210 protein-coding genes (1 of these 210 cut by a window edge) are annotated in these 208,905 nt (G+C 33.8%); 119 read left to right on the top strand and 91 right to left on the bottom strand.

Going from position 1 to position 208,905, the window contains the following annotated elements:
* The 7 genes from ACFSR1_RS17695 to ACFSR1_RS17665 form a co-directional block, all read left to right on the top strand.
* A partial coding sequence (locus ACFSR1_RS17695; RefSeq protein WP_378294346.1) for a beta strand repeat-containing protein occupies positions 1 to 2,085 on the top strand: 2,085 nt, incomplete at its 5' end.
* A 17-nt stretch (positions 2,086 to 2,102) separates the two neighbouring features.
* Positions 2,103 to 7,244, top strand: a complete 5,142-nt coding sequence (locus tag ACFSR1_RS17690) for a beta strand repeat-containing protein (protein ID WP_378294345.1) — start codon at positions 2,103 to 2,105, stop codon at positions 7,242 to 7,244.
* A gap of 9 nt (positions 7,245 to 7,253) precedes the next feature.
* On the top strand, positions 7,254 to 8,417 hold the full coding sequence (locus ACFSR1_RS17685; RefSeq protein ID WP_378294344.1) for a gliding motility-associated C-terminal domain-containing protein: 1,164 nt from the start codon (positions 7,254 to 7,256) through the stop codon (positions 8,415 to 8,417).
* A gap of 256 nt (positions 8,418 to 8,673) precedes the next feature.
* Entirely contained in the window at positions 8,674 to 9,219 is a 546-nt protein-coding gene (locus ACFSR1_RS17680) for a ClpP family protease (RefSeq protein ID WP_378294343.1), read from the top strand.
* A 172-nt stretch (positions 9,220 to 9,391) separates the two neighbouring features.
* The gene (locus tag ACFSR1_RS17675; RefSeq protein WP_378294342.1) at positions 9,392 to 10,117 is read left to right on the top strand and encodes a M15 family metallopeptidase; all 726 of its coding nucleotides are present in this window, start codon (positions 9,392 to 9,394) and stop codon (positions 10,115 to 10,117) included.
* A gap of 51 nt (positions 10,118 to 10,168) precedes the next feature.
* Positions 10,169 to 10,654, top strand: coding sequence for a CAP domain-containing protein (locus ACFSR1_RS17670; RefSeq protein ID WP_378294341.1), 486 nt, complete (start codon positions 10,169 to 10,171; stop codon positions 10,652 to 10,654).
* A 168-nt stretch (positions 10,655 to 10,822) separates the two neighbouring features.
* The gene (locus ACFSR1_RS17665; protein WP_378294340.1) at positions 10,823 to 11,590 is read left to right on the top strand and encodes a M48 family metalloprotease; all 768 of its coding nucleotides are present in this window, start codon (positions 10,823 to 10,825) and stop codon (positions 11,588 to 11,590) included.
* A 62-nt stretch (positions 11,591 to 11,652) separates the two neighbouring features.
* On the opposite strand, the gene ACFSR1_RS17660 is transcribed toward ACFSR1_RS17665, so the two are convergent.
* Together ACFSR1_RS17660 and ACFSR1_RS17655 are read right to left on the bottom strand one after the other, a co-directional pair.
* Positions 11,653 to 12,033, bottom strand: a complete 381-nt coding sequence (locus ACFSR1_RS17660; protein ID WP_378294339.1) for an ankyrin repeat domain-containing protein — start codon at positions 12,031 to 12,033, stop codon at positions 11,653 to 11,655.
* A 239-nt stretch (positions 12,034 to 12,272) separates the two neighbouring features.
* Positions 12,273 to 12,653, bottom strand: a complete 381-nt coding sequence (locus ACFSR1_RS17655) for an ankyrin repeat domain-containing protein (protein ID WP_378294338.1) — start codon at positions 12,651 to 12,653, stop codon at positions 12,273 to 12,275.
* 486 nt (positions 12,654 to 13,139) lie between these two features.
* Between ACFSR1_RS17655 and gpmI the strand changes: the two genes are divergently transcribed.
* From gpmI to ACFSR1_RS17640, 3 genes are all read left to right on the top strand, one after another.
* On the top strand, positions 13,140 to 14,657 hold the full coding sequence (gene gpmI / locus ACFSR1_RS17650) for a 2,3-bisphosphoglycerate-independent phosphoglycerate mutase (protein WP_378294337.1): 1,518 nt from the start codon (positions 13,140 to 13,142) through the stop codon (positions 14,655 to 14,657).
* Between the two features lie 181 nt (positions 14,658 to 14,838).
* Positions 14,839 to 15,405: an RNA polymerase sigma factor gene (locus tag ACFSR1_RS17645; RefSeq protein ID WP_378294336.1), complete on the top strand. Its 567-nt coding sequence runs from the start codon at positions 14,839 to 14,841 to the stop codon at positions 15,403 to 15,405.
* Between the two features lie 24 nt (positions 15,406 to 15,429).
* A complete protein-coding gene (locus tag ACFSR1_RS17640) occupies positions 15,430 to 16,527 on the top strand; it encodes a FecR domain-containing protein (RefSeq protein ID WP_378294335.1) in 1,098 nt (365 codons plus the stop codon).
* Positions 16,528 to 17,053: 526 nt separating this feature from the next.
* Here the strand turns inward: ACFSR1_RS17640 and ACFSR1_RS17635 are convergent.
* A complete protein-coding gene (locus tag ACFSR1_RS17635; protein WP_378294334.1) occupies positions 17,054 to 17,908 on the bottom strand; it encodes a hypothetical protein in 855 nt (284 codons plus the stop codon).
* A 331-nt stretch (positions 17,909 to 18,239) separates the two neighbouring features.
* Between ACFSR1_RS17635 and map the strand changes: the two genes are divergently transcribed.
* From map to ACFSR1_RS17600, 7 genes are all read left to right on the top strand, one after another.
* Positions 18,240 to 19,058: a type I methionyl aminopeptidase gene (map, locus tag ACFSR1_RS17630; RefSeq protein WP_378294333.1), complete on the top strand. Its 819-nt coding sequence runs from the start codon at positions 18,240 to 18,242 to the stop codon at positions 19,056 to 19,058.
* A 63-nt stretch (positions 19,059 to 19,121) separates the two neighbouring features.
* Complete coding sequence (locus ACFSR1_RS17625; protein WP_378183052.1) at positions 19,122 to 19,493, top strand: GxxExxY protein; 372 nt, start codon at positions 19,122 to 19,124, stop codon at positions 19,491 to 19,493.
* A gap of 50 nt (positions 19,494 to 19,543) precedes the next feature.
* On the top strand, positions 19,544 to 20,311 hold the full coding sequence (locus ACFSR1_RS17620; RefSeq protein WP_378294332.1) for a class I SAM-dependent methyltransferase: 768 nt from the start codon (positions 19,544 to 19,546) through the stop codon (positions 20,309 to 20,311).
* 228 nt (positions 20,312 to 20,539) lie between these two features.
* Positions 20,540 to 20,962: an ABA4-like family protein gene (locus ACFSR1_RS17615; RefSeq protein ID WP_378294331.1), complete on the top strand. Its 423-nt coding sequence runs from the start codon at positions 20,540 to 20,542 to the stop codon at positions 20,960 to 20,962.
* Positions 20,959 to 21,759: a hypothetical protein gene (locus ACFSR1_RS17610; RefSeq protein ID WP_378294330.1), complete on the top strand. Its 801-nt coding sequence runs from the start codon at positions 20,959 to 20,961 to the stop codon at positions 21,757 to 21,759. The genes ACFSR1_RS17615 and ACFSR1_RS17610 overlap by 4 nt, the downstream gene beginning before the upstream one ends.
* Before the next feature lie 11 nt (positions 21,760 to 21,770).
* A complete protein-coding gene (locus ACFSR1_RS17605; protein ID WP_378294329.1) occupies positions 21,771 to 22,853 on the top strand; it encodes a sensor histidine kinase in 1,083 nt (360 codons plus the stop codon).
* Positions 22,834 to 23,589 (top strand): LytR/AlgR family response regulator transcription factor, encoded by a 756-nt coding sequence (locus ACFSR1_RS17600; RefSeq protein ID WP_378294328.1) that lies wholly within the window; start codon positions 22,834 to 22,836, stop codon positions 23,587 to 23,589. The genes ACFSR1_RS17605 and ACFSR1_RS17600 overlap by 20 nt, the downstream gene beginning before the upstream one ends.
* A 13-nt stretch (positions 23,590 to 23,602) precedes the next feature.
* Here ACFSR1_RS17600 and ACFSR1_RS17595 read toward each other — a convergent pair whose 3' ends face one another.
* The 11 genes from ACFSR1_RS17595 to ACFSR1_RS17545 form a co-directional block, all read right to left on the bottom strand.
* Positions 23,603 to 24,598 (bottom strand): FAD:protein FMN transferase, encoded by a 996-nt coding sequence (locus ACFSR1_RS17595; RefSeq protein ID WP_378294327.1) that lies wholly within the window; start codon positions 24,596 to 24,598, stop codon positions 23,603 to 23,605.
* Between the two features lie 6 nt (positions 24,599 to 24,604).
* Positions 24,605 to 24,982, bottom strand: coding sequence for a Na(+)-translocating NADH-quinone reductase subunit F (locus ACFSR1_RS17590; RefSeq protein WP_378294326.1), 378 nt, complete (start codon positions 24,980 to 24,982; stop codon positions 24,605 to 24,607).
* A 64-nt stretch (positions 24,983 to 25,046) separates the two neighbouring features.
* Positions 25,047 to 25,727: a hypothetical protein gene (locus ACFSR1_RS17585; protein ID WP_378294325.1), complete on the bottom strand. Its 681-nt coding sequence runs from the start codon at positions 25,725 to 25,727 to the stop codon at positions 25,047 to 25,049.
* Between the two features lie 115 nt (positions 25,728 to 25,842).
* Entirely contained in the window at positions 25,843 to 26,721 is an 879-nt protein-coding gene (locus ACFSR1_RS17580; protein ID WP_378294324.1) for a DUF4846 domain-containing protein, read from the bottom strand.
* Between the two features lie 15 nt (positions 26,722 to 26,736).
* Entirely contained in the window at positions 26,737 to 27,447 is a 711-nt protein-coding gene (locus ACFSR1_RS17575) for an NADase-type glycan-binding domain-containing protein (RefSeq protein WP_378294323.1), read from the bottom strand.
* 93 nt (positions 27,448 to 27,540) lie between these two features.
* Positions 27,541 to 28,848 carry an NADH:ubiquinone reductase (Na(+)-transporting) subunit F gene (gene nqrF / locus ACFSR1_RS17570; RefSeq protein ID WP_378294322.1) on the bottom strand — a complete coding sequence of 436 codons (1,308 nt, stop codon included), beginning with the start codon at positions 28,846 to 28,848 and terminating at the stop codon, positions 27,541 to 27,543.
* Position 28,849: 1 nt separating this feature from the next.
* Positions 28,850 to 29,563 (bottom strand): NADH:ubiquinone reductase (Na(+)-transporting) subunit E, encoded by a 714-nt coding sequence (gene nqrE / locus ACFSR1_RS17565; RefSeq protein ID WP_378294321.1) that lies wholly within the window; start codon positions 29,561 to 29,563, stop codon positions 28,850 to 28,852.
* An 11-nt stretch (positions 29,564 to 29,574) separates the two neighbouring features.
* The gene (locus ACFSR1_RS17560; RefSeq protein ID WP_378294320.1) at positions 29,575 to 30,273 is read right to left on the bottom strand and encodes an NADH:ubiquinone reductase (Na(+)-transporting) subunit D; all 699 of its coding nucleotides are present in this window, start codon (positions 30,271 to 30,273) and stop codon (positions 29,575 to 29,577) included.
* Between the two features lie 3 nt (positions 30,274 to 30,276).
* Complete coding sequence (locus tag ACFSR1_RS17555; RefSeq protein ID WP_378294319.1) at positions 30,277 to 31,032, bottom strand: Na(+)-translocating NADH-quinone reductase subunit C; 756 nt, start codon at positions 31,030 to 31,032, stop codon at positions 30,277 to 30,279.
* 2 nt (positions 31,033 to 31,034) lie between these two features.
* Positions 31,035 to 32,294 carry an NADH:ubiquinone reductase (Na(+)-transporting) subunit B gene (locus ACFSR1_RS17550; protein WP_378294318.1) on the bottom strand — a complete coding sequence of 420 codons (1,260 nt, stop codon included), beginning with the start codon at positions 32,292 to 32,294 and terminating at the stop codon, positions 31,035 to 31,037.
* Between the two features lie 4 nt (positions 32,295 to 32,298).
* A complete protein-coding gene (locus tag ACFSR1_RS17545) occupies positions 32,299 to 33,651 on the bottom strand; it encodes a Na(+)-translocating NADH-quinone reductase subunit A (protein WP_378294317.1) in 1,353 nt (450 codons plus the stop codon).
* 189 nt (positions 33,652 to 33,840) lie between these two features.
* Between ACFSR1_RS17545 and ACFSR1_RS17540 the strand changes: the two genes are divergently transcribed.
* Positions 33,841 to 35,109 carry a type IX secretion system plug protein gene (locus ACFSR1_RS17540; RefSeq protein WP_378294316.1) on the top strand — a complete coding sequence of 423 codons (1,269 nt, stop codon included), beginning with the start codon at positions 33,841 to 33,843 and terminating at the stop codon, positions 35,107 to 35,109.
* Positions 35,110 to 35,159: 50 nt separating this feature from the next.
* Here ACFSR1_RS17540 and ACFSR1_RS17535 read toward each other — a convergent pair whose 3' ends face one another.
* A complete protein-coding gene (locus ACFSR1_RS17535; protein ID WP_378294315.1) occupies positions 35,160 to 38,663 on the bottom strand; it encodes a starch-binding protein in 3,504 nt (1,167 codons plus the stop codon).
* Positions 38,664 to 39,046: 383 nt separating this feature from the next.
* Between ACFSR1_RS17535 and ACFSR1_RS17530 the strand changes: the two genes are divergently transcribed.
* Together ACFSR1_RS17530 and apaG are read left to right on the top strand one after the other, a co-directional pair.
* Positions 39,047 to 40,105, top strand: coding sequence for a DUF3667 domain-containing protein (locus tag ACFSR1_RS17530; protein WP_378294314.1), 1,059 nt, complete (start codon positions 39,047 to 39,049; stop codon positions 40,103 to 40,105).
* 1 nt (position 40,106) lies between these two features.
* Positions 40,107 to 40,493, top strand: coding sequence for a Co2+/Mg2+ efflux protein ApaG (apaG, locus tag ACFSR1_RS17525; RefSeq protein WP_378294313.1), 387 nt, complete (start codon positions 40,107 to 40,109; stop codon positions 40,491 to 40,493).
* Here apaG and ACFSR1_RS17520 read toward each other — a convergent pair.
* The gene (locus tag ACFSR1_RS17520) at positions 40,486 to 41,478 is read right to left on the bottom strand and encodes a DUF6695 family protein (protein WP_378294526.1); all 993 of its coding nucleotides are present in this window, start codon (positions 41,476 to 41,478) and stop codon (positions 40,486 to 40,488) included. The genes apaG and ACFSR1_RS17520 overlap by 8 nt on opposite strands.
* A 59-nt stretch (positions 41,479 to 41,537) precedes the next feature.
* Positions 41,538 to 42,254, bottom strand: a complete 717-nt coding sequence (locus ACFSR1_RS17515; protein WP_378294312.1) for an NRDE family protein — start codon at positions 42,252 to 42,254, stop codon at positions 41,538 to 41,540.
* A 160-nt stretch (positions 42,255 to 42,414) separates the two neighbouring features.
* On the opposite strand from ACFSR1_RS17515, the gene pruA reads away from it, so the two are divergent.
* The 10 genes from pruA to ACFSR1_RS17465 all read left to right on the top strand — a co-directional run bounded on the left by pruA (position 42,415) and on the right by ACFSR1_RS17465 (position 54,863).
* Positions 42,415 to 44,043, top strand: coding sequence for an L-glutamate gamma-semialdehyde dehydrogenase (gene pruA / locus ACFSR1_RS17510; RefSeq protein ID WP_378294311.1), 1,629 nt, complete (start codon positions 42,415 to 42,417; stop codon positions 44,041 to 44,043).
* Between the two features lie 6 nt (positions 44,044 to 44,049).
* Positions 44,050 to 44,511, top strand: coding sequence for a hypothetical protein (locus ACFSR1_RS17505; RefSeq protein WP_378294310.1), 462 nt, complete (start codon positions 44,050 to 44,052; stop codon positions 44,509 to 44,511).
* A gap of 15 nt (positions 44,512 to 44,526) precedes the next feature.
* Positions 44,527 to 44,994 carry a GNAT family N-acetyltransferase gene (locus ACFSR1_RS17500; protein ID WP_378294309.1) on the top strand — a complete coding sequence of 156 codons (468 nt, stop codon included), beginning with the start codon at positions 44,527 to 44,529 and terminating at the stop codon, positions 44,992 to 44,994.
* A gap of 604 nt (positions 44,995 to 45,598) precedes the next feature.
* Positions 45,599 to 46,858 (top strand): MFS transporter, encoded by a 1,260-nt coding sequence (locus ACFSR1_RS17495; RefSeq protein WP_378294525.1) that lies wholly within the window; start codon positions 45,599 to 45,601, stop codon positions 46,856 to 46,858.
* Between the two features lie 207 nt (positions 46,859 to 47,065).
* Positions 47,066 to 48,748 carry a hypothetical protein gene (locus ACFSR1_RS17490; RefSeq protein ID WP_378294308.1) on the top strand — a complete coding sequence of 561 codons (1,683 nt, stop codon included), beginning with the start codon at positions 47,066 to 47,068 and terminating at the stop codon, positions 48,746 to 48,748.
* Positions 48,749 to 48,833: 85 nt separating this feature from the next.
* Entirely contained in the window at positions 48,834 to 49,391 is a 558-nt protein-coding gene (locus tag ACFSR1_RS17485) for an SCO family protein (RefSeq protein WP_378294307.1), read from the top strand.
* Between the two features lie 365 nt (positions 49,392 to 49,756).
* Entirely contained in the window at positions 49,757 to 50,350 is a 594-nt protein-coding gene (locus tag ACFSR1_RS17480; RefSeq protein ID WP_378294306.1) for a hypothetical protein, read from the top strand.
* An 82-nt stretch (positions 50,351 to 50,432) separates the two neighbouring features.
* Positions 50,433 to 51,101, top strand: coding sequence for a hypothetical protein (locus ACFSR1_RS17475; RefSeq protein WP_378294305.1), 669 nt, complete (start codon positions 50,433 to 50,435; stop codon positions 51,099 to 51,101).
* A 171-nt stretch (positions 51,102 to 51,272) separates the two neighbouring features.
* Positions 51,273 to 51,593 (top strand): hypothetical protein, encoded by a 321-nt coding sequence (locus ACFSR1_RS17470; RefSeq protein WP_378294304.1) that lies wholly within the window; start codon positions 51,273 to 51,275, stop codon positions 51,591 to 51,593.
* A 432-nt stretch (positions 51,594 to 52,025) separates the two neighbouring features.
* Entirely contained in the window at positions 52,026 to 54,863 is a 2,838-nt protein-coding gene (locus ACFSR1_RS17465; protein ID WP_378294303.1) for a tetratricopeptide repeat protein, read from the top strand.
* Positions 54,864 to 55,046: 183 nt separating this feature from the next.
* On the opposite strand, the gene ACFSR1_RS17460 is transcribed toward ACFSR1_RS17465, so the two are convergent.
* Both ACFSR1_RS17460 and rsmG read right to left on the bottom strand, forming a co-directional pair.
* On the bottom strand, positions 55,047 to 55,646 hold the full coding sequence (locus ACFSR1_RS17460) for a hypothetical protein (protein WP_378294302.1): 600 nt from the start codon (positions 55,644 to 55,646) through the stop codon (positions 55,047 to 55,049).
* A 143-nt stretch (positions 55,647 to 55,789) separates the two neighbouring features.
* A complete protein-coding gene (gene rsmG, locus ACFSR1_RS17455) occupies positions 55,790 to 56,419 on the bottom strand; it encodes a 16S rRNA (guanine(527)-N(7))-methyltransferase RsmG (RefSeq protein WP_378294301.1) in 630 nt (209 codons plus the stop codon).
* Positions 56,420 to 56,555: 136 nt separating this feature from the next.
* Between rsmG and ACFSR1_RS17450 the strand changes: the two genes are divergently transcribed.
* The 3 genes from ACFSR1_RS17450 to ACFSR1_RS17440 all read left to right on the top strand — a co-directional run bounded on the left by ACFSR1_RS17450 (position 56,556) and on the right by ACFSR1_RS17440 (position 59,365).
* A complete protein-coding gene (locus tag ACFSR1_RS17450; RefSeq protein WP_378294300.1) occupies positions 56,556 to 57,656 on the top strand; it encodes a fatty acid desaturase family protein in 1,101 nt (366 codons plus the stop codon).
* A gap of 43 nt (positions 57,657 to 57,699) precedes the next feature.
* On the top strand, positions 57,700 to 58,887 hold the full coding sequence (locus ACFSR1_RS17445; RefSeq protein WP_378294524.1) for a pyridoxal phosphate-dependent aminotransferase: 1,188 nt from the start codon (positions 57,700 to 57,702) through the stop codon (positions 58,885 to 58,887).
* A 199-nt stretch (positions 58,888 to 59,086) separates the two neighbouring features.
* Positions 59,087 to 59,365 (top strand): hypothetical protein, encoded by a 279-nt coding sequence (locus ACFSR1_RS17440; RefSeq protein WP_378294299.1) that lies wholly within the window; start codon positions 59,087 to 59,089, stop codon positions 59,363 to 59,365.
* A 351-nt stretch (positions 59,366 to 59,716) separates the two neighbouring features.
* Here ACFSR1_RS17440 and ACFSR1_RS17435 read toward each other — a convergent pair whose 3' ends face one another.
* Positions 59,717 to 61,213, bottom strand: coding sequence for a TrkH family potassium uptake protein (locus ACFSR1_RS17435; RefSeq protein WP_378294298.1), 1,497 nt, complete (start codon positions 61,211 to 61,213; stop codon positions 59,717 to 59,719).
* A 1-nt stretch (position 61,214) separates the two neighbouring features.
* Complete coding sequence (trkA, locus tag ACFSR1_RS17430; RefSeq protein ID WP_378294297.1) at positions 61,215 to 62,564, bottom strand: Trk system potassium transporter TrkA; 1,350 nt, start codon at positions 62,562 to 62,564, stop codon at positions 61,215 to 61,217.
* Positions 62,565 to 62,845: 281 nt separating this feature from the next.
* On the opposite strand from trkA, the gene ACFSR1_RS17425 reads away from it, so the two are divergent.
* The 4 genes from ACFSR1_RS17425 (at position 62,846) to porT (ending at position 65,761) form a co-directional block, all read left to right on the top strand.
* Positions 62,846 to 63,643: an alpha/beta hydrolase gene (locus ACFSR1_RS17425; protein ID WP_378294296.1), complete on the top strand. Its 798-nt coding sequence runs from the start codon at positions 62,846 to 62,848 to the stop codon at positions 63,641 to 63,643.
* Positions 63,644 to 63,916: 273 nt separating this feature from the next.
* Positions 63,917 to 64,180 (top strand): hypothetical protein, encoded by a 264-nt coding sequence (locus ACFSR1_RS17420; protein ID WP_378294295.1) that lies wholly within the window; start codon positions 63,917 to 63,919, stop codon positions 64,178 to 64,180.
* A 128-nt stretch (positions 64,181 to 64,308) separates the two neighbouring features.
* The gene (ubiE, locus tag ACFSR1_RS17415) at positions 64,309 to 65,037 is read left to right on the top strand and encodes a bifunctional demethylmenaquinone methyltransferase/2-methoxy-6-polyprenyl-1,4-benzoquinol methylase UbiE (protein ID WP_378294294.1); all 729 of its coding nucleotides are present in this window, start codon (positions 64,309 to 64,311) and stop codon (positions 65,035 to 65,037) included.
* A gap of 1 nt (position 65,038) precedes the next feature.
* Entirely contained in the window at positions 65,039 to 65,761 is a 723-nt protein-coding gene (gene porT / locus ACFSR1_RS17410; RefSeq protein ID WP_378294293.1) for a type IX secretion/gliding motility protein PorT/SprT, read from the top strand.
* 8 nt (positions 65,762 to 65,769) lie between these two features.
* On the opposite strand, the gene ACFSR1_RS17405 is transcribed toward porT, so the two are convergent.
* A complete protein-coding gene (locus ACFSR1_RS17405; protein ID WP_378294292.1) occupies positions 65,770 to 66,498 on the bottom strand; it encodes a TrmH family RNA methyltransferase in 729 nt (242 codons plus the stop codon).
* Positions 66,499 to 66,535: 37 nt separating this feature from the next.
* Between ACFSR1_RS17405 and tamL the strand changes: the two genes are divergently transcribed.
* The 3 genes from tamL to accD all read left to right on the top strand — a co-directional run bounded on the left by tamL (position 66,536) and on the right by accD (position 71,182).
* Positions 66,536 to 69,100: a translocation and assembly module lipoprotein TamL gene (gene tamL / locus ACFSR1_RS17400; protein WP_449224259.1), complete on the top strand. Its 2,565-nt coding sequence runs from the start codon at positions 66,536 to 66,538 to the stop codon at positions 69,098 to 69,100.
* 86 nt (positions 69,101 to 69,186) lie between these two features.
* Positions 69,187 to 70,254 (top strand): class II fructose-bisphosphate aldolase, encoded by a 1,068-nt coding sequence (fbaA, locus tag ACFSR1_RS17395; RefSeq protein ID WP_378294290.1) that lies wholly within the window; start codon positions 69,187 to 69,189, stop codon positions 70,252 to 70,254.
* 67 nt (positions 70,255 to 70,321) lie between these two features.
* On the top strand, positions 70,322 to 71,182 hold the full coding sequence (gene accD, locus ACFSR1_RS17390; protein WP_378294289.1) for an acetyl-CoA carboxylase, carboxyltransferase subunit beta: 861 nt from the start codon (positions 70,322 to 70,324) through the stop codon (positions 71,180 to 71,182).
* Positions 71,183 to 71,363: 181 nt separating this feature from the next.
* On the opposite strand, the gene ACFSR1_RS17385 is transcribed toward accD, so the two are convergent.
* Positions 71,364 to 72,194, bottom strand: a complete 831-nt coding sequence (locus ACFSR1_RS17385) for a hypothetical protein (RefSeq protein ID WP_378294288.1) — start codon at positions 72,192 to 72,194, stop codon at positions 71,364 to 71,366.
* 166 nt (positions 72,195 to 72,360) lie between these two features.
* Between ACFSR1_RS17385 and rpsO the strand changes: the two genes are divergently transcribed.
* From rpsO to ACFSR1_RS17370, 3 genes are all read left to right on the top strand, one after another.
* Positions 72,361 to 72,630 (top strand): 30S ribosomal protein S15, encoded by a 270-nt coding sequence (rpsO, locus tag ACFSR1_RS17380; RefSeq protein WP_378182930.1) that lies wholly within the window; start codon positions 72,361 to 72,363, stop codon positions 72,628 to 72,630.
* 250 nt (positions 72,631 to 72,880) lie between these two features.
* The gene (locus ACFSR1_RS17375) at positions 72,881 to 75,082 is read left to right on the top strand and encodes a polyribonucleotide nucleotidyltransferase (RefSeq protein ID WP_378294287.1); all 2,202 of its coding nucleotides are present in this window, start codon (positions 72,881 to 72,883) and stop codon (positions 75,080 to 75,082) included.
* A 158-nt stretch (positions 75,083 to 75,240) separates the two neighbouring features.
* The gene (locus ACFSR1_RS17370) at positions 75,241 to 77,757 is read left to right on the top strand and encodes a chondroitinase-B domain-containing protein (RefSeq protein WP_378294286.1); all 2,517 of its coding nucleotides are present in this window, start codon (positions 75,241 to 75,243) and stop codon (positions 77,755 to 77,757) included.
* Positions 77,758 to 77,816: 59 nt separating this feature from the next.
* Here the strand turns inward: ACFSR1_RS17370 and ACFSR1_RS17365 are convergent, their stop codons facing one another.
* The 8 genes from ACFSR1_RS17365 to ACFSR1_RS17330 all read right to left on the bottom strand — a co-directional run bounded on the left by ACFSR1_RS17365 (position 77,817) and on the right by ACFSR1_RS17330 (position 84,679).
* Complete coding sequence (locus ACFSR1_RS17365; protein WP_378294285.1) at positions 77,817 to 78,533, bottom strand: hypothetical protein; 717 nt, start codon at positions 78,531 to 78,533, stop codon at positions 77,817 to 77,819.
* A 121-nt stretch (positions 78,534 to 78,654) separates the two neighbouring features.
* Positions 78,655 to 79,227 (bottom strand): hypothetical protein, encoded by a 573-nt coding sequence (locus ACFSR1_RS17360; protein WP_378294284.1) that lies wholly within the window; start codon positions 79,225 to 79,227, stop codon positions 78,655 to 78,657.
* 153 nt (positions 79,228 to 79,380) lie between these two features.
* A complete protein-coding gene (locus ACFSR1_RS17355; protein ID WP_378294283.1) occupies positions 79,381 to 80,055 on the bottom strand; it encodes a hypothetical protein in 675 nt (224 codons plus the stop codon).
* 159 nt (positions 80,056 to 80,214) lie between these two features.
* Positions 80,215 to 81,048 (bottom strand): hypothetical protein, encoded by an 834-nt coding sequence (locus ACFSR1_RS17350; RefSeq protein WP_378294282.1) that lies wholly within the window; start codon positions 81,046 to 81,048, stop codon positions 80,215 to 80,217.
* 164 nt (positions 81,049 to 81,212) lie between these two features.
* Complete coding sequence (locus ACFSR1_RS17345; RefSeq protein WP_378294281.1) at positions 81,213 to 82,268, bottom strand: fatty acid desaturase family protein; 1,056 nt, start codon at positions 82,266 to 82,268, stop codon at positions 81,213 to 81,215.
* Positions 82,258 to 83,355 (bottom strand): fatty acid desaturase family protein, encoded by a 1,098-nt coding sequence (locus ACFSR1_RS17340; protein WP_378294280.1) that lies wholly within the window; start codon positions 83,353 to 83,355, stop codon positions 82,258 to 82,260. Before ACFSR1_RS17340 ends, ACFSR1_RS17345 begins: the two co-directional genes overlap by 11 nt.
* A 170-nt stretch (positions 83,356 to 83,525) precedes the next feature.
* Positions 83,526 to 83,912, bottom strand: coding sequence for a hypothetical protein (locus ACFSR1_RS17335; protein WP_378294279.1), 387 nt, complete (start codon positions 83,910 to 83,912; stop codon positions 83,526 to 83,528).
* Positions 83,913 to 83,914: 2 nt separating this feature from the next.
* The gene (locus tag ACFSR1_RS17330) at positions 83,915 to 84,679 is read right to left on the bottom strand and encodes an LA_2272 family surface repeat-containing protein (protein WP_378294278.1); all 765 of its coding nucleotides are present in this window, start codon (positions 84,677 to 84,679) and stop codon (positions 83,915 to 83,917) included.
* 205 nt (positions 84,680 to 84,884) lie between these two features.
* Here ACFSR1_RS17330 and ACFSR1_RS17325 point away from each other — a divergent pair, with 205 nt between their 5' ends.
* The 11 genes from ACFSR1_RS17325 (at position 84,885) to ACFSR1_RS17275 (ending at position 93,657) form a co-directional block, all read left to right on the top strand.
* Positions 84,885 to 85,916, top strand: a complete 1,032-nt coding sequence (locus tag ACFSR1_RS17325) for a hypothetical protein (protein ID WP_378294277.1) — start codon at positions 84,885 to 84,887, stop codon at positions 85,914 to 85,916.
* 230 nt (positions 85,917 to 86,146) lie between these two features.
* Positions 86,147 to 86,701: an RNA polymerase sigma factor gene (locus tag ACFSR1_RS17320; RefSeq protein WP_378294276.1), complete on the top strand. Its 555-nt coding sequence runs from the start codon at positions 86,147 to 86,149 to the stop codon at positions 86,699 to 86,701.
* Positions 86,694 to 88,079 carry a hypothetical protein gene (locus tag ACFSR1_RS17315; RefSeq protein WP_378294275.1) on the top strand — a complete coding sequence of 462 codons (1,386 nt, stop codon included), beginning with the start codon at positions 86,694 to 86,696 and terminating at the stop codon, positions 88,077 to 88,079. The genes ACFSR1_RS17320 and ACFSR1_RS17315 overlap by 8 nt, the downstream gene beginning before the upstream one ends.
* A 178-nt stretch (positions 88,080 to 88,257) precedes the next feature.
* Positions 88,258 to 89,226 (top strand): hypothetical protein, encoded by a 969-nt coding sequence (locus tag ACFSR1_RS17310; protein ID WP_378294274.1) that lies wholly within the window; start codon positions 88,258 to 88,260, stop codon positions 89,224 to 89,226.
* Between the two features lie 170 nt (positions 89,227 to 89,396).
* Complete coding sequence (locus ACFSR1_RS17305) at positions 89,397 to 90,260, top strand: sigma-70 family RNA polymerase sigma factor (protein WP_027395748.1); 864 nt, start codon at positions 89,397 to 89,399, stop codon at positions 90,258 to 90,260.
* Positions 90,261 to 90,480: 220 nt separating this feature from the next.
* Positions 90,481 to 90,888 carry a BLUF domain-containing protein gene (locus tag ACFSR1_RS17300; protein ID WP_378294273.1) on the top strand — a complete coding sequence of 136 codons (408 nt, stop codon included), beginning with the start codon at positions 90,481 to 90,483 and terminating at the stop codon, positions 90,886 to 90,888.
* A 141-nt stretch (positions 90,889 to 91,029) separates the two neighbouring features.
* Entirely contained in the window at positions 91,030 to 91,437 is a 408-nt protein-coding gene (locus tag ACFSR1_RS17295; RefSeq protein ID WP_378294272.1) for a BLUF domain-containing protein, read from the top strand.
* 50 nt (positions 91,438 to 91,487) lie between these two features.
* Entirely contained in the window at positions 91,488 to 92,147 is a 660-nt protein-coding gene (gene rpe / locus ACFSR1_RS17290; RefSeq protein WP_378294271.1) for a ribulose-phosphate 3-epimerase, read from the top strand.
* Positions 92,147 to 93,121, top strand: a complete 975-nt coding sequence (locus tag ACFSR1_RS17285; protein WP_378294270.1) for a YpdA family putative bacillithiol disulfide reductase — start codon at positions 92,147 to 92,149, stop codon at positions 93,119 to 93,121. Before rpe ends, ACFSR1_RS17285 begins: the two co-directional genes overlap by 1 nt.
* Positions 93,114 to 93,365 (top strand): hypothetical protein, encoded by a 252-nt coding sequence (locus ACFSR1_RS17280; RefSeq protein WP_378294269.1) that lies wholly within the window; start codon positions 93,114 to 93,116, stop codon positions 93,363 to 93,365. Before ACFSR1_RS17285 ends, ACFSR1_RS17280 begins: the two co-directional genes overlap by 8 nt.
* A gap of 31 nt (positions 93,366 to 93,396) precedes the next feature.
* Positions 93,397 to 93,657 carry a hypothetical protein gene (locus tag ACFSR1_RS17275; RefSeq protein ID WP_378294268.1) on the top strand — a complete coding sequence of 87 codons (261 nt, stop codon included), beginning with the start codon at positions 93,397 to 93,399 and terminating at the stop codon, positions 93,655 to 93,657.
* A gap of 56 nt (positions 93,658 to 93,713) precedes the next feature.
* On the opposite strand, the gene ACFSR1_RS17270 is transcribed toward ACFSR1_RS17275, so the two are convergent.
* The 3 genes from ACFSR1_RS17270 to ACFSR1_RS17260 form a co-directional block, all read right to left on the bottom strand.
* Positions 93,714 to 94,418 carry a Bax inhibitor-1/YccA family protein gene (locus ACFSR1_RS17270; protein WP_378294267.1) on the bottom strand — a complete coding sequence of 235 codons (705 nt, stop codon included), beginning with the start codon at positions 94,416 to 94,418 and terminating at the stop codon, positions 93,714 to 93,716.
* A 173-nt stretch (positions 94,419 to 94,591) separates the two neighbouring features.
* Entirely contained in the window at positions 94,592 to 95,455 is an 864-nt protein-coding gene (locus tag ACFSR1_RS17265; protein ID WP_378294266.1) for a zinc-dependent peptidase, read from the bottom strand.
* 201 nt (positions 95,456 to 95,656) lie between these two features.
* Positions 95,657 to 98,437, bottom strand: coding sequence for a helix-turn-helix and ligand-binding sensor domain-containing protein (locus ACFSR1_RS17260; protein WP_378294265.1), 2,781 nt, complete (start codon positions 98,435 to 98,437; stop codon positions 95,657 to 95,659).
* 301 nt (positions 98,438 to 98,738) lie between these two features.
* Between ACFSR1_RS17260 and ACFSR1_RS17255 the strand changes: the two genes are divergently transcribed.
* Complete coding sequence (locus ACFSR1_RS17255; RefSeq protein ID WP_378294264.1) at positions 98,739 to 99,467, top strand: sulfite exporter TauE/SafE family protein; 729 nt, start codon at positions 98,739 to 98,741, stop codon at positions 99,465 to 99,467.
* Here the strand turns inward: ACFSR1_RS17255 and ACFSR1_RS17250 are convergent.
* The 3 genes from ACFSR1_RS17250 to ACFSR1_RS17240 are packed head-to-tail and all read right to left on the bottom strand — an operon-like array spanning position 99,462 to position 100,719.
* Positions 99,462 to 100,217 carry a BRO-N domain-containing protein gene (locus tag ACFSR1_RS17250; protein ID WP_378294263.1) on the bottom strand — a complete coding sequence of 252 codons (756 nt, stop codon included), beginning with the start codon at positions 100,215 to 100,217 and terminating at the stop codon, positions 99,462 to 99,464. The genes ACFSR1_RS17255 and ACFSR1_RS17250 overlap by 6 nt on opposite strands.
* A 23-nt stretch (positions 100,218 to 100,240) precedes the next feature.
* Positions 100,241 to 100,426: a hypothetical protein gene (locus ACFSR1_RS17245; RefSeq protein ID WP_378294262.1), complete on the bottom strand. Its 186-nt coding sequence runs from the start codon at positions 100,424 to 100,426 to the stop codon at positions 100,241 to 100,243.
* A gap of 20 nt (positions 100,427 to 100,446) precedes the next feature.
* The gene (locus ACFSR1_RS17240; protein WP_378294261.1) at positions 100,447 to 100,719 is read right to left on the bottom strand and encodes a heavy-metal-associated domain-containing protein; all 273 of its coding nucleotides are present in this window, start codon (positions 100,717 to 100,719) and stop codon (positions 100,447 to 100,449) included.
* A 255-nt stretch (positions 100,720 to 100,974) separates the two neighbouring features.
* On the opposite strand from ACFSR1_RS17240, the gene ACFSR1_RS17235 reads away from it, so the two are divergent.
* Genes ACFSR1_RS17235 through ACFSR1_RS17220 form a run of 4 tightly spaced genes read left to right on the top strand, consistent with a single transcriptional unit; the run spans position 100,975 to position 104,019 of the window.
* Complete coding sequence (locus ACFSR1_RS17235; RefSeq protein ID WP_378294260.1) at positions 100,975 to 101,757, top strand: MlaE family ABC transporter permease; 783 nt, start codon at positions 100,975 to 100,977, stop codon at positions 101,755 to 101,757.
* Between the two features lie 4 nt (positions 101,758 to 101,761).
* The gene (locus tag ACFSR1_RS17230; RefSeq protein ID WP_378294259.1) at positions 101,762 to 102,514 is read left to right on the top strand and encodes an ABC transporter ATP-binding protein; all 753 of its coding nucleotides are present in this window, start codon (positions 101,762 to 101,764) and stop codon (positions 102,512 to 102,514) included.
* A 22-nt stretch (positions 102,515 to 102,536) separates the two neighbouring features.
* Positions 102,537 to 103,514: an MlaD family protein gene (locus tag ACFSR1_RS17225; RefSeq protein WP_378294258.1), complete on the top strand. Its 978-nt coding sequence runs from the start codon at positions 102,537 to 102,539 to the stop codon at positions 103,512 to 103,514.
* Between the two features lie 16 nt (positions 103,515 to 103,530).
* A complete protein-coding gene (locus tag ACFSR1_RS17220) occupies positions 103,531 to 104,019 on the top strand; it encodes a hypothetical protein (protein WP_378294257.1) in 489 nt (162 codons plus the stop codon).
* A gap of 41 nt (positions 104,020 to 104,060) precedes the next feature.
* Here ACFSR1_RS17220 and ACFSR1_RS17215 read toward each other — a convergent pair whose 3' ends face one another.
* The 3 genes from ACFSR1_RS17215 to ACFSR1_RS17205 form a co-directional block, all read right to left on the bottom strand.
* A complete protein-coding gene (locus ACFSR1_RS17215) occupies positions 104,061 to 104,426 on the bottom strand; it encodes an arsenate reductase family protein (protein WP_378294256.1) in 366 nt (121 codons plus the stop codon).
* Between the two features lie 8 nt (positions 104,427 to 104,434).
* Positions 104,435 to 104,647 (bottom strand): hypothetical protein, encoded by a 213-nt coding sequence (locus ACFSR1_RS17210; RefSeq protein WP_378294255.1) that lies wholly within the window; start codon positions 104,645 to 104,647, stop codon positions 104,435 to 104,437.
* Positions 104,648 to 104,747: 100 nt separating this feature from the next.
* On the bottom strand, positions 104,748 to 105,572 hold the full coding sequence (locus ACFSR1_RS17205) for a DUF6544 family protein (RefSeq protein WP_378294254.1): 825 nt from the start codon (positions 105,570 to 105,572) through the stop codon (positions 104,748 to 104,750).
* A 223-nt stretch (positions 105,573 to 105,795) separates the two neighbouring features.
* Here ACFSR1_RS17205 and ACFSR1_RS17200 point away from each other — a divergent pair, with 223 nt between their 5' ends.
* Positions 105,796 to 106,632, top strand: coding sequence for a universal stress protein (locus tag ACFSR1_RS17200; RefSeq protein WP_378294253.1), 837 nt, complete (start codon positions 105,796 to 105,798; stop codon positions 106,630 to 106,632).
* 23 nt (positions 106,633 to 106,655) lie between these two features.
* Here ACFSR1_RS17200 and ACFSR1_RS17195 read toward each other — a convergent pair whose 3' ends face one another.
* From ACFSR1_RS17195 to ACFSR1_RS17185, 3 genes are read right to left on the bottom strand one after another with little or no spacing between them, the layout of a single operon-like run.
* Positions 106,656 to 107,354: an ABC transporter ATP-binding protein gene (locus ACFSR1_RS17195; RefSeq protein ID WP_378294252.1), complete on the bottom strand. Its 699-nt coding sequence runs from the start codon at positions 107,352 to 107,354 to the stop codon at positions 106,656 to 106,658.
* A gap of 9 nt (positions 107,355 to 107,363) precedes the next feature.
* Positions 107,364 to 108,626, bottom strand: a complete 1,263-nt coding sequence (locus ACFSR1_RS17190) for an ABC transporter permease (protein ID WP_378294251.1) — start codon at positions 108,624 to 108,626, stop codon at positions 107,364 to 107,366.
* Entirely contained in the window at positions 108,626 to 109,708 is a 1,083-nt protein-coding gene (locus tag ACFSR1_RS17185; RefSeq protein WP_378294250.1) for an efflux RND transporter periplasmic adaptor subunit, read from the bottom strand. Before ACFSR1_RS17185 ends, ACFSR1_RS17190 begins: the two co-directional genes overlap by 1 nt.
* 115 nt (positions 109,709 to 109,823) lie before the next feature.
* On the opposite strand from ACFSR1_RS17185, the gene ACFSR1_RS17180 reads away from it, so the two are divergent.
* From ACFSR1_RS17180 to ACFSR1_RS17160, 5 genes are all read left to right on the top strand, one after another.
* The gene (locus ACFSR1_RS17180; protein ID WP_378294249.1) at positions 109,824 to 110,210 is read left to right on the top strand and encodes a hypothetical protein; all 387 of its coding nucleotides are present in this window, start codon (positions 109,824 to 109,826) and stop codon (positions 110,208 to 110,210) included.
* A gap of 18 nt (positions 110,211 to 110,228) precedes the next feature.
* Positions 110,229 to 112,613: a phosphoenolpyruvate synthase gene (ppsA, locus tag ACFSR1_RS17175; RefSeq protein ID WP_378294248.1), complete on the top strand. Its 2,385-nt coding sequence runs from the start codon at positions 110,229 to 110,231 to the stop codon at positions 112,611 to 112,613.
* A gap of 19 nt (positions 112,614 to 112,632) precedes the next feature.
* Positions 112,633 to 113,238, top strand: coding sequence for a flavodoxin family protein (locus ACFSR1_RS17170; protein WP_378294247.1), 606 nt, complete (start codon positions 112,633 to 112,635; stop codon positions 113,236 to 113,238).
* Positions 113,239 to 113,250: 12 nt separating this feature from the next.
* Complete coding sequence (gene hpf / locus ACFSR1_RS17165; RefSeq protein ID WP_378294246.1) at positions 113,251 to 113,553, top strand: ribosome hibernation-promoting factor, HPF/YfiA family; 303 nt, start codon at positions 113,251 to 113,253, stop codon at positions 113,551 to 113,553.
* Positions 113,554 to 114,159: 606 nt separating this feature from the next.
* Positions 114,160 to 114,552, top strand: coding sequence for a DUF302 domain-containing protein (locus tag ACFSR1_RS17160; RefSeq protein WP_378294245.1), 393 nt, complete (start codon positions 114,160 to 114,162; stop codon positions 114,550 to 114,552).
* A 12-nt stretch (positions 114,553 to 114,564) separates the two neighbouring features.
* Here the strand turns inward: ACFSR1_RS17160 and ACFSR1_RS17155 are convergent, their stop codons facing one another.
* The 6 genes from ACFSR1_RS17155 to ACFSR1_RS17130 form a co-directional block, all read right to left on the bottom strand.
* On the bottom strand, positions 114,565 to 115,047 hold the full coding sequence (locus tag ACFSR1_RS17155) for a hypothetical protein (RefSeq protein ID WP_378294244.1): 483 nt from the start codon (positions 115,045 to 115,047) through the stop codon (positions 114,565 to 114,567).
* 114 nt (positions 115,048 to 115,161) lie between these two features.
* Positions 115,162 to 116,043, bottom strand: coding sequence for a sterol desaturase family protein (locus ACFSR1_RS17150; protein ID WP_378294243.1), 882 nt, complete (start codon positions 116,041 to 116,043; stop codon positions 115,162 to 115,164).
* A 2-nt stretch (positions 116,044 to 116,045) separates the two neighbouring features.
* On the bottom strand, positions 116,046 to 117,017 hold the full coding sequence (locus ACFSR1_RS17145) for a sulfurtransferase (RefSeq protein WP_378294242.1): 972 nt from the start codon (positions 117,015 to 117,017) through the stop codon (positions 116,046 to 116,048).
* A complete protein-coding gene (locus ACFSR1_RS17140; RefSeq protein ID WP_378294241.1) occupies positions 117,001 to 117,474 on the bottom strand; it encodes a monoheme cytochrome C in 474 nt (157 codons plus the stop codon). The genes ACFSR1_RS17145 and ACFSR1_RS17140 overlap by 17 nt, the downstream gene beginning before the upstream one ends.
* On the bottom strand, positions 117,475 to 118,695 hold the full coding sequence (locus ACFSR1_RS17135) for a sulfite oxidase (protein ID WP_378294240.1): 1,221 nt from the start codon (positions 118,693 to 118,695) through the stop codon (positions 117,475 to 117,477).
* A gap of 143 nt (positions 118,696 to 118,838) precedes the next feature.
* Entirely contained in the window at positions 118,839 to 119,504 is a 666-nt protein-coding gene (locus ACFSR1_RS17130) for a peroxiredoxin (protein WP_378294239.1), read from the bottom strand.
* 246 nt (positions 119,505 to 119,750) lie between these two features.
* On the opposite strand from ACFSR1_RS17130, the gene ACFSR1_RS17125 reads away from it, so the two are divergent.
* The 5 genes from ACFSR1_RS17125 to ACFSR1_RS17105 all read left to right on the top strand — a co-directional run bounded on the left by ACFSR1_RS17125 (position 119,751) and on the right by ACFSR1_RS17105 (position 125,371).
* Positions 119,751 to 120,512 (top strand): N-acetyltransferase, encoded by a 762-nt coding sequence (locus ACFSR1_RS17125; protein ID WP_378294238.1) that lies wholly within the window; start codon positions 119,751 to 119,753, stop codon positions 120,510 to 120,512.
* A gap of 8 nt (positions 120,513 to 120,520) precedes the next feature.
* Complete coding sequence (locus ACFSR1_RS17120) at positions 120,521 to 121,459, top strand: hypothetical protein (protein WP_378294237.1); 939 nt, start codon at positions 120,521 to 120,523, stop codon at positions 121,457 to 121,459.
* 94 nt (positions 121,460 to 121,553) lie between these two features.
* Positions 121,554 to 124,199, top strand: a complete 2,646-nt coding sequence (locus ACFSR1_RS17115; RefSeq protein WP_378294236.1) for a cation-translocating P-type ATPase — start codon at positions 121,554 to 121,556, stop codon at positions 124,197 to 124,199.
* A gap of 288 nt (positions 124,200 to 124,487) precedes the next feature.
* A complete protein-coding gene (locus ACFSR1_RS17110; RefSeq protein WP_378294235.1) occupies positions 124,488 to 124,991 on the top strand; it encodes a hypothetical protein in 504 nt (167 codons plus the stop codon).
* An 11-nt stretch (positions 124,992 to 125,002) separates the two neighbouring features.
* The gene (locus tag ACFSR1_RS17105; RefSeq protein ID WP_378294234.1) at positions 125,003 to 125,371 is read left to right on the top strand and encodes a GerW family sporulation protein; all 369 of its coding nucleotides are present in this window, start codon (positions 125,003 to 125,005) and stop codon (positions 125,369 to 125,371) included.
* Between the two features lie 154 nt (positions 125,372 to 125,525).
* Here the strand turns inward: ACFSR1_RS17105 and ACFSR1_RS17100 are convergent, their stop codons facing one another.
* Both ACFSR1_RS17100 and ACFSR1_RS17095 read right to left on the bottom strand, forming a co-directional pair.
* Positions 125,526 to 126,284: an SDR family NAD(P)-dependent oxidoreductase gene (locus tag ACFSR1_RS17100; RefSeq protein ID WP_378294233.1), complete on the bottom strand. Its 759-nt coding sequence runs from the start codon at positions 126,282 to 126,284 to the stop codon at positions 125,526 to 125,528.
* A gap of 17 nt (positions 126,285 to 126,301) precedes the next feature.
* A complete protein-coding gene (locus ACFSR1_RS17095) occupies positions 126,302 to 126,955 on the bottom strand; it encodes a WG repeat-containing protein (protein ID WP_378294232.1) in 654 nt (217 codons plus the stop codon).
* Between the two features lie 210 nt (positions 126,956 to 127,165).
* Here ACFSR1_RS17095 and ACFSR1_RS17090 point away from each other — a divergent pair, with 210 nt between their 5' ends.
* The gene (locus ACFSR1_RS17090) at positions 127,166 to 127,666 is read left to right on the top strand and encodes a nicotinate-nucleotide adenylyltransferase (protein WP_378294231.1); all 501 of its coding nucleotides are present in this window, start codon (positions 127,166 to 127,168) and stop codon (positions 127,664 to 127,666) included.
* Positions 127,667 to 127,733: 67 nt separating this feature from the next.
* Here ACFSR1_RS17090 and ACFSR1_RS17085 read toward each other — a convergent pair whose 3' ends face one another.
* Entirely contained in the window at positions 127,734 to 128,006 is a 273-nt protein-coding gene (locus tag ACFSR1_RS17085; RefSeq protein WP_378294230.1) for an acylphosphatase, read from the bottom strand.
* Between the two features lie 321 nt (positions 128,007 to 128,327).
* Between ACFSR1_RS17085 and ACFSR1_RS17080 the strand changes: the two genes are divergently transcribed.
* The 6 genes from ACFSR1_RS17080 to ACFSR1_RS17055 all read left to right on the top strand — a co-directional run bounded on the left by ACFSR1_RS17080 (position 128,328) and on the right by ACFSR1_RS17055 (position 133,227).
* The gene (locus ACFSR1_RS17080; RefSeq protein WP_378294229.1) at positions 128,328 to 128,966 is read left to right on the top strand and encodes a response regulator transcription factor; all 639 of its coding nucleotides are present in this window, start codon (positions 128,328 to 128,330) and stop codon (positions 128,964 to 128,966) included.
* Positions 128,967 to 129,146: 180 nt separating this feature from the next.
* On the top strand, positions 129,147 to 129,752 hold the full coding sequence (locus ACFSR1_RS17075; RefSeq protein ID WP_378294228.1) for a flavin reductase: 606 nt from the start codon (positions 129,147 to 129,149) through the stop codon (positions 129,750 to 129,752).
* A complete protein-coding gene (locus ACFSR1_RS17070) occupies positions 129,749 to 130,918 on the top strand; it encodes a M20 family metallopeptidase (RefSeq protein WP_378294227.1) in 1,170 nt (389 codons plus the stop codon). The genes ACFSR1_RS17075 and ACFSR1_RS17070 overlap by 4 nt, the downstream gene beginning before the upstream one ends.
* A 3-nt stretch (positions 130,919 to 130,921) precedes the next feature.
* Positions 130,922 to 131,941 carry a hypothetical protein gene (locus tag ACFSR1_RS17065; RefSeq protein ID WP_378294226.1) on the top strand — a complete coding sequence of 340 codons (1,020 nt, stop codon included), beginning with the start codon at positions 130,922 to 130,924 and terminating at the stop codon, positions 131,939 to 131,941.
* A 110-nt stretch (positions 131,942 to 132,051) separates the two neighbouring features.
* The gene (locus ACFSR1_RS17060) at positions 132,052 to 132,567 is read left to right on the top strand and encodes a hypothetical protein (protein ID WP_378294225.1); all 516 of its coding nucleotides are present in this window, start codon (positions 132,052 to 132,054) and stop codon (positions 132,565 to 132,567) included.
* Positions 132,568 to 132,594: 27 nt separating this feature from the next.
* Positions 132,595 to 133,227, top strand: coding sequence for a hypothetical protein (locus ACFSR1_RS17055; protein ID WP_378294224.1), 633 nt, complete (start codon positions 132,595 to 132,597; stop codon positions 133,225 to 133,227).
* Between the two features lie 102 nt (positions 133,228 to 133,329).
* Here ACFSR1_RS17055 and ACFSR1_RS17050 read toward each other — a convergent pair whose 3' ends face one another.
* Both ACFSR1_RS17050 and ACFSR1_RS17045 read right to left on the bottom strand, forming a co-directional pair.
* On the bottom strand, positions 133,330 to 134,322 hold the full coding sequence (locus tag ACFSR1_RS17050; RefSeq protein ID WP_378294223.1) for an Acg family FMN-binding oxidoreductase: 993 nt from the start codon (positions 134,320 to 134,322) through the stop codon (positions 133,330 to 133,332).
* A gap of 23 nt (positions 134,323 to 134,345) precedes the next feature.
* Positions 134,346 to 134,795, bottom strand: a complete 450-nt coding sequence (locus tag ACFSR1_RS17045; protein ID WP_378294222.1) for a DUF2267 domain-containing protein — start codon at positions 134,793 to 134,795, stop codon at positions 134,346 to 134,348.
* Positions 134,796 to 134,934: 139 nt separating this feature from the next.
* Between ACFSR1_RS17045 and ACFSR1_RS17040 the strand changes: the two genes are divergently transcribed.
* The gene (locus tag ACFSR1_RS17040; protein WP_378294221.1) at positions 134,935 to 135,771 is read left to right on the top strand and encodes a universal stress protein; all 837 of its coding nucleotides are present in this window, start codon (positions 134,935 to 134,937) and stop codon (positions 135,769 to 135,771) included.
* A 164-nt stretch (positions 135,772 to 135,935) separates the two neighbouring features.
* Here the strand turns inward: ACFSR1_RS17040 and deoD are convergent, their stop codons facing one another.
* From deoD to ACFSR1_RS16985, 11 genes are all read right to left on the bottom strand, one after another.
* Positions 135,936 to 136,634, bottom strand: coding sequence for a purine-nucleoside phosphorylase (deoD, locus tag ACFSR1_RS17035; protein WP_378294220.1), 699 nt, complete (start codon positions 136,632 to 136,634; stop codon positions 135,936 to 135,938).
* 6 nt (positions 136,635 to 136,640) lie between these two features.
* The gene (gene deoC / locus ACFSR1_RS17030) at positions 136,641 to 137,285 is read right to left on the bottom strand and encodes a deoxyribose-phosphate aldolase (protein ID WP_378294219.1); all 645 of its coding nucleotides are present in this window, start codon (positions 137,283 to 137,285) and stop codon (positions 136,641 to 136,643) included.
* A gap of 2 nt (positions 137,286 to 137,287) precedes the next feature.
* Complete coding sequence (gene trxA / locus ACFSR1_RS17025; protein WP_378294218.1) at positions 137,288 to 137,587, bottom strand: thioredoxin; 300 nt, start codon at positions 137,585 to 137,587, stop codon at positions 137,288 to 137,290.
* A gap of 112 nt (positions 137,588 to 137,699) precedes the next feature.
* Complete coding sequence (locus ACFSR1_RS17020) at positions 137,700 to 138,329, bottom strand: DUF998 domain-containing protein (RefSeq protein ID WP_378294217.1); 630 nt, start codon at positions 138,327 to 138,329, stop codon at positions 137,700 to 137,702.
* A gap of 2 nt (positions 138,330 to 138,331) precedes the next feature.
* The gene (locus ACFSR1_RS17015) at positions 138,332 to 139,222 is read right to left on the bottom strand and encodes an RsiV family protein (RefSeq protein ID WP_378294216.1); all 891 of its coding nucleotides are present in this window, start codon (positions 139,220 to 139,222) and stop codon (positions 138,332 to 138,334) included.
* A 133-nt stretch (positions 139,223 to 139,355) separates the two neighbouring features.
* Positions 139,356 to 139,640: a hypothetical protein gene (locus ACFSR1_RS17010; RefSeq protein ID WP_378294215.1), complete on the bottom strand. Its 285-nt coding sequence runs from the start codon at positions 139,638 to 139,640 to the stop codon at positions 139,356 to 139,358.
* Positions 139,641 to 140,108: 468 nt separating this feature from the next.
* Positions 140,109 to 140,648, bottom strand: a complete 540-nt coding sequence (locus tag ACFSR1_RS17005) for a mechanosensitive ion channel domain-containing protein (RefSeq protein ID WP_378294214.1) — start codon at positions 140,646 to 140,648, stop codon at positions 140,109 to 140,111.
* A gap of 24 nt (positions 140,649 to 140,672) precedes the next feature.
* Positions 140,673 to 140,969 carry a chaperone modulator CbpM gene (locus ACFSR1_RS17000; protein WP_378294213.1) on the bottom strand — a complete coding sequence of 99 codons (297 nt, stop codon included), beginning with the start codon at positions 140,967 to 140,969 and terminating at the stop codon, positions 140,673 to 140,675.
* A gap of 12 nt (positions 140,970 to 140,981) precedes the next feature.
* A complete protein-coding gene (locus ACFSR1_RS16995; protein WP_378294523.1) occupies positions 140,982 to 141,869 on the bottom strand; it encodes a DnaJ C-terminal domain-containing protein in 888 nt (295 codons plus the stop codon).
* 21 nt (positions 141,870 to 141,890) lie between these two features.
* The gene (locus tag ACFSR1_RS16990; protein ID WP_378294212.1) at positions 141,891 to 142,295 is read right to left on the bottom strand and encodes a hypothetical protein; all 405 of its coding nucleotides are present in this window, start codon (positions 142,293 to 142,295) and stop codon (positions 141,891 to 141,893) included.
* 74 nt (positions 142,296 to 142,369) lie between these two features.
* Positions 142,370 to 143,461, bottom strand: a complete 1,092-nt coding sequence (locus ACFSR1_RS16985) for a site-2 protease family protein (protein ID WP_378294211.1) — start codon at positions 143,459 to 143,461, stop codon at positions 142,370 to 142,372.
* Between the two features lie 152 nt (positions 143,462 to 143,613).
* Between ACFSR1_RS16985 and ACFSR1_RS16980 the strand changes: the two genes are divergently transcribed.
* The 6 genes from ACFSR1_RS16980 to ACFSR1_RS16955 all read left to right on the top strand — a co-directional run bounded on the left by ACFSR1_RS16980 (position 143,614) and on the right by ACFSR1_RS16955 (position 150,421).
* Positions 143,614 to 145,119 carry a sensor histidine kinase gene (locus ACFSR1_RS16980; protein WP_378294210.1) on the top strand — a complete coding sequence of 502 codons (1,506 nt, stop codon included), beginning with the start codon at positions 143,614 to 143,616 and terminating at the stop codon, positions 145,117 to 145,119.
* 6 nt (positions 145,120 to 145,125) lie between these two features.
* Positions 145,126 to 146,181, top strand: coding sequence for a response regulator (locus ACFSR1_RS16975; RefSeq protein ID WP_378294522.1), 1,056 nt, complete (start codon positions 145,126 to 145,128; stop codon positions 146,179 to 146,181).
* A 77-nt stretch (positions 146,182 to 146,258) separates the two neighbouring features.
* Positions 146,259 to 147,098: a universal stress protein gene (locus ACFSR1_RS16970; protein ID WP_378294209.1), complete on the top strand. Its 840-nt coding sequence runs from the start codon at positions 146,259 to 146,261 to the stop codon at positions 147,096 to 147,098.
* 21 nt (positions 147,099 to 147,119) lie between these two features.
* Entirely contained in the window at positions 147,120 to 148,484 is a 1,365-nt protein-coding gene (hemN, locus tag ACFSR1_RS16965) for an oxygen-independent coproporphyrinogen III oxidase (protein WP_378294208.1), read from the top strand.
* A 95-nt stretch (positions 148,485 to 148,579) separates the two neighbouring features.
* A complete protein-coding gene (locus ACFSR1_RS16960) occupies positions 148,580 to 149,842 on the top strand; it encodes an NAD(P)/FAD-dependent oxidoreductase (protein ID WP_378294207.1) in 1,263 nt (420 codons plus the stop codon).
* A 60-nt stretch (positions 149,843 to 149,902) separates the two neighbouring features.
* Complete coding sequence (locus ACFSR1_RS16955; protein WP_378294206.1) at positions 149,903 to 150,421, top strand: DUF2202 domain-containing protein; 519 nt, start codon at positions 149,903 to 149,905, stop codon at positions 150,419 to 150,421.
* Between the two features lie 138 nt (positions 150,422 to 150,559).
* Here ACFSR1_RS16955 and ACFSR1_RS16950 read toward each other — a convergent pair whose 3' ends face one another.
* Complete coding sequence (locus ACFSR1_RS16950) at positions 150,560 to 151,048, bottom strand: AraC family transcriptional regulator (RefSeq protein WP_378294205.1); 489 nt, start codon at positions 151,046 to 151,048, stop codon at positions 150,560 to 150,562.
* 216 nt (positions 151,049 to 151,264) lie between these two features.
* Here ACFSR1_RS16950 and ACFSR1_RS16945 point away from each other — a divergent pair, with 216 nt between their 5' ends.
* Positions 151,265 to 151,873: a DUF6799 domain-containing protein gene (locus ACFSR1_RS16945; RefSeq protein ID WP_378294204.1), complete on the top strand. Its 609-nt coding sequence runs from the start codon at positions 151,265 to 151,267 to the stop codon at positions 151,871 to 151,873.
* 272 nt (positions 151,874 to 152,145) lie between these two features.
* On the opposite strand, the gene ACFSR1_RS16940 is transcribed toward ACFSR1_RS16945, so the two are convergent.
* The 7 genes from ACFSR1_RS16940 to ccoS form a co-directional block, all read right to left on the bottom strand.
* Complete coding sequence (locus ACFSR1_RS16940) at positions 152,146 to 152,850, bottom strand: sulfite exporter TauE/SafE family protein (RefSeq protein ID WP_378294203.1); 705 nt, start codon at positions 152,848 to 152,850, stop codon at positions 152,146 to 152,148.
* A complete protein-coding gene (locus tag ACFSR1_RS16935) occupies positions 152,851 to 153,297 on the bottom strand; it encodes a FixH family protein (protein WP_378294202.1) in 447 nt (148 codons plus the stop codon). It lies immediately after the preceding gene.
* A 330-nt stretch (positions 153,298 to 153,627) separates the two neighbouring features.
* Positions 153,628 to 155,052 (bottom strand): cytochrome c oxidase accessory protein CcoG, encoded by a 1,425-nt coding sequence (gene ccoG / locus ACFSR1_RS16930; protein ID WP_378294201.1) that lies wholly within the window; start codon positions 155,050 to 155,052, stop codon positions 153,628 to 153,630.
* A 161-nt stretch (positions 155,053 to 155,213) separates the two neighbouring features.
* A complete protein-coding gene (locus ACFSR1_RS16925) occupies positions 155,214 to 156,173 on the bottom strand; it encodes a cbb3-type cytochrome c oxidase N-terminal domain-containing protein (RefSeq protein ID WP_378294200.1) in 960 nt (319 codons plus the stop codon).
* Positions 156,170 to 156,361 (bottom strand): CcoQ/FixQ family Cbb3-type cytochrome c oxidase assembly chaperone, encoded by a 192-nt coding sequence (locus tag ACFSR1_RS16920; RefSeq protein WP_299246573.1) that lies wholly within the window; start codon positions 156,359 to 156,361, stop codon positions 156,170 to 156,172. The genes ACFSR1_RS16925 and ACFSR1_RS16920 overlap by 4 nt, the downstream gene beginning before the upstream one ends.
* A 109-nt stretch (positions 156,362 to 156,470) precedes the next feature.
* Positions 156,471 to 158,663: a cytochrome-c oxidase, cbb3-type subunit I gene (gene ccoN / locus ACFSR1_RS16915; protein ID WP_378294199.1), complete on the bottom strand. Its 2,193-nt coding sequence runs from the start codon at positions 158,661 to 158,663 to the stop codon at positions 156,471 to 156,473.
* A 1-nt stretch (position 158,664) separates the two neighbouring features.
* Positions 158,665 to 158,859, bottom strand: coding sequence for a cbb3-type cytochrome oxidase assembly protein CcoS (ccoS, locus tag ACFSR1_RS16910; RefSeq protein WP_299215270.1), 195 nt, complete (start codon positions 158,857 to 158,859; stop codon positions 158,665 to 158,667).
* 334 nt (positions 158,860 to 159,193) lie between these two features.
* On the opposite strand from ccoS, the gene ACFSR1_RS16905 reads away from it, so the two are divergent.
* The 6 genes from ACFSR1_RS16905 (at position 159,194) to nhaA (ending at position 167,074) form a co-directional block, all read left to right on the top strand.
* The gene (locus ACFSR1_RS16905; protein ID WP_378294198.1) at positions 159,194 to 160,888 is read left to right on the top strand and encodes a DUF262 domain-containing protein; all 1,695 of its coding nucleotides are present in this window, start codon (positions 159,194 to 159,196) and stop codon (positions 160,886 to 160,888) included.
* 118 nt (positions 160,889 to 161,006) lie between these two features.
* On the top strand, positions 161,007 to 162,077 hold the full coding sequence (locus tag ACFSR1_RS16900; protein WP_378294197.1) for a ligand-binding sensor domain-containing protein: 1,071 nt from the start codon (positions 161,007 to 161,009) through the stop codon (positions 162,075 to 162,077).
* Positions 162,078 to 162,192: 115 nt separating this feature from the next.
* A complete protein-coding gene (locus ACFSR1_RS16895; RefSeq protein ID WP_378294196.1) occupies positions 162,193 to 162,717 on the top strand; it encodes a hypothetical protein in 525 nt (174 codons plus the stop codon).
* A gap of 155 nt (positions 162,718 to 162,872) precedes the next feature.
* Positions 162,873 to 164,123, top strand: a complete 1,251-nt coding sequence (locus tag ACFSR1_RS16890; RefSeq protein WP_378294195.1) for a hypothetical protein — start codon at positions 162,873 to 162,875, stop codon at positions 164,121 to 164,123.
* A gap of 991 nt (positions 164,124 to 165,114) precedes the next feature.
* On the top strand, positions 165,115 to 165,264 hold the full coding sequence (locus ACFSR1_RS16885; protein ID WP_378294194.1) for a hypothetical protein: 150 nt from the start codon (positions 165,115 to 165,117) through the stop codon (positions 165,262 to 165,264).
* A gap of 430 nt (positions 165,265 to 165,694) precedes the next feature.
* A complete protein-coding gene (nhaA, locus tag ACFSR1_RS16880; RefSeq protein ID WP_378294193.1) occupies positions 165,695 to 167,074 on the top strand; it encodes a Na+/H+ antiporter NhaA in 1,380 nt (459 codons plus the stop codon).
* Positions 167,075 to 167,115: 41 nt separating this feature from the next.
* Here the strand turns inward: nhaA and ACFSR1_RS16875 are convergent, their stop codons facing one another.
* The 4 genes from ACFSR1_RS16875 to ACFSR1_RS16860 form a co-directional block, all read right to left on the bottom strand.
* Positions 167,116 to 168,447: a hypothetical protein gene (locus tag ACFSR1_RS16875; protein ID WP_378294192.1), complete on the bottom strand. Its 1,332-nt coding sequence runs from the start codon at positions 168,445 to 168,447 to the stop codon at positions 167,116 to 167,118.
* Positions 168,448 to 168,606: 159 nt separating this feature from the next.
* Positions 168,607 to 170,232, bottom strand: a complete 1,626-nt coding sequence (gene pckA / locus ACFSR1_RS16870; RefSeq protein ID WP_378294191.1) for a phosphoenolpyruvate carboxykinase (ATP) — start codon at positions 170,230 to 170,232, stop codon at positions 168,607 to 168,609.
* A gap of 40 nt (positions 170,233 to 170,272) precedes the next feature.
* Positions 170,273 to 172,111: an SLC13 family permease gene (locus ACFSR1_RS16865; protein ID WP_378294190.1), complete on the bottom strand. Its 1,839-nt coding sequence runs from the start codon at positions 172,109 to 172,111 to the stop codon at positions 170,273 to 170,275.
* An 85-nt stretch (positions 172,112 to 172,196) separates the two neighbouring features.
* The gene (locus ACFSR1_RS16860; protein WP_378294189.1) at positions 172,197 to 172,985 is read right to left on the bottom strand and encodes a universal stress protein; all 789 of its coding nucleotides are present in this window, start codon (positions 172,983 to 172,985) and stop codon (positions 172,197 to 172,199) included.
* A 169-nt stretch (positions 172,986 to 173,154) separates the two neighbouring features.
* On the opposite strand from ACFSR1_RS16860, the gene ACFSR1_RS16855 reads away from it, so the two are divergent.
* Complete coding sequence (locus ACFSR1_RS16855) at positions 173,155 to 173,379, top strand: YgaP family membrane protein (RefSeq protein WP_378294188.1); 225 nt, start codon at positions 173,155 to 173,157, stop codon at positions 173,377 to 173,379.
* 6 nt (positions 173,380 to 173,385) lie between these two features.
* On the opposite strand, the gene pdxH is transcribed toward ACFSR1_RS16855, so the two are convergent.
* Both pdxH and ACFSR1_RS16845 read right to left on the bottom strand, forming a co-directional pair.
* Positions 173,386 to 173,988: a pyridoxamine 5'-phosphate oxidase gene (gene pdxH, locus ACFSR1_RS16850; protein ID WP_378294187.1), complete on the bottom strand. Its 603-nt coding sequence runs from the start codon at positions 173,986 to 173,988 to the stop codon at positions 173,386 to 173,388.
* Positions 173,985 to 176,387, bottom strand: a complete 2,403-nt coding sequence (locus ACFSR1_RS16845; RefSeq protein WP_378294186.1) for a heavy metal translocating P-type ATPase — start codon at positions 176,385 to 176,387, stop codon at positions 173,985 to 173,987. Before ACFSR1_RS16845 ends, pdxH begins: the two co-directional genes overlap by 4 nt.
* Before the next feature lie 116 nt (positions 176,388 to 176,503).
* On the opposite strand from ACFSR1_RS16845, the gene ACFSR1_RS16840 reads away from it, so the two are divergent.
* A complete protein-coding gene (locus ACFSR1_RS16840) occupies positions 176,504 to 177,415 on the top strand; it encodes a universal stress protein (protein WP_378294185.1) in 912 nt (303 codons plus the stop codon).
* Positions 177,416 to 177,444: 29 nt separating this feature from the next.
* On the opposite strand, the gene ACFSR1_RS16835 is transcribed toward ACFSR1_RS16840, so the two are convergent.
* Positions 177,445 to 177,672 (bottom strand): hypothetical protein, encoded by a 228-nt coding sequence (locus ACFSR1_RS16835; protein ID WP_378294184.1) that lies wholly within the window; start codon positions 177,670 to 177,672, stop codon positions 177,445 to 177,447.
* A 147-nt stretch (positions 177,673 to 177,819) separates the two neighbouring features.
* Here ACFSR1_RS16835 and ACFSR1_RS16830 point away from each other — a divergent pair, with 147 nt between their 5' ends.
* The 14 genes from ACFSR1_RS16830 to ACFSR1_RS16765 all read left to right on the top strand — a co-directional run bounded on the left by ACFSR1_RS16830 (position 177,820) and on the right by ACFSR1_RS16765 (position 189,011).
* Positions 177,820 to 178,668 (top strand): universal stress protein, encoded by an 849-nt coding sequence (locus ACFSR1_RS16830; RefSeq protein WP_378294183.1) that lies wholly within the window; start codon positions 177,820 to 177,822, stop codon positions 178,666 to 178,668.
* A gap of 12 nt (positions 178,669 to 178,680) precedes the next feature.
* Positions 178,681 to 179,598 (top strand): universal stress protein, encoded by a 918-nt coding sequence (locus tag ACFSR1_RS16825; protein ID WP_378294182.1) that lies wholly within the window; start codon positions 178,681 to 178,683, stop codon positions 179,596 to 179,598.
* Between the two features lie 44 nt (positions 179,599 to 179,642).
* Positions 179,643 to 180,494: a universal stress protein gene (locus tag ACFSR1_RS16820; protein ID WP_378294181.1), complete on the top strand. Its 852-nt coding sequence runs from the start codon at positions 179,643 to 179,645 to the stop codon at positions 180,492 to 180,494.
* Positions 180,495 to 180,627: 133 nt separating this feature from the next.
* Positions 180,628 to 181,476, top strand: coding sequence for a universal stress protein (locus ACFSR1_RS16815; RefSeq protein ID WP_378294180.1), 849 nt, complete (start codon positions 180,628 to 180,630; stop codon positions 181,474 to 181,476).
* Between the two features lie 68 nt (positions 181,477 to 181,544).
* Entirely contained in the window at positions 181,545 to 182,396 is an 852-nt protein-coding gene (locus ACFSR1_RS16810) for a universal stress protein (protein ID WP_378294179.1), read from the top strand.
* 12 nt (positions 182,397 to 182,408) lie between these two features.
* The gene (locus tag ACFSR1_RS16805) at positions 182,409 to 182,831 is read left to right on the top strand and encodes a hypothetical protein (RefSeq protein ID WP_378294178.1); all 423 of its coding nucleotides are present in this window, start codon (positions 182,409 to 182,411) and stop codon (positions 182,829 to 182,831) included.
* A 37-nt stretch (positions 182,832 to 182,868) separates the two neighbouring features.
* Positions 182,869 to 183,711: an ATP cone domain-containing protein gene (locus tag ACFSR1_RS16800; protein WP_378294177.1), complete on the top strand. Its 843-nt coding sequence runs from the start codon at positions 182,869 to 182,871 to the stop codon at positions 183,709 to 183,711.
* Between the two features lie 11 nt (positions 183,712 to 183,722).
* On the top strand, positions 183,723 to 185,093 hold the full coding sequence (locus ACFSR1_RS16795) for an MBL fold metallo-hydrolase RNA specificity domain-containing protein (RefSeq protein ID WP_378294176.1): 1,371 nt from the start codon (positions 183,723 to 183,725) through the stop codon (positions 185,091 to 185,093).
* A gap of 201 nt (positions 185,094 to 185,294) precedes the next feature.
* Positions 185,295 to 185,708 (top strand): hypothetical protein, encoded by a 414-nt coding sequence (locus ACFSR1_RS16790; protein ID WP_378294175.1) that lies wholly within the window; start codon positions 185,295 to 185,297, stop codon positions 185,706 to 185,708.
* 94 nt (positions 185,709 to 185,802) lie between these two features.
* The gene (locus tag ACFSR1_RS16785) at positions 185,803 to 186,246 is read left to right on the top strand and encodes an Hsp20/alpha crystallin family protein (RefSeq protein ID WP_378294174.1); all 444 of its coding nucleotides are present in this window, start codon (positions 185,803 to 185,805) and stop codon (positions 186,244 to 186,246) included.
* A gap of 148 nt (positions 186,247 to 186,394) precedes the next feature.
* Entirely contained in the window at positions 186,395 to 186,838 is a 444-nt protein-coding gene (locus tag ACFSR1_RS16780) for a hypothetical protein (RefSeq protein ID WP_378294173.1), read from the top strand.
* 11 nt (positions 186,839 to 186,849) lie between these two features.
* Complete coding sequence (locus ACFSR1_RS16775; protein ID WP_378294172.1) at positions 186,850 to 187,362, top strand: hypothetical protein; 513 nt, start codon at positions 186,850 to 186,852, stop codon at positions 187,360 to 187,362.
* Positions 187,355 to 188,026, top strand: coding sequence for a hypothetical protein (locus ACFSR1_RS16770; RefSeq protein ID WP_378294171.1), 672 nt, complete (start codon positions 187,355 to 187,357; stop codon positions 188,024 to 188,026). Before ACFSR1_RS16775 ends, ACFSR1_RS16770 begins: the two co-directional genes overlap by 8 nt.
* Positions 188,007 to 189,011: a 2-hydroxyacid dehydrogenase gene (locus tag ACFSR1_RS16765; RefSeq protein ID WP_378294170.1), complete on the top strand. Its 1,005-nt coding sequence runs from the start codon at positions 188,007 to 188,009 to the stop codon at positions 189,009 to 189,011. The genes ACFSR1_RS16770 and ACFSR1_RS16765 overlap by 20 nt, the downstream gene beginning before the upstream one ends.
* On the opposite strand, the gene ACFSR1_RS16760 is transcribed toward ACFSR1_RS16765, so the two are convergent.
* The 9 genes from ACFSR1_RS16760 to ACFSR1_RS16720 form a co-directional block, all read right to left on the bottom strand.
* Positions 189,000 to 189,413, bottom strand: coding sequence for a DUF6691 family protein (locus ACFSR1_RS16760; protein ID WP_378294169.1), 414 nt, complete (start codon positions 189,411 to 189,413; stop codon positions 189,000 to 189,002). The genes ACFSR1_RS16765 and ACFSR1_RS16760 overlap by 12 nt on opposite strands.
* Before the next feature lie 3 nt (positions 189,414 to 189,416).
* Positions 189,417 to 189,974, bottom strand: a complete 558-nt coding sequence (locus ACFSR1_RS16755) for a YeeE/YedE family protein (protein ID WP_378294168.1) — start codon at positions 189,972 to 189,974, stop codon at positions 189,417 to 189,419.
* 30 nt (positions 189,975 to 190,004) lie between these two features.
* Positions 190,005 to 190,640, bottom strand: coding sequence for a class I SAM-dependent methyltransferase (locus ACFSR1_RS16750; protein WP_378294167.1), 636 nt, complete (start codon positions 190,638 to 190,640; stop codon positions 190,005 to 190,007).
* Between the two features lie 16 nt (positions 190,641 to 190,656).
* Positions 190,657 to 192,069 (bottom strand): MBL fold metallo-hydrolase, encoded by a 1,413-nt coding sequence (locus ACFSR1_RS16745; RefSeq protein ID WP_378294166.1) that lies wholly within the window; start codon positions 192,067 to 192,069, stop codon positions 190,657 to 190,659.
* Positions 192,070 to 192,189: 120 nt separating this feature from the next.
* Positions 192,190 to 192,987, bottom strand: a complete 798-nt coding sequence (locus ACFSR1_RS16740) for a sulfite exporter TauE/SafE family protein (RefSeq protein ID WP_378294165.1) — start codon at positions 192,985 to 192,987, stop codon at positions 192,190 to 192,192.
* A 417-nt stretch (positions 192,988 to 193,404) separates the two neighbouring features.
* Entirely contained in the window at positions 193,405 to 194,037 is a 633-nt protein-coding gene (locus ACFSR1_RS16735; RefSeq protein WP_378294164.1) for a Crp/Fnr family transcriptional regulator, read from the bottom strand.
* The gene (locus ACFSR1_RS16730; protein ID WP_378294163.1) at positions 194,034 to 194,825 is read right to left on the bottom strand and encodes a patatin-like phospholipase family protein; all 792 of its coding nucleotides are present in this window, start codon (positions 194,823 to 194,825) and stop codon (positions 194,034 to 194,036) included. Before ACFSR1_RS16730 ends, ACFSR1_RS16735 begins: the two co-directional genes overlap by 4 nt.
* A gap of 13 nt (positions 194,826 to 194,838) precedes the next feature.
* Positions 194,839 to 196,260 (bottom strand): cardiolipin synthase, encoded by a 1,422-nt coding sequence (cls, locus tag ACFSR1_RS16725; RefSeq protein WP_378294162.1) that lies wholly within the window; start codon positions 196,258 to 196,260, stop codon positions 194,839 to 194,841.
* Between the two features lie 23 nt (positions 196,261 to 196,283).
* Complete coding sequence (locus ACFSR1_RS16720; RefSeq protein WP_378294161.1) at positions 196,284 to 197,120, bottom strand: universal stress protein; 837 nt, start codon at positions 197,118 to 197,120, stop codon at positions 196,284 to 196,286.
* Positions 197,121 to 197,637: 517 nt separating this feature from the next.
* Here ACFSR1_RS16720 and ACFSR1_RS16715 point away from each other — a divergent pair.
* The 5 genes from ACFSR1_RS16715 (at position 197,638) to ACFSR1_RS16695 (ending at position 200,253) form a co-directional block, all read left to right on the top strand.
* Positions 197,638 to 197,943, top strand: coding sequence for a hypothetical protein (locus tag ACFSR1_RS16715; protein WP_378294160.1), 306 nt, complete (start codon positions 197,638 to 197,640; stop codon positions 197,941 to 197,943).
* An 85-nt stretch (positions 197,944 to 198,028) separates the two neighbouring features.
* On the top strand, positions 198,029 to 198,511 hold the full coding sequence (locus tag ACFSR1_RS16710; RefSeq protein ID WP_378294159.1) for a hypothetical protein: 483 nt from the start codon (positions 198,029 to 198,031) through the stop codon (positions 198,509 to 198,511).
* 35 nt (positions 198,512 to 198,546) lie between these two features.
* On the top strand, positions 198,547 to 199,236 hold the full coding sequence (locus tag ACFSR1_RS16705) for a hypothetical protein (RefSeq protein ID WP_378294158.1): 690 nt from the start codon (positions 198,547 to 198,549) through the stop codon (positions 199,234 to 199,236).
* Positions 199,237 to 199,582: 346 nt separating this feature from the next.
* A complete protein-coding gene (locus ACFSR1_RS16700; RefSeq protein ID WP_378294157.1) occupies positions 199,583 to 199,909 on the top strand; it encodes a hypothetical protein in 327 nt (108 codons plus the stop codon).
* 155 nt (positions 199,910 to 200,064) lie between these two features.
* The gene (locus ACFSR1_RS16695; protein WP_378294156.1) at positions 200,065 to 200,253 is read left to right on the top strand and encodes a hypothetical protein; all 189 of its coding nucleotides are present in this window, start codon (positions 200,065 to 200,067) and stop codon (positions 200,251 to 200,253) included.
* Between the two features lie 578 nt (positions 200,254 to 200,831).
* On the opposite strand, the gene ACFSR1_RS16690 is transcribed toward ACFSR1_RS16695, so the two are convergent.
* On the bottom strand, positions 200,832 to 201,311 hold the full coding sequence (locus ACFSR1_RS16690) for a hypothetical protein (RefSeq protein ID WP_378294155.1): 480 nt from the start codon (positions 201,309 to 201,311) through the stop codon (positions 200,832 to 200,834).
* 178 nt (positions 201,312 to 201,489) lie between these two features.
* A complete protein-coding gene (locus ACFSR1_RS16685; protein ID WP_378294154.1) occupies positions 201,490 to 202,563 on the bottom strand; it encodes a hypothetical protein in 1,074 nt (357 codons plus the stop codon).
* 109 nt (positions 202,564 to 202,672) lie between these two features.
* On the opposite strand from ACFSR1_RS16685, the gene ACFSR1_RS16680 reads away from it, so the two are divergent.
* The 7 genes from ACFSR1_RS16680 to ACFSR1_RS16650 all read left to right on the top strand — a co-directional run.
* The gene (locus ACFSR1_RS16680) at positions 202,673 to 203,191 is read left to right on the top strand and encodes an RNA polymerase sigma factor (protein ID WP_378294153.1); all 519 of its coding nucleotides are present in this window, start codon (positions 202,673 to 202,675) and stop codon (positions 203,189 to 203,191) included.
* Between the two features lie 28 nt (positions 203,192 to 203,219).
* Positions 203,220 to 204,164: a FecR family protein gene (locus ACFSR1_RS16675; RefSeq protein WP_378294152.1), complete on the top strand. Its 945-nt coding sequence runs from the start codon at positions 203,220 to 203,222 to the stop codon at positions 204,162 to 204,164.
* Positions 204,154 to 206,670 (top strand): TonB-dependent receptor, encoded by a 2,517-nt coding sequence (locus tag ACFSR1_RS16670; RefSeq protein ID WP_378294151.1) that lies wholly within the window; start codon positions 204,154 to 204,156, stop codon positions 206,668 to 206,670. Before ACFSR1_RS16675 ends, ACFSR1_RS16670 begins: the two co-directional genes overlap by 11 nt.
* Positions 206,671 to 206,820: 150 nt before the next feature.
* Positions 206,821 to 207,903 (top strand): fatty acid desaturase family protein, encoded by a 1,083-nt coding sequence (locus tag ACFSR1_RS16665; protein ID WP_378294150.1) that lies wholly within the window; start codon positions 206,821 to 206,823, stop codon positions 207,901 to 207,903.
* 138 nt (positions 207,904 to 208,041) lie between these two features.
* Positions 208,042 to 208,263 (top strand): hypothetical protein, encoded by a 222-nt coding sequence (locus ACFSR1_RS16660; protein WP_378294149.1) that lies wholly within the window; start codon positions 208,042 to 208,044, stop codon positions 208,261 to 208,263.
* 32 nt (positions 208,264 to 208,295) lie between these two features.
* Positions 208,296 to 208,727, top strand: a complete 432-nt coding sequence (locus ACFSR1_RS16655) for a hypothetical protein (protein ID WP_378294148.1) — start codon at positions 208,296 to 208,298, stop codon at positions 208,725 to 208,727.
* Between the two features lie 24 nt (positions 208,728 to 208,751).
* Positions 208,752 to 208,905: the 5' end (the start) of a DUF2237 family protein gene (locus tag ACFSR1_RS16650; RefSeq protein ID WP_378294147.1), read on the top strand. It continues 215 nt past the right edge of the window; only the first 154 of its 369 coding nucleotides appear in the window; it begins with the start codon at positions 208,752 to 208,754; the stop codon falls past the right edge of the window.

The raw sequence follows: 208,905 nt of genomic DNA, 5'->3' as shown, positions 1-208,905 counted from the left end.
AATACAGGTGCAACCGGAGCTACAGGTAACACAGGAGCTACGGGTGCTACAGGAAGTACGGGTGCAACAGGAAGTACGGGAGCTACAGGTGCTACAGGAAACACTGGAGCAACAGGAGCAACAGGAGCAACAGGAAATACTGGTGCGACAGGTAACACGGGAGCAACTGGTGCGACAGGAAATACAGGAGCAACCGGAGCCACAGGAAATACAGGAGCAACTGGTGCTACAGGAAACACTGGAGCAACAGGAAGCACAGGAAGCACTGGAGCAACAGGAAGCACTGGAGCCACAGGCGCTACAGGAAGCACGGGTGCAACGGGTGCGACAGGAAACACAGGTGCAACTGGTGTTACAGGAAGTACAGGTGCAACCGGAGCTACAGGTAACACGGGAGTAACTGGTGCTACAGGAAGTACAGGAGCAACCGGAGCTACAGGAAGTACAGGTGCAACAGGTGCAACGGGTGCCACTGGAGCAACAGGAAGCACAGGAAACACTGGAGCAACAGGAAGCACTGGAGCCACAGGAAACACTGGAGCCACAGGAAATACTGGTGCTACAGGTAACACAGGCGCAACCGGAGCGACAGGTAACACGGGAGCAACTGGTGCGACAGGAAATACAGGAGCTACGGGTGTAACAGGAAGCACAGGTGCAACAGGAAACACCGGAGCCACAGGTAGCACAGGTGCAACAGGAAGCACAGGTTCAACAGGTGCAACGGGTGCCACTGGAGCAACAGGAAGCACTGGAGCCACAGGAAATACAGGTGCAACCGGAGCTACAGGTAACACAGGAGCTACGGGTGCTACAGGAAGTACGGGTGCAACAGGAAGTACGGGAGCTACAGGTGCTACAGGAAACACTGGAGCAACAGGAGCAACAGGAAATACTGGTGCGACAGGTAACACGGGAGCAACTGGTGTGACAGGAAATACAGGAGCAACCGGAGCCACAGGAAATACAGGAGCAACTGGTGCTACAGGAAACACTGGAGCAACAGGAAGCACTGGAGCAACAGGAAGCACTGGAGCAACGGGTACAACAGGAAGTACTGGAGCAACCGGTGCTACTGGTAATACAGGTAGCACTGGAGCAACAGGTGCTACAGGAGCAACCGGAAATACAGGTGCAACTGGTGCTACAGGTACCACAGGAGCAACTGGTGCGACAGGAAATACAGGCGCAACCGGAGCTACAGGTAACACAGGAGCAACTGGAGCAGTAGGAAACACTGGTAACCAAGGACCTAATACCTTTGAATATAATTTCAACACTTCAACCTCAGGGAACGTAGTTACGGGTGAATATCGATTTAACTCTGCTGACTATAATACTACAACCCAAATAGTTATTCATCCTAATGATTTAAATGGTATAACAACTGATGCTTTCATACAAAATCTAGAAACAAACTCTGCTATATTGGTTAGAGACCCAGCTAATCTATCTAACTTTGTTACCTATACTGTAGATTCATTACCTACGTTTAATGGAACTAATTGGGAGATTGATGTTACATTCCAAGATGTAACTACAGGCCTAGCATTACCAGGTAGTGGAGATATTAGATATATTAACTTTACTCCTGCTGGAGCACAAGGAGACCCTTCTACAGATGATCAGTTTGATGACGAAGTACCGTTAAGAACTCCAATAGATGTGAATGGTGTTTCTACAGATCCAAGTCCAGTAAATGAGACAAATGTACAAGAAGTTATTCAGGCAATCGCCCCTATAACCTCTAAAGCAGGTCGTGTATTTTATCCTCCATCTATCGCTATTGACGCTAGTACAGTTTCTAGTAATCCAGCAGCTCCTGGTGACGAAAGTATTAATTTATATGATCAGTATATACAGCAATTTTCATTAGCTGATGCAACCACTTCTGCATCAAGTACAGGATCACCTGGTGTGATACCAACTTATGCTGCAAATGATCTGTATTATTACGTAACTTATTTTGACCCTACGGTATTTGCTAATGTAAGTATAGATGCTAATGGAGTGATGACCTATGATATAATTGCGCCGCCAGCAGATTACAATACGTTGATTAATGTAGTCTTTGTAGTAAAATAATCTAGCAGAATAGTTTAATGAAATTGTCAAATCACATATCCTATCTGCTTTTAGCATTACTAATGGCTTTGCCAAATATTGAAGTATTTGGTCAGGATACTTATGAAGATGACTTTGGTAGCGTTGACTATTCTAACAGCAGCGGTAATCAAATCTGGGCAACAAGCTGGGTAGAAACTGGTGACGATGGAACCCCTGGTGGTGGACGAATATTTATTAGTGGTTTTAATGATCTAGAGTTTGTTAATATAGATGGCAGAACTATCAGTAGAGCAATAGATTTATCTGCCTATTCTTCTGTTGATTTATCCTTGGTGTATTTTTTTATTAATGCTAATGGTACTAATGAAGATATAGATATTCAATTATGGAATAATACTACCGGTGCATACGAAACTGTATTGACAACAGGAACTGGTTTCGGAGTTACACTTACTCATACATTAACTGCCGATCAAATCTCATTAAATTCATCAATTCGACTCCTTTCTGGAAGTGGAGATTGGGAAGGCGCAGACAATATAGCTATAGATGATGTATTATTTACAGGAACTTTAGCAACACCAGAAATCACTATTAACGATGTTGTAGTTAATGAAAATGCAGGAATCTTAGATTTCACGGTTTCTCATACTGGAGGAACTACTACCGGAAGTTTTACAGTGGATTACGTTACTGTCAATAATACTGCAATTGCTCCCGGAGACTATACACCTACCTTGATTCCAAATACAATCACTTTTCCTGGGACTAGTTTAAGTACACAAACGATTTCCGTTCCTATTATCGATGATAATATTGCCGAAACTGCTGAAACTTTTTTTGTAAACCTTAGTAATCCTAGTGATGGTTCGGTAACTATTACGGATGCACAAGGCATAGGAACGATTAATGCAAATGATCCTATATCGCTAACAATTAATGATGTATCGGTTAATGAAGCAGCAGGAACAGCTGTATTCACAGTTACCTCATCTGGCGGTTCTTTAACAGGTGGATATTCCATTGATTATGCCACGGCAGATAATACTGCCACCACAGCTGGTAATGACTACACGAATACCTCCTCTCCTCCTTCTTTAACCTTCGTAGGAACTCTTGGAGAAACTCAAACAATTACTGTACCTATTCTGGATGACACTATTTTTGAAGGGGATGAAACATATTTTGTAAACCTAAGTAATTCAAGCAGTCCTCTGGTTACAATAACTGACAATCAAGGAATAGGAACTATAGAAGACAATGAAGCTGGGATCAGTATTAACGACATATCTGTTAACGAAAATGCGGGTAATGCAACTTTTACTGTTACGCTCACAGGAACCGTACCAGGAGGTTTTACTGTAGAATATGCCACAGCTGATGCCTCTGCTACAGACCCTGAAGATTACTCAGGGACTACAAGCCCTAATCCTATTTTGACATTTACGGGAACTGATGGAGAAACTCAAACTATAACTATTCCAATTATAGATGACACAGATTTAGAAGGCAATGAAACTTTTTTCGTTAACCTAAGCAATGCAAATAGCATTTTAGTCATCATCACTGATGCACAAGGGATAGGAACAATCATTGACGACGAAGTTCCTTTTATTATCACAGATACAGTTACCGATAACACCTGTAGTGGGATTTTTGTGGATTCGGGTTCCATAAATGGATCATACAGCAACAATGAATCTATCATTTATACCTTATGCCCGGACACTCCCGGTAGTTCGATTGTGCTAAATTTTACTTCGTTTGATGTAGAAGACACTTTTGATTTTTTACAAATTTATGAAGGCACCACGACTACAACTTTAATCGATAGTTATGACAATGGTAACATTCCAACAACCATAATATCTTCTGACCCTTCCGGTTGTTTAACGTTTATATTTTCTTCAGACGGTTTGGTTACAGGAACTGGTTGGCAGGCTACGATATCTTGTACATCTTCAACATCTAGTTTTGTTACCGTAAATAATGTAACCGTAAATGAAAATGCAGGAACAGCTACATTTACCGCTACTTTTTCCGGGGGTAGTATTCCAGGCGGATTTAGCGTAGATTATACAACTATTGATGATACGGCCTATGCTGATTCTGATTACTTTTCTACTTCTGGTACCTTAAATTTTTCAGGTACTCCAGGAGAGACCCAAACCATTACAGTTCCGATTATCAACAACACTTTTGCCGAAAATACAGAAACATTTTTTGTAAACCTCAGTAATTCCAGTTCGCCATCAGTTGGATTGATTAATGGAATAGGAACCATATTAGACGATGGAGATGCTGCAATCGGAGATGATGTTCCGCTTGCACTCTTTGACGATTTTAGTGGATATTATGATTATGCGTTAACCGCAGGAACATTAAGAACAGCAGATGAAGGTGTTGATCCGTGTTCCATAACGACTTCTTCTTCCAACACCCTTACGACGCCCATATTAGCTGGATCTACCATAGAAAGAGCATATTTAACCTGGGGGCATTCAGGTCCTGCTGCAGATGATGTCGTTACGTTCCAGGGCCAATCAGTTACTGCTGATCTGGTTAATACAGCATTTGGTGCTTATTATGGAATGGTTAGTGATGTTACCTCGATAGTTAGTAGCTTACCTGATCCTTCAACCGCAACATATACCTTTACAGATTTAGTAATCGATAATGGGGCAGCATATTGTGGTTCTGTAGTTTTTGGAGGATGGTCCTTATATATATTTTATACCAATCCCTCTTTACCGGCAGTAAGTATCAATATGTATAACGGCTTTGATGCGCAAGGAGGTGGAACTGGAGCAACTGTAACATCAAGTTATACCTTAGATGGATTTTTCGCAATTGGATCGTCAGGCTCGAAAACTTCGGTATTATCGTGGGAAGGAGATCCAACCAGAACCGGAAATGAAATTATATCTGTAACTACAGGTTCAGGTACTACCAACTTAACGGGAGATGGTGACAATTCTCCCGCACTTGCAAATGTTTTTAATTCTACGATATACGATGATACCGCTAGTCCTGTCATTAATGATTCATCCTTATTTGGTTTTGATTTAGACACCTACGATATTTCATCACTTATCGGACCTGGTGAAACCACTGCAACAACGAATGTACAAACCGCTGGTGATTTTGTGATTCTCAATTCTGTATTATTAAAAGTTCCTAGTAATTTAATAACAGGAACTGTTTTTGAAGACGTTAACTATCCCGGAGGAGTAGGAAGGGATCTTGCTACATCTTCTGGAGTAGGAATAGAAGGAGTTACCGTAGAGCTATATGATAATACAGGTGTACTTGTAGATTCTGATGTTACTGATGTAAACGGGGACTATAGTATCGGTGGAATGGCTAATGGGACTTATAGTTTACGAGTAGTCAATAACACAGTACGATCTACAAGAGGAGGAGGCGCTACCTGCACAACTTGTTTACCTATCCAAACATTTAGATCTGCTTATACAGCCAGTACTCTCAGCACTTTTACAAGTGAAATTGGCGGAGCTAATCCTGCCAATGAGGATGTTGCTGCTGGTACGCTTACTGGTGCACAAACAGTTTCAACGATTGAAATAACTAGTGAAGGTGCTGTTGATATAGATTTTGGTTTTAACTTTAATACTATTGTAAATACCAATGCCGACGGACAAGGGTCATTGGGTCAATTCATCATTAATTCTAATAATTTAGACGAAACCGGACTTGATATTGAAGCCAACGGTATTTTTGATCCAGCTGCGGGAGAAGACACTTCAATCTTTATGATTCCGCCTACTGCAGATCCATTAGGTAGAACTACGGATACGAACTTTGCCAGTGGATTTTTTGATATTAATTTACCAAATGTTTCTCCATTAGAAATAATTACAGATGATTCCACACATATTGATGGTCGGACACAAACAGCTTATTCCGGAGATACAAATACAGGAACAGTTGGTTCTGGAGGCACCACCGTAGGAATTTCATCTACTGCCCTGCCTAACTATGACCTACCCGAAATACAAGTACGTAGTGATAATGGAGATGTTATACAAATACAAGCTTCAAACACTGTAATTAGAAATCTTGCGGTATATGGAGGAAACAGAAGAGCCATTCGCCAAGATTCGGGTACAGGAAATCTGATTACTGAAAATCTTTTAGGAGTTAATGCATTAGGTGTTGTTGGTCCAGTTGGTGTTGGAAGCTATGTGGATGATGGATTTGAAATTAGTGGTGGAACAGTAACCATTGATGGGAATTATATTGCTTCAAATACTGATTTTGGAATTTCTGTTAACGGAGGAACATCAACACTCATTCAAAACAATCATATTACGAATAACGGATTTAGAAATTGTGAATATAATATCAGAATAAACAATGGTAGCGGAGTTACCATACAAAACAATCTTATAGATAATTCTGCTTCCACAGGAATTTTCGATAATCAAGGAAATGTAACCATTACAGAAAACACAATAACTACCGCAGGGAGTAATACTGGTTGTGCACAACTAAGTGGTATCAATTTAGCGCAAAGCAACTCTTCTGTTACCAACAATATTATTAACGCAAATGCCGAATCTGGAATAGCCTTAACCGGAATAACATCCTCTGGAAATCTAATTTCGCAAAACTCCATTTATGCAAATGGAACTTTTGCGGATGCATTAGGAATTGATATTTTAGATAATGGTGTTACTATAAATGATTTAGGGGATATCGATGTAGGACCTAATGGTAGTCTTAACTTTCCTATTTTTGAGTCTGTAACAATTAGAGGAAATATACTAAAAATAGTAGGTTGGTCTCGTCCTGGGGCGACGATCGAAGTTTTCTTGACCGATATTAATCAGGGTACTGCCACCGCTGGTGATAATCAATTAGGATTTACCCAGGATTATGGTGAAGGTCAAATATACTTAGGAGCTGGTGTGGAAGGAAGCGGTTCTGACTTAGATAATACTACATCACCTTACACCGTCACAGACGGAAATACAGATAATACTAATAAGTTTAATATTAGCATTACGCTAGGATCAGCAATTCCTCCGGGAAGTATTATTACTTCTACTGCTACAGTAGCAAATTCTACTTCAGAATTTGGAAACGGATTTATAGTTAGAGTAGGAACAGTTATTACCAATAGGCGAATTACCTATAGAGTAAAACCAAATTAAGCGAACCAAATGAAAAAATTAATAATTGTTACATATCTGTTTCTTACTTCGGTGGTTCTAAGTGCTCAATCGGCGTTTCATAATTTTGGAAATGTGCAAATCCATGATCAAGGCCAAGTCGGGTTTCATATGGATGTGATTAATGATGGAACTTTTGATCAAAATGTTGGGTTTACAGGTTTCTACAGTCAAAATAGCCTAACGGTTTCCGGAAGTAATCGCCCTATTTTCTATGATGTGGAAATAGATGTGGTAAATGATTTATTTCTTGAAGTCGCTGTAGGAGTGAATAATTTTCAGGAGTTTATAAACGGAAGAGTATTTACACCGAGAGATCGAATCAATGTTTCTTTAGATTATCTTAATGATGCTCCTTATCTAGGTGAAAATGATGACCGCTATGTAGATGGTTACGCCTCCATTACAGGACAACTTGATTTTTCTTTTCCTATTGGTGATGATTTCCGACTTAGACCTGCGCGAATAGAAAGTCAAGCGGCTAATAATACTGCGCGAGCAGCATATTTCTTCGAAAACCCTAATTTCCCAAACTTCTTTTCTGATAGTTTCGATACCGCTAATTTTGGTGATTTGCTATACGGTATTAGTATTTTTGAATTTTGGGATGTAGATGGAGATCGAGAAACGAGAGTAACACTAACGTGGGATACCAATAGTAATATACCAACTTTGGTTAATGACCTAGAAGATCTTAGAGTTGTGGGATGGGACTCAAATCTCGAACAATGGGTTAATCTTGGAAATACTGCAATCACAGGAGATCTTGATACTGGTGAAATCACCTCTGACTTAATCATTCCTAATGATTATGTGGTACTTACCTTTGGTACTTCTAACAGGATTTTAGACGCGGATCTGGAAGTATTTACGGCAGTTTCGCCAAACGGAGATGGATTTAATGATACATTTGTAATACAAGGACTAGCGCAATATCCTGATAACGAATTATTTGTTTACAATCGATGGGGTGTATTGGTCTATAACCGAAAAAAATATCACGAAGTACAACAAACCTCTGAAGCTTTTAACGGTATTTCTGAAGGTAGAGCTACGATAGCTAAAGGAGAACTGCTTCCGGAAGGAACATATTATTATGTTTTGTTTGCCAACGGAATAAAGGATCGAGCAGGATATTTATATATCAATCGATAGTTTTATTTCAATATCAAACAAACGTTTAAACATTAGGGCTTCCACCCAAAAATATCTCCTGTAATAACTTAATTACCTTTCAGTTATTCATAAATTTTTTAAATTTAACAGAAGACGCCTTCTTTATCAGATTTTAAAATCGTGTTAAATATTGCATACTTTTAAATAACTATCAAATTTGTTGTTCTTTATTTCGTGATATTTTCCGAAAATAATTATACTTTTAACTACAATATGAAAATAATCATAAGAACACATGAAAGAAAAATCAGGAAAAATCCAAGATATAATAGATAAGAAATTTCTAGAAGAGCGTAGTGTCTTTCTATGGGGTCAAGTTGACGATAAATCTGCTAAACACGTAATAGACAGATTAATGTACCTAGATATGATCAGTAATGAAGAAATTAAACTATACATCAATAGCCCTGGTGGATATGTAACTTCGGGCTTTGCAATGTATGATACAATTAAGGCTTTAAAAAGCCCAGTTTCTACCATCTGTTCGGGATTAGCTGCTTCTATGGGGTCTATTCTTTTAAGCGTAGGAGAAAAAGGACGTAGATTTATCCAGCCACACGCCAAGGTTATGATACATCAACCTAGCGGTGGAGCAAGAGGTCAAGCTTCTAACATCGAAATTCAGGCTACAGAAATTTTAAAAACAAAAGAATTAAGTGCACAAATCCTTGCCGATAATTGCGGACAAGAAATTGAGAAAGTATTGAAAGATTTTAACCGTGATTACTGGATGGATGCTCAGGAATCTATAGAATATGGTATTGTTGATGGAGTCCTCTAATAATCACCAAATATTTTATTATTAAATCTTCGATTGTTTAAGATTAAAACACCGCAGCATATCAATTATAGGATATATGACTGCGGTGTCTCATTTTAATTTCTTAAATTACAAGTACATTTATATATTTTTAGGACCACTCTTTCCATAAAAAAAGATAATTTTATCAATAATGCAAAGAAAAAAATTTATTCAGGTAAGCGCTATGGGGCTTGTGGGATTGTCTTCAGTATCATTTGTTAATTTTCAGCCCCAAATTACCAAAGACGATCTTATGGGAAAAGGAAACCCTACTCTCGTCGGAGAGGGATATAAACTACGTAAAAAAGCAAATCAGGCCTTTCTAAAAATGAAAAGTGCTGCTTTTAAGCAAGGTATCAAACTTAAAGTGGTTTCCAGCTACAGAGATTATGCCCATCAAAATCGTATTTGGGAGCGCAAATACGAAAGGTATACCGCTAATGGATTATCACCAACAAAAGCGATCCATAAAATTATTGAATACTCTACTATTCCAGGCACCTCTCGTCATCATTGGGGTACAGATCTGGATATTGTAGATGGGAGTGTTAAGCAACCAAAAGACGTACTTTTAGAGAAGCATTTTTATAATGGAGGGGCTTTCTCTAGGTTTAAAACCTGGATGGATCACAACGCCAACGATTTTGGTTTCTATCTTGTCTACACTAATAAAAAAGGCAGAAAAGGTTTTAAATATGAGCCATGGCATTACTCCTATGCTCCTACTTCAATAGCAATGCTAAAAGAATTTAAAAAACTTGATATAAAAAGTGAATTACAAAAAGCTGTATTAATGGGTAGTTCTAATTTTACTTCAGAATTTATCCAGCAGTATATGGATCAAAACATACTGGATATTAATCCTAAATTATTGTAGTATATACTAAAATCAATTTCTTTCAGTTATATAAAACAAACCCAATATCTTATGAAAAGAGTTTTGAAGTTTTTTTATATAACACTGACAGTCATCACTATAGCCTCATGCTCATCAGAAGACGACACGGTAGTTACTGATGGAGAGACCACAGAACTTATAAACGAAACTAATATTTCTGATGCTATATTAGTACTTGTTAACCAACACCGTCAAAGCCTTGGGTTATCTCCGCTATCCAAAAATGGAACAGCAGAACAATTAGCCATTGATCACACAAAATATATGATTTCTGTAAATCAAATCAATCACGATCATTTGAATCAAAGAGGAAATGTTTTAAGTGATCAGGAGAATGCAACTGGGACAGCCGAAAACGTAGCAAGATTTTATACAGATGCGCAAAGTGTGGTAGAAGGATGGCTTAACAGCTCAGGTCATCGAGAAAATATAGAAGGTAATTATATGTATACAGGTATTTCTGCGATAAAAGATCAAAACGGCAGATACTATTATACACAACTTTTTTATCGCTAACCATGCATCAACTATGCTAATTAGCACTATTCGTGTTCAATAGCCCGAACACAACACCTCTAGTAGTTGCTTACCAAGAATGATATTTTACATTTATTGGTAAGCAACTTTTATATTTAGTAACTTTAGAAACCAAAAAATGAGGTTCACTAACTAAAAAATATTTCCATGAGACGCAGTGGATTTAAAATAAGAATACTAATTGGGCTTGTAATTGTAGCCTTTGCTTTCTTCAAAAAATGTAACAACAAAACGTTGAATGAGTACACTAACAGAGTGCAAAATATTAATATGACCACGGATCAGGAAATCGCTATCGGGTTGCAAAGTGAACCTGAAATGACAAGACAACACGGAGGTCTTTATCCAGATCAAAAACTACAAGATTATGTAGATAATGTCGGAAACAAGCTTATAGTTAATACCATGGCTAAAGATTCACCATACCGATATGAGTTTCACCTTCTGGCTGACCCAAATACAATTAATGCTTTTGCATTACCTGGCGGTCAGATATTTATCACGTATGCACTATATTCTAAATTACAAAATGAAGATCAGCTGGCTGGTGTTCTAGGTCATGAGATTGGTCACGTTTTGGGCAGGCATTCTGCAGAACGAATAGCAGAACACGAATTTTGGAAAACTATTTCTACGGGTGCTTCTGTTGGTGCCGATGCAGGAGGAATCGTTAGTGGAATAGGACAAAATGTACTATTGGGTAATGGTAGAGATGATGAGCTGGAAAGTGACAAGCTAGGTGTTTTGTTTATGATTAATTCTGGTTATAACCCTCAGGAAATGATTGGTGTTATGCAAATTCTAAAGGCAGCGGCAGGTCCTAACCGTACTCCGGAGTTTCAAAGTACGCATCCGGATCCTGATAATCGCATTGAAAAAATTCAGGAAGCTATAGACGAATATAGCGCACAATAAAAAACTTCACTCAGCATAGTGCACTAAGCGAAGTTTTATTATCTATTGATTTCTTTCAGTTTTTAGGATAGTTCTTTAAGAACAGCCATTGCCTCTTTGGCATTCGATAGTTCTGCAAATTTCATAGCGGTATTACCTCTACTATCTCTAGCTTTGAGATAAGCTCCCTCTTCTACCAATAATCTAATGATATCTACTCTATTGTAGCGCGCAGCATACATTAGAGGAGTCTTACCATCTGATCTTTGATTGACATCGCTTCCTAACGCTATCATTTTTTTAACAGTTTCCAGATCTCCTTTTATGATTGCCATACAAAATGGATTTACCTTATAGGTAGTCAGCTCATAAGAATGGCTATCAACAGCCATTGTTTCTTCTGTAGCAAAGCTAGCAGAAGCGATGAACAAAATCATCAAAGTTGTTACAATTGTTTTTTTCATGATGTTGTGAATTTATTAAGTTACGTTTACAGGACTCCTATTTTATAAGACTTCACAAAACACCAAGTTGTTACTTATAAAACATTAAATAACAGAACTTTAACTGATAAATAACAAAATATTCTGATAATCTTATCAAAAAAAAATCACGAGCTATAAAAGAATACATTGGGCAATAAAAAACTTCGCTTAGCATATCACTTAGCGAAGTTTTCTTAAATATTAATTTCTTTCTGTTTTTAGGAAAATTCTTTGAGAACAGCCATTGCTTCTTTGGCATTCGATAATTCAGCGAAATTCATAGCGGTATTACCATTTTTATCTTTAGCTTGAAGATAGGCTCCTTTTCCTACTAATAATCTAATAATGTCAACTCTGTTATATCGAGCAGCATACATTAGAGGAGTTTTCCCTTCTGACCTTAAATTTACATCACTTCCTTCCTCTATCATTTTTACTACAGTATCAAAATCTCCTTTAATAATTGCCATAATAAATGGGTCCTTTTGATAGGTAGTAAGTTCGTAATTTCTATTTTCGTTATCCTTTACTTCTGATGAGGCAAAGCCCACCGACGTGATGAAAATGATCATCAATACAGTTACAAATGTTTTTTTCATAATGTTGTTAATTATTGAGGTTAGTAAAATGGCTTATTATTCTTAAAAATTTTCTAAGCAATAACTCACTACTTATAAATCTTTAAATTACACAACATTTACGAATAAAAAGCATAAAATTTTGATAATATTTCAAAATTTTAACTTTATAAAAAACAATATTTCAATTTTTATGAAAAAAAACCTCTAATCATAAGATTAAACTATAACTTGATATTTTCAGATTTTTCGTTATTAAAAAAGAATTAAATTATCATCATAAAACCGAAGTAAATTCTAAGAATAACTTATTTTAAACCTTAACCATTAGAATTCATTAATAGTTCCTCAAAAAAACATCTAAATAAATAATTAGAGCCTATTGAAATTAGGGACACGTACTTACCGATTTTTGGGTGCTTCTATTCTATATCGTAATTTAGCTTCTTGATATGATTTTCAATATTTCTTAATTACGATTGAAAAACATCAAATTACAAAATCAAAATGAACAAAAAAGTAATCTTAATGATTCTGGATGGATGGGGAACATCTCCAGATCCTAAAGTTTCTGCTATCGACCACGCTAAAACTCCATTTATTGACAGTTTATATACCAATTATCCCAATGCCGCTTTAAGAACAGATGGTTTGCATGTAGGACTTCCTGACGGACAAATGGGAAATAGTGAAGTAGGTCACATGAATCTGGGAGCCGGAAGAATAGTATATCAAGATTTAGCTAAAATCAATATGGCTATCAAAAACGATACACTAAAAAATGAACAAACATTGATTGATGCCCTTGTTTATGCAAAAGAAAACAATAAAAACATTCATTTACTAGGATTAGTTAGTGACGGTGGAGTGCATTCTCATATAAGTCATATAAAAGGACTATTAGATGCTGCAAATGCTTATGGATTAGACAATGTTTTTTTACACGCTTTTACGGATGGACGTGATGTAGATCCAAAATCAGGAATAGGTCATATTAAAGATATCCAAGAATATATGTCTAAATCTACAGGTAAATTAGCTTCTGTCATTGGACGATATTACGCTATGGATCGAGATAAAAGATGGGAGCGAGTTAAACTCGCATATGATCTTATTGTAAACGGAATTGGAGAAGCGAGTACGGATGCGATCGAGACTATGCAAAAAAGTTATAACGATAATATTACCGACGAGTTTATTAAGCCGATCATACTACAAGAACAAGGATCTCCTGTTGCAACCATTAAAGATGATGATGTTGTAATATTTTTTAATTTCAGAACTGATCGTGGACGAGAACTTACTGAAATGCTATCACAATCAGATATGCACGAATACAATACTCATAAATTACCATTGTACTATGTAACCATGACTAATTATGATGAGAATTTTAAAGGAATTCACGTCATCTATGATAAAGATAACATTACCGAAACTATAGGAGAAGTGTTATCCAAAGCCGGTAAAAAACAAATTCGTATTGCAGAAACCGAAAAGTATCCGCACGTTACGTTTTTCTTCTCCGGCGGTCAGGAAGAACCTTTTGAAGGAGAGTCCAGAATTCTTAGAAACTCTCCAAAAGTTGCTACTTATGATCTCAAACCCGAAATGAGTGCATATGAGTTAAGAGATGCTTTGGTACCGGAATTACAAAAAGCAGAAGTAGACTTTGTGTGCTTAAACTTTGCCAACGGTGATATGGTAGGCCATACTGGGGTGATGGAAGCAGCAATTAAAGCTTGCGAGGCGGTGGATAAATGTGTAAAAGACGTTGTAGCAACAGGGTTAGATAACGGATATAGTACATTACTAATTGCAGATCACGGTAATTGTGAAACTATGATCAATCCTGATGGATCACCACACACGGCACATACTACCAATCCCGTTCCATTTATTTTAATCGACAAAGATCAAATACAGATAAAAGATGGTGTATTAGGTGATATTGCGCCAACAATTTTAGAGCTTATTGGAGTAGACCAACCCGCTGCAATGACACAAAAATCTTTAGTTAAGTAATCTCATAAACTACTTAAAAATGATAAAACAGCTATATTGTGAGGTATAGCTGTTTTTTTATGTCAAAAATTTCATTTTAGTATATTTAACATTTTATTATAAAAAATTATAAAAAGTATACGCAGCGAAATCCTACATTCTCAGTTAATACTGATAAGAGAGTAAGCACTAACCCTTATTCATGAATAAAGAAGAGCAAGACAGACTGGTAAAAGCTTGTAAAAAGAATAACCGGGATGCCATGGAAACAATATATAATGCTTTTATGCCCAGAATGCTTGCGGTAAGTTTTCGCTATTGTAAAAACCAATCCGATGCAGAGGATATAGTGCAGGATGCTTTTATTAAAGTTTTTAAAAGCATAAAAAAATACAAACATAACGGAACCTTAGGAAGTTGGATAGAAAGAATAGTGATTAATTGTGCAATCGATCATTGGCATAAAATGAAAAAGACTGTGCTGATGGATAACTCAGAATTAATCGAGGGAAATGAAACAACAGAATTAGATGAGATTGAAAAGGAGCATCTTTCTAAACAACTATCTTCTGAAAAGTTGAGGACATTAATTAGTGATTTGCCCGAGCAATATAGATATGTACTAAATCTATATGCCATTGAAGGATATTCGCATAAAGAAATAGGAAAAATACTGAAGATAAAAGAAAGCACATCCAGATCAAATTATACCAGAGCAAGGAAAAAACTTTTAGAAAATATGAGAGCTGTCGGAATTGAAAAATATTAATTACTATCTCTAAACGAGAAACAAATGAAAGAGGATAAAGACCTTTTAAAAGAGCTTTTACAAACGAAATTTAAGGATGATGTCGTACCATCATCCAGGACGAGCTTTGATCATATTTTTGATGCTGTTCAGGAAAAATCGGATGATAAAAGTTCATTTTTCTGGTATACCGCTGGTGTAATTCTCCTAATGCTTATTGGTGTGGTTACTTTATATTATATAAAGAATAGTAAAACATCAAAAACAAGTATAGAAGAAATAACTACTGAAATTCCTATTCAAAAAGAAAACAACATACTTATTACTAAAACAGAGGATACCATATCCAATAAAAAAGAAGACAATACTACAATTATACTCGAAAACAAAACGTTAGAAAACACAACACAAACCAAGAAAGATGTCCCTGCAAAAAAAGTAGATGTTACCACCTTAAAACCAGAAGACGAAATTATTGAAAAAGGTGTCATAACAGTTACCTATACAGCCTCAGAAAAGTATGCATCTACAGAATACACTAAGTACAACAGGCTCCCGGATTCAAGTACCATTGTGGTTAGAAAGAATAGCAAGGTAAACTTTACTGCAACAAAACAAGGATATCGAAGAGCAGACATAACAGGGACTGTATTTTTGAATATTAAGAATGATGCATCCGAACCATTTATATTATTTGGAAAATATTGTAAAATTCAAATTACAGGAAAGTCGTTTGCCATACATTCTGGTGCTAAGGCCGATTTGATGACGCTTCTTGATGGATCTGCTAAAGTTGTGCATAATGTCACAAAAGAAGTTAGAGATCTTATTCCTGGTGAAAGTCTTCGTGTGGATACAAATGGAATTTCTTTATTAGAAAAATCTCCTAATCGTTTTGCTTGGAAAACAGGAAAACTATATTATAAAGATGCTCTTGTTGACCAAATCATTAATGATCTTGATGAAAATTATGATGCTAAAATCATTCTGAAAAACGGAGACATCCTCAACTGCAAATACTCAGGTTCTTTTGAAAAGGCAAATACTACCAAAATATTAACCGGTATAGCCAAATCATTAAATCTACAAATTACCAAAAAGGATGATATATTTATAATCACAGGAAAAGGTTGTAGTGATTAATATTAACCTATATTTCGTATATCATAAAACATATCAAAATAATTGAGATTCCAGAAGGGATTTGTTTCAAAAAACTATACGCTCTAAATACAAAACTATTATCACTTCAAGACAAGAACATCCTTGAATCAGGCTCCATACAAATAGAAGAGTTATTATTTTGAGTTTGAATTTATTGAAAATATAATTTAAGTTTTTACTTTACGTAAAGAAGAACAGGAACCATCCATTAAATCATTAGTGATATATAAGTCCAACCTAAAGCTATTACGATTATAATAGATTCCAGCCTACGCTGAAATGACAAGCTTTTACCTTATTCTTTACTTGTCTTTATAGCATAGGCCAGAATCCATATTTCTCAAAATCATATTATAATGATTTCTCATTAAAATATAAAAGCGTTTTATCTTGTAAGTGATTGTTTTGAACTACCCCGTAAAATGATTAAACCTGAAAAAAAAGTATAAAAAAACCGCCTGTAAGTAGGTCTACAGACGGTTTTCAAGTTTAACTAAACTACCTATTATAAATCAAAAACAATAGAGTCTCCATTATCACCAGTTAATGTCACTTCTTTATCACAAGCTCCATCTCCAAAATCGATGTTAAAATTCACACCAAAACTACTAGAAAAGTCCAATGATCCTTGAACCGGGTATCGTAAGAAATTGTATCTATTAAAACATGCTACTTTATATACCAAAGGTGCACCTGATACAGACTCTGATCTCATAAAGAATGTCTGAGTAATTCCTTCCACATAAGAAGATTCTTGCAACGTTATCACCTCATCCGCTGTAAAACGATTTTCAAACTCAAAATTTCTATTCGCTGTATAACGATAAGAATCCCCATTAGGCTCTGTTATCACTCCATCTATTCTAACGTCAAAAACTTTGGTTGTTTCCGTACTTAACTCGGCTTTTTGTTCTGCAATTCTGTAACCATCAAATGTATAGCCTTCTGCTCCTCTAACGTTTTTAAATACTGTAGAGTCTTTCCACTTCTGATTAAAAACTCCAGCTACGTAATACTCTAATTTACCGGTCCAATCATCAAACTGACATTGCTCTTCGGTATAGTCGAGAATCATTCTGCTATAGTAATCATACTCCTCAAAACCTGAAATTGGGTTATCTGCAAAAGGAATCAATAAATCAATAGAAATACATCCATTGTTAGAACTTTTAGATGAATTCTGCACTTCTAAAGAAGCCTGCTCAGAAATTAGATCAAAACTATCCATCGCTACATCAAGACTATTATACATCTCAAAATTTTCTTTATCACTATTCTGAATAGATACATTATCATCTATATCCTCAGCACAACTTGCCATTAATCCTAAAGCTACTGTACAAATCAAAAATTTTCTCATGGTTTACTTTTTTTAAATGAATATTATATTGGGTTTTCTATCTATTAAACCTGAAAAACTAAAAACGCTGCGTGCATTTTTGATTTTTTTTTGATTCTTATTGAAATTATTTCAGAAAACCCAGGTCCAATAAAGGCTCAGCTGCGGTAAAAAAAATTACAGAAACAAGTAAATAACATCAAGATTTAACAATAACATTCATTGTTTTTTGTAAAAACAGATTAAAAATCCAATAAGAATAACGTATCGGCATTCTTATAAAGATTAAAATTATATCAATTGACTGAATCTTAATATTCTTTGTAAATTTGCCTTCCGTAATAAGGACATTATGATCATTACCAAAACACGTGAAGAAATTGAATTAATGCGCGAAAGTGCATTGATCGTTTCTAAAACATTAGGTATGTTAGCTACCGAGGTAAAGCCAGGAGTAACTACCTTGCAATTAGATAAATTAGCAGAAGAGTTTATACGAGATCACGGCGCTGTACCGGGGTTTTTAGGATTATATGATTTTCCTAATACTTTATGTATGAGTCCAAACGAACAAGTAGTTCACGGCATTCCTAATAACATTCCATTAAAAGAAGGAGATATTATCTCTATAGATTGCGGAGCCATCAAAAATGAATTTTATGGAGATCATGCGTATACGTTTCCGGTTGGAGAAGTATCTCCAGAAGTAGAGCGATTATTGAAGATCACTAAAGAATCCTTATATGTTGGTATAGCCGAACTAAAAGTTGGTAAACGTGTAGGTGATGTAGGATATGCCATTCAGAAATATACTGAAGAAGCCGGTTATGGAGTAGTGCGAGAACTTGTAGGCCACGGACTGGGACGCAAAATGCACGAAGATCCGGAGATGCCAAATTACGGAAGACGCGGAAGAGGTAAAAAATTTATCGAAGGGATGGTAGTTGCGATCGAACCTATGACCAATATGGGTACACATCGTATCAAACAATTAAGAGATGGTTGGACGATTCTTACGGCTGATGGAAAACCAAGTGCTCATTTTGAACATGACGTTGCTATTGTAGATGGTAAGCCAGAGATTCTTTCTACATTTAAATATATCTACCAAGCATTAGGTATCGAATCTGATGAAGAAGATGCATTTAGACAAGAATTATTAGCTGTGTAGTTACGATACTTTTCTTTATTTCACGAAGTTCCTCAAAGAATTCACAAAGGCTCACAAAGAAAAATGACAGAAGATGAAATATCTAAAATTATTATTGGTTGTGCGATAGAAGTACATAGAAACCTAGGACCAGGTTTACTTGAATCTGCCTATCAGGAATGTCTGTGCTATGAGCTGAAGAAGAAAGGCTTAAAACTTCACAAAGAAAAACCCCTACCAGTTATATATAAAGATATTAAACTTGACCAAGGGTACCGAATTGATATTTTAGTTGAAAACAAAGTAGTAATAGAGTTAAAAACTGTTGAACACTTTACGGATGTCCATTCTGCTCAAGTTCTTACATATTTAAAACTTGGAGGATTTAAACTTGGTCTTCTTATTAATTTCCATGTAAGTTTGCTTAAAAATGGAATCAAACGTTTTATTATGTAAACTTTGTGAAACTTTGAGACTTCTTTGTATCCTTTGTGTAACCTTTATCCATGAAAAAACTCTTTAAACTTATATTAAATACGATTCCACGGCCGCTTTTAATTCGTTTGAGTTATTTGGCAAGACCAGTCATTTCTTTTTTTCTTAGAGGAAATAAATTTACGGATCCGATTGATGGTAAAAGTTTCTCTAAATTTTTACCTTATGGATACGGTACACAAAGAGACAATGTACTTTCTCCCTCTACCCTTTCGTTAGAACGCCATCGGCTACTGTGGCTTTACTTGCAAAATGAAACAGATTTTTTTACAACCAAAGCGAAAGTGTTGCATTTTGCACCCGAACAGGCTTTTTACAAAAGGTTTAGAAATTTAAAGAATCTAGAGTACACTACTACCGATCTTAATTCTCCTTTAGCTGATGTAAAAGCAGATATTTGTAACCTTCCTTTTGCTAACGATGCGTACGATGTCATATTCTGTAATCACGTGTTAGAACATATTCCTGATGATACCAAAGCGATGCAGGAATTATTAAGAGTACTGAAACCCGGTGGAATGGCGATTCTACAAATCCCGCAAGATCTAAGCAGAGCAGAAACTTTTGAAGATAACACGATCACAGACCCTAAAGAAAGAGCTAAAATTTTTGGACAATATGATCATGTAAGAGTCTACGGAAGAGATTACTTTGATAAACTACGATCTATTGGTTTTGAAGTTAATGAAGTTGATTATACGAATCAATTACCAAAAGAAGAAGTTATTAAATATTGTCTTGCTCCCGGAGAAATACTTCCGGTTTGTTATAAGGCATAATTTGATCTACCTATTTTATACTTTTTTATCAGTATTTTCTATACCTCAGAAATCCTTAATTAGAAGTTTTTATTTTGTTTTAATATCAAAACTATACAGTTGTAAATCGCTATTACATTTCAATATGAAATAACGACGATTGAAAGATATAAGTGTTTTGTTTCCCCACTAATAATTAGACATTAGCGTCATCATTTAATCAAAGTATTAATTAAAAATTGAACAAATATGTCTCCTGCTGATGTTTTTTCTTTTGCAAATATGACTGCAATGCCCATGTGGATTCTTATGATCCTACTACCAAAATGGAAAGTAACAAGATTCTTAATTGATTTTAAAATAATCCCATTACTGTTATCAATTGTGTATGTTATCTATATTTTTCAAGCTATACAAATTGGCGGAGCAATGGATTTTGGAAGTCTCGCTTCTGTTATGCAGCTATTCACCGAAGAACATGCAGTACTGGCAGGCTGGGTACATTATCTAGCTTTTGATCTCATCGTAGGAATGTGGATACTGAATCAAAATAAAACATTAGGAATTCATCAATTATTAATAGCTCCTTGTCTTTTTGCCACATTCATGTTTGGCCCTGTTGGCTTTCTACTTTTTATGATTCTTAAGGCAATTAAACAAAGTAAGTCATGAGATATCTACGCCAAGTATTTAGTACTGTAAAAAAAGAAAGCTCCGTAATCTATTGGGCAGTATGGATCAATTTCCTGATTGCTATTGTATGCTTAACAGGATTCTTTGTAGATGATCGAACCTTGTCTGGAGTTAGTGTTTGGATAAAACCACTTAAATTCTCCATCTCAATAGCTATTTACACTTTGACCGTAGGGTATTTAACGACTATATATCCATACTCCAAAAGAAAGAAGAACATTTTAAATAATATCGTTGCCTGGACATTATTATTAGAATTAGGGATAATTTTTTATCAAGCATCAAGAGGTGTCCCATCTCATTATAACGAGTCTACTCCCTTTGATGCTATACTATTTTTAGGAATGGGATTTTTCATCGGAATCAATGTGTTAATCATGGTATTGTTTATTTTTGATACTATTCGATTGAAATTAAAAACTACAAAGTCTATTCAATATGCATTATTAATGGGCTGGTTAATTGTATTCTTTGGTAGTTGGGTAGGCGGTGAGATGATAACTCAAATGTCTCATAACGTTGGTTCTGCTAACGGAGGAGAAGGTTTACCTTTGGTTAATTGGAGTACCATAAGCGGAGATTTACGGGTGGCACATTTTTTCGGATTGCACGGAATACAAATAATTCCGTTATTCGCATTATGGGTATCCAAAAAATGGAAGGTTTCTAATAGAAACCAGATCTTTATAGTAGTATTTTTCGGATTACTGTATGCTTCTTGGATTGGTTTCACATTTTACCAAGCCAAACAAGGAATCCCATTACTTAAATCATAATAAAACCAAAGATGTTAGTCAATAAAAAGAAACGTATAAAGTATTTAGGTTTTGATGACTTTTGGTTTATTATTATTGGTATTCTGATTCTAAGTTTTATCACATACTTTCTTTTTAATAATTCTTTTGAAAGTTATTCCCTAGGTGAAGCTATTATCCGTTGGAACATCTCACTATTCTTTTCAACCTGTGATTGGTTTATCATTCGTGCTATAATGATTTTTTTAAGAAAGAAATATCCCAGCTTCGAAGATAATCTAAAACGTATCATTCTATTCTTTATCGCTATTGTCACTACAGTTGTTGTAGTAGATGTGGTTGGTGGCATGTTAATATCTTTTATCTGGAATATTAACTACAATCCTGTTTCCAGAGCTAAAATATTAGTGCCAATTATTCTAATTAGTACAATGACTATGGCGATATACGAAGCAATTTATTTCTACATACGGTTAAAGAAATCGATTAGAGAAGAAGAACAAAACAAGCAGATGATCATACAGGCACAATTGGATGCCCTTAGAAATCAAGCACAACCACATTTTTTCTTTAATACACTCAACACACTACGAGATATTATCGATCAAAATTCTAAAGACGAGGCAACCGATTTCGTAGATAAATTATCAAACGTATATCGTTTTATACTAGAATCCGGAAACGAAAATATGATTTTACTTAGAGATGAATTAAAATTCGCAAAATCATATATTCATATACAATCAGAAAGATTCGGTAACAATCTACAGGTAGATTGGAATATCCCGGATAACTCATTACGTACTATGATCATACCAATGAGTCTTCAACTTTTATTGGAAAATGCCATAAAACATAACGTAATTTCAAAAGCAAAACCTTTAAAAATAGCGGTAGAAGTAAAAAACAACTTTCTAACAGTGACGAATAAGATTCAACCAAAATCAACTCAAATACCTTCTACAAAGGTCGGGCTAAAAAATATTGAAAAGCGTTATACATTGATTTCAAACGAACCTATCAATATTAAAAATGATTCAACCCAATTCATTGTTTCCCTTCCGTTATTAAAACCATCTGACAAAAAAAATAAGTATGCAGATATTAATCATTGAAGATGAACCACGAGCAGCGAATCAGTTACGGAGTAAACTTGCAGCCTGTAATTTTGAGTATCAGTTATTAGATATTATTGATACAGTTGAAGATGCTGTACTTTGGTTTGAAAAACATACTGCACCGGATTTAATCTTTATGGACATTCAACTGGCCGATGGATTAAGCTTTGAGATTTTTCGGAAAACGGATATTGAGGTCCCCATTATTTTTACTACAGCTTTTGATCAATACGCCATCCAGGCTTTTAAAGTTAATAGTATCGACTATTTGCTAAAACCAATCCAACAAGATGAGCTACATCACGCGTTAACCAAATTCACAAAAACCAATACGACACCCTCGTTTGATCCAAGTATCCTAAAAAAGCTTCTGGACAGTATGCAGACCACCACCAATAGTCGAGAAGGAATATTGGTAAAAGAAGGAAACGGTTTTGCTCAAATTAAAATCCGAGATCTTTTATATTTTTATTCTGAAGACAGTATTACTTTTGGGGTTACTTCTGTTAAAAGATACATTATTAATGAAACAATGGATCAGCTATTTAGCTCTTTAGAACCTAATCAATTCTTTAGAATCAATCGCGGGCAAATTATTTCTAAAAATGCTATTCAAAAAATAGAAGCTTATTTTAATCATAGGATTAAACTTTCTGTTTTAAATCCAAGAGATCAAGAATTCATAGTAAGTAGGCAAAAAACCAGTGATTTTAAAGAATGGTTAAATCGATAATTGATCTTATTCGTTAATTCTCAGGAAAGTCATTTACCGTAAGTGTCTGAAGTTCTTTATTCTCATCTTCATAAATAAAATAGACTTTTAATTCCCGATGATTGTTTAGAAAATCTTTGGATTTTTCTAATCCCATGGACATCAAAGCAGTAGCATATGCATCAGCCTCTATACAGGTATCAGTTAATACAGAAACGCTTAGGAGATTGGATTTATGAGGATACCCTGTTTTTGTATCAATAATATGTGCATACTTATTGCCATTTTCATCTATCTTAAATTTACGATAGCTTCCCGAAGTTGCCATCGCTTCATTTTGTAAAGAAAGTACTTTGCTATACGATTGTGTTTGATCAAAATTAGGATCTTCTACTCCAATTTTCCAAGGCTTTTCTTTGATTAAATTACTGCCTTTTCCTCTAATCTCCCCTCCTATTTCTACCAAATAATTTTCCAAACCTTTAGCTTCTAAAAACTCAGCAAATACATCTACGGCATACCCTTTTGCCAAAGCATTAAAATCAACGAAAGTATTCTTATCTTGTTTTACGATCTTATCATTTTGTATGGTAACTTTATCTAATCCTACAGAGATTAGCAGGCTATCTATTTTAAGACTATCTAAAGCAACTATTTTCCCTTCTGGACCAAAATCCCAAGCGTTTACTAAAACACCAATCGTAGGATCAAATACACCTTTTGTTTCTTTAAAAATCCTTTTGGAAGTATTGAACACGTTTTTAAAATGATGATCTATTAAAATCGTAGTATCTCCGTTATTTATTTTAGAAATATCGGAATCATTCTGATAAGTAGACATAGAATGATTAATCACAGCGATAATACTGTCATAAGATTGTGTATAGTCTATCTCCTTATTATCTATAAATTGAACCGAAAAAGTGGTTCCAAATGCATTTCCGTTGGTATAATTTAAATACGGTTTGGATTCTTTCTTACAAGAGAAAAAGATGATTAACATTGAAAAAATAAGAAGGTTACGAATCATAGTGTTTTAATTAAGATGTGTTTCTATGACCTGCAATCCTGCATATTCCAAAACGTATTCTTCATTTAAAAAAACCGGTTTATTAGGATTCTCAGAATTCTGTAATCCTACACCGGCATAAAACACCTTTGCTTCTTGTTCTCTGGCGTGCTTTTTAAAAGCTTCCATCCAAACCATATCATAATTATGTGGATTATCCGGATATGATATTGCTTTTACTATTACAAAATATCGTTGATTAGACGCGTCAATACATACAAATTGCGGATGTTTACCTAATTTACTATTAATCGCAATAAACTCGTATCCTTTTTTTTCTAATTCTTCTCCAACAATGTTCATTGCCAGATTATGAAGCTCTTGTTTTGTTAAAATCCTTGTCATAAGTAACGACAAAGGTATTATTTTGAACACTAATAATAAACTATTTTAAACTTGAAGATAGAAATTAAAAACTTGAACAATCTACTATATAAGATACGCTAAGTGTATCAGCCAAACTCGTTTGAACAATCTCACGATAATGATGATAATCCTCATTAGAATACCCTGTTGAATACACAAAATCTAATTCAACTTGTGAGTTTGGTCTCCCTTCCATATATACTATGGTATCCTTTTCTTGTTCATCTATAACGTGACTTGGAAAAGAAATAAAACTTAAATCCCTATGACCAATAATTTTATTAAATATACGTAAAGGTCCATTTTCGTTATTTGTTATGCGAGCATTTAGTTTTATAATGACAGGAAGCCAAGCGTCAATATCTTTTATATTTTCCACGCCTTCCTCTATCTCTTTTTCAACGTCAATAAACTCTGTATAATATTCTGATTCGAAATAAGGTTTTAACAAAACATATCGCTCACCTGGAATATGATGGTACGTAATAGAATAATTACCATTTTCATCGGTTATTGCAGAATCAATAAATTCAGAATCGCAACCTATAAAACAATCTGTTTTCAACACTGACACTTCCAACCCTTCTATATTAATATTTCTTTCAACATCGTATACCCGTCCTTTTACAGTGGTTAATACTAAGGTTTGATCATCATCACTATCACAGGAAGTTAAAAATTGGATTATTAAAATCAGTACTGACTTAAAAAGAAGTTTTTTCATTTTATATATTTCATTAAAAGTTTGAAACAAATGTAATAGATACTTCTTTTGAGAATTTGTAATAAACACGCAAGTGTATTTTAAATTTTGTAAAAATCACAAATAGTATCTTGAATTATTTGAATCGCAAAAAGATACCTTTTTCAAAATAATAGCTGGGTGTATACACTGCTACATTTTCTTCAAATTGATACCAAGGCGAAATACTAGTATTCTCAAAGTTTTTAAGCAGACAAACATTCTGAGCAGGTGTATTTCCTTGAGCAAGCAAAAACAGTTTACCTCCTTCATTATTTACAATCTCATCCACTATGATTTCTATATGTCCAGGCGATCCGGGCTTGACTAACATATCACCGATCGTTAAATCCTTTATTTCTACTTTAGGTAATTCTGTATGTAAAGACAAAGTACCTGCATACGTATAAATTAGATTCAAGTATTTATAGAAATTAGCTTTGGAATCATTAGGTAAGGCTGTTTTATGAAAAGTTACCTTATTACCCTGTATCTTAGGTCTAAATCCTTCGGCATATTTTTTCCAAGAGCAATAATGACCAGAAGTAAAATTAAAGCCTATTTCATCCTTTCTATCCGCATCCCATAAATACTCTGCTCTTATTCTCATCAAAGCATCAGCGCATTGTTGTAGTCCATTTGCAGGAACAGGAACTTCTAAAATTGCATCATGCCAGTGTTGGGCAAAGTATTTAGTGTCATCATAGTTAATTATAGGTGCTCCGTGCTTTTTTAATCGATAGTTTCGAAGATATTCCTGAAAAGAACCTTTTGGATATGCTTTTCTTTTGTAACCCGTAGGAGCTAATACTCTAGTAGAAATAGAATCTCCTTGTTCACAAATATAATCGGCCTTCTTAATTACATTGGAGATAGTACCTTTTATATGAGTTGTAACCGTTTTACCTCTTTTGGTATTCATTAGAATCAAAAGTAAAATGATAATTATAATAAAACACACAATATACTTCTTCATAAAACTAAGTTTCTTCTATTGCTTTATTTCTTGATATTCTTCTGGAGTATACGCTTTAATTAATTTATCAATCTCGTAGAAACTTAACTCAGAAATACAAGTATCATTATATAAAACTCCAATAGTATCTACTTCCATAATCTCAAATTCAATCGCTATAAAATCTGTATATCCCATATGCTGTATATAGTTCTGACTGATATCAATATATTGCGGTGAAACAAATACCTTGGATAAAGAATCTTTTCTAAAGCTTACATTTTTCCATTCATCTATTGTATATTCAGAATCACCATTTGTTCCAATAGTTCTAATATTGATCTTAGCCACTCGATTGTTTTTATACCAAGTTTCTTCTGATTTCAAATATCCTGGAACTATTCTTATAACATAGGGTAAAGCATTTTTATCTTCAAAAGTTACCCTAATTATCTCTCCTATTCCGGAATCCATATCACCTTCTACCCAAGCTGTACGATCATTATTGTCTATCATGTTTTTTTCAGAATAATCTCGAATTTTATTTTTTAGCGAACTAGTTGCAGAACATGTATGAACGGGTAATAGCTTTAAGGTATATTTATTATAAAAAGCCCCATCATTTTCAACAATAGTAATCAAAGTATCTTTAGAAATCTTTATATTCTGAGCTAAGGAAGGTTGATATGTTATAAAGGCAAAAAAACAAATGAACGAAAACAAAAATGAATACCTGATTTTGAACATGATAAAACTGAGTTAATAAAACAGAAAATCTAAAATAAAAAAACCGATACAATTGCTTGTACCGGTTTATAGTGAAAAATTATAAATCTTTTATTATCCTCCAAAGTCATCAAATCTGATATTCTCATCAGGAATACCAAAATCTTCTCCCATTTTCTGAACTGCCTTGTTCATTAATGGTGGTCCGCAGAAATATAATTCTATATCTTCTGGAGATTCATGATGATTAAGATAATTATCAATCACACAGTTATGGATAAACCCAACGAATCCGTCTCCTTCTGCATCGATATCACTTTTAACTTTCCAGTTATCCTCTTCTAATGGTTCGGATAACGCTAAGTAAAACTTGAAGTTCGAAAATTTATCTTCTAATTGCTTAAAATGATCTAAATAGAATAATTCTCTTTTAGAACGTCCTCCATACCAATAAGTAACTTTACGACCTGTTTCTAATGTTTTGAATAAGTGGTATAAGTGAGATCGCATTGGTGCCATTCCTGCTCCACCACCTACATATAACATTTCTGATTCTGATTCATTGATAAAGAATTCTCCGTAAGGTCCTGAAATAGTAACTTTATCCCCTGGTTTTTGTGCAAAAATATAAGATGATGCAACACCTGGATTTACATCCATCCATCCATTTTTACTTCGATCCCATGGTGGAGTAGCAATACGTACATTTAGCATAATTTCTCTTCCTTCTGCAGGATAAGAAGCCATAGAATATGCTCGCTCTACCGTTTCGTTATTTTTCATCACTAATGGCCATAAACCAAACTTATCCCATTCCGCCTGAAACTTATCCGGAGTATCATGCTCTTCTGGGTGCGCAGTGATATCAATATCAGAGTATTTGATCTCACACGGAGGAATTTCAATCTGGATATAACCTCCAGCTTTATATCCCATATCCTCAGGGATTTCTACTACAAATTCCTTGATAAAAGATGCTACATTATAATTACGAACAACAGTAGCTTCCCATTTCTTGATCCCGAATACTTCTTCCGGAATCTCAATATTCATATCTTGTTTTACCTTTACCTGACAAGCCAGACGTGCTCCGTGTTGCAACTCTTTACGAGAAAAGTGTGGTGTTTCTGTTGGTAGTGCTTCTCCTCCACCTTCTAATACGTGGCATTCACACTGAATACAAGTTCCACCTCCACCACAAGCTGATGGTAAGAATATTTTTTGACTTCCTAAGGTAGATAATAAAGTACCTCCTGAGGCCACTTCTATCTCCTTTTCACCATTAATGGTAATTTTAACCGGTCCTGATGGTAATAATTTGTCTTTTGCAAATAATAAAATCCCTACCAAAACCAATGTAAGTACCAAAAATGAAATAATGGTGATAGCGATTGTTCCAATTGTTGACGCTAAAAATATCATATTATTTAAGTATTGAAACGTTAGTATTTTCTGCTACTTCTTTAGCAGTTTTCTCCTTTACCTGAACAGTTTCCTGTTTCTTGGTCTCCTCTTCATCTCCGCCGGTTAGCATTCCTCCAAAACTCATAAATCCAATAGCCATTAAACCGGTAAGGATAAACGTAATCCCTAGTCCTCTTAATGGAGCAGGCACGTTAGAATATCTGATTTTTTCTCTAATCGCAGCAATGGCAAGAATTGCTAAAAACCATCCGATTCCTGAACCAATACCGTAAACGGCAGCGTGAGAAATGGTAGCAAATTCTTTTTGCTGCATAAACAATGATCCTCCTAAGATCGCACAGTTTACAGCAATTAATGGTAAGAAAATACCTAAAGAGTTATATAATGATGGTGAAAACTTTTCTACAATTATTTCTACTAACTGTACCATTGTCGCAATGGTAGCAATAAATAAAATAAAGGTTAAGAAACTCAAATCATAGTCCGCATATTCCGGTCCTAACCATACCAATGCTCCTTCTCTAAGAATATACTTATCCAATAAGAAATTTAAAGGTACTGTAATCGCTAAAACGAATATCACCGCAGCACCAAGACCTACAGCCGTAGAAACCTTTTTAGATACGGCAAGATATGAACACATTCCTAAAAAGAATGCAAATACCATATTATCTATAAAGATCGATTTTAAAAATAATTCTAAATAATCCATGTTTCTTTATTTTAATGATCTTCAATTAATGCTTTATTTTTACTTCTTTGGATCCAAATAATAATCCCTACGGTAATCAATGCCATTGGCGCTAATACCATAAAACCATTATTCTCGTATCCATATGCATACAGTCCTGTTTTTTCAATTGGATCTCCTAACACTTTAGCACCAAATAAGGTACCAGAACCTAATAGCTCTCTAAAAAATGCAACAATAATTAGTAATACTCCGTATCCAGCTGCATTACCTATTCCATCAAGAAAAGATTTCCAAGGTCCGTTACCCAAGGCAAATGCTTCAAAACGTCCCATAATGATACAGTTCGTAATGATAAGACCAATAAATACTGAAAGTTCTTTACTTAATGTATACGCAAATGCTTTTAATACCTGATCTACCACGATTACTAAAGCGGCTACCACTACTAATTGAACAATAATTCTAATTTTAGATGGTATGATATTTCTCATCAATGAGATGACCACATTACCAATTCCTAAAACAAAAATTACCGAAATCGCCATTACGATAGATGGTTTTAACTGCGCCGTTATCGCTAAAGCTGAACAAATACCTAATACCTGGATAGTAATCGGGTTATTATCCGCTAAAGGATCCGTTAATAATTTCTTGTTTTTCTTCGAAAACAAAGGCTCTTTAGGCTCTTTTACTTTAGCTACAACTTTTTCTTCTGTTACTTCAGCCATTTGTTATTTTTTTAAAGTTTCGAAATAAGGTTGATACATTTTGATCCCTTTTTTTACCATTGCAGTTACACCATCACCAGTGATCGTTGCACCGGCCATAGCATCTACTGCATTATCATCTTTTCTTACATTCTTAGGATCTCCATTACCTTTTTTCACGGTAATACCTTTATAGTTGCCAGAGGCATCTAATATTTGCTCTCCTATAAAATCATCTCTAAAATAAGCCTCTTTAATATTAGCTCCTAAACCCGGTGTTTCTCCTTTATGATCAAAAAATGCACCTTTAACGGTTTTAAATTCCTTGTCTAAAGAAACATATCCCCAGATCGCATCCCAAAGACCATTTCCTCTCATTGGAACTACATAATACTCTTCTCCATCTTTCTTACCAATGAATAAAGGCATTTTTCTCTGATAATTAGGATCTTGTTTTATCTTATCATTTTCCTTTTTAACTTCTATACTAAAAGCTTTTGTTGTTTTCTCAGCAGAATTTCCGGTGATGATGTACTGCTCATCTCCTACATACTTGTTAAACAATTCTTCAGCTTGTTCTGCCGGTACAAATTCGTTAGGATCTTCTGTATCCGAGATCCCCATAGCAAACAAAATATTTTGTTGCTTTTCTGTACGCTTATTTGCAGCAATCTTATCTTTTAATGAAGATGCAGTAAAGGCTAACAATGAGCCTACAACAACTACCATCGCTACAGCAAAGATAATTGTGTATGAATTTTTATCTGTATTAATCGCCATAACTAAGCTGTTTTTAATTTTAGACGTTTCATTCTCTTCTTAACATTTCCTTGAACCACATAGTGATCAATCGTAGGAGCAAATACATTCATTAACAAAATCGCTAAGAATACACCTTCTGGATATGCCGGATTGAATACACGAATTAATATGGAAATAAATCCTATCAAAAATCCATAAATCCACTTTCCTTTATTAGTTTGAGATGCTGTTACAGGATCTGTTGCCATAAATACAATACCAAAGGCAATACCTCCAACGATCAGATGCTTCCAGAATTCTAAATTCATTAATGCATAGAACTTGCTGGATTCTGTAATCCATCCTGCATTGGTAACACCATTAAATATTAATCCCATTAGTAAAGTACCTAATACCGCACTTAGCATAATTCTCCAGCTTCCGATTTTCGTAAAAATTAAGAACGCAGCACCTAACAATATTAATAATGCCGATGTCTCACCTACTGATCCCGGTATAAATCCATAAAAAGCTTCAGCTATTGAATATGTTACTTCTTTCCCGTGCGAAGCAGTTTCAGCTAATATATTTTTACCTTGTGCCAATCCACCAAGTATGGTTTCTCCAGAAATCGCATCCAATTGAGCTCCACCAGCAATTTCTCTAGCTCTTTCTTCAGCTCCGTGCACCCACACTTTATCTCCGGACATCCAGGTAGGATATGCAAAGAATAAAAATGCTCTGATGGTTAACGCGGGATTCAGAATATTCATTCCTGTTCCTCCGAATACTTCTTTACCAATTACTACTCCAAAAATAACTGCTACCGCCAACATCCATAATGGTGTGTCTACAGGTACAATTAAAGGCACTAACATTCCGGTAACCAAATATCCTTCTTCTACTTCGTGTCCTTTGATTACTGCAAACAAAAATTCTACAGCTAATCCTACTCCATAAGAAACAACAACTAGTGGTAAAACTTTCCATAATCCGATTGCTAAATTATCGAGTGCCCAAAATGAAGCACTAAAGAAGCCATTAGAAGCCGCCTCGATTTCACCTAACGCTAAATGGTGTTGATACCCAGCATTAAACATACCGAAGATTAAACACGGTACTAATGACATAATTACCGTATTCATCGTACGCTTCAAATCATCAGCTGCACGAACATGTGCTCCAGAATGCGTAGTTTCGTTCGGTAAGTATAAAAAAGTATGGAGTGCATTGAATGCAGGTGCCATCTTTTTATCTTTATACTTAAGTTTTAAGTTATGTAATTTACTTTTTAAACCCATGACTTTATCCTATTTCTTTTAACATTAAATCTAGTCCTTCTCTAATGATCTGCTGATGTGGCTGTTTAGAAACACATATAAATTCAGTCAGCGCAAAATCTTCAGGAGCTACTTCATACATCCCTAATTGTTCCATAGCATCAAGATCATTAACAGCACACGCTTTTAAGATCTGTAATGGATAAATATCTAAAGGAAAAACTGTTTCGTAATTACCAGTCACTACAAATGCTCTATGCTCTCCATTTGTATTGGTATTAAGATCATACTTTTTATTTGGAAATAACCAAGAAAAAGTCAATGCTCTTGATGGAGATATTTTATTGAAAATTGGTTTATTCCAACCAAAAAATTCATAATCATTACCTTCTGGGATCACTGTGATCATATCGTGATAGAAACCTAAGTTTCCATCTGGCTTCACATTATCACCTGTTAGCACATTTCCGCTGATCACCCTAATATTGTTATCTTTTACGCCAGAATCATAAATCACTGAAGAAACCTCAGCACCGATTCTGGTTTTGAAATATTTTGGGTTTTTTACAGAAGATCCAGCCAAAGCCACAATTCTCTCAGAATTAAATTTTCCTGTTAGCAACAACTCTCCGATAATAACAAGATCTTGTGGATTTACAATCCAAACAACTTCTCCTTTATTAATTGGGTCTACTTTTGCTATCTGTACTCCAACATTTCCTGCAGGATGTGGACCACTTACATTATGCAATGTAATATTATCCAATCCGGTAAAAGGCGAGTTCCCATTTTTACCAATAGAAACATGAACATCTCCTTCAGTTAATTTACTCAAAGCAGTAACAGCCGCCTGAAGCTCCTTTTCTTTTCCTGCCAACACATATTCTAAATCAGCAGCCAATGGTGCTGTCATGTAAGCGGATATAAAAATTGCTTTTGGAGCAACATCAGGATTTGCAATAACGTCATACGGACGCTGTTTGATAAAAGGCCAGCATCCTGCAGCTAATAAGTGAGATTTTATATCCTCACCGTTCATTGCCTTTACATGCTTTGTTCCAAAGTCTGCAAACTGCTGTTCTTTATCTGCTAAAATTTTGAATGCTAATATTTTTCGTTTGGCACCGCGAATAATTTCCACAACCTCACCACTTACCGGTGAAGGAAACAACATTTTTTCATTAGTTTTAGAGTGGAAAAGTGGTTCGCCGGCCTTAACCTCTGTACCTTGCTTAGCAATAACTTTGGGTACGATACCGTGAAAATCGTCAGGCTTAATTGCGTATACATTACTTTTGGTGGCATCTACAGTAACTTTATCTGCTTCGCCAACAAGCTTAATGTCTAAGCCTTTTCTGATACGAATGTCTTTTGACATATTTGTAGTCTATGTTAATTAACTAAAAAAATCGTGCAAATTTACTAATTAAAACACGTAAGTGAAAGCACCATCTGTTATAAGATTTTATTTATAATGTTTCTAAATAACGTTTTTTTTTATCCAAAATCCAGTCCAACTTAATCAGGCATACATTTTGTTTATCTTTACGCAGTTAACTCTTAAAAAATGTCACAAAAACTTAAACAATCCTTATTAATTTTAGGATTATTCTGTAACCTACATTCCTTTATTTCTGCACAAGAAAGCGTAGAAGAAGTCAACCCTCCTGATTACATCAAAACCATTCAGTTATTTGGAAGTGAAGAATTCTCAGGCACACCCATTCTAAAACTTGGAGAACCACTAACGATTCGTTTTGATGATATTAACGGTGATGAAGCAGATTATTATTACAAAATAACATATTACAATTTTGACTGGACTCCTTCTGCATTGTATAAAAATGAATATTTAAATGGCTTTGATGATATAAGAATCGTGAATTATGAGAATTCATTCAACACCTTACAGTTATACAGTCATTATATATTGAGGATTCCTAACGAAGATACCAGAGGATTGAAGGTAAGCGGAAATTATATGATCGAAATTTATAATGATGATGATGAAATTGTTTTTTCCAGAAAATTCATTGTTTATGAAAACTTATCGAATGTAAAAGTATATACCAAAAGGTCCAGAGATTTAAAATACATCAATACCAGACAAGCTGTTCAGTTCGAAATTAGCTCTCCCAGTGAAATTCTGAAGAACCCAAAACGTACGGTTAAAACACTTGTGATTCAAAACAACGATCTAAAGAATGCCATTACTGATCTTATCCCTCAATTTACTATTGCGAATAGCTTAGTTTATAAATACGATACTGAAGCTAGTTTTTGGGGTGGCAACGAGTATCTTTTCTTCGATAACAAAGAAGTTAGATCACCCACAGCAAATATTAGAAGAATTGATCTTCAAGAAATTTACAATAACTATTTATACTCTGATATTGTTAGGGCAAACAGGATTTATACATATAACCCCGACATTAATGGTAATTTTGTAATAAGAAATTTAAGAGCCCAGAATAGCAACACAGAGGCCGACTATGTTTGGATGCATTTCTCTTTGGAATGTTATGAACCCCTTGATGGCGGAGAGATACACATCTATGGCAATTTCAATAATTATGTTACAGATGATTCTACACGATTATCGTATGATAAAGAAAATGCTATCTACACCACAAAAAGATTATTTAAACAAGGTTTTTATAACTATAAATATGTTTTGGTAAAACCCGATGGAACTATTGATCCTGGTTTTATCAGTGGTAATTTTGATGAAACCGAAAACGAATATGTCGTGATCCCTTACTATCGTGCGCCCGCAGCACGATACGACCGCGCGATTGGTAAAGGCATCGGAAATTCAAGAAATATTACAAATTAAAAAAGGTAGAACTGAAAGCTTCACCTTTTAAAATTATGGTTTAATAATTCTTATTGAACAACTACTTTGATAGTCTCTAGTTTTACTCCGTTAAGAGAAATCACATAAAAATAAATTCCTTTAGCATGTACTTGATTCCTGTTCAATACTATTGTTTGTTCGCCGGATACGACATTTTGATTGTAAATTACTTGTTTCTGACCTAAAATATTTACAGTAGTTATTTCCAATATCCCATCATCCTCTGTCCGTAACTTTAATGTTGATTGCCCAGTAATTGGATTAGGCCAAATTAATGCTTTTTCAGCTTGGGTGAATGTAGATTCATTTCTTGGTTGTGTTCCTTCCAATTCTTCACTAGAAGGCAATTGTTCGCAAGACGAAGGGCAAGAGTCACTCCAAAATCCTACATATTTCCCATTATCTATATATCCGGCAGTAAACCATCCTGTTCTATTTCTTGCTAAATCTATAGTTTGCATTCCATTACCATCATTAAAAATGATCCCTACGTCATCTGGAGAGACTCCATTAGGAACTACAAATGACCATTTTTTCCAAGGAGATCCTGATATAGTAGTCATCGTTTGTCCAGGCCAAGCTGCTGTATTTTCTAATGTAATATTTCGCTTACTGTCGAACACATAAATATTGGAAGATCCATTCCAGCTATACGTAGGTGTTTTAAAATAGATATCAATTTTAGTTAAATTTAAATTATCACAATCAACCGGACACTCATCACTCCAGTATCCATTATAGTACCATCCTTCCACATTCCTTTCTAGGTCATCGGTCTGATTACCTTGAGCATTAAATACCATTCGAATATCATCAGCATTCACTTCTGGTGATAATTGCAATGTATACGTATACCAATTAGTCATAGGATAAGCACTCATTTGTTGCCCGGGCCATTCATTGGTTTCTAAGAGTGTTGCATTTGTAGCTACACTAAAAAAGTAAACATTTACAGCATCACTCCATCCTGTAGGCTTATAAAAATTGAAAGTAATTTCAGTTACATCTTCTGTAGTAACTGACACAATATTGCTTGCAGCAGATTGATTTCCCTTTCGATCTCTAGCTACTACATTAAATTCGTAATCAGTGTTAGCAGACAAGCCATTAATTGTCGTAGAAGTTGTATTTACAAACTTTACAAATTCTGTTCCTTGATATAGATCATATCCGGTCACTGCAACATTATCGCTTGAAGCATTCCAAGTTAAGATCACAGAAGTCTGACCGATCTCTGATACCACTAGATTCGTTGGAATCGAAGGAGCAATATCATCTGGAGTCAATTCGACCTGTAATGGTGCTTTCCATATACCTCTTCCGTAGGTTGCTGCTAACAATACATTATCTTTTAAATTAACCTCTAAATCTCTTACCGCAACATTGGGTAGACTTGCTGAATAATCCTGCCAAGGTTGATCACCATCTTTAACATAGACTCCTAAGTAGGTTCCTAAGTAGATGGATTCTGTTCCCTTATGGTGTTTCACCACAAACTTCCCTTCTGATGGGAGATTACCGGTGATATTAAAGAAACTGTTCCCTTGATCCAAGGATCTAAATACTTTTCCTCCTGAACCTGCAGTGGAAACATATATAATTTGATTATTATCATTATGAACCTCTATAGAAGTAATAAATCTGGTAAATCTATATACCAAAGACCAATTAACACCTCTATCCTTGCTTTTGTATAGATTCTGACCATCTGCAACATACATAATCCGTATATCTGATGGATCTAACTCGATATGATCAATATTACTACCGCCAAAATCGAACTCAGTCTGTTTTTTAAAGGAATAACCTTCAAGTTTATAAAAACTCTTAAAACCTGCATACAAATTACCATTGCGATCCGATACTAATGGAGTTACCCAATTACCTCGCTCCGGTCCAGAAGCAGCAAATATTCTTGTTTTACCTCTATCTTTGGTTTTATATAGATTCCTGCCGTATTGTATAAATCCAAAGTATGTATTTTCATCATCACCCTGAACGGCACAATCCATACCATCTGCTCCGTGGTATACATTCCATTGTGATCCATCTAAAGCATATCCTCCATTATCCTGTAAACCTCCAACTAAGTGATCTGCACTACTATTTTCTGCTACGGATATTTTATAAAACTGACCAATTTGAAGCCCTTTTGTTAAATCAGTAAACGAACCTCCATTATTCACAGATTCATAAACACCTCCATCACTTCCACAAAACAATCTGCCATTATAATAACGTAAAAAATGAATATCTGCGTGAGTATATGTAGGTTCTGTTGGGTAATTCCATCTATTAATTCTAGTAAAATCATCTCCTCCATTAGTAGACTTCCATACATTCAAACATCCAACAAAGACTAGATTAGGATCCTGATCAGAAACTGCCAGAGCCAAATCATACCACGCTTGCGTACTCTCTAATATGTTCTCCGTTTCTAATGTTTTGCTAAAATCAGATCCACTGTTGACAGATTTATACAAGCCCTGAAATGAACTACCAGAATCGGCACTTAACAAATATACATACTCCGGATTAGCAGGGGTTACATCAATAACTAATCGTGAGGAGCTAATAGGTAATCCATTGCGAACAATAAAAAAACTAGCACCTCCATTGGTAGACTTATAAAAAGTGTCTCTAGTAGCGGCATATATGATATTGGTATCGCCCGGCTTTATTTTAATATCTTTAATATTACCAGATAAGGTTTTTACCCAAGTTATTCCGGCATCTTCAGTCTTATAAACCCCTCTGCTTGTCGCAACCCATAATTTATTAGAATCATTTGGATCTATATAAATATCATTTCCGATTTCATACTCATCAGAAACATCAAGACCGGTCTTACTCCACGTATAACCTCCATCTACAGATTTCAAAACACCGATACCTAATGCATCACTAGAGTCATCATCTCCTGTAGAGATATAAATAATATTAGAATTATTATAATCAATAGCAATACCGGAAACTCCAATCTGAGGTAAATAATCTGATAGTGGTTCCCAATGCTCACCGTTATCAATCGATTTCCAGATTCCACCTGCAGGTGCACCCACATACATAACATTGGGTTGATTAGGATCTACAATCGCTACATTAATCCTACCCTGACCCGGTGACCAAGAATTAGAAGGGTCGTGATCAAAAGGTCCCATTGGCAACCAAGTATTAGCACTTTTTTGCCCGAAACTTTTCATTGATTTTTTCTGCTCCCAAATATTCCAATAGAAATCAGGAGTTGGCAACGTTCCATCTGGCATCACTGCGTTTTTATGAAATTCCTGCCATCTTTTAAAAGGCTTATGCCCACTTCCTTTGACAGTATCATTCTTTTCTTTCCAATAACGATTAAAGGCACCCACTACCTCATCAAATTTAGAAGTACCAATATCATTAGATTTTCCTTTTACAGTAATTTCAGACATCCATGGCGCATCCACGTTGTATTGAGCATTCGCAGAAGTAATTTTCAAAAAAATGAATAAAAGCGTAAAAGCTACTTTTAAGAAGGGTATCTTTTTTTTCATCTGTCCGGTTTAAAGCATTAATAAAGTTTTTATTGTTATACCGTAATACAACTACGTAAAAGTATATACTGAACATTCTAAAAACTACTAACCACACTGTCAGGGATCCTGCGCAAAAAACTGTATATCAAACTTTTAAAACCACCTATATCGATAAAGGTTAATTTATTTTTTTCGATAAAAAACCAATAAAATTGCCTAAAAACACAACCAAAAGAGCCCTAAAACGTTATAAATTTTCTTTCCTACATTGCAGTTCTATCGTTTGCGTTTTCCTGCGATACACCTACAAATAATAACACAAGGCTATCACGTATTATTTTTTTATGTTTTGTAACGAAATACCCTTACTTTAGTCCTATTACGCAAACCATCAGCTTAACATGAAAGAAAAGGGGAGATTTCTTAAAAAGTATAGGGGAAACGAATGCCTAAATTGTAACGTCCCTTTAGATGTAATTGATCGATATTGTCATAATTGCGGTCAAATCAACACTACCAAAAAGCTTTCTTTTAAAGATTTTTTCAATGAATTTTTTGCAAGTATATTCTCTTATGATTCGCGACTAAGACATACCATAGTTGGCTTACTATTTAGACCCGGAATGATCTCCAAGGATTATGTTGAAGGTAAAAGAATAAAATATGCCAACCCTTTTAGGTTTTACTTAAGTGTCTCTATTCTATTTTTTATTATTAACGGCCTTTTCATTGATTTTGACCAAGTAGCTCTTCAATTTAATAGCGATCAAAAGGAAGCAGCAGAAGATGCAAAACGTTCAAAAATCAGTGCAATAGAAATTCAGACGGGTTCACCAGACACGACTAAAATTGCTAAAAATTCATCCAACGAAGTATATTTTTCAGAAGCTCAATTAGATACCATGGGAATGTTTACAGCGATAAGAAAACGCTGGAAAACCTATAAATCCCATTACAAAACAACCGGTGAGCTAGTTGCTAACACAGCTCTGGATAGCTTAAAGCACAAACAAAACACGTATACCAGATATTTATATAGCAGAAGTATTAAAACAAAGAATCTTAGTGATAATCCGATGGAATTGCTTGTGTTTGTTTTTAATAAACTCCCATTTATCATATTTTTCTTTCTACCCATTTTTGCTTTAATGATGTGGTTGTTATACATAAGGAAACCATTTAACTACATGGAACATTTGGTGTTTATTTTTCATACACAAACCATGTTTTTCATTCTGATGGGCATTTCAATTTTGATTGATCAAATCTCCGAAACTGAAGTAGCATCCAGCATCGCAATGCTTGTTTTTCTTTTCTATTTATATAAAGCTATGCGTAAATTTTATCAGCAAGGAAGGGCTAAAACTATTGTTAAATTTCTGTTAGTGAACGTATTATTTTTTATCTTAGCAGGTATAGGATCAATTATAACCATTATTGGATCCATGTTTATTTTTTAATATGGTTGAGCAAATAACCAGTGGCATAAAAATTTCGGTGGATACCACCTTTGAAGGTACGTTCTTTAAGAACTATAAGATTCATTTTGCCTTTGGTTACCGTATTACTATAGAAAACCAAAGCAAAGATTCTGTACAACTCACTTCTCGTTTTTGGGAAATTAAGGATGCATTAAATAATACCGAAATCGTAGAAGGCGAAGGGGTTATTGGAAAGAAACCTGTGCTAAAACCCGGAGAATCTCATACCTACAACAGTGGATGCTTATTAAGTTCGCCTTTTGGAGCAATGAAAGGTCATTATAATATGGTAAATTTTACGTCAACCAAAAAGTTCAAGGTAATGATTCCAAGCTTCAAATTGAGTGCTCCATTTGCCCTCAATTAAGTCTTTTTACCAGATCAAATCGAATGATGTTCCCTTCTTGTTCTACATGACAATATTTGCAATGAGAATCATATACAAACCGATATCTTTTGGTATCAACAAAGGTTGATTTTGTTTCAAAAAGACCTTTAAAATCTTCATTACCATACTCCGTGAATCTGGTAATTTCGAATAAAGTCTCTTGCGAAGATTTTTTTAGAATAAAATATGCCCCGCTTCCTGTTCCCGAGAGAAAATGAGCTTCCTGTAAGAACTCAGGCAACACTGCGCTTTTCTTCGTTTCTAACTTTGGTGCTTTCTTATCGAAATAATTAGTGAGATTTTCTCTAAAAACAGAATTTTGATACTCAATCAAATTTCCATTTTCTACCTGAAATATTTTATTTTCCATAGAACCCTTTTCCACATTACCCAAAGGACTTGGCGTAAATAATTTATTACGCAACAACGGAGTTCTTATTCTGGATTTATCGGTACTATTCAGGATGGTATCCGTAACAATTCGTGAACAATTGCTACCTTCTTTTCGAAACGTAGAATATGGGATACTTCCTTTATTTTGTGTTTCGAGAATATATGCTTTTGCTCTATCATAGAATATATAATCACAAACTGAAGCCACTAATCGACCACTACCGTGAGTTTTCTCGGGATTTGCTTCTAACCACAACAGAAACTCATCAATATTAGCAAGTTTCCCATCAGCAGTAAAAGTAGCTCTAAAAGGTATTTCTAATTCTACATCGGTTACCGCACTTCTTACTCTTCCTTTACCAGGCGGAGTTATATATCTACCAAAATCGTAATACTCTGCAACGCCTGTTTTATTATCAATGAGCACAAAAGCAGCGTGACCGGCTTTGATAATACCATTTTTACCCAAACCAAAAAACTGCAATAAACTTGTTGCCTTCTTTTCTTCGTCAGAAAAACGAACAAAAGTATCCGGAAAAGCGAGAGAAATTATTTTGCCCGTGTAATTCATCACACGTTTAAAATTTTAGTTATACTTATTTTCAAAAGGCAGTTTAGTATCAGTTTCAGTTAAGCAGTAATCGCCTCAAAAGCAACGATATTTACTTCCTTCTTCTGAAGGTCTTCATAACGCATAGAAAGCTCTTCATCAGTTTTAACAACCTGAGTAATACTTCTGGTCTTTAAAAACCCTCGATCAATCTGCAAATCTACATCCTTATCCCCAATTCCCGCATTCTTATGAAAATCTAATAGCATGTCAACACTTAATACGTTTGCTTCCTGGAATACGTCAAACCAATCTTCTCTTGTTTTCTTCATTTCAGGAGTATACAAGGTAGAAGAGGACCAAATATGGGTTTCTTTTTCTAAAGCTCTGACATGTTTTTGTCTTCCGTCCCAAACTAGTTCAAAAAACTCAAGATCTGATTGCCAATTCGCCGCAACTATGGTAAAAGGCTCGATTCCTGTATAATCATATTCAGAAATGGCTTTTTTCAAATGGTCAGCACTCAAAAAATCTTTTACCACTACTCCTCTACTTTGTCTATACGACACCGATCTTTCGTGGATTTCGAAACCTCCATTAAGAAGGCAAATCATGGTGTTTTTATCACTAATTCCAATCCATGTTCCTCCCGCTACAGCATCTTTCGGAAATAGCATTCTGGTTTTATCAACTTGGTAAAATTCAGGAACTAAGGTTTTTCGGTTTATAGCCTCATCACGATTAGAGGTCAGTATAAAACCGTTTTCTTGGGTGGGGATCAACGTTACTGTACACATAGATTTTTGGGTCGGATAAATTTCGTACAACTTACAAAAAAAAATACATATCATACATGTTTATAAAAGGTTAAAATCAATATTACCCTACATAATTTCCTATCTTTGCGGCTTTAAGTATTCGAACACATCTTACAAATCAAACTAAATACACAAGATCATGGGAAAAGGTTTTTTTCAAGTTCCAACAGCAATCAATGAGCCTGTAAAATCATATGCTCCGGGAACTCCTGAAAGAGAAGAAGTTCTGGCAACCTATAAAGCAATGTATAATGCTACTGTTGATGTTCCTTTATACATTAACGGTGAAGAAATCAGAACCGGAGACACAGGAACGATGTCACCTCCACACGACCATAAACATCAATTAGGAACCTATCATAAAGCCGAAAAGCAACATGTTCAGAAAGCCATTGACACTGCTATTGAAGCTCGTAAAAAATGGGCAGATTTAGCTTGGGAACAGCGTGCTGCTATTTTCTTAAGAGCTGCAGAACTGATTGCCGGGCCTTATAGAGCTAAAATTAATGCAGCTACCATGCTTGCGCAATCTAAAAATATTTTTCAGGCAGAAATTGATGCTGCTTGTGAGTTTATAGATTTCTTACGCTTCAATGTAGAATTTATGACTCAGATTTATGAAGATCAACCAGATTCTACTTCAGGTGCGTGGAACCGATTAGAGTATAGACCGCTAGAAGGATTTATTTATGCAATCACTCCGTTTAACTTTACTGCCATTTCCGGAAACTTACCGGCTAGTGCTGCTTTAATGGGAAATACAGTGGTTTGGAAACCTAGTGATAGCCAAATCTATTCTGCAAAAGTGATTGTAGATATTTTTAAAGAAGCAGGAGTGCCTGATGGTGTTATCAATGTAGTGTATGGAGATCCTGTAATGATTACCGATACTGTGTTGGCAAGTCCTGATTTTGCGGGGATTCACTTTACAGGTAGTACGCACGTTTTTAAAGATATCTGGGCTAAAATCGGAACCAATATCCATAACTATAAAACCTACCCAAGAATCGTAGGTGAAACAGGAGGAAAAGATTTTATCGTAGCGCATCCTAGTGCAAATGCCAAGCAAGTAGCTACAGGTATTTCTCGTGGTGCATTCGAATTCCAAGGACAAAAATGTAGTGCTGCGTCCAGAGCATATATCCCTAAAAGCTTATGGGCTGATGTAGAAAAACACTTAAAAGCGGATATCAAATCCTTTAAAATGGGATCACCGGAAGATATGGGTAACTTTATTACTGCTGTCATCCACGAAGGTTCTTTTGATAAACTTGCGAAATATATTGATCAGGCAAAAGAAGATAAAGACGCAACGATCATTGCTGGTGGTGGATATGATAAATCCAAAGGATACTTTATTGAACCAACCGTTATCCTTGCAGAAGATCCTAAATACACTACGATGTGTACAGAGCTTTTTGGACCAGTTATTACCATCTATGTATATGATGATAACAAATGGGAAGAAACTTTAGCATTGGTAGATCAAACTAGCGAATATGCATTAACAGGAGCTATTTTCTCTACAGACAGATATGCTGCTGCCGAGGCCACCAAAGCGTTAGAAAATGCAGCGGGTAACTTCTATATCAATGACAAGCCAACAGGCGCGGTTGTAGGACAACAACCATTTGGTGGAGCCAGAGCATCTGGTACAAATGATAAAGCTGGATCATACCTGAACCTTTTACGTTGGGTATCACCAAGAACGATCAAAGAAACATTTGTAACTCCAGAAGATTACAGATATCCTTTCTTAGGAGAATAATTTCTAGTGAAGTATATAATCCACAAACCGTATATCATTTTTTGGAGTTTGATTCCAATCTTATTGATATACGGTTTTTCTTTTGGCGAAGAAACACTAAATATCAATGTGCATGATACGTATTTTGTGATATCTATCACACACATTTTTAATCTCATTTCTCTTTTTTTTGTTGTTATCGGCTTGGTATATTATGCCATTCACAAACTGAATAGAAAAAGACAACCATTACTGACTAAAATCCATCTACTAGGTACGCTTGGCGGAATTTTTATTCTTTTATTGCTTCCTTTGCTTTTCCCTTCTGAATCGGACTGGTATTCTGAAGAATTTAAAAATGGAGCAATAAAAGAAAACCTACTAATCATCCAGCTAGTCACCTTCACAATCATATTAATCGTCCAACCACTACTACTCTTACATCTAATGATTAGTATTTTTAGAAAGAAACAACAGTCTAACGGATAGTAAAAACGCAAGAAAATGATCATACGTCCTGCAAAAATTGAAGACCTGCTTACACTACTGGATTTTGAGCAAAAACTCATAGAGGCAGAAAGACCCATGGATTCTACGCTAAAAAGCGGTGAAAAAATCAGTTATTATGATCTTGGTGAATATATAAAATCCGATCATACCGAAGTTGTAGTGGCAGAAGTTGACGGAGAAGTTGTAGGTAGTGGTTATGGTCAGATCAGAGATCGTAAAGAGTTCTTTAAGCAACCTAAGATGGGATACATCGGCTTTATGTATGTAAAGGAAGCGTTTAGAGGACAGGGAATCAGTCAGCAAATAATTCAATATGTATCAGATTGGTTTGCAGCAAAGGATATCCACGAAATACAACTTGATGTTTATGATCAAAACCCAAGAGCCATTAGAGCCTATGAAAAAGCAGGCTTTGAAAAATACCTAGTTCGTATGCGAATGAATGTAAAGGATGAGTCTTAATAAGCTGATTTTGGTGTAAAAAGGTATAGATAAAGTCTCATTGCTTGTGATTATTTTTCTTATGTTTCCTCTCCCCTGAAGGCATAGGCAGGGATTAAGGTGAGGGTTTTTATTATGAAAGCCCCTCATCCTAACTCCTAAGCCTCATCGCGCCCATCGCTGTAGCGTTGTCGTCCAAGGAGAAGGAACTCCTTTAGTTTGTAAAACACTAAATAACAATATATTTCATATCCAACTCAGGTTAATAACATCTTGATCACACAGCCATCTTTCTTTATTTTATTTCCCTATCTACAATTCCGGATTCACTATTACGGAAGCCCTTTTAAACTTATTACCATTACTTTGGATTCCAGCCTCTACGAAAATTACGTTTAGGCAGACGAGTAAGCTGGAATGACAGTTTTAGCTTCTTTTTTTAGTTTTTTGTAATTCCGACGTGTCATATTGAGCGTGTTTAAATGTAGGCTGGAATCCATCTTCATTTTAAACCGAAATTTTCATTTATATGAAAAAAATTCTAAGAATCTAAATGAATTCAAATCAATCACAAACACTATCTTTAGGCAAACATCGATATCCACAAAAGCATACGCTACACTCCATGAATCAAAAAAAAGCGCCCTGGTATTTTTTAGTATTACTGATTTTGGCTGGAGAATCTGTATTTATTCTTCCTTTTGTACTCGCACGAGTCTTTAGACCCACAGTACTCGAAGCCTTTGGTTTGGATAACCTACAGTTAGGATTATGCTTTTCTGTATACGGAATTGTCGCTTTGTTATCCTATCTTTTTGGTGGTCCTTTAGCGGATAAATTCCCTCCAAGAAAATTGATTGCAGTTGCATTATGGATGACAGCTTTAGGAGGATTGGTCTATGCTACATTTCCGGGATACACTATGTTAAAAATACTGTATGGCTATTGGGGGTTTACCACTATTTTTCTATTCTGGGCTCCGATGATCAAAGCTACCCGTGTTTGGGGTGGATCCACCTCACAGGGAAAAGCATTTGGGTTTCTTGATGGGGGACGAGGATTAGTAGGAGCATTATTTGGGGCTATGGGTGTCTTCATTTTTTCATTATTTATTACTTCTGAAATTGCAGAAGCAACCCTCTCAGAAAGCAGAGCAGCATTTAAACAAGTGATACTAGTATCATCTGGTATTGTAAGCCTGGTTGGTATTCTTGTGTGGTTTTTTATGAAACTAGATCGAAAAACCGAGCAAGAGATCATCTTAGAAAAAATAACCATCTCACAAATTGCACAAGTGCTGCGATTACCTTCTGTTTGGTTATTGATGATCATTATTTTATGTGCTTATGTAGGCTACAAAATCACCGATGTATTTTCTTTATACGCCAAAGATGTACTGTTATATGACCAGGTACAATCTGCTCAAGTGGGCACTTTTTTGCTATTTATACGCCCTGTGATTGGTGTGTTGATTGGTGTATTGGCAGATCGCACACAAACTACGTTCTGGTTGGTGGTTAGTTTTGTCATCTCTTTCTTTGGTGCTTTATTGTTTGCGTTGGGTCTCATCACAGCATCAGCAACCAGCTTATTTTTTATATCCATATTGGTCGTCGCAATCGGAGTCTATGCTGCACGTTCGCTATATTTTGCGGTGATGCAAAGAGGCCAAATCCCATTGGTACTTACCGGAACAGCGGTGGGACTTATTTCTTTAATTGGGTATACCCCTGATATCTTTGCCGGTCCTGCGATGGGCTATTTGTTAGACAACGCACCGGGTATACAAGGACACCAACACGTGTTTTGGATGCTGGCGTTTTTTTCTTGTATTGGTGGTATTGCTGCTTGGTATTACTATCGTTTATATAACAAGAAGAAGTAAATCTGATTTCTTATTTTTGAATTACAGGGAAATTTACGTTTCTTTATAAAATTGTAACCTACGCTACACTTACGTACACAAACGTTTATAAATAGTTACAAACAGCTACAATCAAAAATTATAATTGAAATATATGTACCAGTACGCATATAAACATGTTGTACCCAATAGCACAAATCCTTAAAAATTAATTCAGTACCTTGAAGAATGAAATATTCTAAAAGTACTTTGCTAAGTCTAGGGGTTATTCTCTTTTTTTTAGTTTCTTCCTGTAAAAACGATAAACCAAATCCAAACTTGACCGCGTTAAATCTTTTGAGAGGCGATCTTCAATTGTGTGGTAATGGACAATTTGGAGATGTCAACTTTTCTGAATCTTGTAGCTACGAAACAAGAGAAACTTTCAATCTTGCCATTTCTTTGCTCCATTCCTTTGAATATATTGAAGCAGAAAAAGCATTTGTAAAAATAATAGATAAAGACCCTGATTGTGCCATGGCTTATTGGGGCGTAGCAATGAGTATCTATCATGGATTATGGGCACCTCCAGAGAAATCCGTTTTAGAAAAAGGAGTAAAACTTATGGCAGTAGCTGAAAAACTACCCAAATCAAAAAAAGCGGAACAATATTTAGACGCGATTGGTTCTTTTTATAAGAACTGGGAATCAGTTGATAACCAAACCCGAAAGCTTGCTTATGCCCAAAAAATGAAAGATATGTATGAAGAAAATAGCAAGGATACCGAAGTAGCTGTATTCTATGCCTTGGCCCTTCGTGCATCAGCAGTAGCCTCAGACAAAACCTATTCAAAACAACGTGAGGCTGGACAAATATTAGACGATTTGTTCAGAAAAGAACCGAACCATCCGGGTATTGCACACTATATTATTCATTCCTATGATTATCAAGAATTGGCCAAACTAGGACTGAGCACAGCTAGACGCTATGCAGATATTGCTCCAAATTCTGCCCACGCCCAACATATGCCATCACATATATTTACACGTTTGGGACTTTGGGATGAATCAATTGACACTAATCTTAATTCTGCCGAATCAGCAATTTGTTATGCCGAAAGCATTTCACCTGGAGCACATTGGGATGAAGAAGTACACGCCATGGGATATTTGGTTTATGCCTATCTGCAAAAAGGAAATAACAAACTTGCTTATGAACAATATGAGTATCTTAAATCTTTTAAAGAAATCTTTCCGCCTAACTTCAAAATTGCATATACAGCCGCTGCTATTCCTACACGTTTAGCCGTGGAAAACAAAAATTGGAAAGAGGCCGCAGGTATTGAATTGCCTCAAATTGCGGGATTAGAGTGGCAGAAATTCCCTTGGCAGAAAGCATTACTTCACTATGCAAAAGCTCTGGGGAACATACATATTAATAATTTAAATGAGGCTCAAAACGAACTTGATTTACTACGTTCTTTTGAAAAGGAATTAATAACATTAAAAGATGCCTATAAAGCTAACCAAGTTGCTATCCAAATTAAAACCATTGAAGCCTGGATGCAATTAAAAAAAGGTAATAATGTTGAAGCGGTATCGCTTATGACTACTGCTGCTGATATGGAAAGTAAAACGTCAAAACATCCCGTAACACCAGGTGAAATCTTACCAGCAGATGAACTTTTAGCTGATATGCTTTTAGCATTAAATAAACCTCAAGAAGCATTAGTAGCCTATGAGTTAAATCTAGAAAGGCGTCCAAACAGATTCAACGGTCTCTATGGAGCGGCCATTGCAGCAAAACAGTCTGGTAATATCGAAAAATCAGCCATTTATTTTGAAGCATTGCTAAAACTAACTAGGAATATAGATAGCGATAGAAAAGAAATTAAAGAGGCTAATGCATTTATAAAACAGAATACCATTTAATATGTGCTTAGGTAAACCTTATAGTATTCTCATAGCCTTCATTATTTGTTGTTCAGTATCGTGTAATAGAACAACGAAAAATGAATTGCCCGTTTATAATCCCTCAGATTTTAATCCGGAATTGGTAGATATAAGTCTACAAAATACAAGTGAGAATCATAAAGTAGCTGACTTTGAATTAATAAATCAAAATGGAAAAATTGTAACTCAAAAAGATTACCATAATAAAATTTATATAGTCGATTTCTTTTTCACTCGTTGTCTAAGTATTTGCCCTGTAATGACCAATAATATGGGTAAACTTCAAAAATTATATTTAGAGAATGAAAATATTATGTTTTTATCATTGTCAGTAACACCTGATATTGATAGTATTCCTGTGTTAAGAAAATATGCCACCGACAAAGGCGTAATAGATTCAAAATGGAATATTACAACTGGAAATAAAAAGCATATTTATGAATTAGCAAGAAAAAGTTATTTTGCCGTTATAGAAAAAGGTGATGGCGGACTACAAGATTTTATTCATACACCTAACTTTATATTGGTGGACAAGAAAAAACAAATACGTGGAATTTATGATGGAACAAATAATAAAGAAATCGAACGATTAGTAAATGACATGCGTATTTTGACAAACTAATTATTATCAAATACTACTGGGTACAAAACCGTGTATAGTTCATTGCGGTGAATCGGTTAAGAGAAAGATTATTTCCTACATTTCATTATCTTAATTTCTTAAGAAAAATCGAACTAGCCCAGCTGTTCACTTTTTCCCAACTGCGAATTTTCGCCGCAAGCGGCTCATCTGAAATGCAAAGCGCTCAACTGAAATTCGCAACGAAACCATACACAAACACGTTGTGAAAAATTCCCTACATCAGAATATGACTAATTCCTCGAACTAACGAAGAGAAAAAGACACTGAAAAAAGGAAAAAAACGATTAACTGATTATTAATAACTAAATTTAACGTTAATCGAGATTAAAAATCAACCTTAAAATATGAGTAAAACTAAAATATTGTGTCTTATTGGACTCGCACTTTTCGTTATTAGTTATATAATGTTTTCACAAGGTTCCGTATTCATTTATTCTCAGAAACCGATTGATTTTGCTCATTGGATGAACTTGATAGGTGGAGCATTACTAATCAATTTTAACAATGTGTTCCCTAAAAATAAAATGAACTCAGTTGCTTCTTTTTTAACAACTTTAGGGGTATTTGGTAACGTTGGACTTTGTGCTTTAGATTTACTGATGTGGAGCTATGGAAATAATTTTGCTGGGAGAGCAGAATTAGGTAATCAAATTAGCAATACTCCTTCAATATTTTATCCATTCCAAGTACTTGGACCTTCATTTCTGCTAACAGGATTATCGCTACACGCTTGGAATTTTATTCGCAGGAAGCCATTTATCTCATTATTAGTTATCATTGGCGCACCCTTAATTGGAATTTCGTTTTTCGTTTTAAAGAATGGTATCCTAATGGCTATTTGTTGTTTATTATTTGCATTGGGACTTGGGCTACTTTTGTTTCAGTCGGAAAACAAATCATTTGACGGAAAAAGTGAATATACCAAAAACGATAAATAAAAAACGTTGCACAAAGATTTGTATATTGTATTTGCTTCCTTTGGGAAGCAAACGCACCATAAAAGAAACGTTGTAAAATATTATGAAAAACTCATCGATAGTTTTAATAGCATCCATTTGCTTATTCTCTCAAACCTCTTGCGAACACAAAAAGGAATCGAAAATTAATTTTAAAGATTTTGAGATTAGATTATCAAAAGATGAGGAACCGCCATTAATTTTTGAACTTAAAACGGAAAATGAAACTCAATACTTTGTCGAGAATCAACCAAAAAAATGGAAGGGATTAGCCAACAAATCTGAAACAACAATCGGAGTCTATGAATGGAAACTATTTCCACACAATAATATTGAATTTGAATACCCAAGAACATATTCATTTGAGGCAAAATTATCAATAACCAATGACATTTGGACTTTATCAGGCAATGATTTTACAATCATGGTTATAAGACCAATTGTAGAAATGGATGTAAAGGAATATGTCGATGAAATGATAAGCCAATTCGGACAATCAAACTGTTCAACTAAAGAAATAACTGAACAAATAAATTCTTCAAAGTTGAATGGAATAAAACTGTCTGTTACTCTTGCAGGAATTAATCTCGAATTAAATGTTTTCGAAGTAGTTGATAATAATGGAAAGAAAAGCCTGCTTGTATTTCAAGATTCCTTGACCCAGGCAAAAGAAAATAGCAAAGAGTCAAACAAAACAATGGAAAGAATAAAACAGACTTTTAAAATCAATTAGTAAAGTTTTACAACAATTTTTATAACATATTGTTTACGAATTTGTTACTGGGTAATTATTGCGAAATTTACCATCTTGTTTCCTTAATCGGAAATTCAGTATAGTTTTCCACAACAAGCCGTACACAAATACATTATCGTATAAAAAATGAAAAAACTTGAAACCGAAAAGATGATCCACTTTCTCTACCGGATGTCTATGTACGTTGGCGATGTGACTAGAGACAATATTGTTTCCTTTATGCATGGGGCTGATTTCGGTAAATGGAGAGAGCCACATTGGACGAAATTGTTAAATGAGTTTATAACGATCGAATATAAAATTGAAGGACGAGCAATGGGTTGGCCTCATCAAGTTGAATTGTTAAGTAAGCGAGAAGGAATTGAATGGAATGAAGGATTTAAGAAACTGATGCTTGAGATGATTAACAAATCTGATCAAATACCATTTACTAAGAAAATGCAGAACTGGATTAACGATTTAGAGAACTGAAAATTAAATACGTTAGCCAACATAAGCAAACGTTAAAACCTACTTAATTCTTACAAAAAATAAAATATCAATCCAATAAAGATTTATTATGAAAATCAACATCCAAAACCTGTAAAAAAATAATGGTTTTGGACGTTCACCTAAGTCTACTAAAATGCCTATATTTGGTTAAGAGAGATATAAAATCACTTTCTAGCTTTATGTATCTCATACATTAGATATTGTAAAAGCATTTCGTGAAATAGCAATATAGCCCCGAAATTTTAGATGATCAATTTTTTTCAAAATCCCTTTAACCAACAAATAAGAAATACAAATTGTTTCAGAAAACACCGCGGTTCGATTATTAAAAACTACAAGCTAAGTACCTGCTTAAAGAATGAAGAAGAAAGAAAGAAAAAGCAAGTGATTTTATAATTAAATGACAAAAGATTGATAAAAAACATAATTGCATATCTTTTAATTTCTTCTTGCAGTTGCCTTGTGAGCTCTGCACAAGTCAATATTGACTCGCTAAAGAGCATCTGGAAAAACACATCCCGACATGATACCATCCGTTTAAATGCAATCAACCAAATGGTCAATGAAGGCTATCTATATTCTAAACCGGATAGCGCCTTTTATTATGCACAATTGCAATATGACTTTGCAAAAAGCAAAGGGCTTAAAAAACAAATGGCCAATGCAAGGAACATGCAGGGAATCTCTCTAATGTATCAAGGCAAATATGACCTTGCTAATGATCATTACACACAGAGTTTAAGCATTCACGAAGAAATAAGCAATAAAGCCGGAATAGCCAACACCTTAAATGGCATAGGAAACAATTTTAGGGATCAAGGAGATTTTAACAACGCTCTAAAATGTTACAATCGCAGTCTTAGGATTAGAGAAGAAATAGGAGATAAAAAAGGAATTTCTGCATCATTAAATAACATAGGCGTTGTTTATTATAAACGCGGTGACTACACAAAAGCTCTTGACTACCATAATCGTAGTTTGGCCATTAAAAAAGAAATGGGTAATAAAAAGGGAATGGCCTATAGCTTTATCAATATGGGGATCAATTACTTTGAACAAGGTGATTATGTGAATGCCATAGATTATTACAGACGTGGTTTTTCTCTGGTAGAAGAAATAGGAGATAAAAGAGCTATGTCCAGTACCTTAAACAACATAGCGCTTATATATACGAATCAGAGTGATTTTGAAAATGCCCTTAAATATCACAATCAGAGCCTGGCCATCGCCGAAGAAATGAGTGATAAAAAAGGAATTATAGGCTCCCTTAATAATATCGGACTCATTTATAACAAATTAAACAATAGCAAAGATGCTTTTGATTATCTATTTCGTGGTTTAACTATTAGTACTGAAATCGGAGAAAAAGAAGGGATCGCAACTTCTTTAAATAACATTGGAAAAGTCTATTTTGATCAAGGTGATTATGAAAAGGCCAAGGACTTTTACAACCGTAGTTTAATACAAATGGAAAGTATAGGTGAGGTTGGAAAAACGACAAAAATCCTAAGAAACATTGGTGAAAACTATAATGAGTTAGGTGATTATAACAATGCTATCGCATATAATAAACGTGCATTAAATCAAGCGCAAGAGATACGAAACATTATAGAAATAAAAGAAGCAGCACATGCGCTTTACAATAGCTATAAAGCAACCGGAAATCCACGTAAAGCTTTAGAGATGTTAGAGCTTTATATAGCAAAAAAAGATAGTATTGACAGTCAACAAAATCAGCGCGAAGTTATCCGCCAAGAGTACAAGTCTTCTTATGAAAAAAAGGCAATGGCAGATAGCCTAGCTTTTGTAAGAGAACAATTGATAAAAGATGCCTCGATTCAAGTTAGGGATGCGCAATTAGAGAAATCAAAAATCCAGCAAATAGCCTTATACGGATGTTTGGCCTTGACATTGCTGTTCCTGATGTACGTATATAGTAGATATCGACTATTACGCAGGCAAAAGCGTATTATTTCTAAGCAGAATGAGGACATCACCTCTGCAATGGAACAACTCAAGCAAAGTAAAACTCAATATAAAGGTTTATTTTCTTCTTTACCTGATGCTTTACTGGTTTTTGACTATGATGATAAAGGAATCATAAACGATTGCAATGATGTTGCTGTAAGCTTACTAGGAAAAAAATCTAAAAACGAACTGATTGGTCATTCTCTATTTGAAATATCATCAAAACGTCAGCTTGGTCATAAAAATCCTATTAATTTAAAAGAAGACAAGGTTAAAAAGTTGTCTCCGACTCAAACCTCATCATTTGAATTTAACATCGATAATGCTGATGGAAGTAAATCTCCGGTATTAGTTTCGATGTGCGTTATAGAAGTAAAAGGTCGTAATCAGGTATTCGCATTACTTAGGGATATTTCTGACATTAAGATCTATCAAAAAGAACTAGAAACATCAAAAACTGACTTAGAATCCACCTTATCAAAACTTCAGGATACGCTTAAAGAATTAAAGATTAGTAAAGACAAGTTAAGTGAAGTAAACAAATGGCTTGAAGATAAAGTAACCGAAAGAACTTTAGAATTAGAGATTGCTAATAAAAAACTAATAGGACTTGATAAAGCAAAATCACAGTTTATAAATATTATTAGCCACGAAATAAGAACACCATTAAATGGCATTATCGGAGGCCTTAGTCTTTTAAAAGATTCTAAGTTATCTGAAGAAGCATCCTCTTTAATCGAAATTTTGGACCTGTCTGCTTCAAGACTAAATGATTTTTCAAAAAAAGCACTGGATATAAGCCTTATCAACGTATATAACAAGGATATCCTAAAACCAGAAAAAGTTAAGGTTAGAGACATTATAGAAAAGACTGTACACAAGGTTACACTTGAAAAAAACGAAAAGGAAGTTACTTTTAAAACAGAATTTAATACGGATATAGATACTATAGTTGTAGACTCTAACTACTTTGGCAAATCCCTTTTTCATATCATACATAATGCCATGAAATATTCACCAAACAAAGGCACTGTTTCTGTTCTAGTTGATGATCACGATCATAACCTTGTAATCACAGTAAAAGATGAAGGAGATGGTTTTGAAAAAGGATTTACAATTACTAACAATGTTACGTTTAGCAATAAAAATCATATCGATGACAATCCCGGTTTAGGTCTTTATTTGGCAAATCAAATTATAGAGATACACGGCGGTCATATGGAAAATGGAAATAATGATGACAAAGGAGCTTTTGTTAAAATTTACATTCCAACAACCTAGTAAATTCTAGAATACCAGACATCAAAAAGCTCTAAACTGTGACTATCAATATTGACTGTTGTTTACAACAGAAAAAACCTTGCTTGTGCTAACTTGCAATTAGTAGTACAGCATAGTTAACTTCTCTTTTTACAAGTGTTGGCTTACTATCACCGAATAGTATTAAAAAGAACTAAGTTCGTTTTACTTTGCCTTTTTCCTTAAAAACCACGACAGTTTCATAGCTAGGGCCGCATATGCAGCTCCAATTCTCACTTCTCTCTTATAAGGGGCTATTTTAGCTTCCACACGCATAGGTGATTTTGATTCCCAGACAACATTCTCCGGGTTTGCTATTTCATAAAGCTTAAGTGCTACTTCTATTTTACAAGGCTGTGAAAAACCAACGTTATATCCAGGATACACCCACAATGTCTGCACGTGTAAATTGTATTTTGCATTAGGATTATCTCTGGAAACTATAATTTTTCTTTTTTTAGGCAGCGCATAGTTCAGGTTTTCAATAAACATTGGCGCATATACAGTATCTCTATCTGCGAACCAAGAACCTTTAAATCTTTCACCGGATCCTGGTTTATGCTTTTCTCTTATTCGTACCTTATCTTTTATAAACTCTTCCTCTGTAGCGAATCCATGTACCTTTATGTTCTCATACCCAAAACTGACTGATAGTTCTTTTTCGCCAGCTAATACAGAAATATCTCCAGAAGCTGTTTTTATTTTCTGGCCTAAAACAGATAGTGTACAAAAAATAATTAGAAGTATACTCAGCGTATTTCTCATATCCATTATTCAATCAATTAAGTTGACAAACTTACTAATTCTATGATATATTGAAAACACAAATACAACTTTTTGTTTTTGCTCTAACTCAACTCACCTGTGTTATTATTTAACCGGTATCTCAGCACAATTGAGCACTCTCTTTACAACTTATATTTTACCGGAAGATGCACCACTTTTTTGGTTTCGAAAAAATCTTCTTCAAAATAATCGGGCAAATTGTATTGAGTCGCTTTTGGAAATAAAGCCAACTCCTCTGTTAGATCACCTCCTTTTAGATACAAAATACCATTGGGTAATTCATGATTTGATTTCTTTTTTACATTTTTACGCACCCATTTCACAAAATCAGGCATATTAGTCACTGCCCTACTCACGACAAAATCAAAACGATCATCAAACGTTCCTGCTCTTCGTTGCTCTGCTTTTACATTTTTTAAACCTAAAGCACCAGCTACTTCATTAACCACCCGTATTTTTTTTGCAATTACATCTACCAAATAAAATTCGGTTTCTTGAAACAAAATTGCTAAGGGTATTCCGGGAAATCCTCCTCCTGTACCCACATCTAATATTTTAGAACCTTCTTTAAATGTTTGTACTTTGGCAATACCCAAAGAATGCAGTACGTGACGCTCATACAAGAGATCGATATCCTTTCGGGAAATTACATTGATCTTAGCATTCCAATCCTTATACAATTCGCCAAGTTGCTTGAACTTATCTATCTGATCGTCTGTTAATTCGGGGAAATATTTGAGTAGTATATCCATCAAGTACGTTTTAAAGCGCAAAAATACATGTAAACTTCTTATATTTTACTACTTTTTAAGAAGTTAAAAAAATATAAATACCTAACTTTACCGAATAAATTATGACGAAAAACGTTAAGTCATAAATACAAAGCCCATGACTACACCAAACGTAAAATTTAGCCGAGCGGATTCCGCAAAATTTTTCAGAACTCTGAACAAACGCGTAAATCAATATTTCAAAGAAAATAATATTAAGCGAACCGGGAACTGGAAATTACACTTGAAAACAATTGTCATGTTTTCTCTTTTTCTCACACCCTATTTCTTAATCCTTACCCTAGACATCTCTCAATGGTGGATGTTATTATTGACCATTATCATGGGAGTTGGTATGGCCGGTGTAGGAATGAATGTAATGCATGATGGAAATCACGGATCCTATTCTTCAAAAAAATGGATCAATAATTTAATGGGAAGTAGCCTTTATATCCTAGCTGGTAATGTATACAATTGGCAGGTACAGCATAATGTACTACACCATACCTATACAAATATCCACGGTCATGATGAGGATATGGATGCCGGAAGAATCATTCGTTTTACAAAACACGCAGAATGGAAACGTTTTCATAAATTCCAACATTACTATTCTGTATTTTTATATGGTTTATTGACCTTTAACTGGGCAATCACCACTGATTTTAAACAAACCAGAAATTACCTAAAGCGTAAGCTGTCTTATGGAAAATTACCTAGCCCATTAAAACAATGGAGTACCGTAGTGATCACTAAAATGATTTATGTGATGATCTGGATTGTAATCCCTATGCTAATCTTGTCTATTGCCTGGTGGAAAATCTTAATAGGATTCTTCATTATGCACTATGTAGCAGGTCTTATTTTGAGTGTCGTATTTCAATTAGCGCATATGGTAGAAGAAGCACAAATGCCGTTACCCGACACAACTGGTACTATGAAAAATACCTGGGCAATTCATCAGTTATTTACTACGGTGAATTTCTCCACCAAGAACAGATTAGTGAACTGGTTTACCGGAGGACTAAATCATCAGGTAGAACACCACATTTTCCCGAACATTAGTCATGTGCATTACACTAAAATTTCTAAAATAGTAAAGCAGACTGCTCAGGAATTTAATCTACCATATAACGAATATAAAACCACCCGCAAAGCGATTATGGCCCATTTTAGACATCTAAAAGAAATGGGAATGAAACCCGCGATGCAACCATAACTTTTATTTACCAATTACCAAAATGAGCACACAAGTATCGGAAATGAGTATTCAATTATCAGACAAGATCAACAAATTGAAAGCCTCTGCAACCTTAGCGATGGCTGCCAAAGCTAGAGAACTAAGAGCAGAAGGAAAAGACATCATCGGACTCAGTTTAGGAGAGCCGGATTTTAATACACCGGATTTTATTAAAGACGCAGCCATCCAGGCGGTAAACGACAATTACAATTCGTATACTCCCGTTGATGGATATGTAGAATTAAAAGATGCGATTATCACTAAGTTTAAAAGAGATAACAACTTAACGTATGATCGTTCTCAGATTGTAGTTTCTACAGGTGCAAAACAATCTTTATACAATGTAGCTCAGGTATATCTTAATCCGGGAGACGAAGTTATACTACCTTGTCCATATTGGGTGAGTTATAGCGATATTGTAAAACTAGCAGAAGGAGTTCCGGTAGAAGTGAAAACTTCTATAGAAAATGATTTTAAAATGACTGCATCGCAGTTAGAAAAAGCAATAACGCCAAAAACCAAAATGATTTGGTATAGTTCTCCTTGTAACCCAAGTGGTTCTATTTATAGTAAAGAAGAACTAAGAGCATTAGCGGATGTATTGCAAAAATATCCGGATATCATTGTAGTAAGTGATGAGATCTATGAGCATATTAATTATGTAGGAGATCACGCATCTATGGCGCAATTTGATGACATGTATGACAGAACAGTTACTGTTAATGGAGTAGCGAAAGCTTTTGCTATGACGGGATGGAGAATCGGTTATATCGGAGCACCACAAGCGATCGCCCGAGCTTGTAACAAAATGCAAGGTCAAGTAACCAGTGGAGCTAATTGTATTGCTCAGAGAGCAGTCATTACTGCGTTAGAAGCACCGGTTAGCAAGATTCAATACATGGTAGATGAATTTAAAAATCGTAGAAAACTGATTTTAGATTTACTGGCTGATATTCCGGGATTCGAATGTAATGAACCGGAAGGTGCTTTTTATGTATTTCCTGATGTTTCTTATTACTTCGGAAAAACCATTCAAGGAACTACCATAGAAAACGCATCAGACTTCTCGATGTTTTTATTAGAACACGCAAATGTAGCAACAGTTACCGGTGATGCGTTTGGAAATGGAAATTGTATTAGAATTTCATATGCAGCCAGCACTGAGCAAATCAAGGAAGCAGTAAGTAGAATCAAAAAAGCACTACTATAGCTTAACAAAATCAAATAACTTCTATTAAAAAACCGATGATTCCATAAAAATCATCGGTTTTTTGTTTTTCTAAAATAAATTGATGTTTTTGGAGTTATACTCACGTTACTTTTAACTGTTTTGGGGAAAACACTTATAAGAAAGAGACAAATTGTGGTTTGAGCATACAAAACAATCTTAAAACCTACTTTTTGTATTTATGGACATTGTTGAAAAAGAACGTATTGTTCAAAAAAATGTGCTTCAAATTTTCAAAGAAAATTTCAAAGCTCCATATTCAGAAGATGAAATCTTAAACTATACACCTTCTGAAATAGAAGACACCGTATCCTATTACGAATCTATTCTCGATATCTTTTTTATCGAACAAGAATACCTACAAAGTGTAAAAGGCTCTGTAAAGGATACCATTAAAAAAGTTGCGAAGCTTTGGCACATAAATCCATATGCTTTCGGACCTTGGGAAGAATCTTTCTGATGGTATCTGCCAACTATAGTAATATACGTTTGAAATAAACCTAAGAATTGCTTTTCGCTCCTATCCCCAAAAGGAGAGGCTTAATGAGTATATTTTTTTCTAGTAATAAACCTAAAATTGTGTCAAATTCACGTTATGCTATTAACCTGAATTCGGTTAATATCGGGTAAGTCATAAAAGCGTCAGTTCGAGTAAGTTTTCGTGGTAAAATGGAGAAAGATTGCCTGTCTGCCAGAGCCAGGTAGATATAGAGAATAGCTTTTTGGTAATAAAACACTTGTTTTCGATATAAAATTCTTAACAGAATTTCACTCAAACTAACACATTTCAGATTAATTCAACTCCAGGTCATTACCTATTTCTCCAGAAGAAAGGAGTAAGTAAAATCAGTACAGTAAACAGTTCTAATCTTCCGATAAGCATTAAGAAAGAACACCACCATTTACCAAATGCCGGCAATACATCAAAGTTATTTACGGGGCTCAGCTTACCTAATGCAGGACCGACGTTTCCAAGAGATGAAGCTGCTCCACCTATAGCAGTTTCAAAATCCAATCCTAACATTCCCAGTACCAAAGATCCTATAATAAAAGACAGCATGTATAATATAAAAAAGGCCAGTATATTGAATACGATTTCTTTAGAAACCGCTCTTTGATTATATCGCACGGGTAACACTGCTCTGGGATGTAATGTTCTTTTAAATTCCAGAATACCGTTTTTTATAGTGATAAGGTGTCTTACAATCTTCATACCTCCGGCGGTTGATCCAGCAGAGCCTCCCAAAAAGAATAACCCGAAGAAGACGATCTTTAAAAAAGGCGTCCACACCGTAAAATCCGCAGAAACAAATCCAGTAGTAGTTATAACCGCCAACACCTGAAACAAGGCATGTCTAAAAGCGCTCTCTGCCTCACCATATACCATCGGGTGATCTATTACCGAGTTTGCGGGATCTGCCTTTAAATAAATAATAAGTGCTGAGACCGCAGTAAAAGCAACTAAAAAGATGATATACCATTTAAACTCTTCATCCTTTAAAAACTTCCCAAATTTTCCTTTAAAACCAAAATAACTCAGTATAAAATTCATACCAGCCAGAAACATGAACAACATGATAATATATTGAATCAGCGGTTGATCATTCCAATAGGCAACACTGGCATTTTTTGTTGAGAATCCTCCTGTGGACAATGTACTCAATGCATGGTTTATCGCATCAAAGAAATCCATTCCGGCAACCTTTAGTAAAATGGTTTCTGCAGCAGTATACCCAAAATAGATAAGCCATAATCTTTTGGCAGTATCAGTAATCCTTGGATGTAATTTGTCGGCACTAGGACCTGGAGCTTCTGCCGCAAACAGCTGCATACCACCTATTCCCAGCAATGGTAAAATAGCCACTGCCAGTACGATAATTCCCATTCCACCAATCCAGTGGGTAAGACTACGCCAAAACAAAACTCCTTTTGGAACAATTTCTATTTCGTTTAGTATAGAAGCTCCGGTAGTTGTGTATCCGGACATGGTCTCGAAAAACGCATTGGTAAACGACGGAATTGCTTCAGAAAATATATAGGGTAAAGTTCCACTTAGGGACATAAATATCCAACCAAAAGTAACTACAATATACCCTTCTCTTTTGTTGATGGATTTCTGATGTTCTCTGGTAAGAAACATTAAAATTATCCCCACAAACATCGTAGATAGCGCCGCCAGCATGATTTGCATAGTAACACCATCTTTGTAAATAAAACTTACGATGGTAGCTATCAGCATAAAACCTCCATTACAGAGCAATAAAAGCCCCATAATATGTGTAATAATTTTAAAGTTTAGTCTGGACATGCTATAAGAAAAGGTTTTCTATTTTCTTAATTGATTTTGGCAAGCAACAAACCACTACTCTATCGCCGGCCTTGATATAAAAACCTCCTAACGGAATCATTCCTACTCCATCTCTGATCACTCCCGCAATAATAGCAGAACGAGGAAAATCCAAATCTCTAATTAGATTATCACTCACTTCAGAAGTTGGCTTCACAATAAATTCCAGTAACTCTGCATTCATATTATTTAGCTTGGTCATTGCAACAACCTCGCCTTTTCTAATAAATCTAAATATGTTGTTTGCTGCTAATAGCTTCTTATTAATCAAGGTATCAATTCCTATAGAATGAGATAGCTGAAAATAATCCATATTTTCTACCAGAGCAATGGTTTTACGAACTCCTTTGGACTTTGCAACCAGGCAAGACATAATATTCGTCTCCGAATTTCCTGTAACTGCAATAAAGGCGTCCATATCGTCTATATTTTCCTCTTCTAACAATTCTACATTACGCCCATCACCATTTATAATCAACGCATTAGGAAGATCGTCAGCTAGGTCAAAAGCTTTCTCCTTATCCGTTTCGATAAGTTTCACCTTAAATTTATGATCACATAGATCACAAGTAGTTTTATATCCAATCTTACTACCACCCAGGATCATTACTTTTTTGATCTGTTCTTTTACCTTTCCTGTTAATTTATAAAGTTCTTCCACTCCACCTTTAGAAGTAACAAAATACACCTGATCTCCTTCCTTAAACTTCGTATCGCCTCTAGGAATGATTGTATATTGGGTACCTGCTCGCTGGATTGCAATAGGCATAAAATGAAGCTCCGGGAATATATCCGCCGCCTCTCTAACCGTTTTGTCAACAAATAATGCAGTATTGGACAAAGTTGTACCCACCATTGTCAGCGCACCATCTTCAAACTCATAACTATCACTAAAAGCAGATTGATTGAGGAGTAACTCAATTTCGCTGGCAGCCAAAGCTTCCGGAGAAATCAATTCATCAATTCCGAATTTGATAAAACCAACTTCCTCCTTATTCTCTATAAACTCTGTGTTAGAAATTCTGGCAATGGTTCGTTTTGCTCCAAGCTGTTTTGCCAATACACAAACCGTAATATTAGTCGTCTCACTAGAAGTAACACTAATCACCATATCCACATTCTGTACTCTTGCATCTTTTAGAATACTTATAGATGTAGCATCTCCTTTAATTACTCTAATATCCAGATGGCTATCTGCATAATTCAAGCATTCTTTGTCAGGATCAATAAGTGTAATGTCCTGAGATTCAAATGAAAGTAATTTTGCCAAATGAAATCCGACTTCACCAGCACCGGCAATAATAATTTTCATCCGTTTTTCCTATTATTTATCATCAAAAGATAAAATTAAACTTCAGCAAAATCCACCATAAACTAGGTGAGAATTTATTGCTAAAAAATAAAAGCCTACAAAGATAGTGGAATTTCAGAAACTGGTGAAATAATTAGGAAATAGTACCTTACCAAGCTTCTATTTATAGATCCCTTGATCAAATACATTTCGGAAGGCAAAAACAACAATTCAGTAATTACTTTTTTAGAAAATTCAGTAATAGCAACATCTTAGCACTATAAACACTAACTTCTTAATCAATGAGAACAAAACTTTTAGCACTGGCTTTATTACTAACGAACATTATTGTTGTTAATGCCCAAATGGATGACAAATTCTATTACCCTAAAAAGGATTTGAGACCCATCGAATGGAAAAATTATGAAGAATTAAAATTTAATGTAGAAACGGATACAATTTCCGCATTAATCCTAAAACCTGCTACTAAACCTAAAGCAACCATATTTTACTTTCACGGAGCAGGCGGAAACATTACCTATTACCTTCCGCTTACCCGAATATTAGCAGAGAATAACTTTCAGATAGTAATGATAGATTTCCGAGGCTACGGTAGATCAACAGGAACTCCTACACATAAAAATATTGCCAAAGACGGTCAGCAATTTTTTGAACTGCTTCTTGAACGAGAAGAAATTAAGAAAACACCAAAAATAATTTATGGAATTTCTATCGGAACTCAAATCGCTACACTTTTAGCCAAAAACAATCAGGATAAAATCGATGGATTGGTTCTAGAAGGAGCTATGGCTTCATTTACAGATATTGCTATGCACGCAACGCCTCAGTACAGAGAATTTTTAGAAAAAAACTATATCTCTCCTTATTCTGCAAAAGAGGATATAAAAAGTGTTGATAATATCGACAAACTTTTCATACATAGTAAAGAGGATAAAGATGTTCCATATACACAAGGGAAAGTCATTTTTGACAATGCACCAGGTTCTAAAGATTTTATAGAGTATACAGGAGCACATTTGTATGGGCTCAAATATGAAAAAGAGCAAATACTTCAAAAAATTAATAAAATGACAAAATGAATATAACTGATTTGAAAGCTCTATAATATCGATTATATTTCATCCTGAAATTGACAGTAATTAGAGTAAAATAACCATAAAACTAGAGCCTCCAGAAGCTACCATTACAGGAGTTGAACAAAAAACACAAAATTAATAACATTAAACTCTATATGAAAAGATCTTTAGTAATCTTAAATTGAAAACAGAACTGAAGACATTGATTAACACCTCTAATAATTACAAAAAATGTCAAACAACTTTCGAGATTTTTGGTTTTGGTTAAAAAAGAGAATGAAAAATTGGCCTATACTTTTAATTTTTACCGTAACATATGCCATTATACTAGTAACTTCAATAAGTAATGGACTTTTTAGCGAAGCAATTTGGGGTGGATTTATTGTACTTGGAATCACTTGTTTAGTGATTGTATATTTATTTTTAGGAATCACATTGCAGCACATAATGCAAGATAAGAATGCCGTTAAACTAATTGAAGCAATTTTAATCGCATTAGCGCTCTTTTTGACGTCAGTATTAATGAGCTCATTTAGCTAAAAAAAAGCAAAGCTTTGCATAAACTTAATTTGTATTTAACGATTTAAAACAAATATCCTATCACAACAAAATGACAATCTTTTCCTACGATCCATATCAAAAATGTATATTTGCCTAAATTTTTTTGAATGTCAGAAAAGATAACTCCATACAAAGACAAGAGCACTACCAAAAAAGAACAGGTTACAGAAATGTTTGATACTATTTCGGGTAACTATGACGGTCTTAATAGAGTGATTTCTTTTGGAATTGATGTAAAGTGGAGAAAAAAAGTAGTAAAGATCGTTGCAAATTCTAACCCGAATAGAATTCTGGACGTTGCCACCGGAACCGGAGACCTGGCTATCAATCTGGCTGAAACAGGTGCCTTAGAAATTATTGGCTTAGACATCTCGGCAGGAATGCTGGACGTAGGAAAAGACAAGATAAAAGCAAAAAAACTGGATCAGATCATCTCTATGGTCAAAGGAGATGGAGAAAGTCTGCCATATGAGGAAAATTACTTTGACGCCATTACAGTAGCTTTTGGTGTAAGAAATTTTGAAGACCTAGAACAAGGGCTTACAGAAATATATAGAGTATTAAAACCAGGAGGTGTTTTTGTAGTTCTGGAAACTTCTGTACCCACCAAAACTCCATATAAACAGGGATATAAACTCTATACTTCTACTATTCTACCTTTAATCGGTAAGATCTTTTCTAAAGACAGATCTGCATACTCATACCTAAGCGAAAGTGCTGCTGCTTTTCCTTATGGAGACGCTTTCAACAATATTTTGAGAAAAATCGGGTTTATAGAAGTCGAGGATAATCCGCAAACTTTTGGTGTTGCCACAATTTATACAGCCACAAAATAATATGAAAAGACTTTTTATAGCAATAGCTGTTATTGTATGTACTCAGACTATGAGTGCACAATTATTTTCTAAAGAACGAGTTAGAAATCTTCAAAACTATGATAAACCTCGATTAAGTTGGGGATATATTCTTGGTTTTAACAGCTACGACTTTAATTTTGATTATAAAGCTACTCCAGAAGGAGAAGATCCAATACTAGATGGAGATATATTAGTTGCTAAGTCCATTGGTTTTAATGTAGGACTGTTAGGTAATATGAGAATTAATGATTATCTGGATCTTAGACTGGAACCTCAGGTATCCTTTGTGAGAAGGGATCTTACCTTTAATTCGCCTGATATTGATACCAATCAATCTCAAAGAGAAGTTACATCAACCTATGTACATATCCCCTTATTGTTAAAAATTTCTACTAAAAGACTTAACAATTTTAAGCCCTTTATTGTCGGAGGCGTATCTACTTCTCTTAACTTATCAAGTAATGAGGATAATCCGGATGATAATAGTGTGGGACAGTTTAGAACTAAAACAAATACCAATTATTTTGAGCTTGGTTTCGGTATAGATTTTTATCTGTTCTATTTTAAATTTACTCCTTCTATACGAGGTGTTTTTGCGATGTCTGATGAATTAGTTCGTGATGCAGACCCAGACAGTCCTTACACTTCGGCTATAGATAAAATGTCATCAAGAGGAATTTTTATCAACTTTACTTTTCAATAAGAATAAATCTAAGTTCGTCTAAACTCGTTTAGAATAATCGCAGTAGCAGTTGCCACATTGAGGCTTTCTGTTTTTTGTGTTATTCCAAATCTCGGTATTGCGATTTTTTTGGATATCAATTGCTCAATTTCTGCCGATATACCGTTGGCTTCATTGCCCATAACAATAATCCCTTTTTGAGATAATTGTTCTTGATAAATCGTATGACCATCCATAAAAGTTCCATAGATAGGCATTTCTTCTTGTTCTATCAAAAAACTATGTAGATGAGTGTAGATTATATTCACTCTGGTCACGGATCCCATTGTAGCCTGAATCACTTTTGGATTATAACAATCCACCGTTTGTTCAGAACAAATAAGATTCGTAATACCGAACCAATCACATAGTCGAATGATGGTACCCAAGTTACCCGGATCCCGTACATCATCCAACGCCAAAATTAAACCTTGATAATCTATGGGTTTTGCATCAGGGATATGAAATACAGCCAATGCTACCTGTGGTGTAGTCAAAAAGCTAATACTTTTTAGCTCCGTTTCAGTGACTACATAAGTATGATCAGAAGATGTTTCAAAATAAGAAATATCTAAGGTAAATATAGAATGAAGCTTTAAACCTGCTTCTAAAAACTCATGAATCACCTTTTTTCCTTCTGCCACAAACAATCCATGTTGTTTTCGGTATTTTTTTTGATGTAAACTATTTATTAATTTCTTTTGGTTTTTGCTAACCATACAAATAATGTATTTTTGACACAATAATGAATCTCGATTGAAACACCTGCTCACAAAAATAGTATTTGTTGTAGTAACTACAATTTTTTTAATTTCATGTAATGCAATTAAAAGAGTGCCGGAAGAAGAATACCTATTGACTAAGAATGAAATTTTTGTTGATAGTACCAAAACCAATGACACGAAACTATACAATCAGCTGTATCAAAAACCCAATTCCAAGCTTGCCTGGACTCCATTTAGATTGCATATTTATAATCTTGCCAAAGTAAACCCTGACTCCTCTTATCAAAACTGGTTACACAAAAAACCCAACAGAGAAAGAAATTTAATCAATTTTTTATCTAAGAAACAGGTAACTAGATTAGGCGTCGGTTATGCCGGTGTTAATAATTGGCTTAAGAAAACAGGCGAAGCTCCGGTTATAGTTGATGAATCAAAAGCAAAACGTTCTGTAAAAAGATTACAATCTTATTATTGGAACAATGGCTGGTTTAACATAGAAACTGATTACAAAGTTAATTATGAAGAAAACCAAAGAGCATCGGTTTCATATTTTGTTAAGCCTCATAAACCATATTTTATTGATTCTCTTCATACCAAAATAGAATCCAAAGCTGCAGACTCTATTTATAAACTTAATCAAAGTGGATCAGCTATAATCTCCGGAAAACAGTATAGAACATTAGACATAGAGACTGAAATGGAAAGATTAACACGTTTATACAGAAATTCCGGACTCTACCATTTCGAAAAAGAATTTATAAAATTTGATGCCGATACTATAAATACAAACCAAAGAATACAACTTAACTTACTAATTAATAATAGACAAATAACTGAAGGAGAACATACCAAAAGAATCCCTTTTCAGGTTCATAAAATTAGTAAAGTAAACGTCTTTACGGATTATTCTTATAAAAACAGAAATGAAAAACCTAAAGATAGCGTATCGTATAACGGATATAACATATACAGTTATGATAAACTAAGATACACCCGTAAGGCAATTACTAACTCAATCCTAATAACACCTGGAGAAATCTTTAGAGATAGAGATAGAACGCTTACCTATAATCAAATTAATAACCTAAAGGCTTTTAAATATCCCAACATACGATACAGTATAGATCCTGATAATCCAGAAGGAACCGACCTTATTGCTAATGTTTTACTGACACCAAGAAAAAAATACAGTACCAATGTAGAGTTTGATGTATCCACCTCTAACATACAAGTATTTGGTATTGGTTTTAGCGGATCCTTTTTGATCAGAAATGTTTTTGGAGGTGCAGAAATTTTTGAAATCTCAGGTAGAGGAAGTGTTGGGTCGTCAAAAGATCCTGTAGATCCCGACGGACAGTTTTTTGATATTTCAGAAATTGGTATTGATCTTAAATTATCTTTTCCTAAAATAATCTTCCCTCTTCAAACAAGGAAAATTATTCCGAAATATATGTCCCCTACGACCAACCTTATTTTTGGTATTAACACCCAACAGAACATAGGTCTTGATAAACAAAATGCCTCAGGAATATTTAATTATCAATGGAAACCAAGTACAAAACTCACTCATCAGGTCGATTTAGTAAATGTACAATACGTGCGCAACCTTAATACCGGTAATTATTTTAACGTATACTCCAACTCGTTTAGCAGGCTAAATAATATTGCCACAGAAGTCCTGGATTCTAATTCACCTTTTTTTGATCCCGAAAACACGGATCAAAGTACATTAACAATACCAACAGGAGCCAATAGTTTTATCGCGCAGTCTCTTGGAGAAAGTCCGGATGCCGATTTAACGGCAGATCAACTACAGGAAATCAGAAACATCAACGAAAGAAAGGAAAGACTGACTGAAGACAACCTGATTTTTGCTTCTAGTTACACCTATCTGAAGAACAATCGAGAAAATCTTTATGATGAAAGTTTCTCTCGATTTAGAGTAAAAATAGAATTTGCCGGAAACGTGTTGAACACGTTTTCCAATGCCATAGAGTTAAAAGAAAACTCTAATAATCGTTTTGAAGTATTTGGCGTCGAGTTTTCGCAATATGCCAAAACAGAATTAGACTACATTAAACATTGGGAACTAGGCAGAAAAAGTGTATTAGCTTTTAGAGCATTTGGTGGTATCGCCTTACCTTACGGAAACGCCAATAGTATACCTTTTGCCCGAAGTTTTTTTGGCGGTGGACCCAATGACAATCGTGCGTGGCTGCCATATGACTTAGGACCAGGAAGTAGCGGTGGTAGAAATGAGTTTAATGAAGCTAATATGAAATTGGCCATAAATGCAGAATATCGATATAACATTTTAGGGGCGCTTAACGGGGCTTTCTTTATTGATGCCGGTAATATCTGGAATGTATTGGATAGTGTAGAAGAAGAGGATGCTGTTTTTTCCAAATGGGATGATCTTCAGGAAATCGCAGTAGGTAGTGGTTTAGGTCTTCGGTATGATTTTGACTTTTTTGTTGTGAGGCTTGATCTTGGATTTAAAACATTCAATCCTGCTAACATTGAGGATCAACGGTGGTTTAAAGGCTATAATTTTTCAGAAGGAGTTTATAATGTAGGGATTAACTATCCTTTCTAAAAACAATACTGCTTTTCATCTTCAAATATAAAATCCGTTACGTATTATTTTATTATTTTTGTAGGCTTATTAACTAAAAGTAAATTATGAGTCACAACATCAAACCAGGAGTTGCTACAGGAGACGAAGTACAGGCTATCTTTAAGTACGCTAAAGAAAAAGCTTTTGCTTTACCAGCAGTAAATGTAATCGGATCCAATTCTATTAATGCTGTATTAGAAACTGCAGCAGAATTAAACTCCCCTGTAATTATTCAATTCTCTAACGGAGGAGCGCAATTTAATGCAGGAAAAGGGCTTTCTAATGAAGACCAAAAAGCGGCAATTGCTGGAGCTACAGCGGGTGCCAGACATGTACATTTAATGGCCGAAGCTTATGGAGTACCTGTAATTTTGCATACTGACCACTGTGCAAAAAAATTACTCCCGTGGATAGACGGACTATTAGACGCAGGAGAAGCGTTCTACAAAGAAACAGGAAAACCTCTTTATAGTTCTCATATGATTGACCTATCAGAAGAACCCATTGAGGAAAACATAGAGATTTGCAAAGAATACCTTGCTCGAATGAGTAAAATGGGTATGACATTGGAAATCGAGCTGGGAATTACCGGAGGTGAAGAAGATGGCGTAGATAATAGTGATGTAGATGATTCTAAGCTATATACACAACCAGAAGAAGTGGCATATGCTTACGAAGAATTAAGTAAAGTAAGTGATAAATTTACTGTTGCAGCTGCTTTTGGTAACGTTCACGGTGTTTACAAACCTGGTAATGTTAAATTAACTCCTAAAATCCTTAAAAATTCTCAAGAATTTATTTCTGAAAAATATGGTGTAGAACATAACCACATTGACTTCGTATTTCACGGAGGAAGCGGTTCTACCCTAGAAGAAATTAGAGAATCTATTGGATATGGAGTCATCAAAATGAATATTGACACAGATCTTCAATTTGCATTTTGTGAAGGTATTAGAGATTACATGACCGGTAAGATCGACTATCTAAAAACACAAATTGGTAATCCAGATGGTGCTGATGAGCCAAATAAGAAGCATTACGATCCAAGAAAATGGTTGAGAGAAGGTGAAATTACCTTTAAAAACCGTCTTAAGAAGGCTTTTGAAGATTTAAATAATGTAAACACATTATAACAAGATAGGAAACCAAGCTGAAACTCAAAATAGTAAAGAGTTTCAGCTTTTTTAATACAAATAATTTATGGCTTGGTTTAAGAGAACTCAAAAAGGTATACAAACTGCTACTGAGGATAAGAAAGATGTTCCTAAGGGACTCTGGTATAAGTCCCCAACAGGTAAAATCGTTGATGCGGAACAATTGGAGAAAAACTTTTATGTGAGTCCAGAAGATGGATATCACGTAAGAATTGGTAGTAAGGAATATTTCGAAATTCTTTTTGATGACAATAAGTTTAAAGAATTAGATAAAAATCTAAGTTCTAAGGATCCTCTTAAATTCGAAGACAAAAAGAAATACACTGATCGTCTTAAAGAAGCTCAGGAAAAAACAAACCTAAAGGATGCCGTGAGAACTGCCGTTGGTAAATCAAATGGCAATGATCTGGTGATTGCTTGTATGGATTTTGCATTTATTGGAGGTTCTATGGGAAGTGTTGTTGGAGAGAAAATTGCAAGAGCAGCGGATTATGCACTTGAAAACAAGATTCCTTTTATGATTATCTCAAAATCCGGAGGAGCCCGTATGATGGAAGCAGCTTTATCATTAATGCAGTTGGCGAAGACTTCTGCAAAACTTGCTCAATTGGCTGATGCCGGTATTCCATACATTTCTCTATGTACAGATCCGACTACCGGAGGTACTACAGCATCATTTGCTATGCTTGGAGACATCAATATTGCAGAACCAGGAGCGCTAATTGGTTTTGCCGGACCACGTGTGGTTAGAGATACCACCGGAAAAGAACTTCCGGAAGGTTTCCAGACAGCAGAGTTTCTGAAAGAACACGGATTCCTTGATTTTATTACTCCCAGACAAAATCTAAAAGAAAAAATAAACTTATATCTGGATCTAATTCTGAATAGACCTTTATCGTCTAATTAGATCAAAATAGTTTTAAAACAATACGCATACAACCCGGTTTTTACCGGGTTTTGTTTTTTACAAAAACATACTAATGACATCGTGTACTGGGTATTAAAACTAGAATAAGCAGCTCAAATAGAAATAAAAGAGCATAAAAAAAGCACCTTACAAGAAGGTGCTTTTGTTGAAAAACTGAATCTTATAATAATATCTCTCTTTCTTCGCCATCAGAGTTTGTAAATACAGCTTTATTATCGCAAGACCCATCACCATAGTCTAATGACCCACTAAAATTTGTTCTCACTAACTCTACTATTCCACTCACCAAAAATCTACAGCTAGCTTCACGGCGTATAGGTGTTGTAATCGTAGTACTATGAGTGTTTCCATTTGCAAAATTAGTTTGCCACTCACCAGTAATTAAGAAAACATTATCTCCCCAATTACCATTAAAAGCGCCTTCAATCCATTCTCGGGTTTTAGAACCAGTTCTAGAAGCTTGTGTACCATCAGTAAATGTTATTGTAAAATCGAGATTCATCGAATATTCCGGATTGCCATTATCATTTGACTTAAGTCTTGTAATGCTTCTGGAACCTGCAAACTGAACATCATCAATAAAGAAATCCTCCAAACTATAATTAATCAATAAAGACATGGCTTCTACATTTAATTCGTATGACATAAAAATCTTTCCTTTTACAATGTGTCCACTTCTTACTTCACAACCTTCTGTTCCAAAATCGATAGTTACATTCTTAGAGGTACTTGTTAATTCTATAGTCACCGTAGCACAATCAGGTAAAAATCGATTATTACTATTTTTAGCCAAACCTTCTTCATCTTCAAAACCTTGTAATGTAAGATCACTTACTACCTCTGCCCCGTCATCAATTGTTGCCGTAAGTGCTGCTTCCTGACTATCTATACCATCTAGTGGTAACTGATCTGATACTTCTTCACTATTACACCCTACTAAAATAATAGAAAAGAATGCAATTAAACCAAATTTTAAAATGTTGTTCTTCATTGTATTAATTTTTAATGTTACCCTTCTAGGACTTAATTGTTTACAAAAGGTTTAATTGAAAATGTTTTTTTTTTTACAAAAAGTATTTCTAAATTAAAAAGTATTATATTTGCACGCTGATAGCAGAATGTTATCTATACATAAAAATCATTTAAATAATATTGGAATGTATTTAACGAAAGAAGTTAAAGAAGAGATCTTCTCAAAACACGGAAAAGGTAAAAACGACACCGGTTCTGCAGAAGGACAAATTGCACTGTTTACACACAGAATTACACACTTAACTGAACACTTAAAAAAGAATCGTAAAGATTATAATACCGAGCGTTCGTTAGTAAAGTTGGTAGGTAAGCGTAGAGATCTTTTAGATTATCTTATTAAGAAAGATATTATGAGATATCGTGCAATAGTAAAAGAATTAGGATTAAGAAAATAATCAAAAAAGAGAGGCTGTATGCCTCTCTTTTTAATTATACTCATTTCCTTATTTATAGAATTTAAAATAAAAACATTTTGATTATTTAATAATTAAAATGAACGCCTTAGTTTTTCATTGGTCGCGCACAACTACAACAACACAACCTTGTCCGTCCGAGTAAGACGGAAACCAATGTTTAATTAAACTTATGGTAATTCGGACTCTATATGATATTCGGATTATTTACATAGGTTAGAATCAAAAAAATATGATTCCAAAAGTTTATAGAGAGGTTATAGACCTTGGTGACGGTAGAGAAATATCTATTGAAACCGGAAAATTAGCAAAACAGGCACACGGGTCTGTAGTTGTTCAATCAGGAAAATGTATGATGTTATGTACTGTAGTTTCTAACTACAAGTCTGCAGATGTAGATTTTCTTCCTCTAACAGTAGATTACAGAGAAAAATTTGCTGCGGCAGGTCGTTATCCAGGTGGTTTCTTCAAAAGAGAAGCAAGACCAAGTGACGGAGAAGTTTTAACAATGAGATTAGTAGACCGTGTATTGCGTCCACTTTTCCCAAAAGATTATCATTCTGAAACACAGGTAATGATCCAATTAATGTCTCACGATGATGACGTTATGCCTGATGCAATGGCAGGATTAGCAGCTTCTGCGGCGATACAATTATCAGATTTTCCTTTTGAGTGCCCTATTTCTGAAGCCAGAGTAGGACGTATTAATGGTGAATTTATTATCAACCCAACAAGAGCGCAGTTACTAGAATCTGACATCGATATGATGATTGGTGCTTCTGCCGATTCAGTAATGATGGTAGAAGGTGAAATGGATGAGATTTCTGAAGAAGAAATGGCCGATGCAATTAAATTTGCTCATGAAGCTATCAAAGTGCAGTGTGCTGCTCAGGTAAAATTAGCTGAAGCTTTCGGAAAGAAAGAAGTACGTGAGTACGAACCAGAAAGACAAGATGAAGAGCTAGCTAAGAAAATTCATGAGATGGCATATGACAAAGTATATGCTGTAGCAAAACAAGGTTCTTCTAAACACGAAAGAGGAGCTGCGTTTGCAGAAATAAAAGAAGAAATAAAAGCTACATTCTCTGAAGAAGAATTAGAAGATTTTGGAGATTTAGTATCTAAATATTATTCCAAAGCAGAAAAAGCTGCTGTACGTGATCTAACACTAAACGAAGGATTACGACTTGATGGTAGAAAAACTACAGATATCAGACCTATATGGTGTGAGGTAGATTATTTACCTTCTACGCACGGTTCTTCTATTTTTACAAGAGGAGAAACACAAGCATTAGCTACAGTAACTTTAGGAACTTCTAGAGAAGCTAATCAAATCGATATGCCATCGTATGAAGGTGAAGAGACATTTTATCTTCATTATAACTTCCCTCCTTTCTGTACAGGTGAAGCTCGCCCAATAAGAGGTACTTCACGTAGAGAAGTTGGACATGGTAATCTTGCACAACGCGCATTGAAAGGAATGATCCCAGAAGATTGTCCTTATACAGTACGTGTGGTTTCTGAAGTATTAGAATCTAATGGTTCTTCTTCTATGGCAACCGTTTGTTCAGGGACTATGGCACTTATGGATGCCGGTGTTCAATTGAAAAAACCAGTTTCCGGTATAGCAATGGGGTTAATCTCTGATGCAGATTCTGGAAAATATGCAGTATTATCAGATATCTTAGGTGATGAAGATCATTTAGGAGATATGGATTTTAAAGTAACCGGAACTGCTGATGGTATTACTGCTTGCCAGATGGATATTAAAGTAAAAGGGTTAAGTTACGAGATTTTAGTAAACGCACTAAAGCAAGCTCGTGATGGACGTTTACATATTTTAGAGAAATTAACTGATACTATTGCTGCGCCTAATACAGATGTAAAAGCACATGCGCCAAAAATGGTTACCAGAACAATTCCTGGAGAATATATTGGAGCGCTTATTGGTCCTGGAGGAAAAGTAATTCAGGAATTACAAAAAGCAACTGGTACTACTATCGTTATTAATGAAGATCCTGTTACCGAAGAAGGTAATGTAGAAATCCTGGGAACAGGTCAGGAAGGAATTGATGCGGTATTAGCAAAAATCGATTCTATTACCTTCAAACCAGAAGTTGGAAGTGTATATGAGGTGAAAGTAGTGAAGATGTTAGATTTTGGTGCAGTTGTAGAATATTTAGATGCTCCTGGTAACGAAGTATTACTTCACGTATCTGAACTAGCTTGGGAACGTACTGAAAATGTTAGTGATGTTGTAAAAATGGGTGATGTGATGGATGTAAAATATTTCGGAATTGATCCAAGAACCCGAAAAGAGAAAGTTTCCAGAAAAGCACTATTGCCAAGACCTCCAAGAAAGGAAGGTGATAGACCAAGAGGTGACAAACCTAGAGGAGACAGAAAACCTCGAAATGATAAAAAAGAAGACTAAAAATTTCTTATAATTTATAGTAAAACGCCTTCAAGAATCTTGAGGGCGTTTTTTGTTTTCTAAAAAAATTATTGATTTTTCGAAAATGAATAGTATATTTGTTTTGGTCAACCAATCTGGTTGACCAATTTATAAACAAAAAAGTAAAGCCCTAAATTATGGAAAACAGATATGTTAAGGTATTCACCTTCTTACTTGTATTGATAGCTTTTCACAATCACACCTACGCTCAGATTGTAAATAATGAATCAGAATTACAAACAGCTATTACAAATGCATCTGCAGGAACTACTATCACCCTAGCAAACGGAACCTGGACCGATATATTGATTAATATTAATAAAAATGGTACCCAGACAAATCCTATTACTATCACAGCAGAAACACCAGGATCCGTTTTTTTTGAAGGAAACTCCAGAGTAAGCATGGGAGGTTCTTACATCATTTTTGAAGGAGTGGTTTTTCAAAACCCATCAAATTTAGACGTTAATGGAAGTACTATAGAGCCTGTAATCGCACTTCGAGACTCTAGTAAAAATGAATGTGATCATTGTACAGTTACTAATATTAAAATAGATAGTTACAATGGTACTGCCGCTCAAGAGACTTTAACTTTTAAATGGATTCTTGTCTATGGTCAATATAACGAAATTAGTTATAGTTCTTTTATTGGTAAGCATGGTATAGGAAGTATCATTAATGACAATAGAAATGAAAATACTACGGGCTCAAACTTTTCAGAACCGGATTTTACAAAAATACATCATAATTACTTTGCCGATCGTACCCCGATACGAGAAGTAAATCAAGATAACGATCAAGATGCAATAAGAATTGGAAATAGTAGCACTTCTCTACATCCATCAAACACAGAAGTATACAATAACTTCTTTTATAATTGGTCTGGAGAAGTAGAAATCATTTCTAACAAGAGTGGTGAGAATAAATATTACAATAATACTTTTAGAGATTATCAAGGGACACTTACACTAAGACATGGAAATGATTGTGACGTGTATAATAATTTCTTTTTTGCTGAGAATAATCTTTTCTCCGGTGGTATTCGAGTAATTGGAGAAGGACATAAAGTATATAACAACTATATTGAAGGGGTGAACTCTGAAAAGCCAGATGGAGGAAATACTAAAACTGCAGGAGCCATTAACGTTAGTAATGGACAGGAGAACTCTCCTTTAAATCGTTATTTTCAGGTTAAAGATGCTTTTATTGTTAATAATACTTTTGTAAACTGTGATTATGGGTTTAGAATAGGAACTAGTGTTAGTAGTGATCCAGTTCTAACACTACCTCCAGAAAACCTGGTAATCGCTAATAATATTATGATCAATACAGCAGATAATGCCGTTGATGAACAGACAACTCCAATAGGTTCTTCTATTTATGAAGGAAATATTACTCAAAATGGTACTTGGGATCTTGCTACGGGAACAAACAATAATCAAATAGTTACTAATGGACTTCTAGAAAATGGTCCTTTATATTATGAATTAGGAGCCAATAGCCCGGCGATAGATGCTGCAGTTGGAAACTATTCTTTTGTAACTACAGATATTTTAGAAGGAAATCGTTCTGGCACTCCTGATGCTGGAGCTGAAGAATTCAACTCTGGTGGTTCTCGTATTCCATACACCACTGCAGATGTAGGTGTTTCTATTGGTTTTGGTGGTACAGGTGTTGACACCCCTAGATTAACTACAAACCCTACATCCATAAATGTAGTTAGAAGTGCAGGAAGTACCTCATTTGATATTGACGCCAATGTTGATTGGACAATTACAGATGATGCAAATTGGTTAACACTTAATATCACCTCAGGAAGTAACTCTACAATGGTTACGGCTAATTTTACAGAAAACTCTACACCTGCACCGAGAACAGCTACTGTGACTATCACGGAGGTTACAGGTGGAAGTAATTTAACTACAATGTTAACCATTACACAGTCCAATATTTTTACGGAAGAAATTACGATTGTCGGAGCGACTGCTATAGGAACTGAGCAAGGAAAACCAAATGTAGGACCCCAATTTGCCTGGGATGATGCTATAACTGCTACAGAATATTGGACAGGAGATGCAAATACAGAACCAGAAGTTTCTATAACCTTTGATCTGTCTTGTATCAGAATTCTAAGTCAAATAGGAATCCACATACTAAAAGCTGACGAAAGGACTATCAACTTTGATATTGATGTTTCTGATGATGAAACAGGTCCATTTACTAATGTATTAACCAATCAAGACAGTGCAATCGAAACAGGCGCAGAAAATACAGAACAATTTTTTGATCTTAATAATGTAACGGGTAGGTATTTGAAATTTACCTCTAATGGAAATAGTGCCGGATCTGGTTTTGCAAGTATTGTAGAAGTAAATATTTATGGAAATGCAGCATGTGATTCTTCGCTGGGAGTAGATGACAATCTTCTTTCTTCTAAAGGAATTTTATTATATCCAATTCCTGCAAAAAACCAACATATAACAATCCAGGCAAATGATATCATCGGATCTGTAGAAGTATATGATCTAAGAGGAAGAGTTATCTTAAAAAAACAAATCAACAGTAACCTAGGTCAAATAGAAACAGACAAGTTAAGTACTGGAACCTACATTGCCAAAATACAAGGAGCTTATGGTCGTTTTATTATTCAATAAATAACAAAAAATAACAAACCGTCTTTAATTAGAAATATCTAAGACGGTTTGTGATATTTCTAAAAAAGTCTTCCTAACACAACACCGAACTGAAATCCATATACGCTTTTAACTCCATTCAAATTACCATAGGTGGAAAATTCGAGACCAACCACACTATTGAACGTATATCTCAGTGATATTTTAGAAAATCCTCCAAAAATTATTTTCTTACTTTCCTTTATTCTCTTGTAATCCAATGATGGGCCAGATGAATTAGGAAAGCAGAAACCACCAAAACCGCAAGATGAAGCTGGTGAATATTCAGCAGCATACTCGTAATCTTCACTATAAATTATCGAAGGACCAAGCATTGCAAAGAATTTAAGTGATCTTTTCTTGTTAAGAGCAAAAGACTTAAACACATTAGGCGATAAAGCATACAAACTATTATCTCTTTTACTGCTGTAAGGAAATCTTTTTTCAATTCCTGCTGGTAATTCGGTCCCTTCAAAATTTTCTATCTCATCAATAGAAGGAATTCCTTTTGCACTTTCGGCAGTATAGGCGGACCTTGTAAAATCAAATCCATAGCCCCATCCATTCTTGCGCTCAAACATAATACCTGCATAAACATCCAACTCATTACTTTCATCACTAGCTATACTGCTTAATCCATTAGTAAAGGCTATCGGTTTTTTTTCACTTCTTGATTTTTTATCGGTTCCCAAATCTTGACTATGGCTGTATTTTGACACACATAGGAATAAAATTATTACACTGATTAACTTTTTCATCATATTAAAATTTATTGTTTAGTGATTCAAACATAATGTCAATGCTTTACTTATAGTTGTCAAAATCGCGAGTATGAAAGTTTACTCTTGTGATAATCGCAAAGCACAGTGACAATTGACATTAATTAAATCTATATTGAAATACAATATTCCCCATATAGGTCGTATTGATCTTGTTGAAGTTTATCTCCGGATTAATACCAAATGAAAACCCTCTGGAAGAATCAATCATAAATCTCAGATCGACAGGGATTCCAATAACCGCTTTTGTGTCATAATCCGACTCAGAAGCTACCCAATCTTTATATAGATATAACCCCAAACCTGTATGGGCTTCTACTCTTAACCATTTAAAAATAGAAAACTCCCGACCGTATAGTATATCATAACTATTAAAATAGGCATTTTCGCCATCATCTCCGCCAAAAATATTTATCTCTACATCTATTCCAAGATCTATATCAAGTGAAAAAAGATGCTTTTTATAAGCTACCGATAGTCCTGCTGATAACGTTGGTCCAGCTTGGTTAAACCCAAAAGGACCATCAATAGTTCTAAGATCTGAACTGTAAATTCCAAAACCTGCAGTTATTGATTTGATCTTTAATTTGTTTTTATCTTTTGGGCTTTCTTGTCCGTTTATATAATTCATAGTTAATAAAAGAACCATACTAAGTGCTATTAATTTTTTCATAAAAATTGTTTTTAAAATTGTTTAGTATTCCAAACATACTGGCTAATCACCTATTGTAATTGCTAAAAACACCAGTATGAAATTTTGTTTTCGAGGTATTCGCGGTTAAGTGTTTGTGCAGTACTAAAAGTTATCGCAGTTTGATATAGTGTTTTAAAAAAGTCTTCCTAGTACTACTCCAAATTGAACTCCCAATACACTCTTAACTCCATTTACGTTACCATAGCCAGAAAGTTCTAACCCTACTACCTTATTGAAAGTATATCGTAAAGACATTTTTGAAAATCCACCTAAAATAAATCTTTTATCTTCTTTGACCCTCAAGTAATCCACTGATGGACCTATATCAAATAAAAATAAAGTCCCTGGTGAATAAACCGGTGCGTACTCATAATCTTCGTTATAAATAATTGAGGGACCTGCGGAAATATAAAATTTGAGAGATTTTTTATCATTTAGTGAGAATGATTTAAAGACATTTGGAGACAATGAATACAGTCGGTTGTCTCTAACTGCTGAACGAGATTGTATTCTTGTATCATTTGGCAAAACCGTACCTTGAAAATTTTCAATTTCACTGATGATAAGATCCCCTTTTAGACTAGATGGCCTGTATGAGGATTGAGTCACATCTACTCCATAACCCCATCCATTCTTTCGCTCCATCCAGAATCCAACAAATCCGTCTGAGTCTTCTCTTGTTTCATTTAGAACTGTGCTAACTCCAAGGGAAAAAGCAAACGGTTTTTTAGTAGTCCCTAAATCTTGGCCATATCCAAATCTAAAAACGCATAGTAGTAATACAATAAGTTTAATAATTTTTCTCATCATAAAGTTGTTTTAAATTGTTTAGTGAACCGAACTTGCTATCCATACTTATAATATGCTTATAAGGAAATATAACTATCGAGATACAAGTTTCGGATAATTCTGTATTAAGTAATTATTGAATAATTATGGTAAGCACGCTTAAGAGCTTATCAATCTTTAAGGTAATTTTACATGGAAAAATATGTTTCCGGAGTATGTTGTATTTAAGGAATTAAATACGACTTGTGATGTAAACCCTAGTCCAATATGCTTTCGCATATAAAAAGAAAACTTAAGATTTACCGGTGCTCCTAATGTGACATCTTTTTGAAGCCCTTCTTCCGTTATTATAATATTAGGCGGATTCGAAACAGTTTGTATTACATCTCTTTCTTGCGCATAATACCCTAATCCCATATGGCCTTCAATTTTAAACCATCTTTTTACTTCTAATTCTCTTCCATATAAAAGACTAAAAGAATAAACAGATGGCGGATTATTTGAGTTGTTATAAAATACCAATTGCCTTCCTCCAAAAGCCTGAGCAGAGAAAATATGCTTTTTTAAATAAAAGGATAAATCAGTAAATGCTGAAATTCCTACCTGATATCTTCCATTGGAAGAACTTGATGTTTCTCTTCGATAATCTGCTTTATAAAAACCAGCCCCCACACTAAAAGCTTTAAATCTTAACTTGTTATTTTCTTGTTCTTCCTGTGCGCTTAAGGGAACTGATGTCAAAAGTAGCACCAAAATGATATAAAGGAATTTATTCATATCTGTTAATTTAAAAAAGCCAATTTCGCTGATTAGTGTATAGATAAAATGTCTTTTAGGATATACTTCTCTAGTTTGTGGACTAACAACCGATTTTAAAGGATTAAATAGAAAAGAACAATTCCTAATACTATACTTTACTAATTTTACACCGAACAGATCGTTATTACACCTTTTTCTATTATTTTCATTTAAATGGATATTCAAATAGTGATGACTGACTAGTCTTTTCATAATAAAATTGTTTAGTGGTCCAAACATACTAGCCATTGGTAAATTAAAGTTGTCAAAAACACAAGGTTTGAAATTTTTCTTTGCGATAACCACAACTAGAAAGTCATTACAAAAAAAACACCTCCATATAATGAAGGTGCTTTTTGAGAATGATTTTTAAAGTTTTATGATGCGATTCCCAATTTTCTTAAATGCGCTAGATGTGAAATAATTCCTCCTGCATACGTAGTTTGATTTGGAATAATGTGATAGTCTAATAATATTTTATAAAGTATTTTATTAAGTTTTGGATAATATATGTGATGAATATGAGGAAATAAATGATGCGCGATATGGTTATTAAACCCTCCGAAAACGAAATTCGCAAATCGACTAAACGGATAGAAATCGTTAGAACTTTGTATTTGGTTCATCAACCAAGAAGTTTTTATAAATCCCAGATCATCAATTTTTGGATACTCTACCCCTTCTATATGATGTGTCATAAAAAAAGTAAATAACAAAAACATAGATTGGAATAGATGCATGATAAGGAAACCGATCAAAATCATATACCAATTATGCTCTATACATACTAATGGTAAAACTACTATATAGGTCAGGTAAAAGATCTTTTGACACCAAAAAGAAATCTTATATTTCACTGACTTCACTTTTCCGGGAGTTTTACTAAAAAATACTTTAAAATCCTTGATAAATATCCAGAACAAAGAATATGTGGTATATAAAAGTGGTGCATACCAATGCTGAAACCGATGGAACGATTTCTTCGGACTATCAGGAACCACTCTGATTAAGTTTGTTATCTCCAAATCTGTATCATAACCCTCTACATTAGGTGCGTGATGATGTGAGGTTACATGTCTATCCTTCCAGGACTCTGCGTGCGCACCAACCAAAGTGTACAATAAAACAAAACAATAATGATTTAGTCTCTTACTCCTAAAAATCGTATTGTGAGAAAAATCATGAGCAAAATTAAATGCAAATAATAATGAAGTCATTCCATAAATCACATATACCATAACCAACAGCAATGGATGTTTTACGATATAAAGACTTATATACATCATCACAGTAAAAATTGAGTAAAAAGCACCTTTGAAAAGAATTTTTCTTCTAAATCGATAAGGACAAAAATTTAGTTTATTCTGGACTTCTTTTTGAATAAGAAGAAATAGTTCAGTATGAGCCTTATGGTGTATATGTTTAGATTTCATAAGTAAGAGGTTTAAATTCTTCTTGTGTTCCCATTTTCTTCAAAAACCTGAAATGTGATTTCAACGCCTGACCATACGTCATTTCCATATAAACCACATTATATTTTTTTGCTACTTCTCTAAATATTGGTAACAATTTCAAATAATGCACGTGACAAATATTAGGTAATAAATGATGTAATGCGTGAGCATTAAAACCTCCTAATACCCAATTCAAAAATGTACTATCTACATTATAATCCACAGAAGTACACATTTGTAATTTTGGCCAACTCATATTTAGCTTTCCTCTCGAATCTACTTCAGGATGTATTACATAATCAGATAAATGCGACACTCCTAATACCGATGTGAATATTATAGAAACCAGAAAATGGTTTAAAAGAAATACTATCAAAATGTATTGCCATCCAAATGGTAACACCACAATAGGAATTACAATCATATATGTTACATATCCAATCTTGAAAAATAGGAGCTTAACGATTTCTAGTACCGAAATCGTTATTTTGATCGTTCTGCTAGATCGATTAAAAATCATTAAAAACTCTCTAAACAAAAACCAATTAAGCGAGTAAAACATATATAAAAAAGGAACGTATAGATACTGAAACCTATGATACCAACGTAATTTTTGACTGGTAGTCATTCTTACTAATGGGTTATTTAAAACATCAATATCACTTCCTTCAATGTTAGTATATAAGTGATGAGATTCATTATGATTTTTGCCCCACACATACGCATTATTTCCTTGTAGATTAAAGCTTAATTGAAACAATAGTTTATTCCAAAATTTACTTTTTACTACAACTCCGTGTGCGGCATCGTGGGATACATTAAATGCATTTAGCAATACAGATATACCTAGGCCAATGTAAAAAACAAAAAATAGCCAAACATTAGTAGAAGAAAGCATTAGAAAATAAAATAAAAACACTAAACCGAAATACAGAATTATTTTAAAAATCATCTTTCCATTTCCAGTTCTACTTATTTTATTACTTTCAAAATAATTGCGGATTCGTTCGTTCAACTCTTTGTAGAATTCTGACCCTTCATCCTTTGAAAATTTTATTTTTTTCATAATAATTTCATTTTTAAAATTTGACAAATCGATACCTTCGTGATACTCTCAAACATTTGCTTAGGTATCTCGATAGTATTAGTAACTGATTGGTATGGATTAGTTATATAGACGGATTTATACAATCCAAAGACATAGATTATGCAACGGGACGGTATGAGCCTGAAGTCTTATTTTTTCTTTCTCGCAGTAATATCTTTAAAAACGCCCATTTTAACCCTTCCGGTTTTAGACAAAAAGATCAGTAGCTGTTCTTTTCCTGAACGCGTATTAATTTTTTGTGTTCGCCAATGTCTAATAAAGGAAAGCAAAGAGTCAACTCTATTGCAAGATGAAATGCTAAAAATTCCATCCCTAAGTGATCCTTTTATATATTTTGAAATCTTTTGAGTTTCTGATTTCATTAAACTAATTTTTAAAGTTTCCTTATCTAATAATTTAATACGTGTATATAATTTCTCTTTTACCGGAATAAGACCAACCAAGTCGCCGGTAAGTACATAAAACGCCTCGAATCCATAGTCCCCTTCGATGCTTAAGTTGCTAGTGATATTCATAATTATGATGTTTTTAATTTCACTTTCTTTTTAGAAAACTGCCAATTAATAAATGGTAAGGAACGTCTTTCATTCTTATTCCAAAGACCGATTTGGATGCCTCGCAAAGTTTTTGTGTTATTTAGAATTCCAATTTGGATTCCTTCAAATTTTTCACTTTTAGCATCAACATCATTCCAGACACCAATCTGTATACCTTTAAATCTTTTAAAATCATTAAAACCTGATATCTGAACGCCCTTACCATCTAATACATAGCTTCCGAGATATGCTAACAAAACACCTCTCAATTGATATGTCGAACTACCATTGACAGCCAATTGGATTCCATTCATTTTATAAGAATAATTACCAAATCCAGAAATCGAAATTCCGTTCATTTTCCGTAAAGCCTGAATCCCTCCCGAAACGGAAACCCCATTAATATCAATAAATGATAGAGTTCCTCCAGAAACATTTATTCCATTCACTATTTCTGTAGGTTTTCTATTAAAATAAGATTCAAACTTACTTTCCTCCTTTGGCAATCCTATTCGTGGAGTAAAAAATATAGAAAACCCTCGACCAAAAGGTTCAATTCGTACTCCATTTGATTTCGTTGTTTCCGAATCTGGTTCTACTTTCTTCTGAGCTAAACCAACAGATAAACCATAAATATCTTTATTAGGACTATTAAACAACCCAATAGGAAAAACGGTTTTACGTTCCTGTCCAGAAGTTATTATTGTTAAGAATAGCGCTACTAATATTACAATTTTGTTTTTCATTTTTCTTGTTTTAAAAATTCAACAAGTCAAAACTATTGTGATAATAACAAGGTTAAAGGCAATAATCACGAATAGAAAATTATTTTTTTGTGATTATCACAAATTCCTTGTGATTCAATTCATTAACTAATCATTTGTGTCATTCTGTACGCAACCTTTTACAAGTATCTGGTCTAATTGGGTGAACCAATGTAAAATCGTAGTTATGAAAAATATACAAAAAGTAATACTAGCATTATGCTTCTTATTTCTATCCTGTGAAAATGAACCTTTCGAATCATTAGTAGAAAAAATTGATGTAAACTCTGAATTATATGATAATCTCAAAGCAATATCAGAAGCTACAACAGAAAATTCTGAAACCGTATGCTTAACCTTTATTTATCCATTCAACGTATACATATATGATAATAATGATAAAATCACCGAACGTAGATTTGTTAATCACAATCATGAATTCATTGCACTTTTGGAGCAAATGGAACAGGATAGTTCGATCGGAATGAGTTATCCTATTTCTGGCATGACAGATGATGGAAATACAATTAGCATCAACAACAATTTGGAGTTGAAAGAAGCAATAGAAGCCTGTATAGAAGAACAAATTATCGCATTATGTAATGATACCTTAGAAGAAGATTGTGTTTGGAAGATTACCTCTCTAAGTCAAAATACTGCCTATGATACTTCATTATTATCATTTTATGATGATGGTACCGGCATTTTTTATCATAACGGAGATTCTTTTAGAACCACCTGGATCACTTTATATATCGACAGTCAACTTTATGTAAATATAAATCTAGAAGAAGATACTACTGTTTCTGAAGATTGGAATTTTAATTGGGAAGCCACCTTTGTTGATGAAAACACTATTCTTATTAATAGTATGGAGCAAATTTTTGAAATTAAGAAAATATGTAATATCGAAAACAACTGCGACTATCTAGAATTTAGAGAATGCGAAGTTGATTCAACCCAAACTGCTAACTTCATTTTTGAGGATTATATCACGTGTATAACTTCTTTCAGGCCTATAGATACAAATGAAGATTATATTTTGTCATTTTACGAAACCGAGAGTGACGCAGAAGATCGAATCAATGCTTTATCACCTTCGGGTTATGAAAACATAACGAATCCTCAAATCATTTTTGTAAATATTGCTTCATCAGAGGAAGTTATGGATACCATAAGAATAGTACTGTATGCATCGATTTGCGAAGAAGAAAATTAATAATCAAATATAATTTGGTCGGGGTTAGCCAATTTTTATTTTGATCAGTTACCATGGCGTGAATACGACTAGAATGTTTTGCGCTATGGTTAACTAAAGAACAGTGAAAACTAAATCATACAAACTTAATTTTAAAAAAAATGATACTTTAACGCAACCTTTTATTTTATTTCAGTCTAGTAGGTGGAAGATGCTTTAAAAACAAGAACTTACAACACACAAATAATCCTTTGGACACCAGAGAACTCATAAAAAAATGTAAGAAGAGTAATAGAGAAGCGCAAAGTGAATTGTTTTATACCTATAAAGATAAACTTTTTGCATTGTGTTTAAAGTATTGCAAAAACCGAGAGGAAGCCGAAGATATCCTACAAGATTCTTTCTTAACGATCTATAAAAAAATCAAGCAATATAAAGACAAAGGATCTTTTGAGGGTTGGATGAAAAGAATCACTATTAACAAAGCGATCGACAGATATCACGATAATTTTTTTATAGACATTCCTATTAAAGAAGATCTTATCTGTGATACTGAAATTGACAGTGACGATTTTACCCTTTCTATTGATCAACTATTAGCATTCGTTCAGGAATTACCTGATCAATATCGACTGGTTTTTAATTTATATCAATTGGATAATTATTCTCATAAAGAAATAGCTGCAATGCTTAAAATATCAGAAGGAACTTCTAAATCAAATTTACATAGGGCAAAACTACAACTGAAAATGGCAATTTTATCTAAAGTGTATTCTCAAAAAAAAATGGCAGTAAGTAATGGGTAATAAAAAAGACATAGGAAACTTTTTTAGAGAGGAGCTTGTTGATTTAAAGCAATCCCCGGAAAACCTTATTTGGAAAGATCTGGAAAAACAATTAGATAAAAAGGACGCACAAAGAAAAAGAAATATTGCTATTCTCTTAAGTACTGCCTCTATAGCATTGATAATTCTTTTCATAACCTTCAAAGAACAGTTTAATACAAATGAAAGTACAGTTGAAAATTTTTATAACTCTCAAATAACAGATGTAGATTGTATAGATCATAAAGAAGCCATAACAGAAGTTTGTCTCGATAAACCCAACCAAAAAGAAACAAACAGCAAAACTACTTTTATCACCGATCATAACAATCACGATTCATCTATTATTTCTACTAATAAAACAAAGACCACTAGTGATTTTACATTTGATCCTATTAGAAAAACCGAAAACAAATCGGTAATTACATCTTTCACAACATCAAAAAAAACAGAGAATTCGTTAGTAAAAGAATTCCTTGAAAAAACCGACAACTCAAAAACCTCACCTACAGCATTCAATCTTATTGATATATCAAAAAACGATACTAAACTCCCTTCAGACACCTTGAACAAAATCGAAGAACAAGAACAACAACACGAAGAAAAGATAAAACCCGTAGAGATTGCTCAGGAAATAGATAAAAACAACATAGTCCAAAAAGAGAAGGATACCTTAACGCCAGAGGTTCCTTTACCTAAAAAAGCATTTGAAAATTTTATGCTATCCGTCCACGCAGTACCAACATATTCTTTTGGATCCGGTGGTTCCTTAATTAGTGACAGAAACTCCAATCGGAGTAAATCAGGAATGGTAACCCTTGGTTACGGTGCTACTATGACCGTTAATATTAGTAAAAAAATGGATTTAAGGATTGGATATAATAAACTAAAAACAATTATAACAGAAAAAGATATTCCAGGTTCGGAAGTATCAGATGTGCTAAGAGATGCTTCTATCGTTTTGGATAACGAAATTCAACAAATGGTCGACAGTACTCAAACCATTAATTTATCCCAAATGGCTAGTTACGATGAGTTTTCGATAGGGTTAGGGTATAAATTAATAGATAAGAAAGTTAAAGCATCTGTAATTATGGATGCGAGTCTTTTAATTTTAGGAAAAGATAACATTACACTTAAAAGTAATGTTAATGATATCAATCTGGGTAAAAATGATAATTTACAATCTACCAGTTCGAGTTTAAATCTTGGAATGAATATAAGATACCCACTTTGGAAAAATGTTTATATCCACGCAGAACCTATAGTAAAATATCAGCTCGAAAATATTAGCACAAATTCCCAAAGTTACAACCCTTTTTATTTTACCTTACGTGTAGGTTTTTCCTATAAATTTTAAAATTAACTTTCTTACTATTAAGCATTTCTCTTTTTATTTGATAAACTCATAATTTGCGATAAACGTAATAATCACAAGGTGAAAAATATTTTTTTGTGAAAATCGCAAAATTTAACTTTTTTTTCTATTTTACTTTACCAAAAGAAAAAACATCATCAATCATCATAAAAAGCTCGAAATGATACAAGAAAACTTCTTAGAACTCATAAAAAAACAAATCAGTTCCAAAACTTCACTAATAGATGAAGTAGCCACCGCATTAGACATAAGTTATGACGCTGCACATAGAAGAATCAGTAAAAAAAGTAAATTATCTCTTGAAGAAGGTGTGACCTTAGCTAAATATTTTAGTTTGTCCATAGATCAATTATTCTCTAGTGAGGACGAACATATTGTAGCGGTAAAAAAAACAGCTCCCGTTCAGGATATGGAGAGCTTACTTGCCTACTATGAAAATTCGTACAAATCGCTATCTCCTTTGATTAATAATCCAAATGTAGAAATGATTTATTCTGCCAAGGATTTACCCATTTTTTATACTTCTGATGATAATCTTCTCTCCAAGTTTAAAATGTATGTTTGGCTAAAAATTATGGATTCTGAACTCAGCGATGTTAGGTTTACGGGTTTTAATCCTTCTTTATCACTTTTGGAAGCTGCAAAACGTTTAGGAAATATGTATAATGACCTTAATTCTACTGAAATATGGGACATTACTACTATTAATAGTACCCTTAAGCAAATACACTTTTATTTTGAATCCAATTCACTTACTTCTAGAGACGCCCTGGAAATATGTGATGACCTTCAGAAATTAATTATGAAAATTTCGAAAAAAATAATTGATCAAAAAGATAATTTCAAATTCTACTATAATGAATTATTACTTATGAATAACCGTGTTTTGGTCAAGACACCTTCAGAAACATCTCTATATGTACCTTTCACGATTCTTTCCTATTATCGAACCAATGATGTTACGACCTGTAATCAAGCCGAGCATTTTCTAAAAATACAGATGGATGGATCTAAATTACTAAGTACAGCAGGCGAAAAAGAAAGAAACTTATTTTTTAACAAGATGTATAAGAAGATTGATGCACTTAGGTCTCTAATTATTGCTAAAAACGTACTGGAATTTGAATAATTATGTAAATAACAGGCTTAGCATACGACCAAATTATCCTATTAATACAGGCTGAAAAACGGAGTTAAAAAAAAAAATTTACTTTTTTGTAACATTTTGGTAACCCCCTACGTATAATAAGTAAATGCGAAGCCCTAAATATTCACAAATAAAATTTCAAGGATAACATAATGAGACAACTTAAGATTACGAAGCAGGTAACGAATCGTGAGACTGCATCGCTAGACAAGTATTTGCAAGAAATAGGTAAAGTAGATCTTATTACAGCAGATGAAGAGGTAGAATTAGCTCAGCGAATAAAAGCTGGAGATGAAAGAGCCCTTGAAAAATTAACCAAAGCGAATTTAAGATTCGTGGTTTCTGTTGCCAAGCAATATCAAAACCAAGGACTAACATTACCCGATTTAATTAATGAAGGTAACTTAGGATTGATTAAAGCAGCAAAACGTTTTGATGAAACCAGAGGTTTTAAATTTATTTCATATGCTGTATGGTGGATTCGTCAATCGATTCTACAGGCTTTGGCAGAGCAATCTCGTATTGTTCGTTTACCACTTAATAAAATTGGATCTATAAATAAGATCAATAAAACATATGCATTCTTAGAGCAATCTCATGAGCGTCCACCAAGCGCAGAAGAAATTGCGAAAGAACTAGACATGACGATAAATGATGTTAAAGAGTCTATGAAAAACTCTGGCCGTCACGTAAGTATGGATGCTCCATTGGTAGAAGGAGAAGACTCTAACCTTTATGATGTATTAAATTCTGGTGAGTCTCCTAATCCGGATAGATCTTTATTGCACGAATCTCTGCGTACAGAGATAGAACGTGCGTTAGAGACCCTTACACCAAGAGAAGCAGATGTAATCCGTTTATATTTTGGTCTTGGAGATCAACATCCGATGACTTTAGAAGAAATTGGAGAAACTTTTGATCTTACAAGAGAACGTGTTCGCCAGATTAAAGAAAAAGCTATTCGTAGATTAAAACATACATCTCGTAGTAAAATATTAAAAACTTATTTAGGATAACTTTTAATTTCCTAAATTGCGATTACAAACAGTTTATAACATAACTGTTCGTTTTTTGATTGATGAATGACCTCCGGCTGATTACCGGAGGTTTTTTCATGAGGTGTTTTATTACTTTCATTACAGCTTATCAGTAATAGTTTTGTTTTCAATATATTAAGTTCCTCAAAACAAGGTTTTTATACCAAAAAAATGTACTTTTAAGCAACAACCAGAAGATATGTGGCGAACCATAAGTTATGTAAGCACTGCTGATCTATCCCTAACAAATGCCGAAGTAAATGAACTATTCGAATTTGTTAAGCTTAGCAATAACAGTCAAAACATAACAGGAATATTGATGTATTCTGATGGTAATTTTTTTCAAGTTTTGGAAGGTGAAAATGATGTTATAACCAGTCTATTCGAAAAAATACAGTCAGATCCCAGACACTATAATGTAATTAAAATTTTTGATCGTGAAATAACGAATTGTTCATTCTCAAAATACCATTCTTCGTTTAAAGTTCTTGGCGAAAAGTATGATCATACAGAGCTAGAACACTTTTTGAGAGAAGAGAAATCTCATAACCCAGATAATTACAAGAATATTTCCTACCTCGCTAATAAATTTATGAAGCTTTCTTAAAAAGACATAGCGCATTTGATGTTTTACCTACCCTACTGTATTTATACAACTAAACACTTATTAAAATATTAACATAAATTTTCCCTTAAAAATCAATCTTTCCTGTCAAAAAATTGTACCTTTAAGTAAGAACCAGAAGATATGTGGCGAACCATAAGTTATGTAAGTACCGCTGATCCATCCCTAACAAATGCTGAGGTGAATGAACTATTCAAATTTGTGAAAAAAAATAATAATAGTAAAAACATAACTGGGATATTAATGTATTCTGATGGTAATTTTTTTCAAGTTCTGGAAGGCGAAAAAGACCAAATACAAAGTCTATTTGAAAAAATACTATTAGATTCCAGGCATTATGATGTTATAAAAATTTTTGATCGTGCAATACCCAATTGTTCATTCTCACAATACCATTCTTCTTTTATAGTTCTTGGTGAAAAATACAATCATAAAGAACTACAACATTTTTTAAGAGAAGAGAAATCTCATAACCCAGATAATTATAAGAATATTTCCTATCTGGCAAATAAATTTATGAAGCTCTCTTAGCATACCATTTAAAACTTAAATAGTACTTTTGCGGGAAACAACACAATTTTATGGCTTCAAAATTAATTGCCCCGTCTGTATTAGCAGCAGATTTTGCTAATTTACAACGTGATGTAGAAATGATCAACAGCAGCGATGCCGATTGGTTTCATATAGATATTATGGATGGTGTTTTTGTTCCTAATATCTCTTTTGGAATGCCTGTTTTGCGAGATATTGCCAAGCACGCTACAAAAACCATCGATGTACACTTAATGATCGTAGATCCTGATCGATACATCAAGACTTTTGCTGATTTAGGAAGTAATATTCTTACCGTTCACTATGAAGCTTGCACCCATCTTCACAGGACGCTGCAGGCAATAAAAGCTGAAGGTATGAAAGCCGGTGTAGCTATTAACCCGCACACCAATGTGAGTTTACTTGAAGATACTATCAAGGATATTGACTTGGTATGTATTATGAGTGTTAATCCGGGTTTTGGAGGACAATCTTTTATAGAAAACACTTACAAAAAAGTGCAACAACTTAAAGAAATTATTGATCGTAATAACGCAAATACGATGATCGAAATTGATGGAGGAGTCACTAATAAAAATGCTAAGCAATTAATAGAAGCCGGAGCAGATGTATTAGTAGCCGGGAGTTATGTTTTTAAAAGTGAAGATCCAATCCAAACCATAAAAGGATTGAAAGAGATAATTTCTTAATGAAACACATTGATCTTATAATAATTGGTGGAGGTCCAATCGGAATCGCTTGCGGTCTCGAAGCGAAGAAAAAAGGACTAAACTATCTGATCATAGAAAAAGGTCCTATCGTAAATTCTCTTTTTAATTATCCTGTAAACATGCAGTTCTTCTCCTCTTCAGAAAAACTGGAGATCGATGAAATACCTTTTATTAGTAATGAATCAAAACCAAAAAGAAACGAGGCCTTAGAGTATTATCGAAGAATTGTTACTTCTAACCATTTGAATATTCATCTTTTTGAAAAAGTAAATTCTGTAAAGAAAGAAGAAAACATCTTCTATATAAAAACAGAAAAACAAGAATATACTGCTTCATATATTATTCTGGCAACTGGGTTCTATGATAAACCGAATACGATTAATGTTCCTGGAGAAGAGTTAACAAAAGTAGCACACTACTACAATGATCCGCATTTCTACGCAAAACAAAAACTAGCTGTTATTGGCGCTAGTAATTCTGCGGTGGACGCTGCATTAGAATGCTACCGAAAAGGGGCTGATGTGACTATGATTGTAAGAGGGCCGGAAATTGGTAGACGTGTAAAATACTGGGTAAGACCAGATATCGAAAATAGAATTGCAGAAGGCAGTATCAAAGCATATTACAACACCACAGTAAAAGAGATACAGCCCCAACAAATCATCCTTAAAACAATTAAAGGAGAAGTTAGCATAGAAAATGATTACGTATTAGCATTAACCGGCTATATGCCTAATTTCGATTTTCTTAAAAGAATTGGAATTCGGCTTTCTGATGATGAAAAAAGGTATCCCGAATATAATGAGGAAACTATGGAATCAAATATTGAAAATCTATACTTGGCAGGAGTGATATGTGGTGGTATGGATACCCATATCTGGTTTATAGAAAATTCTAGAATACACGCAAAAACGATCATAAAACATATAATTTCAGGCAAACAAAATGTTTAGTAAAAATCCTGTTATTGCCTTTAAAAAAAGATCCGAAAAATGGTATTGGGATCTTCAGAGTTACAGTCAGGAAAGTTTATATCATAAACCCTCTTCTGATCAATGGTCTCTAGCAGAATTATATGATCATATTATTAGAGTTGCAAAAACCTATCAACTCCCCAATTTCCATAAATGCATAGAGAATGATACTAAAAAGGGAAAACCTAAAAACGGTATCGGATATTTAATATTTAATATTTAATCTCAATATCATTCCTTCTCGCAACATTAAAATGGAATCTTTTCCTTCTAAAATTGTGGCTGACTTTACTCCCGAAATACTGGATAGAGATATATTAGAAAACAACTTCAAAGAATTTATAGTAGAAACTGTATCCAAAGAAGCATTAATAAGAAAATGTGATAAAAAAATAAAGCATAGTCATCCATTCTTTGGGATGATTAATGCTACAGAATGGTTTTCTCTCATTGAAATACACATGAGACATCATGAACGTCAGAAGAAACGGTTGGAAGCAATGAACATTAATTAAAAAGGCAAGCTTTCAAATAGCTTGCCTTTCAATATACTTTTGAAGAAATTATATTATTAATCGTTCGATAGAATACTAAGTATATACCAAAACAATAACATAAGTGAAGCAAACAATCCTAAAGACGCACCTACGTATTGATCTTCAGAATATTTATGCACCATATTTGATGTTTGATATAATATAGAACCCGAAGCTAAGACTACCATTCCAACACTAAACCAAAGACCCAGATTAAAACCAAATAACATTCCTGCTACTATCAACCCTAAGGCGATAAAAAAGCCTATAGTTAGCATAGATTTCAAGAAAGAAAAATCTTTCTTCGTTATAAGTACTACTCCGGACAAACCGGTAAATAAAGACAAGGTCAATATTGCGGCTTGATTTAATATATTACCTCCTCCACTTTCGGCAATCATCATAGCGATTCCTATTAATGGAATAAAAATAAAGGCTTCGGCTACAACATAAAGTAAAAGCCCCAAATACTGTTTATTGATATCATGAGTTTTGTGTGCCATTTTTTCGGCATAATTAGTCGCCAACATAAATCCACCTAACATCAATAACCATCTCCATCCTTGTGTCATTGAAAATGCAAAATTTACTAAAGGTTCAATCTGAAAAAACACCCACTCTACTATGACAAATAACAGTACTGCCATTGCCAAATGTGTATATGTTTTTTTATAAAAAGCTACTCTTTTTTCATCAGTAAGCGAACTTACTACAGGTGCTACTTGCTGAAATTCTTCCATGCTATTCTTATTTTATTAAAATTATTTAACACGATAAATATAGTTTTTATCATTTTATATAAGTGTCATAACGGAGTAAAATGTTACCCGTATTTTTGGTTTTTTTACAAATTAATTACTAATTCACCTTTAATATAGCGGGCCTACGTATTTCTATCGAGTTAATACCGGCTTTAAACCTTGAAATATCTAAAGTTTAACATACGACTTACATACGTATAGATATCCGGAAAATGTTTATTCAACTTTTCTGGAGATTCCATAAAGACCTCTACCAATACAGCAATGAATTCGAACTTATCTGTAAAAGCATATTCTCTTAATATATTGGTCTCAATAATTTTATTGCGCAATTCTACAGAAGACAGATGTTTCTCTAGTTCTAAAAAAGTATCATGAAAAATTTCGGAACTAATATTGTTACTTTTTAGTGAACAATAATGGATGGCATGGGTAATTTCGTGTATCCCCAGATTTATTCCGTCTTCCTGATGTAGATTCCCTATATTAAAATGTTCCCAGGATAATACTAAAGCCTTTGACCTTGGATTAAACTCTCCGTTATTTTCTGTTTTATTAAGAATCGAGTAATAAGAAGATGGGTACAAAATAATCGTATCTACATATTCGAGTAAATAATTACGCATCCCAAAGGTTAACTGGATGACCATCATAGTAACTTGCATACGTTTATCATTATCAACCTCTAGTCCTTCTCTACCAACAAACTTGATAGTTTCCAAAAATTTTACGACCCGATGCTCAAAGTATCTTTTTTTTTGTTTGTCTAATTGCTTATAAAAGGTATTTGCTTGTAAAATCGAAAGTAAAGCAGTTGGCAACTTTTTTGGCATTGGATAGAAATGCACAAAAAAAGGTTTCTTATATATCCTAGCATAAACTGTTTCCAGATATCGGGACACATAGTATACACATATGGAAACAATCCCAATAGTTAATATGATTCCAAGAAACTTTGGAATCCCAGGTTCAGGTTTTTCCTGAAAGGATAATGTATATAAAAAAATAAGACTCAAAAGGGCAAAGTAGGTTTATAAAGTCACAAAATAGTGCTTTTAAGGTAAAAACTCTGTTAAATCAATTACTAAAACGTTAATCTACACTTGATAGTATCGAAAAAAGACCTTAAAACTTTGCATAGCAAAAAATCATACACTGGGAGTGTACTTATTTTTCTTGATCAAAACCTTCTTCTGTGGATAAATAATTGAAAAACGCTAAAAGCTTACTAAAAAATGAGTCAAATTATCATCAGAACCGAGATTTAATTTCTTTCTAAGCTTATGTCGGTTTACATCGACACTTTGTGGACTTATTCCCAGCAAAGGCGCTATTTCCTTAGACGACAAATTCATTTTAAGGTATGCACACAATCTTAAATCCTTAGAGGTTAAGCTTGGATATTGTTTCGATAATCTTTCATAAAATTCCTGATGTGACTTATCAAAGTTAATTTTAAACAATTTGCTCTCTTTGTCTGTGATATAATATTCTACCAGTCTCTTTAGATCTGTGTAATTACTATCTTTTGATCGCGTATTGGGAGACTCCTGAATTTTTACAATTCTATCCCTAATCTTTTTTAGAATCTTGTTTTTGTTAAGATTTACGTAAGCGATTTGAGTAAGCTCCCTGCTTTTTGCCTTTATCTCATCCTCTAATTTAGAGTTTTTAAGTTCAATAATCTTACGCTCTTGTTCTAATTTTTGAGCTTTATATTCTTCTTCCTGTTTTTTTAATTTTTCTTCTTTTTGTTTAATCAATTTAATTTTTTGCTTTTTCATCTTGTAGCGATTTATAACATTCGCCATAAAAACCATGCCGCCGATCAATAACAAATACAACCCATAAGCCCACTTAGTTCTATATATTGGAGGTTTTATGGTAAAGAAAAAAGTAGACTCTTTTATGACATCATCATACTTTGCTTTGACATAAAAAGTATAATCTCCTTCTTTCAGGTTATAAAATGTATGCTCTTTTGAAGTTGTCCAATCATTCCATTCTTCATCATTTACTCTTGACTGATACGTTACTTTTTTAGCATATACAGGCAATGCATACTTTATTTTAAGATTGTTATCTCGATAAGGTATTTCTGATTTTTCTAAATAGGACACGTTGCTATTAACAGATACAAAATCACGTATCAAAACTTTATCTATTGTATTCTTTACCGATGTAAAATTATCTCTTATGTATATTGAAAAACCATTGTATATTGGAATAAGTTCATGCCTGTCGTCTAACGTAAATGCGTTTAAAACATCAGGAACTAATTGTTCTTGTAATTCTTGAAGATGATTAATCGCACCTTTATTTTCTATAACGATACTTTTATTATCTAAATACCAAACCTCTTCACCCTTCTTAATTATACGTGGTGAATATCCTTTTTTGTTTCCTAACTCCTTTTTAGAGAAAGAGTTATTTTCTGGTTCGTAGGTAAAAGAATAAAAACCGGATGTAATCACTATCTCCTTTTCCACCTTCGATAATGATAAAACTGCTCCTTCAAAATCACTTAATGGAAAAAAAGCTTCTTGTACAAGTGTTTTTCCGTTGTAATCTAAACGAAACTTAAAAACCCCTTCAGACCGTAATGCAAGCCAGATATAGTTATCTTCATCTACCTCCAGATATCTTACCGATTTATTGAAACCCTTAAGTTGATATTCTCTCCAATCACTATCAACCTTTTCATATAATGATACTCCGTTATAATGCGGAGAGAGTATGAATTTTTCATTATTATAACTAAACTCTCTAAAATCCCAGGCGCCTTTGCTGGAACCCATTTTTTTTAGTGTTTTTTCATGCAATGTATATGCTCCGGTATCATGCCCGACTAACACCTCATTATTTATGGAAGCTATATTCCATACCTGTCCGTTCAATAATTGTTCGAAATCCTCTGTTTCTGCATTAGATTCCTCGTTCAAAAAATATAGTCCCTGATTGGTTCCAATATAATAATAGTTCTTATCCTTTACAGCAGCATATGTTGTTCCCAGTTTACCATAATAGTCATAAAAATATTTCAACGACGAGTTTAATTTCAAATAATCAACCCCATAATCCAATGCTAACCAAAGGTTATGTTCATTATCCTGAAATATAGATAAAACTGTATTGTTCTGTAAGCCTTTTAGTTTATTAATATTCTCAATTTTTCCTTTATCAAGATCGAGAATATATAACCCATTAGATACCGTCCCCAAAGCTATTTTACCATCTTTAAGTTTTAGAAAGGAAAAAATTTGTGCTTTTCTAACTTCTTCTGCTAAAGGAAAACTTAATGGAATAGCTTCTCCATTATCGAGTTTAAACAGACCTTTCGTGTCACTAATAAGAATTAAATCTTCGCCTGCATTAGTAACACCTATAATGTTTGCGTTTAACTCATCATTATCATAAATGGGCAATAGACTTGTTCCTGATAATTTAAAAACACCATGCTTATAATCATTCACATATAAATCCCCATTTATCTTATAACTCCATCTAAAACAACAAGGCGCAGGTATTTTGGTGATAATATTATCTTGATTTATATATAAGTTACTAAAGGTTTGAAATATGACCTCATTATTAATTTCATGTACCCTCCAGCACTCCTCTACACTATCAGAAATACCTTTATCTCCACCATTCAAAAATGAAATTCCATAGGTATCATACTCCTGATTAATTAACAATCCAAAATGTCCATCTGCACCAAAATATACTGAATCCTTATTCTTAACAAATAAACTTCTATTAACCATTGCATTGTTTGTAGCAACAGAATTCCATTCACTACCATCAAAGATTAAAACCTTGTTTTCGTTTGCTATATATATAATCCCATTTTCATCTTGTTCAATATCCCAAGACTGTGCACCAAACCCCATTAATTTGGTATCGTAATGAGTAATTTCGGGTAAAATCTTATTTTCAATTGATTGTGAAAAAGAAAAGAATTGAAACAGGAAAAATAAAAAGAAAATACGATTCATTCAATGCTATCTTTAAGCTAACCTAGTCTCTCAAATATACCAAAAAAACTTAACAACCTTTAATGAATCATTCCTCAAGTATATTCAATAAATTTTCTTAATTTTTTTGACACTAAATAAAACTAAAAAACACCTATATGAATAATGATATTCTATCTTATAAAAATTAGGGGAATTTAGTTCATAAAATACACATCCACTTGTGCCACCATTATTTTCACAAAGAAAGTCCAAATGATATTTGTCACAATTTTTCATTGTAATAAGGCTTACTTTTAAATATGTATATAACCAGAAACGCATGCTTGAAAGATACCTACCCATATTTATAATCCTCGCCATTGTTTCTGAAATTTTGGGAACCGTGGGAGGTTTTGGATCTTCAGTGTTTTTTGTCCCAGTAGCCAACTTTTTCTTAGATTTCCAAACTGTATTGGGTCTCACAGCATTATTCCATCTATCGAGTAACATCACTAAAATTGCATTATTCAAAAAGGGATTGGATAAAAAACTAGTACTTTCATTGGGTATTCCTGCAGTTTTATTTGTCTCTGTAGGAGCTTATCTAAGTAAATATTTTGATCCGAAAATGTTAACCTGGTTTCTTGGGCTCTTTTTAATTGGCTTGAGTCTCCTATTCCTAATTTTCACACAACTCAAAGTAAAATCCACTACAAAAAATGCCGTTCTTGGGGGTGCTTTATCCGGTTTAAGTGCTGGACTTCTGGGCACAGGTGGAGCGATAAGAGGCATTACGATGGCGGCGTTTAAAATGAATAAAGACAAATTTATCGCCACTTCTGCAGTGATCGATTTAGGTGTGGATTTTAGTAGAACTATTGTATACTATTTTAATGGCTATATGAAACGTGAGGTTTTATACTTAGTTCCTATTTTGATAGTGGTCAGTATTTTAGGGACTTGGATTGGAAAGAAAATCTTAAATAAAATATCCCAGGAACAATTCAGGAGATTTGTATTATTCCTTATTCTCGGAATAGGAATAGCAAGTATCATTGCTAATTTATGATTTTAAAAGTTTTGGAAGATATTCTAAAGCTTTCTTATCTCGCTTTGCGAAATATGCACTTGCGTATTCCGGTAGCCAATAGTTATCTATAAAGTTTATAAAGACAGGTAATAAATGATTACTATATTGTTTCACCTCTACTTCTTGACCATTAGGGAGTCTATGCTGATACATTTTATATTCGCGGTTGTATTGGGGAAACTTTTCTTCGAGGTATTTATCAAAATGAATAGCTACACTGATATCCGGTCTCATCTCTTTACCATCTAAAGCATAATTAGGTAAGATATATCCTTCCTGTTCGAAACGTCCATATAGTCGTATAAAAAGTTCACTCAGCACAGAAAAATAACCAGGTTCTATACGATCCCAATTATCATTAAACCTAAGTACAAAGTTGGGAATTTCTAAACGTTTGGTATTATAATATCCTCTAACTCTAATCAAAGGTAGCACCTGATTAGTAACCCATTTCCTGAATTTTTTAGCATTCTTGGTATCACTTCTGAAAATCAAAGCGTATAAACCACTTTCTGAAATTAAATTCGTACTCCGCTTTTTGCCATCTCTATATATTTCTGTTGCAAAACGCTCTTCCGGATCCAGAGAGTTCCAAATTTCTATTGGATTAGTAAGCTCCAGAACAACAGCTACATCCTCCATGATAAACCAAATTTGATTATCAATTTCTATAGACGACAACTGCTGGAAATAATTCGTGTTTTCTTTTTTAGTGATTTGTGAAGCCATTGCTTGAGTTTTACTGCTACTTATTAAGAAGCCCCTACATATTTAAGAAGTTCATATACCAGAAATGCAGGCCACACTATTGCTTTTAGAATTCCTAATACACCTATCCAAAAACTAGTAGCGTGACTGATATAATAAATAAGTGCTCCAATAATTCCTAGCCCATAAACGGTATTTGATGAAGCTCTTTTTTGTACTTTTTCTTTCATTTTGCAGTGTTTTTATGACATTAACTCTTTTGCATCCTTCCAATAGCGCAGCTAACATAAGATCTTGCTTTTCTGCCCAGATTATTTTCATCATCAACTAAAGGATATCCAAGTCTGGTAAGTTCTTTTTGAACAGTTTCTATACCATCATCGGTATCATAACTAAAAGAAACTGTACAATCATTAGTGTTAACCGATATATCCCTAACTCCTTTTAGAGCGTGTAATCTTTTTGCTATTGTACTTTCACAGCCACTACATTTTAAATTCTGAATTTCTACCGTAGTTTTCATTTATTTTTTTTCGTTTATAATTATCATATCTGACTTTCTAACAAACAGTTATAATTCGTCATAGAACATTTCGTTTATTATCAACTTAGTTATTATAACTCATTTTACAATCAGGTTTTAACAACTTAAAAATAGGAATACACATACCTTTTAACTATGATAATTATCAGTCTTTAAGGCACATAAATCTGATGAATATCATTTTAATTAGATAATGGCAAATCTATCTTTATAGATATATTTAGTAATAGATCTATGACACAATCACTTAGAATAGTGGAAAGAACAAAAGCTTTTTTTACAGAAATTGGCGACTTGTCATATTTTTCACTTCGCTTTTTTAAAGAAGTATTCACCAGACCTTATGAGTTTCAGGAGCTGTTGCGTCAATGCTATCATATTGGTAATCGATCTTTATTATTAGTTGGTGTTACCGGTTTTATACTTGGATTAGTTTTTACGTTGCAATCCAGACCTACACTAATGGAATTTGGTGCTGAGTCATGGATGCCTTCTATGGTTGGTATCTCTATTGTAAGAGAAATTGGTCCTGTAATTACTGCATTAATTTGTGCTGGGCGAATTGGTTCTGGTATAGGTGCAGAATTGGGGTCTATGAAGGTTACTGAACAAATTGATGCTATGGAAGTATCAGGTACAAACCCTTTTAAATATCTCGTTGTAACACGCATAACAGCTACGACATTAATGCTTCCGCTACTCATTATTTTTGGAGATGCTATTGCACTATTTGGATCAGCTATCATAGAAAATATAAAAGGTGCTGTATCCTATCAATTATATTTTAATCAGGTTTTTGATGCTATAAAATTTAGTGATATCATTCCCGCAACCATAAAATCATTCTTTTTTGGTTTTGCTATAGGACTTGTGGGATGTTATAAAGGATATCATTGCAAAAAAGGAACTGCTGGAGTTGGTGAAGCATCTAATTCTGCAGTTGTTTATACCTCTATGCTGTTATTTGTTATTGACTTTATCGCAGTATTTGTATCTGACATATTTTTCGAAATCTGATAGAATGAAAAACGCTACAGAAATATCGCCCGTTTTAGAACTCAAAGAATTACGTAAAAGTTTTGGCGATAATCATGTGTTAAATGGGTTTAGTTTACAGTTATTTGAAGGAGAAAATCTGGTAGTTATGGGCAAATCTGGTTCCGGGAAATCAGTAATGATTAAATGTCTGGTAGGTTTGATGCAAGCTGATAGCGGAAGTATAAAGATTAAAGGTCAGGATATTACTGTTTTGGGGCAAACTGAATTAGATGTATTACGGACAGAAATAGGCTTTTTATTTCAAGGCAGTGCTTTATATGATTCTATGACTGTTCGAGAAAATCTTGAGTTTCCACTGCGAAGACATAAAGAAAAACTAAAGATGAAAGAGACTACCGAAGCTTTGGTTATGGAGGCTTTAGAAAATGTTGGTCTGGCTCATGCTATTGATTTAATGCCTGCAGAACTTTCTGGCGGTATGCAAAGACGAATAGCCTTAGCAAGGGCACTGATATTAAAGCCTAAAATTATTTTATATGATGAACCTACTACAGGATTAGACCCCATAACTGCAAAAGAAATTATACAATTAATGCGCAGTATTCAGAAAAAATACGGAACATCATCTTTGATCATTACTCATGATGTAGATTGCGCCCGTGTGATTTCCAATAGAATCATTTTGTTAGTAGATGGAATAAATTATGCGCAAGGAACCTATCAGGAATTATCACAATCTGATGACCCACACGTAAAAGCTTTTTTTAAACATTAGAGAACAAAGAAAATCAGTTATTATGCAAAAATCAGCTTCACAAAAACTAAAATTAGGTGTTTTTACAGTTCTGGGAACCTTATTACTAGTAACAGCACTTTATTTTGTTGGAAACCAGCAACATCTTTTTAGCAGAAACATTAAAATCAAATCTCAATTTGCCAATGTCAATGGTTTGGAGTTGGGAAATAATGTTCGTTACTCGGGTATAAATGTAGGCACTGTGAGCAAGATTGAGATGATAGGTGATTCCCAAATTATGGTCGAAATGATGATACAAGAAAGTATCAGAAAGCATATTAAAAAAGATGCTATAGCCACTATAGGTTCTGACGGATTGGTTGGAAACATGATTGTAAATATTATTCCCAGAGAAAGCAAATTACCATCCGTAACTTCTGGAGATACGATACAGTCTTATAGTAGAATTGGTTCTGATGATATGCTTACTACATTAAACGTTACTAATGAAAATGCAGCTCTTTTGACCGCTGATTTACTTAAAATAACTACAGAAATTATTGAAGGTAAAGGAACATTGGGTTTATTGATCAATGATTCAACCATGGCGCAAGACCTGAAGCAAACGATTTTTCAACTAAAAAAAACTAGCACTGGAGCATCGAAAGCTATTAATGAACTAAATGATATTATTTCGTCTATTAACAAAAATGAAAGCGTTGCCGGTGTCCTGCTTACTGATAGTGTATCTGGTCAAAAAATGAAGACGATCATCGATAATTTAGAACAATCCAGTGTAGATATAACCGAAGTTACTAAAAATCTTGATTCGGTTTTAAAAGGAGTTGTTTCCGGAAAAGGCGCGTTGCATTATTTAACAGAAGATCAATCCTTAGTCAGAAACATAGACTCTACTATGATTAATATTAAACAAGGAACAGATCGATTTAATCAAAATATGGAAGCGCTAAAACACAATTTCTTCTTCAGAGGATACTTCAGGAAACTTGAGAAAGAGGAAAAGAAAAAAAAGAATTAATTGTAAAACCGATGATATGAAAATTGAACATCTCGAAGAACGGGTAAACGATTATAGAACCTCTATTAAAACCGTTGTGGACAAAAGATTACTTTGGAAAACAAAAACCAAAGCATTACTTCTTAAAACCTTAAAAACCCTTGTGAAGTTGTATGATATTGGCTGGAAAGTACAAGAATTAAGTTGGATCCATAATAATGAAGCGGTCAATATTACTTTTGATTCTTTCCCAGAAGAGTTGATAGATTGCACTAACCAAATTCCTGCATTTCAGTTTTTGCCTGGCGGAGCATTGATCTTCTCACAAGCGTACAATGGCGACATTTATATTTTTATGTTATTCCCGGAAATTGATAACATGAACCAGGAAAACAATATGATAGAATTAGGTATATATCCTCCAGAAACCATCACCGAAAAACTTATAGTCGAAAAAGTAGATAAATTTCTTAAAGAAATGATTCAATGGGAAGTCCCAACCTTAAAAAATAAAGTTGGATATTGATGCTTTATCCTCTGTCAAACTCTCACTATAGTTAAGAACTATTATATTTTAATGATATCCGTTGGAGTTTCTACCAGAATCGTGATATCACCTCTTATGGCGATAGGTTGTTTCAAAATTCCAGGGTTATGTCTGATCATTTTTATCCAGTCATCAGAAGAAAAATCGTGATGCTCAAAATGTTTTTTGTAAGAAGGATGATCTTGATTTATTAAATCTTTAATTTCAAGATCTAATCTACCGGCAATTTCGGCGATTTGGGTTCCGGTTAAGGGAGTTTTTAAGATATCAACCTCACGGATAGGTAAACCTTCTGCCTTGGCATATGCTAATGTTTGCTTTGCTCTTACCGATTTAGAGCTGTAAAACAAAGTTATTTGTCGATTGGATGTTGCTATTTCTCCCATAATGTTTATTAATTTTTATTATGAGTAATCACGTGATTTTTTAATAATTGATTTAAGCTTTCTAAATAATCAGACAACATGTTTTCATCTATTTCCTTAGTAACATCAGTAGAAAGTGTCAACGGTTCTTCTTCCAAAAACTTATACAGTTCAGGATACCTCGTCTCTATCAACGTTGTTAATTCATTAATCTGAATGATTAGATATTCTGGAGTGCTCATCACAATGAATATTTATAATTTCTATAAATACTAATGTAGTGTAAAGAAACTTCAATAAATATGATATTTATCACACTAAAAACATGCAACAATCAGATTATCAATTAATAGCATTTGCAATTTTATAATCTACAACAGTTGATTTAAAATATTCAAACTTTCGATCTTTGAGATTCCAAATCGCAGTCATGGATTTTGGAATTAATAATCCATCATAATTTTTATACACTCCGACTTCACCAATAAAATCTTCTAACGTAAGATTTCTATACCTTTTCGTTTCAAAACGATCTATCAATCCATTTTGATTAAAAAAGAAAAACCCTTCGAGAGTAAGATCTCCTTTTACTATAGTAGCTTTTACAATTGTAGCATCCATTGTTTCCCAAGAAATATCAGGGTCCAGAAACCCGATAGGAAACCAAATTAACTCACCCAAATACCTTCCTAAAGAACTTTGATCAACTTTGAAACCGGAAAGTTGAGCTACATTTTTCAGGCCCAAAAAACTAACTTTTACCTCGCCTTTTGCGTTCATACTCTTATCTCTAATGAGCATCGGTAAACTTTTTGCTTTCCATATAAATCCAGGATTATTAGAAGACATATACTGAGTTGCTGTAAATTGCAACCAACTTTTATCAGGATTATCTCTAATTCTTCCCTTTTGGTTGAATACAACACTACAGTGTTTTAGTTTCCCCACTACTCCAACTTTAATCAAATAGTTTTTTACCAAATAAGGAAGCCTATCCAAATCTTCTAATAAAATCTTATCGTTAGATTTTATGTTAGCATCAAAAAGAACTTCTTTTTCTTTTTCCACATTACTGTTAAATGACGAAATCCCAACTGTACCCACTACTGTTAGTAAGATTATAATTCCAATTACTATCGATAAAACCATTGTTATCAATTTTTTCATTATTCTCTCTTTACATTAAAATTAAGTTCAACCATCCTTAATTCAAATGAGAAAAATCATATATGCTCCAACGCACCGATTATTGACCTGACAGGTTTTGGAAACCTGTCAGGTCTGATAATTGACATAATACATATCAATTAGTTATTAGAACCATTTACTGATTTATGTCATTTTTATTTTGAGTCTAATGTTATAGTTTCATTATAAAATCAAAGAAGTCATGAAAACTATTCTATATGCCACAGATTACACGGATCATTCTTTATCAGCTTTGCAGTATGCATATGATCTTAGTACCAGAATAAAAGCACAATTGACAATACTACATGTATTCGATATCCCTTCATTTCCAGGCACTACGATCATAAGCCCATTAAGTAAGACTGTAAAAAGAGCGTATGCAGAACAAAATTCTATCATAAAAACCTATTGCGCTAAGCATCTGGGAAATGATTTTGAAAATAATAATGTAAAAACCTCAGTGATCAAACATATGTCCGTTGTGGATGGGATTTTAGAAAAAGGAAAAAGTTTATCCGCGGATATGCTTATTATCGGAATAAAAGATGAAAACAGTAAAAGAGGCATATTAGAAGGAGATATTGCAAAAACATTAATTACAAAAGCTCCATGCCCACTCCTTGTTATTCCTGATAATAGTAGTGCAAAGCAAATAAAACATCTTGTATACGCAACTGATTTTGAAGAAAGAGACATCTTTGCTATTGAGAAATTAGCACATCTCGCCTCCCCCTTTAATGCAGAAATCCACATTGTTCATATTTCCACAAAAGACACAGAGGAAGAGGAAAACAAAATGGCTTGGTTTAAAGAAATGGTAGAACAAAATGTAGATTATCCTAATCTGGATTTTGACAATTTGGTATCGGATACTATTTACGAAAAACTAAACACCTATTTAAAGGATAAGAAAGCTGATCTCGTATCACTATTAGAACGTGAAGATAAAGGCTTTTTAAAAAAATTATTTCATAGAGACTTGGTAAAAAAGGTAGAATCGCATACATCAATTCCTTTGTTGAGTTTTAATTCTTAGAGAATTACCTCTATAATTAGATGTTACTTTTTTAGCATTTGTATATCCGATTGTAGAATTCGGCCATCGCCCATTTCTATGATTCGATCGGTTTTGTTCGCAAAATCAAGATCGTGCGTCACCACTAACAATGAAAGTCCTTGCTCGTCGCTCAATTGTTTGAAAATATTAAAAACATTATCAGAATTATAGCTATCCAGATTCCCCGTAGGTTCATCACCCATAATAATCGATGGATTGTTTATTAAAGCTCTGGCAATAGCTACTCGTTGTTTTTCTCCTCCTGATACTCTGGAAGCTCTTTTTTTTGCTAAATGATCTATCTCTAAAACTCGTAGTTTTTCTATAGCATCGTGTTCGATTTCCTGTAGTGTTTTTTCTCCTAATTTTTTTGCAGGTAGCATTACATTTTCTAATACTGAGAATTCGGATAACAGATAATGAAACTGAAATACAAAACCAATATGCTTGTTTCTGATATAGGAAAGATGCTCTCTTTCTTGTCCGGTAACAAGTTCATTGTTAAGGTACAATTCACCTTCATAATCCGTATCCATTGTAGATAATATATAAAGCAAGGTAGATTTACCACATCCGGATTTTCCCATGATCGAAGCAAACTCTCCCTCACGCACCTTGAAACTAATATCTTTAAGCACATGAAAGAGCACCGGCTTTTTAAAATACTTATTGATGTTTTTTGCTTCGAGAACTGTTTCCATGATACTTATTTATTGGCCTCTTATAATTTTAACAGGATCTATTTTTTTTGCTTTTCTGGAAGGTAAATACCCAGCTAAAAACGTCGAGATCATAGCAAACGTAATCCCAATTACATAGAACCATGGATTATGATTAATAGGATATGTCTCTACTGTTGGCAATGCTTCCGTTTGGAAAGGAACTTGATCAATTGCATTCGATAATATGAATCCAATTAACAAACCTAAAATTCCGCCAACTAAACCAATAATCATAGCTTGACTCATAAAGATTAGCTGCACATCCTTACCAGAAAATCCAGTCGCTTTTAGGATCGCAATATCATTCATCTTCTCATAAATAAGCATATTAAGAATGTTATAAATCCCAAATCCAGCCACAATCAACAACGTAATTGACACAGCATAGGTAATTAAATTTCTGATAGTTGTTCCTGTCTCAAACTGTGCATTAGCAGTATTGATATCGATTGCTTTGAGTTTAAACTGCTGTTCGATTTTCTTTGCTAAAGGAATCGCTTTATTGATATCATATAATTTCACATTAATATCCGTGATATAATTCTCAGCTTCTCCCAGAATTCGTTGTACTGTTTTTATATTCGTAAAACTCTGAATATTGTCAATATCTGCAATACCACTTTGGAATATCCCAACAATTTTAAGCGGAAAAACATCTCCTTTTATCGGACTTATCTGTACTCTATCACCTACGTCAAGTGACATTTTATCTGCAATTCCCGAACCTAATAAAATGCCATTTTCATTATTTTTTAAATCTTGTGGTTCTCCTTTTACGATATAATCCTTAAAATTAAAAAGTTCTACCTCTTTCATGATATCGATTCCGGTAATATTGCCTCCGATTTCAATAGATCCTGCTATATAAAAAGCTTGTGTTTTAATTTGAGGAATCGCACCTCGCACTTCGGGATCCTTATTCAAATAATTGATTATCGGAAGCACATTATGGATACGCTTCTGACTTTGTTTCGGTTTAATAGAATGTACAACATTAAGTGTATTCTGAAATTCATCATACAAATCGACAGGCTGTTTTTCTGAAGGTTCTATTTCGTTATAAATATGAATGTGTGGTGTTTGATTAAGAATCAGATCATCTAACATTCCGTTAAGTCCTGTCATAAAACAAACCAGCGTAATATATGCACCGATACCAAATGTAACTCCAAGTGCCGCAGTAGCTGTTTGTTTGATTTTGGTAATCAAATGTGTTTTGGCAATATTTAATATGACTTTCCAGTTGACCATTAATTCGATTTATAAATCTGGGTTTCTGCAGTAATTCCGGATATAATTTCCACCCTATCCATGCTTTGCAATCCGATTTCAATCTCAACAATCCCGTTTTCAGTTTTCACTTTCGAATCATCAATTACATATTGTTTTGGAATCGTGAGCACTTGTTTTTTACTCGCTATTATGATATTCCCTTCACCGGATAAACCTGGATATAAAACCTCAGGGCTGTTGTCGAAAAGAGCTTCCACCATAAAGGTTTGGTTTCTTTCATCTTTTTTGGGGTATATTTTACTGACTTTCGCTGTAAAAACCTGTCCATTATATGCATCAAGTGTTATAATGACTTTCTGGCCTTTCTTTAATTGTACAATATCCACCTCATCCACCAACATTTCGATTACAAAAACTGCTGCACTACCTACAGAAGCAATTGGTTCTTGCGTATTGACAATTTCTCCGGAGTTCTTATATAATGCATATACTTTTCCATTAATCTTGCTATTTACCGTGAAGTCTTTAGTAGTCGTCAATGAGGTTTCATAATTATTTTCTGCTTGTTTCAGTTGTGTTTTTAGTTCATCTTTGGTTCTATCGTATTTATTCCTTAAAAGATCTAAAGATTTTGTAGAAAGTTCATACGCTAGTTTTCTGGTATCATATTCTACTTTAGAACCAATCTGTTGATCCCATAGATTTTTCTGGCGACAATAATTTATTGAATCATTGGTCATTTTAAGCTCTGCAGATTTAATTTCATCTTTGATTCCATTAAGAATTGCGGCATTTCCGTTATAGTTTTTTTGAGCAAGTTCTAAGGATAGTTTCGCATTTTCTGTATTTAATTTTGGATTGCTATTGATAATCTGTAATAGTGGAGTTCCTTTTGCAACAATATCTCCTTCCTCTACCAGATTTTTATCCAAAATACCATTTACGGCAGCATATACCTGATACAAACTATCGGGCTGAATAGTCACCGAAGAATATACAGATTCTGTAATATCAGTAATTGATGGTTGAATCTTTTGATCCTTATCCTCGCAGGAAATTAGAATATAACAAAACAAGAATGCTATTACGGATCTATGCATGATTAATTTTTATTCAAATTTCATTGAAAACACAATGTTTTGGAATGATATTTATCATATTTAAAAACAAAGAGAGCCACTATTTTTGAGATAGATTTAAAAGATCATAACAATTATGGAAGCATCTATTTTTTTAGCAAAATTCTGGGGTTGGTATCTTATTATATTCTTCTTTATACTAAGTTTTAATCCTACTCGTATAAAACAGATTTTTGAAGATCTAAAAGATCAAAAGTTTTTGATCACTACATCTTTTGTAGCCATCATTATTGGATTGTTAAATATACTTTTTCATAATATATGGGAGCCTAGTTGGAAATTCATAATTACAGCTATAGGTTGGATTTCGCTAAGTATAGGATTAGCATTGTTTATCTTTCCTGTAGCTACCACAAAGTGGCTAGAATTTATCAATATAAAACTCGTGCAAGTACTATATGTTTTATTGTTCCTAACAGGGATATTCCTGCTAAATGCATCCTATGAATTAGTACCCTATTGATAGTATAAAAACATAAATATGTTCACCAAAAAATTCAGAGAAATTCGTATTCAAGACATACCTTCTGTAGGAGGTAAAAATGCGTCATTAGGTGAAATGTATAATCAATTATCATCTAAAGGAGTTCGTATTCCGGATGGATTTGCTACTACAGCAGATGCTTTCTGGTTTTTTCTAAAAGATAATTGCATACAAGTACCATTACAAAACCTTTTAAAAGGTCTGGATCGAAAGAATTATTCTAACCTTCATGAAATTGGTTCGATAGCTCGTGAACTTATTTTGGGAGGGAATTTTTCTGAAAGTTTTTCAAAAGCTATTCTTGAAGAATACTCTTGCTTAAATAATAAAGAAGATAATATTGAAGTTGCTGTAAGAAGTAGTGCTACTGCAGAGGATTTACCAGATGCTAGTTTTGCCGGGCAACACGATACTTTTTTAAATATAACAGGAGAAAAAGCCTTATTAAAAAGTATCAAAAAATGTTTTGCATCCCTATATACTAATAGAGCCATTAAATATCGTGAAGATAAAGGGTTTCTGCATCATGAGATTGCGTTATCAGTTGGGGTACAGAAAATGGTTAGATCCGACAAAGGATGTTCTGGAGTAGGATTCACCATAGAACCTGAGTCAGGTTTTAAAAACATAATCCATCTATCGGGAGTATGGGGATTAGGTGAAAACTTAGTACAAGGCACTATCAATCCAGATGAATTTTACGTTTTCAAACCAACTTTATTACAAGGTAAAAATGCTATTGTGCAAAAAAAGTTAGGAGATAAAGAAAAAACAATGATCTATGCAGCATCTGAAGAGCATTCATCAACGATAAATATAGATACGGAAGCATCTAAACGAAACCAATTTATACTTTCTGATTCTGAAGTGACTACGTTGGCTAAATGGGCTTTAGAAATTGAACAGCATTATCAAAAACCCATGGATATCGAATGGGCAAAAGACGGTATTACTAATCAATTATTCATTACACAAGCACGTCCTGAAACTGTTCATCATGCTAAAAAATTAACCACTCATGTTGAATATAAATTACAAGAAAAAGGAGAGATATTAACGGTCGGTAACGCAGTAGGTACTAAAATAGCTATTGGTACAGCAAGAATACTTAATTCTCCGAGGGATTCTCATAGACTTCAGGAAGGAGATATCATAATTACCGATGTAACCAGTCCAGATTGGGATCCTCTATTAAAAAAAGCTGGTGGAATTGTTACCAATCGTGGAGGACGAACAAGTCACGCTGCTATTGTAGCAAGAGAGCTTGGAGTTCCAGCTGTTGTAGGAAGTAATAGTGCTACACAAGGAATCAAAAATGGTGAAACCATTACAGTATCCTGTGCAGAGGGTAAAACCGGATATGTTTACAGAGGAGCACTTTCTTTTTCCGAAGAAAAAGTTGATTTTGATAAAATTAAACTTCCAAATACTGAAGCTAAATTGATTCTTTCAGATCCCGAAAAAGCTTTCCAATTTTCTTTTTACCCAAATGATGGAGTCGGTCTATTGCGAATGGAATTCATCATCACACACTGGATAAAAATTCATCCAATGGCTTTGGTCAAATTTGATCAAATAAAAAATGTTTTGATCAAAGACAAAATAAAAAGTATAACCAAAAACTACCCTAGTAAAGAAGATTATTTTGTAGATCAACTTTCTCAGGGAATCGCCACAATTGCAGCAGCTTTCTACCCTAAAGAAGTAATTGTCCGAATGAGTGATTTTAAAACCAATGAATATGCTCATTTACTTGGAGGAGCTCAATTCGAGCCCAGAGAAGAGAATCCTATGTTAGGTTTTAGAGGTGCCTCAAGATATTATAGTGATTTATACAAGGATGGTTTTCGACTAGAGTGTGAAGCAATAAAAAGAGTACGATCGACCATGGGATTAACTAATATTAAAGTAATGATTCCATTTTGCAGAACGGTTAATGAAGGTAAAAAAGTGATCGATATTATGTCTGATTTCGGATTAAAACGAGGAGAGAATAATCTGGAAATTTATGTCATGACAGAGATCCCAAGTAATGTGATTTTAGCAAATGAATTTGCCAAAATATTTGACGGCTTTTCTATTGGATCTAATGATCTAACACAACTAACTCTGGGAATAGATAGAGACTCAGATCTTATGTCAGGTATTTTTGATGAAAATGATCCTGCTACAAAAAAATTGATCGCTATGGCAATCGAAAAAGCTAATTACTCGGGAAAAAAGATTGGATTATGCGGCCAAGCGCCTAGTGATTTCCCTGAATATGCATCTTTTTTAGTAAAAGCAGGAATTGATAGTATTTCATTTAACCCTGATGCATTGTTAAAAGGAATAGAAAATATGAACAAAGCGGAGTCTTATACCACTGCGATTGCAAACTAAAAGATGCTATTTACTAATAATGAAAAAAAGAAGAATAAGAATAATGAATACCTTACTATTCGTCGTAGTAATAACTGTAGCAATTTGGATAGTTCTTACCATTGTAGTAAGACAGCAAGGGCCTGAAAGAATTGCAATCATAGGTTCGTCGACAAATGATTATAAAGCACTAATTATATATAATCCAGATCCAATATACAATCTTGACGAAAAGATTAGCAGATCCTTTGCAGCAGGGCTATCGGAAAATGGATGGTTGTCAAAAATATCCACTGTGGCCGCTGCCAAAAAGTTAGAGAAAGAAGAACAATTTGATCTATATGTATTTTGTGCAAATACGTATAACTGGACTCCTGATAAAGCAATACGAGATCATATTAATAACGATGAATATATAAAAGGAAAAAACGTGGTCGCCATTACTTTAGGAAGTGGTGCTACAAAAAGGTCGCAGCGTATACTTGAAGATTTAATAAAAGAAAAAGAAGCAAAGTTAATCGAATCCAGAGAGTTTTGGTTAATGAAATCCAATGACGAATCAAAAACGAAAAGTTCAAATATTAAGATTGCTTTAGAAATGGCAAATACTTTTGGAAAAGAAATTGCTGAAAAAATTAAAAATTAAAATTACTTACTTATGAAAACAAACGTTCAATTTGTACAAATGCCAACAAGTGAATATATGGAGGGTTATGTGCAGGAAAAATTAGAGAAATTATATAAAAAATATGATTGGATCATCAAATCTGATGTGTTTTTTAAGAAAGAAAACGACCCAAAAGGAAACGGAAAAATCTGTGATATAGAATTAAGTCTGCCTGGTCCTAAAATATATGCAACTTCTAACGAGAAAAATTATGAACTTGCAGTGAAAGAAACCATTAGTGATCTGGAGAGACAACTCAAAAAAAGAAAACAAGAAATGAAACCTTATATTTAAATAAAAATCAAAAAACTGATATTTGTCATATTTTATGAGTGTTAAACAAGCTACTTTCGTATGGTAGTTAAATAACAGTTCTTTAGTATAATGATTAGTTAAAAAAACAGATTTTTAGTTGTAGTAATATAATTGAGAATCTTAGGAGGTATTAGAAATATCATTAAACAGCTATTAATTCTAGAATGGCTTTAGTCATAAAGTAGTATTGTAGAATACGTACGGTTTATCATATTCTTAATATCTTTTATGAAACAGGGATGCTTTGGCATCTCTGTTTCTATCTTTCATAGCGAAGAAATAGGTTACTATTGTTGCAAGACGGTAGCAACCGAAACGGAGAAATTGACTATATTTTTTCAGGAAAATAACCTGATTTCGATATTTAGCAATAAATGGAACATTGAAGGTAATCGTATCGAAAAATAAAATTAATTTCTTTGTAGGAGACAGGTAAGTTTACGCTTACCTGTTTCTGTTTTTATCAAAAATATCTAGAAGCTTAATTACCTCGTTTACAAGTATCATCCGTGATATTTATCATTTCATTTTACTTCAAAAACAATTACATTGATCCAGCTTATCAAATCATTAAATTATTTGGAAATGAAATATTATCTCAAAAAATCTCTTAAAAATACGACTTTTGAAAAAGGTGTAGCCAAAGTAATTCATGAGCTTAAAAATGAAGGTTTTGGAATATTAACCAAAATAGATATGAAAGCCACCCTGAAGGAAAAGCTAAATGTAGATTTTTATAATTATATGATTTTGGGTGCTTGTAATCCTCCTTTTGCTTATGAGGCACTACAAGCAGAGGATAAAATCGGCACTATGCTTCCTTGTAATGTGATTGTGCAGGAAAAAGAAAAGGGAACCATAGAAATCTCAGCGGTAGATCCTGCAGCTTCTATGTCATCCGTAGAAAACAAAAAACTGACAAGTATTGCTAAGGAAATAAAAGAAAAGCTAAAAAAGGTGATCCAGAATTTAGAATAAAAACACTTCCTACTAATATACTTTTATTGTATCACGGCTTCTAGTACTTCTACTCCTTGTTGTATTATCTGTTCTTGTCCCTCTATTTGTAGTAGTTCCTCTATTTCTTGTAGTCGTACTTCTACTTCTTGTGGTCCTACTTCTGTTGTATCTACTCCTATTATCTCTATGATAACTTCGGATGTTATCGCCATAATAATCCCGTATTCTTACATAACGTGATCTTCTTAAGTTAATATTATTATATCGAGAAGGGAGTACACTAACCGTTATCCATACACCATTATCCAGATAAATATAATTTCTTAGTGATAAATCATAATAAATCATATAATCAGGAAAATATACATAGCGCACCGTTTCTACCCTGTTGGGATAAAACCAAGGTGGTGGCGGAGTATCAGGTCTTGATGAGATAATAACCGGTCCACAACTTTCTAATGCAAATAAACCTGCTGCTATAAGCAATACGATATAAAACCTACTTTTTTTCATCACTTCTGTATTTGTTTTCTCTTCAAGTTAATTCAGAAAAACACAAAAACAAATGACATTCGTCACTGATGCATCAGTAAAAAAGAAGATTATAAAAGTTAGTATATTTCTAAATTATTTTTGTTGTTTAGACTTTCCAAAACCATAAATAAGTTGTCCAAAAAAGCCTTTAGGTATTTTTTCATCCCCAGGAAAACCAATTTCAATGGTACCGCTATCTTCAGGTATATAATTAGTTTTGAAAATATAATCCCAGAGACTCAAACTAATCCCAAAATTCACACCATAAGAACCTTTGGGCAAGACATAAGAATGATGATATAAATGCATCACTGGATTGTTTAAAACATACTTCAATGGACCCCAGGTAATTTTAATATTTGCGTGGTTAAAATGACCAATAGCTATTGCCATAAAATGAACTATATAAGCCTGTTCCGGCTCAAAACCACCCAAAATCATTACCCCAATTGTCTTTAGAGGTTTATAGAATATATTTTCCATCCAATGATAACGAAGATGTGCTGCAAAACCCATTTCTTTCACTGAATGATGGATTTTATGAAATCTCCAGAGGAACGGATATTTATGCAGCAGCACATGTGTAAACCACTGTACGAAGTCTAATATAATAAAAAAGACAATTAGTTGACCCCACTTTGGCAAGGCTGATATATCGATAACGGTTAAACTTTTTGCAGAAATCCCTATATCACCAAAAAACGCTCCTAATAGCTCATAAAAACCACCTATAACAATAGCGAAAACAAAAAAATTAAAAAACATATAAAATCCATCTAACCAAAAGTCTTTTCTGAAAATCGATTGCTCTTTTCTCCACGGAAATACCATTTCTAATCCCCAAACGAACAACGAAATTGCTATCAAACCCCAAAAATAATTTGTATACCAGGGCACATCAAATAGTATCGAGTTCCAGGTCCATTCAATATTATTCCAAAAAGCGTCAATAAACGCATTCATATACTTTTCCATAACTATATTTTTATTCTTGTTATACTATCTTGTTCATAAGGCAGCTCATCAAAATAACTCCATTCTACCCATGAACCATCATAGTTCTTTACATTTTTATATCCTAGCAATTCAGTTAGCACAAAGGTAGTATGCGCGGATCGAACGCCACTGTGACAATACGTAATTACAGCATCGTTTTTTGAACCTGTCTTGCTACCATATATCTGTTCTAATTGATCAAAAGATTTAAACTTTTGTGTTCCATTATAATCTATCGCTTCAGCCCAATCAATTAGTATACTGTTGGGAATCCTACCACCTTTAGTTGCTCCACTTTTCTGTCTTTCCCCACTAAATTCTTCCATATTTCGGGTATCCAGTATAATATCATTTTTACCCGAAACAAGTATATTGTTAATTTCATCTTTACCAATCCACAATTTAAAGGAACCATCTTCTGGAAGTTTAAAATTTGAAGGTATCACTGATACTTTTTCATCATTCGTAGGTCCCTCTACTTTTTTCCAAGCTTTCAAACCGCCATTTAGTAATTTTACAGATTCAAAATCATAATTCTTTAGTATCCACCACAAACGCGCTGCATCACAGACTCCTCGATCATCATATAGTATCAATGTGTCTGTATTAGTAATTCCTAATCTACTAAATAATGCTTCAATTTGTTGCCTTTTGGCCATCATCCCTCTATAAGGGTACGAATTATCTTCAATATCAGTTCGCCAAATGTTTATAGCACCACTAATATGTTCTTTAGTATAGTCTTGTTCTTTCCTAAAATCAATTACTTTAATATTTTCCTTTTCAAAGACTAAAACCAACTCTTCTGCTTCTATAAGATGTTTAGAACTATAATAACCTTCTGTGTTGACTTCAATTACAGGAGTAAATTTTTCCTGAGTTTTTTCTTTAGGTTTTTTACAAGAAAGTATGAATACTCCTAAAATAATAAATAAACTATTCCTGTAAGTCATACCATTCTATATTGGTTAATACTGCTCTTCTTCCTTTTTTACCAGGAGGGTAATTTGTAACCAGGTAGTTTACTATAATATCTTCATTGCCTCCTAAATCCCAAAGGTTTTGTGTTTCCTGCATCCATCGTATCGTAGCGATCCATCTTTCTTTATTCATTCGATTTTGTATGACCAGTTTTGACGAATGACAGTTTGTGCAATTGTTCACTACTTCCATCAACCCTTCTGCATCAACAAATCCCGTCCTGACATGTATTCCATTTTCTATTTTATCCTCATCTTCTTCAGTTAGCACATATAATGAGTCTGGTGTAGTTTTCTTAAACAAGGACAATGTAGGATCTGTAATTAAATAAATCCCTGCAATAGTAACCAATCCAATCATTGAAAAAACGATTACCATAATCCGGTAAATGGTCTTGGCTTGATATCTAAATTGCTCTTCTTTCTCCATTTATTTAACTTTTACAGCAATACGATGGCAAGCATTATTAAGATATCCTTTGGGATTCCAACCGGGTAAAATCATGGGTTGACTTGCTCCTCCTGTATCCGTTGCTCTAGCCCAAACTTCGTAATATCCTTTTTTTGGAAAATTTACTGTAGCAGAAAAATGCTGCCACGCCAATCGATTGGCTGGTTTTTCTACAGAACATTCTATCCAGGTACTCCCAAAATCAATAGAGTATTCCATTTTAGCAACTTCTAGTTCTCCTGCCCAGGCATGGCCTCTAATCTTCAATTCTTGTCCTTGCTTAATCATTGCTCCTGATTTAGGATAGGTAATTAATGATTTTACTGGCATCGACTCTATAATGCACATATCCTCATCTTTTACCTTTTCGCCTGGCGCAACAGGATTGCAAGGAACTCGATATGCGGTGCCCGTCATTTTAGTCCCGTCATGTATTTTATTTCGAATACTGATGCTGTTTACCCATTTACCGGAAACCGAAGCTGGCCAGCCACCTGCTACTAATCGTAATGGGTATCCATGAGCCAACGGAATATCCTCTCCATTCATCTTAAAAGCCAATAATGTTTCGTCCTGCAGCGCTTTTCTCATAGGTGCACCACGTGATATTGGTTCCTTATCAGGATCTCCACTCAAATGTTTGTCGGCAGCATGATATCCAATATAAACAGCAGTATCTTTTATACCTGCATCCTCCAAAACATCTCTTAACCTAACTCCTGTCCATTCTGCGCAAGAAACTGCGCCAACAGTCCATTGATTTCCTTTTGCAGGAGGATCAAATTCACTACGCCCATTACCTCCACATTCTAAAGTAAGTTGATATGTATATTGTTTGAATTTTGATTTTAACTCAGAAAGTGTATATGTTTTCTTCTGTTTTACAGATTCTCCGTCAATGGTAAGCGTCCAACTATTTACATCAATATTTTCGGGAATGAGACCATTATTTCTAACGAACATGTATTTATTAGGAGTAATTCTATCATCTAATAAATGAGCTTTAGCTTCTATGTTCCATGGTTTATCATTAAGAATGACCATCTCTTTATCTTTGCCAAAAAGCTTAAATGGATCTGGATCCTGATATAACAAAGGTTCATATCCATCTGGCAAGACATCAGCAAAAACAATATCAAATCCAGTGATTGCAGCCGTTACACCCAAGGCTGTTTTCTTAACAAAATCCCGTCTTTCCATTTAAATAATATACTAGTTAGTACCTAAAATACTTCAATCTTTAAATTTAAAATTTTTTAAAGCTTGTTTCAGTAACAAAAGTTACAATAATCGATTTTAAATAATTATAAGTACATTATGTAAGGTGAAAATAAGAAATGGTATCAATCTAGTTTTAAATCTTTTCTGGCCAGATAAAAATCTACTTTTTCGCAAGATTCATCCTGAATCCTGTCTTCCATTTCTGTTAAGGTTTTTGGTGGTGGAACAATTACTTTATCTCCTTTTTTCCAATTTAGAGGTAATGCTACTTTATGTTTATCCGAAATCTGTAGTGCCTCTAATGCTCTAAGGATTTCATCCATATTGCGCCCCACATTTAATGGATAATACATAATAAGCCTGATTTTTTGATATGGATCTATAAAAAATACCGCTCTCACCGCTGCTGTTTCACTTTCATTAGGTTGTAGCATCCCATATAATTTGGCTACCTTCATATCAATATCGGCTATGATAGGAAAATCTAAATATACTTTTGTTTTCTCCAATACATTATTCACCCAAGCCAAATGAGAATGAATACTGTCAATACTTAATCCAATGAGTTTTGTATTCAAATTCTCAAATTCTTTACTACGTTCCGCAAAACCACTTAATTCTGTAGTACATACAGGAGTAAAATCTGCAGGATGGGAAAACAATACTACCCACTTTCCTTCTGCAAATTCAGAAAACTTTAGTTTACCATGCGTAGTTACTGCTTCAAAATCCGGTGCGTCATCTCCAATTCTTGGCATCATATTTATTTCAATATCTGTTGTTTCCATGATTCTTTTATTTTATTAAAAAGTTATACTAATTAGCCATGTATATTCCTTGTACACCTCTAAATTACTTTGAGATTATGTCAATTACAGTAACTCTTGTTACATAATAAACTTTTCCAATAGTTCTTCTATGAAAAGCCTTCTAAAATTATCTTTTCGATTGCTCTGGCACAATGACAATTATCATCTTTTAAAACTGGTTTTGGGATTATATTTAATAGTACAGTTATATCAAAAAGTCGAAAAATGGAAACGCTCACGATTAAGCAGCTTACTGAAGAAAATATTGCTGAAGAGCACATTTGTTGTGCAATTTCAGATAAAAAAAGTACAGAAGGTTACAATGCAAAAAAAGAATGGTTAAAAAAGCAGTTTAAAGAAGGTCATGTATTCAAAAAACTAGATGTAAGAGGAAAAGTATTTATTGAATACGTACCCGCAGAAAAAGGATGGGTTCCGATTGATGCTCCCAATTACATGCTTATCAATTGTTTCTGGGTTTCGGGTAAATACAAAAACCACGGACACGGTAAAGCTTTGTATCAGGAATGTTTGCAAGATGCTAAGGGAATGAATGGAATCGTAGTAGTGGTTGCAAATAAAAAACAACCCTTTATGTCTGAAAAGAAATTCTTTAAGAAACAAGGATTTGAATTGTGCGACACAGCAGCACCCTATTTTGAATTATGGTACAAACCATTCAAAAAGAATGCTTCAATACCAAAATTCAAGGACATTGCAAAAAAAGGGGTGTGTGATGTCAAAGATGGATTAAGTGTTTACTACACAAATGCATGTCCATTTACAGAATATTACACACATGTAGAATTAAAAAGAGTTGCTGAAAGCAAAGGAATAAAACTGCAAATCACGAAGTTGGATACTCGAGAAAAAGCACAAAATCATTTTGTACCACATACCATTTATAACATCTTTTATAATGGAAAATTTGTAACTCAGCATATTCTGAATGAAAAGTATTTTGACCGTTTCATTACTCCTCAATAAAAGATAAAATGAATAGTAAAGAAATCATACAATGGCTTTTAGAAGGTGATGTATCTATACAGTACCAAACCTATCGTGATTTGTTATCAACAGAATATGAAGATATAAGAAATAGAATTGAAAAAGAAGGTTGGGGAGCTCAATTTTTATCCAAACGAAATCCAAAAGATCATTGGGGAAAGGCATTTTATCAACCCAAATGGACCTCTTCGCATTACACTCTAATTGATCTGCGAAACCTATGCATTCTGCCCAATAATCAACTTATAAAGGAATCGATAGATAAAATCGCAAAAGAATGTAAAGCTGAGGATGGAGGAATATATCCAAATGCAAAAAAAAGTGATGGTTGCATCAATGGTATGTTTCTTAATTATGCCAGTTATTTTAAGACAGAAGAATATCATTTGAAATCTGTAATTGATTGCCAGTTACTAGAACTAATGCACGATGGAGGTTTCAATTGTAGGTTAAATCGTTCTGGTGCAAGACACAGTTCCCTACATACTACACTTTCAGTTTTAGAAGGCTTTACCGAATATGAATATAATGGATATTCATACCGATTAGATGAAGTGAAGAAGGCGATACAATCCTCCAAGGAGTTTATACTGCTTCATCAATTGTATATTTCAGATAGGACAGGTGAAATCATTAATAAAGATTTTTTGAGATTGTCTTATCCCAGAAGATGGCGGTATGATATACTCAGTGCATTGGATTACTTTCAATATTCAAAAACTAAATGGGACAAAAGAATGCAACCTGCTGTTGATGTCCTATTGAAGAAAAGGAACAAAAATGGTACTTGGAACGTACAGGCTAAACACCCTGGACAAACTCATTTTAACATGGAAAAAGCAGGCAAACCCAGTCGTTGGAATACTTTGAGGGCTCTAAGAGTATTAAAGCATTTTAAAATTCCTGTAATGTCTTTTGAGAATTAAAAAAATAGAATGAAAACCAAAACACAAGTATTTATAGAACTTTGGCAAGAAGCCATAACTCGGTTTTCAAATACGCTATCATATCTTTCTGAAGATGATTAAAAATCCTCATTCCATACCAGTAAATGATATTATCAATCAACTACAAGCTGATCACGATAAGGGATTGACTACAACTGAATCTCAGAAACGTCTTGCTATTTATGGCGAAAATGATTTAAAACATAAGAAGAAAAAAAATAGCTGGATCATTTTACTAGAACAATTCCTGGATCCCATCATCTATATTTTGGGTACTGCGATGTTAATGGCATTTGTTTTTGCAGAATGGTTAGAAGGTTTTTCGGTAATGGTGGTTATTCTGCTTACAACGTTCATAGGCTTTTTTATGGAGCTACAAGCAATACGGTCTGTAGAGGCATTGCAAAGAATGAGTCAAACCGAGGCGAATGTATTACGAGATGGAAATGTAGTTCGATTAGCATCTCGTTATCTGGTTCCGGGAGATATCATACAATTAACCCAGGGTAATGTAGTTCCTGCCGATGCCCGTTTGATCTGGCATCAGAGTCTTGCTGTTAAGGAGTCTATGCTTACAGGCGAGAGCGATCAGGTAGAAAAACAGTTAAAAATAACTCCTTTACAAACACCTTTGACAGACCGAACCAATATGCTTTATAAGGGAACCATAGTTACCAGAGGTAATGCAAAAGCTATTATTACAGCCACAGGAGATCAAACAGCCATCGGACAGATAAGTAGTTTAACACAAGAAGCTATCCAAAAAAGAACGCCTTTAGAAAGAAGATTAAATCGATTAAGTCACTGGCTTATAGGTTTAACACTCATCATGGCGTTGTTAATCGCTATAAGTGGATATATACAAGGAAAAGATTTAGTATTAATGATCAAAACAGGAATAGCTCTTGCAGTTGCCGCTATTCCTGAAGGATTACCAATCGTCGCTACCATAGCATTGGCCAAAGGAATGGTCAAACTTTCTAAAAAAAAGGTAATTATAAAAAAGTTAGAGGCGGTTCAAACGCTCGGAGAAACCACAATCATCTGTACAGATAAAACCGGAACACTGACAGAGAATAAAATGACCGTTCACAAGATCGTATTTAATGGCAAAGAATTCGACATTAATAATTGGGGAGATACACTTTCACAATACAATCTAAAGAACAATCAAGCATTTAATAAAATTATTGAGGTAGCTGTTTTGTGTAATAACTCTGATACTGGAGATACAAGTATGAATGGGGACTCTATCGAAATAGCGCTATTAAACTTTACTAAAAAAACAGGGTATAATTCTCAACAAATAAGAGACCAATACCCAGAGGAAGCTGAAATCCCTTTTGACGCTGAACAAAAAATAATGGCTACCTTAAATAAAATTAACAATGAATATCAAATAAATGTCAAAGGAGCTCTGGAAAAAGTTCTTGATTCCTGTGAATATATATTATCAAAAAACGGAATTGAACCCCTTAATAATCGAAAAGAATGGTTTGATAAGGCAAATAAAATAGCAGCCGAAGGTTTGAGGGTTTTGGCCTTTGCATATAAGAATACGAATATCAAACCAAATATGGATAAGCTGCCACAGGAGCTTGTGTTTTTGGGAGTAATCGGATTTATTGATCCACCTCGTTCGGATATAAAGGAAGCTATTACTACTTATAAAAATGCCGGTATTAATGTCATCATGATTACAGGAGACCATCCTGATACTGCCAGAAAAATAGGAGAGGAAATAGGTTTATTATCTGTTAATGACAGTGATCAACGTGTTATTCATGGTAAAAACTTAGTACTATTAGATAACCTAACTGTAGCAGAAGAACAAGAAATTCTAAATGCAAAAGTCTTTGCCAGAATGATCCCGAAACAAAAATTAGATTTGGTAGATTTTTATCAGAACCACCATGCTATTGTAGGTATGATCGGAGATGGTGTTAATGATGCTCCAGCACTAAAAAAAGCAGATATAGGAATTGCAATGGGAATCAGAGGAACTGAAGCAGCAAAAGAGGTCGCAGATGTTATTTTGATGGATGATCAGTTTACATCTACGGAATTAGCTATAAGACAAGGGCGGACAATTTTTGAGAATATTCGTCATTTTGTTGTATATCTTTTATCATGTAATCTTTCGGAGATTATCTCGGTCGCTATTGCTTCAATCACCAATTTACCGCTCCCTTTACTTCCCTTACAAATTTTATTTCTCAATTTGGTCACTGATATTTTTCCTGCATTGGCACTTGGCATGGGAAAAGGAGATCCAGGTATTATGAAACAGCCGCCGCGTGACCCTGACATACCGATTATCACCAAAAAACTATGGGTATCAACAATTATTTATGGGATATCTATTACTATGTGTGTTATAGGAATAACTATATATGCAAACACGGTATTAAAATTATCCCCAGAAATCATCAATAACATGGCCTTTTACACATTGGTACTGGCTCAATTACTTAATGTGTTTAATATACCACATCGCAGCACTTCTTTTTTTAAAAATGAAGTCACTACAAATCCATGGATTTGGGGTGCAATAGGGCTTTCAATATCTATTATGGTGATTGCACACCATACAAAAATACTTCAACAAGTGCTTTCTTTGGTAGAATTATCATCAGAACAATTTCTAACGGTTGGTCTTTTCGGAATTGGAACTTTGATCTTAACACAAATCATAAAACGTTTGGGCGGAACAGTTTAATTATTATTGAATAGGCATAGACATAATGACTTACTATAACAGATTATCAAGTCTAAACATTAAATGTCTATCAACAATTATATGATAAATTTTGATGTTTCAGAGTATGTGGTGATAAAATCAATGAATGAAATAAACTTCCCGGTATTAAAATCTATTTTTCATTGAAATTAGTACTGAGTATATCAAAATTTGCAAGCACAAAAACAAATCAAAAAAAATCACCTAATATGATCAAAATCATAGGATTAAACCTTTTATTTCATTTTCTTATTCAAAATTTACATAATGGTTTTAACCGTTGTTTTAATATCACTTTTTATCATAGCGATCTATCTATTATTATTGCCAATTGTGATATGTCTTGACACAAATACCAATGAATATTACATCCAGTTAAAGGGTTTGGCAAAGGCTAGTGTTGAAGAAGATAAAGAAGAAGTGATAAGAGTAAAGCTAAAGATCTTTTTCTTCAATTTTCATTTCTTTCCACTTAAAAAAATAGGTTTAGCTAAAAAGAAAAAAGTTAAGAAAAAAAACACAAAGAAACATAAGAATAGAATTAACATTCGAACTGGTTTACGATTATTGAAATCATTTAAGGTAAAAAAAATGCTTTTGGATATAGATACCGGAGATTGTATTTCTAATGCAAAATTATATCCGGTTTTTGCATTCTTAAAGTATTACACAAAAGGAAGTTTTAATATAAATTTTGATGGAAGAAATGAAATGGCCTTGTACGTTCAAAACAGGCCTATTCATATAATTAAATCATTTATCAACTCTTAAAAAATAATATTATGGAATTACATTTTGAAGAATTATTGGGTAAGATTACGGATTTTATTAAATCTGAAGCAAAAACAGAAACGGTTGTTGGAGAACAATTTGAGTTAGGAGAATTCAAATGCGTACCTGTAATAAAAGTAGGTATGGGATTTGGTTCTGGTGCAGGAGAAGGTGGACAAACTAAAGGAAGTAAAGGCCAAGGTGGTGGCGGTGGAGCTGGTATCGGAATAGAACCTATTGGTTTTTTAGTGAGTAAGGGAGAAGAAATTTCGTTCCTTGAAGCTGGAAAAACCCACGGATTAGCAGCAGCTTTTGAAAAAGTACCTGACCTTATCGAAAAGGTAATAGAAAGTAGAAATAGGGAAAAAGAAACCGTGTAAGGTTTTATTTCAAACCAAACTGAAATAAACACCAAGTTAAAAATCAAGTATCTCTAACAAAAAAACTGGACAAGTTTGTGAAGATAAACTCGTCCAGTATTTTTTATAATAATTTATTACTCATCAAAGGATGACAATAATAAGAATGTACCAATTAAGTAATCATCCCACCATCAATAACCTGCATTGTACCTGTAATGTATTTACTCTCATCGGAGGATAGAAATAAAACCAGGTTAGCAATTTCTTCAGGTTCTGCATAACGTCCAAAGGGAATTCCTGCTTCGAAACCTTTTTGTGCTTCTTCTGGATGATCAGGAGCAATATCTTTTTCGATTGCTCGCATCATTCGAGTATGCACCGGTCCCGGATGCACTGTATTAACTCTAATTTTTCGATCTGCATTTTCTAACGCAGCAACTCTCATAATCCCAACAACAGCGTGCTTACTGGCTACATATGGACCTAATCCTTTAAATCCTTTTAGACCAGCTACAGAAGATGTAATAATAACACTACCTCCTTCTGTCATTTTAGGAATTACGTATTGACATCCAAGAAAAACACCTTTTAGATTTACTGCTATTACCTGATCAAAAATATCTTCAGGATATTCTGCAATGGACCTTGATGCACCTTCAATTCCTGCATTATTAAAAAAGATATCAATTTTACCAAATCTAAGTAACGTTTCTGATACGTAGAACTTAGTATCATCGGATTTAGCAACATCAGCAACGCAATAATCAACATTTGTATTATTAAATTCTTCTAATGTTTTTTTTAATTTACTTTCAGTTCTTCCAACCAACATTACCTTTGCCCCATTTTCCAAAAAAAGTTTGGCCGTTGCTTTTCCTATTCCACCAGAGCCGCCAGTAATTATGGCTACTTTGTTTTTTAATGTATTCATTTTATTACGGTTATGTATTAATTTGAAGCATTCATCGATCGCAATTGCCAACCATTATCTTTGGTCTTTATTGCCACAAGATTAGGCGAAACCAAACGCGATTCAATAGTAGGTCGCCATTTCATTTTTTCTTTTGTTAATACCAAATTTTCAGGACCTTGTAAATACATTTTTGTATTGCCGGTAGGGTCGATAACCACCTCATCATAACTATAAGAAACCACTTTTTTCAGTAAAAGATCATTGGTTCCTAATTCTTCTTTAGAAATCTTTAACACGACTGCATACCCTTTATCAAATGGAGTTGCATTTACATATTCCGGTTCAATTACTGTTTTCCCACTTTTATCTATATATCCATAATAATAAATACCTTTAATCATTTTTTTAATAAGGCATCTTCCTTCATAAAAAGCCGGATACCGTACTGATTCTTTATATAAAATCTTCTTTTTGGATTTTGGGTCAATATCTGTAGCCCAAACCAAGTCATCTCTATAATCTATTACGATTTCTCCATTGGTATTTATAAAAGCCCAGGTATTGCCCTTTCTTATGGCTGCAAATTCTTCGTGATAAGGCGTGATTTCGTCGATATTTTCTATTATCTGTCCAACACTTAAATTAGGGAAGATAATAAGACTTAGAAATAAAATAAATACATTTTTCATTGCTTACTTATTTAGGTTTATCCCTTAAATGTATCATGAATTACATTGGTATAAAATGAGAATTATCATATAAAAGACTGTTATCATTATTACTCATAAAACCCTGCTTTTATGATAATTATCATTTCAAAAAGACCGTAAAACCCATATCTTAACGACACCAACTAACAACTGTTAGCTGAGTATATGTAACACAAAAAATTTAACGTCATGAAAAAATTAATTTTGGGTCTATTTGTTATCGGACTGACCATCCCAACTTTTGCACAAGAAGTAGAAAAACTAGAAGAGGTTATAGTAATTGCAACCAATTACAAATACCTTAACGAAGTAAATGAAGAAGCGGCTGATGTTCCTGTAAAACTACTCGAAAAAAAGGTCGCTACCTATGATCTTAAAGGTTCTGATTTTTATCAGGATGAATACGATCTTTATTATGTGTCATTTCACATCCCTGAAGGAAAAATTTTGGCTGCGTATGACAAAGACGGAAATGTGCTAAGAACGATTGAAAAATTCAAAGGTACAAACCTTCCTCCTGCTATTTATGCTGCAGTAACGGCTAGATTTCCAGGATGGGCAATTACCAAAGATGTCTATTTAGTTAATTATCATAACAAAAAGGGAACTACTAAAAAGTATAAACTAAGGTTAGAAAATGGTGATAAAATGATTAAGGTAAAAACTGATGAGGATGGTAATTTTCTATAAGCCAAATTAGGCAGAAACATCAAAAAGGAATTGGTAAATAACAGTTCCTTTTTTTAATGTAGATACTTTAGTATAAAATTTCGAAATATTGATAAAACGATGGATCAGCTTCCTCAAATGAAATATCAGACACTTCTGCAAATTCAGGGCCTTTTGCACACCATTCTATGAACACTTTGAGTTGATTTTCTTCTCCTTCTGCTTCAATATAGACACTACCATCAAACTGATTCTTCACCGTTCCTTTTACACCTAACTCCATTGCTTTTTCCCAGGTACTTTTTCGATACCATACTCCCTGAACTTTTCCTTTTACTGAAATGTTATAATGTTTAAGCATAAAAAATTGTTTGTCATTAATCTTTAACCAATAATTATCGATCGACAAGAATAAAAAATGTACCTCGAAAGTTAAATAAAACAATTGAAAATTCCCATAATTGATAAAAATCAGTTCTTAAAAAATAAGTCTTTCGTACATTGTTTTTTATAAAAATATTCAGATGATTTGAAAAAAATTTTTAACTTAGGGAGTAATTCATTTCTTACCCCTAAATTCTAAATTAACCTATCTTAAGACATAGTTTTGACCGACATAAAATTGTTTTGGGTTAATTCTTTAAATACTAACATTCTCTATATTACTAACAAATAAAACAAAATGAAATATTCTGTTGTTATTGTAGAAAATCACACTTTACTTTCTCAGGCATTAGCAGAATTAATAAATGGATTTTCTAGGTTTAAGGTTTTGTATTCCTGTAGAAATGGAGAAGAACTTATAACGAGGTTTAAGAATAAAAAATATATTCCGCAGATTGTACTAATGGATATTAATTTACCCAAAATGAATGGAATTGAGACAACCTCAATACTCAAAAAAGAATATCCACAAGTTAAAGTTTTGGCACTTTCTACTGAAAGAAATACAAAAAAAATTCTGCAAGTATTGCAGGCTGGCGCAAAAGGCTATCTCCCTAAAGATACAGAAAAGAGAATTTTAGAAAAAGCACTTATTGAGGTTCAGGAAACAGGGTTTTACCATACTAAGGACGTCACCAGCTTATTACTCGAGTCATTATATGCGAAGAAGGAAAATAATAAAATCCTTAAAGAACGTGAAATCGAATTTGTAAAGCAGGCTTGTACAGAAAAGACCTATAAAGAAATTGCCAGCGATATGTGTTTGAGTCCAAAAACAATTGAAGGATATAGAGACGCTGTATTTGAAAAACTTAATCTCAAAAACAGAACGGCTATGGTAATTTATGCTATTAGAAATGATATATTCACTCCATAACTTAATCCACATTACACTTATTGAAATATAAAAATCAATTCGATATTCCTTTTTTATATAAATCCTCGATGATTTTGATTTCTTTCAAAAGCAAATGACACTTAATTTTTTCCTTAAGTGACAAAAATCAGTTCCTAAATTACACACCTTTTGTACCTTAATAATTTAAGGTACAACGTCATGGAAAATCTAAAAGAATTTATAACCTTGGATATGAGTAGTCCAATATGGGATCATTTCTATACTATTGCACCATTAGTTATTGTAGGCACTAAAGAAGGTGCCGGATATGATATGGCTCCCAAACATATGGCGATGCCCATTGGTTTTGATAATTACTTCGGATTCGTATGTACTCCTAATCATTCTACTTATCATAATATATTAGAAAATAAAGAATTTTCAGTAAGTTTTCCTATACCTGACCAAATATTGCTTACTTCTCTAAGTGCTTCTCCCAGATCTGAAGTAATATCAAAATCAGATCAGATTATTTCTGCTTTACCCACCATAAAATCAGATACAATTGATACCTTATTAATTGCTGATTCATATCTGCATCTGGAATGTAAGCTATTTAAAATCATCGATGGTTTTAATACCAACAGTATTATTACAGGTACAATTTGTAAAGCCTCCGTTCATAAGGACTATGCCAGAATTTCTGAAAAAGATGAAGATGAGCAAATTCACAAGAATCCCTTGCTTGCTTATGTGGCTAACGGACGTTTTGCTACGATTTCTAAAACATTCAATTTTCCTTTTCCAAAGAACTTCACAAGATGAAAAATGAGAAAGAAATAGCCAATACAATTCAACGTCATCTTACCAATCAAAAAGAAGAGATATTGATTTTTTTGAAGAAATTGGTTGATATAGAATCTCCTTCTCATTCTATTGATTCACAACATCAAATCCTTAATCTTTTAAAAAAAGAATTGCGACTAATCGGATATCAAACCCAACATATTTTAGGCAAAGAAACCGGTGGATATCTCTATGCCAGACCAAAACAAAGAGATAAAAAACTTCCTATACAACTATTAATTGGTCATTGCGATACCGTTTGGCCTTTGGACACCTTAAAAGATAGACCTATATCGATTAAGGATGGTATGATCAAAGGACCAGGAATCTATGATATGAAAGTCGGTTTGACCCAAGTGATTTTTGCTTTACGAACTATTAAGAAATTATCATTACCTCTAACGGTAACTCCTGTAATCTTAATTAATTCTGATGAAGAAATAGGTAGTAAAGAATCTACCAATATCATAAAAAGGTTGGCTAAAATATCCGATCGCGCTTATGTTTTAGAGCCGCCATTGGATCTGGATGGCAAGTTAAAGACTGCTAGAAAAGGAATTGGAAGATTTACAATTACAGTAACAGGCAAAGCAGCTCACGCTGGATTAGATCCTACAAAAGGGATCAACGCCATTGTAGAATTGTCTCATCAAGTACAAAAACTCTTCGCCATGAATGATCTTGACAAAGGTATTACGGTTAATGTAGGAATGATTGAAGGTGGTATTTCTCCTAATGTGGTCGCGCCAGAAAGTAAAGCTGTGATAGATGTACGTGTATTAAATAAAAAAGATGGTGAATATATAACCAAAAAAATTAAAGGCCTAAAACCAAAACTTCCAGATGTAAGCCTACATATAGAAGGTGGAATACGAAGACCGCCCATGGAAAAAACATACCGTAATCAGCACTTATGGAAAGAAGCGAGGCATACAGGAAAAACACTGGGTATCGACTTACAAGAAGCTACCGCTGGTGGAGGTTCTGATGGCAACACTACTAGTCAATATACAGCCACCTTAGATGGATTAGGCACACCGGGTGATGGTGCTCACGCAACTCACGAGCATATTTTGCATAATAAGCTTGTCGAAAGAACAGCGTTGTTGACCTTATTGCTTTTAAACAAACCCTTAAATAATTAAGTCATGAACCACAAATATATCTATACGTCACTCACACGAATTTCTGATCTAGCTGAAAAAGAGTTTACTTTAAAAAAACTCCCTAAAAATCAATGGGAAACCGGGGATTATGTAGTTTGTAAAATCATTGATGCAGGAAGCACAGAACTAAAGCTAGAACTTCCTAATGGAAGAATGCGTGGGGTAATAGGAGAAGAATCTATTGTTGGGGCTTTGGGAGAACGTTTTGCCACTTTGGAAGCCACTGGAACCTGGAAAGAAGTTAAAAATGATCTCAAAATGAATGTTTTAACCGCCGCGGGACTCTTAGGGAAATTGACATCAAAATCTGTTTTCATACCCAATATGATAGAGGTCATCTACACTGCTCATGCTTTTAGAGATGACAAAAAACTGACAATGAATAGTTTTGTTAAACCGTTAAAAGAAGTTTCTCTAAATATTCCTGTTATTCTCTTTGTAGGTACATCCATGTCTGCCGGTAAAACCACTTCTGCAAGAATTGTTACCAATCTTTTTAAACAAGCAGGTTTACAGGTTGTTGGCGCTAAACTAACAGGTGCCGGTCGTTATAAAGATATTTTAGCAATGAAAGATGCCGGAGCCGATTCAGTATTAGATTTTGTAGATGTTGGATTACCTTCGTCTATTTGTCCTAGAGAAGAATACTATCGTAAATTACGTCTGCTACTCAGTAAGATTGCTTTGCAAAAAGCAGACGTAGCGGTTATAGAAATTGGTGCTTCTCCTTTAGAATCTTATAATGGAGATATTGCAATAGATACCATTAGAGAACAAATAAAATGTGTAATTCTAAGTGCATCCGATCCGTATGCTGTTTATGGTATCATGAAAGCATTTGATATCATTCCTGATATTGTTACCGGGATATCTACAAACACCTTGGCAGGAAGAAAAATGGTAGAAAAGTTATGCAATGTAAAAGCTTTAAACCTCATCGATTTTAATACTACTAAAGAATTAAAACAAATCTTATCATCAACAACAGGATTTTCGGTGTAGAATAATCATTCACGAAAAAGATCATTACTTATCCAGATCACTTAATTAACTGATTCTTATCATATTTTTCTGAGCAATAGTTCAATATTTTTAATGATAAACATATCAAAATGGGACGTTCTGGAAAAATAATAGTGATTATACTATCTGTTGTCGTGATATTCTTCTTATCGGCAACCTGGTATAAATATGAATATTCGATGGAAGAAGCCAAAGCTTTTGAATTAAATGATCCTACTTTGGATCAAAAACTGCTTATCGCAACTCAAGGAAGTGAGTTTAAAGATGCCATCACAAATGGTCTTGTACATCACTATAAATCGGATGCTATTTTTATAAAAGTTATAGACATCTCTTCTTTAGAACAAATTAATCCAGAGAATTATACTGCTGTGGTACTAATTCACACCTGGGAAAACTGGAAACCGCCTTATGCCGTTCGATTATTTATAGAACGTACATCAGAGTATAAAGACAAAATTATAGTGCTAACTACATCAGGAGAGGGAACTTATCAGATGAAAGAAGTAGATGCTATTACAGGAGAATCCAACCTCGAAGAAGCACCTGTTTTTATCAATAAGGTTATTGATAAGCTCAATAAAAAACTACATACTAAAGACTAGGAATCTTCGACTTAAAATCAAGAAATCATGAAAAAAACAATTTTTGTAGTTCTAGTTCTATTATTATCTGCCTGTTCTTCTGTACGGGTGGTAGATAGTTGGAAAAATGAAGAAGTTTTGTTTTTCAAACCTCAAAAGCTAATGGTTTTAGGGGTAACCCAAAACCTTACTGCACGTAAAATTTTTGAAGAGAACCTAAAAAAGGAGTTCATGAAACGCAATATCATCGCATATGTTAGTACTGAAACTTTTGATGCTTCTTTTACAGATTCTCAAAAAACCGAAGCCGAAATAAACACCATGGTTAAAGGGCTTTCGGATGAAGGGTTTGACGCAGTAATTATTAGTGCTGTAAAAGGTGTGGATGAGAAAAGAAACTATAACTCCGGATATTATACCGTGGGATATCGCTGGACAAGATTTGGACGCTATTACTATAGATTTCAGGATATCTATTACGACCCCGGATACTATAATGAATATAAAGTGTATCACGTAGAAACTTCCATATATAATATCAATCTAGACGACAATAAATCCTTGGTTTGGGTAGGGGCTTTAGATATAATAGATCCCCAATCTATTAATACTACAGTAAACGAATATGTATCTGCAATCATTGCAAGACTAGAACGTGATCGAATAATAACCAAATTATAATTTGCTTCATCACAAGTTTTTAAAATTAACCAAAATAGCGAGGATATGCTCCTCGCTATTTTTTAATACTCACATACTTTTAGGGTAGTATCTTAAAAATCATCAATTATAAATCAAAGTTTCTATATCTTTTCTTGGAGAAAAAGCAACACGCTCTTCTGCATAACCAATTCGGATTATAATATTAGGATACTCCTGGTTAATTGGTAATGATTCTTTTAGATGTTTGGCTAATGTTTCTATTTCACAAGGAGGATTAAGATATGCACTTGCAATTCTTTTTTTGGTAGCTGATAATAAAAAACGTTCTAGTGTAATACCCAAAGAAATCCAATTTGGAACCGTGTTACTTTTTGTGGTGAACACTATAAAATGCGAGGATGAATTAATTTTGCATACATCGTTTTTGTTTTGATTTTTAGCATTTAAAAAAGACCTTACGATTGGCTTACCAATAAATTTTGGTAACGAAGGTGCTCCCATTACTTTATAGGTTAACCCATCTTTATTTTGTAAAACATCTTTAGCATTAAAACGAATCCATTCTAACAGTTCGCTTTTAAAACCGGGATCATTCATCTGTATGCTATTCCCTTCTAAAATATGATCTTTTATAGTGGCAAAATATGCATCTCCTCGTTTAAAACTATAGATATTGATGTTTTCTTCTTTATCAATATTTAATAATTCTTTTATGGTCTTTTCTGGAACATATTTCTTATTGTATTCACTTCTATTTGTCTGTCGCAAATCAATATAACTAAACAGAGGATCTGTTTTCTCATTTCTTGATTTCTCTAAATCTACTTTTACAAAATACTTAGTATTATCCTCCAAAACTTCATAACTATAATCATAATGAAATCTATTAGCTGCAACCAGTAAATTTTCTAACGCACAACCTATGCTTATATATAATTCTCTATTGTTAGGATCTACCACCGATAATTCGTGACTTAAATCAGGATGTATTTCTATTCCAGTCTCCGTAATTTTAAAGCTCCACGGCTGTGTATTATGACCAGATGGTGCTTTTGTTGCAGCGTGAATTATTTCTTTAAACTCACCTATTCGATTATCTTTTATTGTTTTCATGAGTGTTTTTTTATAAAATTGTTTTAGAAGAAAACAGCATTAAAAATCATATCCTTAAGATTTTTAGGAAGCTCATCTCTAATGTCTTGCATCTCTCCAGGTGAAATATATTTACGCAACACAAAAAATGTGGTATTGATATAATGTTCTGCAATTTCATTGGATTCAAAATCATATACAGATGTTACTCCGTCAAATGACCTTACTAAATCGATAAACTCTTCCATATGCTTTACCCGAGTCTTTTTTGTCTTAACAGACCATCCATTTACGTAAACAGCTTTCAGAAACATTGGCAATTGTGCCATTAACTGTACGGATTCTTCTATAGAGATGATTTCTCTTAATCCATGTAAAACAGCAGATAAAATTCGTCCTGCTCTATCTTGATCATCGATCAAGTCCATTTCCTTAGCATAATCCTTTAAAAAAGTATTAGCTTCTACTGCGAATTGATTAAAGTTAAGTGCCATAATAAGTCATTTTAGTTTCTAATTATTTGTAAATAATTGATTATTAAATTTATAGCCTTATCACAAATATTAATATGACAATTATCATATTAATTCCTCCAGACATCTTCTAATTTTGATTTAGTAAAAACTAGTAACCATGAAAAAAATTCTTGTCCCAATTGACTTTTCTGAGCATTCAGAATATGCATTACAAGTTGCTGCTGATATTGCAAAAAAGCAACATGCAGAAATTATTGTATTACACATGCTTGGCTTATCAGAAGCTATTCTAACTAAAGACGAAGCTCAAGAAGCCGCAGAAGCTATTTATTATTTAAGACTAGCAGAAAAAAGATTTAAGACGTTCTTAGATAAAGAATATCTAAAAGGCATTAAAGTCACAGAAACTGTACAGAACTATAAAGTATTTAGCGAAATAAATGAAGTTGCTAATGAAAATGAAGTTGATCTTATTGTGATGGGTTCTCACGGTAGTAGTGGATTGAGTGAAGTATTTGTTGGCTCTAATACAGAAAAAGTAGTTCGTACTTCTGAAATCCCAGTTTTAGTCATCAAAAATCAGATTGATGAATTTAACATGAAAGAAGTAGTGTTTGCATGTGATTTTAAAATGGAAAATATCCGTGCATATCATAGTGCAAAGCGACTTTTTAATTTATTCAATGCTACTTTACATTTAGTATATGTAAATCTACCAGGTGATCGATTTAGAAATTCTGATCAAATTGAAGAACGAATTAAAGAATTTCTGTATAAAGCAGATTCCGGTAATTTGGAAAATTTTGATAAAGTAGTGGTACAGAATGATTATTCTGTAGAGAGCGGTATTTTTAACTATTGCCAAAAAATAAATGCAGATGTTATTGCAATACCAACTCACGGCAGACGTGGATTATCACACTTTTTTAATGGAAGTATTGGAGAAGATATTGCTAATCACGCAAATAAACCAGTGATTACATTTAAGATCTAAGATCTTAGATTATATATATTTTAAAGTTGTGTTTGTATGAAGTCGTCTGAAAATTATATTTTCAGACGGCTTATTTTTTATAATACAAAGGTCTTTCCTTAACAAACCACACCTGTCAGGATTTAGAAACCTGACAGGTCTTTTATTATAGGCCAAACTTCATTTTATAACGTTCCCAACGCTATTTCTATCATTTTACTGAAGGTGGTTTCTCGTTCTTCAGAAGAAGTTCTTTCACCAGTTACTAGAGAGTCTGAAATGGTGAGAATCGCCAATGCCTTGACATTAAATTTTGCTGCAATTGTATATAAACCGGCAGCTTCCATTTCTACACAAAGCACTCCAAATTCTGCCCATTTTTTATAAGAATCAAAATCATCTTCATAAAATTCATCTGCGGATAAAACATTTCCTGCCTTGATAGGTATATTATGCTCACGAGCATATAAAGCAGCTTTCATAAACAGTTCAAAATTAGCTGTAGGAGAATAATCTGCATTGATAAATCTAGAGTTATTAATCCCGGAAGTTGATGAGGCAGCCATAGCAATCACAATATCTCTAAGTTTAACATCTTTCTGATAAGATCCAGAAGAACCCACCCTAATTAAGTTTTGTGCACCAAAATCATTGATCAATTCATGACAATAAATTAATGAAGACGGAATACCCATCCCTGTTCCTTGTACAGAAACTCTCTTCCCATGATAACTACCAGTATATCCAAGCATTCCGCGAACCTTATTATAGCATACCGGATCATCTAAAAATGTTTCTGCAATCCACTTTGCCCTCAAAGGATCTCCAGGCAATAAAACAGTTTCTGCTATCTCTCCTCTCTTTGCTGCGATATGTGTACTCATATGATTTTATTTTGAAGTTACCAGGGCTACCCCTGAAGAGGTTCCAAGTCGGGAAACACCCATATTTATATATTTTTTGGCAGTCTCAATATCTCTAATCCCACCAGATGCTTTTATTAATATCTTATCCTGAGCAATGTCTTTCATTAATTTAACATCTTCTATAGTAGCACCGCCGGTTCCAAAACCAGTGGATGTTTTTACAAAATCCGCTCCCGCATCAATGGATAGTTGACAAGCAATTTTCTTTTCTTCATTGGTTAGATAACAATTTTCAAAAATGACTTTTAACACATTGTCACCAATCGCTTTTTTAATCTTAGCAATCTCATCCCGCACAATTTCGTGATACGCCGACTTAAGCAATCCGATATTGAGAACCATATCGATTTCGTGAGCCCCATCATCAATACACTGTTTAGCCTCGAATACTTTAGCTTTAGTAGTCATTCCTCCTAAAGGAAACCCTACTACAGCGGCAATTTTCACATCCGTTTTCATTAACTCACTACAAGCCAGACCAATATAAGCTCCGTTCACACAAACTGAATAAAAATTATATTGTTTGGCCTCTTCGCATAACTTTGTGATATCCGCTACCGTGGCTGTTGCTTTTAGAATAGTATGATCAATATATTTATTAAGTTCCATAACTATTTATGAGAATTTATGACTCCGATGATATCATTTTTTTGCAAAACCCCGGATTGCCTCCAGAGCTGTTTTCCTTCTTTAAACAATAACATTGTCGGCACTCCTCTTACCTGATACTTAGCTGCTAAAGGTTGGTTTTTATCAACGTCAATTTTCACGATTTTTATAGCAGCACCTAACTCGTCTTTTACTTCTTTCAGGATAGGTGCTAATACCTTGCAGGGGCCACACCAATCTGCATAAAAATCTACCAGTACTGGTGTTTCTGAGTCAATAATATTGCTAAAACTATCTTTCATCTGTTTATAATTTATTGTTTTTTAATGGTCACACTTCGACTCAGCTCAGTTCAAGGATGGAATCGCCAATTAATCATATCAATGGGTATAATCCAGATTTTTATGGCTTATTTCATTTTTGGTTTCTATTTATAAGCTGAAAATACTCTTTTTTTGTAAAAACATATTCATAGAATTTAAAAGAATATAAGATCCACCCAAAAGCCATTATAAATATACCGCGCTGGTACAAGCCTCTATAATCAGAATGTATGAACATGAAATACGATAATAGCAAAGCAATAACTCCAACACTTAAAGCAATCAATTTTTGATGTTTCCATCGAGTAATAAAACTAACAACCAGACAGTAGGTACAAAATGAAATTCCAGTTATTGTTGAGAAAACGGAATGCATTTCATTTTGAAATGAATCGTAAATTACTCTACGATTGATGGGTGCGTGCATAAATATTCCTGTTAACAAGAAAGAAATACAAAATATTAATAGAACAAATATCTGAATGCGATGCTCTCCTAAAACTTTGTAACCGTTAATAAAGGTTACAAGCGCCAATAGAATAAAAACAAAATTCATTATCCAGTTATTTGGTGTATTTTGAGCTCCTAACTCACTTAAGGTATTTTTTGATATTACGTATTCCGGATCTGAAAAAAATGGCAATATGAATGCTGTTAATATCATGGTGATATAAACTACCCAAAAAAGAACACGACTCTTTTCTAAAATTTTTGCACTCATTGTTATCCTATCAGTGGCTTATTGTTATATATTTTGATCAAATGCATAATCTTATTAATCGGAATTTCTATAGAATAGGTCCCTGTGTAAGACGGGCAAATAATACAGTCATCAAAATAGAATTCTACTATATCATCATTGACTACAAAATTGTGCTTATACACCTTAAAATCTTCTTCTGACAACTCCCAACATTCATAATATAGCTCTCCAGAATTTATACCACTTGATATGGTTTTGTTTATGGTGGCAAGTAATTCTTTTTCAGAATTATCGATAAAAAAATCGTTATAATAAATGAATTTATGGTTATTGAGGTCAAAATTTAGACACTCAAACATATACGTAGAATGTTTCATTCCCGAGTAATAGTTTTCTTTGTAAAGTAGTACACTGATAAGGTTACTTTTTATATCATATATTTTATAATCAATAATCCGTTTATCCATGCATCTACCAATACCCAGAGAATCACAGAATATCACTTTATCTTCGAGAATTTCATTTTCTGTAGCCTCTATATTTAAGTAATTTTCGGTGAAAAAATCATTAAATTTTGTGTTGTTTGTATCAATCTCTTCGTTGAGATAAGGATATTCATAATCCAAAATATATAAATCTTCTTCCTTATAGAACTTTTTAGCAATCACCAGTTCTTGTAATTTATTCCTATCGTCTTCTATAGTGATAAGACGCTCTACCTTTCTGGATTTTGTTTTTTCCTGATTTAGTTCCAGTGTTTCTTCTGAGAAATATTGGGTACTATCTGCATTTTGATCAAGAATCTGTTCACTTTTTGTAGTATCCTTTTCTGTATTTTCTTTGATTTGAGTTTTATTATTGCACGCCATCAAACTTAGAACAGCAAGACTAATGATGATTAGGGTTCTCATATGGTGAATTTTTATTTTATATAAATGTAGTTTTGAACGTGCTCAAAAAATATGATATCGCTCAGTTAAGAAGTAAAAAAAGGCGAGTTCCCCTTAAAGAAACTCGCCTTCGTAAATAATCGTATGTAAAATATTAAAACAAGCCGTTCCCAATAATTATCAAACTATTGACTGCTAAACTCAAGATCAGAAGATCTAATACCAATTTAGGCTTCTGAACAGTTAATATGGCAGCATTATGTGCGTTACATACCGCAACGGTTAGAAATACCAAAAACATTTGTAAGAAACCATTCCCATCAAACAAAGTAGTCATAATGGCTATGGAACCTAAACAGGTAGATGCTATGATTGCCAAAGCAGAATATCCTATATAGTTTTCAGAAAAATCAGCATTCATTTTTGCATATAGTGTCATAATAGTTTGTTTTTTAATTCGGGGTAAAATTAGAGACACTATAGCTGTTAAAATATGACAAAAGTCAGTTTTACAAAAGTTGTAGTTCCTATAGTTCTATGAAGTTTTCATCTCGACATTTACTTCTTGTTGCCTTACAAGCTCTATAGTAGTTGATGCGAACATAACCTTACCATCGGTTTTAAGAACTTCCTCTTGTATTCTTTCATTTAGCTGATGCTTTATAAACCTTCTTTTCTTGTAGTCCACAATATATCTTAAATTAAATTGCACCCAATTATCCGTTATGGTTATAGAAAGACTTGGTTCTACCTGTGCATCTTCAATATAATATCTATTAACAACATCTTTCCACTTTGATCTAGAGTCAATTGTATATTTTGAGAGAATTTCTGAGGCAACTTTTAATATTATTGATTTTGCCCATTCTATATCAGAACCATAGCGTATTGGAAGATCAAACTCATCCTAAATAAAAGGGAAATCTTTAGAATAATTATATACCGGTCCTTTGAATACAAAAGCATTACTCAACTTAACAATTCTACCAGTATAATTATCGGTACTTACCCATTTTCCTATCTCCATCATAGTAGTATAAATACTATCTACATCAATGACATCTCCTTTTATTCCATTAATTTCGATTCTATCTCCAGGTTTATAGACTTTAACAAAAAAAATGTAAATGGAACCGGCAATACTTAAAATTAACTCTTGTAATGTGAAAGCAATCCCTGCGGTAAATAATCCTATGATGATAGTGAAATCTTTGATACTACCCGTGAAATAAGAGAAGGACAGTATAACTAACAAAATATATCCTATAATCTCAACTCCTTTTTGGGATTTATATCTGGTAGATGTATCTGGTAGGTTTTTTCTTAAAAACCTTCTTATCAATTGAATTATAAAAACAATACATAAAACCCATAAAAGGTATTTTAAAATACTAATCGCCAGAGGATATTCTAACAACCATTCTCTAATTAATTCAATTGATTCCATAAACTTTATATCATTCAACCCGTGTTAAAAACGCTCATACATATCTAATCTATTTTTGAGCATATTCATTTCGTTTTGAATTTTATGAACTTTTTCGAGTAATCTTATAATTACCTCTACTCCTTCCAGATTGATTTCTAGCTCTTTATTAAAAAGTAAAATTTGTTCTAATCTTGGCAGTTCTTCTGAATCTATAAACGATGTCTGTTGATACGTAACCATTTCTATTAATCCAAAATCATGAAGCGTGTTTATGAACGAGAATTCTACTTCGTGACTTCTACAAAATTCTATAACTGGTATAAGATGTTCTTTGGCCATAGCAACACACATTTATAGGTTAGACAATTCCCTAAATAGATCTTTTTGTTTAGAAGTCAGATTTTTTGGTAATTTGATGTTATAGCTAACATATAAATCTCCATACTGTCCTTCTTTCTTATATATCGGAAAGCCCTTTCCTTTTAGTTTGACTTTAGTTCCATTTTCTGTTTCGGGTTTTACGTTTAGTTTTACTCTTCCATCGAGGGTGTCTATCATTATTTCACCACCTAAAATTGCGGTATATAGGTCTATATCCTTTTTTAGGTATAAATCTCCTTTATCTCGTCTGAAAGATGTTGTATTCTCTATAACAAACGTTATAAATAAATCCCCATTAGGACCGCCGCCGATTCCCGGACCTCCATGCCCTTTTATTTTTATAGTCTGTCCATTTTCTACACCAGCCGGAATAGTAATTCTAATATTTTTTCCGTTTACAGTAAGTGTTCGTTTATGTGTTTTATGAACATCCATCAAATCAAGACGCAATTCTGCATTGTAGTCTTCTCCTCTAAATTTCACCTGACTTCTCCTATAACCTCTCCCAGCTCCTCCAAACATCGATTCAAAAAAATCAGAAAAATCGCTTTCAGAAAAATCGCCTTGATATTGTTGACCTCCAGATCCCGTATATTGTCTTTGTGATTGTCTGGCTTTCTCAAACTCCTCTGCATGTTTCCAATCTTTACCGTATTGATCATACTTCTTTCTGTTTTCAGCATTACTCAACACTTCATTAGCTTCATTAATTTCCTTGAACTTTTTTTCTGCTTCCTTATCATCTGGATTTAAATCGGGGTGATACTTTCTGGCTAGTTTTCTATACGCCTTTTTGATATCACTTTCTGTAGCATTTTTAGAAATATCAAGTATCTTATAGTAATCAACAAATTCCATATCCAAAATGAGCATTAATTTTTATTCTTCAAAAATCAGTTGAAGTCTTCCCAGCATCATTAATTCAGATTTATTCTTACCTGAAAAAGCACTGGCAATACTATTAGCTGTATTCCAGATTAGTTGTTTAATTCTATCTGTATATAGTGCTCTATTCTCCTTATAGAAAGATGCAAATTCATTGAAACTAGCTTCAGCCTTTAGTTCTTTATAATCTAACCAATCAAAAACAATTTCTATCTGGAAAGCAGCATCAGCTCCAAACTCATCTTCGAGATCATCCACAGCCAACCACTCTGATTTTACAAGGTTTCTTAACGAAGTATATTCTGATGTACGAACTACTTTATCTGCAGCAGCAATCGCATAAAATAATTTTCCCAGGTTTTGATAAAAGGTAATCCCTATGTTTTCAGTTGTATCCATGCTCTAAAATTATTTGTTTATTACATAAATTTAGTGAGTAGTATTCTGTTTTTTTATGATAAAAGTCAGTTGTGTTATCTGGTAATCAGATTAGATTGAATTAGCATAAATTCACTCATATTAGAAAGGTCAATCGCACCTGCTAGCCGATCGTTTTTTGTGACAGCAAAAAAGTCTTTTTTCTTTGTGTTAATCAACATAAAAACTTCTTTTAACCCAGCAGTTGTTTCAATAGACGAAAAAGATATATCCATCACTTCTTTGACCTTAAGCTCTCTGTGATTGGAATTACTGAGGATATCTTTATGATGAAGAATACCTACTATTTTATCATTTTCGGTCACTACAAAATTTTTCTCCGTACTCTTAAGCAATACCTCGATTACATCTTCAATCGTATTATCAGGTTTTAAAACAGTGATATTCGTTAACATTGCTTCTTCTACCGTGTGTCCCTTGATAAGGGCAAGCTGTTGCACCATTTTATTCTCTGCATTAGCTCCAAAATAAATAAACAACGCAATAAGTATTAAGAATGGATTATATAGTACTCCAATAAGCAGGAAAACAAAAGCAATAATCTCTCCTAATCCTGCGGCCATACTCGTAGCCTTTACCCTATCCATCTTCATAGCCAGTAATGCTCTAAATACGCGCCCTCCATCCATCGGAAACGCGGGTATGAAATTGAATAATGCGAGGATGATATTTACTGAAAATAGATATAAAACAAGATTTTGTAATGTAACATGATCCAATGTAGTTTCTAACGAATCTGGAGCCTTACCAAAAAAAAGTTGTAACGGAACAAAAAATGCTAATACGAGAGCGATTACAATATTTACAGCAGGACCTGCTAATGCAATTAACAATTCCTCTTTAGGGTTTTCTGGTATGGTGTCCATTGAAGCCACACCACCAATAGGTAACAAGGTGATCTTTTTGGTTTCAACTCCAAACTTTCTGGCCGTAAGAATATGACCAAATTCATGTAGCACAACGCAGACAAATACCAAAAGAACGAAAAGAATACTCATAAAAACATTTTGAGCATTTCCCCCACTTTTAAGCTCTAAGAATGTCACCCACGCAATAATTAGTAAAAAGGTCCAATGTACTTTAATTGCCACATTTAATACGCTTCCCAAATGAAGTGATCCTTTCATAATTCCTAATTTTTGGTTAAAGTATCTAAACAAGGGTTAATAAGAAATGACAGATATCATTATTTACCGTTTTTGCTGTATCTTTGATAAGAAATATAGGAGTTCACCAACCACACAATTAAAACCTATTATAAAAAACCTTCAAAACACCTATGTTACAGACAAACGAAAGCACTTTTGACATTCTTGCAGAAGCAATCTCTGAAGGTGTTATTATTGTTGATGAAAATCAAACAATTGTAGCAACAAATACTGCTGCCGAGGAGATGTTTAACTATGATAAAGGGACATTAAAAGGACAACCGCTTAATATTTTAATCCCTCAGCAATATCGTGGCAATCATGGAGGTCATTTCAAAAGTTTTTTACATAAAAGCGAAAAACGAAAGATGGGAAGAGGTCGTGATATCTATGGAGTTCGCAAATGTGGAAGTTCCTTTCCTGTAGAAGCTGGATTAAGCCCTTTTGAAATCTATGGAAAGACATTTGTGATGGCACTGGTTATGGATATTACCATTCGCAAAAAAGCAGAACAAGAATTAAAACATTGGGCCACTATATTTGATGAATCACTGAATGAAATATTCATATTTGATGCAGCATCTCTAAAATTTGTAGACGTAAATCGTGGAGCACAAAAAAATATTGGGTATTCTTTAGATGAACTTAAAGAGCTTACACCGGTTGATATTAAACCAAACTATAACGAACCTCAGTTTTTAGAATTAATAGAACCCCTACTTCAACAAATAGAAGAAAAACTTCAGTTTGAAACTGTGCATCAACGCAAAGATGGTTCTACCTATCCCGTAGAAGTTCACTTACAGTTATCCACATTGGGTGATCATCCAGTTTTTGTAGCTATTATTGTAGATATTACTGAAAGAAAAAATTATACGGAGAAATTAGAAAAAACAGTTACCAAACGAACTGAACAACTAACTGAAGCTTTGGCAAAAGAAAAGGACCTAAACGAGCTAAAAACCAAGTTCCTTTCTCTGGTGTCTCACGAGTTTAAAACACCCTTAAGTGGAATTCTAACATCAACCACACTGATTGGAAAATATACCAAAGAAGAACAACAAGAAAAAAGAGACAAGCATCTGGCTACTATAAAAAATAAAGTAAAATATCTTGATAATATCCTTAACGACTTCTTATCGGTAGAACGTCTGGAAAGTGGTAAAGTGAAATATAAATTCACAACATTTCCATTGAGTAAAGTCATCAATGAAGTAATTTATGATGCTAATATGTTGCTTAAAGATGGACAAAGAATAAAATATCCTCAGGATATTGATGAACATATTATTGATTTTGATGAGAAAATATTGGAGTTGGTGTTAACCAATCTCATCCGAAATGCTATAAAATACTCTGGAGAGCATACTGAGATTGATCTTCAGGTAGTCTTTGAAAATGACCTTCTTACATTTCATATTATTGATGAGGGTATTGGTATCCCGGAAAAAGAGCAACAATTCATCTTTAATCGATATTTTAGAGCAGAAAATGCTTTATTAGATCAAGGTACCGGAATCGGATTGAATATCGTAAAAAGTCATTTGGAAAATCTAGGTGGTAGTATTACTTTTACAAGTAAAGAAAATCAAGGCTCGACCTTTACAGTACAAATACCTGTAGCAAAACAATCGTAATTAATGATGAAAACCATTCTATTAATAGAGGATGATACTGCCCTTAGAGAAAACACGGCAGAGCTCTTAGAGCTGTCTGACTACAAAGTGATTACGTCACCTAATGGTAAAATAGGTATTTCCGCAGCAAAAGAAGTAAAACCCGATATCATCGTCTGTGATATTATGATGCCGGAAGTTGATGGTTATGGAGTTTTGGAGGCATTATCACATGATGCTAGTACAAATCAAATACCGTTTATTTTCTTATCTGCTAAAACCGAACACAAGGAAATAAGAAAAGGGATGGATATGGGAGCAGATGATTATCTCACCAAACCATTTGATGAAGATGAACTGCTGAGTGCCATCGAAAGTAGATTAGCAAAAGCTCAGATCATTTCTAAAATATTACAGGAACAAGTAAAGGTACCAAAAGAGGACACCGAAGATGGTTTAAGAAGCTTGCATGAGCTTAAAAACTTTTTTGATGATCACGGAGATATCTCTCAATGTAAAAAAGGCGAATCTATTTTTAGAGAAGGGGATCATTCTAATAAAATTTATTTAATCCTAAAAGGTGTGGTAAAAACACATAAAATGGATGAAAATGGTAAAGAACTTATTACTGCTCTCTTTAAAGAAGATGATTTTTTAGGCTTTACCTCGTTTATCGATAATACTCCGTATCAAGAATCAGCAACTGCAGTAGAAGATATCGAACTTGCCGGTGTTTCAAAAACAGATCTAAAGGATATATTAGAAAAAAGTAAAAATATTTCCTTAGAGCTCATGGAATTGCTCAGCGATAATCTTTCCGAAATAAAAGAGCAGTTATTACAAATGGCATATAGTTCTGTACGTAAAAAAACAGCTCAAACCATTTTACAATTTGCTCAGGTATTAAACAAAAAGCCAGAAGACAGTATCAAAATTTCTAGAAACGATCTGGCTAGTGTTGCCGGTATTGCTACAGAAAGTCTAATACGCACACTATCTACCTTTAAAAAAGACGGACTTATAGAAATTGAAGGTCGTAATATTAAAATATTAGATCTATCCGGGCTTCAGTTAGTAGAATAAAAAATATCCAAACTGATTTTTGTCATACTTTTCATAAATACATCCTAATACATTTGTTGTATTAGAAAGTATTATAGATGAAGAATATTCTTATTCCGACAGATTTTTCGGAAAACTCTTGGAATTCCATTACTTACGCTTTGTCATTTTTTAAAAAAGTAAAATGTAATTTCCATTTGTTGCACGTTTCTCCTTATCAGGAAGTGATAGGTAGTGATTCTTTTTTCGAATCCAAAGATCAAGTTGTAGAAAAGGTCACGCGCAACGATAAAGAGCAAATGCAATTGCTGCTTAAAAGAATCCAAAAATTACCTTTAAATACGAAGCATCGTTTCTTTACCGTAAACGAGCATATCTTTTTTGTAGATACGATTAGAAAACAAGTAGAAGAGAAGAATATTGATTTCATAGTAATGGGTACTAAAGGTGCTTCTGGATTAAAAGAAAAAACTATAGGAAGTAATACTGGTGACGTTATTACCAAAGTAAAATGTCCTGTTCTTGTGATTCCGGAAAAAGCCAAATACAGTAATATTAATGAGATTGCTTTTCCAACAGATTATAATATCTTTTACAGAAATAGAATATTAAATACTATTACAGAAGTTCTTAATTTAAATCATGCTGCACTTAGAGTATTACACATTTCAAAAAGAGAACAGGAACTTACCGACTTACAGAAAAAGAATAAAGATTTCCTTAATGATTACTTAGGAGAAAGTGCAGAACATAGTTTTCACTTCTTATCCAATCCTAACATCGAGCAGGCAGTACAGTGCTTTGTAGAAAGCAGAAATATTGGTATGATTACTATGGTTGCTAAAAACCTTAACTTTTTTCAGAGAATCTTATTTCAGCCAACCGTAGAAAAGATAAGTTACCATATCAGTATTCCCTTTTTAGTATTACACGAATAAAAATCCAATAAAATTAATTATATGAATGCTAATTTAGTAGACAAATATAATGTCCCTGGACCCAGGTACACCAGTTATCCTACAGTTCCATACTGGGATAATGATACATTTTCGTTAAGAAATTGGACAAAATCAGTTAAAAAATCTTTTATTCAAAGTAATGATTCAGAAGGAATCAGTTTATACATTCACCTACCTTTTTGTGAAAGCATGTGTACTTTTTGTGGCTGCAATAAACGAATTACTAAAAGACATGATGTAGAAATACCATATATCAATTCTCTGTTAAAAGAATGGGAATTATACCTCAATCTATTCGAATCTAAACCAAAGATCAAAGAATTACATTTGGGTGGCGGAACCCCCACGTTCTTTTCTCCAGAAAACTTAGAATACTTAATCAAAGGGCTATTTTGTTCCACAAAATCTGCTTCAGCATGTGAATTTAGTTTTGAAGGACATCCAAACAATACTACTCGAGAACATCTACAAGCTTTATATGATGTAGGTTTTAGAAGAGTGAGTTTTGGTGTACAGGATTATAATGAAACTGTTCAGAAAGCAATTCATCGAGTTCAACCCTTCGAGAATGTAAAATATGTTACTCAGGTTGCCAGAGAAATCGGTTATACTTCTATTGGTCACGATATCATTTTTGGATTACCTTTTCAGACGGAAGAAGCTGTGATCCATACAATTCGTAAAACCAAAGAACTATTACCAGATCGATTGGCATTTTATAGTTATGCGCATGTTCCCTGGCAAAAAGGTAACGGGCAACGTGGATTCAAAGAATCTGATCTCCCGACCGGAGAACAAAAAAGAAAACAGTATGAAATAGGCAAAGAACTATTATCTAAAGTTGGTTATGAAGAAATCGGGATGGATCATTTCTCACTAAAAAGTGATTCATTATATCAGTCTATGGAGAATGACAGTCTACATCGCAATTTTATGGGATATACGGTTTCTAAAACTAAAATGATGATTGGTCTCGGAGTATCTTCGATTAGCGATAGCTGGTACGGTTTTGCTCAAAACGTAAAAGGCATAGAAGAATATCAAAATTTAGTTAATGAAGGAATTATTCCGGTATATAGAGGTCATATGCTAACTAAAGAAGATGAAATTATAAGGCAACATATCTTAAACCTCATGTGTCATTTTGAAACAGATTGGAGTATAAACCTACTCCATTTTGATGAATTGGCAGATGTATCTGCACGTTTAAGAGAAATGGAAAACGATGGTTTAGTAGAGGTCACAAATCACGATATTAAAGTCACAAAAAAAGGCAGACCCTTTGTCCGTAATATCTGTATGGCTTTTGACTTACGATTACAACGCAAAAAACCCGAGACTCAGTTGTTTTCTATGACCGTTTAGCCTGTTAACTTACTTATAAAAGCGCTAGTATGTAACTAATGTTACTGTAATCCATAATAAGAGATACTATTTTTATATATCAAAATTACAGCAACATGAAAACACATTATCAAATACTAATTATAGGTGGTGGAACCGGAGGTATTATGACTGCCGCACAGTTCCTCAAAAAGGATAAAAACTTGGATATTGGGGTTATAGAACCTTCTAACACGCATTACTATCAACCTGCTTGGACATTGGTCGGAGCCGGAACCTACGATTTTGATAAAACAGCGAGACCTATGAGCAAGGTCATGCCAAAAGGCGTAGCCTGGATCAAAGATTATACAACCGGATTTGATCCAGAAAACAATTCGGTTTCAACAAAATCCAGTGGAAATCTCACGTACGACTATTTAGTAGTTTCTCCAGGATTAGTAATGGACACATCACTTATAGAAGGATTACAGGAAGCTCTTGATAAAGGAGTTGTTTGCAGCAATTATATGGATCCAAAACATACCTGGGAAGTCATTAAAAATTTTAAAGGAGGTAACGCTGTATTCACACAACCTACCACACCTATAAAATGTGGAGGAGCCCCCCAGAAAACAGCATATTTAGCCGCTGATTATTTCAAAAAGAAAGGACTATTAAACAAAACCAACGTCGTTTTTGCGACACCGGGGTCTGTAATTTTTGGAGTAAAACCAATAAGGGAAACCTTGATGAAGGTAATTCATAGGTATGGAATACATTTCAAACCCTTTTATGCTCCCTTTAAGATTGATGCTGATAAACAGATAATATACTTTAAATATACAGCACCAGCAGATAAGCGATCAGAAATTGCTAATGGGAACATGTTACTAGAAAAAAAAGTAAAGGATGATATTATAGAAATGCCATTCGACATGCTCCATTTGGCACCTCCTCAAACAGCACCAAAATTTATAAAAGAGTCCATTTTGGCAAATGAACAAGGATGGCTGGATGTCGATCAATACTCTCTGCAGCATGTCAAATACAAAAATATATTTGGTATAGGCGATGTGACCTCTGCGCCCACTGCTAAAACTGGTGCAGCCATCAGAAAACAGGTTCCTGTTGTTGTAGATAACATTTCACTATTAATGAGACAAAAAGAGGCAACCAATACATCCTATAACGGTTATTCTTCTTGTCCTCTGGTAACAGGATACGGTAAAATGGTATTGGGAGAATTTGATTACAATAACAATTTCACACCTGATCCTAAACTAAAACAGTTATTAATTTTTGATAGCTCAAAGGAACATTGGAGACTATGGATTCTCAAAAAATACATGCTGCCATATCTCTATTGGAACAAAATGATGAAGGGAAAAAATGTATAATCCTTTTCTCTTAATTATTACTTAGTTGATCAAATAAATATCAATTTAAAAAATAACAAAATGAAGGCAACCGTTATTATTAAAAATAGCTTCTATATTTTATTATTCTTGTTGAGTATTGTTGGCTATAGTCAAAAAAACACTCTTGAAAAAAAGGTTGTTGAAGATATGAAATACATGCTCGAAGAAGAAAAGTTAGCGAAGGATGTATATACATTTCTAGGCGACAAGTGGAGCCTAAAGATATTCGAAAATATCAAACAAAGTGAAGAAAGGCACTTTGATGCGATGAAAAATTTGTTGACTACAAATGAAATATCCTTTAAGGTATATAAAGAAAATGGTAGGTTTTATAACCCTGAATTACAAAAACTATATGACTATTTGATTCAGCTTGGTTCTAATTCGATAAAGGATGCAATAAATGTTGGGATTCTCATTGAAGAAACGGATATACAAGATCTGGAAAAAGCAATTAAAAATGCAGATGATCCATACACAAAACAGGTGTATTCTAATTTACTCAGAGCTTCAAAAAATCATTTAAGAGCATTTAATCGACAATTATCTAAGTTCTAGTTACCTCAGCTTACTAAGCAACTTAAAATATGTCAAACCACAGTACAAAAAACCTGAAACTTGGTTGTTTTCTCCCACTGTTTAGAATATCAGAAAAGTATAAGTTTCAGGTCTTAACGTTTTATACAGTGGAAATGATTAATGCTGAAGCATCACATTTATATCCACTATATGTTTGCCTTCAGGATGTGTGCCAGGTTCATTTTTATACGACTCGTACATCATATCGGTAGGTACTAGGTTTTTGTTTTTTATATACTCAAAAACCTCATTCCAAGCACTTCCGTATTCGTTAGGTAAAATCTCAAAAGAACCTACGGCATAGGATCCTTCAGGAATTTCCAATACTTGAATATCATTTTCTGCAGTAGTGTCTTCAGGAACTGTAAATCCGACGCGTATTCTTTGTTGACTTTCTGGTATAGTTTTAGGATCGTCAGGATAAATAGTAATGGCTTCTACTTTGGGATCATTCATTAAACCCTTTGGTTGAGCCCATTCCATTACATAAGTAAACAACTTACCAAAAAGCTCTGTATCTCCTTGGTATGGCCCCATATGTTCTATATACGCTAACTTCTTTTTGGGAAGTTTTTCGACACTAATATTTGATATAGTTATAGACATTATCTTATTTTTTAGGTTAAAAGTGGCTGAAATATATAACAACAAAAGATGGTTACCTATGACTTTGATCACCTTTATCTAAAAATCGAAACTCTCTTTTTTACAAATAATTTAATCATTATTATTTGGTGTTTCGAGCATTTTTCAAAAATGACATAGGTCATACCTTTTGATCTATTTAGGTAGTAACTTAGAGTGAATTTAAATCTTAAGATCATGAGAAAGCTAATATTATTTTTTGGATTATTAACTCTAGGAACCATAACGCTAATCGCCCAAAACCAAAATTTAGAGCAAACCATTCTGATGTATGTAGATGGTGATATGCTAAAAGTAGTTGATAAAGCCATCACACCATTACAAGAAACCATAATTTTAGATGATTGTACTGTACTAAATCCAGATGGTAGTTTTCAGGCGATGGATGGATATCAATCTCGTTTAAAAGAGGGAGAAATTATGGATATGTATGGTATAGAATATCGCAATGAATATCAATACAGATATAAAACAAAAAAAGAGAATAAAGGTCTTAACGAAACGCAACTAGAGATGCGATATCAAAAGAAACTTCATTATATAAAAATATCCGGTAAAGTATATCAAGTTGACAATGGCTCTCAAAAACGATTACGTAACAATTTGGATTTAGGTAACGGAATTGTTATAGATCCATACGGTATCTATAAAGAATCAGGAAAAGAACAAGTACGATTAAGAGATGGAGAGTGTCTTACAATGAGCGGAGTACAATATGAGAACAGTTATGAGCAAAGAAAAAACTTGGTAAAGAACATTAAGAAAACAACAGCAGAAGTTCAATAAAAATGATGCTATTATCAATTCGAACCAAAATAACTTGATTTCGATGTAAGAAACGCTTAAGTATAAAAATAATGTTATACGCATTAACTATTTAAGTCTCCTCTCCCTTTGGGAGAGAACTAAGGTGAGGGTGATTACTATAAAAACCCTCATCCTAATCTTCTCCCAGAGGGAGAAGGAACTTATACAAGATTAATTAACTGAATATCCTTAGTGTTTAAGATAAAAACACATAAAGATTCAAAGCCTTTCAGAACGAAAGGCTTTTTTTATTAATGACATTCAAAATTTGTAGAAACGATTTCTGATGATTGCTTCGGTGAAACATAAGGAATCCCTAATCCCATTCCTCTTAAAATAAATAACAATCCCATCATTACTACAAAAACCGGAATTGCTTTTTGAATATGTTTTCGTATCCACTTTCCTTTAAACAAATTCCCCGCATACACTACTAGTGTCATTAAAGGAATGGTTCCTAATCCAAAAAGAATTACATATATACTACTTTCTACAATACTTCCTAGAGCAATCGCCGCGAAAATAGCCATATATACCAATCCGCAAGGAAGAAAACCATTCAAAAATCCAATGGTTAAAAAGGTATCTGGTGTTTTCTTTTTTAGTTCTTTTCCTAAAGCGTTTTTCACTTTGGATATCATCTTATATAATGGTTTAGAGAAATTATATCTCATAAGTAATGATGATGGAATCAAAACCAATAAAATCATTAAAACTCCTATACCGATGGATAGTCCCTGCTGCATTCCAAAAATATTTAGGCTCTTTCCTATCAGTCCGAAAAACAATCCAATAATACTATACGCCAGCAAACGGCCCAAATGATATAAAGAGATCTGAAAAAATTTCTTGAGATGATTCTTATGATCCAACGGCAGCATAAACGCAATAGGACCGCACATTCCAACACAGTGAAAACTTCCTAAAATCCCTAGTATGAATGCGGAAAATAACATTTAATATGTAAATGATTCTTTAAATAAATAAGAAATATTATCATACTCCCAATTTACCATAATATTCCATCGTCCTTCAATCAATTGATTTTTGGGAATCAATATTTCAGAACTCTGAAGCGTGATTGGAATTTCGAAATCCAACTTTTTATTAGAGGGACGATATAAAGAAATAGTTCCGGATAATTTTGTGTAGTTTTTATCTTTAGGAAACGTAACTAGTAATCCCTCTGCTATCTTTTTAACTTTTACATTGTTTTCTAATGCATTTCCATTTTCTTCGGCATTGATTTCTTCTTGAAAAGCTAGTTCTTGTTTGTAGTAATCTTCTGTCACCAAATCGTGTTCAAACTTTTTCTCCGTATTCATTCGTACCACAAAGTATAGTATGAAACTTATAAATCCTATAAATACCAGTACGATAGCTGTACCCCAGTTTATTTTCATCTTTTATATATTTTGATTTTAAAACAGGACTTAGGAATCGAGATTGTAACAAATCTCTTTTCCCGTTAACCCCTTATAGTTTGTCCTGTTTACTATGTTTATTCTCAGTTTTATTCTTTTGGATTCCAGCCTACACTTCGACAAGCTTAGTGTGACACGCTGGGATCCATTAATTGTCTTTATTATTTTCATTTCAATCGAGCAAACTCATAACTCAACTTCACCAGCCCTCTCTGTCCCGCTACTCGGGACATCTCTCCCAGAGAGAGAAGCTGAAATTGTTCTTTGATTATAAATTTTAACCTGAGTTTTATAACCCTCAGCTAACAACTACCTATAGCTTCTTGGTCCCAGAAAAGCTGTAGTTGTTGTTTCTACCAGTTCGTCATTAGAATACACTCCTATTTTTATTTTATCTTTATCTCCACTTAAGGCAGATGCATTGATTTCTATAAATAATGTCCCTTCTGCCAATCCCTGTTTAGGTACCGTAAAGTTTTTATGAGTTACCAATTCAATAGTTCCTTTATGAGATAATAATTCAAAATGAACATTTTCTATCTCATCTATGGTTTTATTCACCAGTTTATAAGTATACACATTACTAATGATATTATTGCCTTTTCTTTCATAGAGCTGTCCCGGTAATCTTAAAATATTGGCTTCTACATCGTTTCTTAAAAAAGACATTCCTAAAAAAACACCGGTCAATATAACTAGTACTGCAGTATATCCTTTGAGACGTGGAGTAAACTTAAATTTCTCCTTTTTTGCTATATTATCTTCACTGGCATATCGGATCAATCCTTTAGGTAGATTTACACTTTCCATCATATGATCGCAGGCATCGATACATGCTGTACAGTTTACACATTCCAATTGTGTACCATTGCGAATATCAATTCCCGTAGGGCACACATGTACGCATTGAAAACAATCTATACAATCTCCCTTGCCAGTACTTGGTCTATCTTCATTTTTCTTAAACTTTGCTCGACCAGCTTCTTTTTCTCCACGTTTATAATCATAGGCAACTACAATCGATTTAGCATCTAATAACACACCTTGTAATCGACCATATGGACAAGCAATAATACAAACCTGTTCTCTAAACCAGGCAAATACAAAATAGAAAACCGCTGTAAATATGAGCAGTGAGATTAATGTACTCACGTGCTTAAATGGGCCATCAATAAAAACATATTGAATAAGTTTATCACTACCAATCAGATACGCCAAAAACACATTAGCAATCAAGAAAGAAACAATGAAAAAGACGAACCATTTAAGTACCCGCTTTTTAATTTTATCAGCATTCCAAGCTTGTTTGTCCAGCCGTATTTGTTTTCCTCGGTCTCCTTCGATCCAGTATTCTATCCTGCGAAAAACCATTTCCATAAAAATGGTCTGCGGACATATCCAACCACAAAACAATCTCCCAAAGGCCACGGTAAAAAGTGTAATAAAAACAACCCCTATAATCATAGAAATCACGAACAAATGGAAATCCTGTGGCCAGAAAGGTGCCCCAAAAATATTGAAACGGCGTTCTAAAACATTGAATAACAAAAACTGGTTTCCATCTATTTTAATAAATGGAGCAGAAAACAAAAAAATCAACAAACCATAACTTACCCATTTACGGTACTCATAAAACTTACCACTAGGTTTTTTAGGATATACCCAGGCACGTTTTCCTTCTTCGTTTATGGTACCGATAGAATCTCTGAATGTTTCGTTTTTTGGTGTTTCCAATTGGGATTGATTACTATTACTTATTGTTATTATTTATGACAACTTCGCTTCTGTCACATCGAGCGGAGTCGAGATGTTTTTTGTACTACTCTCTCGTATCTCTCGACTCCGCTCGAGATGACAGTTAACTGATCTCATCAAGTATCGATGTATGTTTTAAATCATTCATTTGACGCTACCACAGCAGTCGAATCTGTAACCGTTTCGGGAATTTCTTCTTTCGGAACCTCTTCTTTTGGAGCATCTGGATCAATCCAAATTTCACCTTGCGCTTCTTTGGGTTCTGCGGGAGTGCTTCCTCCCAATGTGATTACGTAACTTGCTACTTGAGCCATTTCTGATGGTTTCAAGGTTTGTTTCCAGGCTACCATTCCTTTACCGTCTCGACCTCCTTCAGAAATGGTTTGAAATACATTTTTGATGCCGCCACCCAAAATCCAATTTGGATCGGTAAGATTTGGTCCGATACCTCCTCCTCCATCTGCTTTATGGCAAGCCACACAATTAGTAGTAAAAATCGCTTTACCGGCATTGATGTCCGAAGCTTCTGTTAGTAATACCACCGTATTTACATCTACCAAATCTTTGGCCGTTTTTTTATACTCTTCTATGGCTATCAAAGCCTCGGCTACTTCGGTTTCGTACTCTTCTGCCTGTGTATAATCATTGAACACATGAAAACGTGCTAAATAAATCACTCCAAATAAAATGGTTGCATAAAAACCATATACCCACCAAGGTGGAAGGTTGTTATCCAGCTCTTTAATACCATCATAATTATGATCTAAAATAATCTCGCCTTCCTCTTCTACAGGTTTACTATCCAATAATTTTAGATAGGTATTCTTAATCCACCTGAATTGCTTTTCTTTTTTAGCGTTTTCCTTTATTAAATAACGTTCTTGAGCTTCGGGTTTTAGTGATTTAAACAATACACTTCGCAATGCTTCAACACAAATCTCAATAGCGATAGCAAATAATAAAATTATTCCCAAAACTACCCAAGTAAGTGGTTCCGCAATAAATGCAGATTCTTCTCCGGAGTCTACTGCCCATTCTATTAAAAAATATGCTACTAATAGAAAGATGATAATTCTTATGTAGGATACTGTACTTCTCATAGTATTAGTTCGTTTTCGTTTTCTGATTCAAATGGAATCTCACTTACTTCTTTGATATGTTCTTTTTTTGCTGAAATTACCCACCAGAATAAGGCGGTAAAAAAGATGAAAAATATGAGTAGCGATATGATAGGATATATCTCTATACCTTCTATACTTTCCAAATGTCCTTTTATGAATTTAAACATGGTATATAGTGTTTTCTAATTGTAAAATTTCTTTCCCTGTCGCATTGAGTCTGACTGAGACAGACTCGAATAGACAGAAACCTGGTCATCATGTTCTAGTATGACTTTATTATTCTGAACTTACAGTTTCGTTTTTAACTTTGATGTCCGTTCCTAATCTTTGTATATATGCAATTAAGGCTATGACTTCTCTATCTCTCATTTCAATAAAATCCAATCCATTTTCTTTTGCATATTTTTTATCAGCTTCATAGGTTTTTGCAAAATCCGGATCGTCGTACAGATTTTTCTCAATCTGCGTAGACTGTTCGTCCATCCATTTTTGCGCTTTGGCTATTTCTTCTGGGGTATAAGGAACTCCGAGCGTTACCATAGCTTCCATTTTGGATTCTGTATCGGATCGATCTAATTCATTCTTAAGCAACCACTTATAACTAGGCATAATAGATCCTGATGAAGTACTTTGTGGATCATAGAAATGATTTAGATGCCAATTGTCAGAGTATTTTCCTCCAATTCTCATCAGGTCAGGACCGGTACGTTTACTTCCCCAAAGGAAAGGATGGTCGTACACATATTCACCGGCTTTAGAATATTCTCCATAGCGCTCTACCTCACTACGGAAAGGCCTGATCATCTGTGAGTGACAAGACACACAACTTTCTCTGATATAGAGATCTCTACCTTCTAATTCTAAAGGTGTATATGGTTTCACACTGGTAATGGTAGGAATATTAGAATCTATCATCAATGTAGGTACAATCTGTACTGCACCACCAATAAGAATTGCTATCGTAGCAAAAATGGTTAGCTTCACAGGTCTTCTTTCTAACCAAGTATGATATCCTTCTTTTGCAGTTCTATGTTTGGTCACTTTAGTCAACGGAGCAGCTTCTGCCAATTCATCGGTAACTGTAGCTCCAGCTTTTATGGTTTTAATTACGTTGTACAACATAATAAACATCCCAAAGATGAACATACTACCGCCAATAGCACGCATCCAGTACATTGGGATAATTTCGTTTACAGTTTCTAAGAAATTACCATATACTAAACTCCCATCAGGGTTAAATTGTTTCCACATAGAAGCTTGAACAAATCCTGCCACATACATTGGTAAGGCATACATAATGATACCTAAGGTACCGATCCAGAAATGTGCGTTTGCCAATCCCGTAGACCATAATTTGGTTTTAAATAATTTCGGAATTAACCAATACGCCATCCCAAAGGTGAAGAAACCATTCCAGGCTAAAGCACCAACGTGTACGTGAGCAATCACCCAGTCACTAAAATGTGCAATGGCGTTTACATTTTTTAAAGAAAGCATAGGCCCTTCAAACGTAGCCATACCATATCCTGTAATCGCAACTACCATAAATTTAAGTACCGGATCCGTACGTACTTTATCCCAGGCGCCACGCAACGTTAACAATCCATTGATCATACCACCCCAAGAAGGTGCGATTAACATAATAGAGAATGCTACTCCCAGGTTTTGCGCCCAATCTGGTAAGGAAGAATATAATAAATGGTGTGGTCCTGCCCAGATATAAATAAATATCAAGGACCAAAAGTGAACAATAGATAATCGATAAGAATATACAGGTCTATTTGCTGCTTTTGGAACAAAATAATACATTAATCCTAAGAACGGTGTAGTTAGGAAGAATGCAACCGCATTATGTCCATACCACCATTGTACTAAAGCATCCTGAACACCCGCGTATACCGAATAACTTTTTAAAGCACTCACCGGCAATGCCAAACTATTAAAGATATGCAACACAGCAACCGTTACTACTGTCGCCAGATAAAACCAAATGGCTACATACAGGTGACGCTGTCTACGTTTTAGAATGGTACCGATCAGGTTCCAACCAAAAACTACCCAAATAAGCGCAATGGCGATATCAAAAGGCCATTCTAGCTCTGCATATTCTTTAGAACTTGTATATCCCAGAGGCAGCGTAATGGCCGCTCCTACGATGATCAACTGCCAACACCAGAAATTAATATTACTAAGCGTATCATTAAACATTCGTGTTTTTAGTAATCGCTGCGTAGAATAATACACTCCGGCAAATATGGCATTACCCACAAAGGCAAAAATAACCGCATTGGTATGCAAAGGACGTAAACGCCCAAAACTCAACCACGAGATACCATCGGTAAGATTAGGAAATAAAAACATAAATGCCAGCAGCAATCCGACTGACATCCCTACAATACCCCAAAGGAGTGTGGCGTACAAGAATTTTTTTACGATTTTGTTATCGTAATAGAATTGTTCCATTTTCATATTATACTTGATTGTTTTTAGTGGGTACTGAAGATTTTTCTTTGGATTCCTTGACCAGTTCATCATCAAAAAGCATTCTGATAGATGGTGTATAGGTATCATCATATTGTCCATTCTTTACAGAAAGAATAAAAGCCACAAAAAACACAATGGCTACGACAATACTAATGGTCAGCAAAACATAAATAACACCCATATAGAATTTAATTATGCCCCAAAAGTATGTGTGAACATTTTCTTAAAAAATGATATTTATCAGGTTTTGATATGCTTGTTTGTAGTAGGAATTAACAGTGTTGGTCAGTTCAATTATTATAATTTAAAAAAGGTGCTAAGAAGGAGTATTAAAACCAGGTTTTTGTATTTGGGGAATTTTTGATAAGTTTAGATATTTTGAAATCTAGCCGTAGCATAAAACGTTTATTATACGTTTGTAAATGATTACAATTGGATATATAAGAGAAATAAATGTAATATTACGTATATAAACATGTTATGTACAAGCCTAAAAAAAATCGTAACTTTGAACTATGGCAGTAAATAATTTATTAGACACCAGTACGGTTAGTCTAAGCGATATAATAGGTAATGGAAAAACATATACTGTTCCCCCATATCAAAGAGACTATTCTTGGAAAAAAGACCAATGGGAGGATCTATGGAATGATATAATAGGAATCAATACCACAGGCAATGTCCATTATATGGGCTCAATTGTCCTTCAAAATATGGGTGATAAAAAGTATCACGTAATTGACGGACAACAAAGGTTTTCAACTTTAACTCTGATTGTTTTAGCAATAATTAAAAAGTTAAACTCTTTAATAGAGAAAGAAATAGAAGTCGAAAACAATCAAGAGAGAGTTTCTTTACTATCAAAAAAGTATATTGGAGATAAAGACCCGGGATCACTAACCTATTCATCAAAATTACAATTGAACGAGAATAATAATAGTTTCTTTCAATCTAATTTACTCGTGTTTAGAAATCCAACCAATATAAATACTTTACAGGATTCTGATAAACAAATCTGGAATGCCTTTAATTACTATGTCGCAAGAGTTAATGAATTTTTTGAAAAAGAAGAGGATGGAGAAAAGATAACCAACTTTCTAAATAAATTAATTGCTGAACGATTAATGTTTATCCAAATCGTCGTTGAAGATGAACTAAGCGCATATACAGTATTTGAAACTTTGAATTCTAGAGGTGTTGGACTAACAGTTACAGATTTATTAAAAAATTATTTATTTTCTATTTCAAGCAAAGTTGATCTTCCTCATATAAAAAATAAGTGGAAAAAAATTGTAGACGTAATTGGATTAGATAGTTTTCCAGCTTTCTTAAGACACTATTGGATATCAAAAAATAAACTTATTAGACAAGAATATTTGTTTCGAGCAATTAAAGAATCTATTGTAGATTCTCCATCAGTAATTCTATTACTTGACTCTCTTGAAGAAAACGCTCTTTTGTATAAGGCATTGTCTAACTATTCAGATAGCTTTTGGGGTGGACATAGAGAAATAAAAAAACGAGTCAAAGAATTAACTCTTTTCAAAGAAAAACAGGCTTATCCTATACTAATTGCAGCATATAATAATTTAGATCAGGAAGGTTTTTCAAGAGTTCTTAAATTGGTTTCGATAATAACATTTAGGTATACCATCATTGCTAAATTGCACACCAATCTAAAAGAAGATATTTATAATAAGGCGGCTATTCGAATTAGTAACAAGGAAGCTACAACCATTGGACAAATTGCTGAACTAGTAAAAACATTGTATCCTTCTGATAACGATTTTAAGAATGATTTTGCTTCTAAGTCAATTAGTACTAAGAGAGGAAAGAAAATTGTTCGTTATATACTATTTGGACTAGAGAACCATCTTAGTCACGCTGATAACGATTATGAAGAAAACCCTGGTACAATAGAGCATATATTGCCAGAAAATGGAAATGATTATTATTTAGCAGATTTCCCTCAAGCTATTCACGAATCCATAGTATATAGATTGGGAAATTATACAATACTAGAAGCAGATAAAAACAGAGAGTGCGAAATACTTCCTTTTGATGATAAAAAAGCTATCTATACCACTAGTCAGTATGAGTTATCTAAAGAGATTCAATCTAATTCTTGGACTCCTAACTCAATTGATCTTAGACAAGAAAGACTTGCTAATTATGCGTCAGCTGTTTGGAGAATTTCTCAATATGACTAACGGAATACTCAAGAAAGCCTGCACATAACAATTTGTCCTATAATGCATATGCACCCTGCGGGATGCAAACGCAACATACAATAGACGTATACATCATAATACCAAATAAAAAACACTGATGATAAAAATTAAATTATTTATGGTCTTAGCGGTGTCGCTTATTTTAAATTCTTGTCATGGACAAAAAAATAAGAATGAGTTACAACCTTCAACATCAGTAAAGAAATTGGAAGAGAATACATTAAATACTAAAAACGAAGAATACTCTTTTTTTTCGGATTTCAACAATCAAATAAGTCAAGTCGTCAGAACTATATTTCAAGATAGCCAAGGTGACATTTGGTTTGGAGGAGAAGGAGGTGCTTTTAGATTTTCCCATAATTCGCTTACTCATATTGATAGTATAAGAAGTAAATCAGGAAAAAGGGTTACAATAAAAGACATTGCGGAAGACAATGATGGGAAAATATGGTTCGGACATACAGATGGTATAAGTAGTATTGACGGAAATACTGTGACAAATTATTATGAATCAGATGGATTAATCAGTAATGATGTTTGGTCTATTGCTGCCGATAAAAATGGTAAAATATGGGTAGGAACTATAGATGGTGTTTGTATTTTTAACGGTCAAAAGTTTACGGAATTTGTTCTTCCTGAAGGAAAAATAGACACTACTTTAGGTATTTCTAGCACAAAAATGGTTCATAGTATTTTCGAAGACAGTAAAGGCACACTATGGTTTAGTTCAAATGCTGGGCTTTTTTCATACGCCAATAATTCACTTACAAATGTTTCTAAAGAAGTAGGAATTCAAACGAATTTTGTCAATGAAATATTCGAAGATAATAATGGCGAATTATGGGTCTCAACAAAAATTGGACTATATAATATAACAAATGGTAAGGCAAAAAATATTACAAATGGGAAAATTGAAACAGGAAAAGGGATAGGAAGTATAGCCGAAGATAAAGATGGTAACCTATGGTTTGTTTCAAATCAGCATTCTTTGTATACGTATAACAAAGGAATATTAATTGAATACAAAAAAGCAGAAAATAACAAAGGCCCAGTAGTTTTTCAAATATTTAAAGACCAACACAATAGACTTTGGTTCGTTGGCTTTGGCGGTGCTTTCATATTAGAAAATGGAAAATTTATTAATGTAACAAAGAATGGACCTTGGTAAAAATGGTTTACGTTATAAAACGAAAGTGTAAAGATCGATGCAATACCGAAAAATTTATGAGTAGAAATCCGCTAGTACTGATACACGAGACCGTTTACGTTAAATTTTATAGCACATGAAGACTAAATTGTTACTTCTTATATTCATAATTCTGACATGCTTTCAATGTAAGGAAACCATCCAATCAGGTTATTCAAAATCCGAGAAAAGCTATATTACCGATCAAATCCAAAAAGAAATTGATACTCTCATATTAGCGGTTAGCACAAAGAATATTGATTTATATATGAAAAAAATGCCTCAAGATTTTGTAATATATGATGAAAATGGCAGTCAAATATCACGCGAACAACAAAGAGAATTTGCACTACGCGATTGGTCAATAATAGATACCACCTTAAACAATGCTATGATTATTGATAGCATTGACTTTGCATCTATAGATAGCATTTATGTATATACATTTCAAAAATGGGAACGTTTGATGTTTCAAAGAGATGGCATTACATTAGACACCGTTTTGACTACCCAAAAACATAGAGAACTTTGGAAAAAAAGAGATGCTGAATGGATTGGATATGATGTAGAAGAAATCGGAGGTGAAATATTCATCAACGGTAAAAAATATGATCCAAATTAAGTCCTGCAGATAACAGGGAATCTCAACCTATAAAAGTCGTTGTGCAAAATACTGCTCAGTAAAAGGACATCCATTTGAAAAAGTAAAAACCTTCTATTTCACAAAAACATTCCTAAATATAGTAACTAATCATTCTGTTTCGTTACTAATTCTATATGAAGCTATTGACACAAGAATATAGAGAACACTGGAGTCCATTAAGCAAAATACTATTTAGAACGATATTTACTTACTTTACACTCTATGTACTTCTCATGGTATTGAGTCCACTTTTTGAAACACCATTTAGATGGATTGGTAAAACAATTTTTGAAATAAATTACGAATATGAGGTAAGTGGGAATGGTAGTGGAGATCACACTTTTGCATATTTAACATTATTTGTAACTGTAATTCTAACCGCAATCACCAGTATTATTTGGAGTATTGTAGACCGTAACCGTAAGAGTTACAACAAGCTTTTATATTGGTTTATCGTATTTCTGCGTGTTGTTTTAGTAGCTGCAATGCTTCTTTATGGCTTTGTGAAGGTTTTTAAGCTTCAATTTCCATCGGCTTCATTGACACATTTACTTGATCCTTTAGGTGATTTTTCACCCATGGGATTAGCTTGGACGTATATGGGTTTTTCAAAAGGCTTTAATGTGTTTGTTGGCCTTATGGAAGTACTTGGTGGTTTATTCTTGATCCCTAGACGAACACAAACACTTGGTTCATTTATAATTATTGGTGTAATGACTCAAGTTGCTATGATGAATTTCTGTTATGATATTCCTGTCAAATTATTTTCAGTTCATTTAGTACTCATGGCTTTAGTTATTTTCACAACAGATCACAGGTTCTTACAAGTATTTATTAAAAATAAAGCGGTAAAAGCATATCATTATTATCATCCCATTAAAGGTGTTAAATATCATAGAGCAATATTTTGGATTAAATCTATTGGGGTATGTATTCTTGTTAGTTTCATTTCATTTAATTTTTATACAACTGAAAGCCATAGAGGAAACAACAGAAAAAAACCATTACTTTACGGTATTTGGGAAGCATCCTACTTTGTAAAAAATGGAGACACACTCCAGCCCTTAATTACAGATGGTTATAGATGGCGTTATCTCATCGTTGATTTAAAAGATGAAGCGACTGTAAAAACAATGGATGATCTAAAACATCAATATAAATTTATAACCGATTCAACCTCTCAAAAAATAATGATTCATAAAAAAGATGCTGAATCCAAAGAGTATAATTTCAATTATAAGAATCCAAATTCAGAATTTCTTCAACTTGATGGGATTATAGAATCTGATACATTACATATTATATTCTCTAGAAAAAATCATGAAAAATTTAATTTAAACTCACGTGGTTTTAATTGGATTAATGAACGTCCTTACAATAAGTAAATTTTTATGGAATTGCTATGTAAAAGGTGAGTGTTTGTGATTTTACAGTATACAAAGTTGGTCAGTTTATATAACACTAACAGTCGAAATATATTCAACTTTCCACCACCCTATTCTTAAAAAGTTACAGCTCAATTCCCTTTAGTTTTCCCAAAAAACATCCCAAAACGCCAGTATTTTGGTTAAAATATGTTAAAATAGTACCTTTTTATACATAGTACTGTAACAAAATTCAAACATTGGCGTCTAGTAAGTATATAACAATTTAAAACAACAGAAATTATGAGAACATTAGACAGTAATCAAATCACTAAAAAATTAAACAACACAAACGGAAGTATCTGGAACAACAAAAGACGTTATAGATAATCCAAACAATTAAAATTCATCAATCAATCATCAATTCAATCAATCAAAAAACAAAAATCATGAGAACTTTAGACAGCAATCAAATCACAAAAAAATTAAACGACACCAAAGGAAACATCTGGAACGCTAAAAGACGTTATAGATAGTCCAGCAAAAAAATTATTCATCAATCAATCAAAAAACAAAAATTATGAGAACATTAGACAGTAACCAAATCACTAAAAAATTAAACAATACAAACGGAAACATCTGGAACGCTAAAAGACGTTATAGATAATCCAAACAGTTACAATTCATCAATCAATCAAAAAACAATTAACGTCATGAGAACATTAGACAGTAATCAAATCACTAAAAAATTAAACAACACAAACGGAAGTATCTGGAACAACAAAAGACGTTATAGATAATCCAAACAGTTACAATTCATCAATCAACCTGCCCCGCTATAATGCGGGATCAAAAAACAATCAACGTCATGAGAACTTTAGACAACAATCAAATCACAAAAAAATTAAAAGACACCAAAGGAAATATCTGGAATAACAAAAGACGTTATAGATAACCTAAGCAGCATAAGACACCCGCCTGCCAACATCAGGCGGATCAAAAACTAATCATCATGAGAACATTACAAAACATTAGAAATAGAACAAGAAATAGTGCTACTCCGCAATATAACAAGTTCGTAAATTATATCAATCAATTCTATGATTATGAAGGAAACATTATTACCGGCAATAAAAGATACACCTATCAGGTGGAACGATAAGACAAAAAGCTGAATTTTAGGATCAACTCCAAAATTCAGCTTTGCATTTTTGTATTCCTAAGATTACTTGAAGTTCCCAACTTCTCTCCACACTTCCAACATATCTTATTTAGATTTAAACTGCAATTTTCCTGTTTCTATTTTAATCGCTGTTTTTGCTAAAAGCAAATAATACTACCACTAATACATCTACCCACAATACATTATATTTTATTCTCTTCAGAAGTATGACTTTTGTCATATGTTAAAAATTTATTAATTAATAATCTTTTTAAGGAGTTCTAAATCCAAAAAATCTTAACAAGAACTTTACAATTATGGAATTTTCTTAAACTATTTAAGAAGAGTTGGTTGTTCTTAAGAAGCTTCCACCAGTTTTCACAAAAAACCGTGACCTAATCTTGGCAAAAATTTATAAATTGAATACCCAATGAAAGAATCAATTGCTTCTAAAATCGAAGGAACCGTTACTAATTGGTTTTCTAAAGATTCCTCTCTAGGGTTTTTGCTTGTTACTATGGTCGTTATTGCGATGGTTTGGGCAAACTCACCTTGGAGCGATTCTTATTTTCATTTGTTCGAGACTAAATTTGTTGTCGGTTTTGAAAACGCTCCTATAAAAAATTCACTTCATCATTGGATTAACGATGGACTTATGGCTCTTTTCTTTTTCTTAGTTGGATTAGAAATCAAAAAAGAAATCATTAATGGAGAACTTTCCTCTTTAAAAAGTGCGTCGCTTCCAATTTTTGGAGCTTTAGGAGGGATGATCATTCCCGTCATTATATTTTTATTGATCAATAATACGGGGGAAGCTTCTGATGGCTGGGGAATCGCTATGGCAACAGACATTGCCTTTTCTTTAGGTCTAATTTCTTTAGTGTCTTGTAGAGTTTCTAACCAGCTCAAAACTTTTCTCACAGCACTAGCAACCATAGACGATATAGGAGCTATACTAGTGATTGCTATTTTTCTGACTCCTCATATAGAATTTAATAATCTTCTAATCGGTGGTATTTGTTTCCTAATTATGGGAATCGGAAATATTATTGGAATACGAAGTATTTGGTTTTATATCCTTGTTGGAATTCCCGGTCTTTGGATCTCATTACTTTTTTCTGGTGTGCATGCAACACTAGCGGGTGTTTTAGCTGCGTTTACCATTCCTGGTCGTACTAAACTAACCGAAGGAAAGTATAAAGAAAAACTAAAATTATATGTTACTAAGTTTAATTTGATTTGGAAAGAAGACAGTTCTCTACTGAGTATTCAACACCTTAATGTAATAGAAAAAGTGATCGCATCGAGTAAGGATGCGCTAACACCTCTTCAACATTTAGAACGGAAAATCGCACCCTTCATTAATTTCACAGTCCTTCCTTTATTTGCATTAGCCAATGCAGGTGTAAAAATTGAAGGAGACATCTTAGATCTCATATTCCATCCTGTTTGCTACGGTATTATTATTGCTCTATTTATCGGGAAATTACTGGGAATCGTTGGTTTTTCATATATCGCAACCACTTTTGCTCAGGCACGTTTACCTGGTCTTACGAACTGGAAGAAGATGGGAGGAATCGGTTTGTTTGGAGGTATCGGGTTTACGATGTCCTTGTTTATCGCAGAATTGGCATTCACAAATGAGGTACTCTTACAACACGCAAAAATTGGCGTTATATTAGGATCATTCCTTTCTGCAGTTGCCGGTATACTTTGGTTAAGCCTAAATACCAAAAAAATCAATCAATATGATGAGGAGGAGTCTATCGAACTGTTAGAAAACCCAATGGAATTATTACCAAATAAATAGTTATAAACTCTTTCTGGTACAGATGCTGGAAATAGATTTTTTTACTGTATTCTAAACTGATATTGCAATACGAACATCCACTTTCGATCTCCTTTTTCAATAGTATTTCCCATATCAAAAAAAACAGGGCGACTTTGTGCGTTCAAGGTAAATTTGGATAAGTGTCCATTTAGAAAATAGTTGATCCCTATATCGTAAGAAATCATAGGATCATCTAAACGATCAAAATCAGAATATTGAATTCTGGCATACGGTTGTAGTTTTCCTTTATCTCGGTTTTTTCCTATTCCGCCTAACAAGTATCCCATTTGATAAAGTACTGAAGTTCCGGTTCCTATAACAGGATAAGAATTGCCTTTCCCATTAAATGAAGCACTTTCAGGGTTCAATCCATTCGTTGGGTTATTAGCCCCAATCGAGCGTATGTAATTGGGTCCAAAATCATACTGAAAAAGTCCGAAATAAGCACTTAATGCTGTACCTCGCTCTCCATTAATTGGTACATCCAGAAATACATCTGCTGCCAGTAAATTCATATCGTGAAACTGCTCTTCTCCTCCATTGAGAGAGCACAAAGCATCCGGTTGATACTTAAATCCGAACCCAATATTTAAAACCCTCTTTTTTCCTAAATATGTTCCACGGTGGGAAGCGTATTTATTGCTTTCGGGTTGCAAAAATTCATATTTTATGTATCCGGCATATTGCAAATCGGCGTGAGTATTCGCAAATTCTGCGATCCCTTCTGCCGGTTCAATTTCATTCTCAATAGGAAATGGTTTAGAAAGAATAAAACGATAATCCACTTTATAAATTTTACCTTTAGTATAAATGCTAAGATTTCTCAATAGGTCATCCGTCGTATTTACGGTAGGAAGTGCCAAAAACGGAACATCAGCGATCATTAGGTTGGAAGTACTCGGAGCCGAAAAGCGCGATAAGCCATTCCATAAAGATTTTCCACCACCAATAGTAAATTTCTCTGAAAAACTATACTCGGCATATGCATCTAAGAGTTTTATAGAAGTTTCTCTCCCTGATAAATAATTCAGGTTATTGGTTCCTACTTGCGTATAGACAAACAGTTTTTCTGTAAGTTGTCCTTTGATTGCTAATCGAAACCGACGTAAAGAAATATCTGTGGTTGTATTTTGTAATTCTCCGGAAACCGTGCTTCCTGGATTATTCTGATTGACTCTTCCCCATAACTGAAGGTACGTATGTAATCCGAGCCATCGAGTATTGTCATCATTTAAATACCATTTTAGTGGTTTATTCCTAAAAGGGGTCGTTTGTTTTTCCTGTGAAATGGAATATTGAGAAAAGAGGAGAATGATTCCTATTAAAACAGGAATTGTTTTTTTATAAATCATGTAATAATGTGCCTGGTTAGGGCCGTGGTGGTTTTGTTGGAAAATAGTGAATGAACAGTGTCACACTGATACCGCCATCAGAGGTGCCCCCAATTTTACGGGACACTCTTCTGACAGTATTTAGAAAATTAGTATTTAAGTGTTAACGAATGTTCTATATTAAATGTGCTCTCCTAAGTGGTGGTGCTCATCGATTAGTGGTCCTCCTTCTATAATTTGTTGAGAAGCTTGGTTTGCAAACTTTTCAAAATTAAGATGGAAAGAATGTGCTAATTGGATTGCTTTACTGATATAACCTCCTTTTTGAGACCAGGTATTCATTGGATCCAAAATTTCTGTAGGTACACCTGGACAATATTCTGGCATAAATAGACCAAAAATTGGATGTTGTTCAAAATTCACTTTGTTTAACTTTCCTTCCAGAATCGCTGAGATCATCGCTCTTGTATGTCTCAATCGTATACGAGATCCTACTCCGTAAGGACCTCCACTCCATCCTGTGTTGATCAACCAAACATTTACATTAGCTTCCTCCATTTTTTTACTTAGCATTTCTGCGTACACTGTTGGATGCAATGGCATAAAAGGTTCTCCAAAACAAGCAGAGAATGATGGTACCGGCTCTGTAATTCCTGCTTCTGTTCCTGCCACCTTCGCAGTATATCCTGAAATGAAATGATATGCAGCTTGTCCGGGAGTTAATTTAGCTACCGGAGGTAATACTCCAAATGCATCACAAGTTAGAAAGAAAATATTCTTAGGATTCTTTGCATAGGATGGTTCTTGTATATTATCAATATGATAAATTGGATAACTAACACGAGTATTCTGAGTGATAGAACTATCTTCAAAATCCACTTCTCCATTTTCTTTGAAAACTACATTTTCTAATATTGCACCAGGTTTAATGGCTCTATAAATATCCGGTTCTTTATCTTCTGTTAGGTCAATTACTTTTGCATAACAACCTCCTTCAAAATTAAAGATCGTATTTTCTGCAGTCCATCCGTGCTCATCATCTCCGATAAGTTTACGATCGGGATCCGCAGACAAGGTTGTTTTTCCTGTTCCTGACAATCCAAAGAAAATGGCAGTATCTCCCATTTCCCCCACATTTGCAGAACAGTGCATTGGTAATACATTTTTTTCAATTGGAAGAATCATATTTAATGCAGAGAAAATTCCTTTTTTCATTTCTCCTGTATATGCAGAACCTCCTACTAATGCGATCTTTTTGGTAAAGTTAAGGATAGAGAAGTTTCCTTGTCTGATTCCATAAGCTGCAGGATCTTTTGCCTCGTATCCGGGTGCACATAGGACAAGCCATTCTTCCTGAAAATTTTCAAGTTCAGATTCCTCACAACGTAAAAACATATTATAAATAAACATATTGGACCAAGGATATTCTGTGATCGTACGTACATTCATTTTATATTCGGGATCCGCACATACATATGCATCTCTTACGTATAGCTCTTTCCCGGACATGTAGTTAATAATCTCATCTTGTAAAAGATCAAACTTATCCGGATCGATAGGTTTATTAGTTTTTCCCCACCAAACCTTATCTTTGGTGTAGTCATCTTTTACTAAGAAACGGTCTTTTGGAGATCTTCCTGTAAATTTACCGGTATTGATAGCCAGTGTACCGTTAGAAGTTTCTCTACCCATTCCTTTTTCGATGGTAATTTCCTGTAGTTTTTCTGGAGAAAGGTTGTAATGGACCGTAGTGTCTTTTAATCCATATTTCTCTAGATTAATTTTTGCGTTTAATACATTTTCCATTTTCTAAATAATTTAAATTTTAATACTAATACTATGTTGGTTAAAAAGGCCATATGACTGGCACTAATAAAAGGGTTACTATAAAAAACAATAACAATAAAGGTGCTCCTACTTTTACATAATCAAGAAACTTATAACCTCCTGCCGATAGTACCATGGCATTGGTTGTTGTTCCTACAGGTGTAAGAAATGCTGTAGATGCACTGATAGCTACCGTAATCATTATTGGTTTTGGAGAAATCCCCAAATTGGTAGCAGCTAGTATTGCTATAGGAGCCATTAATACTGCAGTTGCCGAATTATTAATTGTTTGGCTAAAGGCTGTTGTTAATAGAAATACACCTCCTAACAATGCTATAGGATGAATAGCTCCCAGATATTTTACCAAACCATCAGCCGCTAATTGAGCCGCTCCTGTTTTCTGTAAAGCAATACCCATAGGTATCATAGCCGCAATCATAATGACACTAGTCCAGCTGATTCCTTTGTAAGCCTTGTTAATAGGAACACATCCGGTAATCAATGTGATGCCTGCACAAATTAAGGCAGCTATCGCTCCAGGAACAATCTTAAATACAAGTAGCACAATCATTAGGATCAATGTCCCTAAAGCAATGAATGATTTAGGCGTAAGATTTTCTATATTTTTAGCCATTCCTTCGGGGCTTCCGCAAATGACTAAATTCTCGTACATTTCCTTTAAATCACCAATATTTTCCCAAGATCCTCTGATTAAAAATGCATCACCTGCTTTCACCTTAATTTCTTTGTCCTCTAAAGGCTCATTATTTCTAGAGGCACCCAATAACTGAATCTTAAATCTCTCAAAATAATCTCCAATCTTGATGTTTCTTCCTACAAATAGAGACTTAGGAGTTACTATCACCTCTGCCATACCTACTTCCTGATTGATCAAATTATTTTTTAATTCTTCCTCAATCGGATCTAATCTCCACAACCCTAACCTGAATTCAATCATTATTTTATTGATCGCTTCGGTTTCACCTTTTACGGTAATGATATCGTGATACTTAAACTCGGTATCTTCATCTGGAAACTCAATAAATGCCGGGTTTTTTTGAAATAAATTTGGATGCCTTCGTTTCAAGCGAATGATCGAAACATTGTATTTTTCTTCAAAATCCCAATCTTTTATTTTAGTTCCTAATAAAGGTGAAATAGAGCGGACACGTAATCTAAAATAATTCTGATCTACCCGATACGCTTCAATCCACTTATGTAGTTCTGAGTCAATATTTACAGGTTTATTTCGGGTTTTGTAGCTAGGCAATAATTTATATCCGAAGTATCGAAAGTAAATGATAGCTATCATCAATAATGGCAACCCTATCAAACCAAATTCAAAGAACGAAAAACCGGTAAATCCCTGCTCAATCAAAGCATTACTTGCGATGATATTAGGTGGGGTACCGGTCAAAGTGAGCAGACCACCTGTGTTGGATCCAAATGCTACTGGCATTAACAATTTTGAAGGCATTGTTCCTATGTTCCAAGCTGCAGAAATTGTTACGGGAAGCAGCGTTGCTACCGTTCCGGTATTACTCACAAATCCTGAAAGCACTCCAGATCCCAAAGTCACAATCACTAATAATTTCGGAACACTTTTACCCGCCCATTGTATGAACTTATTACCTGCTAAAGCAGTCCATCCAGTTTGTGATAAGCCTTCACCAATAATAAATAGTGCGGCGATCATAATTACTGTTGTATTACTAAAACCACTGAAGGTTTCTGTAACATCTAAAATACCTGTTAAGTATAAACTCAACATCGATAACAAGGCTACTACGTCTGGCGGATATTTACCCCAAATAAATAAACCAATTGTTATCACAAAAATGATTAACATTATATACATCTTACGCCTTCTTTTGAAGTTGACTATTCAGTGACTAAAAACCTTTTTCTCATAAAGGCTTTTAAAAAATACTGTGTATTGAATTTTAATCAATTGTCAAAAGCGGGATATCAGTATGAAGTGTTAATAATTTAGTAAGTCTTCCTTCAGAAGGCTCATTCTTTTTAGCATGGTTTCTTGGTAGAATCGCCAATAGATCAATTTCTTTATCCTTGATATACTCAAAGATTCCTTTCTCAATATCTGTATTCTCTTGAAATGTGTGATGAGAATAGAAATTTTCCAAATAGTATTCTATAGCGTTTTCATTTTTTTCATCTGCCGGAGTATAGCCATAACAACCATCTTCATTACAGATGGTTAAGACATGAACTTGTGAGTGAAAACGTCTAGCTATATCCAATAAAGTTTCAAGAACGCTAGCATCATCTATCTCTTTCTGACCTAATACTAGTGCTATTTTTTTCACCTCAAACTCTTTTGAAGTCTCAGGAATTGCAATTACAGGAAAATCTGCTTCCAATATTAACTTTGAAGTATTGGTTATTTCTGACTCATTTTCAGCCCCTTTGGTTCCCATAATCACTAAATCGGCTTGAAACTCCTTTTGTGTTTCTAGAATATTTTCAACTAAGTCTCCTGATTTTATGACAGAATTAAGCGTACCTCTAAAATATGGATTGTCTTTTTTTATTTGCGCAATTCTTTCATCCAATATACTGTAAATCGAAATATCTTCAGACATATCACTAATATGAGTTAGTAAAATCTCAATTGATTTGTCATCGCCGGCAAAATTAATGGCATATTCCAAAGCGCTTTCTGTAGTAGTAGAAGTATCAAAAGGAACAATAATTTTAGTGATATCTTTCATAATACGAATTTTTAAGTTTTAGGTTTTAGTGGTTATACCTATCTGTTGGTTTTATACTACAAAGGTTAGCTTATTACTCATTGTAAAAAATGACATTTATCAGCTTTTACTTTCTATTTCTTTTAGAATTTTGTTAGAAGTAGATTATTAATACTTAATACAAGTACTCATGAAAAAAAACTTAGGAAAAATCGATTCGGCAATCAGAATCATTATCGGTGTAGTATTAGCATACTTATTCTACAATAATTACATAGCAGGAACATTAGGTATTGTTTTATTATCATTATCAGGAGTCCTGGTAATTACCGGATTTATAGGGTGGTGTCCATTATATAGATTATTTGGACTAAGAACTTGCCAAGTTAAAAATGGGCTTGCAGAAGATCGCTAGCGCTTTCTACTTACTATATGTAATTTCTTTAGACCAGCTATAATCAGATCTCAACTCATATCTGGTAACACGTTTAAAGCCAACTAATGGATCGTGCGTTATAAATTCTAATTGAAAAGGTTTTATGAGATATCCACCCCAAAATTCAGGTTTCGGAATTTCTCTATTTTGAAACTGAGTCTCGTATTTTTTTAAGCGTTCTTCTAATATTTCTCGAGAAGCGATGACCTTACTTTGATCAGATGCCCAGGCACCCAACTTACTGCCTTCCGGACGAGATTCAAAATATCCTTCTGATAAATTTTCCGGAAGCTTTTCTGCCTTACCGGAAATAAGGACTTCTCGTTTTGATTTTATCCAGTTAAACAAAACGGAAACGTTGTTATCTTTAGCAATTGCTTTTCCCTTCTCACTATTATAATTCGTAAAGAATATAAAACCTTCCCAGGTAAAACTTTTAAGCAGTACGATTCTACTTTTAGGAAAGCCGTCTAAACCTTTAGTTGATAATAACATTGCGTTTGCTTCATCTTCGGGATGCGCTTTATCTACTTCATGAAACCATCGCTGAAAATGTTCTATTGGGTTATGATCATTAGCTATATTCATGATTCCTGAAGTTTTATTTTTCTTCCATTCCAATTGGTTAATATTGTTACATAAACAACTACAGAAATAGAACTTAATGGCATTAATATAGCTGCAATAATTGGAGATAATTGCCCTGTAACGGCATAATATAAACCTATACTATTGTACAGAAATGACAAGATAAAACTCGATTTGATAATTTTAATGGCCTTTTTAGAAATCTTAAGATACTTAGGAATTCTGTCAAATTGAGAAGCATCTAAAATTGCATCACAAGCAGGAGAAAATACGTTGACGTTTTCTGAAACAGCGATCCCAACATTGCTTTGAGCCAAAGCACCGGCATCATTCAGTCCGTCACCAATCATAATTACTTTTTGTGTTAACTCCTGTAATGATTTGATATAATTTAATTTGTCATCAGGCTTTTGGTCAAATAGCAAAGAAGTGCCTTCCGGAAGTAATTGTTCCAAATGTTGTTTTTCTCCTTCATTATCACCCGATAGAATAGATAATTTATAGGCTTTGGTCAAAGTATCAAAAACGTTCTTTACATTCTTTCTGTATTGATTATGAAAAACATATCGTCCTTTGTATTCATCGTTTGCACTTATATGAACATTCGTGTTTTGTATTGCTGAAAGTTCACTATTTCCTACAAAATTTGAAGAACCAATTTTTATAGTACTTTCTGCCAACTTGGCTTCAATTCCTTTTCCCACATGCTCCTGATATTCATCAAGTGTATATATCTTTTGATCTTCTAAAATATCATACAACGCTCTGCTAAGTGGATGATTGGATGCTCTCAATGTATTTTTGAGCAATGACTCCTCTTCTGGAGTTAGCTCCATCCCTTCGTATTCTATATTACTTGTAGTATTAGTCGTTATGGTTCCGGTTTTATCAAAAATTATACTATCCGTCTGAGCTAACTGTTCTATAACATCTGCATTTTTAAGATAGAATTTATTTTTTCCAAAAATTCGGAGCATATTTCCCAGAGCAAAAGGTCTAGCCAATGCCAATGCGCAAGGACACGCAATAATTAATACAGCTGTAAAAACATTAATTGCTTTCCCCGCATCAGCAAACAACCAAAAAGTCGTGGCGATGACAGCTATGCTTAAAATAACGATCGTGAAATATTTACTAATAGTATCTGTAAGATTAGTAAAAGATGCAGATTTATCTTTGTTAAACACATCATTACTCCATAAACGAGTAAGGTAACTTTGTTCTACGGTTTTTATAGCTTCAATCTCTATAGCTCCATACAATTGCTTGCCTCCTGCGAAGAGTTTGTCACCAGATATTTTAGTAACTGATTCGCTTTCTCCGGTTACAAAACTATAATCGATTCTTGCTTCTCCTGAAATCAATATGGCATCTACTGGTATTAATTCTCCATTGCGTATCAGCAGTCTATCCCCTTCTTCAATATCATACACCTGGATACTTTCTTCTTTATATCTTTGATCTTTTTTATCAAAAATTAATCGGGTCACCGCAATTGGGAAGTAGGATTTATAATCTCTTTCAAAAGATAAAAAGGAATAGGTTTTCTGTTGGAAAAACTTACCTAATAATAGGAAAAATACCAATCCCGTAAGACTATCAAAAAAACCAGTTCCCCAATCGAATATGATCTCTGCGGTACTTCTCAGAAAAAGTACTGCAATTCCAAGAGCAATGGGTACATCAATATTCAATATTTTAGATCTTAACCCTTTAAATGCGGAAATAAAATAATCCTGTGCAGCATATAACACAACCGGCAATGAAAATACAAACATCAACCAGCGAAACACATACTTATATTGTTCCAACCAGTACTCTGACACCTCAAAATACTCAGGAAATGATAAGAACATGACGTTACCAAAAGCAAATCCCGCAATCCCCAACTTGTATATTAGACTCCTGTTAATGTGTTTTTCCCCTTCTGAATAATCATCAAGGCTTATATAGGGCTCATAACCAATTGAATTAAGTAGCATAATTACTTCTTTCAATGATGTTTTTTCATTATTAAAAGTAATTCGAACCGTTTTCTTCGGAAAATTAACCTGAGAGTTTGTAATTGAAGACTGAAGTTTATGTAAATTTTCTAATATCCAGATACACGAACTACAATGTATATGTGGAATATACAATGTAATAATCTCGGTATTACCGTCTTTAAACTCTATCAGCTTTTCAGCAATAGCAGGAGTATCGAGATAATCGTATTTCTTTTCAATTTCCTTAGGAATGGCACCAGGAGCAGATTGTAAATCATAATAGCTGGATAAATCATTACTCGAAAAAATATCATATACAGTTTTACACCCATTGCAGCAGAATGTTTTTTGGTCAAAATTAATAGCTAACCCATCACAATCATTTCCACAGTGATAGCATGTGGATTCTATCATACTCATCTTATTTGCTACAAAAATGAAAAAGACCTCAAGCATATAATATGATAAAAATCATAGTTTTACCTCTAATGACGATTTAGTTTTGGCATATCACCATAATACTACCGATGATGAAAAAGATTTTATTACCTACAGATTTTTCAGATAACTCCTGGAATGCTATTGATTATGCTACGGAGCTTTTTAAAGAAGAAGCCTGTACTTTTTACCTTTTAAACGTATATAGTAAAATCATTTATGAATCTGTACATCTTTCTGATATACCATCCGAACGTAGTATTGAGAATACTGTGCAAACGAATGCAGTAACTAATCTGGAACATTTAAAAAAGACCCTGGTACATACAAATCCTAATCAAAAGCATACATTCGAAATTATCGCAGCTTTAGGATCTCTAACAGAGGCAACAGAAGATGTTGTGAAATCCAAAAAAATTGATCTCATCATTATGGGAACCAAAGGCGCAACAGGAACAAAAGAAGTATTTATGGGCAGTAATACGGTGCGTATCATTAATACTATAAAAAAATGTCCTGTTTTAGCAGTCCCGGATGGTTTTACTTTTACCTCCAAGCCTTCTGAAATCACTTTTGCAACCGATTTTACACATTTTTATAGTAAAGAGGAGCTGAGACCACTATTGGATCTCGCGAAATCCTTTAACGCAGCTATCAGAATTGTTTATGTACAACAAGAAGAAGGCTCCTTAACCGAAGAGCAGAAATTTAACTTAGGAATGTTGCAAAAATATTTTAAAGACATAAAGTATTATCAACATACCTTAACTAAAAGTGATTCCGTTTCAAAATCACTTAAGGTTTTTACAGAAGAACTTGATATCTATCTGCTGGCCATGCTAAACTACTCTCATAGTTTTGTAGATAAACTTACAAGAGAACCTGTAATAAAAACCGTTGCTTTCCATACCCAAATACCTCTATTAGTAATACCTGAACTAGGTATGAGCTCTGCTTTTTCTAAAACAATTCAAAAAAACTCAGAATTAGAAGAAACACCATAAAAAAGATTTACAATCATATAATTTATAGATTAATCTTGATCTCTAGCTATTGGACGATCTTCATAAAAATCATCAAAAGTTTTATCCGTGGTATATGCATCGGTAAGAACTGCATATACCATTAGTATAACCATTATCTGACCAAAACAAGTAATATAAAACACCCAACCAAACTCAACATCCATTGTTACCAAGATGGTAATTAATAACAATAATAGTGAGGTAATAATAATCATCATCATTCCTGAAATTCTCATAACTAACTTTTTTATTAAAAGATAAAGAAAAACTATCATACATCTTCTTAACAATTCGCCAAAAATGAAGTGTGTTGCTGACAAAAATCATAGTTTCTAAGCTCCTGGTTATTTAGTTTTGAGAAAACACTTAAGAATAGCTGTATAATGAGAAAGATATTGATTCCCACCGATTTTTCAGAAAATGCGATGAATGCAATTCGCTATGCAGTAGAGCTATTTAAATATGAAAAGAGTGAATTTTTAATCTTTCACGCTTATGCTGACGAAGTATATGATCATAATACGTTATCGTCTCGTAAAATGTTAGAAGAATTTAAAAAAGAGGTTCACGAGAAGTCTGATGAAGAGCTAACCAAAATACTATCAGTACTGCATAAGGTTTCTCCAAACCCGAGACACGAATACAAAACTTTATCGGTTTTTGGAACCCTCATAGATGAAGCGAATGATCTGGTAGATCAGGAAAATATTGATATACTCATTATGGCTACCAGAGGTAAAACAGATGATCGTAAAATCACTTTTGGAAGCAACACCTTACAAGTACTTAAATACGTAAAAAGTCCTGTTTTAGCAATCCCCGAAGATTGCACATATCACCAGCCAAAAAATATTCTTTTCCCTACGGATTATATGTTGCCATATAAAAGAAGGGAATTAAAATTACTGAGTACCTTAACTAAAAGCTTTAGATCTTCTATTAACTTTTTACATATATCTAAATATAAAAAACTGTCCCTACGACAAGAAGACAACAAAGCCTTTTTAAAAGAGTGTTTACCCGATGCAGATTTATCTTTTCACACTATTGATGAAACAGATATTACGGCTGCTATCAATCAATATATTGAAAAAAATGGTATCAACATGTTAGTGATGATAAACTCCAGACACTCATATCTGGAGTGTGTATTATATCAATCAACAATTGACAAGATTGGATTACATATCAAAATACCATTTCTAACTATGCAAAACTTACAGCGAAATTAAAATAATAGAATTATGAAACGGATCTTATTACCCACCGATTTTTCTGACAATGCATTTAATGCCATAAGGTATGCAATGCAATTTTTTAAGAATGAAGAATGTACATTTTATCTCCTTCATACGTTTACACCTGTGTCCTATAATGTAGGATATCTTATAGAGAATCCCATGCCTTATGGAATGGAAGATATCGCTATGATGAATTCGAAAAGAGATATCGAAAGGACTGAAGAAAAACTTAAAAAAGAGTTTAACAATCCAAAACACAGTTTTGAAAGGATTTCAGCTTTTAATATGTTGATTAATGAAATCAAAGATACCGTAGATCGCTATAATATTGATCTGATAGTCATGGGTACCAAAGGAGCTACCGGAGCCAAAGAAATTTTTATTGGAACCCACACTATGTATACTATAAAAAAAGTAAAATGTCCTGTTTTGGCGGTCCCTTCGGGTTTTGAATATGAAGAGCCTAAAGAGATTCTATTTCCTACTGATTATTATCTAAGTTCTACTAATAAATATATCCCATTGATCAAAGATATTTGTGACCAACATGAATCCAGACTTCATATGCTTAATGCATATTATGGAATCCCATTAGATCAAAATCAGAAAACAACAAAAGATTTTATAGATACTTATTTTGAAGAAAACGCTCATGTTTTCCACATTGCAGACGGCATGGATGTGATTGAAGCGGTAGAAGATTTTCAAAAAATGAATATCATAAACATGCTGGTTATGGTTCATAATAAACATTCATTTTTTGAAAATTTGTTATTCAAACCCGTGATAAATCAAATAGCATATCACACCAATATTCCGTTTTTAGTAATTCCATCAGAAAAACGAATAGGATCGAATCCTAAAGAAGATCAAGCTGACAAAAAAAGAAAAGAAAAAGAGGATGAAGGTTTAGCGGTCTAACAAAAATCAGGATAGTTCCAATCTTTATAAATACCTTTAAAAAGATGAAAAAAATACTGGTAACAACAGATTTTTCTGACAAGGCCTGGAATGCACTTGTATATGCCATCGATTTGTACCGAGACATTCCTTGCCAATTTCATATTCTTAACACATATGATCTTAATTCTGTTCGATTAGTTACTACGTTAAGCTCACAACGGGTGGGATATTTTTACGAATCTATTAAGATAGAATCAGAAGAAGGATTAAAAATGACTCTAGAGGATATTAATAATTCTCAGCCCGCTGAACATCATACGTTCAAAACCGTTTCGAAATCTGGTATTTTGACAAAGATTTTACAGCAACTGACAGAAAACAATCAATTTGATCTGATTATAATGAGTTCTAAAGGAACTACAGGATCAAAACAGGTCTTTCTAGGAAGTAGTGTAAAAAAAGTATTAGAAAATGATTTTCATTGTCCTATTCTCATTATTCCGGAGGATGCTTATTTCGAAGGAATTAAAAATATTGCTTTCGCCACTAATTTTGAAAGAATCTATCATAAATCAGAAATTAAACCCATTATAGAGATAGCTAAAAAAAATAATGCTACCGTGAGGATGATCCACATCTACGATGAACCAAAATTAAGCACGGCACAAAAGTATAACTCTACAACTTTAGAAAGTTTTTTTAAAAATGTGAAGTTTGATTTTCACGTCATACCAGAATTCTCGACCATAGAAAAAGGAATTCAGGCTTTTATAGATGAGTTAGAAATAGATTTATTGACGATGATCAAATATCAACATAGTTTTATTGAGCGTTTAACACGAGAAGAGGTAATTAAAAAAATTACATTCAATACTAAAATTCCTTTCTTGGTCATTCCTGCGGATCATATTTAGTGATTCTAGTGGTGATATAGCTTATACCGAATTAATGTTGCTCCCCATAGTTTATTAGTAATATGAGAATTGTCATAGTATTCCTGACATTTTGGAAATAGTTTTATGATATAATTTCTAAAACTTAAAAACCATGAAAAGAATACTTGTTCCTACAGATTTTTCAGATAATGCATACGGTGCTCTTTTTTATGCTACACGATTATTTCAGGATCACGAATGTCAATTCTTTATCTTAAATACATTTGAAGTTCATACGCCGGTTCTTACAGGTAGAATGGATACAAGCAAAGGAGATTTGTTGTATCAAAAACTGAGTGCGGAATCTAAAGATTCGTTAGCACAAACATTTCACTCAATTATCAGAGACACTGACGATCTTAATCATACTTTCGAAACTATATCTGTTTCCAAAGATTTGACAGAAACAATTAACAAAACCATCAAAAAGAAGAATATTGATTTGGTAGTGATGGGTACAAAAGGAGCGACAGGCGCCTCTACACTTTTTATGGGTAGTAATACAGTTAAAGTCGTTCAAAAAATTAATAATTGTCCTGTGCTGGTTGTTCCAGACGAATTTGATTTCGAAAAACCAACAGAGATCGCTTTCCCTACCGACTTTAGACGATTTTATATAGCCGAAGAATTAAAACCTTTACTAGATATTGCCTCTTTATTTAATTCCAATATCAGAATTTTTCATATTAACGAAGAAGAAAAGTTAGATGATATACAAGAACATAACTATACTTCTTTAAAAAATCATCTGGCAGACTTTACACATAGCATTCACTGGATATCAAAAGGTGGTCAAAAGTCAAAACTGATTAATGATTTTATAGATGATTTAGATATCGATTTATTGGTCATGGTGAATTACAGACACAGTTTAATGGAAAATATAACTCACGAACCTGTTATCAAAAAAATAGGGTTCCATCCATCTGTTCCTTTCTTGGTGATACCAGATGCCAGCTGATAATTATCATAGTTTTAAGCTTGTAGAGTTCTTACATTATAAGTATTAATCATTAAAAATCTATTCCAATGAAAAAGAAGATCTTATTACCCACAGATTTTTCTAAAAACGCGTGGAACGCCATAAGTTATGCCATTGAACTCTATAAAAACGAAGAGTGTGATTTTTATATTCTAAATGTTTTTAATGCAACCGGCTACGCATTAGAAAGCATGATGATTCCTGAACCCGGAGAAAAAACCTATGATGAAGCCAAAGAACGATCAGAAAAAGGGTTAGCAAAAATTTTAGAAAGACTGTCCTTTAGGGATGATTATCCACATCATAAATTCTTTATGATCTCCCAGTTTAATAGCTTATTAGAAGGGATTAAAGATCTGGTAGACAAACAAGATATTGAAATGGTCATTATGGGTACCAAAGGAACAACCAATGCAAGTGATATTGTTTACGGTAGTAACACTATTTTGATCATGGAAAAAGTAAGAAACTGCCCTGTTATGGCTATTCCTGCTGATGCAAGTTACAAACAACCGAAAGAAATTGTCTTTCCAACAGATTATAAGACACAAATTAAGCGAAGAGAGCTACAATATCTCATTGAAATTGCAAAAATCAGTCATGCTGCTGTACGCTTTCTATACATTTCGAATGATGATGCTTTGAGCGAAGAGCAAAAAAATAATCAAAAATTATTAAAGGAATATTTTGAGGACATCCCTCATACATTCCACATCCTACATAATGTCGATGTAAAAGGAGGTTTAAGTTCATTTGTAGAAAGCAGAAATAGCGATATGATCACATTTATAAACAGAAAACATAGTTTCTTCGGAAGTATATTTTCCAGACCCATGGTCAAAGACCTCGGATACCATTCTAAAGTACCCGTATTAGCGTTGCACGATATTAAAAATTAAAATCTACTAGTTATGAAAAACACAGGCATATGGATGGATAAGGAAAAAGCCTATATCATAGACATCCAAGAAAGTAATGAAGACATGACCACGATTTTTTCTGAAATAGAAGATTATCGTATTCACGGAGGTTCAGGAACTCGATTTAAAGGAGGACCACAAGATGTGGTCCAGGACAGTAAATATCTGGAACGTGAAAAGCATCAATTTAAAAACTATTTTAAAAAAATAATTCCATATATAGAAAATGCTGATAGCATTGTAATTTATGGCCCTGCTGAATCCGGTGAAAAATTTCTTAAGGAGCTTGAAACGAACTACAAGAAAATAGCCGAAAAAGTAAAAGCTGTTCTCAAAGCAGATAGTATGACAGAGAATCAGACCAAAGCATTAATCCGAGACTATTTCAAAAAACAAAAACAACGCTTAGTTTAATAAGTCGTCTGGCATTCATCTTTTTAGCAACACATCTATGGAACACGAAGATTTCGATATTCTAAAATCTTCTGGAAAAAAAGTGAAGTTCTCTTTAAATAAATTACAGAATTCACTAAGAAGAAGCGGAGCAGACAACAAAACCGTTGATCAAATTATTGACACGGTTAGGGATGAATTATACCAAGGTATTTCTACAAAGGAGATTTACAACAGAGCGTTTGCATTACTAAAAAAACAAAAATCTGTTTTTGCTTCAAAATATAAACTCAAAAAGGCCATTTATGAATTAGGTCCTACTGGCTTTCCATTCGAGAGTTTCGTGGGAGCTATTCTTAAATATTCCGGATACCAAGTCAATATCGGGCAAATTATATTCGGCAAATGTGTTTCTCACGAAGTTGATGTAGTTGCTAAGAAAAATTCGGATTATATTATTATCGAATGTAAATTTCATAGTGAAGAAGGGCGCAATTGTAATGTCAAAATTCCATTATACATACACTCCAGATATCAAGATATCCTTCATAATTTTGAGGATAAAAAAGAGAACCAAATCATACCCAATCAGGGATGGGTGGTAACGAATACACGATTCACAAAAGATGCTATCCAATATGGAAAGTGCGCCGGGTTGTATTTATTAAGTTGGGATTATCCAAAAGAGAACGGGCTTAAAGATAGGATTGATCGTTTAGGATTATATCCAATAACCGTATCAACACTTCTGACCAATCGAGAAAAGCAGTTTTTATTAAGTAGAGATATTGTTCTATATAAACAGCTAAGAGGAGATATGTTCTATTTGGACCATTTAGGCATTTCTGAAAAGAGAAAGCAAAAAATACTACATGAAGTAAATATGCTATGTAACGAATAAAATATCTTTTTATGTCATTGGTTAAAATTCACTTTCTGGGAGCTGCAAGAACCGTCACGGGGTCTAAATTTTATATAGAAACACCACAAAAGAATATTTTAATAGACTGTGGTATGTTTCAAGGTATAAAAGAACTACGAGAATTAAATTGGAAAGAGTTTCCCGTTGACGCTTCTGCCATTGATACCGTTCTTCTAACACACGGACATCTGGATCATACAGGTTATCTACCAAGACTAGTAAAACAAGGGTTCCGCGGTACTATTATAGGAACTGCACCTACATTGGCAATTACCGAAATTATCCTGCGTGACAGTGCAAAAATCCATGAAGAAGAAGCAGATAAAGCAAATAAAGAAGGGTATTCTAAACATAATCCTGCTTTACCTTTTTACACCATAAAAGATGTAGAAAAAACATTACAATATTTTAAAGCAAAAGAAAAAGACGACTGGATTTCCTTATCAGACGATATTGAATATAGATTTAGGTATAATGGACATATTATAGGAGCCTGTTTCATCGAATTAAATCTTTTTGGAAAAACTTTAGTCTTCTCAGGAGATGTGGGACGACCTGATGATTTATTACTAAGACCCCCACAAAAACCAGATTGGGCAGATTTTCTTTTTATAGAAAGCACCTATGGTAATAAACTGCATCCGAATCAAAATGTCGAAGAAAAGCTAATCGAATTAATCAATGAAACTTTATATAAAAGAGGAACACTAATCATTCCATCCTTTGCTGTAGAGCGCTTACAAACATTGATGTATTTATTGTGGAAGTTATACCAAAAAAATCGAATTCCGGATATCCCGATCTTTATCGATAGTCCCATGGGTAATAATGTGTTATCCGTTTTTGAACAATTTCCGGATTGGCACAAACTACCAATGAAAGATTATTATGCGCTATGTAATCATATCAATATCGTTACCTCATACAAAGAAACCTGGGAAGTAATTGATAATCCAAGACCAAAAATTGTCATTGCCGGTAGCGGAATGGTTACCGGAGGTAGAGTGTTAACCTATCTAAAACAGTTGGTAGATATTACCACTACATCTGTTCTTTTAGTAGGGTATCAAGCCGAAGGAACCAGAGGTAGACAGCTACAGGATGGAGTTCATGAAATCAAATTATATGGGAAGTATTATCCAGTAAAAGCACAAATACATCATATAGAAAGCCTGTCTGCTCACGCAGATCAATATGAATTGCTTGATTGGGTCAGCAAAATTAAAAACATCCCGGAAAAAGTCTTCCTTATTCACGGAGAACCTTGTGCTTCAGAGGCATTTAACATCAAATTACGAGATACTTTGAATTGGAAAACTCACATCCCAAAACTTAATGAAGTTCAGGAAATTATTATCTAAAATATCCTGAAAATGTGACTATTATCATTTTTTAGGTTTTAATTTTTAACTAGCTTACTTGTGTATCATATAGTTAATTAACCTGTTGTGCATTATGATTTTTTTATTCAAAATCACTCGAACTGACGCTTTTCTTTAACATTTCTTTCATAATACACAATAGCTAATCAATCTACTTATAATCTTTTAAAACTTAAAACCATGGCAACCGAAATAAATACAACAAACAAAGATCTTAGAGATATTCATTTTGATACGTTAGAATCAAAATCCAGTCTACAATTCATCGAAGGTGAAGTGCTATTTATCAACCAGCTACTACACTCTTACGTTTTTGAACCAACAACACCTAATCTTTTTGAGCGATTACAAGAATTCAAACAAGAGATTAGCGAAGTACAAAAAGAAATAGAAAACCTCAATGAAGAAATACGAAAGCATGAAAGTGATTTAGGCGGAATGCTGGAATGTGATACCATTTCCTGTGATCACTACTACTATGAAGAACATAAATCTTTAAAGAAACGCTTCAATGATTTTTATAGAAATTTCAGAAAGCTAAAATCTGAAGTATTTAATTATGCAGGTGGTATTCTGAAGCACAATAAAAAATAACCTTCAAACTGATATTTATCATTTTTTACAGCAACCTAACCAACTACTTTTAAGACACTTAAGACAAATTACTAAACATTAAAACCTAAACATTATGTCAATCATTAAATTTAACAGAAACAGATTTCCTTGGTTCAACGACACCATGTCTAATTGGATGGACACTGATAATTTCTTTGCAGATGATTTTTTTATCAAAGACAGAAATTTGCCTGCAATGAATGTAAAAGAACATGAGGATGACTTCGAAATTGAACTAGCAGTTCCTGGGTTTTCAAAAAAAGATATTGAAGTAACCATGGAAGATGATGTACTGCACATCTGTGCAGAAAAGCGTAAAGAAGAAGTAGAGGAAGAGAAAGATTATACTCGTAGAGAATTTAGTTATAATTCTTTCGACAGAAAGCTACACTTGCCTACCAGTGTAGATCAAAATGAAGCTGTAAAAGCAAAATACAAAAATGGGGTTCTTACACTTAATCTATTAAAAAAAGAAGAAGCCAAAGTACAGCCTAAAAAAGTAATTGAGATAGAATAATCTCAGTATTTACGGCAGAAAATAATTTTGGGGGAGTTATTTTCTGCCTTTTTGATATGTTTTATATCGATTATAAATAACCGCTATATAGAACATAAACCTATTTCAACCTAACGCTGAATTCTAATAAACTATAAAATGTAAACAGATGAAATCGAAACAACCCAATATTAAATATATAGAGTGGAAAAGTGCAGAAGAATTGCACGAAGCTTCTCTTAATTGGATCTCTGAGTTAAAGTTCATCAAAGATGAGCAACATTTTTTAGATGAACTAATAGAAAATTACACTGTACAACTGATCTCAGAAAAGACTTTTGAAAAAAGCAGTGAAATAATCAATGAACTTAATCAAAATAGAAAAGACATTAATCCTTTGCTAAAAAAAGTAATAGGACACTGTAATCAACTTACAATACTTGTGGATGGTATTGATCAACCGCAAGAAGAAAAACAATATAAAGAAGATCACGGAAAACTAATGGTAGAAGTAAGTATATATTTTGACAGCTATAAACAAACTAAAAGAAGAATATTTGATCTTATCAAAGCTATCATTAAGAAAGGGAAACAAAAACGTTTATTAAACTAACGGTAATCCTTTTGATAAGCATATTAAAAAAAATAGTGTTAATTCTTGTCGTTCTCTTTATAGGATTCTGGGCTTGGTATGAATATACGTATTCTATGGATACCGTTATTCCTTTTGAAGTACATGACCCAAGTGCTAAAACAAAAGTGTTAATAGCTTCTCAAGGCAGCAAGTTTAAAGATTCTGTTGTGAAAGGGATTTTAAGAAGGTATGAAAAAGATACAGTTCATTTTAAGGTAATAGATGTATATACGTTATTCACTGTAAATCTTGAAAAATGGGATGCTATGATATTCATCAATTCCTGGGAATATGGAAGTCCACCCAGAAACGTAAAAAAGTTCATAAAAAATCATCCTGAACAATTGGACAAACTCATTATTTTATCCACAGTTGGGAGTAGCAACATTGCTCTAAAAGATGTAGATGTAATTTCTGGAGAATCCATCATAGAAAAAACAGCTCAATACACAGATACTATAGCAAATAGACTTAATCAAATAATAAAAAGAAACAATGAATAAACTAAACACATATATCATTTTAATAGTTGCAGGATTGTTAACGAGTTGTTCATCTAGTGAGCTTGTCGAGGTATGGAAAAACCCTGACATTGATACTTTTGAAGCAAATAAAGTATTGGTCATAGGAATGACTGCCGATACCGATGGAAGAAAAGTATTTGAGAAAAAACTTACGCAAGCACTTAAAAAGAACGGAGTTACATCAGAAAAAAGCCTTGATTTTTTTGAAAAATCATTTACCCAATCACCAAAAACTGAAGAAGAGTTGTTAGCCATGGAAGGTAAACTTCTGGAGGCCGGTTTTGATGCTATTTTATTATCTAAAGTACTAGCCGTAGAAGACAAAGTTACTGTTGTACAAGCATATAGAAATCTAGATAAAGATTTCAAGAGTTTTAAAGACGACTACTATCAGAATCAAGATATTTATTACGAAGATGGGTATTATGAAGAGTATGAAATCTATCACGCAGAAACCTCTTTATACTGCATATGCCCTGATAAAGAAAGAGAATTAATCTGGAAAGGATCTATTGACATTACAGAGCCTGAAAATGTAAAAAAAGCTGTAGGAGATTATATAAAAGTACTGATCTGGGCTCTTAAAGGCCAAAAACTATTAATAATTGAAGAAGAACTGAACAATGAAGATATTGATATATAGCGCCAAAGATTTTGAAATCCCTTTTCTGGAAAAAGCAAATAGTGATGTATATCAGATCAAATATATTCCTGAAAGACTTACTTCTAAAACAGCAATGTTAGCTTTAGGGTTTGATGTAATCTCTATTTTTTCGGCAGATGATGCCTCATCAAAAATATTAGAATTACTTAAAGACTTCGGTGTCAAGTATATCACATTACGTTCTGCAGGTTATGATAATATACATCTAAAAACTGCCCAAAAACTAGGAATTAAAGTTGCTCATACACCAGAATATTCTCCTAATGCCATTGCAGAACATGCAGTGGCCTTGTTGTTAGCTTTAAATCGTAAACTTATTGTATCTGATCACCAAGTACATTCTTATAACTTTTCTTTAAGCAATCTTGTAGGATTTGATCTTAATAATAAAACTGTTGGAATCATCGGAACCGGAAGAATTGGTAAAGTAATCGCTAAGATCATGAATGGTTTTGGATGCAAAGTGATAGCCAACGATATCGATGAGGATCAAAGTTTTGCAAAACAATATAACATTGAATATGTAGCATTACCTGATCTATGCCGACAATCAGATATCATTATGCTTAGTGTTCCTCTCAATTCTGCAACCCACTATATGATTGATGCAGATCTTATTCAGCTAATGAAACGAGAAGTATTCATCATTAACATTGCCAGAGGTGCCATAGTAAATACTACGGAAATAGTAGAAGCTCTAAAATGGAATAGAATTGCAGCCTATGGAGCTGATGTATATGAATACGAACATAGTGTATTTTTCTATGATCATTCTAAAGCAAAACCAAATGATGAGTTACTACAAAGACTACTTGAGTTCCCTAATGTTCTTATAACTCCTCATCAAGCTTTTGCAACTAAAGAAGCTTTGACAAATATTGCAGAAACAACTGTTTATAACATCAACTGCTGGCAACAAAATAAAACTCCCGAAAATGAACTCACAATGGAATTAGTGCGGTAGTTTATCTCTTAATAAACCGTATAGAAAAGTCCCTACAATTGATGCTGCAATTACAATAAGTATTGGCAAGTATCCGGCTCCTGCCAAAACAAACATCGGACCTGGACATGCTCCCGCCAATGCCCAACCTAATCCAAAAATAATTCCACCGAGTATATAGCGACTATAACTTTTTTCTTTTGGAGCTATACTAATCTTTTCTCCATAAATGGATTTTATGCTAAATCTTTTAATCAATTGAACCACGATAATACCAAGTCCTACTGCAGAACCTATAATTCCATACATATGAAAAGACGCGAATTGAAACATTTCATAAATCCTGAACCAAGACGCTGCCTCAGATTTAAATAGAACAATTCCGAAAAAAATACCAATTGCTAAATATATAATTGTACGCATTATCTAAAATATTAAGGGAAAAATTAAATGTATCATTACCAAACCACCGATAAAAAAACCAATAACAGCAATCAGAGATGGTAATTGTAAATCACTCAAACCTGAGATCGCATGACCAGAAGTACAACCTCCTGCATACCGTGCTCCAAAACCGACTAGTAATCCACCAATGATAAGAATTGCAATGCCCTTTGGATCTGTAAAAGCATCATTAGAGAATAACATATCCGGCATATATCCATTGCCTGCGTCATTAAATCCTTTAGTCTGAAGGTCAGTAACGACTTTGGGATTTAAGGCTACATCCGTAGTTTCAGACAGATAATTTTCTGCAATAAAACCCCCTATAATTACACCTAACACTACTACAAGGTTCCAACGCTGTGCTCGCCAGTCAAACTTAAAAAAATCCGCTGTTTTTCCTGCTCCACAAATGGTACACATCGTTCTTAGATTAGACGACATCCCAAATTTTTTGCCGATCATTAGCAACAGAAACATCACTAATGTTATTAACGGTCCTGAAACATACCAAGGCCAAGGTTCATATATCCAATTCATTGTTTATGTGCTTAAAGTTCTTTTATTAATTTATTGCAAGGTGTTTTCTACTTTTCTAAATCCACAGAAAACAAAATTCTGAGTGGTATCGAATGGAGTTCTATGATCTACATAAGAACATTTTACTTTTTCGAAATGAGGTTTTACCAAATCATTCATTGATTGCTCTGAGTATTGAGTAACTTCAATTCCACTGCATTTTTTTGGTCCATCTTTAGAAAAGCTTCCCATCACCAAAATTCCATTTGGGTTTAGGTTGTCTTGGATCGCCGCTATATAAGTATCAATTTCCGCCTTTTCAGTAAGAAAATGAGAAGTTGCCCTGTCGTGCCAAAAATCATAGGTTTCTTTTGGTTTGAAATTAACAATATCTTCTACAATCCAATTTACGTGATCAGCAAGACTGCCTAACCTTTCTTTCGCTCTATTTAACGAGGTTTCAGAAATATCAAGAACAGTGACATTTTGATAGCCAAGCTGAAGAAGGTGGTCTACCAAAAGACTATCACCTCCGCCAACATCTATAATTTTTGCGGTCTTAGGAATTTGGAAATACTTTATAAATTCTAAAGAAGTTTCAGGTGATTTTTGATACCAGCTAACGTCCTTTAGCTCTTTAGTTTTATATACAGTTTCCCAATGATTTTTCCTGTTAAATTCTTTCATTCAGTATTTATCCCATTTATTTTAAAGTTGATGGACACACATAATCTGTGGTTTCTATTCCAGCTTCTTTCATTGCAGAAAAACCTCCGGCAACATCAATAAGATTATGAATACCTCTACTTTTTAAGATAGATGCCGCGATTACAGATCTATATCCACCAGCACAGTGTATATAGAATGATTTGTCTTCAGGAAAGTCATTCAGGTGATCATTGATAAAATCTAAGGGTGAATTTTTAGCTTTATCAAGATGTTCTGCAACAAATTCACTTTCTTTTCTCACATCAAAAACTGCTACCTCTTCTGTGTTCAATTTATTTTTAAGTTCCTCTGCTGTTATTGATGATATGGCGTCATAATCTTTCCCTGCTTTTTTCCAGGCTTCTATACCACCTTCTAGATATCCTAATGTTTTATCAAAACCTACACGGGATAATCGTGTAATCGTTTCTTCTTCTTTACCTTCTGGAGCCACTAGTAAAATAGGTTGCTCTACATCAGCAATCAAAGCGCCTACCCAAGGAGCAAAACCACCTTCGATTCCGATAAATATAGATCTAGGGATATGTCCTTTTACATATTCATTTTGATGTCTTACATCCAATACAACCGCTCCTGTTTCATTTGCCAGCATTTCGAATTCTTCTGGTGATAATGGTTTGGTTCCTCTTTCCAGGACTTCTTCTATATCTTCATATCCTTCTTTATTCATCTTCACATTTAAAGGAAAATATTGTGGAGGCGGTAATAAACCTTCGGTCACTTCTTTTACAAACTCTTCTTTGGTCATATCCGCGCGTAACGCATAATTCATCTTCTTTTGGTTTCCTAAAGAATCCACCGTTTCCTTCATCATGTTTTTACCACAAGCAGAGCCTGCTCCGTGAGCCGGATATACGATTACATCATCGGCCAAAGGCATAATTTTATTTCGTAAGCTGTCAAACAATGTTTCTGCTAATTCTTCTTGAGTCATATGAGCAGCTTTTTGTGCTAAATCAGGGCGTCCTACATCTCCTAAGAACAACGTATCACCACTAAAAATAGCGTGATCTTTACCATTTTCATCTCTTAGTAAGTACGTAGTACTTTCCATCGTATGACCTGGAGTATGTAGTGCAACTATAGTTATATCTCCTAGTGTAAACTCCTGTCCATCTACTGCAATAGTAGCCTCAAAAGATGGGTTAGCGCTGGGTCCATACACAATCTCTGCTCCGGTTTCTTTCGCCAGGGTTACGTGTCCACTTACGAAATCAGCATGAAAATGCGTTTCGAAAATGTACTTGATTTTTGCTCCGTCATTTTTTGCTCTATTGATATATGGCTTTACTTCGCGTAGTGGATCAATAATCGCCACCTCTCCTGCACTCTCTATATAATAAGCGCCTTGTGCCAGACATCCTGTATATATTTGTTCTATCTTCATATGTTTATATTTTATAATGTGCTTCGCAAATCGAAGTTTATCATTTCTATTATTGAGCTTCAAAAATACAACTCAAAATACCTTTTTACAGTAACAATTGTTACAAAATGAAAATTATGATTACGCCAATTCCTTGATAAGTATGTAAATACCCATCACTAAAACAAACCAACCAAACCCTTTTTCTAGTTTTTTACCGTCTATAAAATTAGAAATATACATTCCCAAAAAAATCCCGATTATAGAGATTCCTGTAAATGACAATAGAAAAATCCAGTCTATCTCTAGATTTTCTACGTCTCCAATAAATCCTATTAATGATTTTATAGCAATGATTAGCAAAGAGGTAGCCACTGCTTTTTTCATAGGTAATTTTGCAAATAAAACTAAGGCCGGGATGATCAAAAAACCTCCCCCTGCTCCAACAATTCCGGTTAAGGCTCCGACTACAAAACCTTCTGCAATGATTAAAGGATAATTGTAGCTTACGATTGTTTCTTTCTCAAGTGTTTCTTTTCTGTTTTTTATCATAGAAACGGAAGCCATCAACATGATCATTGCAAAAAATACCATGATCCCAATATTTTTAGTGATCGTAAATTCTAAAATCGAAAAAAGTTCATCGGGTATTGCCGGAACCAAAAATTTTCTGGTCAAATACACAGCAATAAACGCAGGAATAGAAAATACAATGGCAGTTCTTAAACTAACCAATCCTTTTCTTATGTTTTTAACAGCTCCTACCAATGCTGAAGACCCAACCACAAATAATGAATATGCAGTAGCAGTTACAGGATTAATATGCATCAGATATACAAAAACCGGCACTGTCAGTATTGAACCTCCACCACCTATTAGACCTAATACCACTCCAATAGTCAATGCACCAACATATCCTAGAACTTCTATTACTTCCATTAATTATTTTTTTGACAAAAATAACTTCAGGGTATGGTGATCACAGTAACATTAGTTACATAGAAGTTAACTATTTTATTTTTCAGCTAAATAAATTGAATTAAAAATTAGACTAATCAACTATGATTAAAACTTCTTTTCATTTTCTTTGCTCGCCCAAAGGGTACTCTGATAAGAGTGCGCCAGATGAGGCGCTGGAAAACAAAAGAAAAGGCGCTCCATCACACCATCTCGCCCACAGCTTACGCTATGTCGTAAGGTATTTTTCAGTTTCACTGAAAACCGGATATGTTTCGCTAAAATCTTTACAAGGCTTCAAGATTTTTTAACGCAAAACAAATCCTATACTGGTGAAAAAAGGTTTTTAAAGCTCCGCTTTAGAATGCGAATCCATACGACCTAATTCATTTACTAACTTCAAAGACTCAAAATTTTAATGCTATTGCGGTTTAATTTTATCTTGCCTTCTACTTCTAGTTTTTTGAGTAATCTGGATATGACCACGCGAGACGTGTGCAGGTCATAGGCAATTTCCTGATGGGTATTGTTCACCACGTTTTCATTATTGACTTTGGTTTTATCTTTTAAATACTTCAGTAGTCGTTCATCCATTTTTAAGAAAGCAATACTATCGATGGTTTCAATAGCTTCCATGAGTCGTTTATGGTAACTTTCGAAAACAAAATTCCTCCAGGATTTATACTTTGCAGTCCATTCTTCCATTTTTCCAACAGGAATCATGATCAGTTTAGAATCTGTTTCTGCAATTGCTTTGATCTCGCTTTTATGATGACCGATACAACAAGACAATGTCATAGCACAAGTATCTCCTCTTTCCAGAAAATAAAGTAATAGCTCATCTCCATCCTGATCTTCTCTTAATATTTTAATCGCACCGCTAATAATTAATGGCATCGATTTGATATAACTTCCTGGTTTTATGAGTTCATTACCTTCAGAAACCTCCTTAAAAGTTGCCACACTATTAATTTCTTCTAATAGTTCATTTTCAAAAAGATGTCCGTAATTATTCTTAAGTTCCTGAATCATTGTTCTTGTTGTTGCTTTTGATTCTCAAAATATACTGCTAATTGTTGTTTTGCCTCCTGATATCCAACATCAAATATTTTATCCAAGTTTCCACTGCTAAAAATTCCGTGATTTACAAGTTCTCTTGGCTGAATGATAAGGTCACAAAGTTTAAACTTTGTTTCAGAATTTGGCATTGCTCGTAAATAATAAGCTCGCTGCATCACATTATAGGAGTGTTTAAAATCAGAAATTTTTGGTTTTTTTATTGGTGTAACATCAATACCGATAATCATATCACAATGCTCCTGCAATGGTTCAATCGGAAAGTTATCTAAGATCCCACCGTCAGAATATAATTGATCTTCTATCTTTACCGGAGAGAATACTCCGGGAAAAGCTGCTGAAGCCAATATGGGTTTAATCAATTCTCCTTTACTAAAAACTTTGACTGTTCCCTCTACCAAATTGGTTGCTGTTATGAACAGTTTTTTCTTTAGACTTTGGAAAGAATTCTGCGGAAAATAATCAATTAGATCTTCGTAATACTTTTCAGAATCCAGAAATCCTGCTTTCTTTCTGGTAAATCTATTTAATTTAAACAATGGAATTTTACCAAAAAAATCTTTAATCTCCTCTATGGTATATCCGGCAGCATATAATGATCCTACAATGGCGCCGGCACTTGTACCCGAAACAAAATTAGGTATCAAGCCAGCTTCTTCTATAGCTTTAATGGCACCAATGTGAGCAACTCCCTTAAATCCTCCACCCGAGAGTACCAAACCAATATTTTTTAAGGTCTCCATATTCTGAAATTTTCTACAAAACCGGACTAAAAATTTTAGCCACTCCTTCTTTTAACTTTTCTATCCAAGGTCTCTTTACAAAAGTAGCATAGTCTAACTGAATACTCTGTTCACAATCCCTTAAAAAATCATTTTTTAATTCGATTGCAAAAGAATCATCATAGATTGCCACGTTTACTTCATAATTCTGCTCAAAACTCCTGAGATCAAGATTCGTAGTCCCTACAGAAGAAACCGTATCATCGGTAACAATCGTTTTGCTATGTAAAAAACCATCTGAAAACAGATATATTTTAACACCAGCCTCCATCAATCCTTCAAAATAAGATCGCACACACCATCGTACGATCTTACTGTCAGAAATATCGGACAATAACAATCTTACCTCTACCCCACTTAATGCTGCCACTTTTAATGCTTCTAAGATTGCTTCTCCGGGAATGATATAAGGATTAGCGATATACACATAGTTTTTGGCTTCATTGATCAGAGAAAAATACAGTTGTCGGGTAGCCGAAAAATCTTCATCCGGACCGCTATGTACCGTTTGGGCGGTCATATTTCCCATTTTTTTATATGTTGTGAAATACGAAGGACTCAAAATATCGTCTTGATTACTGATCAGGAACCAATCCATTACAAAAATTGCCTGTAAACTATGCACCACAGGGCCTTCTAGCTGTAAATGCATATCGTGCCAGATCCCTAAGTCAGGATCCCCTTTTAGATATTTATCCGCAACATTAATACCTCCGGTAAAGGCTATTTTATTATCCACCACAATAATTTTGCGATGGTTCCTATAATTTAAAGAGGATAAAAATTTACCAAACTTCACCGGTAAAAAACTATAGATCTCTACTCCTGCTTTCTGCAGCTTTTTAATATACTTTTTGCTTAAGGATCTGCTTCCTATTCCGTCGTAGAGAATACGTATCTGAACACCTTCTTTTACTTTTTGTTTAAAAAGTTCGAACAGTCCTTCGGCTAATTCACCATCTTCAAAAATATAATACTGCAAATGGATAAAATGTTCCGCTTTTTGTAAACTTTCGAAAATCGCTTGAAAGGTAGCATCTCCATTTTTAAGAAGCTTCAGCCGGTTACCTGCACTGGGCGCAAAACCACAGTTCATGGTTATAAGCCTAATCAGTTTCTGATGTTCCTGGTACTCTTCTTCTGTGACGGACTCATAATGGCTTTCTGCTTTTTCTAAATAAGAAATGATTTCATCTGTTCGCTTTAATTGAAACAGCTTATTCTTTCTTCGGTTTCTACCTAACAGCAAATAGAACAACATTCCACCAACGGGAATTGTAAAAATAGCCAACATCCAAGCCAAGGTTTTAGTTGGACGCACACCATACAATATCAGTTTAATGACAATTACGATTCCTGCCAAAAAGTATAGGATAAGAAAAGCAATATACACCATCTCATGATCGATTTTTTACAGCATCAATTATGCATAATAAGCAGTGGAACTCTAGTACCATAGCTTATTTTGGAAGTCTCTGAGCCGTGAAAGAATCGTTCCAGAAATGTTTCTCTATGAATAAACATCGCATTCATATCCACATCCATAATCTGTACAAAGCTGTCGATGGCTAAGGCGGTAGGAACATTGGTAATAGAATGAAAGGTGTGATTGATATCTTTAAAGAAATCTTTTAAATGTTTCTTATCATCAAATTCTGCTATGGTCACAGTATCATCTTCTTTGATCTTCAGAATCCTCAAAGAAGCTTTGTACTTCATCAAGGTGTCTACCAATGGTTCTATGTTTTCTGTTTTAAAGTGATCATTATAATCAATCGTATACATAATCGTTTTCGGACTTTTAAAAACATATCCTTGCGGAATGACCAATACCGGACAATCCACCTTACGTATGACATTGAGTGTGTTGCTACCAAAAACCACTTCTCTGGCTCCGGTTGCACCATTAGTTCCCATAACAATAAGATCAATATTTTTTGACTTTACCGTTTGTTTAATAGCATCTGTAAAAACATCATAATCGGTAAGCGCCTGAAAGGTATAATTTTCATGCTTTACTTCTTCTTTGAGCTCTTCTAATAGGATACTCAATTTTTCTTTTGATCCCTGCAAAACAGATTGATGTACAGAAGTATTTGCAGGAGCAGCCATCAAATCATCCGTCATATAATTGGATGCTTTTTGAACATTGAGCACATAAAAGGTACACAACTCATTTTTAAAGAACTCCAACGCATAATCAATCGCATTTCTGGCATTCTCTGAAAAGTCGGTAGGAAGGAGGATATTTTTCATTGTTTGATCATTTGATATCATAAAAATACTATTGCTGCTACGGTGGAACTATGATATTTGTCAGGTTGGGTTAATGGATGTGGTTGGAAAGCATTACTTCTAGAAGTCTCTCAACTTCATAGAATATGAAATAAGGTTAAAATCAAAATAACAGCTCCTGTGGTAAATTTTTTCTTTTTTAGTATAACTATTGCTAAAACTACTAATTATAAAACAAAAAGTATATATTAGTAAATGATCACTCAAAGTCAGGAGACTTTGCGGAGCGGGGGATAATACAAAGAATTGATGGGAGATTTCAAATGTAAAATAACAATACACCATAGCGGAAATGTAATCTTAACAGAATGGTAAATTAAAAGTTCAATAAAATTATGAAAATACTACTAGAATATTGGGCTCAAATCTCAGTGTTGATTACTGTTTTTCTTGGAAGTCTGGGATATCTCTTAATAATTTATTTAGATCATAGTTATAAGAAACAAGAACTTAGATACCGCTTTTCTATGAAAAAAAAGTGGCAAAGATTATCGAAATTCATAATAAGATTGTAGAGATTCAAATTCTTATTGATAGACAAATGTATAATAATGACTTTAAACAAAAAGTTTTTAAACAACGAAAAAGTTTAGATAAATTTTACTGGGAAAGCAAGTTTTATTTCACAGAAAGAACACAAGAATTATTCGATGTATTCCTTGAGGGATTAATGTCTTTCGAAGTTGACATACCTGGAGAAGATACTTTAGAAACTCAAATAATCTTTACGGACATTAACAGGGAGCTTTTAGAAGAGTTTAAAACTGAAATAATTAAAAAATAAAGTTCAATAAAAAGATATAATACGCAAAAACATTGCGTAGAGAATATCTTAATTTGATCTGTATATTAATAAAATGAATGAAAAGATGAAGTACAGATCTAAAAAAGCCTCCCAAAAAGAAATACATCTTTACGCTTTATTGGGAGAATCTCTATTTGCAGTTCAAATATTAGAGGACGCGTTAAGCCACGCGATTGTTTTAAAAAAAACAGAACCAGATCAAAAGAAAGAAGCAGATGATCTTCTAGAAAAGAAAAGATTTTACACATTTGGTAAGGCTCTACACAACGTCAAAAAAGAATCATTACTACCCAAACCTTTGGAGATTGAATTATCAAATCTGCTCAAAGAAAGAAATTGGCTTATTCATCATAGTATTACAGAAAATAAAGATGAAATTAAATCAGATACCTATTTTAATAAATTATTTGAAAAGACAAAAGCTATTACATCAAAGGCTCACGAATTACAGATTTCAATTGAACTCGATTTAATTGAATATTGCGAAAGAAAAGGAAGTGATATGACTAATGTCAAAAATGCCATGAATAGGCATTACGAAATTTAAAATTCAATAAAATAATTATTACCACAATTTTTAGAATGACCGACGAACAACATCTGAATAAGCTATCAAAAATTGAAATTTACTGCGAAATTTTAGACGGAATTTTAAGATATGCGAATATTAAATTCTATTCTAATAATGAAGAACATATTAAACAACTGACTAAAAAATTGAAATTCCAAAATCTCTATGATTATGAGTTATATCGGGCTTGTATTGACCAAATGGAAGATGCTCAATCTGCAATAAAAGATTTTAAAAAGAATGGATTATATACCAATGAGTATAGACAAGGGGAAATGTATTTAAGACTTTATGGTGTTTTAAATGCTTGCTATTTACAAATAGGTGTTATGACCGATTTACTCAGACTATTCAATTTTCAAAATCAAAAGGAAATCCGAAAAAAACTTAAAAAACTGAATGCTATAGAATTAAGAAATAAAATAGCTTCTCATTCAACAAGGTATTTAGATAGAAATAAGAATTTTGACTATTTTAGAATAGCTCAATCATCATTAAACAAAGAAGCCACCAGTATTATTATAGTTGGCAAAAACGAAGCTGAACGTATTAACTTAAATGAGTATCTAGATGAATTTACAAATACAATTGAACAATATTTGGAACAAATAGTTGAAAAAGAATTGTACTCGAGATCATTTAAAAAAGAAGGGGTTGAATGGATGAAACTTAGACATGATTATTTAAAAAATTATAAGTAAACCGGATAACTCGGATTTGCAATCCGAGATTGATTAAATGATTCGAAAATCGATGTATTAAAACAATCGGCATTTACCAAAAGTATACGTTGGTGAGCAATTCCTCAAAGTCAGGAGACTTTGCGGAGCGGTAGGTGTTTTAGACTTATGTATTAGAACATGGATTTTGGGCTTTGTTATCCGTTATTTTAATCCCAGTTTTCGGATTAATGTTTTTTCTTTCAAAGAAAAAATATATAGGCTTTGGGATGTTCTTTTCGGCCATTCCAATAATACTATTAGCCTTTTTATTTGTTCAAATAAGTAAATTGCATTGAAAATCTAATAAACCGATAATTTCTATAGTATGGAAGATAATGAAATCAAGAAAAAAATAGCGTTTAAAAAAGATCTAATTGAAAAGCTGACAAAGAAAATTGCTAAATCAAAAGTTAGCTCGATTATAATTCACATTGTTTTGTTTGTCATAATAGTTTTCTTTATTAAATTTTTCTCATCTAAAATAAATAGTGAATCCTTTTTTGATTTTTTATCAATTGGTTATGTCCAGAATGGGATAATAATACTTTTGGCTGCTATATTAATATTTTCTGCTAAGAATCATTCCCAAAAAGACAAGGATTACTTGAAGAAACTTCAAAAAGAAATTAGCGCTTTAGAGGGTGAAAATTAATTTTTAAATTCAATAAACCGATGCTTGAAGCACTACTTGATTTGATTGCAGGGATAATTAATAGCAATAAAAGGTTATCAGTAATATTCGCGATTCTGATTCTACTTTTATTTGTGGGATATTTAATTTACACTAAAGTTCAATAAAACGATGCTATGAGATTATGGAAATTAACCTGTGTTAGAAGTTCAGGAAAGGCATTAAAAGGAATGACTGTGGAAATAGTTACAGAAAGACCAGAACCCTCGTCGGATGAGATTAGCCAAGCGGTTAACAGAAAGTATGGAATTCGGTCTACAGGATTCAATATATCAAGTTCTAATTGGACTATGGAAATTGTCTAAAATTTCTAAACAACTGCCTTCTGCTCTAAAAAAATTACTCTTCTAAGCTTGAAACATACTACACTTTCCTATTTTTTTATTAAAAAAATGAATATCCTGGGTAACAGAACTCTCATTCTGGTAACATCGTGATATAGTTAATATAATTTTAGTAGTTCTTCTTAAAGGAATATGATCAATTATAAAACTATTTTTTATTAATTTAAATGATATACCCATGAAAAAAAAGACATTAAGCAAATTGAAATTAAACAAAAGTGTAATCTCTAATTTAAACTTAAATAAAATATCTGGTGGTAAGGTCGCACTAATGACTGAGCAATCTCCAGGTTGCGCGAGTAAAGCTGGTCTATGCCAATCGAGAGATTGTGATGACACATGTGAAAATTCATTTGCTCCAGGATGCGTATGTTCGGAGAATGTTTGCTAAAAACGAAAAAAAAGTGAATAACAATTAGCATCAACTCTAAATAACGCTAAAACAAAAAACGACTTCAAGTGTATGAAGTCGTTTTTTCAATAAAAGTTTTGGGGCAAAATGCGTTTATACTTTTTCAAACAGTATAACAAGAAATCTGTTAATTCTTTTCAAAAGTTAATAGATCCGTTCCTCCGTTTCCGCCACTGATATGACGCAAATCTATTTTGGAACTGCTGCGAGTTAAAATTTCCCAATCCTCAGTTAATTCTTCAAAATTAGATGGAGAGATAAAAGCGATATTAAAATCAATATCATCATCGCTGCTACTATCATCACTACTGCTATCATCATCGGTAACAGACCAGGTACCATTCACTGTGGTTGTTCCATTATCCGCGACTAGAGTGCCATCTGTATTAAATGAAAAATTATAACCGCTAAAATTACTGGTTTCATCCTGTCCGGAATCCACAAAGTTTGTGATTCTCCAAGTACCAGACTGCATGGTATTCGTAATCAGTTGTATTTCTGCACTGTTATTATTTCCATTCATTCCATCATCGTCGCTAGAACAGGTCGAAGACATTAATGCAAAACTGATCATCACCAGCATGCTATAAAAAAATCCTTTTTTCATGATTATGTTTGTTTTATTAGTGAAACTCTGTTTTGAAAAGTTGCATAGCAATGTATTCAAAATAGATAGTTGAACTAATCCCGCTTTTTCAGCGGGATCTCAGGCTCGTCTGCCGAGCCGCATACATCTAATACCTCGTATACTTGCATCGAGGTAGTTTATTAGTTACATCCCTTTTTTAATTATTACAATCGCTCTCGAACCTAAGTCGATCATCTCCCAATCTCAAGTCGACTTTTGTTTCATTCGTATATTGTTCAATTTCATGTAAAATCCAGTTGTTATTAAAATCAACCAAATCTGGAATATCTACAGTCACTACGATGCTATTTCCTGTGCCATTACTTTCCCAGGTTCCGGAAAAATTATCACTACTGGACACCGCAGTTAATGTTCCATCTGTAGCAAAGTTGAAAACGTACTGTGAATATTGATCTTCTAAATCCATATCATTACGCTCTAACTTGTCTACGATCCAATTGGTACATGTGGTTAAAATTGTAGAAAGTTGATCTGTACTACAATCATTGCAATCATCATCATCAAAATCATAATCGTCATCCTCATCACAATCATCTTCAGCGTCTTCGATCACATTTTCTAATTCAATAAGATTATTGATCTCTACTGTTGATCCATCAGAAAGAATAACCGTAATCGGAAAATCAACATTTACAATGATATTATCCTCTAAGTCGTCAATAAAGTCATATAACTCATTGTCACTGGTAATAGTCACGTCACCAATCAGGTCATTGTTCGTATTAAATAAAGACGCTGTTATTGGGTACTGAAAGTCTATACATTCTATATCGTCATCTTCCTCATCTTCTCCATTACAATCACCAGAGAAACTTTCAAGTTCTGTATTATTGTTGATAGTAACTTCTGTAAAATCACTTAGGATAATAACAATAGGAAAACTAAAAGTAATGGTGTCATCGTCATCCTCTAATTCATCAAAAATATCTTCTACAGTGTCTAAACCATCTTCATTGGTAATTATGATCTCCAGGCCATTTGCAGTAACCGTTACCGGAAATTGTATAGAAAAACAATTAGAACGGTCGAGAATATTATCCAGAGATCCATCATTCATAGAGGTTCGCTGCATCAAGTTAGCGATTTGAGAATTGGCTTCTAACACTTCTTCTTCCGGAGCTTGTTCAAATTCTCTCTCTTCTGATCTACAGGAGAACAACAGAATAGAAGTAAAAAGCATCCAAGAACTAAATTTTAAAATTGATTTCATGATTTGAGTTTTTAATTATGTACTACCAAGACAACTTAAATTCAAAAAGTCCTGAAAAAAACTAAAAAAATAATTTCTACCTTTATGTAATTTCAAAATCAGTACTCTTTTGCCAGAAGATAACCATCAAAATATTTGCGATAAAAAAATCTTTTCTAGATTATATGAAAAGTATGCAAAGGACTTACATGATTATCTATACTATAAATTTGGAGAACGTTTTAATCCTAACGATAAAACTCAGGAAGCTTTTATAAAGCTTTGGGAAAATTGTAAAAAAGTAAAATCAGCAAAGGCATTTTTATTTACGACTGCTAATAACTTAACCCTCAATGAAATTAAACACCAAAAAGTAGTTTTAGCCTATCAAAAACTAACTCCAAAACAGTATACCAATGAGACTCCAGAGTTTTTAATGGAAAAAGATCAGTTTCTTCAAAAATATCAAAAAGCAATTAGTAATCTTTCTGAAGAGCAGCGTGTTGCATTTGTGTTAAGTAAGATTGAAGGAAAAAAACATATCGAAATTGCAGAGATGTTAGGAGTAACCAAAAAAGTAGTAGAATATCGAATTTATAGTGCTTTTGACAAGTTAAAAACTGAATTAAAGGGATTTAACATAAAATAATCAGGATAAATAAGCACATAGTTGTCTTATGAATAACGAAGAAGATAAATTGCCAAAAATGGATAAAGAATACTTACTAAAAAAGTGGTTATCAGAAGAAGAACTTACTGAGGAAGAGTTGGTGGCTTTTAAAAAAATGGATGATTATCAGTTACACGTGGATATTGTCGATGATATAAAACATTTTAAAGTATCTAATTTTTCTACTGTTGATGATTTTGATGCATTAGAGAAACGCTTACCTCCAAAAAACGTGCCCGTAAGAAGATTACAATGGGTTACACCATTTCTAAGAATAGCCAGTATATTTGTGATTGCTTTTGGTGTCTATTTTCTTTTCTTTTTTAATAATGATATACAGATACAAACATTAGCTAGCCAAAAAACTACCATAGAACTACCAGACTCATCTACTGTTGTCTTAAATGCATTATCGGAAATCAGGTATGATGAAAAAAACTGGGATCAAAACAGAGCCATCAATTTAGAAGGCGAGGCATTTTTTGAAGTTGCAAAAGGTGCAAAATTTGATGTTGTAACACCAAAAGGTACCGTAAGTGTATTAGGAACTAAATTTAGTGTAAAACAACGTGAAGATTATTTTGAGGTAACGTGTTTTGAAGGAATTGTAAAAGTTACCCATAAAAAAGATTCGAAAAAACTGATTGCAGGAGAAACCTTTAGAATTGTAAATGGTGTTATTACTTTTGATAAAACCGTATTCCAAAAACCATCATGGACAAATAACAGAAGTAGTTTTAAAGCCGTACCTTTCATAGAAGTCATTGCCGAATTAGAACGACAATATGACTTAAGAATTAGCTTAGATACCAAAGAGTCAGAACGACTTTTTACCGGAGGTTTTGTTCATAATAATCTGGAAAATGCCCTAAAATCTATAACTGAACCATTAGACTTGACATACATTATAGAAACGTCTAATCAAGTCATTATAAAACATAGTGAGCAGTAATAAGATTTATTTTTTAGTTTTTGTAGCTATATTCTTCTGTACAAACATTCAGGGGCAGGATGCTGATAAAAAACAATCTCTTACCGACATATTGATTACAATACAGAATCAATACAACTATCAATTTAATTATGAGGAAGAAACGGTAAAAAACATCGAGATCGTACCTCCTGTTTTGGACTTTCCGTTTCAATCCGTGATCGATTATCTACGGAAGCAAACCAACTTAGTATTTACGGTCATAGATGATAATTTTGTGCTTATCAAAAAAAGGAAAACGACCATATTGGTGTGTGGTTATTTAAAAGATAAAGATTCTCAAAAACCGATCGTCAACGCTTCTATTCAAGGCAAGCGTACTTCTACCACCAGCAATACTGATGGATATTTTGAACTAAACATTGATGCGGAAAATGAACTATTAAAAATCCGTCATCTTGGTTACAAAACACGTACTGTATCCTATAGTGGTTTTAATACGGATGATTGTTTATCTATTGCATTAGTACGGCAAGAAGAAACGCTTTCAGAAATCATCTTATCAACTTATTTAATAAAAGGTATTGATAAGCTGAAAGATGGTTCTTTTCAGATAGATTTTTCTAAATTCAGTATGCTGCCGGGACTTATAGAATCTGATGTTTTGCAGTCTGTTCAGGCATTTCCCGGTATACAAAGCAGTAACGAAACCGTTTCTAATATTAATGTTAGAGGTGGTACTCACGACCAGAATCTATTACTATGGGATGACATAAAAATGTATCAATCGGGTCATTTCTTTGGTTTGATTTCAGTTTTTAACCCAAACATCACCAAGAAGGTTTCTTTGCAAAAAAATGCTACTGATGCAAGTTATACCGATGGAGTATCCAGTACCATTTCTATGAAAACTGACACCAAACTAAATGATAATTTTAATGGTAATATAAGTCTCAGTTTTATTGATTTTAATGGTTTTATGGATATTCCTCTAAGCAAAAAATCATCCATACAGATAGCCGGTAGAAAATCCTTGAGCGATCTGGTAAAAACACCAACCTATGATACTTATTTTGAAAGAATTTCTCAGGATACAGAAGTAGAAACGAATCTGGCTGATGTAAGAAATTCTAATGAAGAATTTAATTTCTATGACTTCTCCTTTAGATGGTTATATAAAATAAGTGATAGCGATGAAATTAGACTTAACTTTATAAATATAGATAATGAATTAGTATTTAATGAGAGCGCTACGATCAATGGTACTGAACGATCCATAGAGAGTAGTTTATCACAAAACAGTATTGCGGGAGGATTAAACTATAAGCGGACCTGGAATAATAAGTTTAAAACAGATTTTCAGATTTATGAAACAGATTATAAACTAAAGGCTTTTAATACAAATCTGATCAGATCCCAGCGATCATTACAAGAGAATATAGTATCCGAAACGGGTATCAAATTACATACGATGTATAATCTTTCTGATAGAATCCGTTGGGATAATGGATACCAATTTATAGAAACCAAAGTTACCAATCTTGATGATGTAGACGATCCGTTGTTTAGATTATTGATATCTGAAGTGCTTAGAACACATAGTCTATTTTCTCAGGCATATTATACTTCAGAAAATAAGCTTACCAATCTTACGCTTGGAATTCGGTATAATTATTTAGATAAGTTTAAAAAACATTTATGGGAACCCAGAATAAGTTTCAATCAAAAATTCCTGAATGATTTTACCTTTGAAATACAAGGAGAGCTCAAAAATCAAAATACTTCTCAGGTAATTAATTTTCAGAATGATTTTTTGGGAATCGAAAAACGAAGATGGCAACTTTCTAACAATGATTCCATCCCTGTTATTACCAGTAAACAGCTATCTGCAGGTGTGAGTTTTAATAAAAAAAACTGGTTGATAACGATGGAAGGTTATTATAAAGACGTTGACGGAATCACAACACAAAGTCAAGGTTTTCAGAATGATTATGAATTTGTAAAAACTGATGGTAGTTATGAGGCTATCGGAGTTGATTTTTTAATAAGAAAACGATTTAACAATATTAATTTTTGGTGTAGTTATTCATATCTGAATAGTGACTACACTTTTGATTCCCTACCGGAAATTAATTTCCCAAGTAATTTTGACATCACACATAGTGTAGGGTTGGGTGCTACCTACTCGACTAAAAACCTAAAAGTCTCTGCCGGCTTTAACTGGCACTCCGGGAATCCAACTACCAGACCTGAGCTAAATAATGAGGTTACCGATGATACTATAAACTATGACCCAACCAACAGTGATCGCCTTAATGAATATTTTAGAGTAGACCTTTCTGCCATGTATCAACTTCACTTAGGCAAAAAACATCAACTAAGTATAGGAGCATCTGTATGGAATCTACTGGACCAGCAAAATATAATCAACAATTATTATAGAATTAATACCGCGGGAGAAGTTGAGGAAGTAACGCAAAATTCTCTGAGTATTGTTCCTAATGTTTTATTACGAATGAATTTTTAGGGGAAGTGAATTAGATACTTAAAAATGATCAATGTCATTGTTTAACTCTGAAATTTACAATTTATTTATTATAAAAATTATTGTAAGATTATTATGGAAAATATTAAATTCCGTAGCGATAACGATAATGAACAGAAATTCGCTCGTGAGGTGAGAAAACGAGTACGTTCTTATTTTAAGGATAAGAATATTTCTATTTACGGAAACTTCAAGATGCACCTAAAAACGGTTATTATGTTAGGGGCTTATCTGGCACCTTTCATAATTATACTCACCATACCTCTATCCCCTTTAGCTGCCTTGGGAATGGTTGTTCTTATGGGTATAGGCGAGGCAGGAATAGGTATGTCAGTTATGCATGATGGAGCCCACGGATCTTATTCTTCAAAAGCATGGGTGAATAAACTTGTTGCTTCTACAATGTTTCTGTTAGGCAGCAATACTATAAACTGGAAGATACAGCACAATGTCAATCACCATAGCTTTACAAATATATTCAACTATGATACTGATATTTCCACTATCAGTGTGATACGATTGTGCGAGCACGCCCCACTTAAAAAATACCATCGTTATCAACATTTATATGCCTTTCCGCTTTATGGACTCATGACCTTTGTAAGACTTTTTGGAGAGATATCGGTATTATTGGAATATAATAGAAAAGGGATAACCAAACAACAACATGCCGACCCCACATTGGAAGTCGTTAAGCTTGTCATTACAAAGGTTATCTATATTACTTTAATCATTGGTCTGCCACTGCTTCTTACAGATTTCGCCTTTTGGCAAATATTAATTGGCTTTTTTATTTTACACGCAACTGCCGGCATGATTATGAGTACTGTATTCCAAATGGCACATGTAGTTGAAGGTACGTATCAGCCGTTGCCAGATGAACACAATACCATCCATAATGATTGGTTGGTACATCAATTGCTAGCCACATCAGATTTTGGAAGAAAGAATGGACTGTTTAGCTGGTATATAGGTGGACTGGATTTTCAGATCGAACACCATTTGTTTCAAAATGTATGTCATATACATTACCCTGCAATTGCACCTATTATACAAACAACAGCAAAGGAATATGGATTCAATTATAACCTAAAACCTACCGTCTTTTATGCTCTTGCTTCTCATTTCAGAAGACTTAAAGAGTTAGGAAGAATAGAACACAACAATAAACCTGAACAACACGATTATCCTGTAGATTCGATCCAAGGAATATAAAATTCTTTCTAATTTTTAGGAGAAATCTGTTAAATATCACTTCGGTACTAATAGCAATGCATTCTACAATAGTTAATTTTGTTTAAACATTTGTAAAAAATATTAAACATTATATATCTTTATACAAAATTAGAAGATATGGAACTTATTGAAAAAGCTTTAGAGTTTGAAAGTAGAAAGATGAGTAATATGACTACTAGTGATCGAGTAGAAGCTTCCAGAGAAGCCAAATCACTTATTCTAGCCATTAATGAAATCTATAAAAAAACAAAAGAATCTAAACTTATGGATATTATGAAACGGCTTACTGAGAAGAAAAGGAAAATAGAGAAACGTCTGAAAGGAGTACCCACTGTATAATTTCTTTTTTCATAATCAAGAACCCTTAAAAAATGTTATTAGAGACTACATATTCAGATAAAAAGAACAAAGAACTTATAAACGACTTGGTCGGAAAGCCTTTTTCACTATTAAGCTCAATCAAACTTAATGGTATAGGTTCTAAACGTATGATCATTAATGAAGTTAGTCCTAATCTAAAGAAATATTTAAATACGGTTTCTGATATTAATTATGGTAGTATAGAATTAAGGCCAGGTGGGATTTTGATAACTATTAATAAAGGATTACAAAATTTTACTTGGGTGATCCCCTATTATCAGTTTTATCTTTACAAAACAAATGGAATTAGTATTCATGCACAGGGTAAGTTTATTCATTTTAAGAATAATCGCACGCATCGAGAAAATGCTCCTTTCTTCAAAAAATTAATGCGATTAAAGACTGAATATGATCAAAAGTTTCCACACGTAGATTCGATTTAAATTTCATCTTAAACCAAATAGCTAATGACTAGCGAATTAAATGTACTAGGCACTCCATTGATATCTTGCTGCAATGACCCGGTAACCGGTTATTTTAGAGATGGATTTTGCAGAACTACAGATCAAGATACTGGTACACATATTATTTGCGCGATAATGACTTCAGAATTTCTGAAGT

Source organism: Aquimarina rubra (assembly GCF_042684305.1).
GTDB classification, from domain to species: domain Bacteria; phylum Bacteroidota; class Bacteroidia; order Flavobacteriales; family Flavobacteriaceae; genus Aquimarina; species Aquimarina rubra.
Note: the sequence above shows the minus strand (reverse complement) of the source record. Positions and strands in the feature narration are given on the sequence as shown.

Excerpts from the sequence above, each read along its gene's own strand:
- ACFSR1_RS17690 (WP_378294345.1), top strand. The coding sequence starts at position 2,103 with ATGAAATTGTCAAATCACATATCCTATCTGCTTTTAGCATTACTAATG.
- ACFSR1_RS17685 (WP_378294344.1), top strand. The coding sequence starts at position 7,254 with ATGAAAAAATTAATAATTGTTACATATCTGTTTCTTACTTCGGTGGTT.
- ACFSR1_RS17680 (WP_378294343.1), top strand. The coding sequence starts at position 8,674 with ATGAAAGAAAAATCAGGAAAAATCCAAGATATAATAGATAAGAAATTT.
- ACFSR1_RS17675 (WP_378294342.1), top strand. The coding sequence starts at position 9,392 with ATGCAAAGAAAAAAATTTATTCAGGTAAGCGCTATGGGGCTTGTGGGA.
- ACFSR1_RS17670 (WP_378294341.1), top strand. The coding sequence starts at position 10,169 with ATGAAAAGAGTTTTGAAGTTTTTTTATATAACACTGACAGTCATCACT.
- ACFSR1_RS17665 (WP_378294340.1), top strand. The coding sequence starts at position 10,823 with ATGAGACGCAGTGGATTTAAAATAAGAATACTAATTGGGCTTGTAATT.
- ACFSR1_RS17660 (WP_378294339.1), bottom strand. The coding sequence starts at position 12,033 with ATGAAAAAAACAATTGTAACAACTTTGATGATTTTGTTCATCGCTTCT.
- ACFSR1_RS17655 (WP_378294338.1), bottom strand. The coding sequence starts at position 12,653 with ATGAAAAAAACATTTGTAACTGTATTGATGATCATTTTCATCACGTCG.
- gpmI (WP_378294337.1), top strand. The coding sequence starts at position 13,140 with ATGAACAAAAAAGTAATCTTAATGATTCTGGATGGATGGGGAACATCT.
- ACFSR1_RS17645 (WP_378294336.1), top strand. The coding sequence starts at position 14,839 with ATGAATAAAGAAGAGCAAGACAGACTGGTAAAAGCTTGTAAAAAGAAT.
- ACFSR1_RS17640 (WP_378294335.1), top strand. The coding sequence starts at position 15,430 with ATGAAAGAGGATAAAGACCTTTTAAAAGAGCTTTTACAAACGAAATTT.
- ACFSR1_RS17635 (WP_378294334.1), bottom strand. The coding sequence starts at position 17,908 with ATGAGAAAATTTTTGATTTGTACAGTAGCTTTAGGATTAATGGCAAGT.
- map (WP_378294333.1), top strand. The coding sequence starts at position 18,240 with ATGATCATTACCAAAACACGTGAAGAAATTGAATTAATGCGCGAAAGT.
- ACFSR1_RS17625 (WP_378183052.1), top strand. The coding sequence starts at position 19,122 with ATGACAGAAGATGAAATATCTAAAATTATTATTGGTTGTGCGATAGAA.
- ACFSR1_RS17620 (WP_378294332.1), top strand. The coding sequence starts at position 19,544 with ATGAAAAAACTCTTTAAACTTATATTAAATACGATTCCACGGCCGCTT.
- ACFSR1_RS17615 (WP_378294331.1), top strand. The coding sequence starts at position 20,540 with ATGTCTCCTGCTGATGTTTTTTCTTTTGCAAATATGACTGCAATGCCC.
- ACFSR1_RS17610 (WP_378294330.1), top strand. The coding sequence starts at position 20,959 with ATGAGATATCTACGCCAAGTATTTAGTACTGTAAAAAAAGAAAGCTCC.
- ACFSR1_RS17605 (WP_378294329.1), top strand. The coding sequence starts at position 21,771 with ATGTTAGTCAATAAAAAGAAACGTATAAAGTATTTAGGTTTTGATGAC.
- ACFSR1_RS17600 (WP_378294328.1), top strand. The coding sequence starts at position 22,834 with ATGCAGATATTAATCATTGAAGATGAACCACGAGCAGCGAATCAGTTA.
- ACFSR1_RS17595 (WP_378294327.1), bottom strand. The coding sequence starts at position 24,598 with ATGATTCGTAACCTTCTTATTTTTTCAATGTTAATCATCTTTTTCTCT.
- ACFSR1_RS17590 (WP_378294326.1), bottom strand. The coding sequence starts at position 24,982 with ATGACAAGGATTTTAACAAAACAAGAGCTTCATAATCTGGCAATGAAC.
- ACFSR1_RS17585 (WP_378294325.1), bottom strand. The coding sequence starts at position 25,727 with ATGAAAAAACTTCTTTTTAAGTCAGTACTGATTTTAATAATCCAATTT.
- ACFSR1_RS17580 (WP_378294324.1), bottom strand. The coding sequence starts at position 26,721 with ATGAAGAAGTATATTGTGTGTTTTATTATAATTATCATTTTACTTTTG.
- ACFSR1_RS17575 (WP_378294323.1), bottom strand. The coding sequence starts at position 27,447 with ATGTTCAAAATCAGGTATTCATTTTTGTTTTCGTTCATTTGTTTTTTT.
- nqrF (WP_378294322.1), bottom strand. The coding sequence starts at position 28,848 with ATGATATTTTTAGCGTCAACAATTGGAACAATCGCTATCACCATTATT.
- nqrE (WP_378294321.1), bottom strand. The coding sequence starts at position 29,563 with ATGGATTATTTAGAATTATTTTTAAAATCGATCTTTATAGATAATATG.
- ACFSR1_RS17560 (WP_378294320.1), bottom strand. The coding sequence starts at position 30,273 with ATGGCTGAAGTAACAGAAGAAAAAGTTGTAGCTAAAGTAAAAGAGCCT.
- ACFSR1_RS17555 (WP_378294319.1), bottom strand. The coding sequence starts at position 31,032 with ATGGCGATTAATACAGATAAAAATTCATACACAATTATCTTTGCTGTA.
- ACFSR1_RS17550 (WP_378294318.1), bottom strand. The coding sequence starts at position 32,294 with ATGGGTTTAAAAAGTAAATTACATAACTTAAAACTTAAGTATAAAGAT.
- ACFSR1_RS17545 (WP_378294317.1), bottom strand. The coding sequence starts at position 33,651 with ATGTCAAAAGACATTCGTATCAGAAAAGGCTTAGACATTAAGCTTGTT.
- ACFSR1_RS17540 (WP_378294316.1), top strand. The coding sequence starts at position 33,841 with ATGTCACAAAAACTTAAACAATCCTTATTAATTTTAGGATTATTCTGT.
- ACFSR1_RS17535 (WP_378294315.1), bottom strand. The coding sequence starts at position 38,663 with ATGAAAAAAAAGATACCCTTCTTAAAAGTAGCTTTTACGCTTTTATTC.
- ACFSR1_RS17530 (WP_378294314.1), top strand. The coding sequence starts at position 39,047 with ATGAAAGAAAAGGGGAGATTTCTTAAAAAGTATAGGGGAAACGAATGC.
- apaG (WP_378294313.1), top strand. The coding sequence starts at position 40,107 with ATGGTTGAGCAAATAACCAGTGGCATAAAAATTTCGGTGGATACCACC.
- ACFSR1_RS17520 (WP_378294526.1), bottom strand. The coding sequence starts at position 41,478 with ATGAATTACACGGGCAAAATAATTTCTCTCGCTTTTCCGGATACTTTT.
- ACFSR1_RS17515 (WP_378294312.1), bottom strand. The coding sequence starts at position 42,254 with ATGTGTACAGTAACGTTGATCCCCACCCAAGAAAACGGTTTTATACTG.
- pruA (WP_378294311.1), top strand. The coding sequence starts at position 42,415 with ATGGGAAAAGGTTTTTTTCAAGTTCCAACAGCAATCAATGAGCCTGTA.
- ACFSR1_RS17500 (WP_378294309.1), top strand. The coding sequence starts at position 44,527 with ATGATCATACGTCCTGCAAAAATTGAAGACCTGCTTACACTACTGGAT.
- ACFSR1_RS17495 (WP_378294525.1), top strand. The coding sequence starts at position 45,599 with ATGAATCAAAAAAAAGCGCCCTGGTATTTTTTAGTATTACTGATTTTG.
- ACFSR1_RS17490 (WP_378294308.1), top strand. The coding sequence starts at position 47,066 with ATGAAATATTCTAAAAGTACTTTGCTAAGTCTAGGGGTTATTCTCTTT.
- ACFSR1_RS17480 (WP_378294306.1), top strand. The coding sequence starts at position 49,757 with ATGAGTAAAACTAAAATATTGTGTCTTATTGGACTCGCACTTTTCGTT.
- ACFSR1_RS17475 (WP_378294305.1), top strand. The coding sequence starts at position 50,433 with ATGAAAAACTCATCGATAGTTTTAATAGCATCCATTTGCTTATTCTCT.
- ACFSR1_RS17470 (WP_378294304.1), top strand. The coding sequence starts at position 51,273 with ATGATCCACTTTCTCTACCGGATGTCTATGTACGTTGGCGATGTGACT.
- ACFSR1_RS17460 (WP_378294302.1), bottom strand. The coding sequence starts at position 55,646 with ATGAGAAATACGCTGAGTATACTTCTAATTATTTTTTGTACACTATCT.
- rsmG (WP_378294301.1), bottom strand. The coding sequence starts at position 56,419 with ATGGATATACTACTCAAATATTTCCCCGAATTAACAGACGATCAGATA.
- ACFSR1_RS17450 (WP_378294300.1), top strand. The coding sequence starts at position 56,556 with ATGACTACACCAAACGTAAAATTTAGCCGAGCGGATTCCGCAAAATTT.
- ACFSR1_RS17445 (WP_378294524.1), top strand. The coding sequence starts at position 57,700 with ATGAGTATTCAATTATCAGACAAGATCAACAAATTGAAAGCCTCTGCA.
- ACFSR1_RS17440 (WP_378294299.1), top strand. The coding sequence starts at position 59,087 with ATGGACATTGTTGAAAAAGAACGTATTGTTCAAAAAAATGTGCTTCAA.
- ACFSR1_RS17435 (WP_378294298.1), bottom strand. The coding sequence starts at position 61,213 with ATGTCCAGACTAAACTTTAAAATTATTACACATATTATGGGGCTTTTA.
- trkA (WP_378294297.1), bottom strand. The coding sequence starts at position 62,564 with ATGAAAATTATTATTGCCGGTGCTGGTGAAGTCGGATTTCATTTGGCA.
- ACFSR1_RS17425 (WP_378294296.1), top strand. The coding sequence starts at position 62,846 with ATGAGAACAAAACTTTTAGCACTGGCTTTATTACTAACGAACATTATT.
- ACFSR1_RS17420 (WP_378294295.1), top strand. The coding sequence starts at position 63,917 with ATGAAAAATTGGCCTATACTTTTAATTTTTACCGTAACATATGCCATT.
- ubiE (WP_378294294.1), top strand. The coding sequence starts at position 64,309 with ATGTCAGAAAAGATAACTCCATACAAAGACAAGAGCACTACCAAAAAA.
- porT (WP_378294293.1), top strand. The coding sequence starts at position 65,039 with ATGAAAAGACTTTTTATAGCAATAGCTGTTATTGTATGTACTCAGACT.
- ACFSR1_RS17405 (WP_378294292.1), bottom strand. The coding sequence starts at position 66,498 with ATGGTTAGCAAAAACCAAAAGAAATTAATAAATAGTTTACATCAAAAA.
- fbaA (WP_378294290.1), top strand. The coding sequence starts at position 69,187 with ATGAGTCACAACATCAAACCAGGAGTTGCTACAGGAGACGAAGTACAG.
- accD (WP_378294289.1), top strand. The coding sequence starts at position 70,322 with ATGGCTTGGTTTAAGAGAACTCAAAAAGGTATACAAACTGCTACTGAG.
- ACFSR1_RS17385 (WP_378294288.1), bottom strand. The coding sequence starts at position 72,194 with ATGAAGAACAACATTTTAAAATTTGGTTTAATTGCATTCTTTTCTATT.
- rpsO (WP_378182930.1), top strand. The coding sequence starts at position 72,361 with ATGTATTTAACGAAAGAAGTTAAAGAAGAGATCTTCTCAAAACACGGA.
- ACFSR1_RS17375 (WP_378294287.1), top strand. The coding sequence starts at position 72,881 with ATGATTCCAAAAGTTTATAGAGAGGTTATAGACCTTGGTGACGGTAGA.
- ACFSR1_RS17370 (WP_378294286.1), top strand. The coding sequence starts at position 75,241 with ATGGAAAACAGATATGTTAAGGTATTCACCTTCTTACTTGTATTGATA.
- ACFSR1_RS17365 (WP_378294285.1), bottom strand. The coding sequence starts at position 78,533 with ATGAAAAAGTTAATCAGTGTAATAATTTTATTCCTATGTGTGTCAAAA.
- ACFSR1_RS17360 (WP_378294284.1), bottom strand. The coding sequence starts at position 79,227 with ATGAAAAAATTAATAGCACTTAGTATGGTTCTTTTATTAACTATGAAT.
- ACFSR1_RS17355 (WP_378294283.1), bottom strand. The coding sequence starts at position 80,055 with ATGAGAAAAATTATTAAACTTATTGTATTACTACTATGCGTTTTTAGA.
- ACFSR1_RS17350 (WP_378294282.1), bottom strand. The coding sequence starts at position 81,048 with ATGAAAAGACTAGTCAGTCATCACTATTTGAATATCCATTTAAATGAA.
- ACFSR1_RS17345 (WP_378294281.1), bottom strand. The coding sequence starts at position 82,268 with ATGAAATCTAAACATATACACCATAAGGCTCATACTGAACTATTTCTT.
- ACFSR1_RS17340 (WP_378294280.1), bottom strand. The coding sequence starts at position 83,355 with ATGAAAAAAATAAAATTTTCAAAGGATGAAGGGTCAGAATTCTACAAA.
- ACFSR1_RS17335 (WP_378294279.1), bottom strand. The coding sequence starts at position 83,912 with ATGAATATCACTAGCAACTTAAGCATCGAAGGGGACTATGGATTCGAG.
- ACFSR1_RS17330 (WP_378294278.1), bottom strand. The coding sequence starts at position 84,679 with ATGAAAAACAAAATTGTAATATTAGTAGCGCTATTCTTAACAATAATA.
- ACFSR1_RS17325 (WP_378294277.1), top strand. The coding sequence starts at position 84,885 with ATGAAAAATATACAAAAAGTAATACTAGCATTATGCTTCTTATTTCTA.
- ACFSR1_RS17315 (WP_378294275.1), top strand. The coding sequence starts at position 86,694 with ATGGGTAATAAAAAAGACATAGGAAACTTTTTTAGAGAGGAGCTTGTT.
- ACFSR1_RS17310 (WP_378294274.1), top strand. The coding sequence starts at position 88,258 with ATGATACAAGAAAACTTCTTAGAACTCATAAAAAAACAAATCAGTTCC.
- ACFSR1_RS17305 (WP_027395748.1), top strand. The coding sequence starts at position 89,397 with ATGAGACAACTTAAGATTACGAAGCAGGTAACGAATCGTGAGACTGCA.
- ACFSR1_RS17300 (WP_378294273.1), top strand. The coding sequence starts at position 90,481 with ATGTGGCGAACCATAAGTTATGTAAGCACTGCTGATCTATCCCTAACA.
- ACFSR1_RS17295 (WP_378294272.1), top strand. The coding sequence starts at position 91,030 with ATGTGGCGAACCATAAGTTATGTAAGTACCGCTGATCCATCCCTAACA.
- rpe (WP_378294271.1), top strand. The coding sequence starts at position 91,488 with ATGGCTTCAAAATTAATTGCCCCGTCTGTATTAGCAGCAGATTTTGCT.
- ACFSR1_RS17285 (WP_378294270.1), top strand. The coding sequence starts at position 92,147 with ATGAAACACATTGATCTTATAATAATTGGTGGAGGTCCAATCGGAATC.
- ACFSR1_RS17280 (WP_378294269.1), top strand. The coding sequence starts at position 93,114 with ATGTTTAGTAAAAATCCTGTTATTGCCTTTAAAAAAAGATCCGAAAAA.
- ACFSR1_RS17275 (WP_378294268.1), top strand. The coding sequence starts at position 93,397 with ATGGAATCTTTTCCTTCTAAAATTGTGGCTGACTTTACTCCCGAAATA.
- ACFSR1_RS17270 (WP_378294267.1), bottom strand. The coding sequence starts at position 94,418 with ATGGAAGAATTTCAGCAAGTAGCACCTGTAGTAAGTTCGCTTACTGAT.
- ACFSR1_RS17260 (WP_378294265.1), bottom strand. The coding sequence starts at position 98,437 with ATGAATCGTATTTTCTTTTTATTTTTCCTGTTTCAATTCTTTTCTTTT.
- ACFSR1_RS17255 (WP_378294264.1), top strand. The coding sequence starts at position 98,739 with ATGCTTGAAAGATACCTACCCATATTTATAATCCTCGCCATTGTTTCT.
- ACFSR1_RS17250 (WP_378294263.1), bottom strand. The coding sequence starts at position 100,217 with ATGGCTTCACAAATCACTAAAAAAGAAAACACGAATTATTTCCAGCAG.
- ACFSR1_RS17245 (WP_378294262.1), bottom strand. The coding sequence starts at position 100,426 with ATGAAAGAAAAAGTACAAAAAAGAGCTTCATCAAATACCGTTTATGGG.
- ACFSR1_RS17240 (WP_378294261.1), bottom strand. The coding sequence starts at position 100,719 with ATGAAAACTACGGTAGAAATTCAGAATTTAAAATGTAGTGGCTGTGAA.
- ACFSR1_RS17235 (WP_378294260.1), top strand. The coding sequence starts at position 100,975 with ATGACACAATCACTTAGAATAGTGGAAAGAACAAAAGCTTTTTTTACA.
- ACFSR1_RS17230 (WP_378294259.1), top strand. The coding sequence starts at position 101,762 with ATGAAAAACGCTACAGAAATATCGCCCGTTTTAGAACTCAAAGAATTA.
- ACFSR1_RS17225 (WP_378294258.1), top strand. The coding sequence starts at position 102,537 with ATGCAAAAATCAGCTTCACAAAAACTAAAATTAGGTGTTTTTACAGTT.
- ACFSR1_RS17220 (WP_378294257.1), top strand. The coding sequence starts at position 103,531 with ATGAAAATTGAACATCTCGAAGAACGGGTAAACGATTATAGAACCTCT.
- ACFSR1_RS17215 (WP_378294256.1), bottom strand. The coding sequence starts at position 104,426 with ATGGGAGAAATAGCAACATCCAATCGACAAATAACTTTGTTTTACAGC.
- ACFSR1_RS17210 (WP_378294255.1), bottom strand. The coding sequence starts at position 104,647 with ATGAGCACTCCAGAATATCTAATCATTCAGATTAATGAATTAACAACG.
- ACFSR1_RS17205 (WP_378294254.1), bottom strand. The coding sequence starts at position 105,572 with ATGAAAAAATTGATAACAATGGTTTTATCGATAGTAATTGGAATTATA.
- ACFSR1_RS17200 (WP_378294253.1), top strand. The coding sequence starts at position 105,796 with ATGAAAACTATTCTATATGCCACAGATTACACGGATCATTCTTTATCA.
- ACFSR1_RS17195 (WP_378294252.1), bottom strand. The coding sequence starts at position 107,354 with ATGGAAACAGTTCTCGAAGCAAAAAACATCAATAAGTATTTTAAAAAG.
- ACFSR1_RS17190 (WP_378294251.1), bottom strand. The coding sequence starts at position 108,626 with ATGGTCAACTGGAAAGTCATATTAAATATTGCCAAAACACATTTGATT.
- ACFSR1_RS17185 (WP_378294250.1), bottom strand. The coding sequence starts at position 109,708 with ATGCATAGATCCGTAATAGCATTCTTGTTTTGTTATATTCTAATTTCC.
- ACFSR1_RS17180 (WP_378294249.1), top strand. The coding sequence starts at position 109,824 with ATGGAAGCATCTATTTTTTTAGCAAAATTCTGGGGTTGGTATCTTATT.
- ppsA (WP_378294248.1), top strand. The coding sequence starts at position 110,229 with ATGTTCACCAAAAAATTCAGAGAAATTCGTATTCAAGACATACCTTCT.
- ACFSR1_RS17170 (WP_378294247.1), top strand. The coding sequence starts at position 112,633 with ATGAAAAAAAGAAGAATAAGAATAATGAATACCTTACTATTCGTCGTA.
- hpf (WP_378294246.1), top strand. The coding sequence starts at position 113,251 with ATGAAAACAAACGTTCAATTTGTACAAATGCCAACAAGTGAATATATG.
- ACFSR1_RS17160 (WP_378294245.1), top strand. The coding sequence starts at position 114,160 with ATGAAATATTATCTCAAAAAATCTCTTAAAAATACGACTTTTGAAAAA.
- ACFSR1_RS17155 (WP_378294244.1), bottom strand. The coding sequence starts at position 115,047 with ATGAAAAAAAGTAGGTTTTATATCGTATTGCTTATAGCAGCAGGTTTA.
- ACFSR1_RS17150 (WP_378294243.1), bottom strand. The coding sequence starts at position 116,043 with ATGGAAAAGTATATGAATGCGTTTATTGACGCTTTTTGGAATAATATT.
- ACFSR1_RS17145 (WP_378294242.1), bottom strand. The coding sequence starts at position 117,017 with ATGACTTACAGGAATAGTTTATTTATTATTTTAGGAGTATTCATACTT.
- ACFSR1_RS17140 (WP_378294241.1), bottom strand. The coding sequence starts at position 117,474 with ATGGAGAAAGAAGAGCAATTTAGATATCAAGCCAAGACCATTTACCGG.
- ACFSR1_RS17135 (WP_378294240.1), bottom strand. The coding sequence starts at position 118,695 with ATGGAAAGACGGGATTTTGTTAAGAAAACAGCCTTGGGTGTAACGGCT.
- ACFSR1_RS17130 (WP_378294239.1), bottom strand. The coding sequence starts at position 119,504 with ATGGAAACAACAGATATTGAAATAAATATGATGCCAAGAATTGGAGAT.
- ACFSR1_RS17125 (WP_378294238.1), top strand. The coding sequence starts at position 119,751 with ATGGAAACGCTCACGATTAAGCAGCTTACTGAAGAAAATATTGCTGAA.
- ACFSR1_RS17120 (WP_378294237.1), top strand. The coding sequence starts at position 120,521 with ATGAATAGTAAAGAAATCATACAATGGCTTTTAGAAGGTGATGTATCT.
- ACFSR1_RS17115 (WP_378294236.1), top strand. The coding sequence starts at position 121,554 with ATGATTAAAAATCCTCATTCCATACCAGTAAATGATATTATCAATCAA.
- ACFSR1_RS17110 (WP_378294235.1), top strand. The coding sequence starts at position 124,488 with ATGGTTTTAACCGTTGTTTTAATATCACTTTTTATCATAGCGATCTAT.
- ACFSR1_RS17105 (WP_378294234.1), top strand. The coding sequence starts at position 125,003 with ATGGAATTACATTTTGAAGAATTATTGGGTAAGATTACGGATTTTATT.
- ACFSR1_RS17100 (WP_378294233.1), bottom strand. The coding sequence starts at position 126,284 with ATGAATACATTAAAAAACAAAGTAGCCATAATTACTGGCGGCTCTGGT.
- ACFSR1_RS17095 (WP_378294232.1), bottom strand. The coding sequence starts at position 126,955 with ATGAAAAATGTATTTATTTTATTTCTAAGTCTTATTATCTTCCCTAAT.
- ACFSR1_RS17090 (WP_378294231.1), top strand. The coding sequence starts at position 127,166 with ATGAAAAAATTAATTTTGGGTCTATTTGTTATCGGACTGACCATCCCA.
- ACFSR1_RS17085 (WP_378294230.1), bottom strand. The coding sequence starts at position 128,006 with ATGCTTAAACATTATAACATTTCAGTAAAAGGAAAAGTTCAGGGAGTA.
- ACFSR1_RS17080 (WP_378294229.1), top strand. The coding sequence starts at position 128,328 with ATGAAATATTCTGTTGTTATTGTAGAAAATCACACTTTACTTTCTCAG.
- ACFSR1_RS17075 (WP_378294228.1), top strand. The coding sequence starts at position 129,147 with ATGGAAAATCTAAAAGAATTTATAACCTTGGATATGAGTAGTCCAATA.
- ACFSR1_RS17070 (WP_378294227.1), top strand. The coding sequence starts at position 129,749 with ATGAAAAATGAGAAAGAAATAGCCAATACAATTCAACGTCATCTTACC.
- ACFSR1_RS17065 (WP_378294226.1), top strand. The coding sequence starts at position 130,922 with ATGAACCACAAATATATCTATACGTCACTCACACGAATTTCTGATCTA.
- ACFSR1_RS17060 (WP_378294225.1), top strand. The coding sequence starts at position 132,052 with ATGGGACGTTCTGGAAAAATAATAGTGATTATACTATCTGTTGTCGTG.
- ACFSR1_RS17055 (WP_378294224.1), top strand. The coding sequence starts at position 132,595 with ATGAAAAAAACAATTTTTGTAGTTCTAGTTCTATTATTATCTGCCTGT.
- ACFSR1_RS17050 (WP_378294223.1), bottom strand. The coding sequence starts at position 134,322 with ATGAAAACAATAAAAGATAATCGAATAGGTGAGTTTAAAGAAATAATT.
- ACFSR1_RS17045 (WP_378294222.1), bottom strand. The coding sequence starts at position 134,795 with ATGGCACTTAACTTTAATCAATTCGCAGTAGAAGCTAATACTTTTTTA.
- ACFSR1_RS17040 (WP_378294221.1), top strand. The coding sequence starts at position 134,935 with ATGAAAAAAATTCTTGTCCCAATTGACTTTTCTGAGCATTCAGAATAT.
- deoD (WP_378294220.1), bottom strand. The coding sequence starts at position 136,634 with ATGAGTACACATATCGCAGCAAAGAGAGGAGAGATAGCAGAAACTGTT.
- deoC (WP_378294219.1), bottom strand. The coding sequence starts at position 137,285 with ATGGAACTTAATAAATATATTGATCATACTATTCTAAAAGCAACAGCC.
- trxA (WP_378294218.1), bottom strand. The coding sequence starts at position 137,587 with ATGAAAGATAGTTTTAGCAATATTATTGACTCAGAAACACCAGTACTG.
- ACFSR1_RS17020 (WP_378294217.1), bottom strand. The coding sequence starts at position 138,329 with ATGAGTGCAAAAATTTTAGAAAAGAGTCGTGTTCTTTTTTGGGTAGTT.
- ACFSR1_RS17015 (WP_378294216.1), bottom strand. The coding sequence starts at position 139,222 with ATGAGAACCCTAATCATCATTAGTCTTGCTGTTCTAAGTTTGATGGCG.
- ACFSR1_RS17010 (WP_378294215.1), bottom strand. The coding sequence starts at position 139,640 with ATGACACTATATGCAAAAATGAATGCTGATTTTTCTGAAAACTATATA.
- ACFSR1_RS17005 (WP_378294214.1), bottom strand. The coding sequence starts at position 140,648 with ATGGAATCAATTGAATTAATTAGAGAATGGTTGTTAGAATATCCTCTG.
- ACFSR1_RS17000 (WP_378294213.1), bottom strand. The coding sequence starts at position 140,969 with ATGGCCAAAGAACATCTTATACCAGTTATAGAATTTTGTAGAAGTCAC.
- ACFSR1_RS16995 (WP_378294523.1), bottom strand. The coding sequence starts at position 141,869 with ATGGAATTTGTTGATTACTATAAGATACTTGATATTTCTAAAAATGCT.
- ACFSR1_RS16990 (WP_378294212.1), bottom strand. The coding sequence starts at position 142,295 with ATGGATACAACTGAAAACATAGGGATTACCTTTTATCAAAACCTGGGA.
- ACFSR1_RS16985 (WP_378294211.1), bottom strand. The coding sequence starts at position 143,461 with ATGAAAGGATCACTTCATTTGGGAAGCGTATTAAATGTGGCAATTAAA.
- ACFSR1_RS16980 (WP_378294210.1), top strand. The coding sequence starts at position 143,614 with ATGTTACAGACAAACGAAAGCACTTTTGACATTCTTGCAGAAGCAATC.
- ACFSR1_RS16975 (WP_378294522.1), top strand. The coding sequence starts at position 145,126 with ATGAAAACCATTCTATTAATAGAGGATGATACTGCCCTTAGAGAAAAC.
- ACFSR1_RS16970 (WP_378294209.1), top strand. The coding sequence starts at position 146,259 with ATGAAGAATATTCTTATTCCGACAGATTTTTCGGAAAACTCTTGGAAT.
- hemN (WP_378294208.1), top strand. The coding sequence starts at position 147,120 with ATGAATGCTAATTTAGTAGACAAATATAATGTCCCTGGACCCAGGTAC.
- ACFSR1_RS16960 (WP_378294207.1), top strand. The coding sequence starts at position 148,580 with ATGAAAACACATTATCAAATACTAATTATAGGTGGTGGAACCGGAGGT.
- ACFSR1_RS16955 (WP_378294206.1), top strand. The coding sequence starts at position 149,903 with ATGAAGGCAACCGTTATTATTAAAAATAGCTTCTATATTTTATTATTC.
- ACFSR1_RS16950 (WP_378294205.1), bottom strand. The coding sequence starts at position 151,048 with ATGTCTATAACTATATCAAATATTAGTGTCGAAAAACTTCCCAAAAAG.
- ACFSR1_RS16945 (WP_378294204.1), top strand. The coding sequence starts at position 151,265 with ATGAGAAAGCTAATATTATTTTTTGGATTATTAACTCTAGGAACCATA.
- ACFSR1_RS16940 (WP_378294203.1), bottom strand. The coding sequence starts at position 152,850 with ATGTTATTTTCCGCATTCATACTAGGGATTTTAGGAAGTTTTCACTGT.
- ACFSR1_RS16935 (WP_378294202.1), bottom strand. The coding sequence starts at position 153,297 with ATGAAAATAAACTGGGGTACAGCTATCGTACTGGTATTTATAGGATTT.
- ACFSR1_RS16925 (WP_378294200.1), bottom strand. The coding sequence starts at position 156,173 with ATGAGAAGTACAGTATCCTACATAAGAATTATCATCTTTCTATTAGTA.
- ACFSR1_RS16920 (WP_299246573.1), bottom strand. The coding sequence starts at position 156,361 with ATGTTTAAATTCATAAAAGGACATTTGGAAAGTATAGAAGGTATAGAG.
- ccoN (WP_378294199.1), bottom strand. The coding sequence starts at position 158,663 with ATGAAAATGGAACAATTCTATTACGATAACAAAATCGTAAAAAAATTC.
- ccoS (WP_299215270.1), bottom strand. The coding sequence starts at position 158,859 with ATGGGTGTTATTTATGTTTTGCTGACCATTAGTATTGTCGTAGCCATT.
- ACFSR1_RS16905 (WP_378294198.1), top strand. The coding sequence starts at position 159,194 with ATGGCAGTAAATAATTTATTAGACACCAGTACGGTTAGTCTAAGCGAT.
- ACFSR1_RS16900 (WP_378294197.1), top strand. The coding sequence starts at position 161,007 with ATGATAAAAATTAAATTATTTATGGTCTTAGCGGTGTCGCTTATTTTA.
- ACFSR1_RS16895 (WP_378294196.1), top strand. The coding sequence starts at position 162,193 with ATGAAGACTAAATTGTTACTTCTTATATTCATAATTCTGACATGCTTT.
- ACFSR1_RS16890 (WP_378294195.1), top strand. The coding sequence starts at position 162,873 with ATGAAGCTATTGACACAAGAATATAGAGAACACTGGAGTCCATTAAGC.
- ACFSR1_RS16885 (WP_378294194.1), top strand. The coding sequence starts at position 165,115 with ATGAGAACATTACAAAACATTAGAAATAGAACAAGAAATAGTGCTACT.
- nhaA (WP_378294193.1), top strand. The coding sequence starts at position 165,695 with ATGAAAGAATCAATTGCTTCTAAAATCGAAGGAACCGTTACTAATTGG.
- ACFSR1_RS16875 (WP_378294192.1), bottom strand. The coding sequence starts at position 168,447 with ATGATTTATAAAAAAACAATTCCTGTTTTAATAGGAATCATTCTCCTC.
- pckA (WP_378294191.1), bottom strand. The coding sequence starts at position 170,232 with ATGGAAAATGTATTAAACGCAAAAATTAATCTAGAGAAATATGGATTA.
- ACFSR1_RS16865 (WP_378294190.1), bottom strand. The coding sequence starts at position 172,111 with ATGTATATAATGTTAATCATTTTTGTGATAACAATTGGTTTATTTATT.
- ACFSR1_RS16860 (WP_378294189.1), bottom strand. The coding sequence starts at position 172,985 with ATGAAAGATATCACTAAAATTATTGTTCCTTTTGATACTTCTACTACT.
- ACFSR1_RS16855 (WP_378294188.1), top strand. The coding sequence starts at position 173,155 with ATGAAAAAAAACTTAGGAAAAATCGATTCGGCAATCAGAATCATTATC.
- pdxH (WP_378294187.1), bottom strand. The coding sequence starts at position 173,988 with ATGAATATAGCTAATGATCATAACCCAATAGAACATTTTCAGCGATGG.
- ACFSR1_RS16845 (WP_378294186.1), bottom strand. The coding sequence starts at position 176,387 with ATGATAGAATCCACATGCTATCACTGTGGAAATGATTGTGATGGGTTA.
- ACFSR1_RS16840 (WP_378294185.1), top strand. The coding sequence starts at position 176,504 with ATGAAAAAGATTTTATTACCTACAGATTTTTCAGATAACTCCTGGAAT.
- ACFSR1_RS16835 (WP_378294184.1), bottom strand. The coding sequence starts at position 177,672 with ATGAGAATTTCAGGAATGATGATGATTATTATTACCTCACTATTATTG.
- ACFSR1_RS16830 (WP_378294183.1), top strand. The coding sequence starts at position 177,820 with ATGAGAAAGATATTGATTCCCACCGATTTTTCAGAAAATGCGATGAAT.
- ACFSR1_RS16825 (WP_378294182.1), top strand. The coding sequence starts at position 178,681 with ATGAAACGGATCTTATTACCCACCGATTTTTCTGACAATGCATTTAAT.
- ACFSR1_RS16820 (WP_378294181.1), top strand. The coding sequence starts at position 179,643 with ATGAAAAAAATACTGGTAACAACAGATTTTTCTGACAAGGCCTGGAAT.
- ACFSR1_RS16815 (WP_378294180.1), top strand. The coding sequence starts at position 180,628 with ATGAAAAGAATACTTGTTCCTACAGATTTTTCAGATAATGCATACGGT.
- ACFSR1_RS16810 (WP_378294179.1), top strand. The coding sequence starts at position 181,545 with ATGAAAAAGAAGATCTTATTACCCACAGATTTTTCTAAAAACGCGTGG.
- ACFSR1_RS16805 (WP_378294178.1), top strand. The coding sequence starts at position 182,409 with ATGAAAAACACAGGCATATGGATGGATAAGGAAAAAGCCTATATCATA.
- ACFSR1_RS16800 (WP_378294177.1), top strand. The coding sequence starts at position 182,869 with ATGGAACACGAAGATTTCGATATTCTAAAATCTTCTGGAAAAAAAGTG.
- ACFSR1_RS16795 (WP_378294176.1), top strand. The coding sequence starts at position 183,723 with ATGTCATTGGTTAAAATTCACTTTCTGGGAGCTGCAAGAACCGTCACG.
- ACFSR1_RS16790 (WP_378294175.1), top strand. The coding sequence starts at position 185,295 with ATGGCAACCGAAATAAATACAACAAACAAAGATCTTAGAGATATTCAT.
- ACFSR1_RS16785 (WP_378294174.1), top strand. The coding sequence starts at position 185,803 with ATGTCAATCATTAAATTTAACAGAAACAGATTTCCTTGGTTCAACGAC.
- ACFSR1_RS16780 (WP_378294173.1), top strand. The coding sequence starts at position 186,395 with ATGAAATCGAAACAACCCAATATTAAATATATAGAGTGGAAAAGTGCA.
- ACFSR1_RS16770 (WP_378294171.1), top strand. The coding sequence starts at position 187,355 with ATGAATAAACTAAACACATATATCATTTTAATAGTTGCAGGATTGTTA.
- ACFSR1_RS16765 (WP_378294170.1), top strand. The coding sequence starts at position 188,007 with ATGAAGATATTGATATATAGCGCCAAAGATTTTGAAATCCCTTTTCTG.
- ACFSR1_RS16760 (WP_378294169.1), bottom strand. The coding sequence starts at position 189,413 with ATGCGTACAATTATATATTTAGCAATTGGTATTTTTTTCGGAATTGTT.
- ACFSR1_RS16755 (WP_378294168.1), bottom strand. The coding sequence starts at position 189,974 with ATGAATTGGATATATGAACCTTGGCCTTGGTATGTTTCAGGACCGTTA.
- ACFSR1_RS16750 (WP_378294167.1), bottom strand. The coding sequence starts at position 190,640 with ATGAAAGAATTTAACAGGAAAAATCATTGGGAAACTGTATATAAAACT.
- ACFSR1_RS16745 (WP_378294166.1), bottom strand. The coding sequence starts at position 192,069 with ATGAAGATAGAACAAATATATACAGGATGTCTGGCACAAGGCGCTTAT.
- ACFSR1_RS16740 (WP_378294165.1), bottom strand. The coding sequence starts at position 192,987 with ATGGAAGTAATAGAAGTTCTAGGATATGTTGGTGCATTGACTATTGGA.
- ACFSR1_RS16735 (WP_378294164.1), bottom strand. The coding sequence starts at position 194,037 with ATGATTCAGGAACTTAAGAATAATTACGGACATCTTTTTGAAAATGAA.
- ACFSR1_RS16730 (WP_378294163.1), bottom strand. The coding sequence starts at position 194,825 with ATGGAGACCTTAAAAAATATTGGTTTGGTACTCTCGGGTGGAGGATTT.
- cls (WP_378294162.1), bottom strand. The coding sequence starts at position 196,260 with ATGGTGTATATTGCTTTTCTTATCCTATACTTTTTGGCAGGAATCGTA.
- ACFSR1_RS16720 (WP_378294161.1), bottom strand. The coding sequence starts at position 197,120 with ATGAAAAATATCCTCCTTCCTACCGACTTTTCAGAGAATGCCAGAAAT.
- ACFSR1_RS16710 (WP_378294159.1), top strand. The coding sequence starts at position 198,029 with ATGAAGTACAGATCTAAAAAAGCCTCCCAAAAAGAAATACATCTTTAC.
- ACFSR1_RS16705 (WP_378294158.1), top strand. The coding sequence starts at position 198,547 with ATGACCGACGAACAACATCTGAATAAGCTATCAAAAATTGAAATTTAC.
- ACFSR1_RS16700 (WP_378294157.1), top strand. The coding sequence starts at position 199,583 with ATGGAAGATAATGAAATCAAGAAAAAAATAGCGTTTAAAAAAGATCTA.
- ACFSR1_RS16695 (WP_378294156.1), top strand. The coding sequence starts at position 200,065 with ATGAGATTATGGAAATTAACCTGTGTTAGAAGTTCAGGAAAGGCATTA.
- ACFSR1_RS16690 (WP_378294155.1), bottom strand. The coding sequence starts at position 201,311 with ATGAAAAAAGGATTTTTTTATAGCATGCTGGTGATGATCAGTTTTGCA.
- ACFSR1_RS16685 (WP_378294154.1), bottom strand. The coding sequence starts at position 202,563 with ATGAAATCAATTTTAAAATTTAGTTCTTGGATGCTTTTTACTTCTATT.
- ACFSR1_RS16675 (WP_378294152.1), top strand. The coding sequence starts at position 203,220 with ATGAATAACGAAGAAGATAAATTGCCAAAAATGGATAAAGAATACTTA.
- ACFSR1_RS16660 (WP_378294149.1), top strand. The coding sequence starts at position 208,042 with ATGGAACTTATTGAAAAAGCTTTAGAGTTTGAAAGTAGAAAGATGAGT.
- ACFSR1_RS16655 (WP_378294148.1), top strand. The coding sequence starts at position 208,296 with ATGTTATTAGAGACTACATATTCAGATAAAAAGAACAAAGAACTTATA.